The following is a 230,686-nucleotide window of genomic DNA, read 5'->3' as shown; positions in this document are numbered from 1 at the left end:
AGCGTCCGGGCGATAGCCGCGGACCGCTCCTCCAGCGCCTTGCCAAGCGCGAGGCCATCCCAGCCTTCCTGCATGACCGCCGCGAGCAGGATGGAAGGCTCACCCTGGTGTCGGATGAGGTAGGTGGGAGGATCCTCGTAGCCGCGGCGGACTTCGGCGATGTCGGAGAGTTTCAGCGTCCGCCCCGCAGCGACGATCGGCGTGTCGGCGATCGCCTGCACGCTGTCATAAGCGCCGTCGACCCGGATGAAGACCTGCGGCCCCTTAGTATCGATCGAGCCTGCCGGTGTGAGGGTGTTCTGCCGCTGCAAGGCGGCAACGATATCCTGCGCCGACACGCCGAGGGTTGCCAGTTTGGCGTAGGAAAACTCGATGAATATCTGTTCGGGACGTTCACCGAGAATGTTGATCTTCTTGACGCCGGATACGTGCAGGAGGTCCTGCCGAATGGCCTCGGCTTGCCTGGCGAGTTCCCGCATCGGCATACCCTTCGCCTTGAGGGCATAAAGGGCGAAGCTCACGTCCGAATATTCGTCGTTGACGAAGGGGCCGAGCACACCGGGCGGCAGCTTGCGTGCTTCATCCCCAAGCTTCTTGCGGGCCTGGTAGAACTCCTCCTGCACGCTGGATGGCGGTGTGCTGTCCTTCAGGGCAACTGTCATGTACGCATAACCTGGCCGTGTGGTCGTCTCCACCCGATCGTACCAGGTCAGTTCCTGAATCCGCTTCTCCAGGGGTTCGGCGACCTGATCCTGCATCTCGCGCGCCGTCGCGCCTGGCCATACCGTCGTGACCGTTAGCGTCTTGATGGTGAAAGAAGGATCCTCCGCCCGCCCGAGCATGAGGAAGGCGTAGGCGCCCGCGGCCGCCAGCAGAACGATGAAGAACAGGGTTACGGCCCGTTCGCGAACGGCGATCGCGGAAAGATTGAAATTCAGCATTTGGCTTTTTCCTCGCCGTTCGTCCTTGACGCTCGCACCGTCCTGCAGCAGGTGGGCGCCGCGTGAACCCCGCTTGCCCAGAGAACGCGGCCTCTGACTGCGCTTCTGCTAGCTCACAATCGGTTCGGCGACAGCTTCCTTGAGGCCGGCTGCCGCTTGGACAGCAAGCCCACGGGCCGCTTCCTGTGAATCCTGAAATTCTTCGAGTGCATGGACTCTGCCCCACCGCAGGGTGAACACGTGGAGACCGCGGTTGACGTACGACGCGTCGCCATGGGGCAGCATTGCGGTGCCGTCCCACTGGACAAACACCGTGGTATTCCACGGCCAGCCCTTCACCCAGATCTTGTTGACCGTGAGATGGAGAGTGGGCTGGACGCGGCCGAGGCGTTCAAACCAGCGGCGCAGGGCTGCTTTGTCGTGGCGCTCGCCACCAAGCGCGTGGGCGCCGGAAACGCGGTGATGGACATGCGGCGCGACCGCTTTCACCGCTTCATCCCAGCGATGATTGTTGACGTGGTCGAAGGTCTTTCGGATCTCTTTCTCGACAAAGTAACTGTACAGCATCTGACTTCTCCAACGGCGGTCGCGGAAAAATTGAAATTCATCAGTTGCTTCTGCTTTCAGAGGCCGTCCTGACGCGAGCGCCCTCCTGCAGGAGATGAGCGCCGAGGGAAACAATCGGATCACCAAAGCTCAGTCCGGAGATCACAGCGGTTTCGCTGCTCACCCGAACAAGTTTGACGGGCCGAAAGCGTACGGTCGACGTAGCGCTGTCCAGGACCCAAACACCTGTCTTCCGGCCGTCATCGAGCACGGCTCCCAGCGGCACCTGAACTTCCGGCTGACTTGCCTGGCTCGCCAGCCGAATGGTTACCGTCGCGCCAAGCGGGGCTAGCGCGGCCTCACCGTCGAGCACATAACGGGCCTCATAGGTGCGGGTCTGAGCATCGGCGGCGTCCGACAACTGGCGCAGATGCGCTGTATAGCGCTGCCCATCGGCCCCATACACGCGGGCCTCGGCCGCGGAGCCGATGGCCGGCCGGATCGTTTCGGGAAGCGCAACCACCGCTTCGCGCGGGCCGGCCTTTGCGATCCGAACGACTGTCTGGCCGGCCGAGACGACCTGCCCGGGCTCGCCAAGCGTTTCGACCACCGTTCCGTCTGCGTCCGCGACCAGGACCGAGTAAGTCGCCTCATTCTCGGAGACCCGCGCATCAGCCTCGGCGGTGGCGAGTTGCGCCTCGGCGGTATCCAACGCGGCCTTCGCTTGCTCGTAGCGCTGTCGGGAAGCCCATCCGTTGCTCACCAACTTGGCGTATCGCTGTTCATCCGCTTCGGTCTGAACGAAAGATGCCCGCGCTGCAGCAACGGCGTTGCGCTTTGCCGTGACCGCAAGGCGAAGGTCAGTTTCGTCGATCCGCATCAGCGGCTGACCGGCTTTGACCTGCTGACCGGCATTCACAAGCCGTTCCACGATCTTGCCGGCGACGCGAAAACCGAGGTTGCTCTGGACTCGCGCCCCAATGATGCCTGTGAAGCCGCGCTCGGATCCGGCCACCCGCGCAGCTGTCACCAGCCTGACGATCGGCGGTTCCTGCCGCGGGTCGCTCACGGCGGTGGCTGCCTGCGTGCGAATGGAAAGTGCGACGAACGCGGCCACCCCGGACACCGCGATCAGGATGCTCCCCAGCACAATAATGGGTCTCTTTTTCATGGTCCTGTCGCCTCACCAAATAGATTGCGTTCGAACTCTATATCTGATATAGATTTCGAACGCAATCTAAAAAAACGGAGATCGACATGCGAGTGAGTCGCATTCAGGCAGCGGAAAACCGCGAAACCGTAATCAATGTGGCCAGTCGCCTTTTTCGGGAGTGCGGCTTTGATGGCATCGGCCTCAAGGATCTGATGAAGGGTGCCGGCCTGACGCAAGGCGCCTTTTACAAGCAGTTCGCGTCAAAGGAGGACTTGGCCGCGCAGGCGTCCAGGCGGGCATTGGAGAGCGCCACCCTCCGATGGTCGGCCGCGACCGCGGCGAAACCTGAGGATCCCCTTGGCGCGGTGGTCGCGTTCTATCTCAGTCCGGAGCACCGCGACGAAAAGATGGACGGCTGCCCGATCGTGGCGCTCGGCTCAGACGTCGCCAGACAGGGCAGCGACGTGAAAGCGTCATTCGAAACCGGGATCAAAGACCATCTCGAAATCCTCAGCCGATTGATTGCCAAAACCAACGGCGAGAAGCCCAAAGGCAAAGCGATGGCCATTCTCTCGACGATGGTCGGTGCGCTGATGCTATCGCGCGTCGTCAACGATCCCGATCTGGCTCAGGCCCTTCTGAAGGCGGCGGCCAAACAAGTCCGCGAAGCCGCTGCCGCCTGAGAGCTAGTCAATTTTACAAATTCGTGGAGGACAAGAAATGCGCAAATCCGGGATCCATAATTTTCCAGCAATCGATCGTGTCGTTTATGGCAAAGCTGCGGCTGAGTCTTTGAAAGATGAGGTGGCGCGACTGAATGCTAAACGCGTTTTCCTCATCGTCAGTCGAACCTTGAACACCAAGACCGATGAGATCGAGAAGATTCGTCGTGCTCTTGGCGACAAGCACGTGGCGACCTTTGATGGAATTGCGCAGCATACGACGCGCAAGCAAGCTGCCGAGGTGGCCCGTCAAGCGAATGACGCAGAAGCTGATCTAATCGTGGCTGTTGGGGGAGGTTCTGCTATCGATCTCGCCAAGATAGTCATCATGGCAATGGAACATGATATCCACGATGAAGCGGGCTTCGATCCGTTTCCCATGGGCCCGGGCGTAAACTTCTCCCCGTTCCTTTCGCCCACGGTCCGACAGATCGCGGTACCATCGACTCTAAATGGTGGCGAATACAATGCAGCAGCGCTCGTTACGGACGAGCGCCGTAAGTTGAAACAGATCTTCTTCCATCCCCAAATGATGCCTCTGGCGATTATTCTCGACCCTGCCCTCACCCTTCAAACGCCATCAAAACTTTGGATGGGATCAGGAACGCGCTCAATGGATCACGGTATCGAAGCGTTATGCTCGCCTGCCGGCACCCCGTTGGCTGACGAAGTCGTCCTGGCGGGCATCCGCATTCTGCGTGAAGGAATGCTCCAGACCTTGCAGCAACCTGATGACCTGGAGGCCCGTCGACTATCTCAATACGGCTCATGGCTCGCGGCTTACGGCCTACAGGCGCGCGTCCCGATGGGAGCAAGCCACGGCATTGGCCATGTGCTTGGAGGCACCTTCGACGTTCCCCATTACTACTGCACACCTGTCATCATGCCGAGCCTTCTGCGCTATAACAAACCATTCACCGAGGAGGCGCAGAAGCGTTTGGCTACGGCGCTTGGCGCCCCGGGTGGCGACGCCGCAGACGCCTTTGCGGCATTCACCAACAGACTTGGACTACCCGGGCGCCTCGCTGATGTCGGCATCAGTGAAGACAAGTTCGATCAGATCAGCAAGATCGCAATCAATCATCGCTTCGTACAGGCCAATCCGAGGCCTTTCAAAACAGAAGCGGAGATCATCGATCTGCTGCGAATGGCCGCTTAGCTGCCATCAGCGGCGATGGATCAAGATCGGCTACGCGGGGAATGGCGATCGACCTGGTGACGAAGCATCAGCCCTGACGTCTTGGACTACTCTGGCCCCGTCGCGGCCTGTTTGAGGTCATCGCGCTTTTCCGGCACCGCTCTGTTGCGGTCGCGAGCAGTTCGCGGCCGAGGCTGCTCGATGCCGGCATCGCTCTGGCCAGGACTAACGCGCCGAGCATACGGCAAACCACATCCACCGCCTCGTCGCGCGCGGACGGCGCCTTGGGCAGCAAATTTGCGATCGAAGCGATCATTCGTTCAACGCCTTCCGCAAATACGCATTTTATGTCATCCGGCCGTCGCGCTACCTCGCCTGCCAGCGCAGCGGCCGGGCACGTCGAGCCGGGCGCGTTCCGGGCCTCCTCCGACAGATACGACGTAATGAATTCATCCAGGGTCGGCATTCCCTCCCGCACGCCATCCATCTGCCGGAAGGCGTAATCGAGTGCCTCGCCCGCTAACGCGTCTTTCGATTCGAAGTGATTGTAGAAGCCACCATGCGAGAAGCCCGCTGCCTTCATCAGGTCGTTGACCGAAATGCCGTCGAAACCACCTTCGCGAAAAAGCTTCGAGGCCTTGGCGATAACCCTTTGCCGATTTTTCTCTGCCTGATTCTCGGTAATTCGCACGATCAATCTCCGAAACGCCCAGTTCACAACAATGATACACATCATCATTAATGATTGACAACACCGTTTAATAATGATGACAATCATTATTGTGATGCCGTGACATCCCAGGGATTCAGGAGGAAAAATGCCATTTTGGAAGATCTATCATCCGGTTGGCGCCTTCAACGCTGAAGACAAGCGCGCCCTGTCACAGCGCATTACCGAGCTTTATCGCGCGCTTCCAAAGTTCTACGTCATCGTCGTGTTTCAAGAGGTCGCGCCGGAGTCGTTCTACATGGGCGGCGAGCCGGCGCACAATTTCGTTCGCATCTGGGTAGATCACATCGCGCGATCATTCCCGCCTGACGCCAAGAAACTAAAAGCCAAATGGATGGGCTGGGTTGAAAAGGCGCTCGCGCCCTACATCAAGGATCGCGGCAGGGATTGGGAAATCCACATCGACGAAACACCTTTTGATCTCTGGCAGGTTCAAGGCATGCCCGCGCCACCGCCAAATTCAGAATATGAGAAGCTGTGGCTCGAGCAAAACAAGCCGGTGCCATACCCGATTCAAGAACCGGCCTAGATTCATGTCGATTATTGGAGCCCTGGATTGAAATGAGCAACCGTCACCGTTTTGCAGTCGTCACCGGTGCGTCGTCGGGAATTGGCGTTGCTTATGCCGAGCGAATGGCGGAACGCGGCTACGACTTGATTCTCGTCGCCCGCCGTCGAGACCGACTGGAGGACGTTGCCAGGAGAATCGAAGTCAAGGCGAAGCGCAGGGTCGAGATCGTGATTGCCAACCTCGCGGATGCGAAGGACCTGTTGCGCATTGAAGCGCTACTAACCGAGCGAGAGGACGTCGACGTCCTGATCAACAATGCCGGCCTGGGCGCACTTGGGCCGACCTCGAAGGTGACTGCGGACGCACTGGAGAACCTGATAAAAATCAATATCCTGGCACTGACGCGACTGACTCATGCCGTCCTGCCGGGCTTCCTGCGACGCAATTCCGGTACGATCATCAACATCGCCTCCATGATCGCGGTGATGCCGACGCCCTCCGGCGCGGGCTATTCCGGTTCCAAGGCATATGTTCTGAATTTCACGCGCTCGCTCCAGATGGAGCTTGCCAAGACAAGCGTCATTCTCCAGGCGGTACTTCCCGGTCCGGTTCGCACCGAGTTTTTTGAAGCATCCGGTCTTGCTGCAGCCCCCTTCCCCAACGAACTCTTCATGTCCGCGGAGCAGTTGGTCGATACCGCTCTGCGGGCGTTGGACCAGGGCGAGCTCGTCTGCCTTCCGTCGTTAGAGAATGCATCGCTCTGGACCGGCTTTGAGGACGCTCGCATTGCATTGAGCCGTGGGCTCATGCAGTCGGGAAAGCCGGCGACCAGATATTCGGAAAAACGCCCGTAACAAATAGTTGGGTGTTATTGCCGTAGCGGACCTTACACCGCTCGGATGCGCGGCGCTGATCAATTCCACCGAGGAGCCTTTTATGAAACGAGACGGCAAAGTGGCGATCGTGACCGGCGTATCATCGGGAATCGGGCAGGCCTCCGCAAAGGCGCTGCACCAGGCCGGATTCCGCGTGTTCGGCACCAGCCGGCGCGTCGTCGCGGGCACCCTCGATGGGATTACGATGGTTACCTGTGATGTGACAGACGACACATCGGTTCAGACAGCCGTCGACAAGGTGCTCGATACGACAGGAAGGATCGACGTTCTCGTGAACAACGCGGGGACCGGCCTGCTCGCCGGTGCTGAAGAATCTTCGGTGGACCAAGCCCAGGCGCTGTTCGACGTAAATCTTTTCGGAGTGATCCGCACGACCAACGCCGTCCTCCCGACCATGCGCCGACAAAAGGCGGGACGGATCATCAATATAAGCTCGATCCTTGGCCTGATACCTGCCCCATTCTCGGCGCTCTATTCCGCCACAAAGCATGCGCTCGAAGGCTATTCGGAGTCCCTCGACCATGAGGTGCGGACCTTCGGCATTCGAATTTGCTTGCTTGAGCCGGCCTATACCCGCACTTCATTCGAACAAAACATGGTGCTTCCGGATCGGAGCCTGGACGCCTACGTGTCGGCGCGAATGCGCTCCAGCGCGGTGATGCGCGAGGTTATGAAGACTGCCGATAGTCCCGAGGTTGTAGCCGAGATGGTCGTGAAAGCCGCGACGACGCCATCGCCCCGCCGGCGGTATGCCTGCGGAAAGATGGCGCGGCAGGTGAGCATGCTGCGACGCTTCGTCCCCGCACGGATGTTCGACAAGAGCCTGCGCAAACAGATGGGATTGCCGGCGTAACCGGACTGGCCAGGCCGATCTCGACCGGCGCAGTGATCCGGTCGCGACCTTGCGCCGACCGCCAAGCCATCGATTGCTGTTCGGAGCCAATCTTGAATCCGCGCCGAACGACGTTCATGGCCAACTCAAAAAGGTAATCTCTCTATGCGTCGCGTTGTCGTTACGGGGTTGGGACTGGTATCGCCGCTGGGATGCGGCAGTGAATTGGCATGGTCCCGCCTGCTCGCGGCTCGTTCTGGGCTTGTCGCGCTTCCCGAATGGGCGGCTGTACTGCCCGCGCGGGTCGCTGGAATCGTCCCGACAAAGGCCCACGATCAGGCTGGAGGGTTCGATCCGGATCTGGTCGTCCCTCCCAAGGATCAGCGGAGGATGGATCGCTTCATCCTGTTCGCACTGGTCGCCACGGCCGAGGCCGTTGCACAAGCGGCGTGGACTCCTTCCGACGCGCATTCGCTGGAGCGCACGGCGACCGTGATCGCATCGGGCATCGGAGGCTTTCCCGCGATCGTCGAGGCGGTTCGCACCACCGATCAGCGCGGCGTCCGACGTCTCTCGCCGTTCACGGTGCCGTCCTTTCTCGCCAATCTTGCGGCCGGCCATATCTCCATCCGATACGGTTTCAAGGGTCCCATCGGCACGCCGGTCACCGCTTGCGCCGCCAGTGTGCAGGCGATCGGCGATGCTGCGCGCCTTATTCGAGCCGACGAAGCGGACGTTGCGATTTGCGGTGGCTCGGAAGCCTGCATCGATCTCGTGAGCCTCGGCGGCTTTGCCGCCGCCCGGGCCCTTTCGAGCAGTTTCAACGAAACGCCGGCGCGCGCGTCCCGCCCCTTCGACCGCGACCGCGACGGCTTCGTCATGGGTGAAGGCGCCGGCATCCTCGTTATCGAAGAGTTGGAACACGCGCTGCGCCGCGGCGCTGAACCGATCGCCGAAATCGTCGGTTACGGCACGACCGCCGATGCCTACCATATCACGTCTGGACCCGAGGATGGCGACGGCGCGCGGCGCGCCATGGCAGGCGCCTTGAGGCAGGCCGGCCTCAAGCCCGGCGATATCCAGCATGTCAACGCCCATTCCACTTCGACACCGGTTGGCGACGTTTCCGAACTGGAAGCGATCAAATCCGTGTTCGGCCGCGAAGGAAAAATTGCCGTGAGCGCCACCAAATCGGCGACCGGTCATCTGCTCGGCGCAGCCGGGGGAGCGGAAGCGATCTTCACGATCCTCGCGCTACGCGACCAGGTCGCGCCGCCCACTCTCAATCTCGAAAACAGCGACGTGGCCGCGGAAGGCGTCGATCTCGTCTCTCGTGCGCCCAGGCGCATGGCGATGGAGCATGCGATTTCGAACGGATTCGGCTTCGGAGGCGTCAACGCCAGCGTCATCTTTCGACGTTGGCAGTAACGACCCGCGACCAACTTTCAAGGCCGCCCTGCCATATCCTCATCCTCCGATCGTTCCGCCACACAGCCGCGTGGCTCGCAGTGGGGCGCGGTCTTGCTTTACAGTTCCAGATGGCGGTCGATGATCTCGCACGACCGCTCGGCGGGTTCATGTGCGGGAAAATGCAGCATGATTGCAAGTTCCGCAAAACAAGGACCCCGCCAGTTACCAACGTAATCTGGCGGGGCTTGTGAACTGATCTCTGGTTTGACTTGCCATTCTTCTCGCTTTGGCTTGTCATTCCATCGACCGCTCACTGACGAATCAACGGATTCCCCTGACTAACGTTCCAGGGGCCAGCACAATTTTTTCCGCGCCCGAGCCAAAGGTTCCAATCCGTTTCGGTTTTACCCGAGCAGATGTTTTCCTGGCTTTCTTTCAAATGCCCTTCGACGGGCATTTCACGCAGGCACTTCTCAAAGGCTACGACAACTTGAATTGCCGAATTGGTTTCCTATATTTGTACTGGAACAGTAGATCAGGGATCGCTTCGGCCTTTGCCGATCTGGACTTCCCGAAGGCCGGAACCCGCCTCATCGGCTGCCCCAAACACTTCCAAATGACTTTCTCAAATGAACGTTGCGCGGCTTCGGCCGGGCGACGCAAAGGATGCACATGACAACCACTTCTGAATTCAGGGGAGCGGTGAAGCCGCGCCGTCCCATCAAAATGCTGCGCAAGCCTCAGATGCGCCAAGCCAGGCACTCTGTGCGCAACAACGTCGCGACCAGGTCGCCTGAGAATGCGCAAAGAAACTATGAGCGCTATCTGGCGCTGGCCAACGCCGAAGCCTTGAAAGGTGACCCGATCGCCGCCGAAAACTATTTTCAGCACGCCGAGCACTATCTGCGATCGATGCACGAGAACGACGCCACCGCGGCCCATGATCGCCGCCCGTAGTCCACGCAACGGCGTAGCTTGATTTCGAATCGGCGCCAAGGAGCGACCGCCTGTCTCCAATGCACGACTGCACCCTGCCGGGGTATATCAGTGCGCGAGGAAGGAACATTTTGGACTGCGCGCGAGCAAGTCGGCCGTGACGCCGCCAAATACCCATTCGCGCAATCGCGTATGTCCATACGCGCCCGCTACAATCAGATCGGCACCACGTTGCTCCGCCGCCAGAATGAGCGAGTCCGCCACCGATCGTTCGGCCCACGCGCATGGCTCCGCCTTTGCCTTGACGCCATGACGGCCGAGAAACGTCGCAACGTCGGTAACCCTTGCCTTGGCGGGCCCGATTTCGGATTGATCGACGACTTCGATGACCGACACGGCATCCGCAGCCTTAAGCAGCGGCAGCGCATCGAGACACGCGCGGCGCGCTTCGCGCGTATCTGTCCAGGCGACGACAATATGCTTCGCCTCCAGGCTTCGTGCTCCCTCTGGAACAACCAGCACCGGCCGGCCAGCGCGCATCAGCACGTCGCCAGGGTCCGCTGAGCGGAAAACGCCGAGCCGGGCGGGATCACGGCCGAGAACAGTGATATCGGCGGCGCGGCTTTCGCGCACCAGTACATCTTCGGGAAAACCAATCACGGACCGCCATTCAATTTGGAGCCCGTTAACGGCCGGAGAGTTCCGGAAGCTAGCCTCCGAGTTCCTGAACTCCGTTCGGACGTGCTCCTCTTCCGCCTCCATATCGACTGCGATGGCAACGCCGCCGTAGCTATCGACCATAGGTGCCCGCGGCTGGCCTGCGGCTATACCGATTAGCCTGGCGTTAAAACGACGCGCAAGTTGCGCGGCGCATTCGAGGCGACTGCGCGATATGCCGGCCGGTTCGATATGCACGAGTATGGATGTCAGCATCCGATTTTCCCTGCTAGCGGCCAAAATGTTCCCTGGAGGTCGGTTCCTTGAAGATCAGAGATCTCGGTTCAACCACTGACGTTTGGCGAGGGCCGGATTCGATCACGTAGAACCCGCGCTCTCCACGTGAGGTTCAGTTGCTCGATATGAATCGGTTGCCCAGAAGCCGTTTGCCGGCCGATTGCCCCGCGCCGATCGGCTGATGGAATCTTGATAAACCGGCGAAGGTGGCTGACACAGCAACAGGCCCGCACCGGCCGCCGTGAAGGAGGCCAGGAATTGAATCTCCGGCGGCTCTGCGGGATTGCGCGCGATTGCCGCGGCTTCATATTGAAGTCTTGCGTTGCAAGCGCAGCTCGGAAGGGCATCGAAACGGCCGCAGGCATCGTGACGCATGCAGGCAGCATCCAAGACATCAACGGGCCGGGTTCCTGGTCGGCTACCCAAGCCGCAGTAATTCCCGTGATACAATAGTCCGCCGGGATCGACATGATGGTCGCCGCCAGGGATCGATTGCTGGGTACGAATCTCCCCGGATCGAGCTTCCGCCGTCGCGGTCAGCACAACACAGGCGCATAGAAGAAAAACCACGTGCGCGCGCTTCAGCTGGAAACGCGCGGCATAAACTCTCGTCATCTCTGAACCGTCCGAAATAAATAACCGGCCAGAAAAATCCGCTGAGGATAACGTTCAGCGCGTAGCCCGGTTCCAAGTAGGCCAAAAGGCGTGAGGCCGTTCTGACGATCCGATACCCGGCCGACCTCAGGCCTCGCTCTGCTTACGCGCAAGCCGCGATTGCCGGACCTTGACCCGGGTCTTTTGCCGCCGCGGCAGCGCCGTGTCGTGGCCACCAGCCGTCTTCTTGCTCTTTGGGGTTCGTCGCGCGGCGGGGGTGTTGGCCAGCTTTTTGGCTTTCGGGGTACGAACCATTCGGACTATCTCCTCCTGTCACAGCTCTCCTGCAAACGCCGAGATTCCGATACGGACGCGGACCTTGCGACGAGTATCGGCTTCCCAGGCAGATGCGAAGGAACGTCCGAGAGCGGGATGAGTTGCGCTCATGAGCGACGGCGATTGTCGGCTTACCGATCGCCCCTCGTGGGGCGAATGTTCCGCACATCGGTAACGCCGATGTACCGCCGAACCACCACGAAAGGAACTCGGCATGGCGCTCTCACCAGCAGCCGAGCGTGTTCGCGAGCGGACCGACCGCGAGGTGGTCGATCTCCTGCATGGGGCGGGCGAGCACCTTCCGGCGCCGGAACGGGATGATTTCGGATCCTATTTTGACCGGTTTGCCAACGCGAAAATCGTTCTGCTCGGCGAATCGACGCATGGCACGTCGCAATTCTATCGGGCGCGGGCAGCCATCACGCGTCAACTGATCGAGCGGCACGACTTTAACATCGTCGCGCTCGAGGCTGACTGGCCGGATGCGGCGACTCTCGATCGCCTGGTGCGGCAGCTGCCGTCCGGACCGGCCGAGGAGCCGCCGTTCGTACGCTTTCCGACCTGGATGTGGCGCAATATCGAGGTAAAGGAATTCATCGATTATCTGCGAATCCATAACGACGCGCGCTCGATGGCGCAGCGCGTCGAGCTGCGGGGCCTCGACGTCTACAGCCTCAGCAGTTCGATCGCGGCCGTGATCGACTATCTCGAACGGGTCGATCCCGAGCGTGCCCGCGCAGCGCGTGAGCGGTACAGCTGTCTGACACCGTGGCAGTCGGATCCCGCCCTTTATGGCCGTGCCGTCCTGTCCGGCCGGGACACCTGCGAGGATGAGGCGGCCGCCCAGTTGCGCGAACTACTCGAGCATCGCTTGGCCTATGTCGGGCACGACGGCGAGGCCTTCTTCAACGCCGCGCAAAACGCGCGCATCGTACGGGCGGCGGAGCAGTACTACCGCATCATGTATCGGGGCGCGACGGAATCATGGAATCTGCGCGACCGGCACATGTTTGACACCCTGCAATATGTGATGCGGCAGCGCGGGCCGCAGGCCAAAGCCGTGGTATGGGCGCACAATTCCCATATCGGCAACGCCGCCGCGACTGCGATGGGCTGGGCCGGCGAGTTCAATATCGGTGAACTCACGCGCAATAGCTATGGCGACGAGGCCGTTTTGATCGGCTTCGGCACCGACCGCGGGACGGTGGCTGCCGCCTCCGACTGGGGCGGCGAGATGCAAATCAAGTCAGTGCGGCCGGCGCGCGACGACAGCTACGAATCCCTGTTTCGACGCACGAGTCTGGCGCGATCATTGACCGACTGGCGATCGTCCGGTCGAAGCGGGCTGCGTGACATCCTGGCGGGACCGCGGCTTGAACGGGCAATCGGCGTCGTGTACCGCCCGGAAACGGAGTTACTCAGCCATTATTTCGAGGCCGTGCTACCGGAACAGTTCGACGCATTAGTCTGGTTTGAAGAGACGCAGGCGGTGACCGCGCTCGCGGCGGTGCCAGGCAAGGGCGCCGCAGACACCTATCCGTTCGGGTTCTGATCATGACCACCGCAACAGAGCAGCACCGCGAAGTCTCGATCGGACAGCACCGCCTTGCAGGCATTCTTGGCGTGCCCGCAGCTGCAACCGGCATCGTGATCTTCGCCCATGGCAGCGGCAGTGGCCGGATGAGCCCGCGCAACAACGAGGTGGCGGCGGGGCTTCGCGAGGCCGGTCTGGCCACCCTCTTACTGGATCTTCTCACGCCCGCAGAAGAGAAGGACCGTCGCAATGTGTTCGATATCGGGCTGCTGGCGTCCCGTCTCACCGAGTCCGCGGACTGGACACGCAATCAGCCCGAGCTGAGTTCGATGCCGATCGGTTACTTCGGGGCGAGTACGGGTGCGGCGGCGGCCTTGGTGGCGGCCGCCGAAGGGCAGAACGTCGCGGCCGTAGTGTCGCGCGGCGGTCGTCCGGATCTCGCGGGCGAAGCACTGCATGCGGTGAGCGCACCGACGCTGCTGATCGTGGGCGGCGCTGATCGGCCGGTGATTCCGCTCAACCACTCGGCCTTCGAGCAGCTTTCTTGCGAGAAGGACCTGGTCATCGTGCCGGGAGCGACCCACCTTTTCGAAGAACCCGGCACGCTGGAGCAGGTCATGCAGCACGCCAAGCGATGGTTCAGCCGATTCCTGACCTCGCCACGGCAAAACGCACCAGACGATTTGGTCTTTGCGGATCGGCGCGAGGCCGGACGACGGCTGGTGCCGCTTCTGATCAAGTTCAAGGACCAGAAGCCGGTCGTGCTCGCGCTGCCGCGCGGCGGCGCACCCGTCGCATTCGAGGTGGCGCAGGCCTTGAACGCGCCGCTCGACGTCGTGCTCGTGCGCAAGATCGGTGCGCCCGGCCACGAGGAGCTTGGCCTTGGCGCGGTGGTAGACGGCGCCCACGCGCAAGTCGTCCTGAATGACGAGATCGTTCGCGCGGTCCAGCCGGGCAACGCCTATCTGAAGGCGGAGACATCACGCCAATTGGCCGAAATCGAGCGTCGTCGCCACCTCTACAGGGGCGACGAACCGCCGCTCGATATTGCCGGACGGACGGCCATCGTCGTCGACGACGGGATTGCTACCGGCGGAACTGTCAAGGCCGTACTGAAGGCGCTCGCCAAGGCAAAGCCGAGCCGCCTGATACTCGCAGTGCCGGTCGCACCAAGCGACTCCCTCGCAGAGCTACGTTCGGAAGCCGACGAAATCATTTGTCTGACGACGCCCGATCCATTCTACGCGGTCGGCATGCATTACCGTGAGTTTGGTCAGACTTCAGATCAGGAAGTGATCGAACTGCTGCATCGTTCGAAGAGCAGCGGCCATGTGCATGCGAGACGGTGATGTTTTACACCGCCTCCCGCCTCCACACTCATGCCGCGCAATCCGGCAGTTCAACCGGCACTTGAAAGCGCAAACCTAAAGGCTGGTGGTGATCCCGCCATCGACATAGAGCGTATGGCCGTTGACAAAGGACGACGCCTTGCCGGACAGGAACACGGCAGCTCCGACCAATTCCTCGACATTGCCCCAGCGGGCGGCGGGCGTCCGCTTTTCGAGCCAGCTTGAGAATTCCGGATTGTCGACCAGCGCCTGGTTGAGCGGGGTCTTGAAGTAGCCCGGCGCGATCGCATTGACCTGGAGACCGTATTTCGCCCAATCGGCGCACATGCCGCGGGTCAGGTTCTTCACGGCGCCCTTGGTGGCCGTGTAAGGCGCGATGCCCGGTCGCGCCAGTTCACTCTGCACAGAAGCGATGTTGATGATCTTGCCGCGGCCGCGCGCGATCATGTGACGCGCTACGGCCTGGCCGACATAAAACGCGCTCGAAATATTGGTGGCGAGCAGTTGCTCCCATTTATCGACCGGAAAATCCTCGAGCGGCGAGCGAAACTGCATGCCGGCGTTATTGACCAGGATATCGATCGCACCGGAACTCTTCTCGATCGCCTCGACGCCCTCCTTGGCAGCTTGTGCCTGCGTCACGTCGAAGCCGGCCACCGATACCTTGTGCCCGGCGGCCGCCAGTTTCGCCGCGGCCGCGTCAAGCTTGCCCCCGTCGCGGCCGTTGAGCACGATCTCCGCGCCATGTTCGGCAAGGCCTTGCGCGAGCGCAAAGCCAATGCCTTGTGAAGAGCCGGTGATGAGCGCCCTCCTGCCCGTCAGTTCGAAAAGTTCAAATGCCATGTGGCGACCTCGTGCTGGCTTCGAACGCGAGACCTCCCGCCCGAGCGATCTCTTGATAGCGTTCAGTCCGGGGCGCTGGAAGGGGGCCAGGATGAGCGTCGAAGAATTTCACACCAATGAAGTCATGTTCCCTCGACGGGGAATGTCGCGGTATCCGAACGGCAAACCGCGACTTCAGCCCTCACCCCTTACGACCGGAGATGAAGCCGCCCCGACGGGCGCTTCACTGCCCTTCCACTTCCTTGAACGCCTCCCGCGCGTTTCGGAAGGCATCGATTCCTGACGGGACGCCGCAATAGACGGCGACATGAAGCAGGATCTCCTTGATCTCTTCCTTGGTGACGCCGTTCTTCAATGCACCCTTGACGTGCAACTTCAACTCATGCGGCCGTCCCAAGGCGCCGAGCATCGCCAGATTGACGATGCTGCGGGTGCGGCGGTCCAGCCCCGGCCGCGTCCACAGTGCGCCCCAGCAATATTCGGTCGACCATTCCGCCATCGTCCGGGTGAACTCGTCGGCGCCTGCGATGGATTTGTTGACGTAGTCCTCACCAAGCACGTCCTTGCGAACCTTCAGCCCCTTGTCGAACAATTCAGTCATCGTTGCTTCCTTTCATTGTTTGAGAACTGCTTTTCAGCGCAAGTCGGCCCGGTCGTTCGCGCTCATCAGGCTTGAGACGTCGGCCAGCGTGTCGAGGCGCCAGATGCCATCGATGATGCGGTCGATATCCCAATCGGTGGCACCAAGGCGCGCGCAATCGTGTAGTTTCGTTTCGATATCACGATCCGATAACGGGTCGGCAAGACTGCCCTTCGCTTCCATCACGGTCTCGGCTAGCGTCTCTCCCGACGTCAGTCGGATCATGACACGGGCGGCACCGTCCGGAAGCGACGCGTCAAGCTCCGCTCGCACCTTCTGGCGCAAGGACACGATGTCGGGCCGGAACACCGTCGCGTCCGCGAATTCGGTGACGCCGGCCACGCCGAGCAGCAGCGCACACGCGGCGCAATGATGAATGCTGACCCGCGCGTCGCGTTCATTGCGAACCGGCCGATCGCCGCGCGCCAGCAGCAGCGCCGAGCCCTGCACGGTAATGGAGGCGACGTTATCCATGCGCCCATCCAGCTTCGCCCGCAAATTGAAGCAGCCATCGATCACCGCATGAAACACGATGCCGGCGGGATAAGGCTTGTAGGTATTCTTCGCGATCTCCCAGGTCTTGCCGAGGCTGCCCGTCAATCGCCCAAGATCAGGCTCGTCCCCCATGGCGCGGGCCCAACCGAGCGGCCCTTCAATGGCGCGCGGCGATGCGGAATAGCCTTCGGCCGCCAGCAACGCTGCGAACAGGCCGTTGCGCGCCGCGTTGCCGACGCTGACATTCTTGGCGGCGCTCGGCAGATTCTCGACGATCCCGGCTGACTGGCTGGCGGCAATTCCGATCGCATTTGAAATCTGGTCCGCCGAAAGCCCGAGCAGTTTCGCGCAGGCCGCGGCCGCACCGAACACCCCGCAAGTCGAGGTGATGTGCCAGCCGCGCGCATAATGTCCGGGAGATACCGCGTTGCCGATGCGGCATTCGACCTCCACGCCGAGGATGAATGCCGTGAGAACCGCCCGCCCCGAAAATCCCCGCGCCTGCGCCAATGCCAGCACCGGCGCCGCGACCGGCGCCGCCGGATGAATGATGGTGTCCAGATGGGTATCGTCGAAATCGAGCAGATTGGCCGAAACCGCGTTGACGAACGCCGCAGCCAGCGCATCGAGCCGTTCCGGACGACCAATGACCGCGGAGGTCGCGGCGCCGCTGAACGGCAACAACGTACGCAACGCCGTGGTAACGGCGGGGTCATGCGCCGACCCCAGCGCGGTCGCGAAGAAGTTCAGGATCGAGCGTTTCGCTTGGTGACTTTGCGCGGCGACATCCGCCCACATCGTGCCGGCAATGAAATCGGCGAATGTCGTGCCGGCGCCTTGCGCTTCATCTTGCCGCACTGAGCGAATTCCTTCGGACCTTGTTTTTCCGACCCTATTCCGGCGCGACGGGACCTGTCGACAAAAATCTTATGCTTGACAGATTGACTGACAATCTGGACATTCGGCGAAACGCGACCGGGAACCCGGCGCGACAAGAACAAGAATGCGCCCGTGCTTGCGGCGCGACAGGGAGCGAACCATGGCAGCGGAAACAATCGGCTTTGTCGGAACGGGCCGCATGGGCGGACCGATGGCCGGGCGCCTGCTCGACGCCGGTTATTTGCTGAGCGTCTACGATTCGCAGAGCGAGGCGACCAAGCCGCTGGTGGCGCGCGGCGCACGGCTTGCGAAATCGCCTTCCGAGGTCGCATCGAGCGCCGATATCGTGCTGTGCAGTCTGCCAACTCCCGACATTGTCAAGGCGGTTGCGCTGGGGCCCGATGGAATCGTCGCCGGCAACCGCGCCACGGTGCTGATCGACCTGTCCACCACCGGGCCCGGCGCCGCCAAACTAATCGCGAAGGGATTTGAACCGCGGAACCTGACCCTGGTCGATGCGCCGGTCAGCGGCGGCATCAAGGGCGCGGTGAACGGCACGCTCGCCGTGATGGTGTCCTGCCCGAAGCCGACCTATGACCGGGTCGAGCCGATCCTGAAGCATTTCGGAAAATTGTTCTACACCGGCGACAAGCCGGGCACGGCACAGACCGCAAAGCTCGCCAACAATCTGATGGCAGCGGCGGCGCTGGTGATCACCTCCGAAGCGGTGGCGATGGGCGTCAAGGGCGGCGTCAACGCCAAGGTATTGATCGACATCATCAACGCCAGCAGCGGGCGCAACAGCGCCTCCGAAGACAAATTTCCCCGTGCCGTGCTACCCGGCACCTTCGATTTCGGATTTAGCACCGGCCTCTCCTACAAGGACGTCCGGCTCTGCGTCGATGAAGCCGAGGCGATGGGCGTCCCGATGGTCTGCGGCTCGGTGGTCCGGCAGATGCTCGCCATTACCAACGCCAAATACGGCGCGTCATCCGACTTCACCTCGATCGCGAAAGTGCTGGAGGAATGGGCCGGCGTGGAAATGCGCGGCTAGGCCGAAGCCGCCAGCGCGAGGGGCGATTGCCATGACGATTGGATCGACCGGACCAGGCGAGGTTTCGTTGGCGCGAGCGCTGACGCGCACCGCGCTTGCCGTCGACCCCGGGCGTTTCGACGCTGACGTCATCGCCAAGGCGAAGATCTGCCTGCTCGATTTTCTTTCTTGTGCCTTCGAGGCGCGCAACCACCCGTGGAGCCGCCAGGCGATCGGAATCGCGCGCGAGGTCGGAAATGGCGCAACCGTCATCGGCACCCGCACCCTTGCCTCACCGGGCGGCGCGGCCTTCGCTAACGCCACCATGGGTCACGGCCTGGTGCGCGAAGACATGCACGCCGCCAGCATCTGCCACCATGGCGTAGTGATCTGGCCAACCCTGCTCGCACTGTCGGAACGAACACCGCTCTCCGGCGCGACATTCCTTGCCGCCGCCATCATCGGCTACGAGACCGGCGCGCAGATCGGCCGCGCACTCTTTACCGCCGACCTCGCCCGCCTCTACCGCCCGACCGGTCTTGTTGCGCCACTCGGCGCCGCGTTGGCGGGAAGCTATGCGCTCGGTCTCACCGAGGATGCCGCAACCAGCGCAATGGCCATTGCCGCCAACACATCGTCCGGCCTGAACGAATGGCCGCGCGCAGGCGGCTCGGAAATGTATTTCCATCCGGGTTTTGCGGCGCGCAACGCCATTGCCGCGATTGAACTCGCCGAGGCCGGCGCCCTCGCCTCGGAAACCATCCTTGAAGGTGAAGCCGGCTTGTTCGCCGCCTTCGGCCGCCGGCCTGCTCCATCCGATATCCGTCTGTTCGACCGCCCACAGCCCGAGATCATGGCCGTCTACAACAAGCCGGCCCCCGCCTGCAATTTCGCGCAGACTGCGGCCCAGGCCGCCCTGCGCGCCGCGCGCGAGCTCGGAACACCGGAAGACATCGCGACCATTGCGATCCGAGTTCCCGAAGCGGCGGCGCGTTACCCCGGCTGCGATTCCAAGGGGCCGTTTCGCAACGCGCTGCAGGCCAAGATGAGCATTCCCTTCAGCGTTGCTGCCGTGTTGGCCCGCGGCGCGCTCGAAGAGGACAATTACACCGACGTCGACGATCCCGGGATACTCCAGTTCGTCGCCCGGACCGATCTGCAAGGCGCGCCGGATCTCACCGCCGCATTCCCCGCGAAACAGGGCGCCGAAATCTTCCTTGGCCTGCGCAATGGAAAGACCATCCATCACCGCCTCGACAACGTGATCGCTGCCACGACGGAAGAAATCCGCTTGCGTTTCCGGCAGGCAGCTTCCGACGTCATCGGCGACACGCGTGCACGGCATCTGGAAGAGTTGGTCGACAATTGCACATCGCTTTCAGACAGCCGCGTCATCGCTGCTCAGTGCCGGCTCGGACCGGCCGAGCAACGACTGCGGCCAGCATCATGATCGACAACGACAAACGGAAAATGGGGAGCCCAATGTTCAAACCGGAGATGGCCGAAACAGCCGTACTGATTGCCGGCCCGAACCACGGATCCTCGCTCACGGTGCGAGGTTTCCAGTGACCCAGGCGCTGGAAGGCTTCCTGCAAGCACTGTCCGCCGGACTCCTGATCGGCGCGGTCTATGGCCTGATGTGCGTCGGGCTTGGGCTGATTTTCGGCGTCATGCGGGTGATCAATTTCGCCCAGGGCGACTTCATGATGCTCGGCATGTACGCCGCGTTCTATTTCTTCACCGCGCTCGGCGTGCAGGCCACGTTCGGCAACACCTTCGGACCGTTCGTCGCGATCCTCTTGGCCGGCCCGGTGCTGGCCGTGTTCGGTTACTTCGTTCACCTCACCCTGATCTCGCGCGTATCGGGCATGCGCACCTCCTCGCTCGAGGGCGAGGGTCATTATGCCCAGCTCATTCTGACGCTCGGGATCGCGCTGATCCTGCAGAATGGCGGCTTGCTCGTATTCGGCTCGGTACTGGCCTCGATCCGGACCCCGCTGTCGAGTTCGGCGTGGGAGCTTGGCCCGATGTTTTATGACGTCAGCGTCTTCATCAACAAGGCGCGCGGGATAGACGCGGTTGTTTCGCTGGTGACGATGCTGCTGCTGACGCTGATGATCACGCGGTCGCGGATCGGTAAATCGCTGCGCGCCGCCGCCGATAACCCCACCGCGGCGACCTATATGGGAATCGACGTCGACCGCGCACACCGCATTGCCTTCGCGATCGGTACCGGCATCACCGCGATTGCCGGCGGCCTGCTCGCCACCAATTATCCCTTTCACCCCTTTGTCGGAGTCGAATACGTCATCGTGATGTATGCCGGCGTCGTGCTTGGCGGCATGGGCAGCATTATCGGCGCCTTCTGGGGCGGCATGACGATCGGCCTGGTCCAGCAGATGTCGACGCTGATCCTGCCGACGCAATTGCAGAACGCCGCGATCTTCGTCGTGTTCCTTCTGATCATCTTCTTCCGTCCGCAAGGCTTCTTCGGGCGCATGGTCGAGAGGACATGATGATGATGCGCGGATGGCGATCGCTGCTGCCCATCCTTGTCTTCACCGCGCTCTATGCCGCGGTGTCGCTGAGCGTGACCAATTCCTATTACCAGCTGGTGATGACGCTGGTCCCGGTCTGGGCGATCTTCGGCCTGTCCTGGAACCTGCTCAGCGGATACACCGGGCTGATCTCGTTCGGTCATGCCGCCTTCTTTGGCGTCGGCGCCTATACCGTCGTGCTCAGCCAGATCCATTTCGATCTGTCGCCGTGGGTGACGATCCCGATCGCCGCCGTTCTCGGCGGCATCGCCGGACTGCTGATCGGCTTTCCGACATTCCGCCTACAGGGGCACTACTTTGCACTGGCGATGCTGGCCTACCCGCTCGCCATTCTCTACGTGTTCGAATGGCTCGGCCTGCAGGAAGTCACGCTGCCCATCAAGCGCGACAATCCGATCGCCTATATGCAGTTCGCCGATCACCGTCTCTACACGCTGCTGGCGCTGGCGATGATGCTCGGCACTATCCTGCTGACGCGCGCGATCGAACGGTCGCGCTTCGGCATGGCGCTGCTTGCGATCAAGCAGAACGAGGCCGCCGCGGAAGCCGCGGGGATCAACACACTGGCCTGGAAACTCCGTGCCGTCACGCTCAGCGGCGCCATCGCCGGAGCGGTTGGCGGTTTCTACGCCGTGGTGTTGCTGGTGGTGACCCCACAATCGGTGTTCGGCATGCTGGTGTCGGCACAGGCGCTGACGGTCGCCATGTTCGGCGGTGTCGGAACGGTCTGGGGTCCGGTGATCGGATCGGTGATCCTGATCCCGTTGGCCGAAACACTCAACGCCGAAGCGGGCTCGCGCTTTCCCGGCATTCAGGGGGTCATTTACGGCCTCGCGATCATATGCGTCATCCTGCTCGCGCCGGAAGGTCTGTTCTGGAAAGTACGCGATTTCCTGCGCAAGCGCTCGACAGTGCCACCTGCGGCAACAGCCAGCGCGCCGGATGCCCCGGTTGCCGTCCCCGCCGCACCGACACCACCGCGTGCCAAACGATCCACTGGCACGGGCGACGTCGTCCTCGAAGTCCGCAACCTGTCGCGCTCCTTTGGCGGGTTGAAGGCCGTGCAGGATGTCAGCTTCAAGCTGCGGCAAAACGAGATCCTCGGCATCATCGGTCCCAACGGCGCCGGCAAGACCACCCTGTTCAACCTGCTGAACGGATTCCTGCGGCCCGGTACCGGCGAAATTCTGCTCGACGGACGCGAGATGTCTGGCCGCAAGCCGCACGAACTCTGCGAGGCCGGCATCGGCCGCACCTTCCAGATCATGCGCCCGTTCCTGCGCATGTCGATCTCGGACAATGTCGTGGTCGGAGCCTATGTCCGCGCCAGGACCGATGCCGAGGCAAGGAAGCTGGCGGCCGATGCGATTGCCCGCGTCGGCCTATCCGGGATCGCTGAGCGCATCGCCGGCGAACTCACGACCAAGGAATTGCGGCTGATGGAACTCGCCCGCGCGCTGGCCGGACAGCCACGTATCCTGCTGCTCGACGAAACGCTCGCAGGCCTCGGACACGATGAGGCGGATGAGGTCGTCGCGGTGATTCAGCGCCTTGCCCGCGACGGCATGACGATCGCGATCATCGAACACACGATGCAGGCGATGGTCCGCCTGGTCGACAGTTTCCTGGTGCTCGACCACGGCGCCGTGATCGTCGAGGGCGAACCCGAAGCGGTCACCCGCGACAGCCGCGTCATCGAGGCTTATCTCGGCAAAAAATGGATGGCCCATGCTCCGCATTGAAGGCCTTACCGCCGGGTATTCCGCGATCCCCGTGTTGAACGGCGTCTCGATCAAGGTCGACGAAGGCCAGTTCGTCGCGATCGTCGGGCCGAACGGCGCCGGCAAGACCACGCTGTTCAAGACGATTTCCGGAATCGTGCGCCCGAGCGCGGGAACGATCACCTTCGGGGATCACGATCTGCTGTCGATCCGGCCCGCGCAACGCGCGCATCTCGGCATCGCTCACGTTCCGGAAGGCCGTCAGGTTTTTCCCTCGCTCACGGTGATGGAAAACCTCGAAATGGGCGCGATGACCGAGGCCGGCCAGCGCGACTGGAAACACAATATCGAGCGCATCTTCGAATGGCTGCCGATCCTGGCCGAGCGCCGCGGCCAGTTCGCGGGCACGCTCTCGGGCGGACAGCAGCAGATGCTGGCGATCGGCCGCGGCCTCGCGGGCTCGCCCAAACTACTGATGCTGGATGAACCTTCGATGGGTCTTGCGCCCACCATCGCGGATTTCATCTTCGAACGGCTGATCGAAATCCGCCGGCAGTCGAATCTGACGATCCTGCTGGTCGAACAGCGCGTAGCGGAAGCGCTTGAATCCGCTGACCACGGCTACGTACTCGAGGCCGGCCGCGTCGCACTCGAAGGCAACAACCAAACCTTGCGGGCGGACGACCGTATCCGCAAAGCCTATCTCGGCATGTAACCAACAACAACACCATTGGGAGAACGAAAATGGGCCATGACAAGATTGAGGGCAACAAGATCTCGAAGACGTCGCTGACGCGGCGAACCGTGCTGTCGGGTGCGGCAGCCATCGGCCTTTCGACGATGGCACGTGCGCAGCAGCCGACCGAGGTCAAGGTCGGCCTGATCGTGCCGTTGTCCGGCATCTATACCCGCCCGGGCCAGGTGATGCGCATGGGCGCCGAGATGGGCATCGAGCACATCAACGCGCAAGGCGGCATCAAATCGCTCGGCGGCGCGAAGATGAAACTGGTCGTGATCGATTGCGGCGACACCACGGAAAAAGCCAAGAACGCGGCGCAGCGCATGGTGGCCCAGGAGGCCGATCTGGTTGCCGCGACCGGCTCCTATCTCAGCTCGTTCACGCTGGCGGTGACCGAGGTCACCGAACGCGCCGAACTGCCTGTCCTGACGCTATCTTACTCGGACCTGCTGACCGATCGCGGCTTCAAGTTCATTTTCCAGACCGCAGCGCCCGCCAGCGTACAGTCGCAACTCGGTCTGCCCGAGCTGATGAAGCTTGCGGAAAAAGCCGCCGGCAAGCGGCCGAAGACGGTAGCGATGCTGATGGACAATACGGCGACCTCGGTAGCGACCGCCAAGGCGCTGAAAGAGAAACTTGTCGCGCAGGAAGGCCTTCAGCTGGTGGTCGAGGAAGTATGGACACCACCGCTTTCCGACGCCACGCCGCTGATCCAGAAGGTCAGGTCGGCCAGGCCTGACCTGCTGCTGTTCATGCCCAATGCTGTGTCCGACGCCAAACTTGGCCTGGAGAAGATCAACGAGTTCGGCCTCGGTCAGGGCAAGATTCCGACCGTGTCCTTCAGCATCACCATTGCCGAACCGGACATGCTGCAAAGCGTCACCCCGGAGGTCGTCCAGGGTATCATGACCATCGTCGCCAACTGGGGCTGCAAGGGACACGAGGACATCATCGCCGAGCTCAAGGCCAAGTACAAAGAACCCTGGGCAACGCAGAACGTCATCTCGACCTACGGCGACATGTGGCTGATGAAGGCCGCGCTTGAAAAGGCCGGGAAGGCCAACCGCCTCGCCGTCGCCGACGCCTTCCGCACCATGGATGGCGGGCCCGCGAAATATTATCCCGGCGGCCAGCTGAAGTTCGACGAAAAGGGCCGACGTGTCGGTGCCGGTGTGGTGATCGTGCAGTGGCAAAACGGCGTACCGGTCACCGTCTATCCCTCCGACCTCGCTCAATCGTCTCCGTTCTGGCCGAAAAAGTCTTGACCATCATGTCGTCAACAAGGATTTCAGGAAGGAATTGTCATGACAAGGAATACCCGATCTGCACTGACACGGCGTAGTTTACTCGCCGGCGCATCCGCCGGTCTGATCTCGTCCCCTCTATGGGCACAACAAGTGTCCGAAGTGAAAGTCGGATTGCTGGTGCCGATCTCGGGCCTCTATGCGCGCCCGGGAGCCGTGATGCGCCACGGCGCCGAGATGGGCGTGGAACACATCAATGCGCAGGGCGGCATCAAGTCGCTCGGCGGCGCCAAACTCAAGCTCGTCGTGCTCGATTCCGGCGACACCACCGAGAAGGCCAAGAACGCGGCGCAGCGCATGGTCGCCCAAGAGCCCGACCTGGTGGCGGCGAGCGGCTCCTATTTGAGTTCATTCACGCTGGCGGTCACCGAGGTCACGGAGCGGGCTAATCTGCCGGTCCTCACCCTCTCCTACTCCGACCTGATTACCGACCGCGGCTTCAAATATGTCTTCCAGACCTCGGCTACGGCGGGGTCGCAGGCAAAGCAGGCTTTACCGCAGATCGTGAAGCTTGCTGAAACCGCCTCCGGCAAGAAGCCCAAAACGGTCGCGATCATCACCGACAACACCGCAGCGTCGATCTCCTCGGCAAAGGCGATGCGCGACGGCCTGCTCGCCGAAAACGGGCTGCAGCTGATCGTCGATGAAACCTTTACGCCGCCGCTCGCCGACGCCACCCCGCTGGTTCAGAAAATCCGGTCGGCAAAACCTGACCTGCTGTTCTTCCTGCCGACCGTGATTTCCGACGCCAAGCTGCTGCTCGAGAAGATGAACGAGTTCGGCCTCGGACAAGGAAAGATTCCAACCATCTCGTTCGGCATCGCGATTGCCGAGCCCGATATGCTGCAGACCGTAAGTCCGGAATTGCTGCAGGGCTTGCTCACCTGCGTCGCCAGCTGGGGCGCGAAGGGGCACGAGGCGCTGATCGCCGAACTCAAGAGCCGCTACAAGGAGCCCTGGATGACGCAGAACGCGATCTCCACCTATGGCGATATGTGGGTGATCAAGGACGCGCTCGAGAAGGCCGGCAAGGCGGATCGCGTTGCGGTCGCCGACGCGCTGCGGTCGATGGATGCGGGTCCCTCGAAATACTATCCGCTCGGCGAAATCAAGTTCGACGGAAAGGGCCGCCGCGTCGGCGCCGGCATGACCATCGTGCAGTGGCAGTCCGGCGTACCGGTCACGGTATTCCCGCCGCAACTGGCGCTGTCCCAGCCGTTCTGGCCGAAAAACTAACGAGGATTGGATAGCAACATGGACAAGGCGACATACGATCGAGGCCTCCAGATCCGCAAGAGCGTTCTGGGCAACGAGTTCGTCGACAAGGCAATCGCATCGGCAGATGACTTCAACCGGCCGATGCAGGATCTCACGACGGAATATTGCTGGGGCTATGTCTGGGGCCGCGACGGCCTCTCGCACAAGACCCGCAGCTTCCTCAACCTGGCGATGCTCTGCGCACTCAACCGGCCGCAGGAACTCAAGACTCATGTACGGGGCGCCCTGACCAACGGCGCGACGCGCGAGGAAATACGCGAGGTGTTCATGCAGGTCGCGATCTATTGCGGCGTGCCGGCCGGCGTGGACGCTTTCCGCAATGCCAAGGAAGTGTTTGCCGAACTGGACCAGAAGTAACCGGGGCCTGAGACGATGTTGAAGGGCAAATGGGCGCTCGTGACCGGGGCGACGGCGGGCCTGGGCCTCGCCGTGGCCGAAAGCCTTGCCGGCGCGGGTGCCAACATTGTCCTGCACGATCTGAAGGAACCGGCGCAGACGCGAGATCGCCTGCGCGCGCAATTCGGCGTCGAGGTCATCTGTGTCGAGGCCGACCTGGCGCAGCGGGCAGCCATCGAAGCAATGATGGCTGACCTGCTCGGCCGCATTGGCGCGGTCGACATCCTGGTGAACAATGCGGTGGTGCGGCATTTTTCACCGGTCGAAGACTTTCCGCCGGAACGATGGGATGAAGCGCTCGCCGTCAATCTGTCGGCCCCGTTCCACCTGATCCGTCTCGCATTGCCCGGGATGAGGCAACGGCAATGGGGCCGCATCATCAACATGGCGTCGATCTACTCCAGCCGCGCCGTTGCGGACCGCATCGATTATGTGACTACCAAAACCGCCATCGTCGGCATGACCCGTGCGGTTGCAATCGAGACCACCAAGAGCGGGATCACCTGCAACGCACTGTGCCCGGGCACGCTGCCGACGCCGGCCATTCAAGAAAAAATCGCTGGGATCGCGGCCAGCGAAGGCCGCAGCATCGACGAGACCACCAGCGACTATCTGGCGACCCGCCAGCCGACCGGGCGGTTTGTCGCCATGGAAGCCGTCGGCGCGATGGCGGCCTTCCTGTGCAGCCCGGCCGCGCAGGATATCACGGGCGCAACGCTGCCGATTGACGGGGGCTGGTCCATCGCATGAGCGTCGCCGGCCGTTCCAGTCAGGAGAGCTACAATGGTTGAAGCATCGAGCCGAAATGCCGTGGTGACCGGCGCCGCCGGTGGCATGGGCCGCGCGATCACAAAAGCGCTGCTCGAAAGCGGGCGACGGGTCGTACTCGCCGACCGCGATCCGGCCTCGCTTCGCGCGTTCGCCACCGAGATGGGCGACAACACGTTCCCGATCGAACTCGATATTACCGACACCAAGGCTGTGGATCGCTTGCCCGATCTCATCCCGGATGCTTTCAAGCCGATCGACATCCTCGTGAACAATGCCGGTCATGATATCGGCGGCCGGACGCGCTTCGATTCCGGCGCGGCGGACGATTGGTCCGCGATCATCCAGACCAATCTGATCGGCTTGATGCGGGTGACCCGTAGCCTGCTGCCCGACATGGTCAGGCGCAATGCGGGACATATCGTCAACATCAGCTCGATCAACGCCGTGCGCATCGTTCCCGACATGGCCGCCTACAGCGCCAGCAAGGCTGGCGTGCACATGTTTACCGAAACGCTGCGGGGAGAGCTTGCGGAAACGGCGATCCGGGTCACCGAGATGCAGCCCGGCCTGACCCGGACCAACATCATCCTCACCCGCTATCGCGGCGACCGGGAGAAGGAAAGGGACTATTTCGACCAGTTCAAGATGGCGCTCGACCCGGCCGATATTGCCCGCTCGATCGTCTTTGCGCTGGACCAGCCGCCGCATGTTCAGATTGCGGAGATGATGATTCTGCCCGTAAATCGCTATTGAACCAATGCCGGTGCGAAGGCGGTAGACAATGGACAAACGCGGTGAGTTGCAATCCCTCCGGATCGAGGACGTTCCGACCGTCCGGTCGATGGTCGCCCAGAAGCTGCGCGAGGCGATCATGTCCGGAAAGCTGAAGCCGGGCCAGCGCCTGGTCGAACGGGAGCTGTGCGAGATGACGGGCGTGAGCCGGCCATCGATTCGCGAAGCGCTCCGGTTGCTGGAGGCCGATGGTCTCGTCAATACGGTCCCTCACCGCGGTCCCGTCGTCAGCACCATCAGTCTTGAGGAAGCAAAGCAGCTCTACGCCGCACGCGCCGTCCTCGAAGGATTTGCCGGGCGAGAATGCGCGCGCCTGCACGATCCCGCGGTCGTCCGCAAGATCGGGGACGCGCTCACCAAACTGAAAGCGGCGTTCGCCGATTCCGATTTGATCACGGCCCTCGAAGCCAAGACGGAATTTTATGCGGCGCTGATCGGCGGCTGTCAGAACGCCTTCATCGAACGAATGCTGAGGCCGCTTCACGACCGGATCACGCTGTTGCGCATCACCTCGATGTCGCAGCCCAAACGGATCAACAAAAGCTTGCGCGAGGTCACCGCGATCTGGCGCGCCATCCAGAGCGGCGACCCTGATCTCGCCGAAAAATGCTGCGTCGATCATATCAAGGCGGCGGCCGTGGCTGCGCTCAGCATGATCGAGCAGTCGTCCGTCTCGAACGAGAAGGCGACCGCGGATGAATGACCCAAGTTTGTTTCGATCAAGCCGTTCTAAAGGGCCGCCAGGCCGATAGGAAATTGCCATGAAGTTTGTAAAACGCGTTCTTCTGATCCTGATGCTGATGCCGGTACTGCCGGCGTCAGCCCAGGAATATCCGAGCCGCCCGATCACGCTGGTCGTGCCCTTCTCGGCCGGCGGGCCCGGCGACGTTATTGCACGCCTGCTCGGAACATCGATGAGCGCGACGCTGAAGCAGTCGATCGTCATCGAAAACGTCGTCGGCGCCGGCGGCACCCTCGGCACCAATCGCGTCGCCAAAGCCGCGCCTGACGGTTATACTCTGCTGCTGATGCATGTCGGTCAGGCGACGGCACCTGCGCTTTACGCCAAACTGCCGTTCGACCCCGTCGGCGATTTTGCGCCGATCGGCCTCGTCACCGACGTGCCGATGATCCTGGTGGCACGCGCGAATTTTCCGGCCAAGGACCTAAAGGAACTCGTCGCCCATGTGCGCACCCAGGGCGACAAGGTCACCTACGGCAATGTCGGGCTCGGCTCCGCGTCACATCTGTGCGGGCTGATGTTCATGAGCGCCATCGAAGCCAAGCTCACCCCGATCTATTACAAGGGCGGCGGCCCCGCGCTGAATGATATCATCGCCGGTCACATCGACGTCTATTGCGATCCAGCCACCGGGCCGACGCCCCATATTCAGGCCGGCACTATCCCGGGCTACGCGATCACCAGCAAAAAGCGCGTCCCGACCCTGCCGAACCTGCCGACGGCGGCAGAAGCCGGGGTGCCGAAGTTCGATGTCACCACCTGGTACGGGCTGTATGCGCAACGCAATACGCCCAAGCCGATCGTTGACGCGCTTGTTGGCGCCCTGCAAAAGGCGCTCAAGGATCCGCCCCTGGTCAATCGCTTCGCTGAACTCAGCATGGCACCGGTCGAGCAGGAACGCGCGACGCCCGCGGCGCTCGAAGCCCTCCTCAAGAGCGAAATCGACAGATGGGGCCGTATCATCAAGGATGCCGGCATTACGCCGCAGTAAGCGGACTCGCTCGCAGTACGGCGTTTCTGGATCGTCCGCGCGGCCTTGGTTGGTTGCACTTCATTTGAAGCCCGATCATCCGGCGAAATGGTTCGCCGCAAAGATCAGCTTTTCTGCCAATTCGCGACCAGGGCAGCAGCGGCGATCAACATCAATTTGTTCGTCCACAACCCCGGTAACTGCCGCCGGTGTATGAGGTACGTCGGGGCCAGCATCGATCCGGGACGATGGCCTTCGACCAGCCGTGGAGAACATGAGCGACCGGTCATTGGACGCTCGACGGGCTGCGGTCAGCTTGTTAAAGCCCGCCTCCGCAGGGAGACTTTGAGTCGAGACATGACCGTTGCGATCGAGATGGGCCACACAACGGCAGGCGCCCCGGCGACTCTGGACCTTGAGGAACTGCTGGCGACGCGCCTGCTGGTGCAGGGCAATTCGGGCTCGGGCAAATCCCATCTGCTGCGGCGGCTGCTGGAACAGAGTGCCCCTTGGGTGCAGCAAACCATCATTGACCCCGAAGGCGACTTTGTTGCACTTGCCGACCGTTTCGGCCACCTCCTGATCGATGCCGAGGACCATACCGAGCGGGGCCTGCAGGTCGCCGGCGAGCGAGCGCGCATCCATCGGGTCTCCACGGTGCTCAATCTCGAGGGGCTCGACGCCGAGAATCAGATGCGGCGCGCCGCCGCTTTCCTCGGCGGGCTTTTCGAGGTCGCCCGCGACCACTGGTATCCGATGCTGGTGGTGGTGGACGAGGCGCAGCTGTTCGCGCCGGCAGTGGCCGGCGAGGTTTCGGACGAGGCGCGCAAACTCTCGCTCGGCGCCATGACAAACCTGATGTGCCGCGGCCGCAAACGCGGCCTTGCAGGGATCATCGCGACCCAGCGACTGGCGAAGCTCGCCAAGAACGTCGCGGCCGAGGCGTCCAATTTCCTCATGGGCCGAACCTTTCTGGATATCGACATGGCGCGCGCCGCTGACCTTCTGGGGATGGAGCGACGACAGGCAGAGGCCTTCCGGGATCTGGATCGCGGGCAATTCATGGCGCTGGGGCCAGCCCTGTCCCGCCGTCCGCTGGGGCTGCGCATTGGTCCAACGGAAACCACGCCGCGCAACGCGACCCCGCGCCTGATGCCTCTGCCGGAAGCGACGCTGGACGCACATGCCATCATCCTGGCAGCGCCGCCGCCCGAGAATAATCGGCCCCAGCGCCGGTCGCCGCCAGACCTCCTCGGCCAGCTCATGGCGGCGAAGACCGCGGCGCTGGAGGTCCGTCCCGAAGCGGTGGAGCAGCCCCTTAGCGCCGAGGCACTGGCGGAGCGGCATGAGCGAGTGGACCGCATTCTGCGCGCCGTCATGGCCGAACCCGACGCGGGGTTCCGCGCCATCGGCGTCCTCTATCAGGAGTTCGTGGTCCGTTGCCGAATAGAAGGCCTCGGTCCGGCCGTGCCGGACCTGGGTGACTTCCGTCGCATGCTGACGCGCGCCCGCGCCGGGCTCGGCTCCGATATGGCGGACGATGACGGGTGGCAGGATGTCTCGGCCCGTGCCTCACTTTTGCCGGAGGACATGCAGGGCGTATTCATGATGATCGCCCGCGCCGCGAAGGAAGGTTGGCCCTGCCCGGGCGATGCTGCGATTGCCCGCGCCTTTGGCTCACATTCGTTGCGCCGTGCACGGCGTCTGCTGACCTACATCGAGGAGCAGGGCCTCATCGTTTGCCAGCTTGACGGTGCAGGTCGGCGGATCGTGACGCTCGTCGAACTAGCATGGGCGACGGCACCGGGCGACCCCAATGCCGAGGAACTGCCGGCGGAGCAACGCTGCAGTCCGGCTCTATAATGTGACATCCAGTGGAGGCCTGCCGGTGCATCGCGACGGCATCCACAGGTCGCGCTCCCAACTAAAATATCGAAAACAACCCCATGCAAAGAAAGCAAGTGGTTGCCGGCGTTGATGTATTGCCAAACGAAAAAACGTTTGACGCGTCGGGCAAATCACCGGCACTGATGCAGCATCGCGCAAATTTATCGAGTTGCCCCTGCCCTGCCCGAAGGGCACTTCGGCGCGATTGCGGGCCAAAAATCCCCGACGATCGAAGTTACTCCGGCGCAGGTCTTGCCGGGGCATTCAGACCGGGCCGGCGTCCTGCCATATGCAAATTGATCACGAGCCGGCAGACATATAAGCCAACAGAAATGATGAACCCAAAGACTGAACAACGGCCGTTCGCCGCCTCGCTATCGATCGCGCGTGCAAGCGCCTTGCTCGCGTGGTCGATCGCGGTCAGATCGACGGCTCCGCAGGACGAATTGCGCGTGCGATGCTTGCCTGGTCCAGGCATCCCGGACCCAACCCAGCAACTCAAGCCGGACGAAATCGTTCTCTGGCTGGCGGCGGTGCCTCCCTTTCGGGACGTTATCGCCGATGAACCCGGCGCACTCAGCGTTGAGCAAGCGACAAACGTGCTCAATGCCGACGAGACCAATCGTCAGGCGCGCTTCCTGCACATCGAAGACCAGCTCAGTTATCTGGCTGCGCACGCCGGCGCTCGCCTTCTGCTGGGAAGCATGGTCGGGCGCCCTGCTGACACCCTCCGGTTTGAACCGTCCACGCATGGCAAGCCCGTGCTCGTTGCCGGCCCACCGAACATCGATTTCAGCCTGAGCCACGCCAGAGGCGCCGTTGCCGTTGCCGCAGCAAACATGCCTGTCGGGGTCGATATCGAGCCGCTGCGAGAAATCACGGATATGGAGGCCATCAGTGAAATCGTGTTGGCCAAAGACGAGCAGGCGATTGTGCGGAACACACCGGCGGCGCTCCGGTCCCGCTTGTTTCTTCGCTACTGGACTCTCAAGGAAGCGATCCTGAAGGCGGCCGCTCTCGGATTCACGATCCCGCCGAATACGGTGATTGTCGATGCAGGCCCCTCGCCCGCCGTCCTTTCCGTACCAACCGCGCTTGGATCGGCCAGGCAATGGCGGCTGATCGCTCCCGCCGTCTGAAGACTAGGCGATGAGTTCGCGGCGCGAGATCGTCGAAAGCAGCGACTCTGCAATTTCCTGCGAACGCACGGCCAGAACGGAAAGCAAGGTGTCACTCAGGCCGTGAGACGCCTCTGAATAGCCCTGGAGATGGATTTGCGGCCGAAACGCAGGGCTCGTGGTGAGCCTGTAATTGCGGTCGACAACGTCGTCTTGAATATAACGCCGTATCGGCTCCAGAAACGCGTGCGGCGTTTCCCTGTCATAGCCGGTCGCAAGAATAACGGCATCGTAACAGGAGCGGCGATCCCGACCGTCGAACTTATCAACCGTTCGGATTTCGATGCCTTCGATGGCTGCGAGCACTTTCGTGATTTCGCTGCGCGGATGCAATTCGATGCCCGCCGTGCCGCTGACGCGCTGCTGGTAGAGCAAGCGATACAACTGATCGAGCAGATCGGAATCGACCACGGCGTAGTTCGTATTTCGAAAGTTGCGGACGATCGCATCTCGGCGCTCGTCCGGCTGGGCGTAGATAAAATCCGTGTAATCCGGATTGAAGATTTCGTTGACGAACGGGCTGCTGTCGGACGGCTTCAACGCATGGCCGCGAAAGATCAGGTCAATGTTCGCGTGCGGAAAACGGTTTCGAAGGTCGACCGTCACCTCTACCGCGCTCTGGCCTCCCCCGATAACGGCCACGCATGCAGCCTTGCCGCCGAGTCCAATGGACCCGACCGTATCGAGGTAGCGGCTCGAGTGGAATAGCCTCGGATCATCGGCGAATTTCGCGAACACCTGCGGGATATTCGGCCTGCCTCCCGCTGCGACCACCAGATTCTTCGCAAGCCGCACCGTTTCACCACCAGCGAGTGTGCGCGAATGCACCCGCAACGACGACACCGACTGTCCCGCCGTCACGGGTTCGACGGCAATGACGGCTTCGCCGTAAGCCGCTTGTGACTTGAACTGAGCCGCCACCCACCGCAGATAGTCGTTGAATTCCGTCCGGCTCGGATAGAACGTTCGACAGTTGATGAAATCCTGCAAGCGACCGTGCTTGTGCAGATAGTTCACAAAGGTGAACGGACTGGTCGGATCACGCAACGAAACCAGATCCTTGAGAAACGAGATCTGCATATCGCTGCCCGGCAGAAGCATGCCGCCGTGCCAGGTAAATTGGCGTTGCTTCTCGACGAAAAGTGGAGCGCATTTCAAGCGTGACCTTCTGGCGCACTCGTCCAGTGCTATCGCAAGCGCGAGATTGGACGGCCCGAAGCCGACGCCAATGACGTCGTGCTCGATAGCAAGCTGGTGAGACATAAAGCTGCGCTCCGTTCGCGCGTTAGGCTGTGGTTGCCGGACCGGCCGTCGCCGGTAGCCACAGCCGGTCACCAAAGAAGCGCTCGCGCAGCAGCATGACCAGGGAGGCCCGCTTGTGTGGAAAATCGAAGTTCTTGATCTTCGCGAATCCCGAGAGTTCGAGATTGCGGAGTTGCTGCGAATGCGCCGCCGCCGGCTCGCCGACGATGCGCTGCGTTCGGCAATCATCCAGGAACATGTAGTGCATCAGCGACGGCAGCCATGCGCTGATGTAACGGCGCCCACGATATGCGTCCTCTCCGACCACAACGTGCCAGCCGCGATCGTAATCATCGGCATCGTAGAACGGAGCGATGCGATTTTCCTTGGCCCAATAGACCTCGAAATAGCCGAATGGCGCGTCGCCGAAGCAGCCGATCAGCGGCAGCATGTGCGGATCGGCCAGGAAGGTGGAGAGATACTTTCGATGCTTTTCGAGATCGCCGGCCTCGTTCCAGAACGCATCGACGCGAGGGTCGTTCATCCACCGGTGCAGCAGATGGAGATCGTCATTCACATCGGCAACACGAAACGAGATGACCTCGGCGAGCCAGGGGATGAAGCGGGCATACACCATCCCCACCGGCTTTTGCGGACGTCGCGGATGTCGCTTGCCGTCGGTCATGACGTGGAGCTGCGGCATTGGCGGCCGCTCGGCATCGACCAGCCAGTTGTCGCGGCGCTGCATTGTCAGCTCAGGGAGCAGCACGAGGTTGCTTCCAGCCACGACGGCGAGGCCATCGTCCAGCAATTCGCGCGCGATCGGTTGCCGGACTGAATCCAGAAAAATCCGATCGAGACCCGGGCGCCAGCCGAACATTGCCTCTGCTGCCGCCGAAACCGCCCGCACCGCAAGCCGTGGATCGTCGGAAGCATCGAGTATCTTCAGATGATCCAGTTGCTCATCGAGACGCAGACGCATCACTGTGGCGCGATCTGCAACAACCCTCAGCTCGGCGCCATCCTGAAGCACCGTCATGGCGGAATGCGGTCCGATCGGAAACGTATGAGGATCCTTCGCAGAGCACGAAGCTTTGTTCATCCGGCACTCGCATTGCAGACATGTTGGCTTGAAACAAGTGGCTTGAAACAAGACGCGACCTTCGCTCACGCAGGCGATGTAAATCACTCCCGTGCAGGATGACAAGAAATGCCAACGCACGCAGTTTAGATTCCTTACAAAACTAATGAATGACCAGGTCGCGACAATGCATGCCTTGTTCAAGGCCAAGTCCCGGCGAGCCGGAACTTAAAATTCAAATTTCTCTGGAAACAAAAATAGGTCTAAAGAGACACATCGGTTGGAACAGATGACGGCTCCATGACGTTATGCGCCCTCGCCTCGCCAGCGATAATCTTGCCATGCCGGAGCCGCACAAGGTGGTCCGCCGCGCCAAAATAACGGTCGTCATGTGAGATCACGATGATCGTCTTGCCCAGGCGCTTCAGGTCGGGCAGCAATTCCGTATAGAAGATGTGCCGGAACGCCGGATCCTGATCCGCCGCCCACTCATCGAACACCAGCACCGGCCGCTCCTCGAGCCAGGCATTCATCAGAGCCAGCCGCTTGCGCTGGCCGGTGGACAGATCCGTGGTTGTGAACACGCCATTCTCGACCGAAACCTTGTGCGCGACCTCCAATCGCTCCAGATATCGCTCCGCGATATCGGGCACGGTTGCTGCTCCCTGCAGCAGATCTTCAAACAGGTAGTAGTCGGAAAAGATCGTGGTAAAGAGCTGCCGGTAGTCATCGCGCGTTTCCGTTAGGACCGGCAGGCCATCGCGAAGCACCGTGCCGCTCTGCGGGGCATAAAGGCCCAGCAGCAGCTTGATGAGCGTGGTTTTTCCGCTGCCGTTTTCGCCGACAATGAAAACGACGTCCCCCTGGCGGATATGCAGGTCGATCGGCCCAAGCACGAACGGGTTGCTGCCGGGCACGGCGCGGAAGGCGTATGAGACCCCCCGCAGTTCGATCGATTCGATCCGGACCGATGCTTCCGGCGCGGTCGAGGGCGCAGCCAGCAGGTCCTGTTCGGGCGTGGAGAACTGTTCCGAAAGCTCGGCAATGCGGCCCATCGCCACCTGTGCGCGGCCGAGCGCGGGCAGAATGCCGATAACCTGGTCAATGGGTCCCCGCATATAGAGCAGCACAAGCACAAAACCGCTGGAGACCGAGGCGGGACTGTCCGGCCACAGGAACGGGCGCAGGGTCAGCGCTACGCCGATCACCACAAAGAACAGCATCGTGCCGAAAGCCCGCGCCGTCACGAAGAGATTGATCGACTTGATCTGCACCCTGCTGATCTGGTCGACAGTCTGCTGAAGCCTGTCCACGTAGACCCGCTGCCGGCGAATGCGGTTCAGACGCAGCTCCTTCGCGCCCTCCGCGATCGCCCGGTAGTGCTTCTGCAACTCATCTTCCGAGTCGCGGGCGGCATTGAAGCCTCGAACGCCCCGGGTCCGCGCATAGGCGTGCGCCAGCGATCCCAGGATGATGACCAATCCCGTGATCAGAAACAGCGGCCACGATAACACCGCGAGGTAGACCATGCAGCCGAAGGTGATGACGACAGACACGAAGAAGGAGGAGAAGAAGAACGCGAAATCGCTGATCGTATCGACGTCCTGGGTGAGAACCGGGATCAGGCGATGGGTGCGGTAAATCTCGAGTTGGTCGATCGGCGCCGCCAGAATCTTGGCCGCGAGCGACTTCCGAAGCTCGGCAATGATCCGCTGTCCGACATAATTGGCGCTTATATCGGAACCGATCGAACCAATCAGGATCAGCGAACACAGGCCCGCGAAGGCATAAAGCAGCGTCACGACATCGCTCTGCGATGCGTAGAGGCCGCGATTGACGACCGCCAGCAGCCCCGCAACGCTGGCACCGCCTGCAATGCCGAGCACGCCGCCTCCGAGCACGATCGGCCAATACGGCCGCAGGAGATGCAATATCTGCGCGGTCAGGCCGCTTCGTGGAATCATCATGAGTGCCGCGCCGGATTAGAGCTGAAGCGAACCTATACGGCCCGTGGTGACACGAACAGCCTTGCTGGAGTGATGCGAATACATGATGGCAGCATCGCCATTCCAGCGCTTATTTTTCCGGTCTTTTCGATCGATTCTAATTTGTGATCGGCGACACGTTCAATAAAATGCCGGGTAGTACCCCCTTTGCATCGCAGCCGCACAGCGCGTCGGACATGGATCCAGCCGCTGTATCGAACTGGATACCCCGCAAATCGAAGTGCTCGCAGGCCAGCGTCGGACCGGCCCGACTGGAGCAGGCCCGACTGGAGAATGACTTTGGATCCGCTCGTCTCCGAAACCCGCATCCAGCTTGCCGATGCCGCCGGTCTTGCCGCCCGCATGATCGATCACCTGGCCGAGCATGACATCGCTTTCGAAGATCGGGGCGGCCTGATGGTGGCGAAACTGCCGTTCGGAACCAGTTCGCTCGCAGTCGAGGCGGAAACACTCAGGATCCGCGTCGAGGCTAGCGACAAGGGTCACCTCGAAATGCTGCGTTCGGTCGTCGCGTCCCACGTCATCGAGTTCGCGGGCGACGAGGCACCGACGATCGTCTGGTCCGGCCACGAATCTGATGGCGGCACGCTGGCTAATTTCCGTGAAGTGCGGCTGAAGGCAGCGTTCGATCTCACGCCCCGCATGCGCCGGCTGACGTTCACCGGGGACGACATCGCCCGCTTTGAGGATGACGATGACCTGCACGTCCGCCTGTATTTTCCGCCGGAGGGCCTCGCCAAGCCTGAATGGCCGTGGCCTGCCCCGGACGGACGTATCATGTGGCCCGAACCGGACCGCAGGCCCATCACCCGCTACTACACGATCCGTCGCATCGATCTGCAGACCCGCGAGATCGACATCGATTTCGTGGTTCATGACCATGCCGGACCCGGCTCCGCATTCGCGCTCAACGCGCGAGTCGGCGCCATTTGCGGCATGGCCGGTCCTCTGGGACGAGGTATTCGCCCGGCGCGCTGGTTTCTGCTGGCAGGCGACGAAACCGCCCTTCCCGCCATCGCGCGCATTCTCGAAACACTGCCGGCGACGGCGTTGGGTGAGGCCTTCATCGAAGTCGCCAACCGGTTCGAAGAGGTTCCGCTGGTCGCGCCAGCCGGTGTGTCGGTCCGCTGGCTGCATCGCGGCGACCGTCCGGCCGGGACGACGCCGTTGCTGGTCGATGCCGTCAAGGCCGTGCGATGGCCCGGTCATCGCGAGGTCTTTGCATGGGTCGCCTGCGAAGCACAGGCACTGAAGGCGCTGCGAAACCATTTGCGCGATGAGCGAAAGCTTCCCCGCGAGCAGCATCTTGCGGTCGCGTACTGGAGCCTGCGTCGGCCATGACGTCCCGACGTCGCATACGTAGACCGGCCGGGCCGCGTTTTCCTTGCACCACATAATTCCACCAGGCGCTTTTTCATGCACGCAGTTCTGCCAACCGAAACCGCCCCGGCGTCGCGCGACGCGGCGATGCCCTTGTTCGAACTGGACCAGGTTAGCTTCGCGGTGGCGGGTCGCGCGTTGCTCGAGCCGCTGACCCTGACCCTTCCCGCTCGCAGTGTGGTCGGTCTGATCGGACACAATGGTTCCGGAAAATCGACCTTGCTGAAGTTATTGGCGCGGCAGCAGCCAAGTTCGTCCGGCACGATCCGTTTCGAAGGACGCCCGCTGCGCCAATGGAGCGATCGCGAATATGCCCGCAAGGTCGCCTATTTGCCGCAGCAGACGCCCCCCGCCGCCGGCATGCTGGTCAAGGAACTGGTCGCGCTGGGCCGCTATCCCTGGCATGGCGCGCTTGGCCGATTTGGCGATACCGACCGCGACAAGGTCGCGGAAGCCATGGCGCTCACCCACATCGAACCGTTCGCGGACCGGCTGGTCGACACACTGTCAGGCGGCGAGCGTCAGCGGGTCTGGATCGCCATGCTGGTTGCGCAGGATGCCGAGTGCCTGCTGCTCGACGAGCCGATTTCAGCGCTCGATATTGCCCATCAGATCGAAGTCCTGGCGCTGGTGCAGCAGCTCGCCCGCGAGCGCAACCTTGGCGTTGTCGTCGTTCTTCACGACGTCAACATGGCGGCCCGCTTCTGCGACGAGATCATCGCGCTGCATTCGGGCAGGCTGATAGCCCGCGGCGCTCCCGACAGCATCATGACGCCGACCGAACTCGAAACCATCTACGGCATCCCCATGGGCGTGATGCCTGCTCCGGATCAAAGCCACCTCATCAGCTTTGCGCGATGAAAGGTCGGAATCATCCACCCTACCATCGCGTCGGGTTACACGCGCCGCGGGCGCAATAGCCACACCAAATAAGGGCCCGCGAGCATCATCGCGAAGATGCCGGCCGGCATCTGGAACGGGAATATCACCATCCGCCCCGCCCAGTCCGCGAAGACCATCAGGGTGGCGCCAATCAGCGCGGCCAGCGTTGCCTGATGCAGCGCGCGTTGCGCCCCCATCATCCGCGCCATATGCGGCGCGATGAAACCGACGAGGCTCAGCAGCCCGACCATCAGCGTCGCGGTCGCGGTCAACAACGCGGTCAGCAGCATGATGATGATCCGGCTTCTCGCCATGGATACGCCCACCGCACGCGAGGCCGCCTGGCCGAGCGGCAGGATATCGAGCCAGCGCGACAACATCGGCACCAGCGCCAGCAGCATGATCGCGGCGGCGGCCAGTATCGCGGCCTCGGTCGGACCGATCTGATAGAGCGATCCCGCCAGCAACGACAGCAGCATGCCGATGCGGGGGTCACCGGTCGCCAGCACCATGGCCATGATCGCGCCGAACGCCGCACTCATGGCGACGCCTGCCAGCAGCACACGCTCCGGACTGAATTCGGACCGCCGGCTGAACAGCAGAACCAGCCCGAGCACGATGAAGGCGCCGATCGCGCCGCCGGCAATCTGCGCCACCCGCGTGTGGGAGGGCAGCAGGTACAGGAGAACGAGCACACCCATCGCGGCGCCGTAGCTGATCCCCATCACCTCGGGAGCCGCCATTAGGTTTCCGGTCATGCGCTGCAGCAGCGTGCCGGCCACCGCCAGCGTGGCCCCCGCAGCCAAGGCCGACACCACGCGCGGCCAGCGCCACGGCAGAAATTCCTGGATGCCGGCAAGGCCGCTCCAGCTCCAGCCCTCTGAACCGACCCCGACAGCAAGCGCGATCCAGACCACCAGCAACAGCAAGGCCAGACCGAACAGGATCGCCCGCCAGGGATGGTCAAGACGTGGCGGGACGGATGGCGTGAGGTTCCCCACCGGCGCGGTGGCCCGAAGCCGTGGCAGCAACAACAACAACATCGGCGCACCGATCAGGGCCGTGGCGGCGCCAGCCGGCATTTCGCGATAGCCGGGCGGGATCAGCAGCACGAGTTCATCCGTCAGCCACAACAGCAGCGCGCCGCAAAGTGGCGCCCAAATCAGCCGGTCGCGAAAACGGCGCGCGCCTGACAGCATAACGATGGCTGGCGCGGAAAGGCCCACAAAGCCCATCACGCCGACCACGCTGATAACCGAAGCGCTCAGCGCGATCGCGATGCCAAGCGCGCAGACTCGCGCGCCGGTCAATCCGAGGCCGAGATTGCGCGCGGTCTCGTCATCGAAGCCAAGCAAGGTCAGCGGGCGGACCATCGCCGCGATCAGCACGAAGGAAATGATGAAACGCGGCGCGAGGAACGCGACGTTGTTCCAGTCCTGCTGATTGAGGAAACCCGCGCCCCAGATGAACAGGCCGATCAGGTATTCGTGGTTCAGCAATATCAGGGCCTGCGTCGTCACCGCGCAGTAATAGGCAACGATCAGTCCGGCAAGCACCAGCACGACCGGCGATAGCGCGCGGCGCCAGGTGAGACCGAACACGCAGAGAAACGCAGCGAATCCGCCCAGCAACGCAATCCACTCGCGGCCGAAGGCGAGCAGCGACGGCGCCCACAAGGTGGTCACGGACAGCGCGAGATAGGCTCCATTCAGGACCCCGAGGGTGCTCGGTTCAGCAAGCGGATTGCGCAGCACCTGCTGACAGACCGTTCCTGCCAGGCCCAGCGCTGCGCCGGCCAGCAGCGCTACCGCTATGCGCGGAAATACGGTGTAATGCACCAGCATCTGTTGCGGATCGTTGATCTCGGGCCGCCACAGCACCGCTAACCATGCGGCAGGCGGCAAAAATCCCGACAGATGCCGCCATGTCAGCGCCGCCGCTGCCGCAAACAGCAGCCCGATCAGCACCGCCGGATGCATCTCGATCCCGGACCGGACAGGCAGCGCCTCAACCTTGCTCATTGTTTTCCTGCGGCAGGCGTTCGCTGAGAAGGCGGGCGAAGCGCTCAGCCGCCGGCACGCCGCCATAGAAGAATTGATTTCCCAGCACCGTCAGCCGCCCCGAGCGAAGGAAAGGCAGGGTTCGCAACACCGGGCTCGACGTGAGCAGCGCTTCGATATCCGCGACCCGCGAACTCATCAGAACCAGCCGCGCATCCGGAACCGCGGCGAGCACTTCAAGGCCGACGCTGGTATGTCCCCACGGACCGCTCTGTCCGGTCCATGCATTCTTCAATCCGAACTGGTTCAGCACTTCCTGATAGAGGCTGTTTGGACCGAACACCAGCGCACGATTGCGCGCGATTTCGCTGACAAGATAGAGCGGTTTGCCTCCGCGATTGCGAAGCTGATCACGGTAGCCGGTCATCGCCGCATCGAAACGCGCCAGATAGGCCTCGCATGCGGCCGGCACGCCGACGCGCCGTGCGAGTTCCATCGTCGAACTGCGCGCGGTTTCCAATGGGTGCCGACCGGGCTTGAAAATCGTGAAAACCTCGACCGGGGCGATCAGCTTGAGCCGGGGTACTGCGGCGGTAATACTGGGATCGATGATGATGATATCAGGCGCGAAGCTCTGCAGCAGTTCGAGATTTGGCTCCGAACGCAGGCCGATTTCCTGAACGCTGGACGGGACTGCCGGCTCGACGACGAGCCTGCCGTAGCGCTCGATCTCCGGAACCACCAGCGGCACCACCCCGAGCGCCAACAGAGTCTGCGCACAGGCCCAGCCGAGCGCGGCAACGCGTGGCCCGGGCGACGAGTTGGCGGCTTGCATTGCGCGCAGCGGCCAGTTGCCGAGCAGCACGCCCCCGCCAAGGCTCACGCCTGCGCTAAGAACGGCGCGGCGTGACGGCCGGCAATCGGAAGCAATGATAGACTTTTTGTTCATGGATATCGGCTCAAAGCGTTCTTGCGGACAAGGCCAGCGGACAGAAGACCATTATGACATACCTTCAATCACCGTGTCCTTCCAAGCCCTTGCGCTAGGCTCGAAAAAGCATTTGCCAGGGCCTGCCCGATTGCCGCCCGCGCCTGCAAGGCATCGCTCACGACATTTCCCATCCGCAAAAACTCATGGATCATGCCGGAATAGATCTGGAGATCGACGGAAACGCCGGCGGCGCGGAGCCGCGCCGCATAGTCGCGCCCCTCATCCACCAGCGGATCATACTCGGCAAGGACGAACAGCGCCGGCGCCAGTCCTGAGAGATCGTGCGCCGCCAACGGCGCAAAGCGCCAATCATCGCGGTCGGAATCGTCGCGAAGATATTGCCGAAAGAACCAATCGACGGTGTCCCGCTCGAGCAGAAAGCCCGAGCCATACCGATCGTAGGAATCCGAGTTTTGCCGCGAGCTGAGGCCTGGATAGGCGAGAACCTGCAGAACGGGCTGCGGCAAGCTTGGCTCCGCCTTCGCTGCGATCGCAAGAGCTGCGGCAAGCGTTCCGCCGGCGCTATCGCCGCCGACAGCCACGCGGCAAGCATCCAGCCCGGCCGCTGCCCCCTCGCGACCGATCCAGGCCAGCGCATCGACGGCATCCTCGAATGCCGTCGGAAATTTATGCTCCGGGGCAAGCCGATAACCAATCGACAGCACCGCAGCATCGCTATCGGCGGCGAGGCCGCGGCACAAGGGCTGATGTGAATCGAGGCTTCCGACGACAAAACCGCCGCCGTGCATGTAGAGCAGAACTGGTGTTGGATTTCGCGCGTTCGGCTCCCGCGGGGCGTATAGCCGCGCGGCGATTGCATCACCATCGCGGGTCGGAATGGAGAGCTGGCGTTCAAACGCAAGCGCCGGAGGGTCAACGTCGAGCAACGGCGACGACGCGTCGAAATCCGCGCGCGCCTGCAAGGCCGTCAGTTGCGGAAACGGTGTGCGTGCACCGGTGTCAGTCCCAAGCTGAACCATCTCAAGGAGCGCTGCGATATCCGGATCAAGGCTCATGCGATCGTTCACTCCGCCGGTTCCGACACCTGGTCCTGCAACTCCGTCGCTGTTGCCTCTGGAACCAGCAGCGCGCAGATCTCGTCGAGGAAAACGGCATCCCTGAGGATCGTAAAATGATCGTCTCCAGCAATGCCGTGATCGACGACATTCGGCAGTTGTCTCTCCAGTCGATCGCGCTGCATCAGGCGGCCTGACGTCCACCAGCACAACGGCGTGGCCTTGAGACGGGGCGGCGGGGCGACGTCCTGCGTCAGGATTTTCAGGTGTCGCCCGACCGCGAAGGCGCTGGACAGGTCGTCGGCGCCCAGGAGCGTGTCGTCCGTCAATACTCCCTGCGTCTCTTCCAACATCTGTCTGACCAAACGCCGGACGCCTTCGGATGTCTCCGGCATGCTGGCGTCTCTTGCTGCTTCCACGTACGGATGGATACGGGCGGATGCAGCGTGCGGAAGGACGGCTGACAACAATCCCGCGAGATCATCGGTCCAGTGGGCTGCCGCTTCCTTCCCGTTCGATCCGCTCTCCGTCAGCAGCACGAAGCTGTCGACCATGGCAAGGCAATCTACCGGTTCACCGCTCCGTTCGAGCTCCGCTGCAACGAGAGTGACGAGAAGTCCGCCGAGCGACCAGCCTACCAGGCTATAGGGACCGCGCGGCTGCACTCGCCTGATCTCATCTGCATAATCCGCGGCCATCGCATCGAGCGACCGGTCGCTCCACGAACTGTCGACAAGCATCCTGGATTGCAGCCCAATCACCTGCCGGCGTCCTTCGAGGCGTCGCGCCAGGGGTCCGTAATCAAAGACGGTGCCGAAACCGCCATGCACGCAGAACACCGGCTGCGTTCCAGGAACCGCAATATTCAGCGGCAACAACGCCGATGGCGCCGCTGCTGCGGCCGAAGCCGCGTCACCAGTGTCTGCCAGCAGCGCGCGGATTGTCGGCTTTTGCAAGAGATCGCGCAGCTTGATCTCAATACCGAAGCTCTTGTCCTGACGGAGCCGGGCGACGACTTTGAGGCTCAGGATCGAGTTGCCGCCCAGTTCGAAGAAATTATCGGTGACGCCGACTTGCGGCAGCTTGAGAATGTCGGCCCACAGACGCGCCATTGCGGTTTCTGCAGCTCCCTGCGGGGCGACGAAGGTTCGCGCCGCGGTGTCGGGCGCCGGCAGCGCACGCCGATCGATCTTTCCGCTCGACAGCACCGGCAGACGATCGAGCACCATGATCCGCGCCGGCACCATGTAGGCCGGCAATGTCTGCCGCAGGAAATCGGTCAATCTGTCGACCAACGCCTCGGCAGACGCTCCTGACGAGGCCTTTGCCGCCTTCGGCGCGACATAGGCAACGAGCTGGCTTCCGGCAGCGCCCGCCAGCGCCACGACCGCCGCTTGAGCGATTTCCTCGTGTCGAAGAAGGGAGGTCTGGATCTCGCCAAGTTCGATCCGGAAGCCGTTGATCTTGACCTGGTCGTCGCTGCGCCCGAGATATTCAATGGTACCGTCTGCGTGCCATCGCGCGAGGTCACCGGTGCGGTACAGCCGTGCCCCCGGCGCTGCGGCAAACGGGTCGGGCACGAAACGCTCGGCCGTCATGGCCGCTTTGCCGTGATAGCCGCGCGCCAGCCCAAAGCCTCCGAGATAGAGCTCACCGGCGACGCCTGCGGGAATGATGTTGAGCGAGCCATCGAGAATATAGGCGCTGCGATCACCGACCGGCAGACCGATCGGCGCGTACGGCGTATCGCATTCGGCGGCGCCGTCGACCTTCCAGACCAGAGGCGTGACCACGGTTTCGGTCGGACCATACCCGTTGATCAGGATGCGCGGTTTCAGAACGCGCTTGACCTTGTCGAAACCCGCCTTCGGCATCGCCTCGCCGCCGAACGAGTATAGTTTGACCGGCGGCGGATTGCCCGCCTGCTCGACCCATTCCGCGACTTGCTGGAGGTAGGCGGGCGGCAGGCCGATGTGGCTGACCCGATGCGCATGCAAGGCTTCGACTGTTTGCTCCGGCGTCCACAACTCCACATCGCGCATCAAGAGCCGCGCGCCGTGCGACAGCACCGTCAACCATCGTTCATGCGCGCCGTCGAACGCCAGCGACAGGAAATGCAGTTCGCACGAGCTCTCGTCGATCTCGTAGAGGCCTCCCGTAACGTGGCAGTGCATCGCCAGCGGCCCGTGGGCAACCGCCACGCCCTTTGGCGTTCCGGTCGAGCCCGAAGTGTAGATCAGATAAGCCAGGTTCTCGGGGTGCAAGCCCGGTTGCGGCGCATGGTCGGGACCCGCATCGAAGTCGAATGTGGCCAGAGAGATTCTTTCGACATCACCCAAGTCTTCTTCGAGCTGCCCCGTCAGCACGAACGAAACCTGGGCATCGCGCATGACAAACCTGCGGCGTTCGGACGGAAGCTCCGGATCGAGCGGAACGTACGCCCCGCCCGCCTTGAGGACGGCGAGCAGCGCGACCATCGTGGCTTCGGTTCGTTCGACCACGACGCCGACGCGCTGCTCGGGCCTGAGCCCGCGATGGATCAGGTGATGAGCAAGACGATTGGCCTTGGCGTCGAGCGCGCCGAACGAGAGCATCTTACCGCCGATGGTAAGTGCCGTTCGCTCCGGCTTCCGCTTCGCATGTTCGCTGATCGCCTCATGCACCAGCGGCAATGCGACGGCAGGCACCGCGTGGCGATTGCAGTTGTCGGCAGGATCGGCATCGACTGTCGTGACCGGATCGATGCCGCCAAGCAACACCGAGGCATCCCGCGTCAATGCGGCAAGCAGATGCTCGAACTGCAGCCTGATCTGCTCGGCCTGCGCTGCCGTAAAGTGGCTCGGCATACAGGTATATTCGACCTGAAGCGTGTCCTCGACGAGGACAGACAGGTCCATCGGATAGTTCGTTACGTCGACATTCTTCAGGCCGCCGAACTGCAGGGAGCCGTCCCCGTTCTGCAGCATGCCGCGTTCAATCGGATAGTTTTCGAACACGATGATGCTGTCGAACATCGTCTGGCCGCCGCGGCCGGCCCAGCTCTGAATGTCGTAGAGCGGCGTGTGTTCATAATCCCGGATCGCAAGGTTGCGATCCTGAAGCGCCCGCAGCCATTCTCCAACCGTGCTTGCAAGCGACGGCGATTCGATCACGGGGAGCGTGTTGATGAAGAGGCCGAGCATCTGCTGCGATCCGTCGAGGCCGGCCGGGCGACCGGCGACGGTGACGCCGAAGGTCACGGCCTGCTGACCCGTATAGCGCTGCAACAAGAGCGCCCACACGCCCTGAACAATGGTGTTGAGCGTGATCCGCTCGCGGCGAGCGAACGCCTTCAATTGCGCGGTCGCCGTCTCGCCGAGCCGCGTGTAACAGCGCGCGTGACCGGAAGCCGGATGACGACGAGAACCGAAGGCGTCGGCGAGTTGTGTCGGCTCGTCAAAGGACTTGAGTTGTTCGCGCCAGAACCGTTCGGCCGCCTGCGCGTCCTGCGCCAGCAGCCACGCGATATAGTCGCGGTAATGCGTCGGGTTCGCCGCGGGTGATCCGCCATAATAACGCTCCAGGACTTCGCCGACGAATCGGGCCGAGCTCCAGCCGTCCATCAGGATGTGATGATAGGTCCAGATCAGGCGATAGAAGTCGTCCTCGAGACGGAGCAGCCGAACCCTTTGCAGCGGCGGCGTCGAGAGGTCAAATTCGGCGGCACGCTCGCCGGCAAGCGCCGCCGCAATGCGTTCGTCATTGACGGGTTGCCCGCGCCAGTCTTCCTGTTCGAACGGCGCGGCTGCGTCGCGATAGACAGCCTGCAGCGGCGAGCCGGAAAGCTCGCGCCACAGGAATCCAGTCCGAAGCATCGGATGACGTGCGGTCACTTCTTGCCATGCAGATCGGAGGCGTTCGGGATCGAGCCCACGGATTTCAACGCTGACCTGATTGACGTAAACGCCACTGCCGGCATCACGCAGGCTGTGGAACAGCATGCCCTGCTGCATCGGCGACAATGGGTAAATGTCCTCGATGCGGCTCCAGTCGAGATCGAGCCTTTCGAGCTGTTCGCCGGTCAGGCCCGAGAGAGAACCCCGCACCGGCGTGGGCGTTTCCTTTGGCGGCCGGATTTGCCGGGAGACCGCTGCAAGCGTTTCGATTGTTTGATGCTGAAAGCAGTCGCGCGGTTCGATCAACACGCCTTCGCGGCGCGCGCGGCTCACCATTTGCAGCGAAATGATCGAGTCGCCGCCGAGCTCAAAGAAATTGTCGGTGACGCCGATGTTGGGCTGGCGCAGCAGGTCGACCCAGATCGCGGCCAGTGCCGCCTCGGTTGGCGTGCGCGGCGCGACATGCTCGGCGGCGCCGAGTTGATCCGGCGCCGGCAGCGCCTTGCGGTCGATCTTGCCGTTCGGCGTCAGTGGCAGCCGGTCCAAGACCATGATCCGCACTGGGACCATGTAGTCCGGCAGGGCCGATGACAGCGCCGTCTTCAGCGCTGCCCCATCCAGCAACGCCTCGCCGCTGACATAGCCCACGAGCTGGCGGCCCGCCCCGGCCTCGCGCGCCACCACCACCGCGGAGCGCACCGCGGCCTGTTCCAGCAGCCGCGCCTCGATCTCGCCGAGTTCGATCCGGAAGCCGCGGATCTTCACCTGGTGATCGGCGCGGCCGATATATTCGATCACGCCATCGGCCCGCCACCGCGCCACATCGCCGGTGCGGTACAGCCGTGCACCGGCAGGGCCAAACGGATCGGGAACAAAGCGTTCCGCGGTCAGCGCGCCGCGCTGCCAATAGCCGCGCGCGAGTCCTTCGCCGCCGATATAGAGCTCGCCGGCAACCCCGACCGGCGCCAGGTTGAGATCGTGGTCGAGGATGTGCAGCGTGGTGTTGCCGATCGGACCGCCCAGCACCGGACGGTCGTCCTGCGCGTCGAGGCGATGACGCGCCGACCACACGGTTGTCTCGGTCGGACCGTACAGATTCCAGACCTCGCCGGCCTGCGCCACCAGCCGCCGCGCCAGATCCGGCGGCAGCGCCTCGCCACCGCACAGCACGCGGCAGCTTTGCGGCAGCGATGCTCCGTCGTGATCGAGCAGCATCCGCCAAGTCGACGGCGTCGCCTGGATCAGCGTCACGCCCTGGGTTGTCACCATGGCCTTGAGCTGAGCCGGATCATGCGCGGCGGCGCGATCCGCCAGCACCACGCGCGCCCCCAGCGTCAGCGGCAACCACAGTTCCAGCACTGCAATGTCGAACGACAGCGAGGTCAGGCCGAGCACGCGGTCCTGCGGCGTCATTCCCGGCTGCTCCGCCATCGTCGCCAAAAAGTTCGTCACCGCATCGTGGCGGACCATCACGCCCTTGGGCAGGCCGGTCGAGCCCGAGGTGTAGATCACATAGGCCAGGCTCTCGGGGTGGATTGTAAGATCAAGGTTGCCGGTATCACCGCCCTCACCGCCATCGGCTTCGTCGAGCAGCCACGCCTCGGCGCCGGTCTCCTTCAGCACCGGCGCGAACTGCTCCAGCAATGAGGTCTGCGTCAGCACCAGCGCCGCGCCGCTGTCGCGCAGCATGTGGGACAGCCGCTCCGGCGGATAATCCGGATCGAGCGGCAGATAGGCGCCGCCGGCCTTCAGCACCGCCAGCAGCGCCACCATCATCGCGACGCCGCGCTCCAGCGCCAGGCCCACCACGACGTCCGTGCCGACACCGTAACCCCGCAAGTCCCGCGCCAGCCTGTTGGCCCGCTTGTTCAGCTCGCCATAACTCAGCTCCGCGTCGCCAAATACCAGTGCGATCGCGTCCGGGAACTGGCGAACCTGTTCCTCGAACTGCGCGACAATCCCCCGGCGCGGTGCATCGCGGCGTGTGCTGTTCATGCGCAACAGCAGTGCCTCATCCGCAGGATCGTTCGCCGCGATCATGCCGACCGGTCGATCCGCATCGGCGCTCAACGTCTCCAGCAACCGCACGAAAGCGGCCTGCAGCCGCGCCACCTGCGCCTCGTCAAAATGCTTGCGCTGATAGTTGAGCACCAGCCGCAGCCGATCATCCAGACCCACGCTCGCGAACAGCGGATAGTTGCTGGTCTCGGTGATCCTCGTCTCGCCGACACGGACGCGCTGGTGCTTCTGCTTCAGCGCGCTATCGACCGGATAATTCTCGAACACCAGGATGCTGTCGAACAGCGGCCGTCCGGGACGTCCGGCCAGGCGCTGGATCTCATAGAGCGGCGTCCAGCCAAATTCGCGCATGGTCAGATTGCGATCCTGCAGCTCACGCAACCATGCGCCGACTTTCTGCTGCGGACCGACGCTGTCGACAACCGGCAAGGTGTTGATGAACAGGCCCACCATGTCTTCGGAGCCCGCGAGTTCCGACGGCCGGCCCGACACAGTGACGCCGAAGCAGACGGTGCTCTGTCCGGTATGCTGGCGCAGCAATTGCGCCCATGCAGCTTGCACCAATGTGTTCAGCGTCACGCGCTCCCGCGCTGTAAATTGCTGCAGCCGTCCGGTCAACGCGACGTCCATTTCCAGCGCCAACGCACCGTGACCCGGCGCTTCTCCGTTCGAGCGTTCCACCAAGCCGTCCGACAGGAAACCCGCCTCGCCCCGCTCCGCCATCGCAGTCCGCCAGAACGCGGCTGCGGCGTCGCGATCCCTGCTCTGCAGCCAGCCGATGTAGTCGCGATAGCGGCGCTGCAAGGCTGGCAACCGGCCATCGCCGCTATATTGCAGCACCTCGGCAATCAGCCGCGCCGAACTCCATCCGTCGAGCAGGATGTGATGATGGGTCCACATCAGCCAGTGACGATCTTCTCCCAGACGGATCAGCCGGACCCGCTGCAAGGGCGGCCGCGACAGGTCAAACCCCTCGACCCGTTCCTGCCGCGAGACGTCCGTCAGCGCAGCATCCAGCCCGGATGGCGCCAGCACCGCAACCCGCGCGCGCCAATCGTCCTCGACGAACGGCACCTGGACATGGCGATAGACCACCTGTTGCGCCGAACCTGACAGGTCGCGCCAGACAAATCCCGTGCGCAGCACCGCATGGCGGTCGCTGACCGCCTGCCAGGCCAGACGAAGCTTGCCGGCATCAAGGCCGTGTATCTCGGCGGCGACCTGGTTGACATAAAGTCCGCTCTCGCCGTCGTGCATCGCATGGAACAGCATGCCCTGCTGCATCGGCGACAACGGATAGACATCCTCGATCTGACGCCAGTCGAGTTCCAGCCGGTCGAGATCGGTTTGGCTAAGCCCAGATAACGTCACATCCGAGGGTGTGATTCCGCAGGCTCCACTGGTGCAATGATCGACCAACTCCCGCAGCGCTGCCTGGTACAATGCGGCCAGCCGTTCGACCGTCTCGCGCCGATAGCGCTTGCGGCCAAAGCCGAACGACAGCCGCAACTGGCCTTCGCGTACGGTACCGTTGACGCTGAGCCAACGCCGCAGCGGGCTCGATGCGCTACGTGAGGGGCCCGCGCTTTCCGGCGCCATGGCGAACAATGCCGCCTCTGCGGCGCCGCCGTCGATCTGGCCGAGATAGTTGAAGGCGATCTTCGGCTCGGTCGCTTTTGACAAGGCCGCGCGCTGCGCTTCTGAGCCGAGATAGCGCAAGACGCCGTAGCCCAGTCCGCGGCCGGGAATGGCGCGAAGTTCTTCCTTCACGGTCTTGATCAACGACGACGGATCCTGCGACCCGCCAACGAGATGCACGGGAAACGCGGTCGTGAACCAGCCGACCGTACGCGAGATGTCGATGTCCCCGAACAGGTCCTCGCGGCCGTGACCTTCCAGCTCGACCAGAACCTCGTCCTGGCCGCTCCATCGCCAAATAGCACGCGCGAGGCCGGCGAGGAGAAGGTCGTTTATTTGCGTGCGATAAGCGGAAGGAGCGTCCGTCAGCAGGCGCTGCGTCAGTTCGGCGTCGAACGACAGCGAGATTTCATCGGCGTCGGCGACGTGGTCGATACCGTCGTGATCGTCGTCGCACGGAAAATCCGCAACTCCGTTGCGCTCGACCCAATAAGGTAGTTCAGCCGCGAGTTCGGAGGACGCCGCATAAGCATCCAGCCGGGCCGCCCACAGGGAATAAGCATGGCTCTTCGGCGGAAGCGCAACCGTGTCGCCTCGCGCCAACTGGCTGTACGCAGCCGCGAAATCCTCCAGCAGCACCCGCCACGACACGCCGTCGACAACCAGATGATGGATCACGATCAGCAGGCGCTGACTGCCATCAGCGACATCGATGCCGACCGCACGCAGCAGCGGGCCGTTGGACAGCGACAGGCTCGCCTGCGCCGACGATGCAAGCGCTGTGACGGCTTCGCCATCGGCCGCGCTCCGGACCCACAACAGTTCAGCCGTAGCCGGCGCGGTGCGATGCTCCGCACGCCATACGCCGTCCCTCGCTTCGAAGCGAAGCCGCAACGCGTCGTGATGATTGAGGGCGGCCGCGATCGCGCGTCCCATGACTTCCCAATCAAGTCGCTCTTTCGGCCGCAACAGCACCGCCTGATTCCAGTGGTCGCGTTCGCCAACATCTTCTGTGAAGAACCTGGCCTGTATCGGCAGCAGGCGATGAGAACCGGATACCAGCCCTTGGTCGGCGCGCGCCGCGTTCTGCTGCTCGGCACGCGCCGCCAGCGCCAGGGCTTCCAGCGTCTGATGCTGGAACACATCGCGCGGTTCGATCAGGTAACCGGCGCGTCGGGCGCGGCTCACCATTTGCAGCGAGATAATCGAATCGCCGCCGAGTTCGAAGAAGTTGTCGGCAAGCCCAACGAGAGGCCGGCCGAGCAGCTCGGCCCAGATCGCCGCGAGCGTCACTTCCGCCGAGGTACGCGGCGCCTGGTGCTCCGAGCCGGTATCCACCGCGTCCGGCGCCGGAAGTGCACGCCGGTCGACCTTGCCGTTCGGTGCCAGCGGTAGCCGTTCCAGCGTCAGGATTCGCGACGGCACCATGTAGTCAGGCAGGACGGATGACAGCGCCGTACGCAAGGCCGTCCCGTCAAGTTCGTCCGCCCCGCAAACGTAACCGAATAGCTGGCGTCCCGCGCCTACCTCGCGCGCAGCGACCACCGCGGAGCGTACACCGGGCTGTTCAAGCAGCCGCGCTTCGATCTCTCCAAGCTCGATGCGAAAGCCTCGGATCTTGATCTGGTGATCGGATCGCCCAACGTACTCGATGGCGCCGTCCGGGCGCCAGCGCGCCAGATCCCCTGTCCGATACAGACGCTCGCCGCGACTGCCGAAGGGATCCGGGATGAACCGCTCCGCCGTCAGCCCCTGGCGCTGCCAATAGCTGCGCGCGAGCCCGACGCCACCGATGAACAGCTCGCCGGTCACTCCGGCCGGAACCATGTTCAGCTCGGTGTCGAGAATACGCATGGCCGTACCCGGGATCGGTTGTCCGATCGGCACACGCGCAGAGCCGTCATCGCGGCAGTTCCAGAACGTCGCGTTGATCAAGGCCTCGGTCGGACCGTAACGGTTATCGAACCGAACCTTGGGGAAGGCCGCGAGCACGCGTGCCTTCAACTCAGCCGACAAGGCTTCGCCGCCGGCAAACAGCCGCTTGAGCGTCACGCAGCGCTCCGCTTCCGGCTCCGCAATAAAATGCTCGAGCATCGGCGGTACGAAATGCAGCGTGGTCACATCGTGAGCAATGACCGCGTCAATGATGCGCCGCGGTTCGCGATGCGCACCCGGCGCGGCGATCGCAAGGCGGGCGCCTGCTGTGAGTGGCCATAGAATTTCCCATACCGACACATCGAAGCTGAACGGCGTTTTCTGCAGCAGCGTCTCGCCGGCATCGAGGCGATATTCGGCCTGCATCCAGCCGAGCCGTGCGGCCAGCGCGCCATGCGAGCAGGCTACGCCCTTTGGCATGCCCGTCGATCCCGACGTGTACATCACATAGGCGAGACTTTCCGGATCGAGCGCGATGTCGAGATTGGAGACGGGTTCGATTGCCCCGGCCGCATTCTCCACGTCGATAGCCCAGGCCTCCGCGGCTGCTTGCGCAATCACGGACGCGATGCGTTCAAGCAGCCGGCCTTGAGTCAGCACCAGCCTGGCTCCGCCGTCGCGCAGCATATGCAGCAGCCGGTCAGCCGGATAATCCGGATCGAGCGGCAGATAGCCCCCACCCGCCTTCAGCACGGCGAGAACACCGATGATCAACTCGACGCTGCGCTCCAGGGCGACACCCACCAGCTGGTCGCGACGGATACCACGGTCCCGCAACGCGCGCGCCAGACCATTGGCCCGGGCATTCAACTCGCCGTAGCTGACCTGTTGGTCGCCGAACACCAATGCGATCGAGGACGGCGAAGCCGCGGCGCGCGCCTCGATCCTGGCGACGATTCCGCCGCCAAAATCCGGAACCTTGTCCGGCTCGATTGCGCCGCCACTCCAGCCGAGCACTTGCCTGACCTCATCGACATCGAGCCCGCTCAGTCCACCGAGCGGCGCGGCGGCATCCGTCACGATCTGCGCGAGCAGGCGCGACAGGCAGGCTTGCAGATATCGTATCTGGTCTTCATCGAACCGGCCGCGGTCATAGCGGAAACCGAGATTGATGCCGTCGGTCTTGGCGATTACCGCGACCGTGAGGGCATAATTGGTGATCGAGACCTGCTCGACCCGGCCGAAGCGGGAACCGCTTTCATTCTCGCCGCGCAGGGCCTCATCGATCGGATAATTCTCGAACACCAGGATGCTGTCGAACAACGGCCGGCCGGATCGTCCCGCCAGGCGCTGAATCTCGTAGAGCGGCATCCAGCCGTGGTCGCGCAGATCAATGTTGCGCTCCTGCAGGTCGCGAAGCCACGCACCGATTTCGACTTGCGGGTTGGCCTGATCAACCACTGGCAGGGTGTTGATAAAGAGACCCACCATTTCCTCGGACCCGGTGATCTCAGCAGGCCTGCCCGACACCGTCGCTCCGAAGCAGACAACGCGCTGCCCGGTATGACGGCGCAACAGTTGCGCCCATGCGCCCTGCAGGAGCGTGTTCAACGTCACGCGCTCGCGCCTGGCAAACGCCTGCAATCCCGCAGTCAGATCGGAAGTGAGGAGCAGATCGAGCGAACCGTGGCCGGATGCGCCTGTGCTTGAAGGACCTCCCAGCATATCCGCCAGGAACGTCGGCTCGTCCAACTCGGCCAACCCGCCACGCCAGAACGCCGCCGACACTTCGCGATCCTGCCGTTGCAGCCAGCCGATATAGTCACGGTAATGGCCGCGCACGGCGGGCAATCGGCTACCGCGTTCGTGCTGCAGTATTTCGGCAACCAGTCGCGCCGAACTCCACCCGTCCAGCAGGATGTGGTGATGCGTCCAGATCAGCCAGTGGCGGCCTTCCCCGAGTCTGATCAGCCGCACCCGCTGCAAGGGCGCATGCGACAGGTCGAACCCCTGGGCTCGTTCGGCCTGCGACGCCAGCGCAAGCTCCACCTCGAGTTCGCTGCGCTCCATTCTGGTCGCCCGCTCGCGCCAGTCTTCCTCGACGAACGGCAGCGTCACATGACGGTACACTACCTGCTGGGCCGCGCCCGACAGTTCGCGCCAGGCGAAGCCGGTCCTTAGCACCGCGTGCCGGGCGCTTACTTCCTGCCAGGCCGCTCGCAACCTTCCAGGGTCGATGCCACGGATTTCCAGGCCGACTTGATTGACATAGTTTCCGCTTTCGCCGTCGCGCAACGCATGGAACAGCATTCCCTGCTGCATCGGCGACAGCGGATAGATGTCCTCGATCTCACGGCAATCGATCGTCGCGCCCAGAATGTCGAGGTCAGCCTGGTTTAATCCCGAGAGTTCGACGTCAGACGGCGTAATCCCGTGCGCGCCGCCGGCACAATGGTCCACCAGCTCACGCAAGGCCGTTGCATAGTGCTCGGCGAGGCGTTCAATCGTCGCGCGCCGGTAGCGCCTGCGACCGAAACTGAACGACAGCCGCAGCAGGCCGTCGCGCACCTGGCCGTTGATGCTGAGCCAGCGGCCAAGCGGCGCGCTCGCACTGCGCGCGGCGCCGGCACTCTCGGGAGCAATCTTGAACAAGGCCCGCTCACCCAGGCTCCCATCGAACTGGCCGAGATAATTGAAAACGATACGCGGCTCGGGGACTGCGGAAAGCGCTTGGCGCTGCTCTTCGGTACCGAGATAACGCAGAACGCCATAGCCCAGCCCGCGCGCGGGGATCGCCCGCAGCTCTTCCTTGACGGACTTGATCAGCGTGGCGTCGTCCCTCGGCCCGCCCGGCAAGCGCACAGGAAAGGCGGTGGTGAACCAGCCCACCGTGCGCGAAATCTCGACGCCCCCGAAAATGTCCTCCCGGCCGTGGCCCTCGAGTTCGACAAGGACGTCCTCAATCCCGCTCCAGCACGATACCGCGCGCGCCAACGCCGCCAGCAGCAGATCGTTGACCTGGGTCCGATAGGCGGACGGCGCTTCCTTGAGCAGCCGCGTCGTCAGCCCTGCGTCGAACGTCAGCAGGATTTCCTCGCCCTCGGCAACCCGATCGACGTCCCCATGATCGTCGTCGCAGGCCAGATCGGCGAGTGGCTTGCGTTCGAGCCAGTACGGCAGTTCGGCACCCAGTTCGGCGCTGCCCGCATGCGCTTTCAAGCGCGCGGCCCAGGACGAATAGGATTGGCTCTTTGGCGCCAACGCGATAGAGGCCGCGCCCTGCTCCATTTGACCGTACGCCGATACGAAGTCTTCCAGCAGGACCCGCCACGACACGCCGTCGATGACGAGGTGGTGCACCGATATCAGAAGCCGCTGGCTGCCGTCGGCAAGGTCCATCCCGACCACGCGCAACAGCGGCCCTTGCAATGACAGGCTGGCCTGGGCCACTGACGCCAGCGCCGTCACTTCGGCCGCATCGCGTATGCCGCTCCGAATCCAGAATAATTCCGAAACCGGGGGCGCGGCACCATAGGACGCCCGCCAGACACCGTCGGTCTCCTCGAAGCGAAGGCGCAGCGCATCGTGATGCGCAACGATAGCGGCCAGCGTGCGTTCCACGATCGCCCAATCCAGCCGCGACTGCGGCATCAGCAATACGGCCTGATTCCAGTGGTAGCGTTCGCCGGCGTCCTCGCCGAAGAACCGCGCCTGAATCGGTAGCAGCGGATGCTCGATGCCGGCGAGATCCTTCTCGGGCTCGGCGTCCTGCACCACCTGTTCCGTACGCGCCGCCAGCGCCAGTTCCTGCAATGTCTGGTGCCGGAAAACATCACGCGGCTCGATCAGCAGGCCGGCCTGCCGGGCGCGACCCACCATCTGCAGCGAGATGATCGAATCGCCGCCAAGTTCGAAGAAATTGTCGTCGGCGCCGACCCGAGGCTGGCCGAGGAGCTCGGCCCAGATCGCGGCAAGCGTCGTCTCCGTCGCGGTTCGCGGCGCGACGTGGGCTGCGGCGGCGTGCGTCTCGGGGACCGGCAAGGCCTCACGGTCCACCTTGCCGTGAGCGGTGAGCGGCAGGCTCTCAAGTCTGACAATGCGGGCCGGCACCATGTAATCCGGCAGTTCGTTCGAGAGTGCAGCGCGAATTAGCGTCTCATCGAAAGCACCTTCGCCACAGACATAGCCGACCAGCTGATGGGTTGCTCCAACATCACGAGCAACAACGACCGCCGATTGCACGCCGGGCTGACGCATCAGCCACGCCTCGATTTCGCCGAGCTCGATCCGAAAGCCGCGAATCTTGACCTGATGATCGGAGCGGCCAAGATATTCGACCACTCCATCCGCGCGCCATCGGGCCAGATCGCCGGTGCGGTATAGCCGCATGCCCGGCGCGCCAAAGGGGTCGGGGATGAATCGCTCCGCCGTCAGCGCGCCGCGCCGCCAGTAGCCCCGCGCCACTCCTTCGCCACCGATGAACAATTCGCCGGTCACGCCGACCGGCACGATGTTCAGATCGGCGTCGAGGACATAGGCCGATCGCCGGCCGACCGGGCGGCCGATAGGGGCATAACTACCCTCGATCTCTTCGCTGGCATCGACCTTCCAGACCAGCGGCGTCACCACGGTTTCGGTCGGGCCATAACCGTTGATCAACGTCCTGGGCTTGAGCGCGCGCCTGACCTTGTCGAATCCGGCTTTCGGCATCGCCTCGCCGCCGAACGAATAGAGCGAGACCGGCGGCGGATCGCCGCGCCATGCCGCAAAGTCGGCAAGCTGCTGCAGATATGCCGGTGGAAAGCCGGCGTTGGTGACGCGCTGTTTGCGCATGACTTCAAGCGTCTGCTCGGCCGACCACAGATTCTCATCCCGCATGACAAGCGCAGCGCCGCAGGTCAGCGCGGTCCAGAGCCGCTCATGCGCGCCGTCGAACGTAAAGGACAGGAAATGCAGTTCACGGGAATGCCGGTCCATATCGTAGAGCCCGGCGGTCACGTCGCAGTGCATCGCGAATGGCCCATGCTCAACCGCGACACCTTTCGGTATCCCAGTCGAACCCGACGTGTAGATCACGTAGGCGAGGCTTTGCGCTGCCACGACAATCGCGGGATCGCTCTCCGGCTCCTGGTCAAGGTCGTCAGCGCCAAGCTGAACAATTTCGATCCCGGACGGTTGCGAGGCCAGCCCTTCAGCGGTCAGCACAAACCGCACGCCGGCGTCGTGCATGGTGGAGAACTGCCGCTTGACGGGATGGTCGGGATCAAACGGCAGATAGGCGGCGCCCGTTTTCAATACGGCCAGTAGTGCCACGACGAGCGATGGCGAACGTTGCGCCGACAGGCCGACCAGATCGAAGCGGCTGACACCAAGACGGATCAGGCGATGCGCAAGGCGGTTGGCGCGACGGTTGAGTTCGCCATACGAGATGACGTCGTCGCCGAAGACGAGCGCCGGCGCATCGGGTGCTTGCGCAGCGAAGCGGGCCACCGTCTGGTGCACGGGCGTGAACGGAGTCGTTGAACCGCCGTCTGCTCCATTCCAGCCCCGGATTTGAGTCAACTCCTGCTCGGAAAGCAGCGCGATGCCGGCGATCGACTGCGACGAATCCTGGGCCATCGTCTTGAGGAGCGTGATCCAATGCGCCGCAAAGCGTTCGATTGTCGCTGCTTTGAACAGAGCCGTTGCGTATGTGAAGATCGCGCGTATGTCGCCTGACGGTCCCTCTTCGCTGTCGAGCGCCAGATCGAACTTGACGGTATCGACATTGGGCTCGATTTTTTCGATTTGCAGCCCGGTCAGACCGAGCGAATTGTCCGATGCCCGGCGGCGCTGGTGATTGTAGAGCACCTGGAAGAGAGGATTCTGGCTCAGGCTGCGTTTCGGCTGCAGGACCTCCAACAGCCGTTCAAACGGAAGATCCTGGTTCTCCTGGGCTTCGATCGTGGCTGCATGCACAGTTGCGATGAAATCCGCAATTGTCTCGCGCCCGTCGAGTTGCGTGCGAAGCACCTGGGTGTTGACGAACAGTCCGATCATTCCCCGGGTCTCGTCCCGGTGACGATTGGCGACCGGCACGCCGACGCCAATGTCGGCTTGTCCCGTGTAGCGATAGAGCAGCAGTTTGAAGCTCGCCAGCAGAACGACGAACAGCGTCGTCTGGTGCTTGCGCGCCAACGCACTCAGGGCATCGGCAAGCCCAGGATCAAGCTCCATGCGGACCGCAGCGCCGGCGAGGTCGGGCTCCGCCGGCCGCGCCCGATCGATCGGAAGCTGCAGCACCGCTGGATCCCTGAGGCGAGCCGTCCAGTAGGCAATCTGCCGCTCGCCGTCGACCGCGCTCATCCAGAGCCGCTGCCATTCGGCATAGTCGATGTATTCAACATCCAGCTCCGGCAGCGCCGGCGCATCGCCCCGCGCAACCGCCGCATACAGCTGCCAGAACTCCTCGACCAGCACCGCCATCGACCAGCCGTCGGCCACGATATGATGCAGGCTGACCACGACAAACTGGTCGTCGTCTTCCAGCGTCAGCAATGCGACCCGCAGGAGCGGGCCGGCCTCGAGATCGAATGGTCGTGCGGCTTCCTCGCGCGCCAGCAGGCGAGCCTGCTGTTCGCGATCACGGCCGTCGACCTTGACGTGTCTGATCTCGACCGGTTGCGAATCGAGCAGGATCTGCTCGGCTTCCCTGCCCTCTTGCCGAAACACCGTGCGAAGCGCGCTGTGCCTGACAACCAGCCTGTCGAAGGTCTGCTGCATCGCGTGCACATCGAGTTGGCCGCGCACCCGCACGGTCGCCGCGATGTTGTAGGCGGCGCTATCAGGATCCATTCGCCACAGGAACCAGAGGCGCGACTGCGCAAAGGAAAGCTGTGCCCGCGTCCGTTCCTGACGCGCAATCGGCAGCAGCGACAGATTAACGCCCTTGTCCGCAAGCTGCGTCAGGAACGCATGCTGCTTGTTCGCATCAAGGCGCATCAATCGCTGTGAGATGTCGCGAAGCTGCTGCTTCCGCGTGGTGGCGGTGTCACTCATCGGAAAATTCGACTTCCTTCAACATGTCGAGCATCGCGGCGATGTCATCGCCGCGCTTGTCGACCTGGATCTGCGGGGTGAGGCCCGCCGCCATCGTCTCAATGGTCGTCATTTCAAACAGGCGGTTCAGCGGCAAGTCATGGCCGAGATCGCGCTTGATGCGGCTGACGAGTTGGACGGCGGTGAGAGAATCCCCGCCGAGCTCAAAGAAATTGTCGGTGACGCCGATGTTGGGCCGGCGCAGCAGGTCGGCCCAGATCGCCGCCAGCGCCGCCTCGGTTGGCGTGCGCGGCGCGACATGCTCGGCGGCGGCAAGTTGATCCGGCGCCGGCAGCGCCTTGCGGTCGATCTTGCCGTTCGGCGTCAGCGGCAGCCGATCGAGCACCACGATCCGCGCCGGCACCATGTAGTCCGGCAGCACCGATGACAGCGCCGTCTTGAGCGCCGACCCATCCAGCGACGCCTCACCGCTGACATAGCCCACCAGCTGGCGGCCCGCGCCGGCTTCGCGCGCCACCACCACAGCTGAGCGCACTGCAGCCTGCTCCAGCAGCCGCGCCTCGATCTCGCCGAGCTCGATCCGGAAGCCGCGGATCTTCACCTGGTGATCCGCGCGGCCGATATATTCGATCACGCCATCGGACCGCCACCGCGCCAAATCGCCGGTGCGGTACAGCCGCGACCCCGGAGGGCCGAATGGATCGGGGATGAAGCGTTCCGCGGTCAGCGCGCCGCGCTGCCAATAGCCCCGCGCCAGTCCTTCGCCGCCGATATAGAGCTCGCCGGCAACCCCGACCGGCGCCAGGTTGAGATCGTGGTCGAGGATGTGCAGCGTGGTGTTGCCGATCGGGCCGCCCAGCACCGGGCGGTCGTCCTGCGCGTCGAGGCGATGACGGGCCGACCAGACCGTGGTCTCGGTCGGACCGTACAGATTCCAGACCTCGCCGGCCTGCGCCACCAGCCGCCGCGAAAGGTCCGGCGGCAGCGCCTCGCCGCCGCACAGCACCCGGCAACTTGGCGGAAGCAATGGCCCGTCGTGATCGAGCAGCATCCGCCAGGTCGACGGCGTCGCCTGGATCAGCGTCACGCCCTGGGTTGTCACCATGGCCTTGAGCTGAGCCGGATCGTGCGCGGCGGCGCGATCCGCCAGCACCACGCGCGCCCCCAGCGTGAGCGGCAACCACAGTTCCAGCACTGCAATGTCGAACGACAGCGAGGTCAGGCCGAGCACGCGGTCTTTTGGCGTCATTCCCGGCTGCTGCGCCATCGTCGCCAAAAAGTTCGTCACCGCATCGTGGCGAACCATCACGCCCTTGGGCAGCCCGGTCGAGCCCGAGGTGTAGATGACATAGGCCAGGCTTTCGGGGTGAACCGCGAGGTCGAGATTGCTGGCATCAGCGCCCTCACCTCGATCCTCATCATCCAGCAGCCACGCCTCGGCGCCCGTCTCCTTCAGCACCGGCGCAAACTGCTCCAGCAACGACGCCTGCGTCAGCACCAGTGCTGCGCCGCTGTCGTGCAGCATGTGGGACAGCCGCTCCGGCGGATAATCCGGATCGAGCGGCAAATAGGCGCCGCCGGCCTTCAGCACCGCCAACAACGCAACCATCATCGCGACGCCGCGCTCCAGCGCCAGCCCCACGACCACGTCCGTGCCGACACCGCAGTCCCGCAAACCCCGCGCCAGCCTGTTGGCCCGCTTGTTCAACTCGCCATAGCTCAGCTTCGTCTCGCAAAATACCAGCGCGATCGCATCCGGGTACTCGCGGACCTGTTCTTCGAACTGCTGATGGAAGCAGCGATCTCGCGGATACCGGGCATCCGTTCGATTCCACGTCTTAAGCAGAAGCTCGCGCTCCCCGGGCGGCAGAATGTCGAGCTGCCGAACGGGGAGGTATGGCCGTTGCTCCAGGCTTTCAGCCAGTTGCCCGAGTGCATGCTGCATCAACGCGCAGATGCGTTCGGGCGACAGCGGATCGATCACTTGCGCTGTCAAACCCAGTGCCTGACCGTAATCCTCGACCGATAGCATGAGGGGATAATTGGTGCGCTCTTCACCGCCGAGCCACTCGATGCCGTCCACGCCAGCGGCCGTCTCATCCGTCGTCGAGCCGGCCGGCATGGCATTATGCCGGTAGTTCAGAATCGAACTGAACAAGGGCGCGGGCGCCGCCACATTGCTGCATCGTTGCGCAAGCGCCAGCGAGGCATGCTCATGCCCCATCAGCTCGGTGAGCTGGGCATGCGCACGGCGAACGCTGTCTTCGACCGCGGTGCCGTCGAGGTCGAGCCGCAGCGGTAATGTATTGATGAACAACCCCATGGTGCGGTCGCCACCGGCGCCGGCATGCATGCGGCCGAACAGCACCGTGCCGAACACGACACGATCACGTCCGCTGCTCCGCGCCAGCACCTGGCCCCAGGCGAGATGGCAAAGACTGGCCAGACTCACTCCCAGGCGGCGCGCCTGAACCCGGAGCCGTCCGTTGAGCGATTGCGATAGCGTCCGCCGGGCTTCCGCCACGCCACCGCCGTCGCCGTGCACTCCGTCCAGGCCAAACGGCGTGGTCGGCTCATCGATGTCAGACAGCATGTCCCGGAAGAAGCGCTCGTGCTCGGCCGTAGCCTCCGAATCCCGCGCCTGCGCCACCAGATTTCGGAACGGATACGGTGCCGGCAGTTCCTGGCCACGCCCGGACAAAATCTTCCGGACCTCGTCATGCATCACCTCCAGGGTGGAATGATCGCCGATCAGGTGATGCAGCAACACCAGCAGCAGCCAGCGATTCTTCTCGGCGTCGCGGGCCACCGCAAATCGCAGCAGCGGCGCGTGGCCAAGGTCGATCCTGTTCCGTCGCGGATCAAAACGCCGCGCAAGCTGTTGGTGCGCTGGGCTATCGCGATCCAGCTCGACCTCGGTCACGATCAAGGGAGCCTGTCGCCAGACCACCTGCGCCGGGGTGGACAGCCCCTCCCATTGAATGGAGGTGCGCAGAATGTCGTGACGATCGATCACCTGCCGAACAGCTGCAAGATAGCGGTCGAGCAAATCGCGGCTTGCAAACGCCATCTGGCCGACCAGCAGATAAGGGTCGCCCTCCGCTGCGAGCAGATGGTGAAACAGGATGCCGTCCTGCAGCGGCGACAATCCGTAGATATCCTTGATGTTGGCGACACCGCCAGGAACGCTCGCCGCGATGCGATCGATATCGGACTGCTCCAAGCTGATCAGGGGCAGCATACCGGGCGTGATCGCAGCAGCCTGCAGCGGAATCGCGTTGGCCGGCGCTTCGGCCACGCCGCCGCCATCAAGGCGCGCGGCGAAATCAGCCAGCACCGGTTTGGCGAACAGCGTGCGCACGTCCGTGCTGAGCGAATGCCGCTGCAACCGCTCCAGCATCCGGACCGCGAGCAGCGAGTGGCCACCGAGTTCAAAGAAGTGATCGTTGCGGCCAATGCGCTCGACACCGAGCAGCTCGATCCAGACCTTGGCAACGGTTTCTTCCCGCTCGCCTTGCGGCGCTTCAAAGTCTCGGCGCACGAAGGCATCGTCCTCAGGCGACGGCAGCGCCTTCCGATCGACCTTGCCGTTCGGCGTGAGCGGCAACGCGTTCAGGCGGACGAAAGCCGACGGCACCATATATTCCGGCAGGCAGGCGCGAAGGTGCTTGCGCATCGCAGTCGCAAAATCGCCGCTGTCGCCATCCTGCACAGTCGGCACCACGTAAGCAATCAGCCGCTGGTCGCCGCTGTGATCCTGACGTGCCAGCACCACCGCATCGGCCACACCGGCGTGGGCGTTCAGGCGAACCTCGATCTCGCCCAATTCTATGCGAAAGCCGCGGATCTTGACCTGATGATCATTGCGACCGAGGAACTCGATATCGCCACCCGGCAAGTAGCGCCCGAGATCGCCGGTGCGATACATCCGCGCGCCAGCGTCGCCGGTAAACGGATCGAACACGAACCTCTCCGCCGTCAGGTCGGCGCGATTGAGATACCCGCGCGCGACCCCTGCTCCGCCGACATAAATCTCGCCGACCGCGCCCAGCGGAACCGGCGCGCCGAATCGATCCAGCAGATAAATCCGCGTGTTGGGAATCGGGCGACCAATCGGGACGACACCGCCTTCAAAGCCCACGGGTCGCAGCCAGGTCGTGGCGCAGACGGTAATCTCTGTGGGGCCGTAGCCGTTGAAGATGGCTACACCTGACGGTACGCTCTTGATCAGTTCTGGCTTGGGCAGTTCACCGGCGAGGACAAGCACCTGCAACGATGCCAGGCAATCTAGGTCCGTGCGTCCCTGCAGCAAGGCAGGCGGCAGGGTCGCGTGCGTAATGCCGTTGCGCGCCAGATAGCTCAGCAGCTCCGACGCATCGCGATGCTCGCGCGGACCGACGAGAAACAATTCGGCCCCCGTGCACAGCGCCATGACGATTTCCCAGGTACTGGCGTCAAAGCTGAAGGAAGCGAACTGAACGACGCGGCTGCGCGAGGAAACTTCAAACAGCGCCCTTTGGGCCAGCGCCAGGTTCACCAGGCCGCGATGCTCGACCATCACGCCTTTTGGCGTACCGGTAGAACCCGACGTATAGATAATGTAGGCGAGATGACGTGAAGTCAGGCCCTTAACATCTGGATTTGACTTCGCTAACTCGGCGATGACAGACGCCCTCGATTCAAGATCGACGATCTCGCAGGTCGCATTCGCGAACGCCGCGCGCCCCGCATCATCGCAAATCAACAAATTTGGCCTTGCGTCATCGACGATCTGCTGCAGCCGTTCGGCCGGATAGGCGGGATCCAGCGGCAGATAGGCGCCGCCTGCCTTGAGTACGGCCAACAGGCTGACGACCATGGCGAGGCCGCGTTCCAGGCAGATCGCAACCGGCTGGTCCGGACCCGCGCCCCGCCCGATCAGATAGTGCGCAAGCTGATTGGCCTTTGCATCCAGTTCGCCATAGCTCAGGCGAAGATCCTCGTACACCAACGCCGTGGCATCGGGTGCCTTCCGAACCTGCTCGGCGAACAGTTCGTGGATGCAATGTTCGGACGGGTACGGCGTTGCGGTTTGGTTCCAGGTCTGCTGAACGAGCTCGCGCTCGTCGATACCCAACAGATCGATCCGGTCGACAACCTGATCCGCATCGGCGACCATGGCTTCCAGCAAGGTAATCAGATAGTCGCGATGGCGCCTGACGGTTGCCTCATCGAACAGTGCCGTCGCATAATTCAGGGTCCCGATGATGCGGCCGTCAGCCTCGCTCAGGTTGAGTTCAAGATCGAACTTGACCTCGTTGAGCGCGGTGTTTGCGACCTCGGCCTTCAGGCCCGGCAGTTCAAGCCTGGCCGACTCGTTGTTCTGCCAGGCGAATACGACCTGAAACACCGGGGTATGATCCAGACGCCGCGGCGGCTGGATGCTTTCGACGAGCTGCTCGAACGGCAGATCCTGATGATCCTGGGCCGCCAGCGCCGCGCCGCGCACGCGGCTGAGCAACTCCACCACATCAGGCTCGCCCGACAAATCGACGCGCAGCGCCAGCATATTGACGAAGAAGCCGACCAGTCCTTCGATCTCGCGCCTGTTGCGATTGGCCGTCGGCGTACCGATCACGACATCGCTCTGGCCGGAAAGCCGCGACACCACCGCCGCCCATGCCGCCAGCACCGTCATGAATGGCGTCGCGCGATGCGAATGGCTTAGCTGCTTGATGCCTCGAGCAAGGTCGGCGTCGATCTCGATCGGGAACGAAGCACCGGCGAGCGACCTGATCGGTGGCCGCGGCCGATCGGTCGGCAATTCGAGCAGCGCCGGAGCACCCTCCAGCGTCTGTCGCCAATAGTCGACCTGCCGCTGCAATCGGTCTCCCGACAACCACTGGCGTTGCCAGGCAGCATAGTCCGGATACTGAATCGTCAGCGCCGGCAGCGGGTTGTGCTTGCCGACCATGAAGGCGCGATACAAGGCGCCAAGCTCGCGCACGAGCACACCTATCGACCAACCATCGGAAACGATGTGATGCTGGGTCAGCAGGAACAGATACTCGCTTTCCGCGGTCCGGATCAGACGGCTGCGGATCAAGGGCCCTTGGGCGAGATCGAACGGCGTATTTGTCTCATCGCGGCACAAGCGCTTGAGCGCTTGCTCGCGCTCCGGTTCAGCTTGCAAATCATGCACGAGTAACGGTAGGCCTTGGCGGGCGGGCAATAGCTCGACGCAAGGCTGCCCATCGACGACACAAAAAATGCTGCGCAGGGATTCGTGACGCGCAAACAGCTGGTCCAGACTGCGACGCCAGGCGGTGACGTCGAGCTCGCCCGAAAGGCGCAATGCGCCCCGAATGTGATAGTTGGTGCTGGTGCCGTCGAGTTGCGCCAGCAGCCAAAGTCGCTGCTGCGCAAAGGACAATGCGAGATGCCCGTCGCGCGGTATCACCGGTATCGAAGCGCGTTCCTCCTTGTTGGCGTTCCGGCTGCGGTCCTTGGCCAGCGCCAGCAGCTTTCTCAACCCTTCCGCATCCAGCTCCCGCAAATCGGGTTTCAATGATTTCGTCATTGTCACACTCCCGATGCGATCAGATCTTGAAGTTCTTCTGCATCGAACTCACGCTCGATCAGCCTGATCGAGACGATCCGGGCGAACTGGGCGAGTTCCGGATGAACGAACAGATCCGAAATCTGCATCGACACGCCGAGTTCCTGAGACACCCGACTGAGCAGCCGCACCGCAATCAACGAGTGCCCGCCGAGTTCGAAGAAATGATCGTTGCGTCCAATCCGGTCGACGCCAAGCAACTCGGCCCAGATCCGCGCCAGCGCGATCTCGATTTCGCCCTCGGGCGCCGCATAGCCGCGACCTGCCAGAGCGCCGTCATGTGGTGGCGGGAGCGCCCGCCGGTCGATCTTGCCGTTCGGGGTCAGCGGCAGTTGCTCAAGCACCACGATTACCGCGGGAACCATGTAGTCCGGGAGCATCGCCAACAACGCTTCGCGCAGCGCCCGACCCTCAAGCGTCCGCTCTCCGCTCGCGTAGGCGATCAGCTGGCGCCCCATGCTTGTCTCGCGTGTCACCACGACGGCGGAGCGTACGCCGCGCTGCTCCAGCAAACGCGCTTCAATCTCCCCCAGTTCGATCCGGAAGCCGCGAATCTTCACCTGATGGTCAGCGCGCCCGACATATTCGATCACGCCGTCAGCCCGCCACCGCGCCAGATCCCCGGTCCGGTAGAGACGTCCGCCCTCGCCACCGATGGGGTCCGGAATGAACCGTTCCGCCGTCAGCGCGCTGCGCTTCAAATAGCCGCGCGCCAATCCCACGCCACCGATGAACAACTCGCCTGTCACGCCGGCGGGCACCATGTTGAGTTCGGCGTCGAGGATGTAGGCGGACCGGAAGCCAACGGGCCGTCCGATCGGCCCGTATTGACCCGGCGTCAACGCAGCCTCGTCGACCATCCATGCCGTCGGCGCGATCACCGTCTCGGTTGGGCCATAGGCGTTGATCAGAAGATCGACATTGGATGCCCGGCGAAACGCCTTTATTCCTGCATCCGACCAGGCTTCGCCGCCCACGATGCAAACCCGCAGCGAAAGACGTCGGCCGCTGCGTCGCAACGCTTCACTCAACTGGTCGGCATAGGACGGAGGCAGAAACAGCACCGTGACCGAATTGCGCATGATTTCGCCGATGAGATCGTCGATCAGCAGGCCCGGCCTGGATGGCAGAACGAGCGACCCGCCCGTCATCAGCGGCACCAGCCATCTTTCGTGGGCGATGTCGAAGTTAATCGAAGCCGACTGGAATTCCCGATCGCCGGCGCTCATCGCATACAGGCGGCCAATCGCCTCGCAATGCATGGCGAGCGGTCCGTGCGAGACCGCCACGCCCTTCGGCGTTCCGGTTGAACCCGACGTGTAGATCACATAGGCGAGGCTGTCCGGGTGGATTTCGATATCGAGGTTGCTCGCATCGTCACCGGCGCGCCACTGCTGCGGCTCATCCAGGCGCAAGGCCTCGATTCCGGTCTCACGCAGCACCGGCGCAAGACGCTGGAGCAGCGCACGTTCCGAAAGCACCAGCCTCGTCGCACTGTCGCGCAGCATGTGGGCAAGGCGATCGTCTGGATAGTCCGGATCGAGTGGAAGATAAGCGCCGCCGGCCTTCAGGACAGCCAGCAGCGCGACCATCATGTCGGGGCTGCGCGTCAGCGCCAGACCGACCAGGCGATCCGGACCAATGCCCCAGCGGCGAAGACGTCGCGCCAGCCGGTTGGCCCGGGCGTTCAACTCACCATAGCTGACTGACTCAGCGCCCCACACCAGCGCAACCGACGAGGGCGCTTGCGCGGCCCGCGCCTCGATATGCGCGACGACGCCGACATAGGGAGACGAACGCGATGCCGCCAATGCCGCTGCGCCGCTCCAGTTCAAAACTTGCCGTGCTTCATCATTGTCGGGCAATCCGAGATTACCCAACGGCCGCTCGGCATTGGCCACGATCTGCTCCAGCAATCCACGCAAGCCGTCTCGCAGACGCAGGATCCCGGTTCCGTCGAAACGGGTCCGGTCGTAATTGAACTCCAGCTTGAGCGCATCCGCTCCGGCGAACACGGCGAGCGCCAACGCATAGTTCGTGGGCGTGACGTGTTCGACGCGCCCGAGGCGAGGGCCGCCTTCGCCGGTTCTCCGCAACGCCTCGTCGACCGGGTAGTTTTCGAACACCAGGATGCTGTCGAACAGGGTCTGCCCGGCATGCCCGGCAAGACGCTGGATCTCGTACAGCGGCGTCCAGCCATGCTCGCGCAAAGCCAGGTTCTGCTCCTGCAACTGGCGTAGCCAATCGCCGACACTGGCTTGCGGATTCGGGGCGTCGATGATCGGCAGCGTGTTGATGAACAGGCCGACCATCTCCTCGGAGCCGGCCAGCTCTGCCGGACGGCCCGATACGGTGACCCCGAAGCAGACTGCGCCCTGCCCCGAATGCCGCCGCAACAACTGCGCCCATGCCGCCTGAGTGAGCGTGTTGAGCGTCACCCGCTCCCGCTTCGCAACTGACTTCAGCCGTTCGGTCAACTCCGCGCTCACCGCAAGCGCGATGCTGGCGTGACCTGCCGCCTCCCTGTCACGCGATGGTAACGCATTTGCCAGCAAGGTCGGCGCGTCCAGCTTTTCCAGCGCATCGCGCCAGAACGTGGCGGCGCCCGCATGATCGCGGCCCCGCAGCCACGCGATGTAGTCGCGATAGTTGCCTTGCACGGCCCGCAACGTGCCGCCGCTCACGTGCTGCAGCACCTCCGCAATCAGCCGCGCCGAACTCCAGCCGTCGATAAAAATGTGATGATGGGTCCAGATCAGCCAGTGCCTGGTGTCGTCGAGACGGATCAAACATACCCGCTGCAACGGTGGACGGGAGACGTCGAAACCGCTTTCGCGCTCCCGGCGTGACGCATCGGCTAGCGCGGTTTCCAACCCGCCGCTGCGCTCCAGCGCCGCCGCCCGATCGCGCCAATCCTCTTCGACAAAAGGTACCGCCACATGACGGTGCACCACCTGCTGCGCCGAGCCGGGCAAATGCTCCCAGACAAAACCGGTCCGCAACGCCGCGTGCCGGTCACTCACCACCTGCCACGCCGCTTTCAGCTTGCCGGCATCGAAGCCAAACATTTCGAGCCCGACCTGGTTCACATAGACGTCGTCAACGCCGTCGCGGAGCGCGTGGAACAGCATGCCTTGCTGCATAGGCGAAAGCGGATAGATATCCTCGACGCCGCGCAGGTTCTGAGCGGTCCCCAGCCGATCGAGATCGGCCTGGCCGAGGCCGGACAACGCAACGTCGGACGGCGTCATGCCCCACGCGCCGCTGCAGCAATGCGTCACCAGTTCACGCAGCGCGGTCTCATACATTCGCGCCAGCCGCTCGACCGTCTCTCGCCGATAGCGCTTGCGCCCGTATCCAAAGGAGAGAAGCAGACGTTCCTCACGCACTTGCCCGGTGATGTTGAGCCAGCCCCTGAGGTGAGCGGCATCGCTTCGTGACGAGCCTGAACTCTCCGGTGCGAAATCAAACAGCGAGGATGCACCCACGCTGCCGTCGAACCGGCCGAGATAGTTGAACACGATCTTCGGTTCCGCCAACCGCGCCAGCGCGTTGCGTTGCTCCTCGGAGCCGAGATAGCGCAGCACGCCGTAGCCAAGTCCGCGGTTCGGAACAGCACGGAGCTTTTCCTTGACCGATTTGATCAGCGAAGCGTCGTCGCTTGATCCATCATTGAGCCGCACCGGGAAAGCCGTTGTAAACCAGCCCACCGTGCAGGAAATATCCGTTCCGGGAAAAATATCCTCGCGGCCGTGGCCTTCGAGTTCGACGCTGAGATCGTCGACGCGGCCCCAGCGCGAGAGGGCGCGCGCCAGGCTCGCCAGCATCAGGTCGTTGACCTGCGTCCGATAGGCGGACGGCGCTTCCTGCAGCAGCATCGACGTCAATTCGGCATCGAGGATCAGCGACACCTCGTCGCCGTCCTCGACGAGATCCGGACCGCCATGGTCGTTATCGCAGGGCAGGTCTGCTCCCGCGCCGCTCGCGAGCCAGAACGGCAGTTCATCGGCAAGTTCCGCGGTGGCCGCATAGGCATGCAGCCGCTCTCCCCAAGACGCATAGGATTCGCCCTTCGGCGGCAGCGAAGCAGCGGCAGCGCCCTGCTTCAGCTGATCGTATGCTGCGGCCAGATCCTCCAGCAGAACCCGCCACGAGACGCCGTCAACGGCCAGATGATGAATCGCGATCAGCAGCCGTTGACTGCCATCGACAAGATCCATTGCTGCCGCGCGCAACAGGGGACCCGACGACAGGGACAGGCTCGCCTGTGCGCCAGAAGCTATCGCCGTAACCTGCGCGGCGTAACCGACATCACTGCGAACCCATAACAATTCTGACGGCGCCGGTGCTGCGCCATATTCTCCCCGCCACGTGCGGCCGACCTGTTCGAACCGCAGGCGCAACGCATCGTGATGATCCACGACCGCAGCGAGCGCACGTCGCAGCACCTCCCAGTCAAGTCGCGACTGCGGGACTAGCAGCACCGCCTGGTTCCAATGATTCCGGTTGCCGGCGTCCTCATCGAAGAAGCGGATCTGGATCGGCAGCAGGCGATGCACGCCGGTTACCCGGTCGCGCTCGACGACGGTCTCCGCCGTGTATTTCTCCTGCCTTGCGGCAGGCACCGCCGCGATCGTCGCGACATTGGCCAGGCGCGCCACGGTTTGCTGTCCGAAGACCTGTTTTGGCGTCAGACGGATGCCGCGCTTGCGCAACCTCGCGATGATCTGCAGGCTGAGAATCGAATCGCCGCCGAGCTCGAAGAAGTTGTCGTTGCGGCCGATCCGGTCCCGACCGAGCACCTCGCGCCAGACCGCGGCGATGGCCTCCTCGATCTCTCCCTCAGGCGCCGAGTAGCTCGCGACAGCCGTTTCTTGATCCGGCTCCGGAAGCGCCTTGCGATCCACCTTGCCGTTTGACGTCAGCGGCAAGCGCTCGAGCAGAACGACGCGCGACGGCACCATGTATTCCGGCACGACGGCAGCTAGTTGCTGCTTGATCGCGTCCGCCTTCGGCGTCGCGCCGGACCGGGGAACGCAGTACGCGACGAGCTCCTGCCGTTCGGCGCTCGTTCCGATGGCGCGGGCAATAACGACCGCGTCATCGATCTCCTGCAATGCCTTGACCGCGCGGGCCACCTCCCCAAGCTCGATGCGATAGCCACGCAACTTGATCTGCTCGTCCCCGCGACCGAGGAACAACAACCGGCCCAACTGATCGCAGCGAACCAGATCCCCGGTCCGATACAGCCGCTCTCCGCTCGGTCCGAACGGATCCGGGACAAAGCGTTCGGCAGTCAGGCCAGCTTGGCGGCGATAGCCTCGCGCCAGCCCGGCGCCTCCGAGATAGAGTTCACCGGCGACGCCGATCGGCACCTCGTTTAGCGCGTCGTCAAGGACACGGGCGCGCAGATTGGCGAGCGGCAAGCCGATCGGAACTGGACCAACCTCGCCTGCAGGCTCGCATTCATGGGTAACCGCACCGACCGTTGTTTCCGTCGGACCATAGTGATTGAGAATTCGGCATTGCGGTCGCAATTGACGGATTTCGTTCAACAGAGCCGCGTCGCAGGCCTCGCCGCCGAGAATGAGGACATCGCGAGGCAGCAGATCGGCCGAGCGCGACGCCTGCAACAGTCCGCGCAGATGACTGGGTACGATCTTGAGAATACCGACCTCGCCGTCGCGCATGGCCTGCGCGAAGGAATCCGCATCGAACACCGTTTCCGGTGGCAGCAGATGCAACGTTGCGCCAGAAGCAAGCGCGCAGAACAGCACGGTGTGACCGAGATCGGCCGCAACGGTCGAGACCATTGCCATGCTCGCCAGGTGCGGCGGTTGCACGCGCTGCAGCAAGGCCTGCACATAATTTGCCAGCGCACCGTGCGAGACGGCGACGCCCTTGGGCGCTCCGGTCGATCCGGACGTGTAGATCACATAAGCGGTTTGCCCGGGATGGATCGTGCAGTCCGCAAGCACGCTTCCCCATTCATCCAAGTTGGCTTTGGCGTCCGCATCGAGCACAAGGCAATCGAGCGCAAGCGCCTCGGCCAGCTTCTCACCGGCCGCCAACACTATTTCAATGCCCCCGTCCGCTAGAATCCCCCGGATCCGTTGCACCGGCCATTTCGGATCAAGCGGCACATAGGCGCCGCCGGCCTTGAGCACGCCAAGCAGCGCCGCAACGAAAGCCGGAGAGCGCTCGATCCACAACGCAACCGGCACCTCCCGTGTCACGCCCTTGGCAGCGAGCATGCGCGCGATACCGTCCGACTTCCGCTCGAGGTCCACGAAAGTCAATGACTCGCTGCCGCATTGGATGGCAACCGCGGTGTGCCGATCGGCCGTCGCAGCGCGATAACGACTGACCACATCGGTGAACCGAAACGCAGCAGTCCGGCTTGACACGACCTGCCGGTTCGCTTCGTCGATCACGAACTCCGATACCGGGCGTTCGGCATCTTCCGCGATCTGGCGGAGCAACGAACCAAACTGTGCCGCCAGCCGCGAGATCGTCGCGTGGTCGAAAAGATCGGTGGCGTAATTGAACGTCGCCTTCATGCCGTCGGCGCCATCGACGATATCAAGCGCGAGATCGAAATGCGAACCCGCAAGATCCAGAATCTCGACTTCGGAAACAAGTCCTTCGACGCCGTCAAATCCGCTCGCCGCCTTCATATAGTTGAACTTCGCCTGGAACAGCGGGTTATGACCGCCGCTGCGTTCGGGCCGCAGACCGTCGACCAGCATCTCGAAGGGAAGGTCTTGATGGGATAGCGCTTCGATCACCGCTTCCTTGACTTGCTGGAGCAATTGCGGGAACGTCGCTCCATCGACGATCTCCGCACGCAGCACCAGCGTATTGACGAAGCAACCGATCAATCGTTCGAGCTGCGCGTGCCGGCGTCCCGCCACCGGCACACCGACGCGCAAATCGCTCTGGCCCGTATAGCGATACAGCAGCGCCTGATAGGCCGCGAGCAGCAGCATGAAGACACTCGTGCGATGCTTTCCGGCGGTCTCGCGGAGTTTGGCGGCCAGCGCTCCATCGATCGCAAGGCCGATCGTATCTCCGCGATGGCTTTGCGTCGCCAAACGCGGCCGATCGTGCGGCAGAGCCAGCACCGGATGCGCATCGCCGAGCTTTGCGCGCCAATATGCAAGCTGCCGGTCTGCCTCACCTTGCGCGAGCCAATCGCGTTGCCAGCTAGCGAAATCCGCATACTGAATCAGCGGCGCCGGCGGTGGACCGACGTCGCCCCGGATGAAGCTGCGATAAAGCCCCGCCAACTCCCTGAGCATCACGTCGAGCGACCACCCATCGACGACAATGTGATGGGCGAGCAGCAACAGTTCGTGCTCGTCGTCCGTGAGTTGCAACAAGGCGGCCCGCAGCAGCGGTCCGTTGACGAGATCGAACGGTTTGGCGAGTTCGGCGCGGCCGATCCCCGCGGCCTGTTCGGCGCGCCCCCGCGCGGGATATAAGCGGAGATCCTCGTGGCGGATGCCAAACCTCAGGGAGCCGTGAATGACCTGCTTTGCGCGACCTTCTTGCGCGACAAAGGTGGTGCGCAGCACCTCATGGCGCTGAACGATCTCCGCCATCGCCCGCGACAAGGCGGCATGATCGAGCTTTCCTTTCAGCCGGACCGTGGTCGCAACCGTGTAGGCCGTTCCGCCCGGGTCCACGTTCCAGAGAAACCACAACCGTTCCTGGGCATGGGACAAGGTCATGCGGCTCGCCGGCGCCGCCCGCTGGATCGGCGGGAGAGCCCGACCCGCGCCTTCACCCACCAGCGCATCGATCCGGCCTGCGAAAGCTGCGAGCGTCGGCGCGTCGAAGAAGCTGCGCAGTTCCACCTCGACGCCGAAGCGTTCGCGGATCGCAGCGGCGGTCTGTCCGGCCGCGATCGAGTTTCCGCCCAACATGAAGAAATCGTCTTCCCGGTGGACAGCCTGCACACCGAGCGCATCGCGCCAGATCGACGCCAGGGCACGCTCGGTATCGCTCGCGGGTGCCGTCAATGCGGCGCCATCGCGGCGACGCCCTCGTTCGAAGACCATGAAGCTGTCGAGCGAGTTGTCGGCCCAACGCGCGCTGCAAGCCGAACGCTGCAGCTTCCCGCTGGTCGTCAGCGGCATGCCCTGCGGATTCAACAGGATGACGACAGCCGGATATTCCTGCGCCTGTCGAAGCACAGCCTCGCCGATCGCCTGAGCAAGAGCCTCGGGATTCCCGCGCTTGAGAACGGTCCGACTGAACTCAGCGGCGACGCCAATGCTTTCCCGTCCGTCGACTTCGACCGCAAAGGCGGCCACCCGTCCGCTGCGAACCGACTCGACATCCGCCTCGACGGCCTGCTCGACATCCGTCGGATACACGTTCTGACCGCGAACGATCAGCAAATCCTTGAGCCGGCCGGTGATCACCAGTGTGCCGTCCTGGATAAAGCCAAGGTCTCCGGTGCGCAGCCAGCGCATGCCATCGCGCTCAACGAAGGCCTTTGAGGTGGCTACCGGATTATTCCAGTACCCGAGCGCAACGCTGGGACCGGCGACCCAGATCTCGCCGACTTCGTCAGCCTCTGGGGTCGACGATCCATCGGCGCGCATGATGCACGTGGCATGACCGGCCACCGTTTGACCGCAGGCCACGAGATCGGTGCCTTCGTCGGTGGCCGCAATGCGGCCTGCCGCGAGTGCCGCCGTATCGAGGGTGTAGCTGACGGTCTCGGACGCGAGTTCGCCGGCACTGACCAGCAGCGTCGCTTCGGCAAGACCGTAACAGGCTGTCAGCGCACGCTGGTCGAACCCGGCCTGCTTGAACCGCTCCCCGAACCTCTGGAGTGTGGCGCGCCGGACAAACTCCGAGCCGGAGAATGCGAATCTCCAACGGCTGAGGTCGAGCCGGCGGATGGTGTCATCGGAAATACGATCGGTACACAGCGAGAAGGCAAAATCGGGTCCGCCGCTGATCGTTCCTCCGTGGCGATCGATGGCTTCAAGCCAGCGTCGCGGCCGTCCGAGAAAATTGCGTGGCGACATCAGGACGCCGGTAAAGCCCACAAACAGCGGATTCAACAACCCACCGATCAGTCCCATGTCGTGATAGAGCGGCAGCCAGCTGACGAATACGTCGTCGGGCGTTCCTCCGGCAACAGCCTGGATGGCACGCTCATTGGCCGTCAGATTGCCGTGCGAGACGCAAACGCCCTTTGGTTCGGACGTTGACCCGGACGTATACTGCAGGAAGGCGACGGCATCCGCCCTGGGCCTCGTCTCTCGCCAATCGGCAGCCAGCCCCTGCGCGACAGCGTCGACGTTAACGATCTGGACATTGGTCAGTTCGGGAAGCGCTGCCTCCACGACGGCCCGCAGAGCTGTCTCCGTCAATATGAAGCGAGGCGCCGCATCGCGTAAAATCCCGGTGAGACGTCCCGCATAGCGATCGGCGTTACCTTCCGGTGGATAGGCTGGAACCGCGATCACGCCCGAATACAGGCACGCATAGAATGCGACGGCATAGTTGACCCCGCTGGGCAGCAGGATGATCGCTCGTTCGCCCGCGCTGCCCATTTGTTGCAACTGTGCCGCAACCGACCGAATCCGCTCGTCCAGCGCGGCGAACGTCAGCTCTTCAGCGACGTCATCTCCTTCGAGGAAGCGCAACGCCGGCCGATCCGGACGCAACGTGACGTGATCGCGCAGTCGTTCGACGAGATTGTCCTTGTGCATGCGATTCAGAATCCAGTTTCGGGGGCGATCGAAATCTCAGCGAGGATCGATCAGCTCTGCCGATGGGCTTCGGCCATGGCGACGATCACCTTGCGCGGTCCCTTGAACGGCGCTCGGGCATGCGCGGTGAGCATGTTGTCGAGCATGACGACGTCGCCAGCCTGCCAGGGAAAACTGATCTTGTGCGCCTCCAGCACGTTGCGCACGGTGGTCAGCGTCTCGTCGTCGATTGGCGACCCGTCGCCGTAGAACACGTTGCGCGGCAGCTCGACCTCGTCGCCGACGACGTCGAGCAAGCTCTCACGCACCTCCGGCTCGAGATTCGAGACGTGAAACAAATGAGCCTGATTGAACCAGACCCAATCACCCGTGACCGGGTGACGTGCCGTGCCCTGGCAGATCTGGCGCGTGCGCAGTTCGCCGTCCTCTTTCCACTCGCAATCGATGCCATGCCGGGCGCAATAGGCCTCGACCTCCGACCTGGAATCGGTGCCGAACACCTGCTGCCAGTCGACATCGAGGCCGTTGCCGTAGTTGCGGACATACATCACGCCCTTCTCGGCAAAACGCTCCCGAATGGCTGACGGCATATCGCGATAGATCGCGCGGCTGTCGGCGATCGGCGTCTCGCCGCCCTGCTGCGCCGGCTGCATGCAATAGAACCAGATCTTCATCGGCCAATCCCGGGTATAGGCCTGCTCGTTGTGCAGCGGAATATGCTGGTGCGGTGGGTATTCAGTTGACGTGTAGACGCCGGACGTGACCTGCGAGCGCGGCGTCGATCCGAATTCGTAGCTGAGCAGCGGATGGCCGAAATCGGCTGCGAACGCCCGGAACGCGTCGGGGCCATCGAGGACGAAGTCACGAAACACGATACCGCCGCAGTCGGTCAAATGCCGGTCGATGGTGTCGCGCAACATGGGAAGTGCCGCGCCGAGCGGTTGCCCGGCCTGGTCGGCCTTGAGCAACAGCGGAAGGCTGCTGCCCTCAACGAGTGGCAGGACGGAGAATACGCTCATGATCCTTGCTCCAATGCGAACCAGTCGATCGTCCGGATTGCCGGGCCAGGGCCGATCCGACCAGGTCGAGCAGTTCGGCCTGCTGCGTGTGAATGAAGAAGTGATGTCCCGGCAGCATGTCGAGCGCGAATTCGGCTGCGGTCTCCTGCCGCCAGGCTTGCAGCGATTCGCGGCTGGTCTCGTCGTCGAGGCCGCCGAAGATGTGGACCGGACACGGCAGCGGACGCCGCGGTCGATAGCCATAGGCGCCGCACATCAGAAAATCGGCGCGGAGCACCGGTAGCGCCGACCGCATCAGTTCCGCGTTCGACAGCGCCTCGTCTGGCGTGCCCTGCAGGTTACGCAGTTCCTTCAGCAGCGCTTCGTCGCTCAGCGGCAGGCGCCATTTGCTTCCGTCTCGAACGGCCGGCGCCTCCGTGCCCGAGCCGAAGAAAATGGCCGGCACCGGTGCGCCGCGATCGAGCAGGCTGTGGGCAACCTCAAAACCAATCAGCGCGCCGAGGCTATGGCCAAACAACGCATATGGACCATCAAGCCGGGCCTGAATCTCCAACGCGAGTTGCGAAGCGAGTGCCCGGGGATCGCTCGCCAAGGGCTCGTCCATGCGCGCGCCGCGTCCGGGCCATTCGACCGGCCAAACATCGATCCATGCCGGCAGCAGCCTGCGCCACCGTGCATAGAACATGGCGCTGCCGCCGGAGTAAGGCAGACAATAAAGCCGCATCGGACGACGGGCTCCCTTGGCTATGCCGACTTCTGCGGCGGAGCCGTCTCGTCCATGAATTTGCGCAGCGTCAGCGGACGCATATCGGTCCACACCTGCTCGATGTGATCGAGGCATTCCTTCTTCGTGCCGGTCTTGCCGACCGCCTTCCAACCGTTTGGAATGTCCTTGAACGTCGGCCAGATCGAATATTGCTCTTCGTGATTGATGACGACGGTGAAGGTGACGTCGTCTCTGTCAAAAACCATCATGGCCCGGCACCTTTTTAAAACGAAAGCAATGGCGCCTTGACTAGGTCAGAAGCAAATGATGGTCAAAGCAATATCGGCGACGAAGTTTTTAATAGCTCCAAGCTGGCGTGTTAGCGAAAACTACAACCTCCGCGCAGCGCAGAGCTGCATAGGACAAGTCCCTGATTTGCAAACGCGATCCATATTTCTTCGAATTCTAATCTTCCACGCCGGAACATTTTTCGCTCTGGAAAATCGCGCACGAGTTCTCGAGCCATTTTCATCGCATTGTCATCAACTCCGCGAAAACCTGACAGCGACAACATGCGCACAAAAAAATGCCGCCGCGGATATCCGCGACGGCATGTATTGGCGGCGATGAGGGCGACAGTGTTCAGAAGTTGAACGTCGTCGACACCAAGTAGGTACGCGGAGCGCCGAGGGATACTGCGCTGCTCACCGTGCGATAGGAGTTCCAGTATGCCTCGTTGAAGACATTTTCGACATTGGCGCGAATGACGATCGGCTTGCCGTTCCAGGGAGACAGGAAGGTGTAGCGCGCACCGAGGTCAACGCGCGTCCATGACGGCAACTCCTGCGTATTCGCATCGTTGGCGTAGCTCTCACTGGTATAGATGACCCGACTCGTCAGCGTGAGCCCGTTCAGGAAAGGCGTGTCCCATTCGGCACCGAAATTGACATTGACCGCCGACACACCGACAGGCGTTTTGCCGTTGTAGTTGAAAATCAACGCGCCGGCCGAGGTCGATTGCCTGACCACTTCACCATCGATCAAAGTCACGCCACCCAGCACCCGGATCGCAGGCGTCACTTCACCGAAGACATAGAGCTCCATCCCTCTATTGCGCTGCTCTCCGGACAATTGCCTAGCGGGCAGGCGCCCCGGAACGGGAACCGCGATCGCATTCGGGCTGGTGATATCGAACACGCTCGCCGTAGCGGTGATCCGGCCCATGTCGATCTTGACGCCGGCCTCCTTCTGCTTGGTCTGAGCGGGCGGAAGGATTTGTCCGACATTCGAGTACGTCGTGGCTCCGACGACGACTTCCGGGGCCTTCAGTCCTTCGATGTAGTTGGCGTAGAGCGAGATGTTTTCCAGTGGCTTCACGATGACCGCGTAGCCGGGACTCCAGGTCGGAACTTCGACGCTTGTTCTCGCGTTGGTCAGGAGGTTCAAACTATCCGCGCCTGCCGTCTGTCGCCTAGCCCCAACGATCACCTGAAGTCTGTTATTGAACATCGACATCGTATCCGCGATGCCGACGCTGGAAAGCTTTGTCTGGCTTTCCAGGTTCTGCACCACGGTGGCGAAATTCGGGTAAGGGATCGCGACCGGGTTGTACAGGTTTGAATTGATGACCGCGCCTGCCCTGCCGAACGAGCTGTAGTCGCGCTCGAAGGCGGAGTAGTTGACCGTCACGAGATGGTTGACGGGACCGGTGTCGACCGAGGCACGAATCCCGACCTCGCCCGCATAATTGTCATAGACATCGCGTCCATTGAAGGGGACGGCCGTCCAGGCGCCGTTGGCGTTCGTGATGCGCGGCGATGGATAGATGTAGTCGATCTCGCTCCTGTGGTATCCAACTGCGCCATATGCGGTGACCGACTCGGTCAGATCGACTTCGCCACGCGCCATCGCGAACGCATCCCGGGGCTTCCATGTCGCCCAATCCGGCATGTAGTTGGTGCCGGGCTTCGGTAAGGCTGGAACCGGAATGGTGGTGGCAAACGGCGGGCTGGTGGTGAACGTCAGGAACCGCAGCGGCGGGTTAAGATTTTCAGCCTGGTAACCGATATCCGTGGAGAAGCGCACACGCTCACCGCGGTAGTCCATATTGAGCACGGCGTTGCCGATCTCACCGGTCTGCCGGTCAAACGCGGTCTGTCCGCCTCCCCCTCCGCCATTGAACCTGATTCCGAACTCCTTGTTCTCACCGTAGCGCCGCGCCACATCGACCAGCGCTCCGACTTGAGACTTGGATATGTATCTAGTGGTCAGCTGCGTGATGTCGTAGTCGGGAGCGCTCTTCGTTACCAGGTTGATGCTTCCTCCTACGGCACCTGCGGGCGGCATGCCGTTGAGCAATACACTCGGTCCCTTCAGAACCTCGACACGCTCGAGGTAATTGGCCGATGTTGAATAGAACGGCGCCATTCCATAGAGGCCGTTCATGGAATAGTCGCCGCTGTCGTAGTAGAAACCACGAACATAGGCCCCGTCGATGCCGTTGCCGCTGGGCGTCTTCATCCGGACCGATGGATCGTTGAGCAGGACATCGCCGACGGTGCGCGCTTGCTGGTTCTGGATCAACTGCGCCGTATAGTTGGTCTGGTTGAAGGGCGTATTCATCACGCCGCGGTTGCCGAGAAGTCCGAGGCTCCCGCCCGTCGCAACCTGCCCGCCTGCGTACGGCGCCGGGGGCGCACCGAGAGTTCCGGTCGAAGGCGTTACATAGGGAACCGGTTCGGCGCGGCGAGGCGCCGGCGCGGCGACGCGGCGTTGAACACGCGACGTGGACGTTTGCGTTCTCCGCACCGCGGTCCGCGCCCGCTGCTGCGTCGGAGCATCCACCGTGACGGGCGGCAGGTTGCCTTGCGCGAATGCCTGCCGAGCACCGGCCGAGACATCCAACGAGAGAGCGAGATAACTCACCGCCCCAAGCGAGACAGCGCGCACAATATTTCCGGCCGCAACTTTACATGTCATACTTCCACCCCAAATCCCAAAGCCAGATCCCGATGGGGTTCTAACTTCAGGAGTGGAAACAGCGAGTAGAAGGCATCTAAGGTAATGATGCGTGCGCACAACAGATTGCGTCAGTTGCGATCGAGCAACACTGCAAACTTTGCAATCGTTCTAATTTATCGTCCGAGAATTTTTTAAGCGTTCTAAATTTGCAAGCGGCGCGCGAAGCCGACGAAGCGATCGACCGTCATCTCATCCCAACAAATTTCATCCCAACAAATTGTGTAACGCACGGATGAAGACGCGCGAGCCGACTTCGATCAATTGATCCGGGAAATCGTAATCCGGCTCGTGCAGACCGGGATGCCGCGTGCCCGCCCCCAGGAAAAACATCGCGGCCTTCGACCGATAGTTGAAACGTCCAAAATCCTCCGACCCTCGCATCGGAAGCCCTTGCCCGGAATACGGCACGCCTTCTGCACCCAGCGCGTTCCGGAGATGAGCGACGGCCGCGGCGTCATTCATGCAATGATGGAACACGTCGCGATAACTGATCTCCGCCTTTAGTCCTTCGCTTGCCGCCACGCTGCGGACCAGGCTTTCGGCCAGCGAGCAAAGCGCCTCCATTTTCGAATCGGTCAGCGTCCTGAGTGTCGCCCAGACCTCGGCATGGCCGGGCGAGATGCCAAACGCCGGCTCCCCCAACTTCGCATGGGTGACCGTCACCATTGAGAACTCTTCGTCGAGCGCGCCGCCCCGTCCGAGCGCGTTGATCTCGCGCAGCAGCCTCGCGATGGCTACTTGCGGCGAAACACCGAGTTCGGGACTGGAGGCGTGTGCGGTTCGTCCGGACAATGCGATCTGCATTCCCCGCGATGCGCAATTGACCAGGCCTTCAGCGACCGCGACCTGCCCAAACGGAAGTCCCGGCAAGTTGTGCAACGAGAACACAAAGTCGGGCTTGATCTGCGCAAACTTCTCGTCGGCGAGGACCGCAGCCGCGCCGGATCCATCCTCTTCCGCCGGCTGGAACAACAGCACGGCGCGCCCTCGTTGCGGGCGTTGGCGACCCAAACCGCGCGCCACGGCCGCCAAAATAGTCATGTGACCATCGTGACCGCAAAGATGCGCTTTTCCTGGCACCGACGAGCGATACGGCAATGCCGAAATTTCCTGAATCGGCAATCCGTCCAATTCGGCGCGAAGCATGATGGTCGGACCAGGCGCATCTCCCTGGTAGATCCCGAGCAGGCCATGCCCACCAAGTCCCGTCACGATTTTGTCGGCACCCGTAGCGAGGAGCAGCGCCTGCACTGCTTGCGCGGTCATCTCTTCCTGCCCCGACAATTCCGGCTTGCTGTGAAGCTCGCGTCGCCAGGCAACCAGTTCCGTCAATTCGTGCTCAGCCAGGAACATGCGTTTGCTCGTACCGTTCAGGTCAAGGGGCGCGGTCCCTGGCATTGATGATGACACCACATGACAATAGGAACGAGTCGTAGAGAGACAGGACCTGGATCGCTATCACCACTCACGCCACAGTAGAACGATCGCTTCAGGTATCGTCGCCTTTGAATCGATCAAAACTCGGCACCGAACCAAGCTTAGAACAGTTTGAAAGAACCATCGAAAGCGATCCAATCAGCTCGCCGGGCTTGCTCAAAAACCTAGTCATTGGAGCGACAAGCCGAACGACGCGCCATCATTGGAAACGTTCCAAACCCCTCCTTCAGGGCACGCTCCGGCACGCGCCGTGTCATTTGACGCTGTCGTGCTTTTTTGCGAGCAGACTTAGAAGCGATCCAATTCAGCCTGCCGACCACGTGGAAGGTCTGTCTCATATGGCCAAGACGAAGAACATCACTATCAAACCTGATTCAGTATTGCCGGATCGGATCATTCAGCTGGCGGCAAATACGCCATACGCCCCATTGGTTGTACGGTACGCTGCCGACCGTGCCGCGTTCTTGTCTGAAATATTATCGTTGCACACCAAGCAGGAGCTTGCGGGAATACGCGGCCTTGGCAAGGCGTCGATCGCAACGATCGAGGCCTGGCTGGCGCAGCATGGGCGCCGGCTGCGAATGCCCGGCGAAAGCCTCGATGCCGTCATTTGCCACTTTGGCGTCCGGCGCAAGCACGCCGGTGTGCACAGGCTCACGGCGCGCGCGCAATCCGAGCCGGTCGGGCACCAACGAGCACCGGCCGTGAACTGATCATATTTTCGAAGCCGACGGCGGGATCAGCGAACAGCAGCGTCGAACCCGACCGCCATACCCGGGGTCGATGGGTATTGCGCATCACGGCTCATGCACGTCCGATCGGCTGCATGACGCGCAAGTCCGCAGCCGGAACAGCTTGGACTTTCGCGGCCAGAGCTGCCTGCAGAGCCTCGACATCCGCGCGCAGGTCCGGCTTCCAGCCGCAGGTGCATCCGCCATCACAACGATGTTGATCGGCGACTTCCTTGTAGACGGCTCCAAGCGCCGACGCGGCGAGACTCATGACCGTCATCGGCGGCAGCTGGGTAGTACGAAGGACATCGCAGAAAGCGATCATGATGGACCGGTGCATCTCTACACCGGCAGATTCGCTGTCAGTATCTGGCTGCATGACTACTCGCGTCCTCGTTTTGGTTCGCGCCATGGCGGGCGGCTCGGCCACAAATGCGCTCGAACGCAAAGGCGCGGTCGGCCGTCAGCGCCAGGGATCGATACGCCCTGATGCGACTGCCATCAAGCCATCGCCTGCGCCCGAAAACTTGAATGGCTCGAAACTGGAAGCCGCGAGGTATCGCCATGACGGGGCTTCGCATGAAGGTCGTGCAGACCCGCGACGCGCGAGGTTTATCTAGCCGTTGATACCCGGCAAGCGCATCACCCCGATTATCGCAACACGATCTCCTGGTCGGCCCAACGCAGATAGCTGCGCGGCGCCGCACCGAGTTCGCGCCTGACGCCATAGCTTCCCGACGCTGGGCCGCATCATCGCCGAGCAGACGGCGGCGATATCGGTGGACGTGGCCGAGAAGACCATGGAGGAAGGCTACCGGACGGGCTGTACTGACGACGACCGGATCGCGCCGGCGCCGACCTCAGTAATTGGTCGCGGACTTCTCGTTCGGAATGCCGTCGATCGGACATTCGTCGGTACCCGCGGTCGGGCGGGTCATCGCCTCGACCATTTCGCGCGTGCCTTCGGGATCGGCGATCCACTTCGAATAGAAATCGTAGGGACAGGCAGCCAGGCCCTTTGCGCTTTCGCCGGAATTGATCATGCCGGTGTAGCCGCGGTGCACCAGCTTGTAGAGATGGTTCTGCGACTGGCCGGTGCGGCGGGCATCGCGGATCAATGTCTTCGAGAGCTGCGCATACTGGATGCCGTATTCCTCCTCGCCTGTCTCGCCGAGCGTGCGGCCGTCGAAGCCGATGATCGCGGAGTGACCAAAATAAGAGTAGACGCCATCGAAGCCGGCGGCATTGGCGACCGCCACATAGACGTTGTTGGCCCAGGCCATCGCCTTGGAAATCAGTATCTGCTGTTCCTTGGCCGGATACATGTAGCCCTGGCAGCGCACGATCAGCTCGGCGCCCTTCATGGCGCAGTCACGCCAGATTTCCGGAAAGTTGCCGTCGTCGCAGATGATCAGGCTGACCTTCAGGCCCTTCGGACCGTCGGAAACATAGGTGCAATTGCCGGGATACCAGCCTTCGATCGGCACCCACGGCATGATCTTGCGGTACTTCTGCACGATCTCGCCCTTGTCGTTCATCAGGATCAGGGTGTTGTACGGCGCCTTGTGCGGATGCTCCTCGTGACGCTCGCCGGTGAGCGAAAACACGCCCCAGACCTTGGCCTTGCGGCAGGCCGCGGCGAAGATTTCGGTCTCGGGACCCGGGACCTGCGAGGCGGTCTCGTACATCTCCTTTGAGTCGTACATGATGCCGTGGGTGGAATACTCCGGGAAGATCACCAGATCCATGCCCGGCAGACCGGTCTTCATGCCCACCAGCATGTCGGCGATCTTGCGGGCGTTGTCGAGCACCTCGGCGTGCGTGTGCAGACGCGGCATTTTGTAGTTGACGACGGCTACGCCGACCGTGTCGTTGCTCGATGAAATGTCGCCGTGAAGCATGGGGTTCGCCTCTCTTGCTCTGTTCTGATCTTGCTGTCGCTCAGTGACTGATCATCCACGGCCGTGCGGTCGGGAAGCTCTTGGCGCCGCTTCTTGTCTTGGTCACCAGCCGCGCCGGCTTCTTGCTCGAACAGCATCCGCAGCCGGGGCCATGCGAGGCCTTGTACTGGTCGAGGGTCTTTGGCGCGTTGGCGCTGCGCTCATTGGTAGCGTGGGCTTTTCGCTTGTCGGACGGCATGCAGAAGAATGCGGGCGCGGTCAGGATCACACGCGGCGAGACGCTTTCGCATTGCGGACAGTCCTGCGGTGCGTCGCATTCCGCCATCGGCCGCATGTCGGTGAACGGGCCGCAATCGTTGCAGAGATATTCGTAGACGGGCATTTTTGTTTCCTCGCGCAACTAAGCTCAGACGTCGCGGTGGATGCGGGGCGGCAGACACGCGCCATCCCGCATCCCTCTCGCGCAGGGATTACTTGTCCTGTGACAGCGGCATCTGGATGTCGCCCTTGATGTGTTTGATCGGTCCCGCCGACGACGGCATGATGTCGAAGTCGAAGATCTCCGACGGCAGCCACAACGTGGCGCAGGCGTTCGGCACGTCGACCACGCCGGAGATGTGGCCCTGGCATGGCGCCGTACCCAGGATCGAATAGGCCTGCGCGCCGGAATAGCCGAACTTCTTCAGATACTCGATCGCGTTCAAACAGGCCTGCCGGTAAGCGATGTGCACGTCGAGATAATGCTGCTTGCCTTGCTCGTCGACCGAAATGCCCTCGAAGATCAGGTAGTCCTTGTAGTTCGGCGTGATCGGTGACGGCTTGAACACGGGGTTCTTGATGCCGTATTTGGCAACGCCGTCCTTGATGAGGTCGACCTTGATATGCAGCCAGCCGGCCATTTCGATCGCGCCGCAGAAGGTGATTTCGCCGTCGCCCTGGCTGAAATGCAGGTCGCCCATCGAAAGACCGGCGCCGGGCACATAGACCGGGAAGTAGATCTTCGAGCCGCGCGACAGATCCTTGATGTCGCAATTGCCGCCATGTTCGCGCGGCGGCACGGTGCGGGCGCCTTCGGCGGCGATCTTGGCCTTGGCATCGCCCTTGGCCTGACCAGCATGCGTGGTCGGCGCGAATGGCGGGTTGGCCAGTCCGGGTACACGGGTCGGGTTGGACGCGATCAGCTCGGCTTCACGCGCATTCCAGGTCGCCAGCATTTTCGGATCGGGCAGACAGCCGATCAGGCCGGGATGGATCAGGCCGGCGAAATTGACACCGGGAATATGACGCGACGACGTATAGAGGCCCTTGATGTCCCAGATCGACTTCTGCGCCAGCGGGAAATGATCGGTCAGGAAGCCGCCGCCGTTCTGCTTGGAGAAGAAGCCGTTGAAGCCCCACAGGCTCTCTTTCAGCGGCCCGACGTCAAGCAGATCGACCACCAGGAGATCGCCGGGCTCGGCGCCCTTGACGCCGATCGGTCCGGACAGGAAGTGCACGATCGACAGATCGATGTCGCGCACGTCATCGGCGGAATCGTTGTTCTTGATGAAGCCGCCGGTCCAGTCGACGGTCTCGATGATGAAGTCATCACCCGGGCTGACCCATTCCACGATCGGGATCTCGGGATGCCAGCGGTTGTGGATCTTGTCGTTTTCGTAGGCCGACTTCGAAAGATCGACCTTGATCAGTGTATCTGGCATCGATAGCTCCCCTTCATTTACAAGCGTTATGATTCACACGGACAGATATTTCGAGATCTGCGCGGCATCGACGCCATCGCGCGGATCGTCGCGCACGATCTCGCCGTTCTCGATGACCAGCACGCGGTCGGCGACATCGAGCGCAAAGCTCAGCACCTGTTCGGAGACCACGATCGACAGGCCGCGCTCGTCGCGAATCCGCTTCAGGGTGCGCGCCATGTCCTTGATGATTGACGGCTGGATGCCTTCGGTCGGCTCGTCCAGCAACAGCACTTTCGGCTTGGTGGCGAGCGCGCGCGCGATCGCGAGCTGCTGCTGCTGCCCGCCGGACAGATTGCCGCCGCGGCGGTCCTTCATTTCCAGCAGCACCGGAAACAGCTCATAGATGCTGCCCGGAACCTCCTTCTCGCCGGACACGACCAGACCGGTCTCGATGTTCTCCTTCACCGTCATGGTGGAGAAGATCATGCGGCCCTGCGGCACGTAGGCAAGGCCCCTGGCGACGCGCTCATAGCTGTGCAGTTTGCTGAGTTCGGCGCCTTCCATCGTCACCGAGCCGCTCCTGGTCGGCAGGATGCCCATCAGCGACTTCATCAGCGTGGTCTTGCCCATGCCGTTGCGGCCCATGATCGCCACGATTTCGTTGGGCGCGACCGACACGTTGAGGCCATGCAGCACTTCGCTCTGGCCGTAGGCGACATGCAGATCCGAAATTGCCAGCATCGACGTGCTCCTCATCCTTTGCGCATGATGTTGTCCGGAAACCGGACGCCACTATCCGGGATATGCGCTAGTGGCCCAGATAGACTTCGATGACCTTCGGATCGTTCTTGACGTGCTCCATGGTGCCTTCCGACAGGATCTGGCCCTGGTGCAGCACCGTGACCTTGTGGGCGATATCCTCGACGAACTTCATGTCGTGCTCGATCACCAGCACCGACCGGCCCTTGATGATGCGGTTGAGCAGTTCGGCGGTCTTGGCGCGCTCGCTGACGCTCATGCCGGCCACCGGCTCGTCGAGCATCAGCAGGTCCGGGTCCTGGATCAGCAGCATGCCGATCTCGAGCCATTGTTTCTGGCCGTGGCTGAGCTCGTCGGCATAAGTATCGAGGCGATCCTTCAGGAAAATCATCTCGGCGACTTCCTCGACGCGGTCGCGCACCGCGGCGTCGCGCTGGAACGCGAGCGAGCCGAACACGGTGCGGCCGCGCGGGTAGGAAATCTCCAGGTTCTCGAACACCGTTAGATCGACGAACACCGATGGCGTCTGGAACTTGCGGCCGACGCCGGTCTGCACGATCTGGTTCTCTTTCATCCGGGTCAATTCCTGACCACGAAACTGGATCGAACCCGACGTCGCCTTGGTCTTGCCGCAGATCAGATCGAGCACCGTGGTCTTGCCGGCGCCGTTGGGGCCGATGATGACCCGGATCTCGTTCTCCTCGACATAGAAGGAGAGATCGTTGACCGCCTTGAAGCCGTCAAAGGACACCGTGAGCGCCTCGACCGCGAGCAGGAATTCCTTGGGTTGATGACCGATGAGCATAATCTATCTCCTCATTCCGCCAGGGTGGCATCGGCACCGGGGTGACCAATCAGCATGACCTATCTCCTCACTCCGCCGGGGCGCCGTCGGCCACGGAATTGTCGGTCCACGCCTTGACGGGTTTTGGCTTGCGCCACGCCAACAGCCGATCGATGCGCGGCTGGACGTAATCCGCCCAGATCCCGGACAGGCCGTTCGGGAACGCCAGCACCACCGCGATGAACAGTCCGCCGAGGCCGAACAGCCAGAGCTGCGGGAAGGATTCCGACAGGCTGGTCTTGGCGAAGTTCACCAGCAGTGAACCCCATACCGCGCCGAAGATCGACATCCGTCCGCCGACCGCCGTGTAGATCACCATCTCGATCGACGGCACGATGCCGACAAAGGACGGCGACATGAAACCGACATTGAGCGCGAACATGGCGCCGCCGATCGCGGCGAAGATCGCGGCCATGCAGAAGGCGAAGATCTTGAAGTTGGCGACGCTGTAGCCGGAGAAGCGGACGCGGTCTTCCTGTTCGCGCATCGCCACCAGGATGCGGCCGAGCTTGGTCAGCCGGATGAAATGCGCGAGCAGGATGCAGCCGAACAGCAGGAGCACTTCAAAGAAGTAGAGCAAGACCTTGGCATGATCCGGCCGGATGTCCCACCCCTTCAGGGTGCGCAGATCGGTCATGCCGTTGATGCCGCCGGTATAGCCCTGCTGCCCGACGATCAGAATGGTCAGGATGGCCGCGATGGCTTGCGTAATGATCGCGAAATAGGTGCCGCCGACGCGGCGCTTGAACATCGCGGTGCCGATGATCAGCGCGAACAGGCCGGGCACCAGGATGATGGCGAGAATGGTAAGGGTGAGACTGTGGAACGGCTGCCAGAACAGCGGCAGCGAGGTGATCTGGTTCCAGTCCATGAAATCGGGGATGCCGGGGGTGGACTGAATCTTGGTGTTTTCCGGGCTCGATGCCTCGAGCTTGAGGAACATCGCCATGCAGTAGCCGCCGAGGCCGAAGAACACCCCCTGCCCCAGGCTGAGAATGCCACCATAGCCCCAGCACAGCACCAGCCCGATCCCGACGAAGGCGTAGGTCAGGTATTTGGCGACCAGGTTGAGGCGAAACACATCCAGCGAGAGCGGCAGGATCACGAACAGCAGGGCAGCCAGCGCAACGAAGCCGATGAGCTCGGATCGATTGAAAAAGCGTGAGTTGATGATCATGACCGTGCCTGCTTTTTGTTATTTGCGGACCTTGAGGGCGAACAGCCCCTGCGGCCGCAGCATCAGAATTCCGACAATGGCGAGCAGCGTCAGCACCTTTGCCATCGACCCCGACATGAAGAATTCGAGCGTCGACTGCGTCTGCGAGATGCTGAAGGCCGATGCGATGGTGCCGATCAGGCTGGCGGCGCCGCCGAACACGACCACGAGGAAGGTATCGACGATGTAGAGTTGGCCGGAGGTCGGCCCGGTCGAGCCGATCATGGTGAAGGCGCTGCCGGCAACTCCGGCGATGCCGCAGCCGAGGCCGAAGGTGTAGCGGTCGACCTTCTCGGTGTTAATGCCGACCGCGCCGGCCATGATGCGGTTCTGCACAACAGCGCGGACCTGGCGGCCCCAGCGCGACTTGTACATGATCCAGGCCACCGCGACCGTGATCAGCAGGGTAAGACACATCACGAAGATGCCGTTGATCGGGACTTCGATCGTGTCGGTGATCTGTTTGGAGCCGAGCATCCATTGCGGCAGCTCGACGCCGACTTCGCGCGCGCCGAAAATCGAGCGATAGGTCTGCTGCAGGATGAGGCTGAGGCCCCAGGTCGCCAGCAGCGTATCCAGCGGGCGCTTGTAGAGGTGGCGTATCAGCCCCCATTCGACCAGCATGCCGAGCGCGCCGGAGGCAATGAAGGCTAGCACCATGGCGAGGAAGAAGTAGCCGGGAAACAGCGCCGGCAGATAGTGCTGAAAGGCGCTGGAGGTCAGCCAGGTGACATAGGCGCCGAGGATCATGAACTCGCCATGGGCCATGTTGATGACGCCCATCTGGCCGAAGATGATGGCAAGCCCGAGCGCCATCAGCACATAGACGGAAAAAAGGATCAGGCCCGCAAAGCCCTGCATGACGAAAATGGAGCCCAGATCGCCAATCGAATAGTCGCCGAACATCTGACTTTCTCCGTCGGGGAAGTCCCGCGTCGCTAGTTGGATCGCGACGCGGGGGTGTTGGGCGCGGATTGACGGTCCACGCCAGGGAGACTGTTGAGGGAGACCCTTTGGGAATCGCGAGAGTGGTCCGCGAGCCCTTATTGATAGCCCTTGGGGAACGGATCCGGCTGGATCAGGTCGGCGGTCTCGAACACCATGTCGAACTGTCCGTCCAGCTTGGCCTTGCCGACGCGGGTCTTCGACCACAGATGATGGTTTTCGTGGATCCGGACATAGCCTTCCGGCGCACCCTTGAACTCGATGCCGGGCGAAGCCGCCGCGACCTTGTCGACGTCGAAGGAACCGGCCTTCTCGACCGTCGCTTTCCACAGCCACGGGCCGAGATAAGCGGCCTGCGTCACGTCGCCGATGACAGTCTTGTCGCCCCACATCTTCTTGAACGCGGCAACGAACTTTTCGTTGTTCTCGTTCTTCAGCGACTGGAAGTATTTCATGCAGGCGTAGGCGCCGGCGATGTTCTCGCCGCCGATGCCGTCGATCTCGTCCTCGGTCACCGAGATGGTCAGGAGGGTCTGCTTCGACAGGTCGATGCCGGCGGCCTTGAGCTGCTTGTAGAACGCGACATTTGAACCGCCGACGACGTCGGTAAAGATTACGTCGGGCTTGGTCAGCTTCAGCTTGTTGATGACAGAGTTGAACTGGGTGTGGCCGAGCGGGAAATATTCCTCGCCGACGACCTTCAGCTTCAGGAAATTCTCGATATGCTTGCGCGCAATCTTGTTCGAGGTGCGCGGCCAGATGTAGTCGGAGCCGATGAAGTAGAACGATTTGGCGTTCTTCTCCTTGGTGATCCAGTCGATGCCGGCGAGAATCTGCTGGGTTGCTTCCTGCCCGGTGTAGATCACGTTCTTGGACTGCTCGAGCCCTTCATAGAAGGTCGGGTAATAGAGCATGCCGTTGTACTGCTCCATCACCGGCAGCACTGCCTTGCGCGACGCCGAGGTCCAGCAGCCCATGATCGAGGCCACCTTGTCGTTGACCAGCAGCTTCTTGGCCTTCTCTGCGAAAGTCGGCCAGTCGCTGGCGCCGTCTTCCTGGATGATCTTGATCTTGCGGCCAAGCACACCGCCCATGGCGTTGATCTGCTCGATGGCGAGCTTTTCGGCCTGAATCGAACCGGTTTCGGAGATCGCCATCGTGCCGGTGGCCGAATGCAGGATACCAACCGTCACTTCCGTGTCGGTAACGGCGAGTCCGGTCGTATTGACCACGGAAGTTGCCGGCCCGGCGCCGAAAGACGGGCGAGGAAGCATTGAAATGGCAGGCAAGGCCGCCATTCCCATCAGCAGCTTGCGGCGAAGCGGGGACTGCAGGCCCCGTTTGATTTCGTCTGACATCAGCACCCCATTTTGTTCGAGAACGCGCTTATTGGTGAGGCAAGGATGCTCAGTTTTGTGCACTGCACAGATACGCAAGATTGCGTATACTGCACCGCAAAATAGCGACGTAGGTTTTGGTACGAAGTTTGCGGTACGTAATTTGCAACGATTAATCAGCAGCCCCGAAGGGCTCAGTCGTCAGCGGTCAGGAGCAACAAAGTGGCAGGGCGGCAGCGCATAGACCGCGTCAGGCGCCAGTACAATCAGTGGGTTGCCAACCAGACGCTGGAAGACTACGCGCTGCGCTTCACCGCCAAAAGCGCGCGGCGATGGTCCGCCGCCCGCGTCGCCAACACGGCATTGGGCGCCATCTCCTTCCTCGCTCTGGAAGCGATCGGGGGCACCATTACGCTGAACTACGGCGCGACCAACGCGGTCGCCGCCATTCTGGTCGTCAGCGTCATCATCTTCTGTTGCGGACTGCCGATTGCCTATCACGCCGCCAAATGCGGCATCGACATCGACCTTCTGACCCGCGGCGCCGGCTTCGGCTATATCGGCTCGACAATCACGTCGCTGATCTATGCCTCCTTCACCTTCATTTTCTTCGCCATCGAGGCGGTCATTCTCGCCACCGCGCTCGAGATGTGCTTCGGCGTCCCGCGCCCGATCGGTTACCTCATCAGCGCCATCGTCATCATTCCCCTGGTGACCCACGGCATCACCCTGATCAGCCGCTTCCAGCTGTGGACGCAGCCGATCTGGATCATCCTGCACATCATCCCCTTTGTCGCGATCGCCTACGCCAACCCGCAGTCGTTCACGGAGTGGCGGAAATTCGCCGGCGAACATGGCGACGTCGGCGGCCATCTCGATCTGCTGCTGTTCGGAACCGCCGCCTCGGTGGTATTTTCGCTGGTGGCCCAGATCGGCGAGCAGGTCGACTTCCTGCGGTTTCTGCCGCGCGACCGCCGCACCTCGCGGACGTCATGGTGGATCGCCCTGCTGAGCGCCGGCCCGGGCTGGATCATCTTTGGCGCGCTCAAACTGCTGCTGGGTTCATTCCTCGCCTACTTCGCGCTCAGTCACGGTGTCTCCAGCGAGCACGCCGCCGAGCCCGCGCATATGTATCTCGAAGCATTCCGTTACGTGCTCTCGCAGCCCGACCTGGTGCTGGCACTGACCGGCACCTTCGTCATTCTCTCGCAGATCAAGATCAACGTCACCAACGCCTATGCCGGCTCGATCGCCTGGTCGAATTTCTTTTCGCGGCTGACCCATAGCCATCCCGGCCGCGTGGTCTGGCTGGTATTCAACGTGCTGGTCGCGCTGCTGCTGATGGAGATCGGCGTCTACAAGGCGCTGGAGCAGACGCTGGCGCTCTATTCCAACGTCGCGATTGCCTGGGTTGGTGCGCTGGTCGCCGACCTCGTCGTCAACAAGCCGCTCGGTTTGCGTCCGCAGCACATCGAATTCAAGCGCGCGCATCTCTACGACATCAACCCGGTCGGTGTCGGCGCGATGACGATCGCTACCATCGTTTCCATCAGTGCGTTCTACGGCCTGTTCGGACCGACGCCGAAGGCGCTGTCGGCTTTCGTCGCGCTCGCGGTCGCCTTTGTCACCGCGCCGCTGATCGCGTGGGCGACCGACGGCAAGTACTACATCGCGCGCAAGCCGAAGCGGAGCTGGCAGAACCTCGAAGCCATCCAGTGCTGTATCTGCGAGCATTCGTTCGAGCCCGAGGACATGGCCTCCTGCCCGGCCTATGCCGGCCCGATCTGCTCGCTGTGCTGTTCGCTGGACGCGCGCTGCCAGGATCTCTGCAAGCCACATGCGCGGATTCAGGCGCAGATATCGGACACGCTGGGCAAGATACTGCCCGAACCGATCTACGCCCGGATCAACTCCCAGTTTGGGCATTATCTCGGCGTATTCGTGGTTTCCGCAGGATTGGTCGGGCTGACGCTCGCGCTGATTTATCTGCAGACATCAGCGACGATTCCGGTCGACGACCTCCAGCTATCCGATGTGCTGTGGAAGGTGTTCTTCGCACTTTCGATCATCATCGGCGTGGTGGCGTGGCTGTTCGTGCTGGCGCAGCAAAGCCGCCGCGCGGCAGAGGCGGAAACCAGGCGGCAGACCACGCTGTTGATCCAGGAGATCGACGCGCACAAGCGCACCGACGCGGAACTGCAGCGCGCCAAGGAGGTTGCCGAGTCCGCCAATCTGGCGAAGAGCCGTTATGTCGTTGGCCTGAGCCACGAGCTGCGCTCGCCGCTCAACGCCATCAGCGGCTACGCCCAATTGCTGGAACAGGATTCCAGCCTGCAGACAAAACCGCGCGATCAGGTGCGCGTGGTCCGCCGCAGTGCCGATCACCTGTCCGGGCTGATCGACGGCATTCTCGACATCTCCAAGATCGAGGCCGGCCGGCTTTACCTGTCGCGGGACGAGGTCCGGTTGAGCGATTTTCTCGATCAGCTGGTCGGCATGTTTCGCCTGCAGGCGGCGGCCAAGGGCATCGATTTCGTGTTCAAGCGGCCGGCTGTGCTGCCGGTGGTGGTATTTGCCGACGAGAAGCGCTTGCGCCAGATCCTGATCAATCTGTTGTCGAACGCGATCAAGTTCACCCAGGCCGGCAGCGTGCAGTTCGTGGTGCATTACCGCAGCCCGGTGGCGGAATTCGAGGTGATCGACACTGGCCCTGGCATTCAGGCTGACGACCTCGAACGCATTTTCGCGCCGTTCGAACGCGGCGCGCTCGGCGTGTCACAACCGCAGACCGGGACCGGCCTTGGCCTGACCATCAGCCGGTTGCTCGCCGGCGTCATGGGCGGCGACATCAAGGTGTCCAGCACGGTCGGGACCGGCAGCAACTTCCGCATGAAGATCCTGCTGTCCGAGGTCACCAACCCGACCCGGATCGCTCCGGTCGGAGCTCCCATCTTCGGCTATCACGGCCCGCGCAAGACGATCCTGATCACCGACGACGATCCGACCCATCGCGATCTCCTGCGCGAGGTCTTGACGCCGCTCGGCTTCATCCTGCTCAGCGCGCCCGACGGCCCCGGCTGTCTGGCGCTGGCCCAGCATTGCCGGCCCGATCTTTTTCTGCTCGACATCTCGATGGCCGGCATGGACGGTTGGACGGTCGCGGAAACGCTGCGCGCGAGCGGACATCATCAGGCCCGCATCCTGATGGTGTCGGCGAGTGCGCTGGAAGCGCACGGCACGCCGCTGGCGCAGCCATTCCACGACGGTTATCTGATGAAGCCGATCGACATTCCCAAGCTGTTGGAAACCATTCGCCAGCTGCTCAAGCTCGACTGGGAATACGAAGCCGATCAAATTGTCGTTCCGGGATGGAAGCCCGAGACCGGTTCGCGGCCATCGGTGCAGCATGTCGAAGAACTGATCGGCCTTGGCCAGTTGGGCTACATCCGCGCCATCCAGCTCAAGCTCGACGAAATCGGCAACGATTGTCCCGAGCACGCCGACTTCATCGCGCAAATGCGCTCATTGATCGACCGCTTCGATCTCGATCAATATATGGCGACCCTGAAGGCGCTGCACAGCTATGATCATTGATCCCAAAAAGCGCGACGTCGCCCTCGTCGTCGATGACTCCCCGGAGACGCTGCGGCTGCTCACCGACGCGCTGGATGGTGCCGGCATGACCGTCATGGTCGCGCTCGACGGCGCTTCGGCGATGCGGATCGTCGATCAGATCACGCCCGATATCGTGCTGCTCGATGCGGTGATGCCCGGCATCGACGGTTTTGAGACCTGCAGGCGGCTGAAGCGCGATGCGGGCCTCGTCAACGTTCCCATCATTTTCATGACGGGCCTCGCGGAAACCGAACACATCGTTCGCGGCCTGGAGGCCGGCGGCGTCGACTATGTGACAAAGCCGATCGCGATCGAGGAAATGCTGGCGCGGATTCGGGTGCACCTCGCCAACGCGCGGCTGACGCAGAGCGCCCGCGCCGCGCTCGACGTCTCCGGCCGCTATCTGCTCGCGGTGAACAGCCATGGCAAGGTGATGTGGGCGACGCCGCAGGCGCAGAAACTATTGGCGGATACGCTGAGCGCTGACGCCGATGATGATGACTTCGTGCTGCCCGATCCGATGCCGCAATGGCTGGAACAGGCGCAAAAGGGCAAGGCCGGATCGAAGGCGTCATGGACGGTGGCGTTTCCCGGCCATGAACTGCTCAGGCTGCAATATATGGGCAACCTTGGCCCGAACGAATTCCTGCTGCGGCTCGCCAAGGATTCCGGTGCCGATACGCCGGCGGAATTTTCCAGCGAGCTTGGGCTCACCACGCGTGAGGGCGAAGTCCTGTCCTGGCTGTCAAAGGGCAAGACCAACCGCGACATCGCGCAGATCCTGGGCCTCTCGCATCGGACCGTCGACAAGCACCTCGAACAGATTTATTCGAAGCTCGGCGTCGAGAACCGCACGGCCGCGGCGGCAATCGCAGTCAAGGCCAGAAATCCGAACCAGTAAGCCGGGCGGTCACGCATTTGGCGCACCCCGCCGCCGCTGAAACCAACAAGCGTTTCTGCGGCTCTGCGATTGCGGTTCGTCCTTTGCGTCATCAGGCAAAGAAGTCCATCGGCCGCGACGTTTCGGCCTTGCGCCAGTTGAGATCGGCGTCACCGACCTTGGAACCGAACGCGGACATATCCTGCCGCATCAGCGCGAGCAGCTGGTCCGCACCGCCTGCGGTGGGCGGATGCGCGCTTTGGGCGCCGACGTACCCGGCGGTCGTCGAGCCATTGTCGCCAGCGCCGGCATCCGTAAGCGCGTGTGTGGATTGCCCAAGCCAATCGCCGATCGAATCCGGAAGGCCTGCGGCCAGGGTTTCGAGTGCCGAAGCCATGCCCCCGACGGGCGGTGTTTCGGTCGGGAAGCCCGCAAGGCCCGCGGCCTCCGGCTGCGGAGCGGACGCGTGGGTCAGCGCGGCATCGACATACTCCATTCTGGTGCCGTCGGTGCGGGTGTAAAGCCCGCGATTGACGATCGCCGTGCTGCCAAATTCCCATTCAGCTTCCGTCGCTGATGCCACGAGGTTGATCGAGCGCACATTAGCTTGCAGCAGGGACAGAACCTCCGCGCTCTGGGCGATGCCGTCGCCATTGCGGTCCTGCCACATCCGGAAGTCCGAGAACCTGATATCGTTGGCCGAGAGGAGATCGTCCCCGTTGCTGTCGAAGGCACGCAGGCCCTCAAGATCGGAGTGGGCGCCTGCTACGTCATCGATGAAGCTCAGCTCTCTGATGCCGCTCACCGTCCCATTGCCGTCGCGGTCGAGGAACAGGAAGGCTTCCGTTGCACCGATCCAGCTGGTGTCGTTGGCAATCCCGTCGCCGTCGATATCGAACATGGCGGAGGATTGGGCGGCGGTCCTCGTCTCGACGCCCATGCCATCCAGATCGAGGATGATCGGCGCCGCGAGGGTTATGGTCTCGCCGTTGCGGAAGATAAGCTTCTCGATGCTGGAGAGCGTATCGACCCCATCGTTGCCGTTCGCCGTCGTCTGGTTGTCGGTGACCTGGATGGTGCCGTCGGTCGTCACGATCGAGTAGGTCGATCCGACGCCGTTGTAATGGGCGGTGTCCGTGCCATTGCCGCCGTTGAGCATGTCGTTGCCGGTCATGCCCCAGAACGCGTCATCTCCGTCGTTGCCATTGAGGGTGTCGTTGCCGGCGCCCCCGGCAAGACGATCGGCATCGTCGCCTCCGGTGATATTGTCGTTGCTATTGCCCCCATAGATGCTGTTCGGGGCACCATTGCTGCCAACCAGCGTATCAACGCCGGTCGTTCCCTGGACCCAGCCCTGGAAGGCGCTCGAGACGGTGAGCTGGACCGTGCTGGTCGCCGTCGCCACGCCGTCGCTGATGACGTAGGTGAAACTGTCGGCACCTTCATAGCCAAAGTCCGGCGTGTAATGGATACCATCGGTGTCGAGGACCACGGTTCCCTTTGGCGCTGCGCCGACTGAGACGATAGTCAACGTGTCGCCGTCGAGGTCGCTGTCGTTGGCAAGCAGGGATTCACGCGCGATATCCAAGGTATCGCCGTTGGTGACGGCGAGCGGACCGTCGATGGCGGCGACGGGCTTGTCGTTGACAGGCGCGATCGTCAAGCGGAACACATCGCTTGCGGTGAGCGTGCCGTCGCTGACCGTAACCTCGAGGTCGAGCGCACCGTTGAAGTTCAGGGGTGGCGTGCCCGTGAACCTGATGCCACTGAAGGTGAGCCAGCTGGGCAACGGATCGCCGCCCGCCAATCTGGCCGTATAGGTCAGCGGATTGCCATCAACATCGATGAAGCGGCCGCCCGGGATCGTGACCGACACGGCGGCATCTTCCGCCGAAGTGACGTCCGATAGCGGCACGGCTACCGCCGGCGCGTCATTCACCGGCGTGATGGTCAGCCGGAAGGTATCGGCCACCGTGAGCGAACCGTCGCTGGCGGTCACCTTGATGTCGATCGCGCCCTTGAAGTTCGCCGGCGGCGTGCCGGTGAACTGCGTACCGTCGAAGCTCAGCCAGGACGGCAGCGCGGCGCCGGTGTAGAGCGTCGCCGTGTAGGTCAGCGGCGTGCCGTCGGCGTCCGTGAAGCTGCCGGCCGGGATCGTGATCGAAACCGGGGTATCCTCTTCGAATGTCACGTCTGGCAGCACCGCGGTCAGCACCGGCCTGTCGTTCACCGATGAGATCGTCAGGCGGAAGACGTCGGTTGCCGAGAGTGTGCCGTCGCTGGCGGTCACTGCGATGTCGATCGCCCCGTTGAAGTTCGCCGGCGGCGTGCCGGTGAACCTGGTTCCCGTGAGCGTGAGCCAGGACGGCAGTGCCGTGCCGTCCTCAAGCGTCGCCGAATAGGTCAGCGTGTTGTCAGGGTCGGTGAAGCGGCCGACCGGGATCGTAACCGACACGGCAACATCTTCCGCCGATGTCACGTCGGACAGCGGCACGGCCACGACCGGCGCGTCGTTCACCGCCGTGATGGTCAGTGCGAAGGTGTCGCTCACCGTCAGCGAGCCGTCGCTCGCCGTGACCCTGAGGTTGATCACGCCATTGAAATTCGCCGGTGGCGTGCCCGTGAACTGCGTACCGTCGAAGCTCAGCCAGGACGGCAGCGCGCCGCCGGTGGAGAGCGCCGCCGCATAGGTCAGCGGCGTGCCTTCGGCATCCGTGAAGGTGCCGGCCGGGACCGGAATCGAAACCGGGGTATCCTCCACAAATGTCACGTCTGATAGCACCGCGGTCAGCACCGGCCTGTCGTTCACCGGCGAGATCGTCAGGCGGAACACGTCGCTGGCCGAGAGCGTGCCGTCGCTGGCGGTGACCCTGATGTCGATCTCACCGTTGAAGTTCGCCGGCGGCGTGCCGGTGAACCTGGTTCCGGTGAGCGTGAGCCAGGCTGGCAGTGCGCTGCCGTCCTCAAGCGTCGCCGAATAGGTCAGCGTGTTGTCAGGGTCGGTGAAACGGCCGGCCGGGATCGAGATCGACACGGCGGCATCTTCCGCCGTGGTCACGTCGGACAGCGGCACGGCCAGCACCGGCGCGTCGTTCACCGCCGTGATGGTCAACACGAAGGTGTCGCTTGCCGTCAGGGTGCCATCGCTTGCCGTCACCTTGAGATTGATCACGCCGTTGAAATTCGCCGGCGGCGTGCCGGTGAACTGCGTGCCGTCGAAACTCAGCCAGGACGGTAGTGCCGCACCGGTGGAGAGCGTCGCGGAATAGGTCAGCGGCGTGCCTTCGGCATCCGTGAAGGTGCCGGCCGGGATCGGAATCGAAACCGGGGTGTCCTCCGCAAAACTCACGTCGGGCAGTATCGCGGTCAGCACCGGCCTGTCGTTCACTGGCGAGATCGTCAGCCTGAAGACATCGCTGGCCGAGAGCGTGCCGTCGCTGGCGGTGACCTTGATATCGATCGCGCCGTTGAAGTTTGCCGGCGGCGTGCCCGTGAATCTGGTTCCAGTGAGGGTGAGCCAGGATGGCAGTGCACTGCCGTCCTCCAGCGTCGCCAAATAGCTCAGCGTATTGTCGACGTCGGTGAAGCGGCCGGTCGGGATCGTGATCGACACCGCGGCATCTTCCGCCGTGGTCACGTCGGACAGCGGCACGGCCAGCACCGGCGCGTCGTTCACCGGCGTGATGGTCAGCACGAAGATGTCGTTCGCCGACAATGCGCCGTCGCTGGCTGTGACCCTGATACTGAGCGCGCCGTTGAAATTCGCCGGCGGCGTGCCGGTGAACTGCGTACCGTCGAAGCTCAGCCAGGACGGCAGCACGGCGCCGTTGGAGAGCTTCGCTGTATAGGTCAGCGGGTTGCCGTTCACATCGCTGAAGCTGCCGGCCGGGATCGTGATCGATACGGCGGAGTCTTCTGCGAAGCTGACATCAGTCAGCGGGATCGAAACCACCGGCGCGTTGTTCACCGCCGGGATCGTGAGGCGGAAGACGTCGCTGGCCGAGAGCACGCCGTCGCTGGCCGTCACTGATATATCGATCACACCGCTGTAATTGGTCGGCGGTGTGCCGGTGAAGCGAACGCCGTCGAAGCTGAGCCAGGCGGGCAACGGATTTCCGTCGGCAAGTGTCGCCGTCAAGGCCAATGGATCGCCGTCGGCATCCGTGAAGCTGCCGGCCGGAATCGTGATCGAGACGGCGACGTTCCTTGGCAAGACCACGTCGGCCAACGGCGTTGCCAGCACCGGCGGGTCATTGGCCGGCGTGACGACCAGGCGGAAGGTATCGCTCACCGACAGCGAGCCGTCGCTGGCCGAAACCTCGATATCGATATCTCCGACATGGTCCATCGGCGGCGTGCCGGTGAAACGCACGCCGTCGAAACTGAGCCAGGAGGGCAGCGGACTTCCGTCGGCGAGGCGCGCGGTAAACGTCAGCGTGTCGCCGTCGATGTCGGCAAACGCCGTTGTGTCGAGCGCCACATCGATGGGTTCGCCCTGGCGGCCCGTCTGGTCCTCGAGCAGTCGGACCAGCACCGGTGCATCGTTGGTCGGCCGGACGGTCAGCCGGAAATTGCCGGTGACCGACTGCGAGCCATCGCTGGCCGTGACGGCAATCCCGAGTTCGCCGTTGAAGTTTTCCGGCGCCGTTCCGACGAGGTGACCGCTGGACACGGAAATCCAGGACGGCAGCGGTGAGCCGTCGGCGAGCGCCACCGTAAAGGTCAAGGCATCGCCATCGGCGTCAGTGAACGCATCCATCGGGAGCGGGATCGAGAACGCCTGATCCTCGTCGACTTCAACATCGCTGATGGGGCTCACGACAGCAGGCGCGTCGCTGACCGGCGCAATCGAAACCAGAAGCTCCCGGATGGTCTGTGCCGTTCCATCTGACGCGGCGATTTCGAGTTGGATTGCGCCGTTGAAGTTTGCGGGCGGATTCCCGCTCAGCGTCCTTGTCTGATGGTCGTATTGCAGCCAGGACGGCAGCGCGGTGCCATCCTTGCCCCGCACTTCGACCAACAAGGCGTCGCCATCCACGTCGGTGACGAAACCTGCCGGCAGGCTCGCGATGAAATGCTGATCCTCGGTTCCCTTGAGCACCGGAACGGCTGATATCACCGGTGCGTCGTTGAGCGGCGACACGATGATGTTGACGCGTGTCGTCGCGCTGAGGCCGGTGCTGTCCTCGATTTCATAGTCGAACCAGGCCGGTCCGTTGAAATCGGCATCCGGCGTGATCCGGAGCTGGCCGAAGCCGAGATCCGTGACGGTCACGCCCGAGGCGTTCACGATCCGGGTGAGGACGAAGGCCTGCTTGTCGGCATCGCTGTCATTGGCAAGCAACTGGCTGGCAAACAGCGTCAGCGGCGCGCCTTCGCTGATTTCCAGCTGGTCGGGGCGCGCCACCGGCGCGTCGGCGACCGCCAGGACGTTGATCGTGACGGTCGTCGAGACCGCGAAGTCCTGCTCGTTCTTGATCGAGTAATGCAGCACAAGCTCGCCGTTGAAGTCGGCAGCCGGCGTGACGCGATACTTGCCATTTGCAAGCAGCTCGGCGCCTTCGATGCCGACAAACGTCAGCGTCGACCCCTCGGGCGCATAGTCGTTCGCCATCAGAGCAGCCGGATCGATGTCGATAAAGCCGTCCTCCAGCACTTCGAAACCGATATCGGACACCGGGATCGGCAGCGGAACGTCCGGCGCAACAAGCAGCGTCACATAGCCGACGCTGGTGGCGCCGTGGCTGTCGGTGACGCGGTAGTGGAAGCCGGCATCGCCGATGTAACCGGCATCCGGCGTGAAGACGGCCGTGTTGCCGACGCGAACGACCGAGCCTTGATCGCCGTCGAAGATCTCGACGATCTCGAAGCTGTCGCCTTCGACGTCGCGATCGTTGGCGATCAGCGCGGCGAAGTCGATAACGAGCGCCTGGTCCTGTTTCGTCCTGAAGACGCCCTCGGGATCATTGCCCGTCCCTGCCCCGTCGGGATTGGCGATCGGTGCATCGTTGACCGCGGCGATATCGAACGTCACGGTTCCGGTCGAGGTCTTGCGCCCATCAGTGACGGTATAGCTGAAGCTGACCGGACCACTGAGGTTTTCGTTCGGAACGAACTGCCAGCGTCCACCGGGCAGCTCGATGATACGTCCGCCATTGGCGCTCCGCGACAATGACTGGAAGATGATACTGTCGCCGTCGAGATCGCTGTCGTTGCCGAGCAACTGCGCCGTCGTGAATTCGAACGGCGTGTCCTCGTCGATCTCGAACACATCCGTCGCGGCGATCGGAGCGCGGTTGGTGGACGCGACGTTGACCTTCACCTTGCCGGTGCTCGAGCCGTGGGTATCGTCGGTAACGATGTATTCGAAGGACGCAACGCCTTCGAAATTGTGGTCCGGCGTGAACACGATGTTGGTGCCGTCGAAGCTGACGGTGCCGTGCCTGGCGTTGACGACGTCGACGAAGCGGACCGGATTGCCGTCGACATCGAAGTCGTTGGCCAGGAGGGTCTGCGGATCGATCAGAAGCGGCGTATCCTCGATCGCCGCGACAATATCTTCGACGGGGGTCGGCGGATCGTTCAGGGCCGCAACATGCACGACGGCCGAGCCGGTCGACGTACCCTCGCGATCGTCAGTGACGACATAGGTGAAGCCATCATCGCCGGAGAACGAACCGGTCGGCGTATAGACGGCATAAGCGCCGGCGTTGCCATCGAAGGCCCGCGTCAGCGTTTCGCTCTGGCTGGCGCCCTCCAGCGTCCGCGTGAAGCGGATGCCGAGGCTCGCGGCAAAAGCCAGCGGTACGTCGCCCGAGAGCATCCCGGTCGCGCTGTCGATCGTGAGCCAGGACGGCAAGGCCGACCCGTCAGCCAGCGTCGCGCTCCAGACCGCGCCATCGAGTTGGCCAAGTCCGGCCGGCGGCGCGATCTCGACATGAGCGAGCTCGATGACGAGGGAGCCGTTGCCCGGCTGACCCAGCGCCAGAATGCGCATCGCATCGCGGTCGCGGTCGAAGTCGTTGCGCAGCAGGTCGGTCACCGCGAAGCGGGTGCTTTCGCCCTCGCGTCCGGTCAGGGCGTCGGTCGCGGCATCCGGCCGCTCGCGTGTCGGCTTGATGTCGTAGAAGATCAGTGCCGGCTTCGAAGAGATGCCGCCCTTCTCGTCGGTCGCGTCATAGCGGAGCACGACGGTGCCGTTGAAGTCCGCCGGGACCAGCAGGCGAATCTGCTCTGGCGAGAGCACCGTGGAGGCGGCGATCTCAATGACACGGAACGTATCGTCAACCACGGCTTCGGTGATCACCGACATGGCCGGATGGCCGTTGCCCGCGGCGATATCGAGGCGGACCGGAACAGCGCCGATCCACGAGGGCGACGGGATGCCGGAGAAGGTAAAAGTCGTGGCGTCGAACGTCAGCCAATCCGGCAGCGGCGCGCCGCTCTCGCGCGTCGCCGTGATCGGGCCCGCCCCCTTCAGGTCGAGCGCGAACAAGCCCTGGTCCGCGAAATAGGCATTGCCTTCCAGCGCCTGGTTGACCGCATCCATCTGGCTTTCGAGATCGGCGTGCGGATCGATGACGAATTCCAGCGTGAAGCCACGATCGCTTGACGCATAAGTTCCATCCGGCAGGACGCGCGGCGCCGGCGTGAAGACGACCTGCAGGCGCGCGAGCTGTGCCTCCGCATCCGGCTCAAAGCCGGAAAGGCTGACCGTGCGCGTGTCGGCATCGAATGACAGCCACTCCGGCAGCGGACGTCCGCCGGCGATCGAGGCCGAAATCGTCCCGTTGCTGGTGTCGAACAGCGCAAGCTGGCTGTCATAGGTGACACCGGTCGGCAGTGCGGCCGGATCGAGCGTCATGCTATCGGTAAACGCCAGCGGATCGCCACCGCCCTCGGCCGGACGCGTGAAGGTGATCCTGACGTCGATCGGATCGGTCGTTCCTTCGGGGGGCGTCCCGACGAATTGCAGCGTCTCGGCGTTGAAGCTGAGCCAGGACGGCAGCGCCGAGCCGTCGGCCAGAGCCGCCGTGACTGACGTATTCCCGTCGAGGTCGGCAGCGTCGAATTCGTAATCGACCGCGAACGGAGACCGGATTTCGTATCCTTCGAGGACATCGGGCCGGGCGTCGAAGCCTTCCGAGACGTTGCTCTCGGTCAGTTCGAACCGGGTATTGAACACCCGCCCGTTGGCGGGATCGCTGATCCAGACGTCGACGGAAACCGGATCCATTCCGGTCGGAGCCACGCCGGTGAAACGCATCGTGTCGGGATCGAAATGCAGCCACGACGGCAGCGCCGAGCCATCGGCCATAGCAGCGCTGACCTCGAAATCAGCCGAGAGGTAGCGGTGGTCGACGATGCCGAGCACGGTGGTGCGCTTGAAGAACAGCACGTCGCCGTCCTGATCGATGTCGTTACCGAAGGCCTCGCCGGGGATGACGAAGAGCGGCCCGTCTTCCAGGCCGCTCACGAAGTCGTTGCGCAGGATCGGAACTTCGTTGCGCGGCATCACCGTGATGGCGACATAGGCAGTCGAAATGCCGCCACGGCCGTCGCTGATCGTGTATTCGAAGCCGGCGGCGCCGTTGTAGTCGGCAGTCGGCCGGAACTCGATCATACCGTCTTCGCGCAGGCGGACCTTACCGCCGTCGGCGAACCGGGCGATGCTGTCGATGACCAGCGTGTCGTTGTTCTCATCGGTGTCGTTGGCGAGCAGCGTCGCCGGGTCGATGATGAGGACCTGATCCTCGAGCGTCCTGAGCCCGTAATCATTATGGGCCTTTGGCGCGTCGTTGAGCGGCTTGACCTTGAAGTCGTAGGTCAGGGTTGCGGCCGCACCGCGCGCATCGATGACGTCGTATTCGATGCTGGCGAGGCCGAGCGACCAGGGCGTAAATGTGATGGTGCCGGTCGCCTCGTCGAAGATAACGCCGCCATTGTTGCCGGGATTGCCGTCGATGCCGCCATGGAGGCCGACGAAGGTAAAGCTATCGCCCTCGATGTCGAAGGTATTGGCCATCAGGTCGGCAACGGTGATTGTCGTGTCCTGACCGAGGCGGATCCAGCGATAGGTGTCGCGGTCCCGCGGCGCGTCATTGACAGGCGAGATCGAGATCTCGACCTTGGCCGTCGAGGTGGCACCGCTGGCATCCGTCAGGGTGTAGACGAAGCCGGCCGCGCCGAAATAGTCCGGCCGCAGCTTGAACTCGATATAGTCGCCGTCGATGTTCGCGCTCACATTGCTGGCTTCGAACCGGTAGTCAGGGTGCTTGTAGCCGTCGATCGCCTGTCCGCCCGCGTTGGTCAGCGGCGCGATCGAAACGATGCGCAGTTCTTCCAGATTGGCGTCGCCATCGACATCGAAATCGTTCGCGAGCAGCGTATCGATCCGGATCCGCAGGATCTGATCTTCGATCCCATAGACCAGCGCGTCATCAACCGCGGTCGGCGCGTCATTGACAGCCGAGAGATTGACCTCGACCCGGGCGGTGGATTCGCGACCGAACTGGTCGCGCACCGTGTACGAGAAGAAGGCGTCGCCGTTGTAATCCTGCGCGCCGAGGAACTCGATCTGGCCGTCCTCGCGCACGCGCACGGTGCCGTTCACCGGCTGGGAGACGCCGACGAGCGTGAGGTTTGCTACATCGATATCGCCGTCATTGTCGAACAGCGTGGCCGGGTCGATGAGGACGGGCTCGTCCTCGATGGCGAGGTGCACGATGTCGTCGGCGGCGTTGAAGCGGCCAAGCTGCTGCAACTCATCGAGCCGATCCCGCGTCCAGACCGTCCCGTTGCCGAACACGACCTCCTCGATGCCGGTCTCACGTCCGAGGAAGTGGTCGGTCACGCGCACGGTGTCGACGAGGAAGCCGTCCTGCCGTTCGAACTCGAGCAGCAGGTCGTTGCCTTCGCGGATCACCGACACGTCTTTCGGCGCGATTGGCGAGGACAGCACCAGGCGGTCGACATCGGTTTCCGCGCCCTGCTCGCCGATGACGTCTGCGCCGTCGTCGAAGCCGAACAGATAGGTGTCCGAGCCCGCCCCGCCCGCGATCGTGTCGCTGCCGCGAAGGCCCTGGAACCGGTCATCACCGCTGCTGCCGGTGAACTGGTCGGCCCAGACTGAGCCGACGAGCATCTCGATCGAGGCGAGTTGGTCGCCGGCCGCCTCGCCTGACGTGCCGAGGCCCGTCGAAAGATTGACCGCCACGCCCTCGTCGGCACGGCTGTAATCGGCGATGTCGAAGCCACCCCGCCCGTCGATGACGTCGGCGCCGCGCCCGCCGCGGATGCGGTTGTCACCGCCGTCGCCGCGGATCGTGTCGTCGTGATAGGAGCCCTGGACGATTTCGATGCCGGAGAAGGTATCGCCCAAGGCGTCGCCGCCGCCGGCGGCGCCGTTTGCCATGTCGACGATGACGGCCTCGGCCGATAGCGTGTAATCGGCGATATCGACGCCGTCGCCGCCGATCAGCTGGTCCGCGTCGCGGCCGCCGATCAGGGTGTCATCACCGGCGCCGCCGGTCAGGATGTCATTGCCGCGACCACCCGACAGGATGTTCGCGCCGGAATTGCCCTCCAGGACGTCGCCGACATCGGTGCCGGTCAGGTTCTCGATTCCGGTCAGGACATCGCCTTCGGCGTCGCCACCATTGGCGGTGCCGGCCGCCAACGAGATCGAAACGCCGGTCGAACCGAAGCTGTAGTCAGCGGTGTCGCTGCCGGCCCCGCCGGCGAGCATATCCGCGCCTGCACCGCCGTTCAGGAGATCGTCGCCCTCGCCACCCAACAAGGTGTCGTTGCCGCCGCGCCCCTCGAGGAGGTCGTTGCCGTCAAGTCCTTCGAGCCGGTTGTCGCCGGCGTCCCCGCCGAGTTGGTCGACGAATTGCGAACCGACGAGCGCTTCGACGCCGAGATAGGTATCGCCCTGCGCATAGCCGCCCTGGCCGACGCGGGATTCGAGGTCGGCGCGCAGGCCGACATCGGAATTCGCAAAGCTCACCGTGTCGAAACCGTCGCCGCCCGTGATGTGGTCGGCGCCGTCGCCGCCGTCGATCCAGTCGTCGCCGGAGCCTGCATCGATGCGATCGTCGCCGCTGGCGGCCTCGATCGTGTCGTTGCCTTCGCCGGCCAGGATGAAGTCGTTGCCACCCAATGCCTGGATCAGGTCGGCGCCGGCGGTGCCGGCAAGGTAGTCTGCTTTCACCGTCCCGCGCAGCAGTCCGTTATAGCTGTCGGCGACCGAGGCCATCGCAAAGCCGGTGTCGGTCGCACCGTCGGTGTCGGCAATCCGGTATTCGACCGCGACATTGCCGGTGAAGCCTGTGGCGAAGCGCACGACGATGAACTTCTCGCCGTTCCAGTCGACGATCTCGGCCGTCCCGCGCGGCACGCGCTGGCCTAGGGCAAGCGCCTCCGCGTCGTAGACGCCGTCGACGCCGACGAAGGTCGGCCGGGCCCGGTTCGGATTGTCCAGATCGTCATCGATCACGCCGTCGCCGTCGTGGTCGGCTTGCTCGCTGTCGTAGTCGTTCTTGAGGAGGTCGCTGACGCGCAGCACGAGCGGCGCATCCAGCGGCGTCACGAAGCCGTCGTCCTGCCCGACGGTCGGATCGTCGTTGGTCGGCACGACGATAATATCGACATAGCCTTCGGCCTCGCCGTCGGCATCGTCGGTGATCCTGTAGACAAAGCCCGAACTCTGGCTCGCATCCCGGTTGGGAGTGAACACCAGATTGCCGTTGCCGTCGTACTCGATCGTGCCGTTCAGCTTCTGACCGGCATCGCCGCCGAAAATCAGCGCATCGAGCGGCGTCGAGAGACGCCAACCCAGCAGACGCAGCGGATCGCGATCGATGTCGGTGTCATTGGCGAGTAGTTCGGAAATCGGAATGACGACCGGGATATCCTCATTGACATAGATGACGTCGCGGCGCGCGACCGGCGGAGCATCGCCGACATTCTCGAACCACATGGTCACCGTGGCGCCGTCGACGGCGCCTTCATTGTCGGTAACGAGGTAGCTGAAGGTCGCCTCGCCCCAGAAGTCGGCGTCGGGCCTGAAGATGATGGTGCCGTGGTCGGTAATCTCGATATCGCCATGGACGGCGTTGCCGGCGCTCTCGAACTGAACCGAGAAGCCTTCCGGATCGAAGTCGTTCTTCAGAAGCTCGATGATCGGAATTTCGATCGCATTGTCTTCGAGGCCGCGCAGGATCGGCAAGGTCGCATTGGTGTAACTGTCGTCGCGTGCGACCGGCAGGTCATTGACCGCCTGATAGGCGAGCGTCGCGCGCGCCCAGCTGATTCCGCCATGACCGTCGTCGACCTGATATTCAAACCATGCATCGCCGTTGAAATCGGTGGTCGGCGTAAACAGAACCGTCGCGTTTTCGAGCAGCGTCGCAGTGCCGCCATGGCTGTTGCGAACGGCCGTGAGCGTCATCGTCTCGCCGTCGTGCTCGATATCGTTGGCAAACAGACGTGCGGCGCTGATAACGATCGGGTTGTCTTCGCGAATCGGATCGCCGGCATCGGTGGTCTCGAAACGGTCGTCATGCAGCTCCGGCGCATCATTGACCGGCGTAACCGTGAAGCTCACGCGGCCCGTCGAGGTCGCTCCACTGGCGTCGGAGACAACGTAGTCGAACCATGTATTGCCCCAGAAGTAGGAGCGCGGCGCGACGTGGATGAGGCCGTCCTCCCCGATCGTCACGGCGACGTCGGCGTTGGACTGGACCGACTGGATGATGAGCCCGTCGCCGTCGATATCCGTGTCGTTGGCGAGCAGCGTGCTCGGATCGAGTGTGAAGGTCGTGCCTTCAGCGATCGCCTCGGCGGTATCGTTTTGGGCTACCGGCGCGTCGTTGACCGGGGTCACCTGAATGACGACCTTTGCCTCGGCACGGCCGCCCTCGGGGGTGTTCGCCACATAGGTGAACTCGGCCGTGCCGTTGAAATTGGCGGTCGACGTGAACGAGATGTTGCCATCGCTCGACAGCGCGACCGATCCATTCACCGCACCAAGCACCTGGCCGACGATCATGCGATCGCCATCGAGGTCGTTCGCCAGCAGCCGCTCGACGCGGATCACGAGCGAGCCGTCTTCGGCGACGGTGAAGCCGCTGTCGGGATAGGCGGTCGCAACCGGGCGCACCCGGAGGTCGATCGAGGCCGTGGCAAATCCGTTGTGGCCGTCGGCAATGGTGTAGGTGATCGAGGCCGAACCGTAATAGCCGTTGGTCGCCGTGTAGTGGACGTTGCCTTGGGCATCGATCGTGGCAACGCCGGAAGTTCCCGCGTCGACGCCGATGATGGTCAGCGCGTCGCCATCGGCATCGAAGTCGTTGCGCAGGATGTCGGCCGCCGCGATGACCAGTTCGACGCCGGTCGTAACGGAGAAGAAGCCGTCACCGATGGCTGTCGGTGCGCGGTTGCCGAGCAACTCCCTCAAGGTTTCCTTGGTCCAGGTCACGCCGTCGGCGAAGACGTAGCTCTCGATGCCCTTGGCATCGACCGAGAGCGCATCGAACACCGTCAGGCTGTCGGCGCTATTGCCCGTGAAGCGAATGATGATGGCTTCGGAGCCGCGATAGAGCTGCTCGACACTCGCATCCGTGGATGCGAAATCGAGAATCTGGACCGTATCGGTTCCCGACGTGCCGGAATCGACGATCGTATCGTTGCCCGCGCCGCGACGGAACGCGTAACTGTCGGCATCCGCGGCACCCGAGAGCAGGTCATTGCCTGCCCGCGCGGCGAAGCCGTCAGCGCCGTCGAAACCGTAGACGTTGTCGTTGCCCAACCCATCGATGTCGGACAGCGCACGGGCGCGCATCGCATCGCGGTTCCAGACCGTACCGTCGGCAAAACGCACCGCAAGGCCGTTAAACGAGCTGTTGGACCAGATCAGGGCGTCGATCAGCACCACGCGATCGCCGGCCCCGGCGAAGGTGAGCACGAGATCGTTGCTGTCGGGACCGGCGCGAACCGCAGAGACCACATCCGCAGCATTGTAGTCGGTGAGACTCAGGACGTCCGTTCCGGAGAAAATCGCATCGATCCGGTCGTCGCCATCGCCGCGCCGATAGACATAGGTGTCGTTGCCGTAGCCACCCTGGACAAGATCGCTGCCCTTGCCGCCCATCAGCGTGTCGGCGCCATCGGTGCCGATGATGATGTCGTTGCCGTCGGTCGACAAGCTGGCGAGGATCGCCAGACGCATGTCGGCGACGGTGAACTGCGTCCCGTCCGTGAGCGCGACCGTCTCGACCCCGGCAAAGTTGGCGCCGAGCGCATCGACGATGACGATCTGGTCGGTGGTACCGGCAAAGCGAATGGCGACATCGTCGCTGTCGGCGGCCAGACGATGGAAGCTGATCTCGGCGGCGGTATAGCCTGAGATCTCGAGCCGGTCGCCCGTCGAGGACGACCTGTCGGCGATGACGTCGCTGCCGTCGCCGCGGGCGAAGCGGTAGATGTCGCTGCCTGCGACGCCGGACAGGTGATCGTTTCCAAGCCCGCCGATCATGACGTTGGCGCCGGCATCCCCGGTGAGCACGTCATCATCGAAGCTCGGCGCACGCGCGATCAGGTCGGCGGTCGTCCAGACTGTACCGTCGGCAAAGCGGATCTGTTCGGTTCCGCCGGCGCCTAGCGCGTTCTCGATGGTGACGCGCGCGCCGGTCGACTTGACGATCAGCGTGAAGTGGGCGCCGTCCCGGCTCTGCGAGACCGTTATGTCTGATGACGCAATGTCCGCGGCCAGCAACAGCGTGTCATTGCCGGCGCTATCGGCGATGCGGTCGTGACCGGCATTGGCCGAGAACAAATAGGTGTCGTCGCCGCTGCCGCCTTCGAGGCGATCGTTGCCCGTGCCGCCGTCGAGTGCATCCGTTCCAGCGTAGCCGATCAGGGTATCGTCGCCGGCTCCGCCGGCAAGCACATTGTCGAGATCGTCTCCCCGGATGACGTCATCGCCATCCGTCGCAGCCCGCGCCATCGCGATCAGCGTCGCCTCGGTCCAGACCGTGCCATCGGCAAAGCTGACGCGCGAAACGCCCATGCCCGGCGTCGCCGGCGAGCCGAGATCGATGCGGTCGCCGGTGCCGACGATCTCGAGGACGAGATTGGTGGCTCCGCGCACAACGCGCACCTCGGCCGCCAGGATGCCGGCGGCAAAGCTGAGCGTGTTGGTGCCGGCCGTGTCGAGAATGGTGTCCTGACCGTCGCCGCGGGCGAACAGATAGGTATCGTCGCCGGCACCGCCTTTCAGGGTGTCATTGCCGGTGCCGCCGATCAGGATGTCGGCGCCGCCGCCGCCGTGCAGGACGTCGTTGCCCGCCAGGCCGTCGAGGGTGATGAGGTCGTTCTCGAAGGTGACGGGAACGCTGAGCGTGTCGTCGCCGGCCGATCCCGGCAGGGATCGTGTCAGCACCTGGCTCCAATTCCACGTGCTGCCATCGGCGAAGGCGATCGTCTCGATGGCGGTAGTCCCGTCGAGCGCACCGGTCAGGCGGATACGGCCGCCGTCATTGGCGATGCGCAATTCGATGTCGCGGCCGACTTGCACGACGCTGACGTCGCCGGCAACGATACCGGCGGCGAGATCGATGCGGTCGCTGCCGCCGAGATCGACGACAGTGTCGCGCCCGTCGCCGCGCGCGAAGCGGTAGATGTCGGTACCGGTGCCGCCTTCGAGGCGATCATCGCCCTCGCCGCCTTCGAACACGTCGGTATCGGTCGCGAGGCTGCCGTCGCCGAACCCGATGACGACATCGTCACCGGTGCCGGCCGACATGACGTCGCTGCCGCTACCGCCGATGATATGGTCGGCGCCCGCCTGGCCGGCGATCAGGTCATTGCCGAATCCGCCATCGACGATGTCGTTATCGGCGCCGCCGGCGAGCCGGTCGTTCCCGGCAAAGCCGCGAATGGTATCGTCGCCGCCATTGCCGAAGATGCGGTCATCGAGCGCGCTGCCGTCGAGGAGATGGCCGGCATCGTCGTCATTGATGTTGATCGAGTTGTCGATGGCGACCGGAACGCCGTCGAAATTCGCCGATGTCAGCGTCGTGGCGTCGATGCCCAGCAGGCGCAGCAGCACCTGATCGGGCCCCGATGTCGCGCGCATCATGACGACGGTGTCGCTTCCCGATTGCGCCAGCCAGATGCCACCGCCCTCGAACGGATTCGGATTGCTGGACATCAGGCGAATGACGTCGCCGCCGGCTCCGGCCTGGAAGTCGGTGATGATATCGGCGACAACAGGCTCCGCGCCCTGCCGCACCGGGAGGAAGTAGTAGGTGTCGCGGCCGGCGCCGCCGGTCAGGGTGTCGACGGCGCTGTCGGCGGAAAGGTCGGCGAAATGATCGTTGCCGTCGCCGCCCACGAGGCTGTCGGCCCCGTCCCCGCCGCTCAGATAATCGTCGCCATTGCCCCCGGTGAGCGTATCGTCGGTCGCACCGCCGACCAGCCATTCGCCGCTGACGGCGACGTCATCGACGAGACGGGAGCGGATGTCGGCGAGCGACAGCGTGACGCTGTCGTCAGCAATCTCGAAGGCATCGACGAGGTCGCCGACGCTGGCCGCTAAACCGTTGCGAACGATGATGCGGTCGGTGCTTCCGGAGAAGCGGATGACGAGATCCTGCCCGAGCGCGCCGAAGCGGATCTGCGACAGACTGTAACCTTCGATCCGCAAGGTATCGGTCGTCGCGTCACCGGCCTCGGTGATGGTGTCGGAGCCGTCGCCGGCCGCAAACACATAAGTGTCGACACCGGTGCCGCCGGTGAGCGTATCGCTGCCCAGGCCGCCGACCAGGCGATCGTCTCCGGTGCCGCCATTCAGTGTGTCGTTGCCGTCACCGCCGAGCAGGATATCAGCGCCGCCAAGGCCGGTGAGGCTGTCATTGCCGCCCCGCCCTTCGAGACGGTTCGCCTCGCTTGTTCCGATCGTGGTGTCGGCACCCTCACCGCCGGTGAACGACTGGTTCCTGAGTTCGGTCGCCGTCCAGACGGTACCGTCAGCGAAAACGACGCTCTCGATGGCGTAATCCGTGTAGCGCAGTACATCGGTGAGGCGAAGCTCCTCGCCGGTGTCGCGAATCCGCAGCACGAGATTCCAGGTGTCGACCACGGTGACCTTGACGTCGTCAGGCGTGACTCCGGCGCCGATCTCGATGCGGTCGACCCCGCCGTAGTCGGTGAGCGTGTCGTTGCCGTCGCCGCGGCCCCAGCGATAGGTGTCATCGCCGTACCTGCCGAGAAGCGTGTCGTTGCCAGTCCCGCCGACCAGGATATCGGCGGCGTCCGAGCCGGTCAGGGCGTCGTCGCCGGCTTCGCCGAGCAGCGTGTCGGTGCCGCCGGAGGCGAACAGGCTATCGTTGCCTGCGCCGCCCGCCAGCGTCTCGCTTTCGCTCGTCCCGAGGATGATGTCGGCGCCCGAGGTCGGCGTCTTCCATCGCGCCGCGATGTCGGCAAAATTCCAGACGGTGCCGTTGGCAAAGCTGAGGCTCTCGATGGCCCTGCCGTCGGTCGCCGATCCATTGGTGATGGTGATGCGGTCGTCGCTGTTGCGGAAGGTGATCGCGAGCGTCGACGAATTGCCGATCAGCGCGACGGTGACGTCGGCCGGGTCGATTCCGGCGCCGAATTCGATCCGGTCGATGCCCGACGCATCGGTGATCGTGTCCTGGCCATCGCCGGCTGCGAAGCGGTAGACGTCGTTGCCGGCCCCGCCGGCCAGACTGTCGCTACCCGTGCCGCCGATCAGGATGTCAGTGCCGGCATCGCCGTTGATGGCGTCGTTGCCGCCATTGCCGTAGAGCGTGTCGTTGTTGTTGCCTCCGGAGATCGTGTCGTTGCCGGCACCGCCCCGGATCAGGTCGTTGCCGTCGAGGCCGGACAAGACGTCGTTGCCGACTGCCGAACTGGCAACCGATTCCGCGCGCGTGAGCTTCACATTGTCGAGGGAGGCGCCGGTTGAGTCCGCGTACCCGGTGCTGCGGAAGCCGAGTTGGTTGGTTCCAGCCGCTGCCGTCACCAGGATGCTGGAATGCATCATGGCGGTGTAGCTGTTCGCGAAGGTCGCGACGACGACACCGTTCCACAGCACTTCGAACGAGCCGTTGGCATCGTAGGTGCGGTTGGCATGGTCGAACTGCACGAGGAGGGTTTCGCCCTCGGCAAGGCCGGTGACATCCTGCACGATGTGCAGGTTGCTGTTGCCGCCTCCGGTGCCGGTTCCGTCGAGATCGAGCCAATAGCTGCCGTCGGTCGCGACGACATTGTTGAAGCCGGAATTGACCTGTTCGAAACCCTGCGTCGTCGCCGGCTGGTTGCTGTTGACCCTGGTCCAGCCCGGCATGGTGGTCGCCGAGTAGCCAAAGCTCTGCGCGCTGGCATCGGCGGCACGCTGCTCGAAGCTTCCATTGACGAGGAGGTTGTCGCCGACCTGCCGCCATTGGACGGTGCCCTCACCGTTGATTTCGTCCGGGCCCGCGGTGCCGGTCAGCGTGTCGCTGCCGGCGGTGCCGGACATTTGCGCGCCGGCGGCGGAGCTGGTGATCGTGGGTCTGTCCGAATAGGCCAGACGCGCCTCGAGGTCGGCGGCGGTCCACACCGCGCCATCGGCAAACCGGACTTCCGAGATCACCGCATCGTGCGCGTTGCGCGAAATCCAGATCCGATCCTCGGTCCCGGCAAAGGACAGATAGAAGTTGCCCCATAGATCGGACGAATCGCAGAGAACGCTCACCTGAGCCGGATTGATCGTCGCATCGAACTCGATGACATTATTGCCGTAGGCAGAATCGTAGATCCGATCTTCGCCGAAGCCGGCCGAGAAGCGGTAGGTGTCGTTGCCGCTGCCGCCATAAAGTTGATCGCTGCCCGTCCCCCCGATCAGGACATCGTTGCCGTAGTAGCCGGACAGGCTGTCGTTGCCGCCGCGTCCTTCGATGATGTCGTTGCTATCGGAGCCCTCCATCGTGTCGTTGGTCGTTCCGCCGATGATCGGACCGCCTTGATCGCCGGACTGGTACGGGCGGTCGATTGGGCTCCAGCGCGCCATGATGTCGGCGGAATTCCATACCGTGCCGTCGGCAAAGCGAATGTCGTAGTCGCTGTCGTTTAAGCCGCCCTCCAACGTGATGCGGTCTTCGGTCCCCGTTACGCGCAGGATCACGACTTCCTGGGGGAAATCGCCGCCGGTACGCTCGTGCTCGATGATGATGTCGCCGAACGAAATCGTCGCGTCGAAGACGATGTGGGTGACCTCTCCCCGCTCGTAGATCAAATCCTGGCCGAAGCCAGCCGAGAAGCGGTAAGTGTCCACCCCAAAGTCGCCCGCCAGCAAGTCGTCGCCGGTTCCACCATCCAATATGTCATCGGCCTGGGAGCCATTGAGCAAATCGTCGCCGGCATAGCCCACGATAAGGGAAGCCAGGCCGTAGTTGGCCGACAACCGATCCCAGCCGCTGGTTCCCAGAATCTCGGTGCCCTGGTCGCCGTAGAGCTCGACGCCCAGCCATGGCTGAACGCGTGACAGGATGTCGGCGTAGGTCCAGATGGTACCGTCGTCAAAATGGATTTCATCAAGCTCGTCGATGTTGCCGAGCATGATCTGGTCCGTGCTGCCGTCGATGGTGAGCAGCGCGCCCCAGGACAAATCGCGTCCCTGAAGGGTCAGGTGAACGTCCGCCGCGGCGATCGTCGCGTCGAACTCGAGGACATCGCTGTCTCCGCCGTAGTAATACGACATGGAAACGCGATCGAGGCCAAAGCCGGCCGAGAAGCGATAGGTGTCATCGCCGAAGTCTCCGATCATCAGGTCGTTGCCGGCCCCGCCGATCAGGATGTCATTCCCGCTGCCTGCATAGATATAGTCGTTGCCGGCCGCACCGACGATGATCTCGTTTCCGTCACCGCCCTCGATGTCATCGTCGAAGGCGCTTCCGTTGATCGTCTGATCGGTCGCATCTCCCGCGATCAGGCTGCCCGGCAGTTCGACGGCATTGGCAATGAGTTGGTCGCGGGTCCAGATCGTCCCGTCATCGAAACGGATTTCGTCGATGCCGGACGCTTCGTCCCCATAGGCGCCGGAGATGAGGATGGAGTCGCCGGTAACGACCGACTTCAGGATCAAATCATAGCTGTCGTGCGAAAAATAGACGGCGATGTCGGCGGCCGCGATTGTCGAATCGAAAACAATCGCATTCACCGAACCCGCTTGACGGCTATCACTGACTTCGTCATTGCCGAAACCAGCGGAAAAGCGATAGGTATCCGAGCCGTTCCCGCCCGCGAGATAATCACTGCCCGCTCCGCCATCGAGGATGTCGTCGCCGTTTCCGCTCCATAGGTTGTCGTCGCCCGCTCCGCCGACAAGGGTGTCTTCGCCACCGCCAGCATCGAGATAGTCGGCGGTCGCCGTGCCGGTCAGCGTATCGTCCGCGACAGCGCCTTGCATGGCGATTCCAGGCGTCGGCACCACGGCGTTGGTGATGTCGGCCATCGTCCAGATCGTTCCGTCCGCGAAGCGGATGCCGGCGATGCCCTGGAACGACTCCTCGCCGAGGGCGTAGGAGATTTCGATGACGTCTTCGGTGCCTATCACCCGAATGAGCAAGGTTTCGGTCAGGCCGCCGCCCTCCCAACGCTCATAGGGCTGCTGCAGCTCGATATCGGCCGGTGTCAGGCTGGAATCGAATTCGACCCAGTCGAGCCCGCTTTCGCCGGGCCAGATGACGTCATGGCCGAAGCCCGCCGAGAAACGATAGACATCGGCACCTTCATCGCCCGAGAGATAGTCGTTGCCGGTTCCGCCAATCAGGATGTCGTCTTCACTGCCGCCATAGAGAGTGTCGTTGCCGGCGCCACCGCTCAGGGAATCGACATTGCCACGACCGTCGAGCCGATCGTCTTTCGCCGTACCGATGAGGGTATCCGCGACTGTTACATTCGACGCGTATACGTAGCGATCGTTGTCCGTATAGCCGATCGCCCGGGCCACCATCTGCTGCTTATTGAGCACGGTGCCGTCGGCAAAGCGGATTTGCTCGATCGAATCCAGATCACTGATGGAGATCTGGTCGTCGCTGCCGGTGAAGCGCAGCCGCGCCTGCCCGAAGTCGAAGGTGCCGTTGCCGTTGTCCGAGACAGACGCCTCCAGCACGAAATCGTCGATCGAGAACGAGGAGTCGAACTCGATGATGTTGTTGGTGCCGTTCCAGGTGTAGTCCTGGATGACATCCTGGCCGAAACCGGCCGAGAAGCGATAGGTGTCCGCGCCGGCGTTACCCGTCAGGGTGTCGTTGCCGGCGCCGCCGATCAGGATGTCGGCATAGGCGCTGCCGTTGAGATTGTCGTAGCCGCCGCGCCCATCCAGCACGACGCCAACGGAATAGGCGGACGCATCGAGGATTTCGGCTGCATCTTCGCCGACAATACCGTTGCCCGTCGCCACGCCGATTGCGGTCAGTCCGTTCAGGTCGTTGGCGGCCGTCAGCGCCAGCATGTCGGCGTAGCTGAGCGTGCTGCCGTCGATAAAGCGCAGTTGCTCGATCCGGTTCCAGTCGGTGCTGATGCCGCGCTGGATCGTGATCCTGTCGTCGGTCCCCGCGATCGCGACGATGAGGTCTTCGCCGTTGCTGCTTTTCGTCACGAAAAGATCGGCGGCCGTGATGCCGGCGCCGAACTGGATGGTGTCAGTCCCGTAGTTCCAGTCGGTGATGATGTCCTGACCATCACCCCGGTTGAACACATAGGTGTCGTTACCGCCGCCGCCGCGCAGCCAGTCGTTGCCGGTTCCGCCGGTCAGGGTATCGTTGCCGTCGCGGCCATCCAATATCGTATCGTTGCCGGCCCCACCCGACAGCGTGTTGGCAAACTGGTCTCCGGCGAAAATGTCGTCGCCGGTGGTCGGCACTATCGATCGTTCGAGCATTTGCGCGTAACTGAGCGTGCTGCCGCCGACGAAGCTCAGCTGCTCGATCCGATTCCAGTCGGTGCTGATGCCGCGCTGGATCGTGATCCGGTCGTCGGTCCCCGCGATCGCGATGATGAGGTCTTCGCCATTGTTGCCTTGCGTGATCACCAGATCGGCGTCCGTGATGCCAGCGCCGAACTGGATGGTGTCGGTCCCGTAGTTCCAGTCGGTGATGATGTCCCGACCGTCACCCCGGTTGAACACATAGGTGTCGTTACCGCCGCCGCCGCGCAGCCAGTCGTTGCCGGTTCCGCCGGTCAGGGTATCGTTGCCGTCGCGGCCATCCAGAATCGTATCGTTGCCGGCCCCACCCGACAGCGTGTTGGCAAACTGGTCTCCGGCGAAAATGTCGTCGCCGGTGGTCGGCGCTGTCGATTGTTCAAGCAATTGGGCGTAGCTGAGCGTGCTGCCGCCGACGAAGCTCACTTGCTCGATCCGATTCCAGTCGGTGCTGATGCCGCGCTGGATCGTGATCCTGTCGTCGGTCCCCGCGATCGCGATGATGAGATCTTCGCCGTTGCTGCCTTGCGTCACCACAAGATCGGCGGCCGTGATGCCGGCGCCGAACTGGATGGTGTCGGTGCCGTAGTTCCAATCGCTGATGATGTCCTGGCCATCACCGCGGTTGAACACGTAGGTGTCGTTGCCACCGCCGCCGCGGAGCCAGTCGTTGCCCGTCCCGCCGATCAGGGTATCGTTGCCGCCACGGGCGTCCGTCACGGTATCGTTGCCGGCTCCGCCGGACAGCGTGTTGGCAGTCTCATCCGCTGAGAACGTGTCGTCGCCCCATCCGCCCTGAACAGGGGCAGAACCAATAGCGCTCAAGGTCTGGTTGGCGACAACCGTGAATGGCACGCCGCCGAAATTAACGCCGGTCAGGCTGGCGGGCGCGACGTTGGCCAGGCGCAACAGCAGCCGCGCATCGGCAAAGCGCTGCGTTCCCTGCTCTGCGAAATAGATCAGTGTATCGGGGCCCTCGGAGCGTGCCAGCAGCGTTCCCGGCAGTCCGTTGGCAATGGCAATGCTTAAGGTATCGCCGGTATCGCCGCTCTTGAAGTTGGAGATGACATCGACGCCCTCGCCCCAGCGCGCGAGGGGCACGAAGACATTGTAGGTGTTCCGTTCCGCCGCGCCGGCGAGTGTCCGCGCAAACAGACCGGAGCCGATATGCTCGATCGTCCCCACCGTCGACGGATCGACACTCGCAGCCTCGGGGTGGGCAACCGAAACGATCTGGACCTGCTGATCGTTGGTTGCTCCTCCCGTCGCAGCTCCGAAGCCGTACCAAACGGTGGTATCGCCGCCGAAAAGGCTGCCGACGACATCGTAGGACTTGGTGCCGATCTGCGTTCCGTCGACGCTGTAGGTGAAGGTCTTGGTCGCCGCGTCCCAGGCGATAACGACGTCGTGCCAGGCGGCGTCCTCGAGCTGGGCGAAGTCGTGCCGCGGGTCGAAACTGTTGTTGCCGGTTTGGCCGTTGAGGACGAACTGGCTGAAATCGGAGGCCTGCCCCGAGGTGTCGAAAATGATCCCGAACGAGCCTGGAACCAGCGCGCCCATCCCCCCGCCGCCGGCACCGGTGATCGCGCCGGGTCCGGTGTTCTGAACCGCAAAGGAGAAGCCATCGGCGCCGCCTTCGTTGGCGCCGAAGAACATCCTCGTCTTCCAGACGACGCTGTTCGCAAGGTCGACGGTCCCCCAGACCGCGCCTACCATGTTGCCGGAGTTCGGTGTCAGCTGATAGGTGCCGTTCCCCAACGAACTGGCAGAGCCGACGACCGCGGGACCGCCAATCGGCTGCGCGAGGATCTCATGGAGTGCAAGGCCGATCGTCGAGGATGCCGACGTCCCGCCGCCGCCGGATCCCGGATTGGCATCCGCGAAGATCGGATCGGCAAAGGGATCGGTCGAGGGGCTGGTGGGATGCAGCACGCGCTCGGCCGCGTCCGGCGCCAACGCGCGCGCCAGCAGCGCTGCCGCGTTCCATTGCGTGCCGTCGTTGAAGCGCACCACGTCGATCTGCGGCGCGCTCGCCGTTGCCTGGCCAATAATCGTCAGCCGGTCGTCGCTGCCGACCAGGCGCAGCACGATGTCGTCACCGTCGCGGATGACGACGACATCGGCCGGCGCAATGCCGCTCGCGATGCGCAGCGTGTCGTTGGACCCTGTCCAGTTCGCGCCTTCGCGGATGGTGTCGCGGCCGTAGCCGCGCCCGAAATGGTAAGTCGTGTCGCCGATGCCGCCGGCGAGAGCATCGTCGCCCGCGCCGCCGTCGAGGGTCGCGGCAATATCGATCTGCGAACCGAAATCGATCGTATCGGCGCCGGTCCCGGTCGAGGCGGCCGCGTGCGAATAGATATCGGCGAGCTGCCAGACCGTGCCATCGGCGAATTCGAACTGCTCGACGCCGTAGTCGGTTGAGGCGGTGCCGCCGCGGAACATATCCTTCAGCGTCAGACGGTCGTCGCTTCCGGCAATGCCGATCACGAGGTCGTTCGGACCGACCGACAGGATGCGGATGTCGGTCGGAAGAATGCCGGCAGCAAAATGCACCTTGTCGACCCTGGACGCATCCGTGATCTCGACGTCGGAGATCGTGTCCTGGCCGTCGCCGCGTCCGAAATAATAGATGTCGGCGCCGCTGCCGCCTTCCAGCAGATCGTCGCCCTTACCGGCGGTGATGACGTCGGCGCCGCGGCCGCCCTCGACGCGGTCGTTGCCGAGGCCGCCGAAGATCTCCGAGCCGATACCGGGGGTCGCGATATCGGCGGGCACGATGACGTGGTCATCGCGATCGGTCGACACGAGCGAAGCCGCAAGCGCCCGGTAGCTCAGGCTGCGGCCATCCGCAAAGAGAAGTTTCGCCAGGACGGGATCGGTGTCGCCGGGCGGATCGACCAGCGTGATGCGGTCGTCGGTGTCGCGGATCGACAGCACGATGTTGCCGTCGGCGTCACGGGTCGCGACGATATCTTCCAGCACAAGGCCCGCGCCGAACACCAGCGTCCCCTTGCCGTCGGCCGAGCCGTTGCTCTCGATGCGATCCTGGCCGTCGCCGCGCTTGAACCGGTAGATGTCGTCGCCGCCACCGCCGACGATGACGTCATCGCCGCCGCCGCCCTCGAAGGCCTCGTTGCGCGCGGAGCCGACGATGCGGTCGTCCTGCCAGGTTCCGACCGCCGCCGCCATGTCGCGGAGTTGGTCGAGGGTGAATGTCGTGCCGTCGCTGAAACGCACGGTATCGACGCCGCTCCAGCCCCCGGTGTAGCGCAGCACGATCTGGTCGGTGGAATCGGCGAAGGAAAGCACGAGTTCGTTGCGCGCCGGATCGATCTGCGAAACGCGCAGTTCGTCGGGCCGGTAGCCGGTGATGCCGAGCGTGTCGTTGCCGGAATTGTCGTCGATAACGTCGCGGCCATCGCCGCGCGTGAAGCTATAACTGTCGTTGCCCGCGCCACCGCTCAGCGCATCGTCGCCGGTGCCGCCCGAAAGCGCATCCACACGGCTGCTACCGACGATGACGTCGTTGCCTGCGCTCGCCTGGCTGGCGATCGCCGCCTGCACCAGCGCCGCCGCATCCCAGACAACGCCATTGGCGAATTCGAGGCTGGGCAGGCTGCCGCCACCGAGTGCGCCCTTGATGACGAGCTGGCTCCCCGACGAGAAGGAGACGATGAGGTCCGTGGAATCGACCGCCGCGAGCCTGACGGCCACATCGTTCGACGCATAGGCCTCGAACACCACCGTGGCGCTGGTGACGCCGGAGGGCATCTCGACGCTGTCGATGCCTTCCAGCGCGCCGATAGCGACGCGCGAGTTTTGGCCGAGGATGAGACGGTCATGCCCGGCGCCGGGATGCAGCGGGCTGTCTGTCGGCAATTCGCGCAGGTCGACCCGATCCTGGCCGGCGTTCGACAATCCGTCGCGGATGATGCCGCGCACCTCTTCGATCGACAGCGTCGTGCCGTCGGCGAAGACAAAGCTCTCGACCGGCTTGGCGCTGTAGCCGGAAAGGATCGCGAGGCGGTCCGTGCCGTTGCCGATCGTGATCAGCAGGTCGCCGTCAATGTTGCGGAACTGGATCAGCTCGGGGGTGATGCCCTCGCCGAACACGACCTTGTCGATTCCGCCGGTGTCGTAGACGCTATCGCTGCCGTCACCGATGCCGAATTTGTAGGTGTCGTTGCCGAGCCCGCCTTCGAGCGCGTCCAGCCCGGCGCCGCCCGCAAGCGTATCGTTGCGGTTGTCGAACCCGATCAGGTGATCGTCGGCCGCGGTGCCGGTCAGCATGCGGTCGATGATGGCTTCGATCGATAGAATCCGCCCGTCGGCGAACTCGAACTGCTCGACCCGGGTGGTCGACAGGCCATTGACGATGGTCAGCACATCGAGGCCGCTGCCGAGATCGATGAGGAGATCGTTGCCGTTGCGGCGGACGATAATGTCCTCGAGACGCACCGAGGCGCCGAACACCACGCGATCGATGATGCCGGCCGCGTCCGCCTGCTCGATGATGCGGTCGAAGCGATAGCCGGCCGAGAACGCATAGGTGTCGGCCCGGTTGCCGCCGGTAAGCGAGTCGTCACCCTGGCGTCCGTCCAGCACGTTTTCCTGATCGAGCAGGCCGACGATGGTGTTGTCGCCGCGGTTGCCGCCGGCGATCTGCAGCAGTTGCTCGACATCGGAGATCTTGATGGTGGAACCGTCGAAGAAGCGGAACAGCTCGATGCCGTCCTCCGCATCGCGGAACTGGTTGCGGATGCGCAGCGTGTCGGTGCGCCCCGTGATCGTGATCAGAAGGTCGTCGCCGTCCTTGACGAAAACGACGTCGGTGCTGGTGATGCCGCCGCCGAACTGGACCACGTCGTCGACCGGCACCTGTACGCCGCGACGGTCCGACCAGCTCGCGCGCACGCGGCGGTCGATGATGACGTCCTCGCCGTAGCCGGCATCGAACTTGTAGATGTCGCCGCCATCGCCGCCGGTCAGCGTATCGTTGCCGGCGCGCCCGTCGAGGGTTTCGGCGAAATTCGAGCCGGTGATGGCGTCGTCGCCGTTGGTGCCGACCAGGTCGATATCTTCAGGGTTGACGTCGAGGAACGACACGGTGCGGTCGGTGAAGACGAGGTTTTCGACAGCAAAGGTCTGTCCGCCGTCGCGCACATACTGGTTCTCCAGCACGAAACGCTGGCCGGTGGCGCGGACCGTGATGATCAGGTCGAGTGCGGTGCGGGTGAAATCGACGTCGCTCGAGGCGATGCCGGCCAGAATGAGCTGGTCGTTGCCCGAGCTGTCGAGGATGGTGTCGTTCCCGCCCCCGATCGCGACATGGTAGACGTCGTTGCCGCCGAAGCCGATCAGGCGGTCGTCGCCGGCCCCGCCATCGATGGAATCCGACAGCTCCTCGTAGCCGTAGATGGTGTCGTTGCCGAGGGTCTTGGCGATGTCGATGTAATGCTGGGCCAGCTTGAAGCCGGTCCAGGTCGTGCCGTCGCCGAACACGATGTCCTCGATGATGTTGATGAAGCCGAGGATCGGAACGGTGTCGAGGAAATCCTGCAGAATGACTTCGTCGTTGGTGCCCTTGACGCGCATGCGCAGCGTGTCGCTGGCGCCCTCGCGCAGGAAATCGAGGTCGGTCCAGCGGATCGCGTCGACGAACTGCAGCTTGTCGTGCTGCGGCGGATCGAACAGCCCGGGAATCGCGTTGTCGATGATGACGTCGCGGCCGTAGTTTCGACCGTAGATATAGGTGTCGTCGCCCTCCTTGCCGGACAGGAAGTCGTCCCCTGCCCCGCCATCGAGGCTGTTGTTGTTGATCATGCCGTAGATCGCGTCGTCATCCGCGGTCTTGGCGTTCTCCAGCACTTGCTGAACAATCTGCGTGAAATCGAGGCTGGAGCCGTCGTCGAAGGTGAAGCGCTCGATCAGGTTCGGCGCGACATAGTCGAGGCCGTCGCTGCTCTTCAGCGCCTCGGAGAACAGGCCGAGCCCCAGCCTGATGCCGCCGAATTGCCCGAGGATATCGAGCGTGTCGCCGGTCGCAACACCGTTATTGTCGAGGAAGACGATCTTGAGATTGGCGCTTTCGCCATCGCGGATCAGTTTCAGATTCTCGGCATTGATGCCGGCCTTGAAGGTGAGCACGTCGATGCCGGCCTTGACCGGCCCGAACGAGAAATTGCCGAGATCGTCGATGACGTCCTGTCCGTCGCCGGCCTGGAAGACATAGATGTCTCCGCCGGCGCCGCCGCTCATGTAGTCGTTGCCCTTGCCGCCCCACAGGATATCGGCCGAACCCGAGCCCATCAGGCTGTCGTTGAACAGTCCCGCGGCGCGCTCCCGGTCGAGCACTTCCACCGACATGCGGAAACGGTCCCAGGCCACGCCGTCGGCAAAGACGATGGCGCTGACGCCGGAATCCATCCGCTTGCCGTTGCTCAACAGCTCGTTGCGTTCGCCGAGGAACTGGTCGGTCAGGCGGATGGTGTTGGTGCGGCCGCGGATCTGGAGGATCAGATCCTCGCCGTCACGGATCGCCTTGACGTCGGTCGACAGCACGTCGGTGAAGCGCAGCTGGTCGCCGTCGCCGTGGTCTTTTTCGTCGATGAAATCGTCGCCGGAGTTGCGGCCGACGAAGTAGAAGTCTGCGCCAAGGCCGCCGCGCAGCGTCTGGGTACCCTCCGTCATATAGAAGTAATCGGCGGAATCGGTGCCGTTGACGATGGTGTCGCCGGCCGCATGGGTGATGATGCGCTCGTCGCTGATCGACAGCGCGTGCGCGACGCCGCGGATGTCGAGATCGACGCCGACGGTCTCGAAGGCCGGCAGCATCATCTGCATGATGAAGGCCTGGTCGACGGCGAGCGTGCTGCCGGTCAGGTTGCCCTCACCCGAGGGGCGATAGTCCGGATAGACCTGCGCCAGGATGCCGTTCCACTCGGCGAGGTAATCGAACACGGCATCGTCGGCATTGCTGGCCGGCGCACCGCCGAAGATCGCCTCGAACATCGGGGCCAGTTCGCGGTTCGTGGTCGGCTTGTAGCTGTCGGAGGCGATGTCGTATTTGACGCCCTGGAAGAAATCCTTCAGTCCGCCCTGCATGGCGATCCGGACCGCATAGCGGCGCGAGGTCGCGATATACTGCTCCATCACGGGCTGCAGCATGTCGATCATGGTCGCGATGCCGGAGACGTATTGCGCCGGATCGGTCGAAAGGTTGGCGCTGCCGCCGGGACCGACGGCATAGGCGATGTGGCCGGTCGTATTGTCGAGCTGCGCCGTCAGCATCTCGGGGCGGAAATCGATGCCGCCCAGCGAGGTCGCGAAATGGAACTGCGCCGGCGTCAGCATTTCGACGCGGTAGGTGGAATCGTCGGTCGAGTTCACCTCGTCGAGCGTGTCGAAGTCGATCGCATAATTGCGCAGGTTGAATTCTCTGGAGTCGCCGGTCTTCCATTCCAGTTCGATGGCGCGATCGAGATTGCGCGCCCAGACATAGAAGGTGCCGTCCTGATCCGTCACCTTGACGGTGTAGTCGACGGCAATGCCGTCGGTAAAACGCACGCCGATCTCCTCGACCGGAAGGTTGGCATAGGGGTTGAAGCCAATCTCTTCGGTGCGCCATTCGGTGCCGGGCGGATGCGCGAGCGCTAGAATATCACCCTTGGTAGCATAACTGGTCGCGGAATCGGACGCCAGCTTCCACGTACCGTCGGCCTGCTGGATGCCGTAGTCGAAGATGACGGCGCGCCCGTTCAGGACGCCCATCAGATAGGGCGCGGCCTCGCGGTCGGTCACCGCCTGCTCGCGGTCCGACGGCGACCAGGTCTGCTCGAGGCGCCAGCCGGCGCCTGAGGCTGCGGCCTGCGCCAGCACGTCCTGCATCGTCGCGCGCGCAATCGCGTTGCCCTGCGCGTCCAGCACCGGCGCGCCGGAGGCCAGCGTCCAATAGCCGCCCTGGGCGTCCTCGACATAGACGCCGCGGTCGAGCAGCACGGCCTTGCCGTTGCCATCGAGGCCGACCAGCACCGGTGTTAGTTCGCGCGTCTCCTCCAGCGCAGCGCCCCAGGCGCCGAGCACGTCGCCGACCTGCGCGACCAGCGTGCGCAGTTTTGGCGTGGTCATGGCCGCGGCGGCGGACGTCACCAGTTCGCCGAACGCGATATCGTTCGCCATGGTGATGGCGAGGTTGGTGATCCGCCCAAAACCCTTGACATCCAGCGTCGTGCCGGACTGCCAGTCGGCCCGGCCGGCTTCGCCGGCGTATCTCGTGTCGGTATCGTTCGAGGCCAGAATAGCATCGAACATCTGACGCACGGCACCGTCTTCGAACGTGACGTCACCGAATCCGGTGAGCCGCGCCCCCTGCGGGGTGAGAACGTTGGTCGCGGTCACGCCGAGATCGAGCGTGACGATGCCAAGCTGGCCGAGTGTCTTCAACTCGCCGGCATCGGTCACGCCATCGCGGTCGTAGTCCTGCCAAACCCTGAGTTCGGACCACAGCACATCCGCAGCCGTGATCTTGCCGTCGCCATTGGAATCCAGCGCCGCGAGCTGGGCATAACCGGACTGGCCGACACCGCCGAACATTTCCGAGATGTCGTCGATCCCGCCATTGCCGTTGAGGTCGCGCACCAGGAAGCCGTCGTCGCCCTTCAGCCAGCCGGTGCGCTCGGCGAACAGGTCGCCGTCGATGTCGAAATAGACCTGGCTGACCCCGATCTCGGTGGTCTCGATGCCATCGCCGTCGAGATCGATCACCAGCGGATCGGTGCCGCTGGCCCACTTCATGCCCTTGGCAAATCGCGTCGCGGCCGCGGCCAAGGTCACCGCCTGATCGATCAGTACGTTGCCGCCATACTTTGCGGCGATCGCAATGCCGTACACCCCGAGGAGCGGTTCGAGCATGGTCATGAGATTGGCGATCGGATTGACCGCCTTGAACACCATGCCGAAGTCGCCCTGGCCGGTGAGCTCCGTCTGCTGGAATCCGATATAGCTGCCGACGAGGTCGAAGTTCTCGACCTTCATCCAGCCCTTGAGGATGCCTTGCGCATCGAGCGCCTGCTGCGCCTTGTAGGACTCGCTCGCGGTGGCGCTGAACACCGCCGTAAACAGCTGGTCGAACTGGTTGGTGACGAACATGTCCAGCCCGCCATTGGCGTTGGGCCGGAAGACGTAGGTCATCCACGGGAACAAATGATCGAAATAGATCGACTTCGCCGGATCATATTTGCCGCCGCCCTGCGCCACCGAATACGCGAAATTGGCCATGCCAACGGCAGCACCAACGCCACCGAACGCCAGAAGACCGGCAATGCCACCCTCGGCATTGCCGCCGGTGAGACTCAGTCCATAGAACTTGAGAACGTCATGATGCTGCGCATCCTTGATGACGGTATTGGGCGAATACCAGAAATTGTCGCTGTTTGCCGCACTGTCCTCGACCTGCTGACCGGTCTCGGGGTCGCGTCCGTCGATTGTATCGCCGAAGACGATGCCCCCCATCGAGCGGTTGTAGATCCAGTCGCGTCCGAGTCCGCCGACAGTCGTTGCCTTCTCTCCTCCGGCGACAATGACCCAATCATTTCCGGATCCGCCATCCAGGGTGAGCGTTAGCTCCTCTTGTGCGACGCGCCGCGTGTCCGGCTGCCCCTGCGCGGGAGCGGGGCCGATTTTCTCGCCCGCACGGAGAACCGTCGGGAAAAGTCCAACGAGGACATCGTCGCCCTTTCCTCCAAATCCAGTCCCGTATCCGGAGTGGAACAGCCAATCGTTTTTGTCGCCGCCGAGAAGAACGCCGTCGTCCGCCCCCCAGAGCCACGCGTTCTTTTCGTTGTAAGTGTATCCGGCCGCGCCGGCAGACACGATTTGAAAGGTGTCGATTGCGATATTGTTTATGCCAGCCAAAAGCTGCTTGGCTTGCGTCGCTGATGGAAGAAGACTTGCCGCCTCTTTCAGGAATGCCCCGGCGGCGCCCTCAAAGCTCTTCATGTAGCCGAGAACAGTCGAAGCCGATTTATAGATGACTGAATTCGGCTCGTTCGCGAAAGCCTGGACGAGGTTATCTGCTACGCTTCGGACGCCCAGATATAAGCCAGCGCCCATAAAGGCGACGACGCCTGCCGTGCCCCACACCGGGGATGTCGAGATAGCGAGGCTCGCCAAGGCGCCGACGAGCGGTATCGCAACCGCCGTGATAGCGGCCGTCTTCGCAGCCCAGGCAAAAAACTCCGGCGTGAATCCGCCCGCTTTTTTATATTCCGCAACGCCATCAAGAACCGCAAGCAATGCACCGACCGCGGCGCCGGTCAGCTTCATGGAGTAACGTGCGGGATTGCCATCGTAATGAAGCAATCCCACGGTATCGTTAAATGCCTGTCGGTAGTAACCTAGGACCGATTTTCCGGTCTTTACGAGCTGCTCGGGGAGTCCCTCGAAATAATCAGAAAAGCCACCAAAGAAAGCATTTTGCCATCTTGCGAGCTGCTTCGTAACGGTCTCAGCCACCCCCTCGCTTACGGAAGCGGCCCCAGCGACGAATTTGCGCCACGCCTCGCTCAGCGATGACTCCGGTGTGTTGATTCCCTGGCCAGCCGCATTGGCAAGTCTCTTGAATTCCTCCGCCATCAAGTTGTTGCGATAGGATCGGACGACATCGTCTTCCGACATCACTCGCTTGAAATAATCCAGCCCCGCATCCTTATAGCGAACGACAATTTCCGCATTTGAAACGCCCTTCGCCCGAATATAGGCAATTTCACCGTCGAAGGCGCTTGCGCTTAGGTGGTTGGAAAATCCTCCACTTGCCGGCGGTGGCGCTGTTACGGCATCCAAGCCAACTCTGGCCAGAGCCTGCTGACTGAAGGTAGCCGTGGCCCGGACAGTACGGCCATTTGCATCGGTGTCCCAGTGCAACTGCGCTCCGGAGTTATAGACCTTGGCGGCGAAATCGTTCTGGAATTTCGAAAGATAGAATGCATTGCGTGCTTCAGGGGACATGCCGGCGGAGTTCGGCATAGCGTTTCGCACGTCGGCAATGCTTGTGTTGTTAACGTCTGTGATTTTGCTGCTTGCCGAGAGGATTTCCGGAATCTCCACCGCGGCATGCACACCACTTGGCGAAGCTGTACGACCGATAATGGTAGTGATCTTGCCTTCGGTAAGCTGTGTGAAGGTTTTCGAAGCAGGCTTGAATGCGTCAGCGGCAGCCTGCTCGAAAGTGCTTGCTGCCCCCTCGAGAGGGATTCCGACAAGACCATTGTTTCCCGTGATCTCTACGAGCAGTCGGCCAATCTTGGTATTGTCCAGAATTCGGACTTGGCCACCGCTACGGTTAGCCAAATCGCGGGCGATTTCGCCCGTATAAACTCCCCCCGCTTCAGGGCCCAAACTGCCCGAGTAGAAGACTGTCGAACTGTAAGATCGGCTTACTTGACCCGTTGTTTCGTTAAAACCGAAGTAGTTGTCGCTGACTGCGAGGGCATTGGTGATGAACGACTTCAGGCCATCGAGCGTGAGCTTTCCCCCCTCGGGGACGGAAGCGCGAAGCTGATCGAGAAGTGGATTGGCGCTCATCCTTCGCTCCTCCACTCATTCTTGTTATTTGGACCGCCTCCGCGGTACTCGGTATAGTAAGTCGAGATACGATATCCTGGGAGGCCTTGCGAAATGAGGTCCCTCCAGACTTGAACAAAAACGTCCGGATCGAAGCGCGCGCGTATGTCGATCGCGTGATAATTCAATTCTTGGAGCGCGCTCACTCGTCGATGAAGCTCAATGGCGTCGGCATCTGGATACTTTTCCTGCATCCTGTTCCAGCCATTGTCGTAGGTTGCTGCAAACGGAACTTCGCTTCCATCGACGATCAGTTTGTAATGGGTCCGGCACTCCATCGGGGGTTCGTCGCGCACCCATTGAACGGCCAGACCACTTTCCACGTGCGTGGAACGCCGTCGTTGCGGATCAAATATGATCGTCATGCTGCTTTCTTTCTCCGAATTCGCAATGGCTTCGCTGATGGACGCCGGAACACTGGAATCGGTCCGAGATGTCTCGATTCGCCGATGAATCCTCACGTGTTTTCCGTCGTCCCCTCCGCATCCCCCACCGGCCTCACCTTCATCTTCTCCAGCACCGCCGGATCGACCAGCTGGGTCACGATCGGATGAATCCGGACCGGCTTGTCCTTCACCACCTGCTTGAAGTTCGCAAGCACGGCGGTGGCGACTTTTTGTGAGGGGGCGATGACGTCGAGCAGCCAATAGGTCTCGCCGCTGTTCCAGTCCTCGGCCTTGAGGCGGACCGGAAACACGCGGGCCTGGATCTGCTCGCGGATCTTGGCGTCGACCTCTTCGGACACGCTGGCCCAGATCGCGATGCCGGCGGTCTCCTCCATCTTGCCCTCGCCGCCGGACTTGGCGATGGCGATGCGGTCGCGGGTCATCGGCTCGACCACCAGATGCATGACATCGGCCAGGGTCTGGTTGCGATAGCGCGGCAGGTTCAGCATGGCGAGGACCACTTCCCCGACGCTGGCCTGGATCCGGGTCTTGAACGCGGTGATCTGCGCCAGCAACTCCGGATTAAGGGCGCGGTCGTTCGGGGCGGCCGGCTCGGCCGGGGCGCCCCCGTTGATCCCGTTCAGAACCGGCTTCTCGGCTGCTGCTGACTTTCCGTTGGTGTTCTTTGCCACAGGCTATCCCTCCACGTTTCAATCCGCCCGAGTCGGGGCGTGTCGTTATCCAGGGGGATGTGAGCTTGCAGCCGCGTCGCGCGCGGGTCAAAGCCCGCTATCGACACCGCAGCTTGACCGGCGCATTTAGCCGGCAGACCGGCGCCTTCCGTCGGCAAGGCGGCAATCGGCCACTCTCCCGGTTCAGCCTGTCTGGCTGAAACCGGAAATGCGCGCGCGTCGTTCTGCCGCCAACGGTCGGAAATGGCCCCACCCACCCCTGTTCAATCCGTTCATCGAATATTAATATCTTTACAACCTCAAGACGAAATCGCACTTTCCACGAAAAACATTTGCGCGATTTGTCTGCCGGTTACGTTTTGTGTCTGTTTTATCCACCGGCGCCGGTCACGGCTTCGCGTCCCACAACACCGAATCGGCGCTCTGTCCGGTACGCGACGGGTTTTGGGAGGCGGCGCGATGATCGATCGCGCTGCATATGCGGCCGGATATAGCGCCGCGCCGATCAGAATTGACCAAGGCGCGGGGCGTTATTGGTAAAATATTCTCCGCAGGCATCTTTGCGTAGGGCGGGTTCTCTTTAACCCGCCGCTCGATTGCGAGATGGCGGGTTAAAGAGAACCCGCCCTACGCGAGCTGGTGTCGACAACAAGAAACTGTTCGGCCATCATTTAGCCTCCGGTAAGCCGACTATCCGACTGTCAGACCGCAACCAATCAACTATGTCATGATCATCGATGGCGCTCACCTCACCGCGAGCGAACTGGCTTGCGATTCGCGTGGCCATCACAAGGGAGGAACGATTCATTAGACAATGCTTCCATTTATATGCGGAAGTAAAACGATTGATGATTTCCAAGTCATCGTCTGAAGTATCTTGGTGCGAGAGTCGCCGTCGAAATAGCGCAACCATCTCGCTGCTATTCAACATAGCCTTGGCAAAGTCGTAAATTTCGTCTGCTGTAGTATTGACGCCAACATGCCCCACAGAACCGTTTGGGGAGTTGAGAACGCGATCGGCAATATATGCCTTCGCTTCCTTCGAACGGAAGTCATCCAGGAGCCCTGCCGCACGGCGTCGCGCTAATCCTGTGGCGATCCAGAGATCTGTGAAGCGGCGGTCGCTCAACTCACCAACCTGCCTGTCGCGAATAAAGCGCCGAACGGATTGATCCTCACTCTCAATGAGGTCTCCATCCATTTTTACGCGCCGAAACACGTGCCCCAAGAACGGGTCGGCCCACAATTGGTCGGCGACGTCAGCGATTTCCTTTGCGCTTGGACGAATTTGTTGCCTGCTATACACAGCGAATTCTTCCGGGTCGTAGCCAAGCTCGAATTCATCACTCATCAGGAAACATCTTTCTTTGGTGCCGGGTTATCGCACTTGCCCCATTCGATGACACCTATCCAATCTCCGTCTTCCCCTCAGCCTCCCCCACCGGCGGCACCTTCATCTTCTCCAGCACCGCCGGATCGACCAGTTGGCTCACGATCGGATGGATGCGGACGGGCTCCCGCTTGCGGCGCCAAAGCCCGGCCGCTGAGCCATCCCCCCGTCACCGTTCCCTGCCCGCCTCATCGAGCGCCTGCATGATCGGCGAGAGCAAATACTGGATGATCCGCCGTTCGCCGGTCTTGATCTCGGCCTGCACTGAGAGCCCCGGGCCCAGCGCCTGCTTGCGGTCACGAACGCGGATGCTGGTCTCCAGCAGGCGGATGCGCGCGGCGTAGACGAGGCCGGGCTGGATCGGGCGGTTCTTCTCGTCCCGCTGCGCGCCGTTCGATTGCGATTGCGAGAGGTCGATCGCATCGCGGCTGATGCCCTCGACGATCCCCGGCACCAGCCCATGGTCGGTGAACGGGAACGCCTCCAGCTTGACCCGCACGGCCTGGCCTTCCCGGATAAAGCCGACGTCCTTGTTGAGGACATGGGCCTCGACCTCGATCTCGGCGCCATCGGGGACGATGATCATCAGGGCCTGCGCCGGCTGCACGACGCCGCCGATCGTCGAGACGGCGAGCTGCTGCACCGTTCCGGCGACCGGCGCGCGCAGCTGCAGGAATTCGCGCCGTCGCGTGGTCTTGCGCAGCTCTTCGGCCGCAAGCTGCGCCTTGTCGCGGGCCTGCACCAGTTCGGTCACCGCGGCCTTGCCGAACGTTTCGCGCAGCTTGCGGATCTCGGCCTCCAGCGAACTCATCGCCGCCCGCGCCCGCGTCGCATTGGAGAGCTGCACGTCGATGTTCTGGATATGCTCGATGCGGGTCTGCTCGTATTCGAGCAGCTTCAGCCGCGCGTAATTGCCCTGCTCGGTGAGCTTCCGGCGGGCTTCGAGCTGCTGGTCGACCAGCGGCAGCGTGAGCCGCAGCTTGCCGACTTCGATTTCGGACGACGTGAGTTCGGCCGCGCGCTGCGCGATCTGCTGCTTCAGGCTGGCGATTTGCGCCTCGTATTCCGCGATGCTGGTGCGGACGAATTGCTCCTCGACCGCGACCGTCGCGGCGGGGGCGTCTTGCGGTGCGACGAAGCTGGTCGGCCGGCCCTCGAGATAGGCCAGCAGCATCGCATTGCGGGCCTGCACGAGGTTCGACGCCAGCAGGTTCTGGCGCGCCTGCTGCTCGTCGGCGGTCGCAAGCGTCGGATCGAGCTCGACGAGGAGCTGGCCCTGCTCGACATGCTGGCCGTTGGTGACATGGATGACGCGCACCTGACCGATTTCCATCGGCTGGATGGTCTTCACCTTGCTGGACGGGATGATCTTGCCGCTCGCCACCGCCACGACGTCGATCTTGCCGATGATGGACCAGACGAGGCCAGCCGTGAAGAAGGCGCATGTCATCAGCAGCAGCATGCGCAGGCCGGGGCTCGGCGGCTTCTCCATGATCTCGAGGGCGGCGGGCAGGAACTCGTGATCGGAGATCGGGCGCTTGTTGCGATCGGCCTCGTTCTGCATGCCCCAGCTCGCCCGCAGCACCGCCCAGTGCTTGGCGAGCGTCGGAAAGCGACCGACCACCCACGCGGTCATGAGCCGAGCCCCATTTGCTTGGTGTAGAGCTGGGCGTAGCGCCCCCCCGATTGCAGCAGCGTCGCATGATCGCCCATTTCGGTAATCTCGCCGGCTTCGACGGTGACGATCCGGTCGCACTTGCGGACGGCGGAAAGCCGATGGGCGATGATGATGACGGTGCGGCCGTGGGCGATGCCGGCAAGGTTATGCTGGATGACTTCCTCGCTCTCGGCGTCGAGCGCGCTGGTCGCCTCGTCGAGGATCAGGATGCGCGGATTGCCGATCAGCGCCCGCGCAATGGCGATGCGCTGGCGCTGGCCGCCCGAGAGATTGCCGCCGCGCTCGTCGATCACGGTGTCGTACCCATGCGACAGCGCGAGGATGAAGTCGTGCGCGCCGGCGAGCTGGGCGGCGGCGATCACCCGCTCCATCGGCATGGTGGCGTCGACCAGCGCGATGTTCTCGCGGACCGAGCGGTTGAACAGGATGTTCTCCTGCAGCACGACGCCGATCTGCCGCCGCAGCCAGGCCGGATCGACCAGGGCAAGATCGACGCCATCGACCAGCACACGGCCTTGCTCCGGAACATAGAGACGCTGCACCAGCTTGGTGAGCGTGGACTTGCCCGAGCCGGACGGTCCGACGACGCCGAGCATCTCGCCGGCCTGAACCGCAAGCGTGACGCCGCGCAGCGCCTCGGGCGCATCGGGACGATAGCGGAAACGAACCCGGTCGAAACTCACGGCGCCCTTGATCGGCGGCAGGCTTGCCCGGTTGGGATTGTGGTCGGGCTCGGCCGGCGAGTTCAGCACGTCGCCGAGCCGGTCGACCGAAATGCGGACCTGCTGGAAATCCTGCCAGAGCTGGGAGAGCCGCAGGATCGGCTGGGCGACGCGCCCGGACAGCATGTTGAAGGCGACCAGCGAGCCGACTGAAAGGTCGCCGGCGATTACCGCCTTCGCCCCGAAAAACAGGATCGCGACCGTGGTCAGTTTGGAGACCAGCTGGATCAGATGGCTGCCCCAGTTCGCCAGCGTCGCAACCTGAAATCCGGTGGCGGTATAGCCCGCGAACTGCTTTTCCCATTTCGCCCGCATCTGCGGCTCGACCGCCATCGCCTTCAGCGTGCCGATGCCGGTGACGGTTTCGACGAGGAAGGACTGGTTCTCCGCGCCGCGGCGGAACTTCTCGTCGAGGCGGGCGCGCAGCGACGGCGTGATCAGGATGGAGATGGCGAGATAGAGCGGGATCGATAGCGTGACAATCAGGGTCAGCAGCGGGCTGTAGGCATACATCACCGCGAAGAAGACGATCGTGAAGAACAGGTCGATCACGACGGTGACGGCGTTCGAGGTGAGGAATTCCCTGATACGATCGAGTTCGCGCACCCGCGCGACGCTGTCGCCGACGCGGCGGGCCTCGAAATAGGACAGCGGCAAATTGAGCAGATGCCTGAACAGCCGCGCCGAAAGCTCGCTGTCGACGCGATTGGTGGTGTGCGCGAACAGCCAGTTGCGCAGCGCCGACAGTCCGGTCTCGAAGATCAGCACGGCCGCAAGCCCGATCGCCAGCACGTCGAGCGTCGTCAGCGACTGATGGACCAGCACCTTGTCGATGACCAGCTGGAAGAAGATCGGCGAGATCAGCCCCATCAGTTGCAGGAAGAAGGATCCGATCAGCACGTCGCGCAGCGCCCCGCGATATTTCACCAGCGCTGGAATGAACCAGCTGATGTCGAAGGGACGGGCGACGCCGGCCATCAGCTCGCGCGTCGTCATGAGGAGCAAACGCCCGGCATATTTGCCGTCGAACTCTTCCGCCGACCACACTTCCGGGCGCTCACCATCGCCGCGCTGAATCAAAAAGCGCGTCCCGTCCGGCTGCTGGTCGACCTTGAGCAGGATGGCGGCCTCGCCGTCCTTCAATTCGGCGAGCGCCGGCAAAGGCACCTTGTGGAGTTCCGCGAGGGCGGCAGGCTTGATCCTGGCGACGATGTTGAGGCGCTTGGAAATCCGGGCAAGATCTTCCAGGCGGTAGCCCTCGCCGGGTTCGCCATGGTCATGGGCGATCTGGGCCGGATCGGCCGGGACGCCGAGGAATTTGGCGACCAGGATGAAGGACAGCAGCGACACCGGAAACGCGGGACGATCGCCGCCCATCGGCTCCGCAGGTACCTTACGCGCATCGGCAATTATATTCATGACAAAGACGTCACACCCAGCCAGCAAATTCCGGGTTCCGACGTAAAGTCGTGCAAGTTTTGTCAGTCCCCCATCTTTCAATGACCAGCGCTGAAAGAAAAAGCAACGGATAGAATCTTTGCGCCGTCATCGCTGCGCACCCTTTCGAGCCACGGCAAGGGGACCGACGTAACAGGCCTCGCGGAAATGAAGGCCCTGCAATCCCTGGGTTCCGGCATTAACCAAGGGTTCGAAGAACGGCTCCTCGACAATCGGTCGCCCGAGCAAAATCGACAGCCGCTCAGCGAACAGCGGACGAGAGATCACCGCGCTGCGCATTGCAGATCGCGCGGTAAAATGGCCTCCCCTTCTGTCCCGAACATCAGTCACGGAAGCATGGCACGCACAGGTTGCATTTCGGCAGGTCGCATTGGCGTATGGGTCAAAAGCTTCACAGGTTGTACTGGGGTGTCAGTTCAGGCCGGAGGGCATGGGAGCCGCAGCTTTCCGTTTGGACATCGCCGGCCAGCATGATGAGGCGCTCGACGAAGGACATTTCCTGGTTCGACATACGTGCCACACGGACAGATTGGGGAATTACAACTACACGAATTTCCTGCTCGTCACGATTGTATCTATCGTTGTCCACTCGGGCACGGCTGCGGCAACTCGCCACAGGATCCGCGTTGATCGAGCCACGCTTCTTTAGGTAGTAATGTTGTAGGACATCAACTCAGGAAATTCTCACAATTCACGTCGACATTTCCCTGAGCACGCCGATGGCAAGCACGCGGTTCGGCAACGCGCCAGCGATCATTCGCCGCGCGAGCCCGTACAACTTCAATTGCTTCAAGAACTTTTTGCCCGCAATTGCGCCGAGGAGGCCGTTGCCGAGCTGGGCCACGGGCGTTTTACCAGTGGCGCGATGATGGATTAGTGACCCTGATTTGCCCGACGTGTCAAAATGTTTTCGCGGGCCAATCTCCACGCCAGCGAACCCCTTTGTTTACATAGGGTTCCTTTCTTTGCATGGGGTTGTTTTCCATATTTTTTGTTGGGAGCGATCACGCCGTCCATTCTTCGCCCCAAACCTGCACAAGGTGGCCCGGTGAGGCCTCGCGGTACTGGCGGACCGGCGGCAAATAGTCCGGGGCGCGCACCGGACTCATGATTTCGTCGTTCGACACGCCGCGTTTCTCGTTGCGGCGCGCAGGATCCGGGATCGGTACGGCCGCCATCAGCTTTCTCGTATAGGGATGCTGCGGATTGCCGAACACGGCCGCGCGAGGACCGATCTCGACAATTTCGCCGAGATACATCACCGCGACGCGGTGGCTCATCCGCTCGACGACCGCGATGTCATGGGAGATGAAGAGATAGGCAAGGCCCATGCTCGCCTGGAGGTCGAGCATCAGATTCACCACCTGTGCCTTGACCGAGACGTCGAGCGCCGAGACGGCCTCGTCGGCGATGATCAGCTTGGGCCCGAGTGCAAGCGCGCGGGCGATACAGATGCGCTGGCGTTGACCGCCCGAGAACTCGTGCGGAAAGCGCGACGCCATATCAGCCGTCAGTCCGACGCGAACCAGCAGATCGGCAACCTTGTCGCGCGCTTGCGACGAGGAAGCCAGTCCATGGGCATGGAGCGGCGCGGCGACCGCTGTGCCGACCGACATGCGCGGATTGAGGCTCGCGAACGGATCCTGGAACACGATCTGCATGCGCTTGCGGAGCGCGCGCAGGGCCGAGGCGCCCATGCCGAGGACATCCTCGCCGTCGACCCGCACGGAGCCGCTGTCCGGTTCGACGAGCTTGAGGATGGACCGGCCCGTCGTCGACTTGCCGCAGCCGGACTCACCGACGAGCGCCAGCGTTTCTCCAGCATGCACGCAAAAGGATATGTTCTCCACCGCATGGACGCGGCCCGAGACCTTGCCGAACAGGCCGGAACGGATCGCAAACCGCGTGGTCAGGTTAGCGACGTCGAGCACCGGTCGTTCTGATGTGGCGACCGTATCGGGCGTCTCTATCGGTTCATCCGACGTTCCCGTCACCTTGTCGACGATCGGAAATCGCATCGGCCGCGCCCGCCCTTCCATGGAGCCGAGACGCGGCACGGCAGAGAGAAGCGCCCGGGTATAGGGATGCGAGGGAGCAGCGAAGATCCGTGCGGTGCTGTCGGCCTCGACCGCCTGCCCGTCATACATCACTACGGTGCGGTCCGCGATCTCGGCGACCACTCCCATGTCGTGCGTGATGAAGAGGATCGACATATCCTCTTCTTCCTGCAGAACCTTGAGGAGTTCCAGAATCTGCGCCTGGATGGTGACGTCGAGCGCGGTCGTCGGCTCGTCGGCGATGAGCAGCTTCGGCCTGCAGGCCAGCGCCATGGCGATCATCACGCGCTGGCGCATGCCGCCGGAGAAGCGATGCGGATGCTCGTGGAAACGCGCCTTCGCCGCCGGGATGCGGACTCGCTCGAGCAGACGTACGGTCTCGGCCTCGGCCGCCGCGCGCGACATGCCGCGGTGGTAGACCAGCGCCTCGGCGATCTGGAAGCCGATCGTCAGCACCGGATTAAGGCTGGTCATCGGTTCCTGGAAGATCATGGCAACTTCGTTGCCGCGTACATCCTGCATGGTCGGTTCGGGTAGCGTCAGCAGATCGCGGCCCGCGAGCTTGATGCTGCCCTGGATGCGGCCGCTCTCTTGCGGAATGAGCCGCATGATGGAGAGAGCGGTGACGCTCTTGCCCGAGCCCGACTCGCCCACGATCGCCACCGTCTCTTTCGCGGCAACGTCGAACGACACGTTGCGGACGACGGGAATCCATTGCCCCTCGCGGATGAACGAAGTTGTCAGACCCGCGATCGACAGCACCGGGGTCGGTGCATCTCCGAGCGAACTCGCTGCCTGGATCGGCTTCGCGCCGGTGGCGAGATGGTCAAGTCCGCTTGGGCCAATACTCATGCTGAAGCTTTCAAAGCACGGTTTCAGTAGCCGCGTGCGCGATCGACACGCCCCGGCAAGGCTTCTCCGCGGCGGTGGCGAGCGATGGTTTCGAGTACGAATTCAACCGCCGTTTCCGGCGTCGTCATGCTTGCGATGTGTGGCGTGAGGAGAATTTGTGGATGGCTCCAGAACGGATGACCCGCTGGCAGCGGCTCCTGTTCGGCGACGTCGAGAACGGCGGCTGACAACAGGCCGCGCTCCAGTGCCTCGATGAGGTCTGCCTCGACCAGATGCCCGCCCCGCCCGACGTTGACGAGTCGGGCACCGCGCGGCAGTGCCTCGAACAGATTTAAGTTCAGAATACCGCGGGTTTCATCGGTCAGCGGCAGCAGGCAGACCAGGATGTCGGTCTGCGCGAGGAAGTCCGGCAATGTCTCCCGGCCCGCATGGCAAGTAACACCCTCTATGGTGCGTCGGGAACGGTTCCAGCCGGCAAGCGGAAAGCAGAATGATTTGAGCCGTTCAAGCACCGCCTGACCGAGCAAGCCGAGGCCCATCACGCCAACGCGCCGCTTCGCGGCGGGCGTGATCCGGATCTCGCGCCAGGTCTGCTGGCGCTGCTGAGCGATGAAGTGTAAGAGGTCACGATGCAGCGCGAGCACGGCCATCGAGACATATTCAACCATGCTCTCCGCAATGCCGGGCTCCAGCATCCGGATGAGCGGAACATGGGGCGGGAGCTGCGAGAAATCGAATTGATCGACCCCTGCTCCGACCGAGAAGACGAGTTCGACATTACGGAAGGTCGCGGCGATGTTTTCCGGCGGCGTCCACACCGCCAGATAGCGCACCTGCGCCGGATCGCCGACATCGGGCCAAAGCCGGAACGGTAGCTCCGGGGCGCGCGCCGCAAAATGGCGAGCCCATTCCATACCGCGCGTCGCGTTCGCCTTGTAGAGGAAGGTCATGCGAGAGCCCGATCCGACACGGCTAGAACAGGGTGACCGGCGCAAGCGGCCGGCCGTCGATGAGGCGCAAATGGCTGTACGCCGCAGGATCCACCAGCGGCGTATCGCCCGTCACGATATCTGCGGCGAGCTTGCCGGCCGCCGGCCCGATGCCGAACCCATGACCGCTGAAGCCCGTGGCGAGGAAAAAGCCCGGCAGGGTGTCGACGGAAGAAATCACCGGAATGGTGTCGGGCGTGCAATCGATGGTGCCTCCCCAGGCCTCCGCGATTTCGATGCCCTTCAAATCAGGATTTGACTTGATCAGCGACGCTAGCGCCGAACTGACCAGCGACATATCAGGCGCGGGATCGCGCACGCGCTCGGTCTCGAACGGCGAAGGCTTGTCGAGGCTCCAGTTCGTGCCTCGCATGATCTGATCGAAGAACGACTTTCCGAACGACAGTTTCAACCCCTTGCGGCGATGCTTGTAGGTCGGCCAGAAGGTCCGCGCATAGCGAAACAGATCCGGCGACAATTCTACCGTGCCACGGTTGCGCAGCGCGAGCGTGAAGCCGCCATCGAGGCGGCGGCGAATGCAATAGAAGTCGGTACCGAGCGCACCCATCGTGATTTCCGGCGCCGGCGTGGTCCGGCATGCGGTGGCGTTGACGAGGCCGATCGGGAGATCGATGCCGTGGCGGCGGCAGAACAGCGATGACCACGCCCCTCCCGCCAGCAGCACGGACTGCGTGCGAATGGTTCCCTGCTCCGTGACGACCGCGCTCACTTGTCCGCCCTGGGTTTCGAGCCCGCGCGCGGCGCAGCCTTGATGAATGGTGACGCCATGCTTGCGAGCGGCGGCCGCGAGCGCCGGCACGGCCATCGAAGGCTCGGCGCGCCCATCGCTCGGCGTGTGCAAACCGCCGACCCAGGTATCGGCATTGCCGGGCATGCGCTCGGCGACCTCGGCCGGCGACAGAACCGACGAATGAACCTGCTGTTCGCGCGCGATCGCCGCCCACCTCTCCCACGCGGCCAACTCCGCAGGGTTCTTGGTCAGGAACAAGACGCCGGTTCGCCGAAAGCCGGCATCGACGCCGGCGTCGTTCTGCATGTCCTCCCACAGCCGCAGCGCCTCGCGGGCCAGCGGAATCTCGGCGCGCGCGCGGCCCTGCTGGCGGCACCAGCCCCAGTTGCGGCTCGACTGCTCCGCGCCGACATGGCCCTTCTCGACCAGCGCGACGGAGTGTCCTTTCTTCGCCAGATGATAGGCCGCCGAAACGCCGATCACGCCGCCGCCGATCACGACAACATCGGCTTGCGCCGGCAAGCGCTCATCGCTTGTGATGCGGCTGAGTGGCGGGGACATCAGACTCTCCTGGCAATAAGGTTGATCGAAGCTAGAGCCTTTTCCGTTCCGATTGTATCGGAACGGGGCTCCAGGCTTTTGTTTTGACGCGTTTTCTTCACGCGAACCGGTGTCCACTTCGCTGGAAAACGCTCTAATTGGCGCTTCATGGGATGTTCATGCGCGGATCGAGCGCGTCGCGCAGTCCGTCGCCGAGGAAGTTGAAGCTGGTCACGGCCAGCGTGATGGCAATGCCCGGCACAATCGCCAGCCAGGGCGCACTCGTCATATAGATCTGGGCATTGTTGAGCATGTTGCCCCAGCTCGCGGCCGGCGGCTGGATGCCGAAGCCGAGGTAGCTGACATAGGATTCGAGCAGGATCGCCTTGGCGACGTTGAGGGTGGCTGCAACCACGATTGGCGCCATCGCATTCGGCACCAGTTCACGGAACATGATCCGCAGGTTGGACGAACCGAACGCGACGGCGGCGATCGCGAACTCGCGTTCGCGAAGCGAGCGGACCTGCGCTTCCACGACGCGGGCGACGCTCATCCACGCCGTGGCCGCGATCAGCAAGGTGGTGGTCATCAGGCCCGGCTCGGTGAGCGCCGCCAGCGCCAGCAGGAGAAAGATCGCCGGGAAGCACAGCACGGCATCGACGATCCGCATCAGCACCGCGCCGAGGATGCCGCCGTAAAAGCCCGCGAACGCGCCGACCAGGATGCCGACCGCCATCGCGATGGCCATGGCGACGATGCCGATCGAGAGTGACACCCGCCCTCCCATCATCAACCGCGCCAGCACGTCGCGGCCGAGTTCGTCGGTGCCAAGGATGTGCGCTCCCGACAACGGCGGAGCGAACCGCTGCATGATGTCGATAAAGGTGTCGTCGAACGGCAACAGATAAGGGCCGAACGCCGAACCGAGAACGAGGATGACGATGGTCACGGCACCGGCCAAAGCCAATCGATGCCGGCGGAAGCGCTGCCAGGCGGCTTGACCGGGAGCAAGTTGAACGGTCTGCAAGGCTGCGGTGCTCATCGCCTATCCCACCCGGATCCGAGGATCGACGACGGCATAAAGGATATCGGCGAGGAGCGAGCCTATCAGCACCATCACGGCCGAAAACATCAGGATGCCCATCACGACCGGATAATCGCGATAGCCGATGGAATCGAGAAACAACCGGCCCATGCCGGGCCAGGTGAACACGGTCTCGGTGACCAGCGCGCCGCCGAGCAACGTTGGAAACTGCAGGCCCGCAACCGTGATCATCGGCAGCAGGGCGTTGCGCAAGGCATGCACCGTCAGGATGCGCCACTCCGGCATCCCTTTCGCACGCGCCGTGCGGATGTAATCCTGGTTGATGACCTCGAGCATGGAGGAGCGCATGAAGCGTCCCCAGATCGCGGTCTCGACAAGTGCCAGCACGATCGCTGGTGCGATCAGATGATGCAGAAGATCGAGAAATGAGCCGTCCCCGATCGTCTGGCGGTTGCCGGACGGCAGCCAGCCGAGGTTCACCGAGAACAGATAGATCGTGACCAGCCCGAACCAGAACGTCGGAATCGAGAGCGCGATCATGGCGCCGACAGTTGCCAGCGAATCGAACAATGAATAGCGGCGCACGGCGCCAAGCACGCCGATCCAGCAGCCGAGCAGAACCGCGATGATTGTCGCGGTCGTCATCAGTTCGAGCGTGGCGCCGAGATGCGAGCCGATGACGGACAGCACCGCCTCACCGTCCCGATAGGAGCGACCCCAGTCGCCTCTGAGCATGCGGCCGAACCAGTCGAGATACTGGATCGGAAGCGGACGATCGAGGCCGAGCTGTTTGGTGACGCGATCGAGGTCCTCCTGCGTCATTTGCGCCGAGGCGGCGAATTGCGAGAGCGGACCGCCGGGCGCCAGATGGAGAATCGCAAAGCCGAGCGCCGAGACGATCACCAGCAGCATGATCGCCTGCATCAGGCGATTGGCGACGTAACGGGCCATTTCAGGCAATCCCCCTGATCGGACGCGTCAGGTCCAGTACCATTCGCGGATGTTCCAGCAGTTGGACGAGGCGTTGATGTTGTGCCGGAAACCTCGCAATCCGTCCTTGACGCCTTCGGTAATGGTGCCCTGGAACAGCGGCAGCATGGCGAGGTCGTTGCGAACGAGTTTTTGAAGGTCGCCGTAGATCGCTTTGCGTTGCGCCAGATCGAACTGCTTGGCGCCCTCGGCGAGCAGCCGGTCGGCCTCCGCGCTCTGGTATTGATAGGTGTTGAAGCCGCGTCCGCCTTTGGCGGGAATAGCCCCCGAGCCGAAGCGTGGCGTCACGTCCGGATCGCTGCCCAGCATGAAGTTCACGGACACCAGCACCGAATTGAACTTCGACTGCTGCCAGAACTCGCCCCAAATTACCGCAGCCGGCATGTTGTTGACGCGCATCGCAGCGCCGATCGCGCGCCAATCCTGTATCAGCAGCTGCTGCGTTTGCTCGCGCACGGCGTTGCCGGACGTGGTCGAATTGGTGAATTCGAGTTTTGCGCCGCCCTTCTCGCGGATGCCGCCGGCGCCGCGGACCCATCCCGCCGCATCGAGCAGCGCATTTGCCTTCGCCGGATCGTAGCTGTGCTGCGCCAGGCCCTGCTGGAACGACCAGGCCTGTTGCGGCACGAAGCTCTCGGTCTGCGTCGGCAGACCGTAATTGAGCGCGTCGATGATCGCCTTCTTGTTGATCGCAAGATAAAGCGCCTCACGCACCGTTCGGTCGGTGAATGGTCCGAATTCCAGGTTCGGCGCGACATGCTCCACCGAGGCCGTCGATGACACGAAAATCTTGCGGCCACGCAGCGTTTTCGCCTCTTGCACAAAGTTCGGCAGGATTCCCTGCAAGCCCGTGTAATCGACCTGGCCGGTTCGGAACTGGGTGTACAGGACGGTCAGGTCCGGGATGTATTTGAAGACGACGCGCTCCAGGTAAGGCCCCTTGCCGTGGTATCCGGTATGGGCGTGCAACAGAATGTGGTCGCCGGGCACGCGCTCGCCCCAGCGGAACGGCCCGGTCCCGACCGGCGCATTGTGAAACGGCGAGCTGTTGGGATCCGGGACCTTCTCCAGGATGTGCTTGGGCACCATGTAGGTCAGCGACAGGATCGACATATAGGGCGAATACGGCGCCTCCATGCGCCAGTGAACTTCGTCGGGCGCAACGACTTTGATGTCCTTGACCAGGTTATGGCCGACGCGGTTGCGGGCGCGAAAATCGGTCTTGTTGATCAGTTCAAGGGAGAACTTGACGTCCTCGGCCGTAAACGCCGTGCCATCATGCCACTTGGCATTGCTGCGCAGCTTGATCTTCCAGATCAGCCCGTCGGCCGACAGCCCGCCGTTCGCGATGGTGGGGACTTCGCGGGCCAGGTCAGGAACGAAGTTGCCGTCAGAATCGATAAACCACAGCGGCGAGAATATTTGCCACCAAACGCCCTGATCGACCTCGATACCGGGCATGAGGGGATGAAAGACCGTCGGCTCCTGCGACAGGGCCGCGATCACCTGCCCGCGCGGCTTGTCGGGCGGATTGCCGGGACGTTCAGTCTGGGCAAATGCCAAAGTCGGAGCGCTCAATCCCGCCGCAGCGCTCGCGCCGAGCAGCATGAACTGGCGGCGGTTCGGTACGCCGAAGGCCGCGTTGCCCAATGCGGGAATGTCGAATTTACCGGTTTCGTCCGCCATGACCGTCTCCGTTTTCGCGCGCGGCGCCGCTTCCCCGCGCCCGATCTCGAAAACCCGGCAACGCAGAGGTTAGCTGAGCTTTAGTAGGTCTAATTATTTGTATCCAAATTTCATCATAGCTAAATAAACGAGTCAATCCTATTGATGGTATGATCCCATTGTTCAATGAAACTGATCGCCGCTTGGTGATGGGTTCGGAACGGTTGGGCTAAGCGACGATGCACGGGAGAGCGACATGGGTGGCCGCGTGAGCGTTCCAAAGAACGCCCAAACGATCGAAAGCGATGACGCGGTCGACCAGCGGCGTCTTGGCGAGACCGTGCGGCTTCTGCGCCAGCGCGCAGGCCTCTCGATCCAGGACGTCGCCAAACGTACCGGCCTGTCCACCGGCATGATCAGCCAACTCGAACGCGCGCTCGCCATGCCGTCCGTGCGCACGTTGCGTCTCCTCAGCATCGCCCTCGACGTGCCGATCTCCTATTTCTTCGGCGCGAGTGACGCAGCCGAACCCCAGCGCTACATCGTGCGGAAGAATGACCGGCGGCTGCTTCGGCTGACCGCCAGCGGCGTCGTCAAGGAAGCGCTTACCCCTGCCGAAAAGGGTGAACTCGAACTCTATGAACTCACGCTCAACCCTGGCGGCTCGTCAGGCACCGACTTCTTCCAGCACACCGGTGAAAAGGCGGGCTACATCCTGTCGGGCAGTCTGCGTCTGTGGCTCGACCACGAGGCTCATGTCCTGGAGGCGGGAGATAGTTTCCGCTTCCCGAGCATCGTGCCACACATGTTCGACAATCCGACGCAGCAGGTAGCGCGCGTCATCTGGGTGACGACGCTGCGCCGAACCGATCCCCCTGCGAATGGCGCGGAAGCGGCGGCGCACGCAAAAGACGTCACCTAGGGATAAATGATCGCCTTGATGATTCCGTCGCGGCGCGCAACCTGCTGCTCGAACGCGGCCGGCGCCTGGTCGAGCGAAAAACGATGCGTGGCCAGCGGAGAAAGCTTGACGCGGCCACTCTGGGTCAGCGCGATCGTGCGCGGATAAACTTCCGGCATACGGCGCGAGAATTTGATCGACAGGCCCTTGCGGCGCGATTCGGCGCCGCTGAGGACGTATTGATTGTTCTCGGGAATGCCGACGATGACGAGGCGGCCGCCGATGCGGGCGCTGCGCGCGGCGTGTTCGAAACCGTGCGAGGAGTCGGTCGCTTCGATCACGAGGTCAGCGCCACGGCCTTCGGTCGCGGCCGCGACCTCTTCCTGGCTGCTGCACGCAACGTCGGCGCCGAGGTCGCAAGCCAGCGCCGTGCGCGCTTCGACCGGATCTATCGCGACGATCTTGCCGGCGCCCGCCAACCGCGCCAATTGGACCAGCAGCAATCCGACCGGTCCGCAACCGAGCACCGCGACCGTTTCCATGAGTCGCGGGCGCGCCAGGTCCATGGCGTGGATCGCAACCCCGAGCGTCTCCAGGATCGCGGCGGCGGCCGGATCGATGCTGTCAGGCACGATATGCACGGCGGAAATCGGAACGCAGATGAACTCGGCCATGGCGCCGTTGTTCGGCGCGTAACCGAGGAAGCGCACGTTCGGGCACAGATTGGTGTGGCCGCGGTGGCACCATTCGCAGCGGCCGCAGGAAATCGACGGGTCTATCGCCATCAGCGCATCCGCCGGCAACCCTGCCCGTCGCGCGGTCTCGGGTGTCAGCGTGCCGGAGAACTCATGGCCGAGCACGAACGGATTGATCCGGGTCGGGCCGGTGGTGCCGCCCTCGAGATAGGAATGCAAATCGCTGCCGCACACGCCGACGGCCTTGACCCGCACGATCACCTCGTCCGCCGCCGGCGTCGGTACCGGGATGTCAGTGACGCGGATGTCGCGAATGTCATGGAGAACCGCTGCGCGCATGTTCAGGCCTTGATCCCTAACGTGTTTTCCGGCGCCGCCACCAGCAGCGTTGCCGTAATATACATATGTCTTTTAACAATTACAAATGTTCTGCGGTTTCGCCAAAGGCGCAGGAACCCGGCAATTTTGCATAATGCTGTCGATAGATCGCACGCCGCTCCTGCAGGCCGGCGCGAGATGCGGCGTCCGGCTCCAGCGTGGCCACGGCGCCGCGGTCGCCGTCGCCGGTCAAGGCCAAGCCGCTGGCCTGACGCGCCAGCCGCGCGGCGCCGAGCGCTGGCCCGAGCGGCGCAAGCGGCGGCAACAGCAAGGGGCGGTCGATCACGGTCGCGATGATCCGTCCCCAGAAACGGCTGCGCGCTCCGCCCCCGATCAGCGCGATCGTATCAATGGGCGCGCCCGCTGCCGTCAGTGCGTCGTGACAGTCGGCGATCGCAAAAGCGACGCCTTCCAGCACCGCGCGACCGATGTGGAGCGGACCCGCTGCGGCGCGCAGGTTTGACAACGTTGCGCTGGCAAGTGGATCGTCATGCGGGGTTCGCTCGCCGCCAAGATAGGGCGAGAACACCGGTATCTCGGCCGGCGAAAAACTTTCGGCTTCGATCTCGGCCAGAAAACGCTCGATTGACGTGACGCCGAGGATGCCGGCGATCCACGTCAGCGCACTTGCAGCGCTCAACACGCATCCGTGCTGGCCGAACAGACCCGGCACGGCGTGCCGGTGGGTGTGCATGCCCTGGCCATGGGCCGGCACGAAGCGATCGTTGGCGACAAAATAAACACCTGACGTGCCGAGGCTGATGAAGGCATCGCCAGCCCGGACCACACCGGCGCCGACCGCGCCCGCCATGTTATCGCCCGCGCCGCCTGCGACCGGGAGATGTGGCTGCAGGCCAAAGCGCTGTGCCAGCTCCGGCCGCAGCGTGCCGCCAATCGCGCCGCTCTCGACCAGTGCCGGAAGCACGTCGATGCTGATACCGCACGCATCGGCAAGCCGCGGCGACCACGCGCCGGCGCGCGTATCCATTAACAGCGTCGCGGAAGCGTCCGCACGGTCGGATACCGCATCGCCCGTGAGACACAGGCGTACATAATCCTTGGTCAGCAGAATATGGCGCGTGCGCCGGATCGCGTCGGGCTCGTGGCGCGACAGCCAGAGGATCTTTGGCGCGGAAAAGCCAGGCATTGGCCGCGCACCGGCCAGATCGGCGAAACCCGCTACCGTCGCCTCGAGTTCAGCGCATTCGGCGGCTGACCGCCCGTCGTTCCACAACGGCGCGGGCCGGATCGGCCGGCCGGCCGCATCGATCAAGGCGACACCAAGCATTTGGCCCGACAGGCCGAGCGCCACGACGCCGGACATCAATCTCGGATGCTCGGCCGCGAGGTGGTCGAGCACGGCGGCCGCCGCCGTCCACCACGCGTCGGGATGCTGCTCCGACCACAGCGGTTGCGGACGGTCGATCGAGAGCGGCGCCTCGGCGCTCGCCTGCTCGCGGTCCTCGGCGTCCACGACGATCGCCTTGACGGCGGAGGTCCCGATGTCGAGCCCGAGAAACAAGCTCACCGCCGCTTGCCGATCAGCTTGAGCGCGCCGGCCGCGGCCTTCTCATCCGTCACCAGTACCTTGCCTATCCGCCCCTGCAGCGCCGCGGCGATAACCGGCACCTTGTTCGTTCCGCCCGCGATCAACATTACGGCCGGCGCCCGCGCCAGCTTCTCGATCGGCAAGGCGATGGCGCGCGAATTGATGCCGTGGTTGATCTGCCGGCCGGACTGCTCGAGATATTGGCCGAGTACGTCACCGACGGCGCCGGCGGCGCGCAGATCCTCGATACCGACATCGGGGGGCAGCCCGTGCCGCACCAAGAGTGAACGCGGCGAGAGATCGCCCAGGCTGAGCAGGGCAAGATCGATCCGCTCGACGCGTTCCAATACCTCCGCGTACACCTCCTGCGCCATGAAGGTGTCACGCGAGCGCCGGCTGCTGGCATAGATCGGGGCAGCCAGATAGCTGCATTTGGCATGCAGCCGGCGCGCAAGTTCACCTGCAATTTCGAACGTATTGAGTTCGAGTCCGCGCGAGAGCCCGCCCATCATCGAGACGATCCAGAGATCCGGATATTCCGCGGGCGTCACGTGCCGGATGGTTTCGCGCAAGGTCGCGCCCCAGCCGATGCCGATGGTGCGCGGTTTCTTCTCTTCCAGGAATTTCGTCAGGTAGGCCCCCGCCGCCATTCCGATCAGGCTTGCCACCAATTCGGGGTTTTCCGGACTCGGGATCACCACCGCGTCGTCGAGCCCGCATTGTTGCCGCAGCTGATGTTCGAGCTCGGTGCAGCTTGCGAACGCCGAGTTCAGCCGGATGCTGACGACGCCGCTGTGCCGCGCCTCCGAGAGCATGCGGTTGACCCGCGCGCGCGTCAGTCCCAGACGCTCGCCGATCTCGGCCTGGGTCAGGTTCTCCATGTAATAGAGCCAGGCGACCCGCAGGATGGTTTGGTCACTCAAAGCGCAATCTCCTCGAGCAACCGCAAAAGCTCGTCATGGATGTGACCATTTGAGGCGATCTTTTGCAAATCGTCAAACTGCGAATCGGCGCCCGCAATCGTGGTCACGCGCCCGCCCGCTGCGCGCACCAGCGGCATCGCCGCGGCGTGCGAGACGAGATCGGCCTTGATCGAAACGAAAGCGTCGAGCCGGCCGGCCGCGATCCATGTCATTTCGAGCGCGCCGGAAACCACGATGCGGACGCCGCGTACCGCCGAGCCGAGCCGTTCGACGATGGCCGCGGCCATCCGCACCTCGTCGGGTCGATAATGCGAGGTCAGGATCACCGATATTACCGCATCGGAAAGCGACCGCGTGCTCGACACCCGCACCGGCGCGCCGTTCACGGTGGCGAGCGCGCCCTGCACGTAGCGGGCGCGGACGTCGGCGAGAGGCGATTGCACCAGGCCGACCAGCGCCTCGCCGCCAGCATGATAGGCGGCGCTGACCGAATACCACGGCAGCCCGGAGGCGTAATTCACGGTGCCGTCGAGCGGGTCGATGATCCAACGCGGTCCGCTTACGTTGCCGCTAAAACCCCGTTCCTCCGACAGGATCGCCGCCCCTGGCGTCAGCGCCCTCAGTCCATCGATCACGATCCTTTCCGCGGCAAGGTCGGCATCGGTGACGATGTCACGTAGCTCCTTACGCGCGGTCGCAAGCGGCGCGCGCTGCATCGCGACGAGCGCTGCAGCCGCCTCCTCCACCACCGGCTCGGCGCCGCGCATCAACGCCATCAGATCTGTTCTAGCGGGCATCGGCATCAGGCCGCCTTCACGCCGGGCGCACCATCCTCGACCACGAAAGTCGCGAGCCGGCGCACGGTGCTGTTCACGTCCTTGACGTCGTCAAGCGCTTCAAAACCGACGGTGCAGGATCGCGCATCGAGTTCTACGGTCGCATAGCCACGCTTGTCGCCCCGCGCATAGGCCAGGCCCGGGTTGTCGGCGAGCGCCTTGGCCACGCTGCTCTCGCTCGGTCCCTCGGAAGAGATCGAGGTGCCGACGAATTCGGTCGCGATAGTCGCTTCATGCGGCCGATTAAAATCGCGCTTGAGATCGGCGGCAAAATAGGCGTGGCGGTCGCCGCCGATGACGACCGGATTGCGCAATTTGTGCGACTCGATCGAATCGAGCAGGCGCCGTCGGGCATTTGGGTAGCCGTCCCAGCCATCCATCCAGAAGCGATTACCCTCCTCGCCCTTGCGCTTGCTCTCGGCCAACAGAGTCTGCTGCGCGACGACGGTCCAGCGCCCGCGGCTGTCGCGCAATCGTGCGTCGAGCCATTGCTCCTGCGGTTGCCCAAGCATGCTGCGTTCCTCCTCGGTCCGTTCCGGACAGTCCGGCACCGTGGTCGGGCGCCCCCCTTTTACGCAGGCGGGCGCCGAGCGGTACTGCCGGTCGTCGAGCAGCATAATGTCCAGCATGTCGCCGAACCGGTAATGCTCGTAGATGGTCGCATCCGGGCCCCGCGGGCGTGCAGATGACGGCAGCGGCATATGTTCATAGTAGGCTTGGTAAGCGGCAGCGCGGACTTTCAGGAAAAGCTCTGGATCGCGCATCGTGTAAGAACGATCATTGGCGTAGTCGTCTGTCACCTCGTGGTCGTCCCAGATCGAAAGCCACGGAAACGCGGCATGCGCGGCCTGCAAGTCGGCGTCGGATTTGTACAACGCGTAGCGATTGCGGAACTCGGCAAGCGTGGTCGGAATTCCGACGCCGTGCTGGCGTACGTGGCGCGAGCCCCAGGACTTTTCGTAGATGTAGTCGCCGAGATGCACGACCAGATCGAGATCGCGCGTGGCCATATCGCGATACGCGGCGAAGTAGCCCTGCTCGTATTGCTGGCAGGAGGCGAAAGCAAAACGGAACCGGGTCTTGCTCCCGGCCGATGCGGTCCGGGTGCGCCCGACCGGGCTTACGGCCGAACCGGCGAGAAATCGGTACCAATAGATGCGGTCTGGCCGCAGGCCGCTCGCCTCGGCATGCACCGAATGCGCGAGCTCGGCGGTCGCACGCACGACACCGCGCGCGGCGATGCGCGAAAATCTTTCATCCTCCGCAACCTGCCACTCGACCTCAACCGGCGCAGGCGGCATGCCGCCCTCCTCGAGCGGTCGCGGCGCCAGCCGCGTCCACAGAATGACGCTGGTTTCACGTGGGCAGCCCGACGCTACGCCGAGCGTGTACGGATCCTCGTTGAACGCCGCCGGCGCGCCGCGCACGATCCCGAAGGGCGCGGCCATCGCGGCGCTGGCCAGCGAGCCGGCGAGGAATCGCCGGCGCGGGATCGTGACGCCGCTCATGACGGCACAGACGCGGACGTCAGTTCGCGCCTGATATTCACGGCGAGATCGGGCCGGTCCGTGGTGATCTGCCGCACCGGCTGGGCGAGCCAGTGAGCGATATCCTGCGGCTCATTTGTCACCCAGGCACCAAGGCGTTCGCGACCGAGGACCTTGAGCGCCAGCGGAAGCATCAGCGACAGCAGCGACTTCTCGATCGCCACGATGCAGTCGGGGATCGCAGCAAAATGGTCGAGCGCCGGCGAAATGCCGCCCATCATCTCCGCCGACCTCCGGTCCAGTGAGGCCAGCACCCGCGCCTGCGGCCACAGCCTCCGCACTGCCATGATCACTTCGGGGACAAAGCAGGTGAGCACCGCGCGCCGCTCCAGCCCGCGCCGCTTCACCGCTTCCACCAGGCGCCGCTCGATTCCCGGATAGGGATTGCCGAAGGCGTCGGTCTTGATCTCGATGTGAAGCTCGAGCGGCAACTCGCTGAACAATTCGAGCACGGCGTCGAGCGTTGGCACGCATTCTTCGCCGGCCTCGCGCAGGCGCGTGGCGGTCAATTGTTTCAGCGTACGAACGCCGACCGGCCCGGTGTCATGCGTGGTGCGATCGAGCAGCGGATCGTGGATGACGACCAGCCCACCGTCGACGCTTTGGTGAATATCGAACTCGACCGCGTCGACGCCAAGTCCGCGCAGATTGCGAAAACCAAGCAGACTGTTCTCCGGCCAAAGGTCGCGGGCGCCGCGGTGTCCGGCGATGAAAACCATGATGAGTCCCCTATTTACTGCTGTCGACCAGCCCTTTGAGGAACCAGCGCTGCAACAGCAGGATCACCAGCGTCGGCGGCAGCATCGCGAGCAGCGCGCCGCTCATGGCAATGTTCCAGGCCGGCTCGCTGTCGGAGCGCGGGATCAAATTCTTCAGCGCGATCACGGCGGTCGCCATGTCCTTGTCGGTGGTGAACAGCAACGGCCACAAATACTGGTTCCAGCCGAACAGGAACAGGATGATCGCAAGCGCCACGATGTTCGAGACCGACAGCGGCAGCAGGATGCTCCAGAAGAACCGCAGCGGCGATGCGCCGTCGAGCCTTGCCGCCTCACACAACTCGTCCGGCACGGTAAGGAAGAACTGACGGAACAGGAAGGTTGCGGTGGCGGACGCGATCAGCGGCAGGATCAGCCCCGGATAGGTATTGACCATATTCCATTCCAGCGCGACCGTCACCTCGTGGCCGCTGATCCATTTCCAGAGATCGGCAACATGCAGCATGTCGGCGAGCCATTGCAGCGGCAGCGCAGCGTTTGCCACGGCCTCGAACGTCGGCACGATCCGCACCTCGATCGGCAGCATCAGCGACATGAAGATCAGCCAGAACGCCAGCATCCGGTAACGGAAGCGGAAATAGGTGATGGCGAAAGCAGACAGCAGCGATACCGCGATCTTGCCGGCCGTGATGCCGAGCGCCACCACAATGGAGTTGAGGAACGTGCGGCCGAAATCGGCCTTGACCCAGGCCGTCTGCAGATTGGCAAAAAACTGGTCGCCCGGCAGCCAAGGCAGCGGCACCTTCTGCACCTCGGCGATCGTCAGCGAGCCCGCGACGAACGCAAAGTACAGCGGCACGCACACCAACATCGCGCCGGCGATCAGGATCGCGTGGCAGATCGTATCGAGGATGGGTGCGCGCTCCACCATGCGGTCAGACCCCGTAATTGACCTTGTGGTCGAAATAGCGGAATTGCAGCAGCGTGCAGATCAGCGCGAACGTCATCAACAGCACCGACTGCGCCGCCGAGGAGCCGAGGTCGAGGTTGATGAAACCATCGACAAAGACCTTGTAGACCAGGATGTTGGTGGCGCCGGCCGGCCCGCCATGGGTGACGGCATCGATGATCGCGAAGGTTTCGAAGAAGCCGTAGATAAAATTCATCACGGCGAGAAAAAAGATCGTTGGCCCGAGCATCGGCAGCGCAATCAGAAAGAACCGCCGCAGCGGCCCGGCGCCGTCGACGGCGGCGGCTTCCATCAGCGAGACCGGCACCGCCAACAGGCCGACCACCAGGAAGATGTAGTCGTAGCAGATGTGCTTCCATGACGCCGCCATGATCACGAGCCACAGCGCATCGTTCGGATTGCGGTTGGGATCCCAGGAAATCCCGAGCGCGTGCAACATATGTGCGAGCGGGCCCACGACCGGATTGAACAAGAACGCCCACAGGATACCGGCGATCGCGGGCGCGATCGCATAGGGCAGCAGGATGAGGGTTCGGTAGACGGAACGCCCGCGCACCACCCGGTCGGTGGCGAATGCCAGCACGACGGCAATTGCCAGAGTAATCACGTTCTGCGCCACCGTGAACCAGACCGTCGTCACGACCGATTGGCGATACTCGCCGTTGGCGAACAGCGCCTTGAAGTTGTCGAACCACACGAAATGGACGGTGGTGCCGAACGGATCGCTGAGCAGTACGGACTGCGTCAGCGCCCGCAGCGACGGGATGAAGAAGAAGAACACCAGGATCAACACCTGCGGCAGCAGCAATAGCGTCGGCAAGCCGGCGCCGCGGCCAAAATTCGCTCGCTTCAGTCCGGGTTCCCGATCAGGCTGGCCGCGTCGGCGCATCTGAGCCGCATTCGGCCGACCCGTCACCGAACCGTGCCCGACCGCAGTTTCACCGTGCGACTGCCGCCGCACCGTGGCCGGGCCGGCAGGCGATGGCGGCACCTGCAGCCCGGGCGCCGGCGTTTCCGGCCACACGATCGGCGAGCCTGCAGTCATTTTGTCGGAGCGCGGTCCGGGTCGGTATCCTTTCCGGCATTGAGCTTCTCGAACTGCCGCAGGATCTCGTTGCCGCGCTTGACGGCGTCATCCATCGCCTGCTGCGGCTGCTTCTGGCCAGTGAACACCGCCTCGACCTCGTTGCGCTGTGCCAGCATCGTCTGCACGAAATTGCCAAAGCGGAAGCCACGCGAATTGTCGTTGGGCGTGCCGCGGGAGAGCTGCAGCACCGCGATCTCGCGGGTCGGATGCTCTTTATAATAGCCGCGCTCGCGCGCCAGCGCATAGGCTTTGTTGGTCGCCGGGACGTATCCGGTCACGCCATGCCACCACACCTGGGTCTCCGCTTGGGCGACGAAATCGAGGAAGGCCGCGACCGCGTCGTAACGCTCCGACGTATGACCCTTCATCACCCAGATGGCGCCACCGCCAATGGTGCTGTTGAGCGGCGGATTGATGTCGCTCTCGTGCGGCAGGAAGGTGGCGCTCCAGTTGATCTTGGCGTTGCGTTCGATATTGCCGTGCGACGCGGTCGAATTGACGAAGGTCGAGCAGCGTCCGGAGGTGAACAATTGTTCCGGACTAAAGCCCTGGCCGGCGATCTGCATGACGCCATCGTCGAGCCATTTTTTCAGACGTGCGACCTGCGAGACAACCTTGGTCTTGTTGTAGACGAATTCGGTGCCAAGTCCGTCGAAGCCGTTGGCAAGCGTCCCGTAGGGCTGGTTGTTGATGGCGCTGTAGTTCTCCAGCAGGCTCCAGAAGTAGTCGCCCGGCAGCACCGAGCCACACTCACTGACACCCTTGGCCTTGATGGCGTAGAGCTGCTTCTCCAGCTCCTGCCAGGTGTCGGCCGGCTTGTCGAAGCCGGCCTTCTGGAAGTGGTCCTTGTTGTACCAGAAGATCGGCGTCGAGGAGTTGAACGGCATCGCCGACATGCGCCCCTTGTAGCTCCAGAAGCTCGCCACCGGCTTGATGAAATCGGAGAAGTCGATCTTGTAGCCCTTCTGGTCCAGGAGTTCCTGCACCGGCACGACGGCGCCCGACAACAGCATGGTCATGTAGCCGCGCTCGGCGATCTGCACCATTTCGGGCGGCCGCTTGGCGCGATAGGCCGCGATCACGCCATTGGTCACTTCGTCATAATTGCCCTTGGCGACCGCAACGACGGTATATTTGTCCTGCGATGCGTTGAATTTCTCGACCAGTTCGTTGAGCCGCTCGCCCAGTACGCCGTTCATGGCGTGCCACCATTGCACCTCGACACGCGCCGCCTGCGCCGGCGCGCCCAACGCCAAAACCCCGAACAAAGCCGCGATGAATGCAATTCTCTTCATGGCGATTTCTCCCTCCGCGACGCACCGAGCCGGTGCCTCGAGCCCGGCTCTGATCATTTGTATTTCTATCATGACATATGTGTCGCCATGATGAAAGGGGGGCCGGGGCCGCGTTTTTAATGCGGCGCGAGCACCCGCCCTTGGATCTTCAGTCAGGAAAATAAAATCACGACAATCGAGACTGTTTGCCGCCCGCTTTGGGCTAACGTCGCCGTAATATTCGCGGCCGACACGTCGTTCGGCAGACCCAGCCTGGCCTGTCCGATCAGGCAGATTAATCGACGACGGTCCTGAGGATCGCCAGCGCGAGCGCCTGGGCGCGCGGGACGATGCTGTCGAGGTCGAGATATTCCTGCGCGGTATGGGCGTTGCCGCCGACCGGGCCGACGCCGCAAATCGTCGGGGTGCCGACACTCGCGGTGAAGCCGGAATCGGCACAACCGCCGGCGAATTCGCCTTCGAGGTTGGGCAAGCCGGCATCCTTCGCCGCCCCGCGATAGACATCGAACAGGATTTTCGACGTTTCATTTTGCACCACCGGCAGGAATTCGCCATTGACGTACAGCTTCGCCGTCGTGCCCGGCACCGTCGGCGTGGCGATGATGGTCCCGATCGCCGCCAGCGTCGTGGCACGATCGGCGGGATCGATGTAGCGCATGTCGATCTGGCCCTCGGCGTACGGAGCGGTGGTGTTGACCGATTGGCCGCCGGCGACCAGCCCGACATTGAGGGTGATGCCCTTCGCAAGATCGGTCAAAGCATGGATCTGCACGATCTTATGCGCGAGTTCGCCGATCGCGCTGATGCCGTCCGCAAAATTGCCGCCGGAATGCGCCGCCTTGCCGGCAATCTCGAAGCGCATGAACACGCCGCCCTTGCGGCTGGTGACGACGTTGCCGGTCGGGCGGCCGGGCTCGGAATTGTACACCGCACGCGCAGCGCGGCCCTCGCGCTCGATCACCGGGCGCGACGACGGTGAGGCGATCTCCTCGTCAGCGGTGAGCAGCAGCTTGATCGGGCACGGCGCGCCGCCGAATTTTTGGAATGCCGCGGCGACAAATGCATTGATGACCAGACCGGCCTTCATGTCGGCGACGCCCGGCCCATAGGCCCTGATACCATCGATGGTGAATGGCCGGCGCGCCACCTCGCCCTTGGGAAACACCGTGTCGCGATGACCCATCAGCAAGACAGGCTTTTCATTGCTGCCCGGCTTCGTCACCAACGCGTGGACGGCATCGCCAAACACATCATGCGATTCGCGCCACGCCTCGATGCCGTGCGCGGCAAAATGCTGCTCGAATCGTGCGCCCACCGCATCGACCCCCTGCTTGTCGTAAGAGCCGGAATCGATATTCACGACATCGCGCAACAGATCGATCATGTCTTGCTTTTGCGACGCGATCCATTCGGTGATCTGCGCTTCGGTACTGGCCGGCATGGTATTTCCTTCGTAACGGTCTTTCGACGACACAGCAGTGGCGGCCTCTCCCGTTTGGGAGAGCGAGCTATTCCCGCTTATTACAGCGCCAACCCTAAAGAGCCAATTCCTAAAGCACCATGGCGGCGGCGTTCGACACGCCCGTCTTCATCATCATGCGTGCAATCGCCTCGCCAATCACCACCGTGGTGAAATGGGTGTTGGCGCGGCAATCGGACGGCATGATCGAAGCGTCCGCCACGCGCAGCCCAGCGATGCCCTTCACGGTGCCATCCGGATTCACCACACCATTGGCGTCCTTGAAGCCCGCCATGCGGCAAGAACCGGCGGCATGCTGGATGTCGCCGGTGTCGCGACGAAGCAGCGCTTCGAGTTCCCCGTTCGGCAGTGCCGCCGCCTGCGGCAGCGTCAGGTCGGTATCGATGAGGCGAATCCACTCGGCGATGTCCCTGAGCGCCGGCTGGCTGGTGAGCACGGCCAGTCGCTTCACCGCATCGACCATGCGCAGCAAGTCGCGGTCATCGGCGAGCATGTTTTCCTCGACGATCGGGTCGGTCGACGGGTCGATCGAAGCCAGCTTCAAATGGCCGCGCGAGTAAGCGTTGAACAGACCGGCACCGATGGCGCCGGGGTTGCCGATGCCGCGGTGGTTGAAAGCGATCAGGATCATGTCGCGCTTGCCGCCCTCCGCAAGCCCGGACGAATACGTCACGCAGCAATTGGTATGACGCGTATCCGGATCCGTCGGCTGAAATTCCTCGCGCAGCTTGATGGTGGCGCGAAACAGCGGATGGTCGAAGAAGTGCTTGCCGACCGGCAGGTCGCGCTCCACCGCGATGCCCATGGCCTTCAATTCGTCGGCGGGGCCGATGCCCGAACGCAGCAATATCGCCGGGCTGTGGATGGCGCCGGCGCACAGCACGACCTCGCGCGCGCTGATTTCCAAGCTGCCCTGCCCCTCGATGTGAACCAGTACGCCGGTGGCCCGGCCATCCCTCATCAACAGGCGATCGACCAGCGCGTGACCCCGGATTTCCAAATTGGCGCGGCCGCGGGCCGGCTCCAGATAGGCTTCATTGGTGGTGATGCGGCGGCTATCGCGGCTGTTGATCGGATAGCAGGCGGCGCCCTCGCCGTCCGGACCGTTGAGATCGGCACACCACGGATATCCCGATGCCAGCGCGGCGTCGCGGAGCCCGCGATCGATCGGGCCCCACTTGTCGAGCGGCGCGCGATAAACCGGCAACGGACCGCCACGGCCATGGCCGGCACGGTCGCCGAACTCGAAATCATCCTCGATGACCGAGAACAGCGGCATTACTTCCTTTGCAGACCAGCCGGCGCAACCGCCGGCCGCCCATTCGTCGAACGCATCCGCAACACCGCGGATGGCGATCTGGCCGTTCATCATCGAACTGCCGCCGAGGCCCTTGCCGCGCCAGTAGAAGCGCGCCTCCTGCCCCGCCACCCGGCGCGTCAGCAGGTTCGGCCACTGCCATTTCTCCTGATATTCGCGCTGGTGAATGATTGGAATCGGGTTCGGGGTCCTGACCTCCCAGGGCGCCTCATCGGCCCGCCAGTCGAGGCCAGCTTCGAGCAGCAGCACATGCCTGGTGCTATCCTCGGAGAGCCGGGCGGCGACCGCAGCGCCGGCAGAGCCGCCGCCGACCACAATGACGTCATACATGGCGTTACTTCTCGATGTTCCAGAAAATCGGAATCGCTGACGGTATCAAACCGCGCAGGTTGGCGCGATAGGCGGCCGGCTGCGCGAACTGTCCCCACGGGATGCCGGGCGCCTGATCGTACATCACGGTCTGGATCTCGGCGGCAATCTTCTTGCGGTCCTCCTCGGCGGGTGCCTTGGCAAAGGCATTCAGCAGCGGCGTGATGCGCGGGTCGCACTGCCAGCCCGTGAAGTCGGCGCAGTTGAACGCGACCATGACGTTGGTCAGCGGCGACGCCAGATCGAAGCCGCCGGCGTGAACGCCATAAACGCTCCAGCCTTCTTTCTTGGTGCGACGGGCAAGCACCGAGGCCCAATCCATCACCTGCAGATCGACGTTGAAGCCGGCCTGCTTCAACTTCTCTGCCAGAACCTGCGCTGAAATGCGCGGCGCCTCGAGGTCGCTGGCCTGCATCACGATAACCGGCTCACCGGCATATTTCGTCGCCTTGAGCGCCGCACGCGCCGCCTCGATGGACGGTTTAGCGGCAGCCTCGGTCCCGGCCTTGTTGTCATAAGTGGTGCCGCAGGTGAAGAATGTTGCGCAAGGTGTGGCGTATTTGGCATCGAGGCCCAGCCCGTCCATCACCTCGCGCTGATCCACCAGCTTCCATAGCACGCGGCGGATCGCCGGATCGTCGAACGGCTTCTGCGCGGCGTTGAGGCGGTAGGCACCAGCGAACATGTTGCCGCCGGTGAAGTTGACGATCTTGACCCGGGCGTTCTTTTCGAGGACCGGCAAAAGATCGAACGGCGCGTACTGCATGTAGTCCACCTCGCCGGTCTGCAGCGCGGATGCAGCGGTGGAACCGTCGGGAATGACGCGAATTTCCAGCGTGTCGACATTGACGCGCTTGCCGCCGGCCAGGAAGTCGGCGGGTTCGGAGCGCGGCACATAATCGGCGAATTTCTTTAAGGTCATGCGATCGCCGGTGCGGTGGTCGGCCTTGCTGTAGACGAACGGTCCAGAACCGATGATTTCGGTGATGCGTTGATCGGCGGGCGTCTTGGCCACCCGCTCAGGCATCATGAAGGCGACGGGGCTGACGGGATTGCCAAGGGCGTCGATCACCAGGCCCGAGGGCTCCTTCAGCGTCAGCACGAACGTCTTGGCGTCAACAGGCTCGAGCGACGCAGTGATGGCGAAGATTCGTCGACCGAGCGCGTTGCGCTGGCCCCAGCGCCGCAACGACGCGACGCAATCGGCTGATGTGACCAGCTGGCCGTCGTGCCATTTCAGGCCGTCGCGCAGCGTGAACGTGTAGATCAGGCCATCCGGCGAAACCTTCCAGTCCTGCACCATCTGCGGCTTGATCTCGCCCTGGGTATCCTTTGCGAACAAGGTGTCGAACACCATGAATCCGAAGGTCCGCGAGATATAGGCCGGCGTGAAATGCGGATCGAGCGTGGCGATTTCCGCCTCCAGCACTGCGACAAGGTTGCCGGCGGCATGCGACGGCGTAATCGCCGGAGCCGCGCCGAACGCGAGCGAAAACAAAGCGGCAGTGAAAGCCTTCAATTTGAACATGGATGCCTTTTTGGGATGCGCTGAGAGGATTCGGAAGCGGAGAAACGCGCCCCGCAAGCAGGTTCCTGTTCAAGCAATGTCCATGCCGTATGGGGTGCGCCACTCATGCCGCAACGACTACCTGCCGTGCATTTGCCTAGCGGCACTGATTGTGGAAGCGGCAACCCTTGATGGGTTCGTTGGGGCCGGCACGCCGTCTTTGAGAATCAAGAGTCGCAGACGCATCCGCGTGGCGACTACGGCAGCGCGCGGACGCCGGAGCCATCTGATGGAGGAATTGGATCGCTCGGCGCCTCAGCGCCGCTGGTTGTAGACGTCAAGACATACCGCGCCCAGCAACACCAGGCCCTTGATCACCTGCTGGTAGTCGATTCCGATGCCGAGGATCGACATGCCATTGTTCATCACCCCCATGATCAGCGCGCCGATCACCGCACCCGCGACCCGCCCGACACCGCCATAGGCCGAGGCGCCGCCGATGAAGCAGGCGGCGATGACGTCGAGTTCGAAGCCGACCCCGGCCTTTGGTGTAGCGGTGTTTAGGCGCGCGGCGAACACGAGGCCGGCGAGCGCCGCCAGCACGCCCATGTTGACGAAGGTGAAGAAGGTCAGCCGTTCGGTCTTGATGCCTGAGAGTTTTGCGGCCTTCTCATTGCCTCCGACCGCATAGATCTGCCGCCCGATGGTGGTGCGCGCGGTGACGAAACCATAGAGCGCGATCAGGGCGATCATGATCACCAGCACGTTCGGGAGACCGCGATGCGAGGCGATCAGATAGGTAAAATACATCACCACACCGAACAGGACTGCGTTCTTGAGCGCAAAGAAAGCGGTCGGCTCGACCTCGACACCATGGCTCGCGCGCCGGGCACGGGTTGTGACGCTGACATAGATCAGACCAAGCGCCAGCACGGCGCCGATCAGGAGCGAGGTGGGGTTGAGCGAGCCGGCGCCGGTAAACAATTCCGGAATAAAGCCGGAGGAAAGTTTCTGGAAGGTCGGCGAAAACGGGCCGACCGATTGACCCTGCAGCACCGCCAGCGCCAGCCCCTTGAACACCAGCATGCCGGCCAGCGTGACGATAAAGGACGGAATCTTGAAATAGGCAACCCAGTACCCCTGCGCCGCACCGATCAGCCCGCCGAGCGCCAGGCAGATGATCGCGGCTGGAATGAAATGCACGCCGTAGCGTACCATCAGCACCGCGGCGATCGCGCCGATAAAGCCCGCGACCGATCCGACCGAAAGATCGATGTGCCCGGTGACGATCACCAGCAGCATGCCGAGCGCCATGATCACGATATAGCTGTTCTGCAGCACCAGATTGGTGAGGTTGAGTGGGCGCAGCAGCGTGCCGTCGGTAACGATCTCGAAGAACAGCATGATCGCGAGCAGCGACAGCAACATGCCGTACTCGCGCAAATTGGCCTTGAGAAAGCTCCCATGCTTGCGCGCCTCGGGAAGCATCACGGTGTTATCGCTCATGGATGCGCCTCTCCCAATAGCTTCTCTTCCAGCTTTCTTTCCAGGTCCCTGTCGACCAGCTTTTCGCCCTTGCGGACAATGACCCGCATGATCTTCTCCTGCGTCGCCTCGGCCCGGTCGAACTCGCCGACAAAGGCCCCTCCGTTCATGACGCAGATGCGGTCACAGATCCCGAGCAGTTCCGGCATTTCCGACGAGATCACGATGACCGCCTTGCCGGCATCGGCCAGCTCGTTGATGATGCAATAGATCTCGTATTTGGCGCCGATGTCGATCCCGCGGGTCGGCTCGTCCAAGATCAGGATTTCCGGGTCGGTGAACAGCCATTTCGACAGCACCACCTTCTGCTGGTTGCCCCCCGACAGGTTGCCGGAAGTCTGATAGACATCGGAACACCGGATGCGCATGCGGTTGCGATAATCGCTCGCCACCTGCAACTCCCTGATGTCGTCGATGACGCGGCCGGCCGAAACACTGCCAAGGTTGGCAAGCGTGATGTTCTTGCGCACGTCTTCGGCAAGCAGCAACCCGAGCTGCTTGCGGTCCTCGGTGACGTAGGCGAGCCCCGCGTCAATGGCACGGCTGACGTTCGAGAGGTCGATCTCGCGACCGTGCAGCAGGGCGCGGCCCGTGATGTGGCGACCCCAGGAACGGCCGAACAGGCTCATGGCGAATTCGGTGCGGCCGGCACCCATCAAACCGGCGATGCCGACGATCTCGCCGCGGCGAACCTGGAAGTCGACATTCTTGATGACTTGCCGATCGGCATGCTGGGGATGATAGACCGACCAGTTCTCGACCTTGAACACCACCTCGCCGATGTCAGGCTCGCGCTTCGGGAAGCGATGCTCGAGATCGCGGTCCACCATCTTGCGAATGATGCGATCCTCCTCGACCGCGCCGGCCTCACAATCCAGCGTATCGACGGTACGACCATCGCGCAGCACTGTAATGCGGTCGGCGACGCGGGCCACCTCGTTGAGCTTGTGCGAGATCAGGACCGCGGACATGCCATGGGAGCGGAACTCGAGCAGGAGATCCAGCAGCGCCGCGCTGTCGCTTTCGTTGAGGCTGGCGGTCGGCTCGTCGAGAATCAGAAGGCGCACTTCCTTGGACAGCGCCTTGGCGATCTCCACCAGCTGCTGCTTGCCGACACCGATATCGGTGACCAGCGTGTCCGGCGCCTCATTGAGCCCCACTTTTGCCAGCAGCTGCTGCGACCGCCGGTAGACCGCGTCGCGGTCGATCACGCCGAACCGCGACGGCGGGCCGGCAATGAAGATATTCTCCGCGATCGAGAGCAGCGGGATCAGCGCGAGCTCCTGATGGATGATGATGATGCCGAGCGCCTCGGAATCATTGATGTCGCGGAAGTGACGCTCCTCGCCGTCATAGACGATGCTGCCGTCATAGTCGCCTTTGGGATAGACGCCGCTCAGCACCTTCATCAAGGTCGACTTGCCGGCGCCGTTCTCGCCGACCAGCGCGTGGATCTCGCCTTGTTTGACCGTGAAATTGACATCGTCCAGCGCTTTCACGCCGGCGAACGCTTTGCTGATACCGCGCATTTCGAGCAGTGTGGCCATTCAGATACCCTGGAACATGCAGGAAAGCATGGATGGCCGGGGCATACCACACGAAGACGCGCTTCGCGCTTTTGCCCCGGCCACCCGATTTGTCACAGCTCGCCTCAGTTGATCTGCGCTTTCTTGTAATAGCCGCCGTCGATCAGGACCTTCTCCCAATTGGTCTTGTCGACGACAACCGGCTTGAGCAGATAGGACGGCACCACCTTCACGCCGTTCTTGTAGGTGGTGGTGTCGTTGACAGGTACGGTCTTGCCGCTCAACGCCGCGTCCACCATGTCGGCGGTGACCTTGGCAAGATCGCGGGTGTCCTTGAAGATCGTGGAGTATTGCTCGCCGCGCAGCATCGATTTGATCGAAGGCACTTCGGCGTCCTGACCGCTCACGATCGGCATCGGCATGTTGCCGCTGCCGTAGCCGACGCCCTTGAGCGACGACAGGATGCCGATCGAAAGGCCGTCATAGGGTGAAAGCACGGCATCGAGCCGCTTGGTGGTGTAGAATGCGCTGAGCAGGTTATCCATCCGGGCCTGTGCCGTGGCGCCGTCCCAGCGCAGCGTCGAAACCTTGTCCATGCCCATCTGCTTGCTCACGACCACGAGCTTGCCGCTGTCGATATAGGGCTGCAGCACCGACATCGCGCCGTTGTAGAAGAAATAGGCGTTGTTGTCGTCGGGTGAGCCGCCGAACAGCTCGATGTTGAACGGGCCCTTGCCTTCCTTCAGCTTCAGTCCCTGCTCGATCGACTGCGCCTGCTGCACGCCGACCTGAAAATTGTCGAACGTCGCATAATAGTCGACGTTGGGCGTGTCGCGGATCAGCCGGTCATAGGCGATCACGGTGATGCCCTTGTCCTTGGCCTGCTTGAGCACGTCGGACAGGGTGGTGCCGTCGATCGAAGCGATCACCAGCACCTTGGCGCCCTTGGTCACCATGTTCTCGATCTGCGAGAGCTGGTTTGGAATATCGTCTTCGGCGTATTGCAGGTCGGTATTGTAACCGCGCTCCTTCAGCACCTTGACGATGTTGTTGCCGTCATCGATCCAGCGCGCCGAAGCCTTGGTGGGCATGGCGATGCCGACAGTGGGCTTGGTTTGCGCGAGCGCGGGTTCGGCAAGGGCGACCGCGCCGAGCAGGATGGCCGATAGAGCAGATTTGAGTAGCTTCATGTTTCACTCCCAGATGTTGAGCATTAGTCGCCGCGTTATCAGCGGTTTGCTATTGGCGCCGGTAAGGTATCGGCGCATCGTTGGGGACCATCAGGTTAGAGCCTTTTCCGTTTCGATTGAATCGAAACGGGGCTCTGGATTCCTTATTTTGACGCGTTTTCTTGACGCGAACCGGCTCCACTTCGCTGGAAAACGCTATCGCAGAGACCCGAACGGATGATCGGTCACACGTTGTGGTTCCGCAAGTACATGCAGCTCTCGTGCGCCATCTTGTGAAGCGATCCATCATGTCGGACCGAGCCTGATGCGAGGTTCCGGCCGCCCTTGTGCGCCGACGTCGAGAACGAAGGTTTGGCCATGATGCGGGTCGGCAGCCCTGGCGGGCTCGTCCATCCCCTCCCAGGCCGTGGTGACCAGCAGCGAAACGAAATTCCGGCCGACAAAGACCGGGCAACTCGGCTGCTTCGCCGGAACTCGTATGGTGCGAATCCGATTCCCCGAGGGGGTGTAGACATCGACGCAGGATCCGCCCCAGCGCGCGTTCCAGATCAACCCTTCGGCGTCGACCACAGCACCATCCAGGCTGCCTGGCCCGCCACTGTTATCATAGAGCGTCTCGGGATTTCCGGTGGGCAGCGCATTCGCCGGGTCGATCGCGACGCGGCAAAGCACGCCCTTGCTGCTATCGGTGAAATAGGCTGTTGCACCATCGGGTGAAAAGCAGATCGCGTTCGGGATGGTCACGCCGGCATAGAGTCGAAGCAGTTCGCCGCGGTAAAAGCGATAGATCGCGCCGGCGCCCTTTTCTGCGTTGCGGCCCATGGTCCCGATCCAGAGCGCGCCGCAGGGATGGACGCGTCCGTCGTTGGAGCGGGTTGCGGCATTGTCCGCTTCGAGCGGCATATGAAGCGTGAGGCGACCATCGGCGATATCGCGGACATAGAGGCCATTTTCGGTCGCAAGCAATTGGCGCTGGTCATCAATGAACGCAAGCACGCTGGCCATCAGCGGCAGCGCATGCGAGGTGATCGCGCCGGATGCAAGGTCGGCCTGAAACAGGGTGCGCTCGAGAATATCGAACCACCATGCGGTATCGGTCGCCGCATCATAGGTGCACCCCTCGCCGAGATGGCAATGCCAATCGCTCAGGATGCTGGTGCCGACTTCTTCCACGCGGTCTCCCCTGTTCTATCTGCTTCTTAGTTTGCGGAAAATCGATAAAGCGAGACGTGGCGATAGGTCCGCCCGGGATCGATCCGCGCTGACGGAAAGTCCGGACGGTTTGGTGTGTCGGGATAGACCTGCGGTTCCAGGCAGAGTGCGTCATACTGCCGGTGCACGCGGCCATATTTTCCTGTCACGGTGCCGTCGAGAAAATTGCCGGAATAGAACTGGGCGCCCGGCTGGTTGGTCCAGAGTTCGAGCACCCGGCCCGACTTCGGGTCTTCCACGCGGGCGGCACAGCGCGGCTCCGCGGTGGCGCCGCCACGCAGGCAGAAATTGTGGTCGTAGCCCTGACGGATCTGAACCTGTTCATTCGCGTCGCGCAGGCGGGCGCCGACAGGACAGGATCTCCGAAAATCAAACGGCGTGGCATCGACCTTATCGGGTGCGCCGAGCGGAATGCCGGCGGCACTGATCGGCAGATATGTGTCCGCCGCGATCGTCAGATGATGATCGAGCACGCCGCCATCGTTCTCGACGCCCGCGAGATTGAAAAAGCTGTGGTTGGTGAGATTGACGATGGTCGGCTTGTCGGTCATCGCGGCGAATTCAAGCGAAAGCTCGGTTCCACCAGAAATGCGATAGGTTAGGTCGGTTTTCAGCGTGCCGGGATAGCCCTCCTCGCCGTCCACACTGACATAGGACAGCGTCACGAAAGGCGCAGGATTTTCACCGATCGCCGTAATGGACCATGGTTTGCGATCGAAGCCTGACAGTCCGCCATGCAGGGCATTGACGCCGTCATTGGTTGGCAACTGAAAGCGCTCGCGATCCAGTTCGAACATGCCGCCCGCGATCCGGTTGGCGTAGCGTCCGACCGTGGCGCCGAGGAAGCGCCGAACCGCGAGATAGCCCGCAAGATCATCGCGGCCGAGGACCACATCGGCAAGGCGCCCGGCGCGATCTGGCACGAAGATGGACTGCAGCGCCGCGCCATAGGTGATGAGGCACACCTCAAAGCCGTTGTCGCCGCGCAGCCGCACCGCTTCAATCGCGGTGCCGTCCGGAAGGTGTCCGAAAATTTCGCGCACGACCTTCGTATGCGTTTGGCCTGACTGCGTCACCTTCATACCTCGATGAATGGTTCGACGTCGCGGCGCCGGCCGAGCATGAAAGCATCGGCGACATGGACCAGCGGCGACAGGTCGACATCGGACGCGCCGCTCGCGATCAGTTCGACGAAACGCCGATAGATGCCGCGGTACTCCGCCTGCTTCTCGTCAACCAGGATATGGCCATCGTGAGAAAGATGGCTGCCGCCGGAAGAGAGCGTCAACCGCCCGATATCAGTCTCGACCCGGATATCCCAGGTCTGCGGACCGGTCTGGCGCCAGTCGAATTCGGCCCGGATCGGAATTCCCGTCTCGTCCGAAAAGGCGAGATCGGCCGCGATCGGCGCCGCGCGGTTGCGCGGGAAGGACAACTCGGCCGCGGTCAGAAAGAACGGCCGCGGCAGGATGCGGGTCAGGATCGAGAGCGCGTTGATGCCGGGATCGAACACGCCAAGTCCGCCCGGCTCCCAGATCCACGCCTGGCCGGGATGCCAGACCCTGACATCCTCCTTCCATTCGACGACCATCGATTTGATCTGGCGGGCGGCGAGAAAACTCCTCGCGGGTTCGACGGCCGGCGCAAACCGGGAATGCCAGGTCGCAAACAAGGTTCGCCCGGTTTGCCGGGCGGCCGCGACCAAGGGATCGAGTTCACTGACGGTGGCGCCCGGCGGCTTCTCGAGCAGCACGTGCTTGCCGGCCTTCAGCGCAGCCGCCGCCTGCGCGCGGCGCACCTGGGGCGGCGTGCAGAGTGCAATGGCATCAATGTCGGGCTTGGCGGCGAGCAATTCGTCAAGCGTCGCAAAATGCGCTATCCCATCGATGGAAGCGTTGCGGCTGGCAATCGCTGCAAGTTCGATACCGTCGGTGCCAGATATCGCGGGGATATGCTGATCCCTGGCGATCTTACCGAGGCCGACGATGGCAATGCGAATGGTGGTCACGTCAGCTTTTCCCGACCTTCGAGGAACGATCTTGGCGGCTCACTTGCCCCAGCGCAGCACGAGCGGATTCAGCCCGTGCGCGATTTCGATCAGGCCCGCCCGGACGGCCGGATGCAGCGGCTGCAGCGGAAGACGGACGGTCTCGTGCCTGATCACGCCGCCTTCCTTCATCAGCGCCTTGCATGCGATCAGGCCGCACTGGCGGTTTTCATAGTTGATCAGCGGCAACCAGCGTTCATAGGCCGCAACCGCCTCGGCGCGGCGGCCGGCGAAATACGGATCGGTAATCTTGCGGATGCCGTCGGGATAACCGCCGCCGGTCATCGCGCCGGTTGCTCCGGCATCGAGGTCGGCCATCAGCGTGATCGCCTCCTCGCCGTCCCATGGGCCTTCGATCGCCGCGCCGCCGAGCGCGATCAACTCGCGCAGTTTGGCGGCGGCCTGCGGCGTCTCGATCTTGAAATAGGCGATGTTCTCAAGCTCGCGGGCCATGCGGGCGAGGAAGGCCGCCGACAGCGGCGTGCCGGCGACCGGCGCATCCTGGATCATGATGGGAATCGAGATCGCATCCGAAACGGTGCGGAAAAACTCGTAGATGGCGTTTTCCCCGACCCGGATGGTGGCGCCATGATAGGGCGGCATCACCATCACCATGGCGGCGCCCGCCTGCTGGGCCCGCCGCGAACGTTCAGCACAGATGTGCGAAGCAAAATGCGTGGTCGTGACGATGACGGGGACACGTCCCGCGACGTGCTTCAACACGGCGTCGAGGACTGTGTCCCGCTCGGCGTCGTCAAGCACGAACTGCTCGGAGAAGTTGGCAAGGATGCAAAGCCCCTGCGAGCCGGCGTCGATCATGCAATCGACGGCACGTTTCTGACCGTCGAGATCGAGTCGGCCGTCGCCATCGAACACTGTCGGCACGACCGGAAACACGCCCTTGTAGGGCCGTGGAACGGTGGAACCTGCCATGACCATTCTCCGTTTTCGCTTAATCGGCCGCGCCGTGGCGGCGCAGGCCGATGAAGATGACTTCCCTCATCGCGGCGGAAGCCGCCTCGGCATTCCGCTCGGCGATTGCGTCGACAATTCGTTCGTGGGCGGCGATGGTGAGCTCGCGCTCCCGCTCCTCGGTCGGCGCGCTCAGCCGGAACGACGCGCGCAACGCCGCCTCGATCACGGCGCCGATCGATCGCATGAAAGCGTTGGCCGAACTCGTCGCGATATCGAGATGCAACCGAAGATCGGCGTCGGCGAATTCAATTGAATCAGAAGCAAAGCTGCGCATCCTGGCGATGCTGTCGCGCAGCAGAACAATCGCATCATCCGCCCGGCGCACGGCGGCAAGGCCTGCAGCATACGGCTCCACGGCGAGGCGAATGTCGCCAAGATCGCGAAGAAACCGCTTGTCGATCCCGGCTTCGAGGTGCCAACCGAGCACGTCGGGATCGAACATGTTCCAGGCCGAGCGTTCCCTGACCCGCGTGCCGACGCCTGCCTTGGAGCTAAGCAATCCCTTGGCGGACAACGTCTTGACGCTTTCACGCAATACCGTGCGCGAGACATCGAACATGGCCGTCAGCTCCGCATCGCGCGGCAAACTGGCGCCTTCCGAATAGCGTCCGACGATGATGTCGATCCCGATCGTCCGGGTCACATCCAGCTGGCTGAAATGACCACGGCCCGGCGCAATCACGACCCGATCGGACCTCATGGCGGGTCTCGTGGAGTCATGGCTGGTTTCGCTCCCTGGTGTTGCGGATGGCCGTCCCGCCTCTTCGGGCAAGATCAGAGCTGGCGCGATCTCCCATGCCACAACGCTCGAGGCTTGTATAGGTTATTATCATATTAGTATGACTTTCTCCAGGGCAGGGAATCGATTTCAGAAATCTCCCCGCATGGACCGGAATGTTCGCCCCAGGGAACGCCGCCGGAGGTGGTCGGAAAGCTGGCGGAATCGCTGCGCGAAATCCTGGCTGAACCCGCGGTCCGCCAGCGCCTCGCCGAAATCGGCTTCGAAGCGCAGCGGCTTCCGCAGACGAGATTCGCCGAACACGTGGCGAACGACATTGAGCTTTAGGCCACGCTCACCATGGAAGCGGGCATCGTGCCTAGTAAACCGACAGTTTCGGTTACGACGCTAAACTTGGCAGATCGAGACCGTTGGTCCGGGCACATTCAATCGCGCTCTCATAGCCGGCATCGGCGTGACGCATGACCCCAGTCGCCGGGTCATTCCAAAGCACCCGCTCGATGCGGCGCGCAGCCTCCGGCGTTCCGTCGGCGACAATCACCATGCCGGCATGCTGGGAATAGCCGATGCCGACGCCGCCGCCGTGATGCAGCGAGACCCAGGTCGCTCCGCTGGCACAGTTAAGTAGCGCATTGAGCAGCGGCCAGTCGGACACCGCGTCCGAGCCATCGCGCATCGCTTCGGTTTCGCGGTTCGGGCTCGCCACCGAGCCGCTGTCGAGATGATCGCGACCGATCACGATCGGGGCCTTCAACTCGCCGCGCGCCACCATTTCATTGAACGCAAGGCCCAGCCGGTGACGGTCGCCGAGACCGACCCAGCAGATCCGCGCCGGCAGCCCCTGAAACTTGATCCGTGCCCGGGCCATATCGAGCCAGTTGTGCAGATGCTTGTCATCCGGCATCAGTTCCTTGACCTTGGCGTCGGTCCGGAAAATGTCCTCGGGATCGCCCGATAGCGCCGCCCACCGGAATGGTCCGATGCCGCGGCAGAACAGCGGCCGGATATAGGCCGGAACGAAGCCAGGGAAATCGAACGCATTTTTCAGTCCCATGTCCTTCGCCATCTGGCGGATATTGTTGCCGTAGTCGAGCGTGGGAATGCCCTGCGCATGAAAATCCAACATCGCCTGGACATGGCCGACCATCGAGGTCTTGGCTGCCGCTTCAACTGCTTTCGGATCGGCCTCGCGCCTCGACGCCCACTCCGCGAGCGTCCAGCCCTTTGGCAGGTAACCATTGATCGGATCGTGCGCGCTGGTCTGGTCGGTGACAATGTCGGGCCGCACACCGCGGCGCACCAGCTCGGGAAAAATATCGGCGGCATTGCCGAGCAGCCCGACCGAGACCGGCTTTTTGCTCTGCGCCGCCTCCGCCATGATCGCGAGCGCCTCGTCGAGCGTGCTGGCCTGCCGGTCGAGGTAACCGGTGCGCAGCCGCATTTCGATGCGGCTCGGCTGGCATTCGACCGCGAGCATCGATGCGCCGGCCATCGTTGCGGCGAGCGGCTGGGCGCCGCCCATGCCGCCGAGACCGGCCGTGAGGATCCATTTGCCGGCGAGGCTGCCGCCGTAATGCCGCCGTCCCACCTCGACGAACGTTTCATACGTCCCCTGCACGATGCCCTGGCTGCCGATGTAAATCCACGACCCGGCCGTCATCTGGCCGAACATCATCAAGCCCTGCTTGTCGAGCTCATTGAAGTGATCGAGCGTTGCCCAGTGCGGCACCAGGTTGGAGTTCGCGATCAGCACGCGCGGCGCATCAGGATGGGTGCGGAAAATTCCGACCGGCTTACCCGATTGGACGACCAGTGTCTGGTCGCCTTCGAGCTTGCGCAGTGACGCAACGATGCGGTCGAAACTGTCCCAGTCGCGGGCCGCGCGGCCAATGCCGCCATAGACGACGAGCTCGCTCGGCCGTTCGGCAACATCAGGATCGAGATTGTTCATCAGCATGCGCAGCGGCGCTTCAGTCAGCCAGCTCTTGGCACTGATCTCGGGCCCGCGCGGCGATCGGATGATGCGGTCGTTGTCCAGGCGGCGGTTCATGACAGCTGACCTTTCTCGGCCAATATTGGAAACGGGTTATCGTTGAGTACCGACATCGCGGCTGATGGCAATGTGCCGGCCGTGACCAGCGCCGTCGCCTTGGCAAGGTCGTCGGCCATGTAGCGATCATTACCCAGCGCCGGCACCTGCTCGCGCAAGGTTGCAATGACGGCGGCAAGCGCGGGGCTGGTCGTATGTGGCGCGCGCAGCCCGATGCCTTGCGCTGCCACCAGCAATTCGATGCCGAGAATGGTCGCCAGATTGTCCGCCATGTCGGACAGCCGCCGCGCGGCGTGCGCGGCCATCGAGACATGATCTTCCTGATTGGCGCTGGTCGGCGTCGAATCGATCGAGCATGCCGCGGCGCGCTGCTTGTTCTCGGCATAGAGCGCGGCCGCCGTCACTTCGGCAATCATGAAGCCGGAGTTGATGCCGGGTTCGGGAGTCAGGAACGGCGGCAGCCCAAAATTCAATGCGGGATCGACCAGCGTGGCGATGCGGCGTTCGCTGATCGCGCCGATCTCCGACAAGGCCAGCGCAATCTGGTCGGCGGCGAATGCGACCGGCTCGGCGTGAAAATTTCCACCCGAGACGATCTCTCCGCTCTCGACCAATACCAGCGGATTGTCGGTGACCGCGTTGGCCTCGATCGTCAACGTCCGGGCGGCCTGCATCAGGAGATCAAGCGCGGCGCCGGCCACTTGCGGCTGGCAGCGCAGGCAATACGGATCCTGCACGCGCTCGTCGCCTTCCAGATGCGAGTTCCTGATATCGCTGCCCTCCAGCAACGCGATCAGCGCCGCGCCGGCTGCGATCTGCCCGGCATGCCCGCGCAATTGCTGGATCTCCGAGCGAAACGGCGCCGTCGAAGCCATCGCGGCATCGACCGACAAGGCGCCGGTCACCAGCGTCGCGCAAAGCAGGCCGCGGGCCCGCAACAGCCCGGAAATGGCATAGGCCGTCGAAAATTGCGTGCCGTTGATCAAAGCGAGGCCTTCCTTCGGCCCGAGCGTCACCGGCTTGAGATCGGCGGCGGCGAGCGCATCAAGGCCCGGCACGACCTTGCCATCGATGAGCGCCTGCCCCTCGCCGATCATGACGGCCGTCATATGCGCCAGCGGCGCCAGGTCGCCGGACGCGCCGACCGATCCCTGTTGCGGCACCAGCGGATAAACGCCGCGGGCCAGCATGGCCTGCAGTTGCTCGATGATGTCGCGGCGGACGCCCGAAGCGCCGCGGCCCAATGAGACGATCTTCAGCGCCATCATCAGGCGCACGATCGGCTCGGGCGTCGGCGTCCCTACCCCACAGCAATGCGACACAATCAGGTTCCGCTGCAGCAGCGTCGTCTGGTCCGGAGCAATTCGTTTCGACGCCAGTTTTCCGAACCCGGTATTGATGCCATAGATCGGCGCTTCCGCCCCAGCGGCCTTCGCAACAATGACCGATGCCGCCTCGACGCGTGGCCAGAACGATGGATCGAGCACGACGGCCGCACCCGCAACCACTTGCGCCAGTTCGTCGAGACTAACTCTGCCGGGCGAAACAACAATGGATGCGACGCGGTCGCTCATCGCCCCCTCCAGACCCGGCTATGCAACGGGTTGAAGCCCATCCGGTAGACGAGCTCGGCCGGCCGCTCGATATTCCAGATCGCGAGATCGCACCATTTGCCGGCCTCGAGCGTACCGGTCTCACCGAGAACGCCGAGCGCCCGCGCCCCTTCGCGCGTCACACCGGCGAGGCATTCGGCAACATTCAACCTGAATAGCGTCGCGCCCATATTCATGGCCAGCAACAGCGACGTCAGCGGCGAACTGCCGGGATTGCAGTCGGTCCCCAGCGCCATGTGCACGCCGTGGGCGCGGAACAGTTCGACCGGCGGCTTGGTCGTCTCGCGGATGAAATAGAACGCACCCGGCAACAGTACAGCCACCGTGCCGGCCCGCGCCATCCCCGCGACGCCGGCTTCATCGGTGTACTCCAGATGATCGGCGGACAGCGCAGAGAATTCCGCAGCAAGCGCCGCCCCGCCAAGGTTCGACAACTGATCCGCATGCAGTTTGACCGGCAATCCCAGTGCGTTGGCCGCACGAAACACCCGCGCCGTTTGATCGCTCGAAAAAGCGATGCCTTCCATGAAGGCGTCCACGGCGTCGGCAACGCCGGCCTGCGCTACCGCCGGCAGCATCTCGCGGCAAACAAGCTCGATGTAGCGATCCTTGTCGCCATCGGCTTCCGGCGGCAGTGCATGCGCGCCGAGAAACGTGGTTCGGATGCTGACCGACCGCTTGCGGCCTACCGCACGCGCGGCTGACAGCTGTCGCATTTCGGTTTCGGTGTTGAGCCCGTAGCCGGATTTGATCTCGACCGTCGTGACGCCCTCGCCGATCAGCGCATCGAGCCGCGGCAGCGCGCCGGCAATGAGGTCCGCCTCACTGGAGGCCCGCGTCGCGGCGACCGTCGAGACGATGCCGCCACCCGCGAGCGCGATCTCTTCGTAGCTTGCGCCCTGCAGCCGCAGCTCGAACTCGTGCGCACGATTTCCACCGAACACCAGATGAGTATGACAATCGATCAGCCCGGGCGTGATCCACCGCCCCGCGCAATCGATCCGCTCGGTCGCATCGGCGTCAGATGGAAAATCGGGGCGGCTGCCTGCAAAGGCGATGCGGCCATCGCGTGCCGCGATCACGCCGTGCTCGATCACGCCGAGGCCGGCCAAATCCCCGCGAACGGTGGCGAGCCGGGCATTTTGCCAAATTCGATCGAAGCGCTCGGCCATGCAGCATTTCCCTCAAGGGCAGAAGCTTGACGGGGATATCGATATGTCTATACATATTATCGTGTTGGTGTTCTGTCCACCCGGTTTGGAAACATGTCCACTCTGCATTTTGGGTCAGCGCTGCTTCCCACGGGGTGGGCCGACGACGTGCAGGCGGTTGTGACCGATGGCATCATTACCAAGGTTACGGCCGGCACGGCGCCGCAAGCCGGCGACGAACGCCACCAACTGGCCATCCCCGGCATAGCGAGCCTGCACAGTCACGCGTTCCAGCGTGGCATGGCGGGGCTTGCCGAAGCACGCGGCGAGACCGCGGACACGTTCTGGACATGGCGAGAGACGATGTATCGTTTCGCGCTGGGCATGACGCCCGAGGACACCGAGGCCGTCGCAACGCTGCTCTATGTCGAGATGCTCGAGCAAGGTTTTACGCGCGTCGGAGAATTCCACTATCTGCATCATGCCCCCGATGGCGCACCCTACGCCAATCCCGCCGAGATGGCGACGCGAATTGCACACGCCGCCGAGATCACCGGCATCGGGCTGACGTTGCTGCCGAGTTTCTACGCACACGGCTCCTTTGGTGGCGCCGCGCCACATGCCGGCCAGCGCCGCTTCGTTTGCGCGATCGACCAGTTCGCCAAACTGATTACCGCCACAAGGTTGGCCGTCCGCGAATTGCCCGGGGCCAATGTCGGTATCGCTCCGCACAGCCTGCGCGCCGTGACGCCGGACGAATTGGCGGCCATCCTGCCGCTCGCAGAAGGCGGACCCATCCATATTCACGCCGCCGAACAGACCAGGGAAGTCGAGGAATGCATCGCCTGGTCGGGCCGGCGGCCGGTGGAGTGGCTGCTCGAACATGCGCCCGTCGATCGGCGCTGGTGCCTGATCCATGCGACGCATACCAGCGCGACCGAAATCGCCACGCTTGCCCGGAGCGGCACTGTCGCAGGCCTCTGCCCGATCACCGAGGCAAGCCTCGGCGACGGGATTTTTCCGGCCCGAGAATTCCTTGACGCCGGCGGCCGGTTCGGCGTCGGCACCGATTCCAATGTCCTGGTCGGCGTCGCCGACGAACTACGCCAGCTCGAATATGGCCAGCGGCTCAAACATCGCGAGCGCAATGTGCTCTCCGGCGGACCCGGCATCTCGACCGGTCGCGCGCTGCTCGACTCGGCGCTCGCCGGTGGCGCCCAAGCGCTGGCGCAGCCAATCGCCGGGCTGCAAGCAGGTGCACGCGCTGACATCGTAACGCTCGACACCGCGCATCCCTCGTTCGCCGGGCGCCGCAGGGATGCCGTCCTCGATGGCTGGATTTTCGCCGCCAATGCGGGTGTCATCGACTGTGTCTGGGCAGGCGGCAACAAGGTCGTCGAGGGCGGGCGCCATCGGCTTCGCCAGAAGGCGCGCGATACGTTCAATGCAGCAGTGCGAAGGCTCGTCGCATGAGCCTTTCGATCGAACGCGACAAGCCCCGGGCAACCGACAAGCCGACGCTGTACAAGCAAATCCGGCTCGATATCGAACGCCGCATCCTGACCGGCGAATGGCCGCCGGGCCACCGCATCCCGTTCGAACATGAACTTATGGCGCACTATGGCTGCGCGCGGATGACCGTGAGCAAGGCGCTGTCGGAACTGGCGCAAGCCGATCTCATCGAACGGCGGCGGCGGGCCGGCACCTTTGTGCGCCGTCCCAAATTCCTGTCAGCGGTCCTGACGATTCCTGATATCCGCGCGGAAATCACCGCGCTTGGCCGCAGCTATGGCTACCAATTGATCCAGTGTTCGCGCCGCGCCGGCAACGCCGCCGACCGCGCTCGCCTTGGGGTACGAAAGACCGGCAAGGTGATCGCGATTGCCTGCCGCCACAGCGCCGATGGCGTGCCGTTCGCGATCGAGGACAGATTGATTGATCTCGAGGCGGTCCCCGAAGCCGCTACGGCTGATTTTGCGATCGAGCCGCCCGGCACCTGGCTGCTCCACCACGTTCCATGGACGGAAGCCGAGCATTCGATCAGCGCCATCGTGGCAGACGACGAGGCCGCGGCCGCACTGGATATTACGGTCGGCGCGCCCTGCCTCGTGATCGACCGCCACACCTGGCGTAGCGCACGGACGCTGACAGCAGTGCGCCTGCTGTACCCGGGCGAGTCCCACAAACTGGTTGCCCGCTTCAAAGGCGGCTGAGGAATGCGCATGAGGTCCGGCACAGTTTATGCAACACTATGCGGCAGCACTCCCCGCGCGAAATGTGAAACAGACGAACGGAACGCAATCCATATACCGGCAAAGGAACACCATCATGCTTAGTTTTAGATTATTCGCCGCCACCGCCGCTCTCCTGGTTTCCGCACCAGCCGTCGCACAGGATGTCAAGGTCGGCATCGGTATCTCGGGATGGACCGGCTTTGCACCGCTCACGCTGGCAAACCAGGCGGGCATCTTCAAGAAGAACGGCCTCGATGTGACGATCAAGAAGATCCCGCAGAAGGACCGCCATCTGGCCATTGCGTCAGGTGACATCCAGTGCGCGGCGACCACGGTGGAGACCTGGATTTCCTGGAATGCCAATGGCGTGGCGACCAAGCAGATCTTCCAGCTCGACAAGAGCTACGGCGCCGATGGCATGGCAACGCGAAACGACGTGACGTCGATCAAGGACCTGAAGGGCAAGACCATCGCCGCGTCCGCACCCGGCACCGCTCCCTATTTCACCCTGGCCTGGATGCTCAAGAAAAACGGCCTCTCGGTCAAGGACGTGACCGTGGTCAACCTGGAGCCCGCCGCGGCCGCGCAGGCCTTCGTGGCCGGTCAGAACGATGCCGCCATGACCTACGAGCCTTACCTCTCGACGGTGCGGGCCGCGCCGGACAAGGGCAAGATCATCGCCACCACCCTCGACTACCCGATGATCATGGACACGTTCGGCTGCACGCCGAAATTCCTGACCGAGAATCCGAAGGCCGCGCAGGCGCTGGCCGACAGCTATTTCGAGGCGGTGGCCCTGATCGAAAAGGACAAGACCAAGTCTTACGAGATCATGGGGTCAGACGTGAAGCAGTCCGGTGAGCAGTTCGGCAATTCGGCAAAATATTTGCGCTGGCAGGACAAGGCCGCGAACCAGAAATTCTTCGCGGGCGAGTTCCAGGCGTTCACCAAGGAAGCTGGAGAGCTGCTGCTAGAGATCGGCATCATCAAATCGATCCCGAAGACCGACGACCTCTTTGACCCGAGCTTCATTAAGTAGACCGGCTCGGCGACGCACCGGTCCCGCTTCTGCATTTTTGGAAGCGGGACTTGCCGCGACCGGCGCCCTGCGCTTTGAGGAATATCCCCGTGATACGTCCGCTAGATCCTGTGACATCGAAGCAGCGCGTGGCCTACGGCTTTGCGTTCTTCGTCCTGTTCGTTGCGCTGTGGGGATGGGCAACGTTTGGCGGCTACGTATCCAAAACGTTTCTCGCCAACCCGCTGACCATGCTGCAGGAAGGCTGGGAACTACTGACCAAGCATGGCTTTCTGTTCGACATCGGCATGACGATATGGCGGGTGATCGGCGGCTTCGTGCTGGCGGCGATCATCGCGGTGCCGCTCGGCGTTCTCATGGGCGCTTACAAGCCGATCGAGGCTTTTCTCGAGCCGTTCGTCTCGTTCGCGCGCTACCTGCCCGCCTCGGCTTTCATTCCCCTGTTGATCCTGTGGGCCGGCATCGGCGAATTGCAAAAACTGCTGGTGATTTTTATCGGCTCGGTGTTCCAGATCATCCTGATGATCGCCGTGAATGTCGGCAACACGAGGCGCGATCTCGTTGAGGCCGCCTACACGCTGGGTGCCGGCGACAGCGGTATCATCCGCCGCGTGCTGCTGCCCTCGTCTGCCCCCGAAATCGCAGAAATCCTCCGGCTCGTTTTGGGTTGGGCGTGGACCTACGTCATCGTCGCCGAATTGATCGGTTCATCGTCGGGCATCGGCCACATGATCACCGACAGCCAGGCGCTGCTCAACACCGGCCAGATCATCTTCGGCATCATCGTCATCGGGTTGATCGGCCTCATCTCGGATTTCATGTTCAAGGCCTTCAACGCCTGGCTGTTTCCGTGGAGATTGGCGTGACCACGCTGAAGATCGATCAGGTCTCGCGCGTTTTCCCTGCACGCCAGGGCAATGCGCCGACGCGGGCGCTGGAACCGACCAATCTTGACGTCGGCAACAACGACTTCGTCACCATCCTCGGCCCGTCGGGCTGCGGAAAATCCACGCTGCTGCGCATCATCGCCGGACTTGACCGGCCGACCAGCGGCCGCGTCATTCTCGACGGACAGGAGGTCGCGGGCCCCGGCGCAGATCGCGGGATGGTGTTTCAATCGTACACCCTGTTCCCATGGCTGACGGTGCGGGAAAACATCGCGTTCGGCCTGCGCGAGCGCGGGATTTCCGAGGCGGAACGCGGCAAGATCGCCGATGGATTCATCCAGCGGGTCGGTTTGTCGGGCTTTGAAAATCACTGGCCGAAGCAACTCTCTGGCGGCATGCAGCAACGAACGGCGATCGCCCGTGCGCTGGCCAATGATCCCAAGATCCTGCTCCTCGACGAGCCCTTCGGCGCGCTGGATAACCAAACCCGTGTGCTGATGCAGGAAATGCTGCTCGGCATCTGGGAACGCGACCAGAAGACCGTGCTGTTCGTCACCCACGATATCGAGGAGGCCATCTTCCTCGGCAGCCGCGTCATCGTCATGAGCGCCCGCCCCGGCCGCATCAAGGCCGAGATCGCGATCGATCTTCCCCACCCGCGATCCTACAAGATCAAGACCGCGCCCGAATTCGTCCAGTTGAAGGAGCGGCTGGTGGAGGAGATCCGTGCCGAAGCATTGAAGGTTGCGGTTGACGCCTGACGAACGCTCGCCGCCCCGCTGATTTCCTGTCCCGGAGCAAGCAGTTCCAGTGCGGCGAGCCAGGCCTATTCTATCTTTGCATGGGGTTGTTTTCGAGATTTTGTGTTTGGGTCCGATATGGTCCCTTTCGTCCAGCCCAATGCCGGCGCAACCGTTTCGGCGACCAGCTCGATCGATCGCAGAATAAGGGGATGCGGCGGATCGATTGAATGCGCCTGAAACACAAGATCGGTCACCCGTTCCAATGTGCTGTCGGCACGGAGCGAGGCGATGACGTCGGCAGGCGTCCCGACATGGGTGTCGAATGCGGCGATCATGTCACTCAACGCCTCCCCCGGCGGGGCATGACCGGCTGCGATGAAGCTCGCGCGCGCGCGCCGCAGCCCGACGTCCGCCAGCCGCAGCGCTTCCTTGCGATCGTCGGCGGCAAACACGCTGCGCGATGCCATGATCCGGGGCTCGCGGCCCGGCGGCAGCGCGTCGAGGTAAGCGTCGATGATGGGATGCTGAATCTCGGCAAGCGACGCGTGGGGGGCTTCCCTTGACCGCGGCTGCGTTCGCGACAACAGCAAACCGTCGCCCGCCTTGCCGGCCCTCGCCCCGCCGCTCACCGAAAAGGTCGCCTGCCAGATCCGGTCGCACAATTGCGGTCTTGCTGGATAGAGTGTATCGCCGCCGGCAAGCGGCGCGCCGGCCAAGGCGTTGCGGACGATGTCGAGATTATCAGCAAAAATCTCCGCGCGCTGCGCACTGTCGAGCCCAAAGGCGGCAAAGGCCGACGGGTTTCCCCCGGTGCCGACACCCAGTTCAAAACGGCCATTCGACAACAGATCGAGGACCGCGGCGTCCTCCGCCACCCTTACAGGATTTTCGAGCGGCAGGGTAACGATACCGGTGCCGAGCCGAATGCGCGACGTCTGTGCCGCGACGAAGCCGAGAAAAGCAAAGGGCGCCGGAAGCCCGCCCTCACTCTCATGAAAATGGTGCTGGGCGATCCACGCGGAATCAAGGCCTGCTGTTTCCGCGTGGGCAATCTGCGCTGCCGCGAGGCGATATCGTTCCGCTGGAGTCGCGTCATCGAGAAGGCGCGTGAAAAATCCCAATCGCTTCAAATTTGACAGACGACTCATGACGCCCTTCGGAGACTGCAACGGAAACATATATGATCGAAGCCCAGCAGCCTCTTTTCGAACTTACGACATTGGCGAAGTAAGCCGACCTGACAAGTCTGCGCATGGAAAGCAGCACAGTCAAATCGGCGCGAGAAGCTTTATCAGGTCTCAATGCCGACGACACCGTCGATCAGATTGAGGCCCAGCAGGAATTCGGAGCTGAGGTGGGTGCGCACCAGTGGTTCGACGACAATACCGTGCGCCAGCAACGCTGCCTCGCTGCGGCGCGCTTCGACCGCCTGCCCGATCGATACCGCGGCGAATCTGAACTCCGCTCCCGGTCGCGCCTGCGCCAGCCGGCCAAGATCGGGACCGATGATGGTGGCAATCTTCGGATAGCCGCCGGTGGATTGACGATCGGCCATCAGCACGATCGGACGGCCGTCGCCCGGCACCTGGATCGCTCCCATGGCGATCCCGTCAGACACGATGTTGTAGCCACGCACGTGTGTCAGTTGGGGTCCGTCAAGGTAATACGCCATGCGATCGACCCTGGCGGAGACGGTCCAGGGTCCGGCGAGAAAGGCGGCGATCTGATCCGCGGCGAAGTAATCATGTTGGGGGCCAAGCACCACGCGAATGGTGTCGAGGGGACGGTCGAGCCACGGTGCCGCGATGGCGCCCAGCGATGGCTTCGAAGAGGCGGATCGTTCGATGGCGAGACAATCGCCCGCGGCGAGCGCGCGGCCATTCAGGCCGCCGAAGCCGGTGCGCGTGTGGGTGGCATGAGAGCCCAGCACCTTTGGCACGACGAAGCGTCCGGCCACCGCCAGATAGCACCAGGAGCCGCGAGCCCCGGCGCGAATTTTCAGCACGGCGCCTTGCTCCAGATTGAGAACCAACGCCGGCGGCAGCGGCCTGCCGTCGAGGCTCAGCGAGAATTCGCCGCCGGCGACGGCGACACTGAGCGGTCCGGTTTCGGCGGTCACTTCAAGTCCGCCGACGGACACCTCGATCGCGGTGGCGCCCGCGGCATTGCCGACAACAAGGTTTGCCGTGGCATGCGCCAGCGGTTCCATCGGGCCTGCAGCGGTGACCCCAAAGCGCAGATAGCCGTGTCGACCGCCATCTTGCAGCGTCGCACCCGGCCCGGCGGACAGGATGCGAAGGATCGCCTCCGAAGCGGCAGCCCTCATGCGGCACGCTTGCGGGCAACAATTTCGCCGCTCGCCGCCCGTCGCTCCAGAATCCAAAAGGTCTCCAGAGCGATCGGGTCGAACCGCAGGATATCGCCGGCCTGGATCAGAAACGCATCCTTGCGTTCCGCGGCGTAAAGACGCTCCGGAGTCCGGCCGATCACATACCAGCCGGTCGGCATCACGAACGGCGCAACTGTGCAGAGACCGCCGCCAATCAACACCGCGCCAGCCGGATGCGGTGGCCTCGGTGTCGCCCGGCGCGAGATCTTGAGTGGCTCCGGCACACCGCCGAGATAAGTCTGGCCCGGCGTGAAGCCACACATATAGACGCGATAGGTCGCCTCCACATGCAATGCGACCGCTTGGTCCCGCGTGAGACCGAGGATGTCAGCGGCCTCGTCGAGATCCTCGGCCAGCGCCGGGTCGTAACAACAGGGCAATGTCCAGGTGACGCCCTCGCCCCGCCTTCCGGCAAGACCCTTCGCCATACGGCGGACCATGGCGACCAGCGCTTCCCTGTCTATCTGCAGGGGATCATAATGGATCATGAGCGAGCGATACGTCGGCACGAATTCACGCGTTCCGGCCGGCGGATTGGCGCGCAACGCCGCATCGAGAGCCAGCACGCTGTCGTTGATCGCGGGATCGACCGTCTCGCCGAATTCGACGACGAGCGCGGCTTCTCCCGCATCCAGAAAACGTGGAACGGCTTGCAGCGTCATACCTTCATCGGCCTGAACGGCTTCAGCGTAACATCGGCCTGCTCCAGCCGCTCGCGCACGCGGGTGGCGGTCGCGACGGCATGGTCGGAATCGCCATGAACGCAAATCGAGCGGATCGGTGTCGGCAAGTGTTCGCCGCCTGCCGTGATCACCGCGCCGGCCTGCACCATCGCGAGCACGCGCGCGGCAGCTTCCTCCGCGCCTTCGATCATCGCGCCTGGTTGGCCGCGCCGGATCAATTGGCCGGTTTCGGTGTAGCCGCGATCGGCATAGATTTCCTGATAGATTTCGAGCCCGGCGGCTTCGCCGGCCGCGACCAGTTCCGTCACCGCGATGGCCAGCAACGCCAGGCTGGGGTCGACCGCCCGTACCGCCCGCGCGACGGCGTCGGCGACGTCACGTTCCTCGCAGGCGATGTTGCCGAGCGCGCCGTGGGTCTTCACATAGGTGATGCGATGGCCGCTGTAAGCCGCAAGCGCCATGGCGGCGCCGACCTGGTAGGCGACGAGCCGTTCGATCTCCCCGTTCGAGAACGGGAGACGGCGGCGACCAAAACCCCACAGATCCGGAAACCCGGGATGGGCGCCCACCGCGACGCCACGTTTGCGCGCAAGGGCAAAAGTCTGCGCCATCACCTCGGGATCGCCGGCATGAAGCCCGCAAGCCACGTTGGCGGAGGTGACGATGGACAGCATGGCCTCGTCATCACCGCAGCGATAAGTCCCAAACCCTTCGCCAAGATCGGAATTGAGATCAACGGTTGGCATGGCGGTCTCCTGGGCGGTGCGGTGTCCGCGAATGAACATCACCTTCGCCGCGAAACACGGAATGGTAAAGTCGGGAGCGATCGATCGACGCCGATACCTGCCCTGCAACGCGGCCATGGCACCAGACCGGCCCCCCGGCACTGCACCGAAAAGGTTAACGCCAGGGGGCGTCGGCCCGTTGAGCCTTCCAAACGCCGTTGTATTCGGCCAAAATTTGATTATATTGCTCTCTCAGCTGCAACCGCTGCTGAATATTACGTTGGTGTGACCAGGCCCGTCTGTTCAGGCGGGCCGTCGCCGTTTCAGGGTTTGTAGCGATGACTCGTTCCAATCGGGTTGATCATATTCGCATTACGTCGCACCCGGCGCCGGGTGCCAAACTCAACTTTCCGATCGCCTGGGGCGCCGCCAGCGCGCGCGAGCGCGGACCGGTGATCGGCACGGTGTCGCGCCCGCAGGACCGCAACGTGATCGGCACCCATGGCGGTTCCTATTCGGTGTATCGTGCGCTCGCCGTCTCCTCCGGTGCGCTGGACCCGATCCGGCGTCCGGACCTCACCAACACCCATCCCGCCGAAACCATCGGGCCGTTTCCGCAATGGACGGATCCGCAGCGGATCGTTTCACTCGATCCCTGGGGACACCTCGCCGCGGATAATTTTGCAACCGAAATCGCCGAGGGCATCGACATCCGTCCCAGCATTGCCATCACGCGCGCGCGTCTGGATCTGCCCGAGCTGCAGGCTGCGATCGAAGCCGGACGGCTCAAGCACGACGGCGAGTTCGTGCACAAGAACGGCAGCGTCTCCGTGGTCAAGATCGCGATCGACCCGGTGTGGTATCTGCCGGGTCTGGCGGAGCGCTTCGCAACCACCGAAAACAATTTGCGCCGGCAATTGTTCGAACAGACTGCCGGCATGTTTCCGGAGCTGGTGACACGGCCGGATCTACAGGTATTTCTGCCGCCGATCGGCGGCACGACGGCCTATCTGTTCGGCGACGTTACCAAGCTGCCGGACCATCGCACCAAAATCACTTGCCGCGTCCATGACGAGTGCAACGGCTCCGACGTGTTCGGTTCGGATATCTGCACCTGCCGTCCGTACCTCATTCACGGCATCGAGGAATGCGCGCGCGCCGGCCAAAACGGTGGGCTCGGGATCATCATCTACAATCGCAAGGAAGGCCGCGCGCTCGGCGAAGTGACGAAGTTTCTGGTCTATAATGCGCGCAAGCGCCAGGAAGGCGGCGATGCCGCGGCCCAGTATTTCGAGCGCACCGAATGTGTCGCCGGCGTGCAGGACGCCCGCTTCCAGCAATTGATGCCGGATGTGGTGCATTGGCTCGGCCTGAAGCGAATCGATCGCTTCGTATCCATGAGCGATATGAAGCACGATGCGCTGACCGGCCAGGGCATCGAAATCGTCGAGCGCGTGCCCATTCCCGACGACATGATCCCGGCCGACGCGCATGTGGAAATCGCCGCAAAGAAAGCCGCCGGCTACTACACGCCCGAGCCGCAGGAAAGCCCGGACAATCCGGTCGGCCGTTCGCTCGAAAAATATTGAGCGCCAAGTGTCCCCCGCAGATCCGGAGACATTGGCTGCCTTGTCATTGCTGAACGCCCATGCGGTTCGCGAGCGTGCACACCGCATGCTCGCAATCGGCCTTGACGACAAGCTGCCGAACTTCCGTGTCCACCTCGATCGCATGGATAGCACCATCGATCTGGTGCTCGAAACCACGCGCAAGGCCTATCCCGCCTTCGACGTTCCCTTTCATTCGCGCTGGCGCCACTTCGTTGCCCGAGGGGATAATCGCTGGGCCGATATCGCCGGCCGGACCGAATGGTCCGGCCGCGCGGCCCGCGCCCGGGCTGAATTCGATCTGGCGATCGTCAGCGTCTTCCTTGATGCCGGTGCCGGGCCAGCGTGGCGCTACAACGATCCGAAGACCGGATCGGCGATCGGCCGCTCGGAAGGATTGGGGCTCGCCAGCCTCGCGATGTTCGCAGGCGGCGCATTCTCCGCCGATCCGCTTCAACCGTTGCGGGCCGATGCTGACGTGCTTGCAAATCTGGTTGTTGCCGATCTCGAGCGCGGCATGCAGGTCTCGGATCTCAATCCATTGGTCGGAATGGACGGTCGCGCTGAGCTGCTGCGACGGTTGGGCCGGCTGGTCGCCTCAAAGCCGGATGTGTTTGGCAGCCACGACACGCCGCGGCCCGGCGGCCTGTTCGACCGGCTCGCGGCGCTCGCCGACGGCGGAAAGCTACCCGCCCCGACAATCCTTGCGGAGTTGCTGCAGCAGCTCGGCCCGGTCTGGCCATCGCGGCTGACGCTGGGCGGTATCGCGCTCGGCGACTGCTGGAAGCATCCGATGTTGACCACAACGGATGCGACCAACGGACTCGTCCCGCTGCACAAGCTCTCGCAGTGGCTGGCGTATTCCCTCATCGAGCCGCTGCAAACGGCCGGCATCACCGTGACCGATATCGATGGCCTCACTGGTCTTGCCGAATATCGCAATGGCGGACTGTTCGTCGATGGCGGCGTGTTGGCGTTTCGCGATGCCGGAGCAGTCCAACAATCACACGAGGTCGCGTCACCGCTGGTCGTGGAATGGCGTGCGCTGACGGTGGCGCTGCTCGACCGCGTCGCCGAAAGTCTGCGACAGCGGCTTGGGCTCGATGCCACCTCAATGCCGCTGGCAAAAATTCTCGAAGGCGGCACCTGGGCGGCGGGTCGATTGCTGGCACGCGAACGCCGCGCCGACGCGTCGCCTCCGGTGAAAGTTATCAGCGACGGTACTGTTTTCTAGATTTGGGATTAGCAACATGGACGGCGTCACGATCGTTAATCATCCCCTGGTGCAGCACAAGCTGACGTTATTGCGGAAGAAGGAAATTTCGACCAAGTCGTTTCGCGAGCTCCTCAAGGAGATCGGAATGCTGCTGTGCTACGAGGTCACCCGTGACCTGCCGCTGGCCGACGTCGAAATCGAAACGCCGCTTGCGCATATGATGTCGCCGCAGATCGCGGGCAAGAAGCTGGTATTCGCGCCGGTGCTGCGGGCCGGCATTACGTTTGCCGACGGCATGCTCGATCTGGTGCCGACCGCCCGTATCGCCCATATCGGTCTTTACCGCGAACCGGAAACCTTCGTTGCCGTCGAATATTTCTTCAAGGCCCCGAGCGACCTGCACGAGCGGCTGGTGATCGTGATTTCACCGGTGCTGGCAACGGCCAACTCCGCCGTCGCTGCGATTGACCGGCTGAAAGAGCGCGGCGCCAACGACATCCGGCTGGTGTGCCTGATCGGCGCGCCGGAAGGCGTCGAGCGTGTGCGCGGCATTCACCCCGACGTTCCGATCTGGCTTGCCGCCATCGACCAGGGGCTGGACGACAACGCCTACATCGTGCCCGGTCTCGGCGATGCCGGCGACCGTGCCTATGGCACCAAATAGGCTGGCGAGCTACACGGCATCGGCCAAAAGGGTGCGGACGATCGGATGATTCCGGTCGGCCAGGCCGTCGATGACGTTGAAATGGTGGCGGCCGGGTTCCTCGATCGTGCAGGTTTGCGCACCGAGCCCGGTCCAGATGTTGGCAAGCAGGGCGTTCTGGCGGACGAATTCCGGGCGCTCCGCGCTGCCCACCCAGCAGGTCACGCGGGCACCAGGCAAAGGCTGCAACAGCGCGGGACTTTCGGTTTGCGCCTCGGCGTCGTCGATCCGCAACTCGGTATTCATGGCCGTTTTCAACATCGGGCGAAGATCATGGACACCGGAAATCGAGACGGTGTTGCGGATGCGCGCGCGGGCGGGCTCCGGCAGCGGCGAAGTCGCCGAAATCATGCGCGTGACCAGGTGTCCGCCTGCGGAGTGGCCTGTCAGGAAAATTGGGCCTTCCACCATCGCTGCCGCCTGCGCGATCGCGGCGGCAATTTCGCGCGTAATGTCGGACACGCGAACCTCCGGACAAAGCGTGTAGGAAGGCATCGCCACCGCATAGCCGCTTTCGACGGAACCACGCGCGAGGTGTGACCAAAAGCTCTTGTCCAGGGCGCGCCAGAAACCGCCATGGACGAACACGACCAGTCCCTTGGGCTGAACCTCGGGACGGAACAGATCGAAACGGTTTCGCGGCCGCTCGCCATAGCCGACATCAAGTGCCGCACGGCCACGACCCGCCAGTTCATCGCGGTAGGCTTGGGCGGGCTGCACCCAGGCCGCCGGCCAGCGCTCACCACCGGGGATGTTGGGGCCATTGGCGTAGGCGTCGTTCCAGTCGGAAATCTGATGAAAGATCATGCGGGTCGGTTTCCGTTTGGTCTTGAGTAGCCGGCGCAGGCGCCTACGATCAGGATTCAGTTCGACGATATCTACTCACATCGGCCGCCTGCAGGACAAGTCCAAAAGTATTTTAGATATATAACTTCCGGGCTTGAAACGATTCGCGGTCATGCGAGTATCTGCCGCCTGCGAACGAGGCCAATGATGACCGATTTCACCCGCACGCGATCCCTGTTCCACATGCCGGACGGCGTCATCTATCTCGACGGCAACTCACTCGGTCCCCTGCCCGTTGCTGCGACCGATCGCGTCCACAGCATGATGTCCGAGCAATGGGGAAACCAGCTTATCAGGGGCTGGAACAGCGCCGGCTGGATGGCCCAGCCGCGTCGCATCGGAGACCGCGTCGGCCGGCTGATCGGCGCGCCCGAGGGTACCGTGGTGATCGGAGACACCCTGTCGATCAAGGTCTATCAGGCGCTCGCAGCCGCGCTCGAACTCAATTCCCCCCGGCGTGTGGTCCTGTCCGACAATGGCAACTTTCCAACCGATCTCTACATGGCCGAGGGTCTGCTCAGATCGCTCGACCGGGGATATCAGCTCAAAATTGTCGCCCCCGAAGAAGTCGAAAACGCCATCGACGCAACGATTGCGGTGCTGATGCTGACCGAGGTCGACTATCGCACCGGCCGCCTTCACGACATGAAGGCGTTGACGCAGCAGGCACACGACGCCGGCGCATTGACGGTCTGGGACCTCGCCCATTCCGCGGGCGCCATCCCGGTCGACGTATCAGGCGCCAAAGCCGATTTCGCGGTCGGCTGCACCTACAAGTACCTCAATGGCGGTCCTGGCGCGCCGGCCTTCATCTATGTCGCACCTGACCAAGCCGACATGGCGCGGCCGGCACTTTCCGGATGGATGGGCCATCAGGCGCCGTTTGCCTTCGATCTTGATTACCGGGCAGGCTCCGGCATTGAACGGATGCGGGTTGGAACGCCTCCCGTCATTGCCATGGCCGTGCTCGACGCAGCGCTCGATGTCTGGGAGGGCGTCAGCATGAACGAGGTCCGCAAGGCGTCGATCGCGCTGGCAAATCTGTTCATCCGCGAAGTCGAAGCCCGCTGTCCGGAGTTGACGCTGGCGTCGCCGCGGGACGGCAACAAACGCGGCAGCCAGGTTTCGTTTCGCCACGCCAACGGCTACGCCATCATGCAGGCGCTGATCGCGCGCGGTGTGATCGGCGATTTTCGCGCTCCCGATGTGATCCGCTTCGGCTTCACGCCGCTTTACATCGGTGAGACCGAGGTTCGCGCGGCGGTCGATGCGATCGAGGATGTCGTGAACAATCGCCGCTGGGATGCCGCGGAGTATCGCAAAATGGCCGTCGTGACATGATCGAAAAACCCATGACCGAAAAACCCTTGACCGGAAAGCCCTTGGACCCCTCCCGCGAGGGAGCCCAGATGTCGTTCGACGGGCGGATGTCCTACAGCGATTATCTGCATCTGGAACGCGTGTTGAATGCGCAGGAACCGCGCTCGGATGCGCACGACGAACTTCTCTTCATCATCCAGCACCAGACCTCCGAACTCTGGATGAAGCTGGCGATCCACGAAATCCGCTCCGCGATCAAGGCCATCCACAACGACAAGCTTCAACCCGCCTTCAAGATGCTGTCACGCATCGCCCGAATCTTCGAGCAGCTCACCAACGCCTGGGATGTGTTGCGGACGATGACGCCGAGCGAGTATACTGAATTTCGCGACCAGCTCGGCCAATCGTCAGGCTTCCAGTCGTACCAGTACCGGGCGATCGAATTCCTCGCTGGCAACCGCAATGTTGCGATGCTCGGTCCTCATGCCCACCGCAGTGACGTGGTCGCGAAGCTGGAAGAAATTCTCGCCGAGCCTAGTCTCTACGACGAAGCCCTGCTTCTGCTCGCGCGCAATGGCTTCGACATCGGCGAAGATGCGCATCGATCGGATTGGCGCACGACGCGGACCGCAAATGACAAGGTGCTGGATGCCTGGAAGACCGTCTACGCGTCTCCCGCAAAACACTGGATGCTGTACGAACTGGCCGAAAAGCTGGTCGATTTCGAAGACTACTTCCGGCGCTGGCGCTTCAACCACGTCACGACGGTCGAGCGCATTATCGGCCTGAAGCGCGGAACCGGCGGCACGTCGGGCGTATCCTATCTGCGCAAGATGCTCGAGGTCGAACTTTTCCCGGAGCTTTGGAAAGTAAGAACGGAGCTTTGAAACGCCCTAACCGAGCTTCGGATGCGTCATGAACTCCCCGATGATCTCGGCGGGCGGCTTGACGAATTCCCCGGCGCGGCTGACGCCGAGGCCGGTGAGGCGACGAAGTTTGACCGCCATTTCAGCCATCTTCACCACGATCGGGATGCCGTTGATGACAGGCGCGCCGTCGATCGCGTGATTGCGAAGCGCTGCAAACAACAGCATCGGGATGCCGCCGCCCGGGATCAGCACTTCGACGCCCTTCGCCACCAGCGGGCGCGCTTGTTCGGCGAACAGCTCTTCGACCTCGCGCGCCAGCGTTTCTGACTCATAGGCCTTCAGGATTTGTCCGGGCTCGAACGTCATGGCGTGGGTACCCGCAACGCGGCGCTCAAGCCCGTATTTGGTGATCTGGTGGTGGAACCAGGGAATGTAGCGGGGATTGATCGTGATGATGCCGCTCCGCTGGCCGAGCTGGCAGCCGTAGAGCATCGACGATTCGCCGAGCGCCAGAACCGGAATGTCGACGACCGAGCGGGCTTCGTAGAGGCCGGCATCCTGGAAGTGGCCGATCACGAAGGCATCGTAGCCCTCGCGTTCGGCCCGCACCGCATTGCAGATCACTTCCCGTGCGCAACGAAATTCGACGATGGCGTGGGCATAGGAATCGTGGGGGGTAATGCCCTTGATGTCGACCGTGGTGCCCGGCTCGACGATGTCATCGAGGTGTTTGCGCAAACGGTCCCAATAGGTCTTGCCGTTCTCATAATCGACGTAGCTCTGATACCAGATGCGGATCGGCTTCATGGCGGGCGTCTCCTTCCGCGCGCGTCCTGTGGACGGCGCGGATTTTTATTATGACTGCGGCGCGATGATCGGGGCCGCTGCTCAGGCCAGCAGTTTCCACTGCCCCTTTTCGAGCGTGACGATGACGCGCGCGCGTTCGTCGACACCGGAATTATCATTCGGACCGTAATTGTAGACGCCGTGCGAGCCCACCACGTCCTTGGTGCGATAGAGTTCATCGCGCAACGCCGCCCGGAAGGCGGCCGTGCCGGGCGGATTCGAAGCGAGCGCGCGCTTGGCCGCGGCGGCGAAAACCAGCCAGCCATCGAAGGAATAGGCCGAGAAGGCGTCGGTCGAGGCCACGTTGTTGGCCTTGAGATGAGCGGCGCGGAATTCCAGACCGACCTTCTTCACGGGATTGCTGTCGGGCAACTGCTCGGCGACGATCACCGGGCCGGTTGGCGCCAGAACGCCCTCGACGGCCGCGCCGCCGACCCGGATGAAGTCAGGGTTGATCAGCGCGTGCGTGCCATAGATCGGGCCGCGAAAACCGCGCTCGCGCAGCGCCAGGAAGGGCAGTGCCCCCGGCGTTCCCGAACCGCCGGTCATGACGGCATCAGGCCGGGCGGCGATGATCTTGAGCGTTTGCGCGGTCACCGTGGTATCGGGGCGCGCATAGCGCTCGTCGGTCAGGATCTTGATGCCAATGGGCGCGGCCGTCTTGGACAGCGCATTGTAGACAAGATCACCCCAGGCGTCGCTGAAGCCGATATAGCCCAGACTCTTGATGCCGGCTTTTTGCATTTGCGCGACCACCGCCGCGACCATCAGCGGCGGCGGTTGCGGAATCGAAATCGCCCAGAAGCCGCCGTCACCCTTGCCCGCCGTCGGCGGAAGCGGCGAGATGGAAACGAACGGCACCTTCTGCTCGCCGGCGACCGCCGCCATCGCGACCGATCCCGGCAGGCCCGATGTCCCGATCAACAGGTCGACCTTTTCTTCTTCGACGAGCTTGCGGGCGTTTCGGGTCGATGCCGACGGATCGCCGCCATCGTCCATCTGGACCAGCCTGATCTTATGACCCTCGATCGTATCGAGGTAAGCCATGGCCGCAGCAATCCCTCTTGAATAGGGAATGCCGATGGAAGCACCCGGTCCGGTCTGACCGGTCACAAAACCGACGGAGATCGGATCGGATTGCGCCCGAAGAATCGCGGGAGCCGTGACGAAACCGGAGAGCGCTGCACCGCCGACGAGAATTTTTCGGCGCGAAATCATCTGTCTGCTCATCGTCGCTACCTCCTGTTGGGCCGCCGGTCAGTCGATGGCGGCCGGGCTGCTGAAGAAGTGGGGGGCCGGAGCGATGGCAGGCCGACGGCGGCATGGCCGCCGGTTCATCCCCGCGTCGTGGCTTGATTTACTGTTCACAGCCGCGCCATCCGCCATTCCGGACAAAAAATGTTTTAGACATAAAATATAAAAGCGTGCAGTATGGCCTCAGTCAAGAGGCAATTCACATGATCAACTTACCGATTAAAGTTGCAATTCATGCCTTATGGCCGAAGGCCGAGGGTGTCGCCGATCTGGCTGGAAAGGATCGTACTGGCCTGATCGTAAAGCCCGGTCATCACATGCAAGATCGAGGTCGCCTGCTGCAGCGCGTCCTGGGTACCGGACATGCTACCGACCAGACGGACCAGCGTGTCGCGCCGGTGCTGCAGATAAGCGTCGACGATCGCACGGCCAGACTCGGTGGGCACGTAAGTGGTGTTGCGGCGCGAGGCTCCATTGCTCGCTTTCTCGATAAAACCCAGGGAAAGCAGCTTCTTCAGTCCGTATTGCAAATTGGCAAGGTCATCGCGGTGCAGAAGCCGGGCCACATCGCTCAAGCCCTTCGGCGTGCCATTCAGATGAAGCACGTGCAGGATCGAAGCCTCGGTTCCGCCCAGCGCGTTCGTTGGCATGGCACCCAGACAGTCGCGCCGCCAGCGCGCGAACGCCGAACCGAAATGCCAGGCGGCATATTCGAACGCGTTCACGGTCTGCTCGATCGGCGAAATCTCGGCGGCTGGCTCGGCGACTGCTGCCGCTATCTGCGCCGAAACTGCTTGTTTTTTGGCCACAGAATGCCTCCTCAAATGTCAATTTCAAACAGCAATTTAATGTATTACACTGACTAATCAAGGCGCTGAACCGCATGACGACTGAAATCGCCATCATTCTGCTGCTCGATGGCATCGCCAACGGAGCGATTTATCTGCTGGCCGGGCTCGGCCTGGTGCTGATCTTTTCGGTCACCCGCGTCGTGTTCGTTCCATTCGGAGACATCACGGCGTTCTGCGTACTCTCGATCGCCGCGTTCGAACTTGGCCGGGTGCCGGGGACGATCTGGCTGGTCGCGATCCTCGCAGCCATCGCAACCGTGGTCGATGCGGCCGGCCATTATCGATCAGGCGAACACGCGCGGATCCCACGTTCGCTTTTCATGTATGGCCTGCTGCCGCTTGTTCCCTGCGTGCTGGCCTGGTTCGCCGCATCGCATGCCCTGCCCCAGGCGGTGCAGATCATCCTCGCACTGGCGCTCGTGCTGCCGATCGCCCCGTTGCTCGATCGCATTGCGTTTCGGCCCGCCGCCGATGCTTCGGTGCTGGTCCTGCTCATCATCGCGCTGGCGGTTCATTTCGCGGTCAGCGGACTGGGCCTGATGTTCTTCGGCGCCGAAGGTTTCCGCATTCGGCCATTGGTCGATGGCATCTACAGCTTCAGCGGCGTCATCGTATCGGCGCAGGTCTTGCTGATGCTGGTCACCGCCGCCCTGCTCAGCCTGCTGTTCTTCCTGTTCTTCGAGCGCTCGATGTCAGGCCGGGCGCTGCGCGCGACCGCGGTCAACCGCATCGGTGCGCGGCTGGTCGGCATCCGGCCGGCACGCACCGGCACGATCGCCTATTTCATCGCCTCGCTACTTGCCGGCGTCTCCGCCATCCTGATCGGCCCGACCACCACGATCTATTACGATTCCGGTTTCATGATCGGGCTGAAGGCCTTTATCGGCGCCATCATCGGCGGCTTCACCAGCTATCCGATCGCAGCGCTCGGCGCCGTATTCGTCGGCATCATGGAAAGCTTCGCCTCGTTCTGGGGCAGTTCCTACAAGGAAGTGATCGTGTTCGGCCTGCTGATCCCGGTGCTGCTCTGGCAGTCCTGGAAATCGGCCGGGCATGCCGACGAGGAGGGCGAGGAGATGGAAATGCCCGACGCGATCGTGCTGAGCACGCCGCTTCGCATCGGCCTGATCAGTGCCACCATCATCGCTCTGCTGATCGCGCCTGCACTGCTCGGCAGCTTCGCCATCACGCTGCTCAACTATATCGGCATCTCCGCGCTGGTCGCGCTCGGGCTGGTGTTGCTGACCGGCATCGGCGGCATGACGTCGTTTGGGCAAGCCGCCTTTGTCGGCATCGCCGCCTATGCGACGGCCTGGGCGACCGTGACGCTCAATTTGTCGCCGTGGGCCGGGTTGCTGCTGGCGCTGGCAATGACCGGGCTTGCGGCTTTGGCAATCGGCGCGCTGACGCTGCGGCTCGGCGGGCATTTTCTCTCGCTCAGCACGATCGCCTGGGGCATCTCGATCTATTTCCTGTTCGGCAATGTCCCGGGTCTCGGGCAGAACACCGGCATGGCCGGCATCCCGCCGATCACCATCGCATCGGTCCCGCTGATCTCGTCGCAAACCATCTTCTACCTGATCTGGCTGATGGTCGGGCTCGCGATGCTGGCGAGCGCCAATCTGCTCAATTCCCGCGAGGGCCGTGCGATCAGAAGCTTGCGTGGCGGCGGAGTTCTGCTCGCGAGCCTCGGCGTCAACATCTTTCGAATTCGCCTTGTCACCTTCGTGATCGCGGCCCTGCTCGCCGGGCTTGCCGGCTGGCTCTATGCGCACATGAACCGGTTCATCAGCCCGGCTCCCTTCGACGTCAAGCCCGGCATCGAATACCTGCTAATGGCGATGGCGGGCGGTGCCGGCCATATCGCAGGTGCGGTTGCCGGCTCGGCCCTGATCACGCTGCTCAAGAACTGGCTGCAGGATGTGCTGCCGCTGGTGACGAAAAACCCCGCGCAATTCGAGATCATCGCTTTCAGCATTCTCCTTGTCCTACTGCTGCAGAATGCCCGCGGCGGCCTCATTGCTTTCATCGCCAAACGCCTGCCCAAGGGTAAGCGTCCGGCGCCCGCGACCGCCGACGCGATGCCGCGCCGCGCGCTGCCCAAAACTGATACGCTGATTCTGAACGTCGAAAATGCCGTGAGGACCTTCGGCGGACTGACCGCCGTCAACAAGGTGAGCTTCGACCTCAAGGCCGGTGAGATCCTGGGCCTGATCGGCCCGAACGGGGCTGGCAAGAGCACGATGTTCAACCTCCTGACCGGCGCGCTGCAGGCCAATTCCGGTCGGATCAGTTTTCTGGGCGAGGACATTACCTATCGCCCGCAGATGGAAATCGCGCGCAAGGGCATCGCGCGAACATTCCAGCACGTCAAACTGCGGCCGAACATGAGCCTGATCGACAACGTCGCCCTTGGCGCCTATGCGCGCACCGCGACCGGCTTCCTCAAGAGCGCGCTGCGCCTCGACCGCGCCGAGGAGCGGCGGACGCTGCACGAGGCCCAGCGGCAATTGCAGCGCGTCGGCCTCGGCGACAAATCTTACGAACTCGCCGGCAACCTGCCGCTCGGCGGACAGCGCATCCTCGAAGTTGCCCGCGCGCTGGCGGCCGATCCCGTGCTGGTGGTGCTGGACGAGCCGGCCGCAGGCCTGCGGCCACCCGAGAAGGAGGCGCTTGCCAAGGTCTTGCGCCAAATTCGCGACGAAGGCGTCACGATCCTGATCGTCGAGCATGACATGGATTTCGTCATGGGACTGGTCGACCGGCTGGTTGTGATGGAGTTCGGCTGCAAGCTGGTCGAGGGCAATCCGGCAGCGGTCCGCGCCGATCCGAAGGTGCAGGAAGCCTATCTCGGAGGCGTATTATGAGCGCGATGCTCGAGATCACAGACCTTCATGTGGCTTACGGCAAGGTCGAAGCCGTGCGCGGCGTGTCACTGTCGCTGCAAACGGGCCAGATCGTCACGGTAATCGGGCCGAACGGCGCGGGCAAGACCACTCTGCTTGCCGCCACCATTGGCCTCTTGCCGTCGCGTGGCCGGCTCATCTTCGAGGGCCAGGATCTGCTCAAGCTGGACGTCGAGGCCCGCGTCGAGCACGGCTTCTGCCTGGTACCCGAGACGCGGGAGTTGTTCGGAGAGTTGACGGTCTACGACAATCTCGTGCTCGGCGCCTACCCGCGCCGTTCGGATCGTGCCTTCGTGGCCCGCGCGCTCGAGGAGACCTACGGGCGTTTTCCACGCCTTGCCGAACGGCGCGCGCAACGCGCCGACACGCTTTCGGGCGGCGAACGTCAGATGCTTGCGCTGGGCCGCGCGCTGATGTCGGCGCCGCGGCTCCTGATGCTCGATGAGCCGAGCCTCGGCCTCGCGCCGCTGATCGTGCGTGATATCCTGCGCATTGTGGCTAGCCTGCGCGACGCCGGCGTCTCGATCCTGCTGGTCGAGCAGAATGCAAAGGCGGCGCTCGAAATCGCGGACTATGGCTACGTGCTGGAAACCGGCGAGATCGTGCTTGACGGTGAAGCCAGCAGCCTGCTCGGCGATGCGCGCGTGCAGGCAACTTATCTTGGCGGAGGGCATTGACCGCCATGGCTAACCGCATTGCAAGTTACGACGGGGTCGCCGTCGCGGTTCCCGTCACCGTGCCCTATGAGCGCTTCTCCATCCGCGGCGCGCATTGGTTCATCGCCCGCGCGCTCAAGGCGCTGCTCGATGGCGCGGGCATTTCCAAGGACGAAGTCGACGGCCTGTGCGTGGGGAGCTTCACGCTGGCGCCCGACAGTGCCGTCGGCCTGACCCAGCATCTCGGCCTCACGCCGCGCTGGCTCGATCACGTACCGATGGGCGGCGCGTCCGGCATTGTCAGCCTGCGCCGCGCCGCACGCGCGGTTCAGGCAGGTGACGCCGAGATCGTCGCCTGCATCGCCGGCGACACCAACCATGTCGACAGCTTCCGTCTCAGCACGGCGACCTTCAGTATGTTCGCGCAGGACGCGGTCTATCCCTATGGCGCCGGCGGTCCCAACACCAGTTTTGCCTTCTTGACGGCCTATTACATGCGCACCTATGGCGCCAAGCCTGAGGATTTCGGCAAGCTTTGCGTTGCCCAGCGTTCGAACGCGTTGCACTTTCCCCATGCGCTGTTCAAGAAGCCGCTGACGCTTGACGAGTATCTCACGGCCCGCCCTGTGGCCGACCCGCTTCGGCTGTTCGATTGCGTGATGCCGTGTGCGGGCGCCGAGGCCTTTCTTGTGATGAGCGAGGATCGGGCGCGGCGCCTTGGGCTGCCGCACGCGCGGCTGACCGGCGCCATCGAGCGGCACAACGCATTCCCTGACGATCCGGTGCAGCACCGCGGCGGCTGGGCAATGGACCGCGATCGCCTGTACGAAAGCGCGGGCGTCGGGCCTGAAGACATCGACCTGCTCGAGGCCTATGACGATTATCCTGTCATCTGCGTGCTGCAGATCGAGGACCTCGGTTTCTGCGGCAAGGGCGAAGGGCCGGACTTCATTCGTCGCAATACTTTTGAAGCGAACGGCAGCTTTCCCTTCAACACTTCGGGCGGCCAACTATCGATCGGCCAAGCCGGTGCCGCCGGCGGCACGCTCGGGATCGTCGAGGCAATCCGGCAAGTCACGGGACAGACGCTCGGCGCCCGGGTCGAGAACGCGCGCCACGCGCTGGTCTCCGGATTCGGCATGATCAATTTCGACCGGGGCCTTTGCACAGGTGCCGCCATTCTCGCCGCAACATGATTGGGACTTGATGATGAGTGAAACAATCAAACGGCCGAAGCGCAAGAACCCGATCCTGAAGACGCGCGCGCCGACGCTGCCGCCGGACCGCCGCAGCCGGATTGCGCTCGGCCTCGTTCGCGGCGCGGCGCTGGGCAACCTCGAACTGCAATGCTGCGCGGCCTGCGGCACCGTGCAATATCCGCCGCGCGAGGCCTGCGTTCGCTGTCTGTCGGCCGAACTCGAATGGACCGTGATGAGCGGACGCGGCGAACTCGTCAGTGAGACTACGTTGCATCATTCCCAGGAGTTGTTCTTTCGCGAACGTATGCCCTGGCGGCTCGGACTGGTACGTCTGGCCGAAGGTGTCAGCCTCGTCGCCCATCTCGACGCGCGCTGCGGTCCGGCGCCGTCCGCCGTACGTGTCGAGGCCGTGCTCGACCGCGCCGGCCAGGCCGCGCTCGTCGCCAAGCCTGATGGTGGCGATACCGCACTCGCCGACGAGCCGAAACTGCGCAATTTCACGTCGGATCCAAGATTCCGCAAAGTGCTGGTCACCGACGCCAAGTCACCCGTCGGCCAGGCTGTCGTGAAAGCGGTGCTGGAGGCCGGCGCCGACCTCGTCTGGGCCGGCCATTGCGAACCCTGGAAGAACCCGCCGGGCTGGCCGGCGATTGCGGAACTGCCGAAGGTGACGTTGGTTCCGCTCGATGTCACCGACACTAAATCGGTCAACGAACTTGCCGCCGAACTCGGCTTCAAGGTCGACATCGTGATCAACACATCAGAGCATCATCGCACGTTCGGAATCTTCGGCCGCACCGGCGTCGAAACCGCAAGGGCGGAGATGGAGACCAATTGCTTCGGCCTGTTGCGGCTAGCGCAGGCGTTCGGTCCGGTCATGCAGTCGCGCGGCGCCGATGGCGACGCCAGCGCGGTCGCCTGGGTCAACCTGCTGTCGATCTATGCGCTGTCCAATTTTCCGCAGCACGCGACCTATTCGGCGTCGATGGCCGCGGCCCTTTCGGTCGCGCAGGCGCTTCGGGCCGAGATGCGCACCGCCGGCATCAGGGTCGTCAACATCTTTCCGGGACCGATCGACGACGAATGGAATCAGCTGCTGCTGCCGCCGAAATTGGCGCCATCCGCGGTCGCTCGCGCCATCATCGGCGCGCTCAAAGGATCGGTCGAGGACGTCTATCCCGGCGACATCGCGCAGGACTGGCTCGCGCGTTTTCGTGACAATCCGAAGGCACTGGAACGGGAGCTTGGCCGATGAAACCGCATGATCCAGCACCCGGCCTCGAGATCCTGGCGGGCTTCACCGCAGCACTCGCCACCGGCGCGATCCGCATTGTCGATCTCACACAGACGCTTGGCCCGGATTTTCCGAGCATCGTGATGCCGCCGGAAATAGGCCAGAGCCGCGCCTTCCGCATGGAAGAGATTTCCCGTTACGACGAACGCGGCGGCGCCTGGTACTGGAACAATCTGTCCTTTGGCGAACATACCGGCACGCATTTCGACGCCCCGATCCATTGGGTCTCGGGCCGCGATCTGCCCAACAGCTCGACCGATACGATCCCGGTCGCCGATTTCATCGCGCCCGCCGTGGTGATCGACTGCTCCAGGGAATCCGCAGATAATGCCGACTTCCTGCTGACGCCGGATTTCATCAAAGCCTGGGAAGCCGTGCACGGCAAAATCCCACCGCGATGCTGGGTGCTGATGCGAACCGACTGGTCGAAGAAGACCGATCCGGCGGCCTATCAGAATTTCGACGAGGTCGGACAGCACACGCCCGGCCCCGATCCGGACGCGGTACGTTTCCTGCTCAACGAGCGCGACGTGCTCGGCTTCGGCACCGAAACCATCGGCACCGATGCGGGCCAGGCGGCGCATTTCTTGCCTCCCTATCCGTGCCATTACTACATGCACGGTGCCGGACGCTACGGCCTGCAATGCCTGACCAATCTCGACCTGCTGCCACCGACCGGAGCCTCCCTGATCGCGGCGCCGCTGAAGATCCAGCAAGGCAGCGGCAGCCCGTTGCGCGTGCTGGCGCTGGTGTCGCGCCCATGTACCTCCGTGCGCCCGGCATGATTCCGCTTGCACCGGATGACCGGACGCTGCCGCGCATGCTCGAGCTTCAGGCCATCAGTCATGGCGACCGCACGTTAGTCTCCTGCGCAAACGATTCATGGACGTTCCGCGACGCACGCGACATCGCGGCCGGCCGAGCCGCGACGTTGCGCGCGGCTGGCGTTTCGGCCGGTGACCGGGTCGCGATCCTCTGCTCCAATCGCCTTGAAATGTTGGAGATCATTTTGGGATGTGGCTGGATCGGCGCCATCGCGGTCCCGATCAACACCGCGGCAATGGGACCGCAGATCGGTTACTACCTGTCCAATTGCGGCGCGCGGCTGTTCACGATCGAGGCGCAATTCGTCGAGCGCCTGGCGCATGTCTCCGAAGGCATGGCATCGCTTGGTTCAATCTGGGTGATCGGCGGCGCTGCCCCACCCGGCGGTGCAGCGCCGTCGATGGAGGTCATGCCACCGCGCGCCGCCCCGATCGCGGCAGCACCTGTCAGTCCCGGCGATACGCTCGCGATCATCTATACCAGCGGCACGACGGGACCATCCAAGGGCGTGATGTGCCCGCATGCGCAGTATTACTGGTGGGGCGCTCACTCGTGCCGTATCCTGGGCGTGACGGCCGACGACGTGCTTTGCACGACGCTGCCGCTGTTCCATATCAATGCGCTCAATACCTTTGCCCAGGCGCTCCTCGGTGGCGCGCGCATGGTGCTCGAACCGCGCTTCTCGGCCTCCGGTTTCTGGCCGGCCATGATCCGCAACGAAGCAACGGCGATCTATCTGCTCGGCGCAATGGTGCCGATCCTGCTGGCGGGTGAACCGCGGCCAGACGAACGTGGGCACAAGGTCCGTATCGGGCTTGGACCCGGCGTTCCCGCCGGTCTCGGCGCGACATTCGCTGCACGCACCGGCGTTTCGCTGCTCGAAGGTTACGGCTCGACCGAAACCAATTTCGTCATCGGTGCGTCGCCGCAGAAGCAAAAGCCGGGAACCATGGGCCATATCATCGACGGTTTTCAGGCCCGCGTCGTCGATAGCAACGACGTCGAACTGCCGGATGGCGAGGCCGGTGAGCTCGTGCTGCGCGCCGACGAGCCATTTGCGTTTGCGAGCGGCTATTTCGGCATGGCCGAGAAGACCGTCGAAGCCTGGCGGAATCTCTGGTTCCATACCGGTGATCGGGTTATCCGTGACGAAAGCGGCTATTTCCGTTTTGTGGACCGGCTCAAGGACGCGATCCGCCGCCGCGGCGAAAACATCTCCTCCTATGAGGTCGAACAGGTGTTGCTGGCTCACCCCGACATCGAAATGGCCGCCGCCTTTCCCGCGCGGTCGGAACTTGCAGAGGATGAAGTGATGGCCGCGATCGTGGTGCGGCCGGGAGCAGCGATCCCGCACGCCGAATTGATGGAGTTCTGCGCCCCGCGGCTGCCCTATTTCGCAGTGCCCCGTTTCATCGATTTTGTCGCGGAGCTGCCGCGAACGGAGAACGGCAAGATCCGGAAATACGAGCTGCGCGAGCGTGGCGTGACGGCATCGACCTGGGATCGCGAAGCGGCCGGCTACCGGCTGAAGCGGGGTGCCAAATAATGGATAATTATTTGACACTTAAAATATACCGGCTTAGCCTTTTTGCCGATCCGACACGTGGCCGTCGTTGGCGACGACCCGCGTGGAGATGGCGCACCGGTCTGGTCATCTCATCGCCATCGCCCAAGCCGAAGGAAATGCGTCATGGCTGAACGCTCTTTCGCCCGTGAGGTCCAGGACCTCAAGCTAGGCAACGGGGATGTCTTCCACGGCGAAGGGATTCTGGCCATCACCAAGGCGCTGCTGCAATCCGGCGTCGGCTATGTCGGCGGCTATCAGGGCGCGCCGATCTCGCATCTGATGGACGTATTGGCGGACGCACAGGAAATTCTCGGCGAGCTCGGCGTTCACTTCGAAACGTCGGCGTCCGAGGCAGCCGCAGCCGCGATGCTTTCCGCTTCCGTGATGTATCCGATCCGCGGCGCGGTCACCTGGAAGTCGACCGCCGGCACCAACGTCGCCTCCGATGCGCTGGCCAATCTCGCCTCAGGCGGTGTCACCGGCGGCGCGTTGATCGTGATCGGGGAGGATTACGGCGAAGGCTCTTCTATCATGCAGGAGCGCAGCCATGCCTTTGCGATGAAATCCCAGATCTGGCTGCTCGATCCCCGACCCAACCTCGAATCCATCGTGAAAGCGGTGGAGGACGGATTTGAGCTGTCGGAGGCGACCAACACGCCCGTGATGCTCGAAGTCCGCATCCGCTCCTGCCACGTTCATGGGCGCTTTGTCGCCAAGGACAACAAGCGCCCTGAATTCACGCTGGCCCAGGCGCTGGAAAATCCACGTCGGGATACCAACCGCATTGTGCTGCCGCCCGCCTCCTACCAGCACGAGAAGGAAAAGATCGAACAGCGATGGCCGGCCGCGATCGCCTTCATCAAGGCGCGCAAGCTCAACGAGGTCTTCGAGGGCGATATCGATGACGTCGGCATCATCCTGCAGGGCGGCATGTACAATGGCGTGATCCGCGCGCTGCAGGGCCTTGGCCTTGCGGACGTCTGGGGCCATACCCGCATTCCGCTCTACGTGATGAACGTGACCTATCCCCTGATCGACGACGAGCTGGTCGCCTTCTGCCAATCGAAACGCGCGGTGCTGATGGTCGAGGAAGGCCAGCCCGATTACATCGAACAGGCCCTGCACAAAATTCTGCGCAAGGCGGATATCCCGACCAGGATTTACGGCAAGGGCGAGTTGCCGATCGGCGGAGAGTATACCGCGGCCGTGATGGCGGCGGGGCTTCGCAACTTCCTCACCGCGGCCGCGCCCGGCGCGCTGCCGGACCGGATCCGTGCCCCGAACGATCCATCGATCCTTGCCCACGATAAGATCAAGGCGTTGGCCGAAGTGGTGCCGGCGCGCCCCGCGGGCTTCTGCACCGGTTGCCCGGAACGGCCGATCTTCGCGGCGATGAAACTCGTCGAAAAGGACCTCGGGCCGCATCATGTCGCGGCCGACATCGGCTGCCATTTGTTCTCGATCCTGCCGCCGTTCAATATCGGCGCGACCACGATGGGCTACGGCCTCGGCCCCGCCTCGGCGTCCGCGTTCAACGTGAAGGCCGACAAGCGCTCTATCGCCGTGATCGGCGATGGTGGCTTCTGGCACAACGGCCTGACCAGCGGCATCGGCAATGCCGTCTACAACCAGCATGACGGCGTCATATTGGTTGTCGACAATCATTATTCCGCCGCCACCGGCGGCCAGGACATCCTGTCGTCCCGCGCCGACAACAAATCGCGCTCGACCAACCACCCGATAACCGAGGCGGTGAAGGGAATCGGCGCAAAATGGGTGCGCCAGATCGACCGCACCTATGATGTCGCCAAAATGCGCGACACGCTGAAGGAAGCGCTCACAAGCACTGACAAGGGACCAAAGATCATCGTCGCCTCGTCCGAATGCATGCTGAACAAGCAGCGCCGTATCAAACCTCTGTTCAGCAAGGCCGTGAAGGGTGGCGAGCGCGTCGTGCGCGAGCGCTTTGGCGTCGATGAGGACGTCTGCACCGGCGACCACGCCTGCATCCGCCTGTCCGGCTGTCCCTCTCTTTCGGTGAAGCACACCAGCGATCCCCTGAAGGACGATCCGGTAGCTGCGATCGACAATAGCTGCGTCGGCTGCGGCAATTGCGGTGAGGTGGCGGAGGCCGCCGTACTGTGCCCGTCATTCTACCGCGCCGATATCATCCACAACCCGACCGGTTTCGATCAGTTCATGGCGAAGCTGCGCGGCAGCATCATCGGCTTCCTGCAGCGACGCCGCGACCGTCGCCGCCTCGCGCTGGTTTGAGGGCATGACCGGATGAACATCATGCTGCAGCCGCCCGCCAGCGATCTGACTCGACCGCTTTCGATCGCCGTGCTCGCGATGGGCGGCCAGGGCGGCGGCGTGCTGGTCGACTGGATCGTGGCGCTGGCGGAAAGCCAGAACTGGATCGCGCAGTCCACCTCGGTGCCGGGTGTCGCCCAGCGCACCGGCGCGACCATCTATTATGTCGAGATGATCCCTGCCCGCCCGGACGCCGCCTACCCGGTGCTGTCGCTGATGCCGGTGCCCGGTGAAGTCGATGTCGTGGTCGGCGCCGAACTGATGGAAGCCGGCCGGGCCATCCAGCGCGGCCTCGTCACGCCAGACAAGACCACGCTGATCGCCTCCTCGCATCGTTCGTTCGCGGTCCAGGAGAAGCTGGTGCCGGGCGACGGCATCAGCGACTCCAGCAAGGTCTATGACGCTGCAGAGGCCGCCGCGAAACGTTTCGTCGCCTTCGACATGGCCACGCTCGCAGACAGCACCGGCAGCGCCATCTCGGCAGTGCTGTTCGGGGCGCTCGCCGGCAGCGGCGCGCTCCCATTCGACCGCGAAGCGTATGAAGCGACCATCCGCAGTGCAGGCATCGGCATCGAGCCGAGCCTGCGCGCGTTCGCCGCGGGCTTTGAGCGCACGCAGGCGGATGCGGCGTCGGCGACGCCGCCCGAGGCGCCCAAACCCGCTTCCGCCGGCAAGCTGTATCCGGCGCTCGCACCGATCGGCGACGCCGCCTTCGATGCACTCGTCGCGGACGCCCGCACGACTTTCACCACCTCCCTGCATGGCATGATCGCCGCAGGCATGCGCAAGGTCGCCGACTTTCAGGACGTGCTGTACGCGCGCGAATATCTCGATCTGGTCGCCGGTTTCCTGCGCCTGGAGCGCAGCGGCGATCCCGCATTGACGCGGGCGGCGGCCAAACACATTGCGGTGGCCATGGCCTATGACGACGTCATCCGCGTCGCCGACCTCAAGACCCGCGCCAGCCGCTTCGAGCGCGTCCGCAGCGAGGTTCTCGCAAAGCCCGATCAGCTCGTCTACACTACCGAGTTCATGCATCCGCGCATGGAAGAAGTCTTGGGCACGCTCCCCGCGGGCCTCGGCCGGTGGCTCGAAGGCAAGCCTGGCCTGCGCAAGGCGCTCGACCGCCTGGTCAATCGCGGACGGCGCGTGCAGACCGGCACCATCAGATGGTTCCTGCCGCTATACATCTTGGGTGGCATGAAACGCTTTCGCCGCGGCACATTGCGCCATCGGCGCGAGGTCGCGCATCGCGACACCTGGCTCGATCTCGCCCGCAACACCGCCGCAAAAGATTACGAGCTTGCCGTCGCCATTCTTGAGGCGCGTCGGCTGGTGAAGGGCTATTCCGACACCCACGCGCGCGGCGCCTCGAAATTCGACAGGGTGATCGCGGTTGCACCGCGCCTCGCCGGTCGCGCTGACGGCGCGCAATGGTTGCGCCGGCTTTGCAAGGCCGCGCTCGCCGATGAAGAGGGTAAGGCGCTCGACGGCGCGCTTGCCACGGTTGAAACCTTTCTGTGATTGATACGATGGACCAGTTCGACCTCACCGTAACGGATATCCACGCGGAAACCGCGTTGATCCGCTCGGTCAAGCTCGCCCGCCCGCACGGCGAGCCGCTGCCCTCTTGGGAGGCCGGCGCGCATGTGAAAGTGCGCCTGCCCGTTGGCGGCGAACGCTCTTATTCGCTGATCAATACCTCGCTCGATCCGGCAGCGACCACACGCCCGCACGCCTATCGTCTCGGCGTGCGGATGGAGCAGCCGAGCCAAGGCGGTTCCAAATTCATGCACACGCTTAAGGTCGGAGACGTCCTCTCGGTCGCCGCGCCCCAGAACAATTTCCCGCTTGAGCCGACGTCGAAGCCGATCGTGCTGGTGGCCGGCGGCATCGGAGTAACGCCCATGCTCTCCATGGCGGCAACACTCACCGCCAGCAAGCACCCCTACCGCTTCATCTACGCCGGCCGCTCGCGCGACCATCTCGCCTTTCTCGGCGAGAGCGAAACGCTGTGCGGCGAGCACCTGTCGATTCACACCGACGACACCGGCGGCGTCTTCGACGTGAAGCGTCTGATGATATCGCTCACCGGCGACGAACCGTTGTACGTCTGCGGACCCAAGCCGATGATCGATGCGGCGATCCAGAGCGCCAGGGACCTCGGCTGGCCCGGCGGTCGCCTGCGTTTCGAGATTTTTACCACCCCGGGCCCCCTCGCCGGCGACCAGCCGTTCGAGGTGGTACTGAACAGTTCCGGCAAGACCTTCCTTATTCCGCCGGACAAGACCATTCTCAGTGTGCTGATCGAAGCGGGCGAGGATCCCATGCATGATTGCCAGCGCGGCGATTGCGGCATCTGCCAGGTCGGGGTGGTCGAAGGCACGCCCGACCATCGCGACTACATCCTGACGGATAGCGAAAAGGCCGGTGGCAAGGTCATGCAAATCTGTGTTTCGCGGTCGAAGTCGCCGCGGCTCGTGCTCGATCTTTGATTCCTAAGGAGGTGCCCATGGCCAGATATCGCGGAAACGTCGAAGCAATCAAAGGCCTCGTGCGCGAGACCGAGGTGCACCGCGACGTCTATATCGACGAAGAAGTATTCCAGCTCGAAATGGAGCATGTCTTCGCCAACACTTGGGCCTATGTCGGCCATGACAGCCAGGTCGCCAAACCCGGCGACTACTACGGCACCACCATCGGCACCCAGCCGATCCTGATGGTGCGCCACACCGACAACACCGTGAAGGTCCTGCACAACCGCTGCCCGCACAAGGGCACCCGCATCACCACCGAATCCTGCGGCAACACCGGAAAGTTCTTCCGCTGTCCCTATCACGCCTGGAGTTTCAAGACCGACGGGTCGCTGCTCGCGATCCCCCTGAAGAAGGGCTACGAGAACACCGGCGTCGAACAGAGCCACGCCGGGCGCGGGATGAGCGCCGTCAAACACGTGCATAACTATCGCGGCTTCATATTCGCCAAGCTCAACGATACCGGCCCCGGCTTCGAGGATTTTTTCGGCGACAGTCTTTCAAGTTTTGACAACATGGTCGACCGCTCTCCAGCGGGCCGGCTCGAAGTCGCCGGCGGCGTGCTGCGCTACATGCACAATTGCAATTGGAAAATGCTGGTCGAGAACCAGACCGATACCTGCCACCCCATGGTCGCGCATGAATCTTCGGCCGGCACCGCGATCGAGGTGTGGAAGAATGCGCCGCCCGGCGCCAAGAAGCCGATGGCGGTCGAGATCTACGCGCCGTTCATGGCGCCTTATGAATTCTTCGAGAACATGGGCATCCGGGTCTGGCCCAACGGTCACGGCCATACCGGCGTGCACCATTCGATTCATTCCGATTATTCGGCAGTGCCCGGGTATTTCGAGAGGATGGCGGCAGCGCATGGCGAGGAACGGGCCAAGTCGATACTCAATGAGAACCGCCACAACACGGTGTATTTTCCCAACATCATGATCAAGGGGCCGATCCAGCTGGTGCGCGTGTTCAAGCCGATCGCTGCCAACAAGACGCTGGTGGAAAGCTGGACCTTCCGCCTCGTCGACGCGCCCGACATGCTGCTGGAGCGTACATTGATGTACAACCGGCTGATCAACGCGCCGACTTCCGTCGTCGGCCATGATGACCTCGAAATGTACGAGCGCGCGCAGGAAGGCCTGCATGTCGACGCCAATCAATGGGTCAATCTGCAGCGCCTCTACGATCCCTCCGAAATAGCGGACACGACGGCCGTCACCAACGGCACCACCGAATGGCAGATGCGGAACCAGTTCCGCGCCTGGTCGAAATTCATGACGATGTCGATGTGAGTGCTGCCATGACCGCGCCGACTGACCAGCAATTGATCGAATTCGTCATTCGCGAAACCCGGTTGATCGACCAGCACCGCTTTGAGGAATGGCTCGACCTGTTCGCCGAGGATGGCTTATACTGGATGCCGCTCGAATGGGGCCAAACCGATCCGCGGCTGACGACGTCGCTGATGTACGAGGACAAGCTGTTGCTCAAGATCCGTGTCGAGCGGCTCAAGGGCAACCGGACCTTTTCGCAGAAGCCAAAGAGCCGCTGCCATCACGTGCTGCAGACGCCACAGGTCGACAGCCGGAACGAGGCCGCGAACGAGTATGTCACCTGGACGCCGATGCATTATGTCGAGACGCGCCTCGACCAGCAGGACCTTTACGCGGCCTGGGCAACCCACACCTTGGCGATGGTCGACGGCGCGCTCAAGATCAAGATGAAGCGGGTCGACATCGTTAATTGCGACGCCGCCTTCGGCAATATCCAGCTGTTCATGTGAGACGGTGATGCAGCTCCCGATCGAGGCTCCTGCAACCGTCTTTGAGGCCTTCGCACGCGCCGCGGCGAGCCACGGCAACAAGCCATTTCTGGCCGTGCTGCCCGAGACGGCGCAAGCCTATGGCATTGCGGCTGGCGAGATCAGTTATGGCGAGGTTCTCACACGGATTGTCGCTCTGACCGACGCCTATCGGGCCAGAGGCTACGGCCGCGGCCATCGGGTCGGCATTCTCATGGAGAATCGCCCGGGCTTTTTCCTGCATTGGTTTGCGCTCAATGCGCTCGGCGTGTCGCTGGTACCCATCAATCCGGACATGCGTGCCGCCGAGCTGGAATACCTGATCGGCCATTCCGAGATCGTCTCGGCGGTCGTGATCCCTTCGCGTCATGACGATGTCGCGGCCGCGGCCAAGGCGATCGGGCGCGACATTCCCGTCGTCGGGCCGGATGATAAGCCAATGGCGATCCACGCCTCGGCGCCGCGGCCAGGCACACCCGATCGCGACAGCGAATGTGCCCTGCTCTACACCTCGGGCACCACCGGCCGGCCCAAAGGCTGCGTGCTGCCGAACGAATATTTTCTGTATGCCGGCCATTGGTACGCCAGCGTCGGCGGCTTGATCGCGCTGAACCACAGCTCCGAGCGGATGCTGACGCCGCTGCCGGTGTTTCACATGAATGCGATGGCTTATTCCGCGATGGCGATGGTGACTACCGGAGGCTGTCTGATCGTGCTCGACCGTTTCCACCCGAAGAGCTGGTGGGCCAGCGTCAGGGATAGCCGCGCTACCATCGTGCATTATCTCGGCGTGATGCCGCCGATGCTGATGGGCGCGCCCGAAAGCGCCGACGACAAGCGCCACAGCGTGCGCTTCGGTTTTGGTGCCGGCGTCGACAAGGCGCTGCACGAGCCCTTCGAGACCCGGTTCGGCTTTCCGCTGGTCGAGGCCTGGGCCATGACCGAAACCGGCGCCGGCGCCGTGGTCGTCGCCTCCACAGAGCCGCGCCACACCGGCACCAGCTGTTTCGGTCGCCTCGGCGGCGAACTCGAGGCCCGCATCGTTACCGCTAGTGGCGCAGACGCCGGCGTCGACGAGCCGGGCGAACTTTTGGTGCGCCACGCGGGCCCGGCACCGCGCTATGGTTTCTTTCGCGAATATCTCAAGGACGCCGAAGCCACCGCGGAAGCGTGGGACGGCGGCTGGTTTCACACCGGCGACGTCGTGCGGCGCGGCGCGGATGGGGCATTTCATTTCGTCGACCGCAAGAAGAATGTCATCCGCCGCTCCGGCGAGAATATTTCGGCGGTCGAGGTTGAGAGTGTGCTGATGCAGCACCCCGCCGTCAGGCAGGTCGCGGTTGCGCCTGCTCCGGACCCGGTGCGGGGCGACGAAGTGTTTGCTTGCGTGGTGAGTGAGGGTGCGCTGCCGGATGCTGCAGCACGCAACAAGATCGCGGCCGATCTCGTCGCCTGGAGCCTGAGCCGCCTCGCCTATTACAAGGCGCCCGGCTATGTCGCGTTCGTGTCGGCGCTGCCGCTGACCTCGACGCAGAAAATCCAGCGCGGCGCCCTCAAGGAGCTGGTCGCCGCGATGATCGGTTCTGATCAGTGTGTCGATACCCGTCCGCTGAAGCGGCGGACAGTGCAGAAGGCCGGGTGAGAGATCATGAGCGAGAGCAACGTCGCCATCGTCACGGGCGCCAGCGGCGGCATCGGCCGGGCCATCGCCGAGGCGATGCTGGCTGCGGGCTACCAAATCATCTCGCTCGACCGGCGCCTGCCGGATTGGTCGCATCCACGGTTGGAACCGGTTCTGGTGGATCTGTTCGATGCGAAGGCGACAGCGGATGCCGCCGCCGATGTGGCGGCCCGGCATGATGTTTCGCATGTCATCCACAATGCCGGGATCATCCGGCCCAATCTGATCGAACAGGTGACGGTCGACGACATCGCTGCGCTCAGCCAGCTCCATCTCGGGGCCGCGCTGACGCTGGCTCAGGCCGCGCTGCCGGGCATGAAGCAGCGCCATTTCGGACGCATCGTCCTGATCGCTTCGCGCGCCGCACTTGGCGCCGCCACCCGCACCGCTTATTCGGCGACGAAGTCCGGCATGTTTGGCATGGCGCGGACGTGGGCGCTGGAGACGGCGGCGCACGGCATCACGGTCAATGTGGTGGCTCCGGGACCGGTCGAGACCGACATGTTCCACGAAGTCATTCCGCAGGGCAGTCCGAAGGTCGATCAACTCGCCCGCTCGATCCCGGTTGGCCGCATCGGCCGGCCCGACGATGTCGCGCGCGCCGTGATGTTCTTTTCGAGCCGCGATGCCGATTTCATCACCGGCCAGGCGCTCTATGTCTGCGGCGGCGCGAGCATCGGATCGATCGCGCTTTAGGTTCCTCACGCGCGGGGAATGGTCAACGGCCGGGATTCCCGCGTCTGCGCCGCAAGACGAACCGCGGCATTGGCGGCGCCAAATCCTTGATAATTCCGCCGCTGGACGACCTCGAAGAAGAACCGGTCATCGAAGGTGTGGGTGTAGATCTGGAAGAACTCGCCGTCGCCTTCGCGATCGTACAGAATCTGGTTGTCGCGAAGCGCTGTCATCGTCGCCGCATCGAGATCGTATTTGGCTTCGATATCGTCGTAATAATTCTCCGGTATCTTCAGGAAATCCGCGCCGCGCGAGCGCATATCCGCGACAGTTGTAAAAATATCGCTGCATGAAAATGCAATGTGCTGCACGCCGGAGCCGAAGAATTCGTTGATGAAACGGGCTGACAGCGTCCGCGTGGCGGATGAGCCGTTCAGGATCACGCGCAAGCCCTGATTGCCGTTGATCAGCGCCTGGCTCTGCACGAGCCCGACCGGATCGGCGATCTCCATTTGCGGCAGGCGTTGCAGATCGAGGATGCCGGTGTAGAACAACAGCCAGGACAGCATCTCGTCATAAGGCATCGACTGCGAGATATGGTCGACCGCGTCGAGACGGTCGGTCGCGGCATCGCTGCGCAACGCTTCGAAATCGGTGTCCCAGTTCTTGCCCGAGGCCTCCAGGAAATACAGCAGGCTGCCGCCGACGCCGCGTATCGCAGGGATTTCAAGTTCGCCGCGCCCGACCGGCTGGTAGAAGGTGAGCGCCTTCAGCGCTTCCGCGCGGGCCATGGTTTTGCCGGCGTCGTCGATGTCGATCGCAATGGCGCAGACGCCGGGGCCATGCGTGACGTAGTGCGAATGCGCAAAGCCATCCGGCTCGCAATTGATGACCAGCTCGATATGGCCTTGCGACCAGCGCTCGACATCCTTGCTGCGGTGGGAACCGGTCTTGCGAAAGCCGAGCTGGCCGAACAGCGCCGACAGATCCCTTGCTTTGGCTTCGTCGACGGCGAATTCGACGAAGCCGACGCCGCGGCTCTGCGCTTTGGGCTGCAGCCTCCGCGTCGACGCCTTGGACGAACTCCTGGCCAGTTCATCCTCCAGCAGGATCAGCGAACGCAGCCCGTCGGTCGCGGTGCGGACCGGCGAGCCGGAGCGAAACTGATCGTTGAAAATCTCCAGCGACAGCGGACCGCTATATCCAGTCGCGGCCACGGCATCCATGAAGGAGCCCACCGGCAGGTCGCCCTGCCCCGGGAAGCAACGGAAATGCCGGCTCCAGGACAATACGTCGAGACCAAGCTTCGGCGCGTCGGCCAGCTGCACCAGGAAAATCCTGTCCGCCGGAATAGACTGAATCGCGCTGACCGGAAATGCCGGCGCCAGCGCATGGAAGCTGTCGAGGATGATGCCGATCGATTTGTGATCGGCGCGGCGCACGATTTCCCAGGCGTCGCGATAGTCATTGACGTGACGCCCCCAGGCCAGCGCTTCGAAACCGACGCGCAGGCCGTGCGAAGCCGCGAGTTCGCCAAGGGCACGGAAATCCGCGGCGGCACGGTCAATTCCGCCAAGGGATGCCGGTGAAACATTACTGCAGATCAGCAGCAGGTCGGTCCCTAATTCCCGCATCAGGTCGAACTTATGCTGTGCCCGCGCGAAGTTGCGGGCGCGCTGCGGCTCGGGCATGCCCTCGAAATCGCGGAACGGCTGGAACGCGCAAATTGAAAGGCCGAGGTCGCGGCAGAGGTGCCCGACATCGCGGGGGCTGCCGCTGAACGTGAGCAGGTCATTCTCGAAAATCTCGACAGCATCGAAGCCGGCGCCGGCAATGGCGCGCAGCTTTTCATCAAGCGAGCCGCTCAGCGAAACCGTGGCGATCGAGCGTTTGGTCATGCGATTGGCTCCATGAACCCTTGCCTCCGAGGCCGGCACGATAGAGCTAAAGCATCCTTCCTTTCAACCATCTGGCCAGTCGCCCGATCACCTATAGCCCAAGGCGATCGCGGATCCGGCCCGTCAGCACGACGCCCTTGACCGCCACCGGCCACAGCGCGTGGAAGCGAATCGGCTTCAGGCCCGTGATCGGCATGTCGATCTCGGCCTTCTCGCCGCCGATCAGCCGTTTCGCGAGTTGTTGACCCATCGCGGTTGCGAGCGCGACGCCGCGGCCATTGCAGCCGAGATAGGCCAGCACGCCCGCGCCGGGTTCGTGCACATGCGGATAGTGATCCGATGTCATCGCAAGCCGGCTGTTCCAGCCGTGCGTCCAGCGCACGCCGTGGATTTTTGGCCAGAGCCGTTCTGCGTAGCGCATGAGGTATGAGACCGGAGCCGGATCCCTGATCCATTGCATCGGACCGCGGCCGCCCATCAGCAGGCGGTTCGACGCATCGACGCGGTAATAGACGGTGATATGCCCGCTCTCATACAGCACCGACCGCGTCGGCATGATTTGTCGCGCGACGTCGTCAGGCAAGGGCTCGGTTGAGGCGATCGAGCTGAACACCGGCACGATGGTGCGGCGCAGGTCAGGCCAGAGATCGTCAGTGAAGCCGTTGGTGGCGATCAGGACCTTTTCGGCGCGAACCACCGCGCGCGGGGTCTCGATGCGCCATCGTCCGCCCTCGCGACGCAGCGAGGTCGCCGGCGTCTCGCCGTGAACCGCAGCACCGGCCGCCATCGCCGCCCGCGCGAGACCGCGGGCGTAACTCAGCGGCTGCACATCGCCGCCGCGCGCGTCCTTCATGGCCAGCAAATATCGATCCGTCCCGGTCGCTTCGCGAACCGCATCGCGGCCAAGCAGAGTCACCGGCATGCCGCGCCGGATGCATTGTTCCGCTGTTATCTTGACCCCCGCCGTGCTGGAAGCATGATAGGCCGCGCGCAGCGTGCCGTTTTGCCGCGCCTCGCATGCGATTCCGAGACGCCGGATCAGGTCGAGCGTGAACACCGGCGTGTTGTAGCTGAACGCGATCATGCGCCGGCCAAGATCCTCGCCGAACGTCGCCTCGACCGTATCGGGATCGAGTTTCAGTCCGGGATTGAGCTGGCCGCCATTGTTGCCCGTTGCGCCCCAGCCGGGTTGCTGGGCTTCGAGCACGATCGCATCGGTGCCCTGTTCGGCAAGATGCAGCGCGGTCGACAATCCGGCAAAGCCGCCGCCGATGATCGCCACCGACACGGACTTGTCGACATCGAGCAGCGGCGTCGCGACCGGCGCCACGGCGGTATCCGCATAGAGGCTCGGCGGCAGGGCAAGGGGTTGATGGGTCACGGTCATCATATCAGGCAAATTCGTTTCACAGCTTTTACTTCATAGCGGATGCAGCACGCGGTGCAGGAAATCCTGGGTCCGCGCGTGCTGCGGCGCGTTGAGCACGGACTTCGCCTCCCCCTGCTCGACGATGACGCCGCCGTCGATGAACAGCACGCGATCGGCGACGTCCCGGGCAAAACCCATCTCGTGGGTAACCACGACCATGGTCATGCCGTCATCGGCAAGCTTGCGCATGACGCCAAGCACCTCGCCGACCAATTCAGGGTCGAGTGCAGAGGTCGGTTCGTCGAACAGGATCGCCTTGGGCTGCATTGCCAGCGCGCGGGCGATGGCGACGCGCTGCTGCTGGCCGCCCGAAAGCTGCCCCGGATGGGCGTCGGCCTTCTCCGCAAGCCCGACCTGCGCCAGCAGCGACCGGCCGCGCTCGAGCGCCTCGGCCGGCGGTTCCTTCTTCACGTAGATCGGACCTTCGACCACGTTCTCCAGCGCGGTGCGGTGCGGAAACAGGTTGAAGCGCTGGAATACCATCGATACCTGAGTGCGGATCGCGACGATCGATGGCGCCTTATTGTCGACCTTTGCCCCCTCCACCAGGATGTCACCGGAATCGTAGCTCTCCAGGCCATTGATGCAGCGCAGGATGGTCGACTTGCCCGAGCCTGACGGGCCGATGATGCAGACCACCTCACTCTTCTCAACCGAAGCGGTAATGCCCTTGAGTACCTCGTTGGAACCAAAGCGCTTATGGACGTTGTGGAGCTCGATCATTTGCGGTTGGCCTTGTTCTCGAAATGGCGAACCAGCAGGATCAGCGGAATGCTCATGGTGAGATACATCAGGGCGACCAGCGTGAATACGCTGGTGTTCTTGAAGGTCGAGGAAGCAATCAGCTTGCCCTGCAGCGCCAGTTCGGCGACCGTGATGGTCGAGGCTTGCGAAGAGTCCTTCAGCAGCATGATCATGATGTTGCCGTAGGGCGGCAGCACGATCCTGACCGCCTGCGGCAACACCACGCGGCGCATGGTCAGCCACCAGCCCATGCCGATGGTCTGCGCGGCCTCGATCTGTCCCTTGTCGATCGCCTCGATGCCGGCGCGGAAATTCTCCGCCTGGTAGGCCGAATAGGCGATGCCGAGCCCGAGGATCGAGGCCTGCAGCGCAGACATCGCGATACCAAAATCGGGCATCACGAAATAGAGGTAGAACAGCAGCACGATGATCGGGATGCCGCGGATCACGTTGATCAGACCGGCGCTCAATCCGGTCAGGACGCGAACGCCGGAGACCCGCATCAAGGCCCACAGCAGGCCCAGCACCGTCGACAGCAGCAGCGAGCCGATAGTGACGACGACGGTCAGCCAGACGCCCTGCAGCAGGATCGGCAGGAACTCGACGGCATCGCGCAGGAAGTTTTGCATCGGCTCAGATCACGCGTTGCGCTATATTTTGACGCGTTTTCTTCACGCGAACCGGTATCCACTTCGCTTGAAAACGCTATGCCCGCTCAGGAGGCGTTGGGCTTCAGACCCCATTTGTCGAGAATCTTGTCCACGGCGCCATTGGCCTTGAGCTTGGCGAGCGAGGCGTTGATCTTGCCGAGCAGTTCCTTGTCGGTCTTGCGAACCCCGATCGAGACCGTGCCCACGGTGACCGGCTTGTAGGAATCCACCAGCCGGACTCCCCCGAACGCGCCCTGCTTCAGGTTATAGGCGAGGATCGGAAGGTCGGCGAAGCCGGCCTTGAGGCGGCCCGCATTCACATCACGCAGAATATCGGGAATGGTGTCGTAGACCTTGACCTCGCTGAACAATCCCGTCTTCTTCAACGCATCGACGAAGGCCGTGCCGACCTGGGCGCCGACCGCCTCGCCCTTCAGATCCTCCTGCGAGGCATAGTTTTTGGCGTCGGTCTTCGGCACCACGAGGCCCTCGCCGTAGGTGTAGACTGCGTCCGAAAAGTCGATCACTTCCTTGCGCGCAGCGGTCGCGAACATCGCCGCCGAGATGATGTCGATCTTGTTCGACGTCAGCGACGGCACCAGCGCCGAAAACTGCATCGGCTCGATCTGGACCTGGAAGCCGGCGTCCTTGCCGATCTCCGTGATCAGATCGACCATCACGCCCTGTATGCTGTTGGTCTTGGTTTCGAGGAAGGTGAAGGGAACGCCGGTTGGCGTCGAGCCTACCTTGAGCACCTGCTGCGCCGATGAAGGCGTGGCGGCGGCAAGGACGAGCGCCGCGGTCGCGGCCTGAACCAGACGTTTGAAAAGCATCGTACCCTCTCAACTGTTTGGGCACCGGGCGGCGACTTTGCGTCTTCAACAAGCCGGTTGCAGGTTTCGCCGTCCAAGCCTATTTTCATAACCATGAAATTATGGACACATCGCCGGGACTTGCGCAAGCCGGATTTTCATACACATGAAGGACGCGATTTGACGTGAGCGGCGGCAAGCGCATGAGCAAGAAGGCGGTCAAGGCCGAACCGGCGGTGGACGTCGCGGTCGGGCAGCGCATCCGCGACTTGCGGCGAAGCCGCAAGCTGTCGCTGGAAACGATCGCCGCCCGCACCGACCTGTCGATCGGCTTTCTCAGCCAGATCGAACGCGGCCTGTCCTCGCCTTCGCTGCGGGTGCTGGCGACCATTGCCGATGTGCTGGGCGTCGGGATCGCCGGGCTTTTCGGTACCAAGGAAACTGCCGGCAGCGGCTCGGACGCCATCGTCACCCGCGAGCAGCAGCGCGCCGAGTTGAACCTGTGGCGCACCGGCATCTCCAAGCAGTTGCTCAGCCCGTCGGGTTCGGACGGCCGGCTCAATCTGTTCCTGGTCCACCTGGAGCCCGGCGGCTCTACCGGCGACGAATTGTATACGCATGACGGCGAGGAAGCCGGTCTCGTGCTCGAAGGCGCAATGAAGCTCACCGTCGATGCAGAAAGCTGGACGCTCAAGCAGGGCGATAGCTTTCGCTTTGCGAGCCGCCGTCCGCATCGATTCGGTAATCCGTCTGATAAGGTCAAGGCGGTGGTGCTGTGGGTGAATTGCGTTTCGGCGCAATAACTGTCGTCCCTGCGAACGCAGGGACCCATAACCACTGGCCAAAGCTATCGGGAAAGGTATCAACTCCGACCGTCCAAAATCGAGAGGCCGCGGCGTATGGGTCCCTGCGTTCGCAGGGACGACGAGGATATGGCTTCGCAATCTCGCGACGCATGGCGCCCGAGCTTTGCCAGAAACTTCCCGCCCTCCAAAGAGAGGGCGCAGGGAATGCCGGATGCGCGCTGCACCCGCGATCTCGTGTGCAATGTGCACAAAAAGGTGCGCACACGAGCATACAGGGCAGCGGAGAACATCCGACATTCCCTGCGCAATGGCTTTACGGCTTATAACGAGCTCTCCCCGGAGAACGGCTCTTTTGCCTCCGTTGCGCCCTGGAAGCAATTGCCTCCAGGTGCATTGACGCCAGCACCGCGACGTCAGGACCACACGCCTTTGCCGTACGCTCTCGTGCCGTTCGTTATCGGCGCTACCAGCGTCCACCGCGACCCGTCCCAACGATCGTGACGATCATGATACGCCCCTCTGGCGGGACGGGATGGACGAAGATGTAAACTGGTTTTCCTTTCTGTAAAAGCGAAATATTTTTCATTTAGGGGCTTGACATGATTTCCGAATAGCAGAAGTGATTTGCCCGTCGGGTTGTTTTGTCGCACGCATTCGTCGAGTTTTCGCTTGCGCGCGAGACGACGCAGCCCGTAGCCCGGATGAGCGAAAGCGATATCCATCGTGCCTTTTCCCGGATGTCGCTGCGCTATCCGGGTTACGCGCTGCAAAGCGCCGGTCCGCAATCGCGGCACGGGTTCTGCATGCAGAGGGCCGAGCCGCCTCGGGGCACAACATTCGACCCGACATCAATCAAAGGAAGCACAGTGGCAAGATTTGTGAACGTCGCAGCGGGGCAGTTGGGCCCTATCGCGCGAAGCGAAACGAGGACCGAGGTCGTGGCGCGGCTCATGGCATTGATGCGCCAGGCGCACGCCAACGGATGTGACCTGATCGTCTATCCCGAGCTTGCGCTGACGACGTTTTTCCCGCGCTGGTACATGGCGGATCAGGCGGAAATCGATTCCTTCTTCGAGCGCGAGATGCCTGGTCCGGAGACGCGCGCCTTATTCGACCTGGCCCGGGAACTGGGCATCGGATTTTGCCTGGGCTACGCCGAACTGGCGGTCGAGAACGGCAAAACCCATCGGCACAACACGTCCGTTCTCGTGGACAAGCGCGGCAACACCATTTCCAAATACAGGAAAGTACATTTGCCCGGCCACGCCGAACACGAGCCCTGGCGCCGATTTCAGCATTTGGAAAAGCGTTACTTCGAGCCTGGCTCCGGCTTTGGCGTGGCCGACGCATTCAATGGCGTGATCGGCATGGCGATCTGCAATGATCGCCGCTGGCCCGAAACCTATCGCGTCATGGGACTGCAGGGCGTCGAGATGGTGCTGATCGGCTACAACACGCCGGTGCATAACCCGCCCGCGCCGGAGCACGACGACCTCTCGCTGTTCCACAATCGTCTTGTGATGCAGGCTGGCGCCTACCAAAACGGGACTTGGGTCGTGGGAGTGGCCAAGGCGGGTATCGAGGAAGGCGTCGACCAGATTGGCGGTAGCTGCATTGTGGCGCCATCAGGTGAAATCGTCGCCGCCTGCACCACCAAAAACGACGAGATCGCACTGGCGCGCTGTGATCTGGATTTGTGCAACTCCTACAAGCGCACGACCTTTGACTTCGATGTGCATCGGCAGCCCCATGCCTATGGGTTAATTGTCGAGCAAAGGGGACAGCACACGATGGCGGATGGGTCGCCGGTACCTTCGGGCAATGGCGGTCGTGGCCTGTAGCCCGGATGAGCGAAGCGATATCCGGGAACCATGTACCTTTTCCCCGGATGTCGCTGCGCTCATCCGGGCTACGCACTGCAACGTCGTCGACCTTTGTCGATTGCGTCAATGGCCTCTCGGCCGCGGATTGGTCGTCCCATGGGCTCGCGTATCCCGCTGCGCGACATCCGCCTTGGCCAACAGGGGATCCGGCGCGCGGAGGATTTTGTGTACTGGAGGGATCCGAGGCTTCATTCCTTCAGGCGAAACGATACGATCGATTCTACGGCGCATGACCTCGTAGCACTCGCACGCCGTCGCTTCGAGCCGCGGTCGGTCAATCTCGATCAGGCCCCGCCGATTAGATCGGATAGCACGCAACTTCCGCAGCTTGTGCACGACATGCGTCACAGTCGTTCGACGTACCCCAAGCAACTCCGAAAGCGCCTCTTGCGTCAACGGCAGGAAATCACCGTCAACTCGATCGTGGATATGGAGCAACCACCGGGCCAGGCGGGCCTCGACCGAGTGCAGTGCATTGCAGGCGGCGACATGCTGGAATTGCACCAAAAGCGCCCTGGTGTAGATCTGGACCACGTCTCTGATGGCGCCACTGCGGTTGAGGGCCGCCTGGAATCTTGCGGGAGAAATTTGCAGTGAGGTTCCGGCCACGCGTACGACCGCTGTCATCGGAGAGCGGGAGGGTCCCAGCGCGGACAAGAGGCCCACGGCACCCTCGTTCCCGATGACCGCGGTTGCCACCGTTTGTCCGTTTGGCATGTCCATGATGAACGCGATCGTCCCGCTGAGGGGGAAATAGATCTGTTCGACCAGGTCTCCCGATCTAACCAGCACTGCGTCGCGTTCAGGCGATACTTTCCGCAAATGAGGCGCGAGCAAATCAAAATCTGCCGCCGGCAGCGCAGCTAACAGTCGATTGCCTACCCGGGTAGTGGGCTCCATCACGGGAAAACTCCTCCCTCGACGGACGCGGCTCTCCGCGGAGTACTCTTGGCACCACGCTGCATAACAGACTGGGCCTAGGTGCCAGAACCCACTGCGCGGCGTAATGTTCCAACCTGTAGCCTGGATGAGCAGAGCGATAGCCGGGTATTTTCACGCACTGAACCTCGTCATGCCCGACGACGAGGTGTAGGGTTCACCGCTCCACAGGACGTTGCTGCCCGGCATGCCGGGCGAGCGCGTGAGCAATCAGGGTGTCGATCAAATCGGATTGAGAGAGTCCAGCTGCCTCCCAGAGCTTTGGATACATGCTGATGGAGGTAAAGCCCGGGAGTGTGTTCACTTCGTTGACAAAGATTTCCTCGCCTTCCAGAAAGAAATCAACACGCGCCAGACCTCCGCAACCCAGGACCTGGAAGGTCTCGATGGCAAGCTCCTGGAAACGTGCCTTCTGTTCCGGCGAAACATCAGCCGGAATGACGAGACTGGCTCCCTTCGAATCGGTATATTTTGCCTCATAAGAATAGAAGCCATGCCTGTCTGCCGGCACGATTTCGCCCGGGGGCGAGGCGCGAACGTCGCCTTTCTCGTCTTCGAGCACGGAACACTCGATCTCCCGTGCGCGATCGATGCGTCGCTCTACGATGATCTTGCGGTCAAAGCGGAATGCAAGTGCGCACGACTGAGCGAACTCCTCCGCAGACCGCGCGCGCGAAATGCCCACGGACGAACCCAGATTGGCCGGTTTGACAAATACGTCTGCGCTGCCGACCGCGCGAGCGGCCGCCGCGTAATCCAGCGGCGCCTGAGCGGTCACCGTTGCGAAAGGCACGACGGGAAGGCCGGCATCGCGCGCCAACCGCTTTGCGATGTCCTTGTCCATGGCAGCAGCCGATCCCATCACCGACGAACCGACATAGGGCACATCGGCAAGCTCAAGGGCACCCTGGACCGTTCCATCCTCGCCGTTCGGCCCGTGCAATACCGGGAACATGACATCAATGCGGGGAACGGCGGCTTTTTGCCCGCTCTCAGCGAACCGCAACAATTGTCCTTTGCCGCCGGGCACCAGCGCGAGTGGAGCACCGTCCTCCGGGATCGCAAGCACCACCGCTCCTGCTGCGGTTTTATTTCCGGCGTCGCACAATAGCCAGCGGCCGTCCTTGGACAAACCAATCAGCACCACATCGTATTTGGCCGGGTCGAGCGCGCGCAACACGTTGGCCGCGGAGGCCCGCGAGACGTCGTGCTCGGCCGAGCGACCTCCGAACAATAGTCCCACGGTGAGCTTAGGCAGCTGTTTCGACATCATCGTCCCTCCTCCCGTTGCCCACCTTCATCGACCGTGGCGCTTCGGAATGACGGATGGGATCATCCGAACCGATGTTCGTACCGGGTCAGCGCGAGTTCCTTCACATCGATATCCGGCTTGCGGCCTGACAGCATGTCCGCGAGCACCCTCCCCGAGCCGCACGCCATGGTCCAGCCGAGCGTGCCGTGACCGGTATTGAGGTGGAGATTGGAATAGCGCGTCGGGCCGATCACCGGCGGTCCATCGGGGGTCATTGGGCGCAGTCCGGACCAGAAAGTCGCCCTGGACAGATCGCCGCCGCGCGGAAACAGCTCGGTCAGCGAATGGTCGAGCGTCGCGCGCCGCGCCGGATAGAGCTTGTCGGAATAGCCGGAGATCTCAGCGGTGCCGCCGACGCGGATGCGATCGCCGAGCCGCGTGATCGCGACCTTGTAGCTTTCATCCATTACGGTGGATACCGGAGCACCGTCCGGATCCGATATCGGCACCGTGATCGAGTAGCCTTTGACGGGATAGACCGGCAGTGAGATGCCGAGCGGCCGCAGCAGCCGAGGCGACCAGCTGCCGAGTGCGACGACATAGGCATCGGCCTGCAACACGCCATTAGAGGTGGCAACGCCGGTGACGCGCGAGCCATCCGCGATCAATCCCTCGATCCCGACATTGAAGGCAAAGCGCACGCCGAGCTTTTCGGCCTCGAGCGCAAGTGCCTGCGTGAACATGTGGCAATCGCCGGTCTCGTCCTGCGGCAGGCGAAGCCCGCCGGCGATCTTGTCCGAAACCTTCAATAACGCCGGTTCGGCGGCAATGCAGCCGGCGCGATCGAGCACCTCGAACGGCACGCCGTATTGCTTGAGCACCGCGATATCGTCCGCGGTGCCGTCGAGCTGCGCCGCGTAACGAAACAGTTGCAGCGTGCCGCGCTCGCGCTCGTCGTAGTGAATGCCGATCTCGCCGCGCAACGCACGCAGGCTGTCGCGGCTGTATTCGGCGATCGGAATCATCCGCCGCTTGTTGACCGCATAGCGCTCCGAGGTGCAGTTGCGCAGCATCTTCAGAAGCCAGATCCACATCACGGGATCGAGCTTCGGCCGGATCACCAGCGGGCCATGCTTCATCAAGAGCCACTTGATCGCCTTGACCGGCACGCCCGGCCCCGCCCATGGCGAGGAATAGCCGGGCGAGACTTCGCCGGCGTTGGCAAAACTGGTCTCCAGCGCCGGCTTTGGCTGACGGTCGACGACCGTCACCTGATGGCCGGCCTTGGCGAGGTAATAGGCTGAGGTGACGCCGATGACGCCACTGCCGAGAATCAAGACTTTCACGATCCCTCATGCTTCTGCCGCGGCATCGTCTGATCACCGCACGATAGTCGATGCCGCAGTTAGAGCAAGGATCAGGCCACGCGTTTGATCGCGTCGCCGAGGATCGACACCATCTCGTCGATGTGGCTCTTCTCGACGATCAGGGGCGGCGAGACCGCAAGGGAGTCGCCGCTCTGGCGCAGATAAAGGCCGTTGTTGAAGCAATCGACCATCAAATCATAACCGCGCGCGCCCGGCGCGTCCTTGCGCGGTGCGACCTCGATGGCGCCCATCAGGCCGCAATTGCGGATGTCGATCATGTTCGGCAAGCCCTTGAGCGAATGCAGGCCATCTTGCCAGTAATCGGCCATCGAAGCGCCGCGCGTCAGCAGGCCCTCATCCTTGTAGATGTCGAGCGTCGCGAGGCCGGCCGCGCAGGCCACCGGATGCGCCGAATAGGTGTAGCCGTGGAACAGCTCGATCTGGGCCTGCGGGCCCGTCATCAGCGTGTCGTGGATCTTGCGGCTGGCAAACACGGCGCCGCAGGGAACAGTGCCGTTGGTGATGCCCTTGGCGGTCGTCATCATGTCTGGCGTGACGCCGAAATAATTGGCGGCGAACGGCGCACCGAGACGGCCGAAGCCGGTGATGACTTCGTCGAAGATCAAGAGGATGCCGTGCTTGTCGCACAGCGACCGCAGCCGCTGCAGGTAGTTCTTCGGCGGCGGAAGCACCGCGGTCGAGCCCGGTACCGGCTCCACGATGACGGCGGCGATGGTCTCGGCGCCGTGCAGCGCCACCAGCCGTTCAACATCGTCGGCGAGTTCGGCGCCGTGCTCGGGCTGGCCCTTGGCGAACGCGTTGCGGGTGAGATCATGGGTGTGGCTGATATGGTCGACACCCGGCAAATGGGTCGCGAAGGCGCGGCGGTTGTTCACCATGCCGCCGACCGACATGCCACCGAAACCAACGCCGTGATAGCCGCGCTCGCGACCGATCAGGCGGGTGCGGGTCGGTTGGCCTGCGGCGCGCTGGTAGGCCAGCGCGATCTTCAGCGCGGTATCGACCGATTCAGAGCCCGAATTGGTGAAGAAGATGCGATCGAGCCCGGTCGGCGCGATCGCCGCCAGCCGCTCGGCGAAGTCGAAGGCCAGCGGGTGGCCCATGTTGAACGAGGGCGCAAAATCGAGGTTCATCAGCTGGCGCTCGACGGCGGCGGCGATCTCCTTGCGGCCGTGGCCGGCATTGACGCACCAGAGGCCGGCCGAACCGTCGATCACCTTGCGGCCGTCGATCGTCGTGTAATGCATGCCCGAGGCGGAAGCGAACAGCCGCGGCTCGGCCTTGAACTGCCGATTGGCCGTGAACGGCATCCAGAACGATTCGAGCTTTACGGTGTTGGGAATCTGGTGAATCGTCATGGGGCGCTCCTTTGCGGTTTCCCTACCCGACATCATGTTGATGATGTGCAGCAAGTCCTTTTCTGCTACCACCCAAGCCATTGAATTTGCTGGAGTCGTTGGGTAACATTCGTTCGATCCGCAACACACTCAACACCCCAAACCTGACCCTCGAGGCGACGATGAGCATAGATGTCGGCGAACGGTTACGCTTCGTCCGCGCCCGCAACAAGATATCGCAGCGCGAACTCGCCAAGCGTTCGGGGGTAACCAACTCGACGATTTCGCTGATCGAATCCAACCAGATGAACCCTTCCGTCGGCGCGCTCAAGCGCATCCTCGACGGCATCCCGATGGGGATGGCGGAATTTTTCGCCCTCGAACCCGACCAGCCGCGCAAGGCGTTTTACCGCTCCGACGAACTGAGCGAGATCGGCAAGGGCAAGATCTCGTTTCGCCAGGTCGGCGACAACCTGTTCGGCCGCAGCTTGCAGATATTAAAAGAGCGCTATGAGCCCGGCGGCGACACCGGGCGCATTCCGCTGGTGCACGATGGCGAGGAAGGCGGCATCATTCTGTCGGGCCGGCTCGAGGTGACGGTGGACAGTGAACGCCGCATCCTCGGGCCCGGCGACGCCTATTATTTCGAGAGCCGCCGGCCGCATCGTTTTCGCTGCGTCGGCGCCAAGCCGTGCGAACTGATCAGCGCCTGCACGCCGCCGACGTTCTGAGGGCGGGCAAAATCAATAGCTGGCCGCCATCAGTTTCAGGCGCGGGTAACGCTTGTCGATCGCCACGATGTCGCTGCGCATTTGCGCGATGATCCAGTCCCTGATTTCGACGGCAACGGGGCGGATCGGTCGGTTGCGCGGGGTGACGAGCTCGCAGACCCGCCGCGTGCAGACGAGTTTTGCGGAAGCCGGCACCAGCGCGCCGGTCAACAGCCAATGCGCGACGACGGTGATCCAGCCGAGCGTCACGCCCTGCCCGAGCAGCGCCGCCTGCACCACGACCGCGTAATCCGAGAAGCTCAGCGCCTTGGCCGGACCGGATGCGCCGGTGAGCGCGCCCGGATATTGCAGCACCCAGTCTTCGGGCGTGTCGGCCAGTTTGATGATGGTGCGCCCCTCGGCAGGCTTGCGCGCAACATTCGTATCGCGGTAGCCCGGGCTGCAGATCGGCAGCATGACTTCCTTCATGACAAGGGCGCCGTTGGTCTCGGGGTCGTCCTGATCGCGAAACCGCATGCCGACGTCGACGTTCTCGACGGCACCGCGGAGCGAGCCCGAGATCAACTGGAACCGGAGGTCGACACTTGGAAACGCGCGCTGCAGCTTGTCGATGCGCGGCATCAGCCAATGGTTGGTGAAGGCCGAGGAAACCGAGAGCGTGACGGTTTCGGTGCCCCGGCGCCGGCGCTCGATCTCGACCAGCCCGCTCTCGATGCTGCGAAAGCCGTCCGTGACGCGGCGATAAAGCAGCTCGCCCTCTTCCGTCAGGGTCGCTCCCCCGGCGCTGCGGTCGAACAGGCGCACCCCGAGGTAATCCTCGAACCGCCCCAGCATCCGGCTCACCGCCGGCTGGGTCACGTTCAACTCGGCCGCCGCCGCGGTAAAACTGCCGTTGCGCGCGGCGGCGTCGAAGACGAACAGCGCATTGCTGGAAGGCAGCATCCGGCGAAGGTCAGGCATGATCTCAGGTTATGATGCAGGTGATAATTTGGCAATTGCCGGATTGGGCTAATTTTGATTGCCTTGCCGATCAAGGAGGCCTGCCGGGAAGCGGAGCATTCCGAGCCAAACCGCGGTCGGGGAGACTTCCCCTGTCGCGCGGGAAGCGTCCGCCTATAAATTGAGATCATGCCAGTTCAATCCCCAGCCTTGCGGCGGGGACGTCGGGAAGCCGCATTCATGCGGCCACCGGCGAAGCGCAACAGGAAGGTCGTTCATTGGGCAGCGGTGGTGAAAGCGTCGAAATCAAATCCGCGAGCAAGCACTATGGTGCGGTCGTGGCGCTCGACAATGTCACGCTGAACGTCGCGCCACGCGAGTTCGTTTCGCTGCTCGGACCATCCGGATCCGGCAAGACCACCCTGCTCGGCCTGCTCGGCGGCTTCATCCAGCCGACTTCAGGTTCGATCCATTTCGGCGAGCGCGACGTTACGCTGGAGCCGCCGCACAAGCGCAACATCGGCGTCGTGTTCCAGAACTACGCGCTGTTTCCGCATATGAGCGTCGGCGAGAACGTCGCCTTCCCGCTTCGCGCGCGGCGGCTGCCGAAGGCCGATTGGCCCGCGAAAGTGCGCGGCGCGCTGGCGATGGTCGGCCTCGCCGGCTACGAGGAACGCGGTGTGGCGCAGCTCTCCGGCGGGCAGCGCCAGCGCGTGGCACTGGCGCGCGCGATGATCTTCGAGCCGCGCCTGATCCTGATGGACGAGCCGCTTTCCGCGCTCGACAAGCAATTGCGGGAATCGATGCAGATCGAGCTGCGCCAGCTCCACAAGCGCATCGGCGCCACCATCATCTACGTAACCCACGACCAGCGCGAGGCGCTGACCATGAGCGACCGCGTCGCCATTCTCAAGGACGGCCGCCTGATCCAGATCGACCAGCCCGCGCGGCTGCACGATCATCCGGCGGATTCCTTTGTCGCCAGTTTCATCGGCGAGGCGAGCCTGCTGCCGGTCCGCCGCATCGATGCCGGCAGCGTTGCGCTCGGGCCGCTAACGCTGCGCAGCGCACGCGCCATTCCGAATGGCGATGGGTTGATGCTGGCGGTGCACAGCGAAAAACTCCTGATCGACGGCGGCGCTGATGACGCTGCGCTCAACCGCTTGACCGGCACCGTCACCGACGTCGTCTACCAGGGCGAGAGCCTGCGCATTTTTATCGCCCTGCCCGATGGCACGGCGCTGAGCCTGCGCCAGCCCAGCCATCACGAAGCCTATCGCCGCATCCCGCCCGTCGGCGGCCCCCTCACCGTGACCCTGCACCCCGAGGATACCATCATCGTGCCGAAAGCATCGGAATGAACGTCCACCACCAACGCAGTCCCAACACCAGAGAAGAAACGCCCATGTCGTTCAGCAATTTCAAGGTTCTCACTTTCGACGTCGTCGGCACCCTGATCGACTTCGAAACCGGCGTGCTCGACGCCGTCCGCAAGATTTCCGGGAAAAGCGCCACTGATCTCAGCGACGACAAAATCTTCGCCGCCTACAAGCGCGGCCGCGACGCGCATCCGGAGCGCTCCAGCGAAGTGATGTTCGACGTCTACCGCCACCTCGCCAGGGAACTTGGCCTGCCCGCCGACGACGCGGCCTGCGATTCCTTCCAGCTCGCGGTGCTGCGCTGGCAGCCGTTTGCGGATTCGGTCGAGGCACTCAAGCGCCTGCGCACGAAATTCCGGCTGGTGGCGATGACCAATGCCGATCGCGTGGCGCTGTCCTGCTACGCCCACGCGCTCGGCGACCCCTTTGACGATAGCGTCTGCGCCGACGAGACCGGCGTCGCCAAGCCGAACCCAGAATTCTTCGCCTACAACAAAGGGCGGCAATCGGCGTTCGGCTACAAGCAGTCCGACATACTGCATGTGGCGCAGAGCCAGCACCATGACATCGGGATCGCGCGCAAGCTCGGCTATAAAGTGTGCTGGATCGAGCGCCGCCAGGGCATGGCGGGATTCGGCGGCACGCCAGAAGTGCCTGTGCTGACCAAGCCCGACTTTCATTTCGCTACCATGAAAGCCTTCGCCGACGCGGCGGTTGGACACTGAGGGGCACGCAGCGATGGCTGAGGTCTGGACCCCAATGGCAGCGGCCAACTCGCTGTGGGCGAGCACGGCCACGCCGTTGCGGACCTTTCCCGTGCTGTCAGACGAGGTTCAGGCCGACGTCGTCATCATCGGCGCCGGCTATACCGGCCTCTCCGCCGCGCATCACATCGCCAAAAGCGGCCTCGCGCCGGTCGTGCTCGAAGCCAACCGTCCCGGCTGGGGCGCGAGCGGCCGCAATGGCGGCGTCATCACCGCAAAATTCCGGCAGTCGTTCCGCGGCATCGATGCCGCTCATGGCCGCGCGATGGCCAAACGCATGTACGAGATCGCGCATGAATCGACCGAGATCGTCGAGGAACTGGTGTCCGAATTCGGCATCACCGCCGCGCGGCTGACGCGCACCGGACAGGTCAAGGCGGCGCACAACCACGCGACGCTTAAAGCCGCGATCGACGAAGCCGAATGGATGAAGCGCGAGATGGGCGATGCGGACGTCCGGATGCTCGACGCCCATGAGGTGCGCGAGGAAACCGGCTCGCAGGCGTTCGTCGGCGGCGTGCTCAATCCGGGCTCCGGCGGCATCCATCCGCTGAATTATCTGCATGGCCTCGCCGAAGGCCTGGCGCAGCGCGGCGTTGCCATTTTCCAGGCGAGCCCGGTGCTTAAGCTGCGGCGCGAGAACGGGCGCGTGATCGCCGAAACGCCTGATGGCGCGGTGCGCGCGCGACAGGTCATCATCGCCACCAACAGCTATTCCGACCTGACGGACGCGACGCGGCACATGCAGCACACGCTGGTGCCGTTCCGCAGCGCGATCATCGCCACCGATCGGCTGCCGCATAATCTGGCCGGCACCCTGATGCCGACCGGGCGCACCTATACCGAGACCAAGCGCATGATGCGCTGGTTCCGCATGGTCGACGACCGCGTGATTTTCGGCGGCCGCGGCGCCTTCGGCAAGCAGGATTCGGAAGCCGCCTTCGACGCGCTGCGCAAGGCCATGATCGGCATCTTCCCGGAACTGGGCGACGTGCCGCTGGCCTTCAAATGGTCGGGCCTCGTCGGCATGACGCTGGATTCCATGCCGCATATCGGCCGACTCGACGACCGGACCCTGTTCTCGATGGGCTACAACGGCGCCGGTGTGGCGATGTCCAGCCTCATGGGGCGCTATCTCGCAGCATTCGTGCGCGGCGAAAAGCCTGATGTCGGGCTGCTCGATGCCAGCCGCCTCAAGGTCATTCCATTTTATCCGCTGCGCGAACCGGCCGTCCGAATGGTGGCCGGCTGGTACCAGTTTTTGGACGCGATCGGGCAATAGCGCACGCTAAGCCCGATCATAACAGGAGGGGAACGGAAAATGGCAGTTGCTTCCAACACAGGATTGCGCCGCGCGTTGTTCAGCGTCGCGCTCGGGCTCTTCGCGTCAACCAGCATTGCGGCCAACGCCGCCGAGCAGATCACCTTCGTGTCGCAGGGCGGCGCCTATCAGAAAGCGCAGACCGTTGCGATCCTCGATCCCTCGGCCAAGAAGCTCGGCATCACCATCAACCAGGACAGCATTCCCGACGCCTGGCCGGTGATCAAATCGCAAGTCGCGAGCGGCAAGCCGATCTGGGACGTGGTCGACGTGCCGACCGGCTATTGCCTGCGCGGCGGCGACCAGGGGCTGATCGAAAAGCTCGACTTCTCCAAGCTCCCCAACGCCGCCGCGATGCCGGAAGCCTATCGCAACGCCTATTCGGTGGCGTACGAGTTCTATTCCAGCGTTCTGGCCTACAGCCAGAAGAAATATCCTGATGGCACCGCGCCGAACAGCTGGGCTGATTTTTGGGACGTGAAGAAATTCCCCGGCCGCCGCGCACTGCGCAACCACCCCATCGCGACGCTGGAAGCAGCCCTGATGGCCGACGGTGTCGCGCCCGACAAGCTCTATCCGCTCGACGTCGACCGCGCTTTCAAGAAGCTCGAGGAGATCAAGCCCAACATCACGGTGTGGTGGACTTCGGGCGCGCAATCCGCCCAGCTTCTGAACGACGGCGAGGTCGACATGGTGATGGCCTGGAACGGCCGCGTCAGCGCGCTCTCCAAGGAAGGCGCCAAGGTCGCCTATACCTATAATCAGGGCATCCTGCAGAGCACCTCGCTGTGCATCCTCAAGGGCGCGCCGAATCTGGCGACGGCGGTCAAGTTCCTCAACGAGGCCGTCGATCCCGTGCACCAAGCCAATCTGCCGCTGCACATTGATTACGGCCCGGCGAACCCGAAGGCGTTCGACACCGGCGTGGTCAAGCCGGAACGCGTCGCGCAACTGCCGAGCGCACCTGAGAACGCCAAGAAGCAGGCGCTGATGTCCTATGCCTGGTGGTCGTCGGCGGAAGGCGAAGCCGCCGAGAAGCGCTGGGTCTCCTTCGTGCAGAAATAGAGGGACCCGCCTGGAGCGGGGTTGACCAGCCCCCAACCTCGCTCCAACCATCCGGCAATGACAGGAAAACGGCATTGACCCCTTCCACACCAGACCTCTCGTTGCGTCATCATCGCCGCGAACAGGGCCTGATGCTTGCATTGGCGTCGCCGGCGCTGCTGGTGATCCTGCTCTTGATCGTGCTCCCGGTGGGCTGGCTCGCCTGGCAATCGATCTACCATGACGGTTTCACGCTGGAGAACTACCGCCGTATCTTCAGCGAAGCGATCTACTGGCGCAGCTTCTCGCTGACCTTCCAGATCAGCCTGCTGGTGACGGTGCTGGCGCTGTTGCTCGGCTATCCGATTGCGTACGCCGCCAGTGTGGTGCCGAAGCGATGGAGCGTACTGATTCTGGCGCTGGTGATCCTGCCGTTCTGGACCAGCGTGCTGGTGCGGGCCTATGCCTGGCTGGCGCTGCTGCAGCGGACCGGGGTGATCAACCAGTTCCTGCAATATCTCGGGATCATCGACGAGCCGCTCGCGCTGGTGCACAACACGTTTGGTACCGTGGTGGCCACCGTGCACATCCTGCTGCCGTTCATGGTGCTGCCGCTCTACGCCACCATGCAGAAGATCCCGCACGATCTGATGCAGGCCGGCTCCAGCCTCGGCGGCAGTCCTTCGCATGTGTTCTGGCGGGTCTTCCTGCCGCTGTCGCTGCCCGGCGTGCTCGCCGGCACCACACTGGTGTTCGTGCTGTGCCTCGGCTTCTACATCACGCCCGAACTGCTCGGTGGCGGCCGCACCGTCATGGTGTCGCTGCTGGTCAGCCGCAACGTCGAGCTCTACGACCAATGGGGGGCCGCAAGCGCCGTGGGCGTGGTGCTGCTGGTCAGCGTTCTCGTCATTTTCCTCATCGTCGGCCGGTTCATTCCGCTCGACCGCATATTGGGGCAAAAATGAAGACGTTCTCACTCCC

150 protein-coding genes (2 of these 150 cut by a window edge) are annotated in these 230,686 nt (G+C 63.1%); 62 read left to right on the top strand and 88 right to left on the bottom strand.

Annotated elements, in window-relative coordinates; translation table 11 throughout:
- The 3 genes from ACSQ84_RS02995 to ACSQ84_RS02985 form a co-directional block, all read right to left on the bottom strand.
- Positions 1-938 carry the beginning of an efflux RND transporter permease subunit gene (locus ACSQ84_RS02995; protein ID WP_436211160.1) on the bottom strand. The gene continues 2,173 nt to the left of window position 1, outside the view, so 938 of the gene's 3,111 nt are visible here — the first part of the coding sequence; the start codon lies at positions 936-938; its stop codon lies off the left edge, out of view.
- Between the two features lie 111 nt (positions 939-1,049).
- Positions 1,050-1,508: a nuclear transport factor 2 family protein gene (locus tag ACSQ84_RS02990; RefSeq protein ID WP_436210151.1), complete on the bottom strand. Its 459-nt coding sequence runs from the start codon at positions 1,506-1,508 to the stop codon at positions 1,050-1,052.
- A 40-nt stretch (positions 1,509-1,548) separates the two neighbouring features.
- Positions 1,549-2,658, bottom strand: a complete 1,110-nt coding sequence (locus ACSQ84_RS02985) for an efflux RND transporter periplasmic adaptor subunit (RefSeq protein ID WP_436210150.1) — start codon at positions 2,656-2,658, stop codon at positions 1,549-1,551.
- 86 nt (positions 2,659-2,744) lie between these two features.
- Here ACSQ84_RS02985 and ACSQ84_RS02980 point away from each other — a divergent pair, with 86 nt between their 5' ends.
- Positions 2,745-3,323: a TetR/AcrR family transcriptional regulator gene (locus tag ACSQ84_RS02980; RefSeq protein ID WP_436210149.1), complete on the top strand. Its 579-nt coding sequence runs from the start codon at positions 2,745-2,747 to the stop codon at positions 3,321-3,323.
- 37 nt (positions 3,324-3,360) lie between these two features.
- Positions 3,361-4,521, top strand: a complete 1,161-nt coding sequence (locus ACSQ84_RS02975; RefSeq protein WP_436210148.1) for an iron-containing alcohol dehydrogenase — start codon at positions 3,361-3,363, stop codon at positions 4,519-4,521.
- Positions 4,522-4,588: 67 nt separating this feature from the next.
- On the opposite strand, the gene ACSQ84_RS02970 is transcribed toward ACSQ84_RS02975, so the two are convergent.
- Entirely contained in the window at positions 4,589-5,278 is a 690-nt protein-coding gene (locus ACSQ84_RS02970) for a TetR/AcrR family transcriptional regulator (RefSeq protein ID WP_436210147.1), read from the bottom strand.
- A 40-nt stretch (positions 5,279-5,318) separates the two neighbouring features.
- On the opposite strand from ACSQ84_RS02970, the gene ACSQ84_RS02965 reads away from it, so the two are divergent.
- The 5 genes from ACSQ84_RS02965 to ACSQ84_RS02945 all read left to right on the top strand — a co-directional run bounded on the left by ACSQ84_RS02965 (position 5,319) and on the right by ACSQ84_RS02945 (position 9,836).
- Positions 5,319-5,759 carry a tautomerase family protein gene (locus ACSQ84_RS02965; protein WP_436210146.1) on the top strand — a complete coding sequence of 147 codons (441 nt, stop codon included), beginning with the start codon at positions 5,319-5,321 and terminating at the stop codon, positions 5,757-5,759.
- A 32-nt stretch (positions 5,760-5,791) separates the two neighbouring features.
- Entirely contained in the window at positions 5,792-6,595 is an 804-nt protein-coding gene (locus tag ACSQ84_RS02960) for an SDR family NAD(P)-dependent oxidoreductase (RefSeq protein ID WP_436210145.1), read from the top strand.
- An 82-nt stretch (positions 6,596-6,677) separates the two neighbouring features.
- Positions 6,678-7,490 carry an oxidoreductase gene (locus ACSQ84_RS02955; protein WP_436210144.1) on the top strand — a complete coding sequence of 271 codons (813 nt, stop codon included), beginning with the start codon at positions 6,678-6,680 and terminating at the stop codon, positions 7,488-7,490.
- A gap of 144 nt (positions 7,491-7,634) precedes the next feature.
- A complete protein-coding gene (fabF, locus tag ACSQ84_RS02950; protein ID WP_436210143.1) occupies positions 7,635-8,897 on the top strand; it encodes a beta-ketoacyl-ACP synthase II in 1,263 nt (420 codons plus the stop codon).
- Positions 8,898-9,545: 648 nt separating this feature from the next.
- Complete coding sequence (locus ACSQ84_RS02945; protein ID WP_436211159.1) at positions 9,546-9,836, top strand: DUF4167 domain-containing protein; 291 nt, start codon at positions 9,546-9,548, stop codon at positions 9,834-9,836.
- An 87-nt stretch (positions 9,837-9,923) separates the two neighbouring features.
- Here the strand turns inward: ACSQ84_RS02945 and ACSQ84_RS02940 are convergent, their stop codons facing one another.
- The 3 genes from ACSQ84_RS02940 to ACSQ84_RS02930 form a co-directional block, all read right to left on the bottom strand.
- On the bottom strand, positions 9,924-10,748 hold the full coding sequence (locus ACSQ84_RS02940) for a universal stress protein (protein WP_436210142.1): 825 nt from the start codon (positions 10,746-10,748) through the stop codon (positions 9,924-9,926).
- A 102-nt stretch (positions 10,749-10,850) separates the two neighbouring features.
- On the bottom strand, positions 10,851-11,384 hold the full coding sequence (locus ACSQ84_RS02935) for a hypothetical protein (protein ID WP_436210141.1): 534 nt from the start codon (positions 11,382-11,384) through the stop codon (positions 10,851-10,853).
- A 126-nt stretch (positions 11,385-11,510) separates the two neighbouring features.
- The gene (locus ACSQ84_RS02930) at positions 11,511-11,678 is read right to left on the bottom strand and encodes a hypothetical protein (RefSeq protein ID WP_436210140.1); all 168 of its coding nucleotides are present in this window, start codon (positions 11,676-11,678) and stop codon (positions 11,511-11,513) included.
- 235 nt (positions 11,679-11,913) lie between these two features.
- On the opposite strand from ACSQ84_RS02930, the gene ACSQ84_RS02925 reads away from it, so the two are divergent.
- Both ACSQ84_RS02925 and ACSQ84_RS02920 read left to right on the top strand, forming a co-directional pair.
- Positions 11,914-13,251 (top strand): erythromycin esterase family protein, encoded by a 1,338-nt coding sequence (locus ACSQ84_RS02925; protein ID WP_436210139.1) that lies wholly within the window; start codon positions 11,914-11,916, stop codon positions 13,249-13,251.
- Between the two features lie 71 nt (positions 13,252-13,322).
- Positions 13,323-14,582: a phosphoribosyltransferase family protein gene (locus ACSQ84_RS02920; RefSeq protein ID WP_436210138.1), complete on the top strand. Its 1,260-nt coding sequence runs from the start codon at positions 13,323-13,325 to the stop codon at positions 14,580-14,582.
- A gap of 75 nt (positions 14,583-14,657) precedes the next feature.
- On the opposite strand, the gene ACSQ84_RS02915 is transcribed toward ACSQ84_RS02920, so the two are convergent.
- The 3 genes from ACSQ84_RS02915 to ACSQ84_RS02905 all read right to left on the bottom strand — a co-directional run bounded on the left by ACSQ84_RS02915 (position 14,658) and on the right by ACSQ84_RS02905 (position 17,418).
- Positions 14,658-15,425, bottom strand: coding sequence for an SDR family oxidoreductase (locus ACSQ84_RS02915; protein ID WP_436210137.1), 768 nt, complete (start codon positions 15,423-15,425; stop codon positions 14,658-14,660).
- Positions 15,426-15,648: 223 nt separating this feature from the next.
- Positions 15,649-16,026: a carboxymuconolactone decarboxylase family protein gene (locus ACSQ84_RS02910; protein WP_436210136.1), complete on the bottom strand. Its 378-nt coding sequence runs from the start codon at positions 16,024-16,026 to the stop codon at positions 15,649-15,651.
- A gap of 33 nt (positions 16,027-16,059) precedes the next feature.
- A complete protein-coding gene (locus tag ACSQ84_RS02905) occupies positions 16,060-17,418 on the bottom strand; it encodes an MmgE/PrpD family protein (protein ID WP_436210135.1) in 1,359 nt (452 codons plus the stop codon).
- 181 nt (positions 17,419-17,599) lie between these two features.
- Here ACSQ84_RS02905 and ACSQ84_RS02900 point away from each other — a divergent pair, with 181 nt between their 5' ends.
- From ACSQ84_RS02900 to ACSQ84_RS02835, 14 genes are all read left to right on the top strand, one after another.
- Entirely contained in the window at positions 17,600-18,493 is an 894-nt protein-coding gene (locus ACSQ84_RS02900; RefSeq protein WP_436210134.1) for an NAD(P)-dependent oxidoreductase, read from the top strand.
- A 31-nt stretch (positions 18,494-18,524) separates the two neighbouring features.
- Positions 18,525-19,922 (top strand): MmgE/PrpD family protein, encoded by a 1,398-nt coding sequence (locus ACSQ84_RS02895; protein WP_436210133.1) that lies wholly within the window; start codon positions 18,525-18,527, stop codon positions 19,920-19,922.
- Positions 19,923-20,049: 127 nt separating this feature from the next.
- Positions 20,050-20,988: a branched-chain amino acid ABC transporter permease gene (locus ACSQ84_RS02890; RefSeq protein WP_436211158.1), complete on the top strand. Its 939-nt coding sequence runs from the start codon at positions 20,050-20,052 to the stop codon at positions 20,986-20,988.
- Complete coding sequence (locus ACSQ84_RS02885) at positions 20,988-22,772, top strand: branched-chain amino acid ABC transporter ATP-binding protein/permease (protein ID WP_436211157.1); 1,785 nt, start codon at positions 20,988-20,990, stop codon at positions 22,770-22,772. The genes ACSQ84_RS02890 and ACSQ84_RS02885 overlap by 1 nt, the downstream gene beginning before the upstream one ends.
- Entirely contained in the window at positions 22,759-23,466 is a 708-nt protein-coding gene (locus ACSQ84_RS02880; RefSeq protein ID WP_436210132.1) for an ABC transporter ATP-binding protein, read from the top strand. Before ACSQ84_RS02885 ends, ACSQ84_RS02880 begins: the two co-directional genes overlap by 14 nt.
- Before the next feature lie 29 nt (positions 23,467-23,495).
- A complete protein-coding gene (locus ACSQ84_RS02875; RefSeq protein ID WP_436210131.1) occupies positions 23,496-24,755 on the top strand; it encodes an ABC transporter substrate-binding protein in 1,260 nt (419 codons plus the stop codon).
- A gap of 39 nt (positions 24,756-24,794) precedes the next feature.
- Entirely contained in the window at positions 24,795-26,030 is a 1,236-nt protein-coding gene (locus ACSQ84_RS02870; protein WP_436210130.1) for an ABC transporter substrate-binding protein, read from the top strand.
- An 18-nt stretch (positions 26,031-26,048) separates the two neighbouring features.
- Positions 26,049-26,429: a carboxymuconolactone decarboxylase family protein gene (locus ACSQ84_RS02865; RefSeq protein WP_436210129.1), complete on the top strand. Its 381-nt coding sequence runs from the start codon at positions 26,049-26,051 to the stop codon at positions 26,427-26,429.
- Positions 26,430-26,444: 15 nt separating this feature from the next.
- The gene (locus ACSQ84_RS02860; protein WP_436210128.1) at positions 26,445-27,218 is read left to right on the top strand and encodes a 3-hydroxybutyrate dehydrogenase; all 774 of its coding nucleotides are present in this window, start codon (positions 26,445-26,447) and stop codon (positions 27,216-27,218) included.
- Positions 27,219-27,251: 33 nt separating this feature from the next.
- Positions 27,252-27,992, top strand: a complete 741-nt coding sequence (locus tag ACSQ84_RS02855) for an SDR family oxidoreductase (protein WP_436210127.1) — start codon at positions 27,252-27,254, stop codon at positions 27,990-27,992.
- Positions 27,993-28,020: 28 nt separating this feature from the next.
- Positions 28,021-28,734 carry a GntR family transcriptional regulator gene (locus ACSQ84_RS02850; RefSeq protein ID WP_436210126.1) on the top strand — a complete coding sequence of 238 codons (714 nt, stop codon included), beginning with the start codon at positions 28,021-28,023 and terminating at the stop codon, positions 28,732-28,734.
- 58 nt (positions 28,735-28,792) lie between these two features.
- Entirely contained in the window at positions 28,793-29,764 is a 972-nt protein-coding gene (locus ACSQ84_RS02845) for a tripartite tricarboxylate transporter substrate-binding protein (protein ID WP_436210125.1), read from the top strand.
- A 336-nt stretch (positions 29,765-30,100) separates the two neighbouring features.
- On the top strand, positions 30,101-31,606 hold the full coding sequence (locus tag ACSQ84_RS02840) for a helicase HerA domain-containing protein (RefSeq protein ID WP_436210124.1): 1,506 nt from the start codon (positions 30,101-30,103) through the stop codon (positions 31,604-31,606).
- A gap of 83 nt (positions 31,607-31,689) precedes the next feature.
- Positions 31,690-32,769, top strand: coding sequence for a 4'-phosphopantetheinyl transferase family protein (locus ACSQ84_RS02835; protein ID WP_436210123.1), 1,080 nt, complete (start codon positions 31,690-31,692; stop codon positions 32,767-32,769).
- Between the two features lie 3 nt (positions 32,770-32,772).
- Here the strand turns inward: ACSQ84_RS02835 and ACSQ84_RS02830 are convergent, their stop codons facing one another.
- The 3 genes from ACSQ84_RS02830 to ACSQ84_RS02820 form a co-directional block, all read right to left on the bottom strand.
- The gene (locus tag ACSQ84_RS02830; RefSeq protein WP_436210122.1) at positions 32,773-34,071 is read right to left on the bottom strand and encodes a lysine N(6)-hydroxylase/L-ornithine N(5)-oxygenase family protein; all 1,299 of its coding nucleotides are present in this window, start codon (positions 34,069-34,071) and stop codon (positions 32,773-32,775) included.
- Positions 34,072-34,093: 22 nt separating this feature from the next.
- Positions 34,094-35,152, bottom strand: coding sequence for a GNAT family N-acetyltransferase (locus ACSQ84_RS02825; RefSeq protein WP_436211156.1), 1,059 nt, complete (start codon positions 35,150-35,152; stop codon positions 34,094-34,096).
- A 242-nt stretch (positions 35,153-35,394) separates the two neighbouring features.
- Positions 35,395-37,098 (bottom strand): cyclic peptide export ABC transporter, encoded by a 1,704-nt coding sequence (locus tag ACSQ84_RS02820; protein ID WP_436210121.1) that lies wholly within the window; start codon positions 37,096-37,098, stop codon positions 35,395-35,397.
- 318 nt (positions 37,099-37,416) lie between these two features.
- Here ACSQ84_RS02820 and ACSQ84_RS02815 point away from each other — a divergent pair, with 318 nt between their 5' ends.
- Both ACSQ84_RS02815 and ACSQ84_RS02810 read left to right on the top strand, forming a co-directional pair.
- On the top strand, positions 37,417-38,478 hold the full coding sequence (locus ACSQ84_RS02815; RefSeq protein ID WP_436210120.1) for a DUF2218 domain-containing protein: 1,062 nt from the start codon (positions 37,417-37,419) through the stop codon (positions 38,476-38,478).
- Positions 38,479-38,553: 75 nt separating this feature from the next.
- Complete coding sequence (locus ACSQ84_RS02810) at positions 38,554-39,378, top strand: ATP-binding cassette domain-containing protein (RefSeq protein WP_436210119.1); 825 nt, start codon at positions 38,554-38,556, stop codon at positions 39,376-39,378.
- 35 nt (positions 39,379-39,413) lie between these two features.
- On the opposite strand, the gene fhuB is transcribed toward ACSQ84_RS02810, so the two are convergent.
- The 11 genes from fhuB to ACSQ84_RS02755 all read right to left on the bottom strand — a co-directional run bounded on the left by fhuB (position 39,414) and on the right by ACSQ84_RS02755 (position 82,282).
- Complete coding sequence (fhuB, locus tag ACSQ84_RS02805; RefSeq protein WP_436210118.1) at positions 39,414-41,420, bottom strand: Fe(3+)-hydroxamate ABC transporter permease FhuB; 2,007 nt, start codon at positions 41,418-41,420, stop codon at positions 39,414-39,416.
- Positions 41,407-42,348, bottom strand: coding sequence for an ABC transporter substrate-binding protein (locus tag ACSQ84_RS02800; RefSeq protein ID WP_436210117.1), 942 nt, complete (start codon positions 42,346-42,348; stop codon positions 41,407-41,409). The genes fhuB and ACSQ84_RS02800 overlap by 14 nt, the downstream gene beginning before the upstream one ends.
- Positions 42,349-42,416: 68 nt before the next feature.
- Positions 42,417-43,406: an alpha/beta hydrolase gene (locus ACSQ84_RS02795; RefSeq protein WP_436210116.1), complete on the bottom strand. Its 990-nt coding sequence runs from the start codon at positions 43,404-43,406 to the stop codon at positions 42,417-42,419.
- An 8-nt stretch (positions 43,407-43,414) separates the two neighbouring features.
- Positions 43,415-59,851, bottom strand: coding sequence for a non-ribosomal peptide synthase/polyketide synthase (locus ACSQ84_RS02790; protein WP_436210115.1), 16,437 nt, complete (start codon positions 59,849-59,851; stop codon positions 43,415-43,417).
- Positions 59,844-66,410 carry an amino acid adenylation domain-containing protein gene (locus ACSQ84_RS02785; RefSeq protein ID WP_436210114.1) on the bottom strand — a complete coding sequence of 2,189 codons (6,567 nt, stop codon included), beginning with the start codon at positions 66,408-66,410 and terminating at the stop codon, positions 59,844-59,846. The genes ACSQ84_RS02790 and ACSQ84_RS02785 overlap by 8 nt, the downstream gene beginning before the upstream one ends.
- 2 nt (positions 66,411-66,412) lie before the next feature.
- The gene (locus ACSQ84_RS02780; protein ID WP_436210113.1) at positions 66,413-76,183 is read right to left on the bottom strand and encodes an amino acid adenylation domain-containing protein; all 9,771 of its coding nucleotides are present in this window, start codon (positions 76,181-76,183) and stop codon (positions 66,413-66,415) included.
- 50 nt (positions 76,184-76,233) lie between these two features.
- Positions 76,234-77,202, bottom strand: coding sequence for a TauD/TfdA family dioxygenase (locus tag ACSQ84_RS02775; RefSeq protein WP_436210112.1), 969 nt, complete (start codon positions 77,200-77,202; stop codon positions 76,234-76,236).
- Entirely contained in the window at positions 77,171-77,926 is a 756-nt protein-coding gene (locus tag ACSQ84_RS02770) for a thioesterase II family protein (RefSeq protein ID WP_436210111.1), read from the bottom strand. Before ACSQ84_RS02770 ends, ACSQ84_RS02775 begins: the two co-directional genes overlap by 32 nt.
- A gap of 20 nt (positions 77,927-77,946) precedes the next feature.
- Positions 77,947-78,177 (bottom strand): MbtH family protein, encoded by a 231-nt coding sequence (locus ACSQ84_RS02765; protein ID WP_436210110.1) that lies wholly within the window; start codon positions 78,175-78,177, stop codon positions 77,947-77,949.
- 373 nt (positions 78,178-78,550) lie between these two features.
- Positions 78,551-80,887 (bottom strand): TonB-dependent receptor, encoded by a 2,337-nt coding sequence (locus ACSQ84_RS02760; protein ID WP_436211155.1) that lies wholly within the window; start codon positions 80,885-80,887, stop codon positions 78,551-78,553.
- 246 nt (positions 80,888-81,133) lie between these two features.
- Positions 81,134-82,282: an amidohydrolase gene (locus tag ACSQ84_RS02755; RefSeq protein ID WP_436210109.1), complete on the bottom strand. Its 1,149-nt coding sequence runs from the start codon at positions 82,280-82,282 to the stop codon at positions 81,134-81,136.
- A 422-nt stretch (positions 82,283-82,704) separates the two neighbouring features.
- Between ACSQ84_RS02755 and ACSQ84_RS02750 the strand changes: the two genes are divergently transcribed.
- Positions 82,705-83,079, top strand: a complete 375-nt coding sequence (locus ACSQ84_RS02750) for a hypothetical protein (protein ID WP_436210108.1) — start codon at positions 82,705-82,707, stop codon at positions 83,077-83,079.
- A 91-nt stretch (positions 83,080-83,170) separates the two neighbouring features.
- Here ACSQ84_RS02750 and ACSQ84_RS02745 read toward each other — a convergent pair whose 3' ends face one another.
- From ACSQ84_RS02745 to urtA, 9 genes are all read right to left on the bottom strand, one after another.
- Positions 83,171-83,476: a hypothetical protein gene (locus tag ACSQ84_RS02745; protein WP_436210107.1), complete on the bottom strand. Its 306-nt coding sequence runs from the start codon at positions 83,474-83,476 to the stop codon at positions 83,171-83,173.
- A 481-nt stretch (positions 83,477-83,957) separates the two neighbouring features.
- On the bottom strand, positions 83,958-84,998 hold the full coding sequence (locus tag ACSQ84_RS02740) for an aliphatic amidase (protein WP_436210106.1): 1,041 nt from the start codon (positions 84,996-84,998) through the stop codon (positions 83,958-83,960).
- 40 nt (positions 84,999-85,038) lie between these two features.
- Positions 85,039-85,380, bottom strand: a complete 342-nt coding sequence (locus tag ACSQ84_RS02735; RefSeq protein WP_436210105.1) for an FmdB family zinc ribbon protein — start codon at positions 85,378-85,380, stop codon at positions 85,039-85,041.
- An 88-nt stretch (positions 85,381-85,468) separates the two neighbouring features.
- On the bottom strand, positions 85,469-86,698 hold the full coding sequence (gene fmdA / locus ACSQ84_RS02730; protein WP_436210104.1) for a formamidase: 1,230 nt from the start codon (positions 86,696-86,698) through the stop codon (positions 85,469-85,471).
- Positions 86,699-86,731: 33 nt separating this feature from the next.
- Complete coding sequence (gene urtE / locus ACSQ84_RS02725) at positions 86,732-87,421, bottom strand: urea ABC transporter ATP-binding subunit UrtE (protein ID WP_436210103.1); 690 nt, start codon at positions 87,419-87,421, stop codon at positions 86,732-86,734.
- Between the two features lie 67 nt (positions 87,422-87,488).
- A complete protein-coding gene (gene urtD / locus ACSQ84_RS02720; RefSeq protein ID WP_192735046.1) occupies positions 87,489-88,244 on the bottom strand; it encodes an urea ABC transporter ATP-binding protein UrtD in 756 nt (251 codons plus the stop codon).
- Between the two features lie 67 nt (positions 88,245-88,311).
- Positions 88,312-89,460: an urea ABC transporter permease subunit UrtC gene (gene urtC / locus ACSQ84_RS02715; RefSeq protein ID WP_436210102.1), complete on the bottom strand. Its 1,149-nt coding sequence runs from the start codon at positions 89,458-89,460 to the stop codon at positions 88,312-88,314.
- A gap of 18 nt (positions 89,461-89,478) precedes the next feature.
- Complete coding sequence (urtB, locus tag ACSQ84_RS02710) at positions 89,479-90,405, bottom strand: urea ABC transporter permease subunit UrtB (RefSeq protein ID WP_436210101.1); 927 nt, start codon at positions 90,403-90,405, stop codon at positions 89,479-89,481.
- A 137-nt stretch (positions 90,406-90,542) separates the two neighbouring features.
- The gene (gene urtA / locus ACSQ84_RS02705; protein ID WP_436210100.1) at positions 90,543-91,802 is read right to left on the bottom strand and encodes an urea ABC transporter substrate-binding protein; all 1,260 of its coding nucleotides are present in this window, start codon (positions 91,800-91,802) and stop codon (positions 90,543-90,545) included.
- Between the two features lie 201 nt (positions 91,803-92,003).
- Here urtA and ACSQ84_RS02700 point away from each other — a divergent pair, with 201 nt between their 5' ends.
- On the top strand, positions 92,004-95,375 hold the full coding sequence (locus ACSQ84_RS02700; protein ID WP_436210099.1) for a hybrid sensor histidine kinase/response regulator: 3,372 nt from the start codon (positions 92,004-92,006) through the stop codon (positions 95,373-95,375).
- Complete coding sequence (locus ACSQ84_RS02695) at positions 95,365-96,297, top strand: response regulator (RefSeq protein ID WP_436210098.1); 933 nt, start codon at positions 95,365-95,367, stop codon at positions 96,295-96,297. The genes ACSQ84_RS02700 and ACSQ84_RS02695 overlap by 11 nt, the downstream gene beginning before the upstream one ends.
- A gap of 91 nt (positions 96,298-96,388) precedes the next feature.
- Here ACSQ84_RS02695 and ACSQ84_RS02690 read toward each other — a convergent pair whose 3' ends face one another.
- From ACSQ84_RS02690 to ACSQ84_RS02625, 14 genes are all read right to left on the bottom strand, one after another.
- A complete protein-coding gene (locus tag ACSQ84_RS02690) occupies positions 96,389-128,629 on the bottom strand; it encodes a tandem-95 repeat protein (protein WP_436210097.1) in 32,241 nt (10,746 codons plus the stop codon).
- Positions 128,630-129,846: 1,217 nt separating this feature from the next.
- Entirely contained in the window at positions 129,847-130,254 is a 408-nt protein-coding gene (locus tag ACSQ84_RS02685; RefSeq protein WP_436210096.1) for a hypothetical protein, read from the bottom strand.
- Between the two features lie 92 nt (positions 130,255-130,346).
- Positions 130,347-130,967, bottom strand: a complete 621-nt coding sequence (locus ACSQ84_RS02680) for a toxin-activating lysine-acyltransferase (protein WP_436210095.1) — start codon at positions 130,965-130,967, stop codon at positions 130,347-130,349.
- A 667-nt stretch (positions 130,968-131,634) separates the two neighbouring features.
- Positions 131,635-132,318: a hypothetical protein gene (locus tag ACSQ84_RS02675; RefSeq protein WP_436210094.1), complete on the bottom strand. Its 684-nt coding sequence runs from the start codon at positions 132,316-132,318 to the stop codon at positions 131,635-131,637.
- Between the two features lie 208 nt (positions 132,319-132,526).
- Positions 132,527-133,993: an HlyD family type I secretion periplasmic adaptor subunit gene (locus tag ACSQ84_RS02670; protein WP_436210093.1), complete on the bottom strand. Its 1,467-nt coding sequence runs from the start codon at positions 133,991-133,993 to the stop codon at positions 132,527-132,529.
- Positions 133,990-136,134 (bottom strand): type I secretion system permease/ATPase, encoded by a 2,145-nt coding sequence (locus ACSQ84_RS02665; protein ID WP_436211154.1) that lies wholly within the window; start codon positions 136,132-136,134, stop codon positions 133,990-133,992. The genes ACSQ84_RS02670 and ACSQ84_RS02665 overlap by 4 nt, the downstream gene beginning before the upstream one ends.
- 168 nt (positions 136,135-136,302) lie before the next feature.
- Positions 136,303-136,494, bottom strand: coding sequence for a hypothetical protein (locus ACSQ84_RS02660; protein WP_436210092.1), 192 nt, complete (start codon positions 136,492-136,494; stop codon positions 136,303-136,305).
- Between the two features lie 412 nt (positions 136,495-136,906).
- A complete protein-coding gene (locus tag ACSQ84_RS02655; RefSeq protein ID WP_436210091.1) occupies positions 136,907-137,059 on the bottom strand; it encodes a hypothetical protein in 153 nt (50 codons plus the stop codon).
- A gap of 160 nt (positions 137,060-137,219) precedes the next feature.
- On the bottom strand, positions 137,220-139,124 hold the full coding sequence (locus tag ACSQ84_RS02650) for an ABC transporter ATP-binding protein (RefSeq protein WP_436210090.1): 1,905 nt from the start codon (positions 139,122-139,124) through the stop codon (positions 137,220-137,222).
- 23 nt (positions 139,125-139,147) lie between these two features.
- Positions 139,148-140,074 carry a 2-hydroxyacid dehydrogenase gene (locus ACSQ84_RS02645; protein WP_436210089.1) on the bottom strand — a complete coding sequence of 309 codons (927 nt, stop codon included), beginning with the start codon at positions 140,072-140,074 and terminating at the stop codon, positions 139,148-139,150.
- Positions 140,075-140,096: 22 nt separating this feature from the next.
- Complete coding sequence (locus ACSQ84_RS02640) at positions 140,097-141,425, bottom strand: NAD(P)/FAD-dependent oxidoreductase (RefSeq protein WP_436210088.1); 1,329 nt, start codon at positions 141,423-141,425, stop codon at positions 140,097-140,099.
- A gap of 145 nt (positions 141,426-141,570) precedes the next feature.
- Positions 141,571-142,446, bottom strand: coding sequence for an ABC transporter permease (locus ACSQ84_RS02635; RefSeq protein ID WP_436210087.1), 876 nt, complete (start codon positions 142,444-142,446; stop codon positions 141,571-141,573).
- Between the two features lie 3 nt (positions 142,447-142,449).
- Positions 142,450-143,400 carry an ABC transporter permease gene (locus ACSQ84_RS02630; RefSeq protein WP_436210086.1) on the bottom strand — a complete coding sequence of 317 codons (951 nt, stop codon included), beginning with the start codon at positions 143,398-143,400 and terminating at the stop codon, positions 142,450-142,452.
- 27 nt (positions 143,401-143,427) lie between these two features.
- Positions 143,428-145,125 carry a peptide ABC transporter substrate-binding protein gene (locus tag ACSQ84_RS02625; RefSeq protein ID WP_436210085.1) on the bottom strand — a complete coding sequence of 566 codons (1,698 nt, stop codon included), beginning with the start codon at positions 145,123-145,125 and terminating at the stop codon, positions 143,428-143,430.
- Positions 145,126-145,360: 235 nt separating this feature from the next.
- Between ACSQ84_RS02625 and ACSQ84_RS02620 the strand changes: the two genes are divergently transcribed.
- Positions 145,361-146,026, top strand: coding sequence for a helix-turn-helix domain-containing protein (locus tag ACSQ84_RS02620; protein ID WP_436210084.1), 666 nt, complete (start codon positions 145,361-145,363; stop codon positions 146,024-146,026).
- On the opposite strand, the gene ACSQ84_RS02615 is transcribed toward ACSQ84_RS02620, so the two are convergent.
- From ACSQ84_RS02615 to ACSQ84_RS02520, 20 genes are all read right to left on the bottom strand, one after another.
- Positions 146,023-147,039: a zinc-dependent alcohol dehydrogenase gene (locus ACSQ84_RS02615; RefSeq protein WP_436210083.1), complete on the bottom strand. Its 1,017-nt coding sequence runs from the start codon at positions 147,037-147,039 to the stop codon at positions 146,023-146,025. The two genes, ACSQ84_RS02620 and ACSQ84_RS02615, sit on opposite strands and share 4 nt — an antisense overlap.
- A 79-nt stretch (positions 147,040-147,118) precedes the next feature.
- Complete coding sequence (xylB, locus tag ACSQ84_RS02610; protein WP_436210082.1) at positions 147,119-148,606, bottom strand: xylulokinase; 1,488 nt, start codon at positions 148,604-148,606, stop codon at positions 147,119-147,121.
- A complete protein-coding gene (locus ACSQ84_RS02605; RefSeq protein ID WP_436210081.1) occupies positions 148,603-149,550 on the bottom strand; it encodes a sugar-binding transcriptional regulator in 948 nt (315 codons plus the stop codon). Before ACSQ84_RS02605 ends, xylB begins: the two co-directional genes overlap by 4 nt.
- Positions 149,547-150,347, bottom strand: coding sequence for an inositol monophosphatase family protein (locus tag ACSQ84_RS02600; RefSeq protein WP_436210080.1), 801 nt, complete (start codon positions 150,345-150,347; stop codon positions 149,547-149,549). The genes ACSQ84_RS02605 and ACSQ84_RS02600 overlap by 4 nt, the downstream gene beginning before the upstream one ends.
- 5 nt (positions 150,348-150,352) lie before the next feature.
- Positions 150,353-151,894, bottom strand: a complete 1,542-nt coding sequence (locus ACSQ84_RS02595) for an alkaline phosphatase D family protein (protein ID WP_436210079.1) — start codon at positions 151,892-151,894, stop codon at positions 150,353-150,355.
- The gene (locus ACSQ84_RS02590) at positions 151,891-152,652 is read right to left on the bottom strand and encodes a glycerophosphodiester phosphodiesterase family protein (protein WP_436210078.1); all 762 of its coding nucleotides are present in this window, start codon (positions 152,650-152,652) and stop codon (positions 151,891-151,893) included. Before ACSQ84_RS02590 ends, ACSQ84_RS02595 begins: the two co-directional genes overlap by 4 nt.
- 10 nt (positions 152,653-152,662) lie before the next feature.
- A complete protein-coding gene (locus tag ACSQ84_RS02585; RefSeq protein ID WP_436210077.1) occupies positions 152,663-153,583 on the bottom strand; it encodes an ABC transporter permease subunit in 921 nt (306 codons plus the stop codon).
- 4 nt (positions 153,584-153,587) lie between these two features.
- The gene (locus ACSQ84_RS02580; protein ID WP_436211153.1) at positions 153,588-154,511 is read right to left on the bottom strand and encodes an ABC transporter permease subunit; all 924 of its coding nucleotides are present in this window, start codon (positions 154,509-154,511) and stop codon (positions 153,588-153,590) included.
- A 152-nt stretch (positions 154,512-154,663) separates the two neighbouring features.
- Positions 154,664-156,004, bottom strand: a complete 1,341-nt coding sequence (locus ACSQ84_RS02575) for an extracellular solute-binding protein (RefSeq protein ID WP_436210076.1) — start codon at positions 156,002-156,004, stop codon at positions 154,664-154,666.
- Positions 156,005-156,278: 274 nt separating this feature from the next.
- Positions 156,279-157,445 carry a M20 family metallopeptidase gene (locus ACSQ84_RS02570; RefSeq protein WP_436210075.1) on the bottom strand — a complete coding sequence of 389 codons (1,167 nt, stop codon included), beginning with the start codon at positions 157,443-157,445 and terminating at the stop codon, positions 156,279-156,281.
- Positions 157,446-157,554: 109 nt separating this feature from the next.
- Positions 157,555-159,132: a GMC family oxidoreductase gene (locus ACSQ84_RS02565; protein ID WP_436210074.1), complete on the bottom strand. Its 1,578-nt coding sequence runs from the start codon at positions 159,130-159,132 to the stop codon at positions 157,555-157,557.
- 4 nt (positions 159,133-159,136) lie between these two features.
- Positions 159,137-160,699: an ABC transporter substrate-binding protein gene (locus ACSQ84_RS02560; protein WP_436210073.1), complete on the bottom strand. Its 1,563-nt coding sequence runs from the start codon at positions 160,697-160,699 to the stop codon at positions 159,137-159,139.
- A gap of 294 nt (positions 160,700-160,993) precedes the next feature.
- Positions 160,994-162,184 (bottom strand): multiple monosaccharide ABC transporter permease, encoded by a 1,191-nt coding sequence (mmsB, locus tag ACSQ84_RS02555; protein ID WP_436210072.1) that lies wholly within the window; start codon positions 162,182-162,184, stop codon positions 160,994-160,996.
- Complete coding sequence (mmsA, locus tag ACSQ84_RS02550; protein ID WP_436210071.1) at positions 162,181-163,770, bottom strand: multiple monosaccharide ABC transporter ATP-binding protein; 1,590 nt, start codon at positions 163,768-163,770, stop codon at positions 162,181-162,183. The genes mmsB and mmsA overlap by 4 nt, the downstream gene beginning before the upstream one ends.
- Positions 163,771-163,874: 104 nt before the next feature.
- Complete coding sequence (chvE, locus tag ACSQ84_RS02545; protein WP_436210070.1) at positions 163,875-164,939, bottom strand: multiple monosaccharide ABC transporter substrate-binding protein; 1,065 nt, start codon at positions 164,937-164,939, stop codon at positions 163,875-163,877.
- A gap of 285 nt (positions 164,940-165,224) precedes the next feature.
- A complete protein-coding gene (locus ACSQ84_RS02540) occupies positions 165,225-166,112 on the bottom strand; it encodes an SMP-30/gluconolactonase/LRE family protein (protein WP_436210069.1) in 888 nt (295 codons plus the stop codon).
- Positions 166,113-166,138: 26 nt separating this feature from the next.
- Positions 166,139-167,233, bottom strand: coding sequence for an aldose epimerase family protein (locus ACSQ84_RS02535; RefSeq protein ID WP_436210068.1), 1,095 nt, complete (start codon positions 167,231-167,233; stop codon positions 166,139-166,141).
- Positions 167,230-168,159 (bottom strand): Gfo/Idh/MocA family protein, encoded by a 930-nt coding sequence (locus ACSQ84_RS02530; RefSeq protein ID WP_436210067.1) that lies wholly within the window; start codon positions 168,157-168,159, stop codon positions 167,230-167,232. Before ACSQ84_RS02530 ends, ACSQ84_RS02535 begins: the two co-directional genes overlap by 4 nt.
- A 39-nt stretch (positions 168,160-168,198) precedes the next feature.
- Positions 168,199-169,131, bottom strand: a complete 933-nt coding sequence (locus ACSQ84_RS02525) for a dihydrodipicolinate synthase family protein (protein ID WP_436210066.1) — start codon at positions 169,129-169,131, stop codon at positions 168,199-168,201.
- A 19-nt stretch (positions 169,132-169,150) separates the two neighbouring features.
- Positions 169,151-169,873 (bottom strand): FadR/GntR family transcriptional regulator, encoded by a 723-nt coding sequence (locus tag ACSQ84_RS02520; RefSeq protein ID WP_436210065.1) that lies wholly within the window; start codon positions 169,871-169,873, stop codon positions 169,151-169,153.
- Between the two features lie 222 nt (positions 169,874-170,095).
- On the opposite strand from ACSQ84_RS02520, the gene ACSQ84_RS02515 reads away from it, so the two are divergent.
- Positions 170,096-170,239 carry a hypothetical protein gene (locus ACSQ84_RS02515; protein WP_436210064.1) on the top strand — a complete coding sequence of 48 codons (144 nt, stop codon included), beginning with the start codon at positions 170,096-170,098 and terminating at the stop codon, positions 170,237-170,239.
- 52 nt (positions 170,240-170,291) lie between these two features.
- Here the strand turns inward: ACSQ84_RS02515 and hutU are convergent, their stop codons facing one another.
- Genes hutU through hutI form a run of 3 tightly spaced genes read right to left on the bottom strand, consistent with a single transcriptional unit; the run spans position 170,292 to position 174,747 of the window.
- On the bottom strand, positions 170,292-171,962 hold the full coding sequence (gene hutU / locus ACSQ84_RS02510) for a urocanate hydratase (RefSeq protein WP_436210063.1): 1,671 nt from the start codon (positions 171,960-171,962) through the stop codon (positions 170,292-170,294).
- Positions 171,959-173,536: a histidine ammonia-lyase gene (hutH, locus tag ACSQ84_RS02505; RefSeq protein ID WP_436210062.1), complete on the bottom strand. Its 1,578-nt coding sequence runs from the start codon at positions 173,534-173,536 to the stop codon at positions 171,959-171,961. Before hutH ends, hutU begins: the two co-directional genes overlap by 4 nt.
- Complete coding sequence (gene hutI, locus ACSQ84_RS02500; protein WP_436210061.1) at positions 173,533-174,747, bottom strand: imidazolonepropionase; 1,215 nt, start codon at positions 174,745-174,747, stop codon at positions 173,533-173,535. Before hutI ends, hutH begins: the two co-directional genes overlap by 4 nt.
- Before the next feature lie 93 nt (positions 174,748-174,840).
- On the opposite strand from hutI, the gene ACSQ84_RS02495 reads away from it, so the two are divergent.
- The 5 genes from ACSQ84_RS02495 (at position 174,841) to ACSQ84_RS02475 (ending at position 179,647) form a co-directional block, all read left to right on the top strand.
- Entirely contained in the window at positions 174,841-176,199 is a 1,359-nt protein-coding gene (locus ACSQ84_RS02495) for a formimidoylglutamate deiminase (RefSeq protein ID WP_436210060.1), read from the top strand.
- Positions 176,196-176,939, top strand: coding sequence for a histidine utilization repressor (gene hutC, locus ACSQ84_RS02490; protein WP_436210059.1), 744 nt, complete (start codon positions 176,196-176,198; stop codon positions 176,937-176,939). The genes ACSQ84_RS02495 and hutC overlap by 4 nt, the downstream gene beginning before the upstream one ends.
- A 115-nt stretch (positions 176,940-177,054) precedes the next feature.
- Positions 177,055-177,999 (top strand): ABC transporter substrate-binding protein, encoded by a 945-nt coding sequence (locus ACSQ84_RS02485; RefSeq protein ID WP_436210058.1) that lies wholly within the window; start codon positions 177,055-177,057, stop codon positions 177,997-177,999.
- A 92-nt stretch (positions 178,000-178,091) separates the two neighbouring features.
- Entirely contained in the window at positions 178,092-178,865 is a 774-nt protein-coding gene (locus ACSQ84_RS02480; protein WP_436211152.1) for an ABC transporter permease, read from the top strand.
- The gene (locus ACSQ84_RS02475) at positions 178,862-179,647 is read left to right on the top strand and encodes an ABC transporter ATP-binding protein (RefSeq protein WP_436210057.1); all 786 of its coding nucleotides are present in this window, start codon (positions 178,862-178,864) and stop codon (positions 179,645-179,647) included. The genes ACSQ84_RS02480 and ACSQ84_RS02475 overlap by 4 nt, the downstream gene beginning before the upstream one ends.
- A 65-nt stretch (positions 179,648-179,712) precedes the next feature.
- On the opposite strand, the gene ACSQ84_RS02470 is transcribed toward ACSQ84_RS02475, so the two are convergent.
- The 4 genes from ACSQ84_RS02470 to ACSQ84_RS02455 form a co-directional block, all read right to left on the bottom strand.
- Positions 179,713-180,777 (bottom strand): putative FMN-dependent luciferase-like monooxygenase, encoded by a 1,065-nt coding sequence (locus ACSQ84_RS02470; protein WP_436210056.1) that lies wholly within the window; start codon positions 180,775-180,777, stop codon positions 179,713-179,715.
- 143 nt (positions 180,778-180,920) lie between these two features.
- On the bottom strand, positions 180,921-181,955 hold the full coding sequence (locus tag ACSQ84_RS02465) for a biotin-dependent carboxyltransferase family protein (protein WP_436210055.1): 1,035 nt from the start codon (positions 181,953-181,955) through the stop codon (positions 180,921-180,923).
- Positions 181,952-182,680: a 5-oxoprolinase subunit B family protein gene (locus ACSQ84_RS02460; protein WP_436210054.1), complete on the bottom strand. Its 729-nt coding sequence runs from the start codon at positions 182,678-182,680 to the stop codon at positions 181,952-181,954. Before ACSQ84_RS02460 ends, ACSQ84_RS02465 begins: the two co-directional genes overlap by 4 nt.
- Positions 182,677-183,447: a 5-oxoprolinase subunit PxpA gene (locus tag ACSQ84_RS02455; RefSeq protein ID WP_436210053.1), complete on the bottom strand. Its 771-nt coding sequence runs from the start codon at positions 183,445-183,447 to the stop codon at positions 182,677-182,679. Before ACSQ84_RS02455 ends, ACSQ84_RS02460 begins: the two co-directional genes overlap by 4 nt.
- Before the next feature lie 317 nt (positions 183,448-183,764).
- On the opposite strand from ACSQ84_RS02455, the gene ACSQ84_RS02450 reads away from it, so the two are divergent.
- The 3 genes from ACSQ84_RS02450 to upp are packed head-to-tail and all read left to right on the top strand — an operon-like array spanning position 183,765 to position 186,913.
- A complete protein-coding gene (locus tag ACSQ84_RS02450; protein WP_436210052.1) occupies positions 183,765-185,015 on the top strand; it encodes a GTP cyclohydrolase II in 1,251 nt (416 codons plus the stop codon).
- A 7-nt stretch (positions 185,016-185,022) separates the two neighbouring features.
- Positions 185,023-186,267, top strand: a complete 1,245-nt coding sequence (locus tag ACSQ84_RS02445; RefSeq protein WP_436210051.1) for a URC4/urg3 family protein — start codon at positions 185,023-185,025, stop codon at positions 186,265-186,267.
- Positions 186,268-186,283: 16 nt separating this feature from the next.
- On the top strand, positions 186,284-186,913 hold the full coding sequence (gene upp, locus ACSQ84_RS02440) for a uracil phosphoribosyltransferase (RefSeq protein WP_436210050.1): 630 nt from the start codon (positions 186,284-186,286) through the stop codon (positions 186,911-186,913).
- A 9-nt stretch (positions 186,914-186,922) separates the two neighbouring features.
- Here the strand turns inward: upp and ACSQ84_RS02435 are convergent, their stop codons facing one another.
- Positions 186,923-187,759 (bottom strand): alpha/beta hydrolase, encoded by an 837-nt coding sequence (locus tag ACSQ84_RS02435; protein WP_436210049.1) that lies wholly within the window; start codon positions 187,757-187,759, stop codon positions 186,923-186,925.
- A gap of 186 nt (positions 187,760-187,945) precedes the next feature.
- Here ACSQ84_RS02435 and kynU point away from each other — a divergent pair, with 186 nt between their 5' ends.
- Positions 187,946-189,139, top strand: a complete 1,194-nt coding sequence (gene kynU / locus ACSQ84_RS02430; protein ID WP_436210048.1) for a kynureninase — start codon at positions 187,946-187,948, stop codon at positions 189,137-189,139.
- Positions 189,140-189,150: 11 nt separating this feature from the next.
- Entirely contained in the window at positions 189,151-190,005 is an 855-nt protein-coding gene (gene kynA / locus ACSQ84_RS02425) for a tryptophan 2,3-dioxygenase (RefSeq protein ID WP_436210047.1), read from the top strand.
- 6 nt (positions 190,006-190,011) lie between these two features.
- On the opposite strand, the gene ACSQ84_RS02420 is transcribed toward kynA, so the two are convergent.
- The 3 genes from ACSQ84_RS02420 to ACSQ84_RS02410 form a co-directional block, all read right to left on the bottom strand.
- On the bottom strand, positions 190,012-190,794 hold the full coding sequence (locus ACSQ84_RS02420) for an aspartate/glutamate racemase family protein (protein WP_436210046.1): 783 nt from the start codon (positions 190,792-190,794) through the stop codon (positions 190,012-190,014).
- A gap of 81 nt (positions 190,795-190,875) precedes the next feature.
- On the bottom strand, positions 190,876-192,063 hold the full coding sequence (locus ACSQ84_RS02415) for an ABC transporter substrate-binding protein (RefSeq protein WP_436210045.1): 1,188 nt from the start codon (positions 192,061-192,063) through the stop codon (positions 190,876-190,878).
- A 263-nt stretch (positions 192,064-192,326) separates the two neighbouring features.
- A complete protein-coding gene (locus ACSQ84_RS02410; protein WP_212438290.1) occupies positions 192,327-192,812 on the bottom strand; it encodes a winged helix DNA-binding protein in 486 nt (161 codons plus the stop codon).
- A 158-nt stretch (positions 192,813-192,970) separates the two neighbouring features.
- Here ACSQ84_RS02410 and ACSQ84_RS02405 point away from each other — a divergent pair, with 158 nt between their 5' ends.
- From ACSQ84_RS02405 to ACSQ84_RS02345, 13 genes are all read left to right on the top strand, one after another.
- Positions 192,971-195,805: an ABC transporter permease subunit gene (locus tag ACSQ84_RS02405; protein ID WP_436210044.1), complete on the top strand. Its 2,835-nt coding sequence runs from the start codon at positions 192,971-192,973 to the stop codon at positions 195,803-195,805.
- Complete coding sequence (locus ACSQ84_RS02400; protein WP_436210043.1) at positions 195,802-196,521, top strand: ABC transporter ATP-binding protein; 720 nt, start codon at positions 195,802-195,804, stop codon at positions 196,519-196,521. The genes ACSQ84_RS02405 and ACSQ84_RS02400 overlap by 4 nt, the downstream gene beginning before the upstream one ends.
- 5 nt (positions 196,522-196,526) lie before the next feature.
- Positions 196,527-197,696, top strand: a complete 1,170-nt coding sequence (locus ACSQ84_RS02395) for a thiolase family protein (RefSeq protein ID WP_436210042.1) — start codon at positions 196,527-196,529, stop codon at positions 197,694-197,696.
- A 13-nt stretch (positions 197,697-197,709) separates the two neighbouring features.
- Positions 197,710-198,954, top strand: a complete 1,245-nt coding sequence (locus tag ACSQ84_RS02390; protein WP_436210041.1) for an SDR family NAD(P)-dependent oxidoreductase — start codon at positions 197,710-197,712, stop codon at positions 198,952-198,954.
- Positions 198,951-199,778, top strand: coding sequence for a cyclase family protein (locus ACSQ84_RS02385; RefSeq protein WP_436210040.1), 828 nt, complete (start codon positions 198,951-198,953; stop codon positions 199,776-199,778). The genes ACSQ84_RS02390 and ACSQ84_RS02385 overlap by 4 nt, the downstream gene beginning before the upstream one ends.
- A complete protein-coding gene (locus ACSQ84_RS02380; protein WP_436210039.1) occupies positions 199,754-201,364 on the top strand; it encodes an ATP-dependent acyl-CoA ligase in 1,611 nt (536 codons plus the stop codon). Before ACSQ84_RS02385 ends, ACSQ84_RS02380 begins: the two co-directional genes overlap by 25 nt.
- 144 nt (positions 201,365-201,508) lie before the next feature.
- Positions 201,509-203,659, top strand: a complete 2,151-nt coding sequence (locus tag ACSQ84_RS02375) for a thiamine pyrophosphate-dependent enzyme (protein WP_436210038.1) — start codon at positions 201,509-201,511, stop codon at positions 203,657-203,659.
- A gap of 21 nt (positions 203,660-203,680) precedes the next feature.
- A complete protein-coding gene (locus ACSQ84_RS02370) occupies positions 203,681-205,222 on the top strand; it encodes an indolepyruvate oxidoreductase subunit beta family protein (protein WP_436210037.1) in 1,542 nt (513 codons plus the stop codon).
- Between the two features lie 8 nt (positions 205,223-205,230).
- A complete protein-coding gene (locus ACSQ84_RS02365; RefSeq protein ID WP_436210036.1) occupies positions 205,231-206,193 on the top strand; it encodes a PDR/VanB family oxidoreductase in 963 nt (320 codons plus the stop codon).
- Between the two features lie 17 nt (positions 206,194-206,210).
- Complete coding sequence (locus tag ACSQ84_RS02360; protein WP_436210035.1) at positions 206,211-207,524, top strand: aromatic ring-hydroxylating dioxygenase subunit alpha; 1,314 nt, start codon at positions 206,211-206,213, stop codon at positions 207,522-207,524.
- Positions 207,525-207,532: 8 nt separating this feature from the next.
- Positions 207,533-208,015: an aromatic-ring-hydroxylating dioxygenase subunit beta gene (locus ACSQ84_RS02355; RefSeq protein ID WP_436210034.1), complete on the top strand. Its 483-nt coding sequence runs from the start codon at positions 207,533-207,535 to the stop codon at positions 208,013-208,015.
- Positions 208,016-208,022: 7 nt separating this feature from the next.
- Positions 208,023-209,675 (top strand): AMP-binding protein, encoded by a 1,653-nt coding sequence (locus ACSQ84_RS02350; protein ID WP_436210033.1) that lies wholly within the window; start codon positions 208,023-208,025, stop codon positions 209,673-209,675.
- A 6-nt stretch (positions 209,676-209,681) separates the two neighbouring features.
- The gene (locus tag ACSQ84_RS02345; protein ID WP_436210032.1) at positions 209,682-210,410 is read left to right on the top strand and encodes an SDR family oxidoreductase; all 729 of its coding nucleotides are present in this window, start codon (positions 209,682-209,684) and stop codon (positions 210,408-210,410) included.
- Positions 210,411-210,415: 5 nt separating this feature from the next.
- On the opposite strand, the gene ACSQ84_RS02340 is transcribed toward ACSQ84_RS02345, so the two are convergent.
- The 5 genes from ACSQ84_RS02340 to ACSQ84_RS02320 all read right to left on the bottom strand — a co-directional run bounded on the left by ACSQ84_RS02340 (position 210,416) and on the right by ACSQ84_RS02320 (position 215,943).
- The gene (locus tag ACSQ84_RS02340; protein WP_436210031.1) at positions 210,416-212,287 is read right to left on the bottom strand and encodes a bifunctional sugar phosphate isomerase/epimerase/4-hydroxyphenylpyruvate dioxygenase family protein; all 1,872 of its coding nucleotides are present in this window, start codon (positions 212,285-212,287) and stop codon (positions 210,416-210,418) included.
- A 91-nt stretch (positions 212,288-212,378) separates the two neighbouring features.
- Positions 212,379-213,668 carry an NAD(P)/FAD-dependent oxidoreductase gene (locus tag ACSQ84_RS02335; RefSeq protein WP_436210030.1) on the bottom strand — a complete coding sequence of 430 codons (1,290 nt, stop codon included), beginning with the start codon at positions 213,666-213,668 and terminating at the stop codon, positions 212,379-212,381.
- Between the two features lie 39 nt (positions 213,669-213,707).
- Positions 213,708-214,439, bottom strand: a complete 732-nt coding sequence (locus ACSQ84_RS02330; protein ID WP_436210029.1) for an amino acid ABC transporter ATP-binding protein — start codon at positions 214,437-214,439, stop codon at positions 213,708-213,710.
- On the bottom strand, positions 214,436-215,089 hold the full coding sequence (locus ACSQ84_RS02325; RefSeq protein WP_436210028.1) for an amino acid ABC transporter permease: 654 nt from the start codon (positions 215,087-215,089) through the stop codon (positions 214,436-214,438). Before ACSQ84_RS02325 ends, ACSQ84_RS02330 begins: the two co-directional genes overlap by 4 nt.
- A gap of 86 nt (positions 215,090-215,175) precedes the next feature.
- Positions 215,176-215,943, bottom strand: coding sequence for an ABC transporter substrate-binding protein (locus ACSQ84_RS02320; RefSeq protein WP_436210027.1), 768 nt, complete (start codon positions 215,941-215,943; stop codon positions 215,176-215,178).
- A gap of 182 nt (positions 215,944-216,125) precedes the next feature.
- Here ACSQ84_RS02320 and ACSQ84_RS02315 point away from each other — a divergent pair, with 182 nt between their 5' ends.
- On the top strand, positions 216,126-216,725 hold the full coding sequence (locus ACSQ84_RS02315) for a cupin domain-containing protein (protein WP_436210026.1): 600 nt from the start codon (positions 216,126-216,128) through the stop codon (positions 216,723-216,725).
- An 869-nt stretch (positions 216,726-217,594) separates the two neighbouring features.
- Positions 217,595-218,569: an N-carbamoyl-D-amino-acid hydrolase gene (locus ACSQ84_RS02310; protein WP_436211151.1), complete on the top strand. Its 975-nt coding sequence runs from the start codon at positions 217,595-217,597 to the stop codon at positions 218,567-218,569.
- A 105-nt stretch (positions 218,570-218,674) separates the two neighbouring features.
- Here ACSQ84_RS02310 and ACSQ84_RS02305 read toward each other — a convergent pair whose 3' ends face one another.
- The 4 genes from ACSQ84_RS02305 to ACSQ84_RS02290 form a co-directional block, all read right to left on the bottom strand.
- On the bottom strand, positions 218,675-219,511 hold the full coding sequence (locus ACSQ84_RS02305) for a Crp/Fnr family transcriptional regulator (RefSeq protein ID WP_436211150.1): 837 nt from the start codon (positions 219,509-219,511) through the stop codon (positions 218,675-218,677).
- Between the two features lie 196 nt (positions 219,512-219,707).
- A complete protein-coding gene (locus ACSQ84_RS02300; protein WP_436210025.1) occupies positions 219,708-220,820 on the bottom strand; it encodes a D-alanine--D-alanine ligase family protein in 1,113 nt (370 codons plus the stop codon).
- Positions 220,821-220,882: 62 nt separating this feature from the next.
- Positions 220,883-222,148 (bottom strand): D-amino acid dehydrogenase, encoded by a 1,266-nt coding sequence (locus ACSQ84_RS02295; RefSeq protein ID WP_436210024.1) that lies wholly within the window; start codon positions 222,146-222,148, stop codon positions 220,883-220,885.
- A gap of 71 nt (positions 222,149-222,219) precedes the next feature.
- On the bottom strand, positions 222,220-223,548 hold the full coding sequence (locus ACSQ84_RS02290) for an aspartate aminotransferase family protein (protein WP_436210023.1): 1,329 nt from the start codon (positions 223,546-223,548) through the stop codon (positions 222,220-222,222).
- Positions 223,549-223,709: 161 nt separating this feature from the next.
- Here ACSQ84_RS02290 and ACSQ84_RS02285 point away from each other — a divergent pair, with 161 nt between their 5' ends.
- On the top strand, positions 223,710-224,258 hold the full coding sequence (locus tag ACSQ84_RS02285; protein ID WP_436210022.1) for a cupin domain-containing protein: 549 nt from the start codon (positions 223,710-223,712) through the stop codon (positions 224,256-224,258).
- A gap of 12 nt (positions 224,259-224,270) precedes the next feature.
- Here ACSQ84_RS02285 and ACSQ84_RS02280 read toward each other — a convergent pair whose 3' ends face one another.
- Positions 224,271-225,218, bottom strand: a complete 948-nt coding sequence (locus ACSQ84_RS02280; RefSeq protein WP_436210021.1) for a LysR family transcriptional regulator — start codon at positions 225,216-225,218, stop codon at positions 224,271-224,273.
- Positions 225,219-225,475: 257 nt separating this feature from the next.
- On the opposite strand from ACSQ84_RS02280, the gene ACSQ84_RS02275 reads away from it, so the two are divergent.
- From ACSQ84_RS02275 to ACSQ84_RS02250, 6 genes are all read left to right on the top strand, one after another.
- Entirely contained in the window at positions 225,476-226,558 is a 1,083-nt protein-coding gene (locus ACSQ84_RS02275; RefSeq protein WP_436210020.1) for an ABC transporter ATP-binding protein, read from the top strand.
- Positions 226,559-226,602: 44 nt separating this feature from the next.
- Positions 226,603-227,301 (top strand): HAD family hydrolase, encoded by a 699-nt coding sequence (locus ACSQ84_RS02270; protein ID WP_436210019.1) that lies wholly within the window; start codon positions 226,603-226,605, stop codon positions 227,299-227,301.
- A 13-nt stretch (positions 227,302-227,314) separates the two neighbouring features.
- The gene (locus tag ACSQ84_RS02265) at positions 227,315-228,622 is read left to right on the top strand and encodes an NAD(P)/FAD-dependent oxidoreductase (protein WP_436210018.1); all 1,308 of its coding nucleotides are present in this window, start codon (positions 227,315-227,317) and stop codon (positions 228,620-228,622) included.
- A gap of 39 nt (positions 228,623-228,661) precedes the next feature.
- The gene (locus ACSQ84_RS02260; protein ID WP_436210017.1) at positions 228,662-229,726 is read left to right on the top strand and encodes an ABC transporter substrate-binding protein; all 1,065 of its coding nucleotides are present in this window, start codon (positions 228,662-228,664) and stop codon (positions 229,724-229,726) included.
- A gap of 131 nt (positions 229,727-229,857) precedes the next feature.
- Complete coding sequence (locus ACSQ84_RS02255; protein ID WP_436211149.1) at positions 229,858-230,670, top strand: ABC transporter permease; 813 nt, start codon at positions 229,858-229,860, stop codon at positions 230,668-230,670.
- Positions 230,667-230,686, top strand: partial view of an ABC transporter permease gene (locus tag ACSQ84_RS02250; RefSeq protein ID WP_436210016.1) — the beginning only. 766 nt of this gene lie beyond the right edge of the window; 20 of the gene's 786 nt are visible here — the first part of the coding sequence; it begins with the start codon at positions 230,667-230,669; the stop codon falls past the right edge of the window. The genes ACSQ84_RS02255 and ACSQ84_RS02250 overlap by 4 nt, the downstream gene beginning before the upstream one ends.

The organism is Bradyrhizobium sp. LjRoot220 (assembly GCF_964252915.1).
In the GTDB taxonomy this organism is placed as follows: Bacteria; Pseudomonadota; Alphaproteobacteria; order Rhizobiales; family Xanthobacteraceae; genus Bradyrhizobium.
Note: the sequence above shows the minus strand (reverse complement) of the source record. Positions and strands in the feature narration are given on the sequence as shown.

What these genes read in the sequence shown, in the direction of transcription:
- ACSQ84_RS02990 (WP_436210151.1), bottom strand. Translation starts at nt 1,508, where the DNA reads ATGCTGTACAGTTACTTTGTCGAGAAAGAGATCCGAAAGACCTTCGAC.
- ACSQ84_RS02985 (WP_436210150.1), bottom strand. Translation starts at nt 2,658, where the DNA reads ATGAAAAAGAGACCCATTATTGTGCTGGGGAGCATCCTGATCGCGGTG.
- ACSQ84_RS02980 (WP_436210149.1), top strand. Translation starts at nt 2,745, where the DNA reads ATGCGAGTGAGTCGCATTCAGGCAGCGGAAAACCGCGAAACCGTAATC.
- ACSQ84_RS02975 (WP_436210148.1), top strand. Translation starts at nt 3,361, where the DNA reads ATGCGCAAATCCGGGATCCATAATTTTCCAGCAATCGATCGTGTCGTT.
- ACSQ84_RS02970 (WP_436210147.1), bottom strand. Translation starts at nt 5,278, where the DNA reads ATGATTGTCATCATTATTAAACGGTGTTGTCAATCATTAATGATGATG.
- ACSQ84_RS02965 (WP_436210146.1), top strand. Translation starts at nt 5,319, where the DNA reads ATGCCATTTTGGAAGATCTATCATCCGGTTGGCGCCTTCAACGCTGAA.
- ACSQ84_RS02960 (WP_436210145.1), top strand. Translation starts at nt 5,792, where the DNA reads ATGAGCAACCGTCACCGTTTTGCAGTCGTCACCGGTGCGTCGTCGGGA.
- ACSQ84_RS02955 (WP_436210144.1), top strand. Translation starts at nt 6,678, where the DNA reads ATGAAACGAGACGGCAAAGTGGCGATCGTGACCGGCGTATCATCGGGA.
- fabF (WP_436210143.1), top strand. Translation starts at nt 7,635, where the DNA reads ATGCGTCGCGTTGTCGTTACGGGGTTGGGACTGGTATCGCCGCTGGGA.
- ACSQ84_RS02945 (WP_436211159.1), top strand. Translation starts at nt 9,546, where the DNA reads ATGCACATGACAACCACTTCTGAATTCAGGGGAGCGGTGAAGCCGCGC.
- ACSQ84_RS02940 (WP_436210142.1), bottom strand. Translation starts at nt 10,748, where the DNA reads ATGCTGACATCCATACTCGTGCATATCGAACCGGCCGGCATATCGCGC.
- ACSQ84_RS02935 (WP_436210141.1), bottom strand. Translation starts at nt 11,384, where the DNA reads ATGACGAGAGTTTATGCCGCGCGTTTCCAGCTGAAGCGCGCGCACGTG.
- ACSQ84_RS02930 (WP_436210140.1), bottom strand. Translation starts at nt 11,678, where the DNA reads ATGGTTCGTACCCCGAAAGCCAAAAAGCTGGCCAACACCCCCGCCGCG.
- ACSQ84_RS02925 (WP_436210139.1), top strand. Translation starts at nt 11,914, where the DNA reads ATGGCGCTCTCACCAGCAGCCGAGCGTGTTCGCGAGCGGACCGACCGC.
- ACSQ84_RS02915 (WP_436210137.1), bottom strand. Translation starts at nt 15,425, where the DNA reads ATGGCATTTGAACTTTTCGAACTGACGGGCAGGAGGGCGCTCATCACC.
- ACSQ84_RS02910 (WP_436210136.1), bottom strand. Translation starts at nt 16,026, where the DNA reads ATGACTGAATTGTTCGACAAGGGGCTGAAGGTTCGCAAGGACGTGCTT.
- ACSQ84_RS02900 (WP_436210134.1), top strand. Translation starts at nt 17,600, where the DNA reads ATGGCAGCGGAAACAATCGGCTTTGTCGGAACGGGCCGCATGGGCGGA.
- ACSQ84_RS02895 (WP_436210133.1), top strand. Translation starts at nt 18,525, where the DNA reads ATGACGATTGGATCGACCGGACCAGGCGAGGTTTCGTTGGCGCGAGCG.
- ACSQ84_RS02885 (WP_436211157.1), top strand. Translation starts at nt 20,988, where the DNA reads ATGATGATGCGCGGATGGCGATCGCTGCTGCCCATCCTTGTCTTCACC.
- ACSQ84_RS02880 (WP_436210132.1), top strand. Translation starts at nt 22,759, where the DNA reads ATGCTCCGCATTGAAGGCCTTACCGCCGGGTATTCCGCGATCCCCGTG.
- ACSQ84_RS02875 (WP_436210131.1), top strand. Translation starts at nt 23,496, where the DNA reads ATGGGCCATGACAAGATTGAGGGCAACAAGATCTCGAAGACGTCGCTG.
- ACSQ84_RS02870 (WP_436210130.1), top strand. Translation starts at nt 24,795, where the DNA reads ATGACAAGGAATACCCGATCTGCACTGACACGGCGTAGTTTACTCGCC.
- ACSQ84_RS02865 (WP_436210129.1), top strand. Translation starts at nt 26,049, where the DNA reads ATGGACAAGGCGACATACGATCGAGGCCTCCAGATCCGCAAGAGCGTT.
- ACSQ84_RS02860 (WP_436210128.1), top strand. Translation starts at nt 26,445, where the DNA reads ATGTTGAAGGGCAAATGGGCGCTCGTGACCGGGGCGACGGCGGGCCTG.
- ACSQ84_RS02855 (WP_436210127.1), top strand. Translation starts at nt 27,252, where the DNA reads ATGGTTGAAGCATCGAGCCGAAATGCCGTGGTGACCGGCGCCGCCGGT.
- ACSQ84_RS02850 (WP_436210126.1), top strand. Translation starts at nt 28,021, where the DNA reads ATGGACAAACGCGGTGAGTTGCAATCCCTCCGGATCGAGGACGTTCCG.
- ACSQ84_RS02845 (WP_436210125.1), top strand. Translation starts at nt 28,793, where the DNA reads ATGAAGTTTGTAAAACGCGTTCTTCTGATCCTGATGCTGATGCCGGTA.
- ACSQ84_RS02840 (WP_436210124.1), top strand. Translation starts at nt 30,101, where the DNA reads ATGACCGTTGCGATCGAGATGGGCCACACAACGGCAGGCGCCCCGGCG.
- ACSQ84_RS02835 (WP_436210123.1), top strand. Translation starts at nt 31,690, where the DNA reads ATGCAAAGAAAGCAAGTGGTTGCCGGCGTTGATGTATTGCCAAACGAA.
- ACSQ84_RS02830 (WP_436210122.1), bottom strand. Translation starts at nt 34,071, where the DNA reads ATGTCTCACCAGCTTGCTATCGAGCACGACGTCATTGGCGTCGGCTTC.
- ACSQ84_RS02825 (WP_436211156.1), bottom strand. Translation starts at nt 35,152, where the DNA reads ATGAACAAAGCTTCGTGCTCTGCGAAGGATCCTCATACGTTTCCGATC.
- ACSQ84_RS02820 (WP_436210121.1), bottom strand. Translation starts at nt 37,098, where the DNA reads ATGATGATTCCACGAAGCGGCCTGACCGCGCAGATATTGCATCTCCTG.
- ACSQ84_RS02810 (WP_436210119.1), top strand. Translation starts at nt 38,554, where the DNA reads ATGCACGCAGTTCTGCCAACCGAAACCGCCCCGGCGTCGCGCGACGCG.
- fhuB (WP_436210118.1), bottom strand. Translation starts at nt 41,420, where the DNA reads ATGAGCAAGGTTGAGGCGCTGCCTGTCCGGTCCGGGATCGAGATGCAT.
- ACSQ84_RS02800 (WP_436210117.1), bottom strand. Translation starts at nt 42,348, where the DNA reads ATGAACAAAAAGTCTATCATTGCTTCCGATTGCCGGCCGTCACGCCGC.
- ACSQ84_RS02795 (WP_436210116.1), bottom strand. Translation starts at nt 43,406, where the DNA reads ATGAGCCTTGATCCGGATATCGCAGCGCTCCTTGAGATGGTTCAGCTT.
- ACSQ84_RS02790 (WP_436210115.1), bottom strand. Translation starts at nt 59,851, where the DNA reads ATGAGTGACACCGCCACCACGCGGAAGCAGCAGCTTCGCGACATCTCA.
- ACSQ84_RS02785 (WP_436210114.1), bottom strand. Translation starts at nt 66,410, where the DNA reads ATGACGAAATCATTGAAACCCGATTTGCGGGAGCTGGATGCGGAAGGG.
- ACSQ84_RS02780 (WP_436210113.1), bottom strand. Translation starts at nt 76,183, where the DNA reads ATGCACAAGGACAATCTCGTCGAACGACTGCGCGATCACGTCACGTTG.
- ACSQ84_RS02775 (WP_436210112.1), bottom strand. Translation starts at nt 77,202, where the DNA reads ATGAGCGTATTCTCCGTCCTGCCACTCGTTGAGGGCAGCAGCCTTCCG.
- ACSQ84_RS02770 (WP_436210111.1), bottom strand. Translation starts at nt 77,926, where the DNA reads ATGCGGCTTTATTGTCTGCCTTACTCCGGCGGCAGCGCCATGTTCTAT.
- ACSQ84_RS02765 (WP_436210110.1), bottom strand. Translation starts at nt 78,177, where the DNA reads ATGATGGTTTTTGACAGAGACGACGTCACCTTCACCGTCGTCATCAAT.
- ACSQ84_RS02760 (WP_436211155.1), bottom strand. Translation starts at nt 80,887, where the DNA reads ATGACATGTAAAGTTGCGGCCGGAAATATTGTGCGCGCTGTCTCGCTT.
- ACSQ84_RS02755 (WP_436210109.1), bottom strand. Translation starts at nt 82,282, where the DNA reads ATGTTCCTGGCTGAGCACGAATTGACGGAACTGGTTGCCTGGCGACGC.
- ACSQ84_RS02750 (WP_436210108.1), top strand. Translation starts at nt 82,705, where the DNA reads ATGGCCAAGACGAAGAACATCACTATCAAACCTGATTCAGTATTGCCG.
- ACSQ84_RS02745 (WP_436210107.1), bottom strand. Translation starts at nt 83,476, where the DNA reads ATGCAGCCAGATACTGACAGCGAATCTGCCGGTGTAGAGATGCACCGG.
- ACSQ84_RS02740 (WP_436210106.1), bottom strand. Translation starts at nt 84,998, where the DNA reads ATGCTTCACGGCGACATTTCATCGAGCAACGACACGGTCGGCGTAGCC.
- ACSQ84_RS02735 (WP_436210105.1), bottom strand. Translation starts at nt 85,380, where the DNA reads ATGCCCGTCTACGAATATCTCTGCAACGATTGCGGCCCGTTCACCGAC.
- fmdA (WP_436210104.1), bottom strand. Translation starts at nt 86,698, where the DNA reads ATGCCAGATACACTGATCAAGGTCGATCTTTCGAAGTCGGCCTACGAA.
- urtE (WP_436210103.1), bottom strand. Translation starts at nt 87,421, where the DNA reads ATGCTGGCAATTTCGGATCTGCATGTCGCCTACGGCCAGAGCGAAGTG.
- urtD (WP_192735046.1), bottom strand. Translation starts at nt 88,244, where the DNA reads ATGCTCATCGGTCATCAACCCAAGGAATTCCTGCTCGCGGTCGAGGCG.
- urtC (WP_436210102.1), bottom strand. Translation starts at nt 89,460, where the DNA reads ATGATCATCAACTCACGCTTTTTCAATCGATCCGAGCTCATCGGCTTC.
- urtB (WP_436210101.1), bottom strand. Translation starts at nt 90,405, where the DNA reads ATGTTCGGCGACTATTCGATTGGCGATCTGGGCTCCATTTTCGTCATG.
- urtA (WP_436210100.1), bottom strand. Translation starts at nt 91,802, where the DNA reads ATGTCAGACGAAATCAAACGGGGCCTGCAGTCCCCGCTTCGCCGCAAG.
- ACSQ84_RS02695 (WP_436210098.1), top strand. Translation starts at nt 95,365, where the DNA reads ATGATCATTGATCCCAAAAAGCGCGACGTCGCCCTCGTCGTCGATGAC.
- ACSQ84_RS02685 (WP_436210096.1), bottom strand. Translation starts at nt 130,254, where the DNA reads ATGACGATCATATTTGATCCGCAACGACGGCGTTCCACGCACGTGGAA.
- ACSQ84_RS02675 (WP_436210094.1), bottom strand. Translation starts at nt 132,318, where the DNA reads ATGAGTGATGAATTCGAGCTTGGCTACGACCCGGAAGAATTCGCTGTG.
- ACSQ84_RS02670 (WP_436210093.1), bottom strand. Translation starts at nt 133,993, where the DNA reads ATGACCGCGTGGGTGGTCGGTCGCTTTCCGACGCTCGCCAAGCACTGG.
- ACSQ84_RS02665 (WP_436211154.1), bottom strand. Translation starts at nt 136,134, where the DNA reads ATGGGCGGCGATCGTCCCGCGTTTCCGGTGTCGCTGCTGTCCTTCATC.
- ACSQ84_RS02660 (WP_436210092.1), bottom strand. Translation starts at nt 136,494, where the DNA reads ATGCGCAGCGCGGTGATCTCTCGTCCGCTGTTCGCTGAGCGGCTGTCG.
- ACSQ84_RS02650 (WP_436210090.1), bottom strand. Translation starts at nt 139,124, where the DNA reads ATGAGTATTGGCCCAAGCGGACTTGACCATCTCGCCACCGGCGCGAAG.
- ACSQ84_RS02645 (WP_436210089.1), bottom strand. Translation starts at nt 140,074, where the DNA reads ATGACCTTCCTCTACAAGGCGAACGCGACGCGCGGTATGGAATGGGCT.
- ACSQ84_RS02640 (WP_436210088.1), bottom strand. Translation starts at nt 141,425, where the DNA reads ATGTCCCCGCCACTCAGCCGCATCACAAGCGATGAGCGCTTGCCGGCG.
- ACSQ84_RS02635 (WP_436210087.1), bottom strand. Translation starts at nt 142,446, where the DNA reads ATGAGCACCGCAGCCTTGCAGACCGTTCAACTTGCTCCCGGTCAAGCC.
- ACSQ84_RS02630 (WP_436210086.1), bottom strand. Translation starts at nt 143,400, where the DNA reads ATGGCCCGTTACGTCGCCAATCGCCTGATGCAGGCGATCATGCTGCTG.
- ACSQ84_RS02625 (WP_436210085.1), bottom strand. Translation starts at nt 145,125, where the DNA reads ATGGCGGACGAAACCGGTAAATTCGACATTCCCGCATTGGGCAACGCG.
- ACSQ84_RS02620 (WP_436210084.1), top strand. Translation starts at nt 145,361, where the DNA reads ATGGGTGGCCGCGTGAGCGTTCCAAAGAACGCCCAAACGATCGAAAGC.
- ACSQ84_RS02615 (WP_436210083.1), bottom strand. Translation starts at nt 147,039, where the DNA reads ATGCGCGCAGCGGTTCTCCATGACATTCGCGACATCCGCGTCACTGAC.
- ACSQ84_RS02600 (WP_436210080.1), bottom strand. Translation starts at nt 150,347, where the DNA reads ATGCCCGCTAGAACAGATCTGATGGCGTTGATGCGCGGCGCCGAGCCG.
- ACSQ84_RS02595 (WP_436210079.1), bottom strand. Translation starts at nt 151,894, where the DNA reads ATGAGCGGCGTCACGATCCCGCGCCGGCGATTCCTCGCCGGCTCGCTG.
- ACSQ84_RS02590 (WP_436210078.1), bottom strand. Translation starts at nt 152,652, where the DNA reads ATGGTTTTCATCGCCGGACACCGCGGCGCCCGCGACCTTTGGCCGGAG.
- ACSQ84_RS02585 (WP_436210077.1), bottom strand. Translation starts at nt 153,583, where the DNA reads ATGGTGGAGCGCGCACCCATCCTCGATACGATCTGCCACGCGATCCTG.
- ACSQ84_RS02580 (WP_436211153.1), bottom strand. Translation starts at nt 154,511, where the DNA reads ATGCGCCGACGCGGCCAGCCTGATCGGGAACCCGGACTGAAGCGAGCG.
- ACSQ84_RS02575 (WP_436210076.1), bottom strand. Translation starts at nt 156,004, where the DNA reads ATGAAGAGAATTGCATTCATCGCGGCTTTGTTCGGGGTTTTGGCGTTG.
- ACSQ84_RS02570 (WP_436210075.1), bottom strand. Translation starts at nt 157,445, where the DNA reads ATGCCGGCCAGTACCGAAGCGCAGATCACCGAATGGATCGCGTCGCAA.
- ACSQ84_RS02565 (WP_436210074.1), bottom strand. Translation starts at nt 159,132, where the DNA reads ATGTATGACGTCATTGTGGTCGGCGGCGGCTCTGCCGGCGCTGCGGTC.
- ACSQ84_RS02560 (WP_436210073.1), bottom strand. Translation starts at nt 160,699, where the DNA reads ATGTTCAAATTGAAGGCTTTCACTGCCGCTTTGTTTTCGCTCGCGTTC.
- mmsB (WP_436210072.1), bottom strand. Translation starts at nt 162,184, where the DNA reads ATGAGCGATAACACCGTGATGCTTCCCGAGGCGCGCAAGCATGGGAGC.
- mmsA (WP_436210071.1), bottom strand. Translation starts at nt 163,770, where the DNA reads ATGGCCACACTGCTCGAAATGCGCGGTATCAGCAAAGCGTTCGCCGGC.
- chvE (WP_436210070.1), bottom strand. Translation starts at nt 164,939, where the DNA reads ATGAAGCTACTCAAATCTGCTCTATCGGCCATCCTGCTCGGCGCGGTC.
- ACSQ84_RS02535 (WP_436210068.1), bottom strand. Translation starts at nt 167,233, where the DNA reads ATGAAGGTGACGCAGTCAGGCCAAACGCATACGAAGGTCGTGCGCGAA.
- ACSQ84_RS02525 (WP_436210066.1), bottom strand. Translation starts at nt 169,131, where the DNA reads ATGGCAGGTTCCACCGTTCCACGGCCCTACAAGGGCGTGTTTCCGGTC.
- ACSQ84_RS02520 (WP_436210065.1), bottom strand. Translation starts at nt 169,873, where the DNA reads ATGAGGTCCGATCGGGTCGTGATTGCGCCGGGCCGTGGTCATTTCAGC.
- hutU (WP_436210063.1), bottom strand. Translation starts at nt 171,962, where the DNA reads ATGAACCGCCGCCTGGACAACGACCGCATCATCCGATCGCCGCGCGGG.
- hutH (WP_436210062.1), bottom strand. Translation starts at nt 173,536, where the DNA reads ATGAGCGACCGCGTCGCATCCATTGTTGTTTCGCCCGGCAGAGTTAGT.
- hutI (WP_436210061.1), bottom strand. Translation starts at nt 174,747, where the DNA reads ATGGCCGAGCGCTTCGATCGAATTTGGCAAAATGCCCGGCTCGCCACC.
- ACSQ84_RS02495 (WP_436210060.1), top strand. Translation starts at nt 174,841, where the DNA reads ATGTCCACTCTGCATTTTGGGTCAGCGCTGCTTCCCACGGGGTGGGCC.
- hutC (WP_436210059.1), top strand. Translation starts at nt 176,196, where the DNA reads ATGAGCCTTTCGATCGAACGCGACAAGCCCCGGGCAACCGACAAGCCG.
- ACSQ84_RS02485 (WP_436210058.1), top strand. Translation starts at nt 177,055, where the DNA reads ATGCTTAGTTTTAGATTATTCGCCGCCACCGCCGCTCTCCTGGTTTCC.
- ACSQ84_RS02470 (WP_436210056.1), bottom strand. Translation starts at nt 180,777, where the DNA reads ATGAGTCGTCTGTCAAATTTGAAGCGATTGGGATTTTTCACGCGCCTT.
- ACSQ84_RS02465 (WP_436210055.1), bottom strand. Translation starts at nt 181,955, where the DNA reads ATGAGGGCTGCCGCTTCGGAGGCGATCCTTCGCATCCTGTCCGCCGGG.
- ACSQ84_RS02460 (WP_436210054.1), bottom strand. Translation starts at nt 182,680, where the DNA reads ATGACGCTGCAAGCCGTTCCACGTTTTCTGGATGCGGGAGAAGCCGCG.
- ACSQ84_RS02455 (WP_436210053.1), bottom strand. Translation starts at nt 183,447, where the DNA reads ATGCCAACCGTTGATCTCAATTCCGATCTTGGCGAAGGGTTTGGGACT.
- ACSQ84_RS02450 (WP_436210052.1), top strand. Translation starts at nt 183,765, where the DNA reads ATGACTCGTTCCAATCGGGTTGATCATATTCGCATTACGTCGCACCCG.
- upp (WP_436210050.1), top strand. Translation starts at nt 186,284, where the DNA reads ATGGACGGCGTCACGATCGTTAATCATCCCCTGGTGCAGCACAAGCTG.
- ACSQ84_RS02435 (WP_436210049.1), bottom strand. Translation starts at nt 187,759, where the DNA reads ATGATCTTTCATCAGATTTCCGACTGGAACGACGCCTACGCCAATGGC.
- kynU (WP_436210048.1), top strand. Translation starts at nt 187,946, where the DNA reads ATGACCGATTTCACCCGCACGCGATCCCTGTTCCACATGCCGGACGGC.
- kynA (WP_436210047.1), top strand. Translation starts at nt 189,151, where the DNA reads ATGACCGAAAAACCCTTGACCGGAAAGCCCTTGGACCCCTCCCGCGAG.
- ACSQ84_RS02420 (WP_436210046.1), bottom strand. Translation starts at nt 190,794, where the DNA reads ATGAAGCCGATCCGCATCTGGTATCAGAGCTACGTCGATTATGAGAAC.
- ACSQ84_RS02415 (WP_436210045.1), bottom strand. Translation starts at nt 192,063, where the DNA reads ATGAGCAGACAGATGATTTCGCGCCGAAAAATTCTCGTCGGCGGTGCA.
- ACSQ84_RS02405 (WP_436210044.1), top strand. Translation starts at nt 192,971, where the DNA reads ATGACGACTGAAATCGCCATCATTCTGCTGCTCGATGGCATCGCCAAC.
- ACSQ84_RS02400 (WP_436210043.1), top strand. Translation starts at nt 195,802, where the DNA reads ATGAGCGCGATGCTCGAGATCACAGACCTTCATGTGGCTTACGGCAAG.
- ACSQ84_RS02395 (WP_436210042.1), top strand. Translation starts at nt 196,527, where the DNA reads ATGGCTAACCGCATTGCAAGTTACGACGGGGTCGCCGTCGCGGTTCCC.
- ACSQ84_RS02390 (WP_436210041.1), top strand. Translation starts at nt 197,710, where the DNA reads ATGAGTGAAACAATCAAACGGCCGAAGCGCAAGAACCCGATCCTGAAG.
- ACSQ84_RS02385 (WP_436210040.1), top strand. Translation starts at nt 198,951, where the DNA reads ATGAAACCGCATGATCCAGCACCCGGCCTCGAGATCCTGGCGGGCTTC.
- ACSQ84_RS02380 (WP_436210039.1), top strand. Translation starts at nt 199,754, where the DNA reads ATGTACCTCCGTGCGCCCGGCATGATTCCGCTTGCACCGGATGACCGG.
- ACSQ84_RS02375 (WP_436210038.1), top strand. Translation starts at nt 201,509, where the DNA reads ATGGCTGAACGCTCTTTCGCCCGTGAGGTCCAGGACCTCAAGCTAGGC.
- ACSQ84_RS02370 (WP_436210037.1), top strand. Translation starts at nt 203,681, where the DNA reads ATGCTGCAGCCGCCCGCCAGCGATCTGACTCGACCGCTTTCGATCGCC.
- ACSQ84_RS02365 (WP_436210036.1), top strand. Translation starts at nt 205,231, where the DNA reads ATGGACCAGTTCGACCTCACCGTAACGGATATCCACGCGGAAACCGCG.
- ACSQ84_RS02360 (WP_436210035.1), top strand. Translation starts at nt 206,211, where the DNA reads ATGGCCAGATATCGCGGAAACGTCGAAGCAATCAAAGGCCTCGTGCGC.
- ACSQ84_RS02355 (WP_436210034.1), top strand. Translation starts at nt 207,533, where the DNA reads ATGACCGCGCCGACTGACCAGCAATTGATCGAATTCGTCATTCGCGAA.
- ACSQ84_RS02350 (WP_436210033.1), top strand. Translation starts at nt 208,023, where the DNA reads ATGCAGCTCCCGATCGAGGCTCCTGCAACCGTCTTTGAGGCCTTCGCA.
- ACSQ84_RS02345 (WP_436210032.1), top strand. Translation starts at nt 209,682, where the DNA reads ATGAGCGAGAGCAACGTCGCCATCGTCACGGGCGCCAGCGGCGGCATC.
- ACSQ84_RS02340 (WP_436210031.1), bottom strand. Translation starts at nt 212,287, where the DNA reads ATGACCAAACGCTCGATCGCCACGGTTTCGCTGAGCGGCTCGCTTGAT.
- ACSQ84_RS02330 (WP_436210029.1), bottom strand. Translation starts at nt 214,439, where the DNA reads ATGATCGAGCTCCACAACGTCCATAAGCGCTTTGGTTCCAACGAGGTA.
- ACSQ84_RS02325 (WP_436210028.1), bottom strand. Translation starts at nt 215,089, where the DNA reads ATGCAAAACTTCCTGCGCGATGCCGTCGAGTTCCTGCCGATCCTGCTG.
- ACSQ84_RS02320 (WP_436210027.1), bottom strand. Translation starts at nt 215,943, where the DNA reads ATGCTTTTCAAACGTCTGGTTCAGGCCGCGACCGCGGCGCTCGTCCTT.
- ACSQ84_RS02315 (WP_436210026.1), top strand. Translation starts at nt 216,126, where the DNA reads ATGAGCAAGAAGGCGGTCAAGGCCGAACCGGCGGTGGACGTCGCGGTC.
- ACSQ84_RS02305 (WP_436211150.1), bottom strand. Translation starts at nt 219,511, where the DNA reads ATGGAGCCCACTACCCGGGTAGGCAATCGACTGTTAGCTGCGCTGCCG.
- ACSQ84_RS02300 (WP_436210025.1), bottom strand. Translation starts at nt 220,820, where the DNA reads ATGTCGAAACAGCTGCCTAAGCTCACCGTGGGACTATTGTTCGGAGGT.
- ACSQ84_RS02290 (WP_436210023.1), bottom strand. Translation starts at nt 223,548, where the DNA reads ATGACGATTCACCAGATTCCCAACACCGTAAAGCTCGAATCGTTCTGG.
- ACSQ84_RS02285 (WP_436210022.1), top strand. Translation starts at nt 223,710, where the DNA reads ATGAGCATAGATGTCGGCGAACGGTTACGCTTCGTCCGCGCCCGCAAC.
- ACSQ84_RS02280 (WP_436210021.1), bottom strand. Translation starts at nt 225,218, where the DNA reads ATGCCTGACCTTCGCCGGATGCTGCCTTCCAGCAATGCGCTGTTCGTC.
- ACSQ84_RS02270 (WP_436210019.1), top strand. Translation starts at nt 226,603, where the DNA reads ATGTCGTTCAGCAATTTCAAGGTTCTCACTTTCGACGTCGTCGGCACC.
- ACSQ84_RS02265 (WP_436210018.1), top strand. Translation starts at nt 227,315, where the DNA reads ATGGCTGAGGTCTGGACCCCAATGGCAGCGGCCAACTCGCTGTGGGCG.
- ACSQ84_RS02260 (WP_436210017.1), top strand. Translation starts at nt 228,662, where the DNA reads ATGGCAGTTGCTTCCAACACAGGATTGCGCCGCGCGTTGTTCAGCGTC.
- ACSQ84_RS02255 (WP_436211149.1), top strand. Translation starts at nt 229,858, where the DNA reads ATGCTTGCATTGGCGTCGCCGGCGCTGCTGGTGATCCTGCTCTTGATC.